This is a genomic window from Mesorhizobium sp. P2_E7, from assembly GCF_056403855.1.
In genome coordinates, this window is the sequence record NZ_JBFUER010000001.1 from 1,957,221 (window position 1) to 2,183,418 (window position 226,198).

General features: G+C 63.1%; 210 protein-coding genes, 2 other RNA genes and 1 pseudogene (2 of these 213 only partly in view). 74 read left to right on the forward strand and 139 right to left on the reverse strand.

All coding sequences use genetic code 11. From position 1 onward, the window contains the following. Positions 1–185 carry the start of a winged helix-turn-helix transcriptional regulator gene (locus tag AC1DYC_RS09915; RefSeq protein ID WP_352584038.1) on the reverse strand. Its footprint begins 223 nt before the window's first position, so the window shows 185 of its 408 coding nt (coding positions 1–185); the start codon lies at positions 183–185; its stop codon lies beyond the left edge, outside the window. A 136-nt stretch (positions 186–321) separates the two neighbouring features. Here AC1DYC_RS09915 and AC1DYC_RS09920 point away from each other — a divergent pair. Then, positions 322–1,211, forward strand: a pseudogene (locus tag AC1DYC_RS09920) (SDR family oxidoreductase). Positions 1,212–1,256: 45 nt separating this feature from the next. Here the strand turns inward: AC1DYC_RS09920 and AC1DYC_RS09925 are convergent. The 3 genes from AC1DYC_RS09925 to AC1DYC_RS09935 all read right to left on the reverse strand — a co-directional run bounded on the left by AC1DYC_RS09925 (position 1,257) and on the right by AC1DYC_RS09935 (position 5,098). Continuing rightward, positions 1,257–2,297, reverse strand: a complete 1,041-nt coding sequence (locus AC1DYC_RS09925) for an SDR family oxidoreductase (protein WP_477405835.1) — start codon at positions 2,295–2,297, stop codon at positions 1,257–1,259. A gap of 37 nt (positions 2,298–2,334) precedes the next feature. Beyond that, positions 2,335–4,254, reverse strand: coding sequence for a potassium transporter Kup (locus AC1DYC_RS09930; RefSeq protein ID WP_477405837.1), 1,920 nt, complete (start codon positions 4,252–4,254; stop codon positions 2,335–2,337). Between the two features lie 103 nt (positions 4,255–4,357). Then, positions 4,358–5,098 (reverse strand): pyridoxine 5'-phosphate synthase, encoded by a 741-nt coding sequence (locus tag AC1DYC_RS09935; RefSeq protein ID WP_477405839.1) that lies wholly within the window; start codon positions 5,096–5,098, stop codon positions 4,358–4,360. 116 nt (positions 5,099–5,214) lie between these two features. Here AC1DYC_RS09935 and AC1DYC_RS09940 point away from each other — a divergent pair, with 116 nt between their 5' ends. Beyond that, complete coding sequence (locus AC1DYC_RS09940; protein ID WP_477405841.1) at positions 5,215–5,634, forward strand: SpoIIAA family protein; 420 nt, start codon at positions 5,215–5,217, stop codon at positions 5,632–5,634. Positions 5,635–5,640: 6 nt separating this feature from the next. Here AC1DYC_RS09940 and AC1DYC_RS09945 read toward each other — a convergent pair whose 3' ends face one another. The 12 genes from AC1DYC_RS09945 to AC1DYC_RS10000 all read right to left on the reverse strand — a co-directional run bounded on the left by AC1DYC_RS09945 (position 5,641) and on the right by AC1DYC_RS10000 (position 19,485). Beyond that, a complete protein-coding gene (locus AC1DYC_RS09945; RefSeq protein WP_477405843.1) occupies positions 5,641–6,768 on the reverse strand; it encodes an ATP-dependent DNA helicase in 1,128 nt (375 codons plus the stop codon). Between the two features lie 262 nt (positions 6,769–7,030). Further along, positions 7,031–7,681: a hypothetical protein gene (locus AC1DYC_RS09950; RefSeq protein ID WP_477405845.1), complete on the reverse strand. Its 651-nt coding sequence runs from the start codon at positions 7,679–7,681 to the stop codon at positions 7,031–7,033. Between the two features lie 145 nt (positions 7,682–7,826). Then, the gene (locus AC1DYC_RS09955; RefSeq protein ID WP_477405847.1) at positions 7,827–8,177 is read right to left on the reverse strand and encodes a nitrile hydratase accessory protein; all 351 of its coding nucleotides are present in this window, start codon (positions 8,175–8,177) and stop codon (positions 7,827–7,829) included. Continuing rightward, positions 8,164–8,823, reverse strand: a complete 660-nt coding sequence (gene nthB / locus AC1DYC_RS09960; RefSeq protein WP_477405849.1) for a nitrile hydratase subunit beta — start codon at positions 8,821–8,823, stop codon at positions 8,164–8,166. The genes AC1DYC_RS09955 and nthB overlap by 14 nt, the downstream gene beginning before the upstream one ends. Then, positions 8,820–9,425 carry a nitrile hydratase subunit alpha gene (gene nthA / locus AC1DYC_RS09965; protein ID WP_477405851.1) on the reverse strand — a complete coding sequence of 202 codons (606 nt, stop codon included), beginning with the start codon at positions 9,423–9,425 and terminating at the stop codon, positions 8,820–8,822. Before nthA ends, nthB begins: the two co-directional genes overlap by 4 nt. A 55-nt stretch (positions 9,426–9,480) precedes the next feature. Beyond that, positions 9,481–12,642, reverse strand: coding sequence for an efflux RND transporter permease subunit (locus tag AC1DYC_RS09970; protein WP_477405853.1), 3,162 nt, complete (start codon positions 12,640–12,642; stop codon positions 9,481–9,483). Then, the gene (locus tag AC1DYC_RS09975; protein ID WP_477405855.1) at positions 12,639–13,910 is read right to left on the reverse strand and encodes an efflux RND transporter periplasmic adaptor subunit; all 1,272 of its coding nucleotides are present in this window, start codon (positions 13,908–13,910) and stop codon (positions 12,639–12,641) included. Before AC1DYC_RS09975 ends, AC1DYC_RS09970 begins: the two co-directional genes overlap by 4 nt. A 664-nt stretch (positions 13,911–14,574) precedes the next feature. Further along, positions 14,575–15,615 carry a trypsin-like serine protease gene (locus AC1DYC_RS09980; protein ID WP_477405857.1) on the reverse strand — a complete coding sequence of 347 codons (1,041 nt, stop codon included), beginning with the start codon at positions 15,613–15,615 and terminating at the stop codon, positions 14,575–14,577. 523 nt (positions 15,616–16,138) lie between these two features. After that, positions 16,139–16,483, reverse strand: coding sequence for a hypothetical protein (locus AC1DYC_RS09985; protein ID WP_477405859.1), 345 nt, complete (start codon positions 16,481–16,483; stop codon positions 16,139–16,141). A gap of 12 nt (positions 16,484–16,495) precedes the next feature. After that, positions 16,496–17,479, reverse strand: coding sequence for a hypothetical protein (locus tag AC1DYC_RS09990; protein WP_477405861.1), 984 nt, complete (start codon positions 17,477–17,479; stop codon positions 16,496–16,498). A gap of 321 nt (positions 17,480–17,800) precedes the next feature. Further along, positions 17,801–18,397, reverse strand: coding sequence for a LysE family translocator (locus AC1DYC_RS09995; RefSeq protein ID WP_477405863.1), 597 nt, complete (start codon positions 18,395–18,397; stop codon positions 17,801–17,803). 131 nt (positions 18,398–18,528) lie between these two features. Beyond that, on the reverse strand, positions 18,529–19,485 hold the full coding sequence (locus AC1DYC_RS10000) for an acyl-CoA desaturase (protein ID WP_477405865.1): 957 nt from the start codon (positions 19,483–19,485) through the stop codon (positions 18,529–18,531). A 125-nt stretch (positions 19,486–19,610) separates the two neighbouring features. Between AC1DYC_RS10000 and AC1DYC_RS10005 the strand changes: the two genes are divergently transcribed. Continuing rightward, positions 19,611–20,054, forward strand: a complete 444-nt coding sequence (locus AC1DYC_RS10005; protein ID WP_477405867.1) for a metalloregulator ArsR/SmtB family transcription factor — start codon at positions 19,611–19,613, stop codon at positions 20,052–20,054. A 336-nt stretch (positions 20,055–20,390) separates the two neighbouring features. On the opposite strand, the gene ilvN is transcribed toward AC1DYC_RS10005, so the two are convergent. The 5 genes from ilvN to tmpA form a co-directional block, all read right to left on the reverse strand. Next, positions 20,391–20,963: an acetolactate synthase small subunit gene (gene ilvN, locus AC1DYC_RS10010; RefSeq protein WP_023668352.1), complete on the reverse strand. Its 573-nt coding sequence runs from the start codon at positions 20,961–20,963 to the stop codon at positions 20,391–20,393. A 76-nt stretch (positions 20,964–21,039) separates the two neighbouring features. Continuing rightward, a complete protein-coding gene (locus AC1DYC_RS10015) occupies positions 21,040–22,821 on the reverse strand; it encodes an acetolactate synthase 3 large subunit (RefSeq protein ID WP_477301363.1) in 1,782 nt (593 codons plus the stop codon). Between the two features lie 265 nt (positions 22,822–23,086). After that, the gene (locus AC1DYC_RS10020; protein WP_477405869.1) at positions 23,087–24,232 is read right to left on the reverse strand and encodes a PcfJ domain-containing protein; all 1,146 of its coding nucleotides are present in this window, start codon (positions 24,230–24,232) and stop codon (positions 23,087–23,089) included. Positions 24,233–24,961: 729 nt separating this feature from the next. Further along, the gene (gene tmpB / locus AC1DYC_RS10025; protein WP_477405871.1) at positions 24,962–25,546 is read right to left on the reverse strand and encodes a (R)-1-hydroxy-2-trimethylaminoethylphosphonate oxygenase; all 585 of its coding nucleotides are present in this window, start codon (positions 25,544–25,546) and stop codon (positions 24,962–24,964) included. Then, positions 25,543–26,694: a 2-trimethylaminoethylphosphonate dioxygenase gene (gene tmpA / locus AC1DYC_RS10030; protein ID WP_477405873.1), complete on the reverse strand. Its 1,152-nt coding sequence runs from the start codon at positions 26,692–26,694 to the stop codon at positions 25,543–25,545. The genes tmpB and tmpA overlap by 4 nt, the downstream gene beginning before the upstream one ends. A 120-nt stretch (positions 26,695–26,814) precedes the next feature. Here tmpA and AC1DYC_RS10035 point away from each other — a divergent pair, with 120 nt between their 5' ends. Together AC1DYC_RS10035 and AC1DYC_RS10040 are read left to right on the forward strand one after the other, a co-directional pair. Continuing rightward, on the forward strand, positions 26,815–27,705 hold the full coding sequence (locus tag AC1DYC_RS10035) for a LysR family transcriptional regulator (RefSeq protein ID WP_477405875.1): 891 nt from the start codon (positions 26,815–26,817) through the stop codon (positions 27,703–27,705). A gap of 138 nt (positions 27,706–27,843) precedes the next feature. Continuing rightward, the gene (locus AC1DYC_RS10040; protein WP_477405877.1) at positions 27,844–29,646 is read left to right on the forward strand and encodes an NAD(P)-binding domain-containing protein; all 1,803 of its coding nucleotides are present in this window, start codon (positions 27,844–27,846) and stop codon (positions 29,644–29,646) included. Here the strand turns inward: AC1DYC_RS10040 and AC1DYC_RS10045 are convergent. From AC1DYC_RS10045 to AC1DYC_RS10055, 3 genes are read right to left on the reverse strand one after another with little or no spacing between them, the layout of a single operon-like run. Further along, entirely contained in the window at positions 29,643–30,176 is a 534-nt protein-coding gene (locus AC1DYC_RS10045; protein ID WP_477408237.1) for an N-acetyltransferase family protein, read from the reverse strand. The two genes, AC1DYC_RS10040 and AC1DYC_RS10045, sit on opposite strands and share 4 nt — an antisense overlap. A gap of 17 nt (positions 30,177–30,193) precedes the next feature. Next, complete coding sequence (locus tag AC1DYC_RS10050; protein WP_477301351.1) at positions 30,194–30,502, reverse strand: hypothetical protein; 309 nt, start codon at positions 30,500–30,502, stop codon at positions 30,194–30,196. 4 nt (positions 30,503–30,506) lie between these two features. Beyond that, positions 30,507–31,073, reverse strand: coding sequence for a helix-turn-helix domain-containing protein (locus AC1DYC_RS10055; RefSeq protein WP_477405879.1), 567 nt, complete (start codon positions 31,071–31,073; stop codon positions 30,507–30,509). A gap of 152 nt (positions 31,074–31,225) precedes the next feature. Here AC1DYC_RS10055 and AC1DYC_RS10060 point away from each other — a divergent pair, with 152 nt between their 5' ends. Beyond that, on the forward strand, positions 31,226–33,055 hold the full coding sequence (locus tag AC1DYC_RS10060; RefSeq protein WP_477405881.1) for an ATP-binding protein: 1,830 nt from the start codon (positions 31,226–31,228) through the stop codon (positions 33,053–33,055). 284 nt (positions 33,056–33,339) lie between these two features. On the opposite strand, the gene AC1DYC_RS10065 is transcribed toward AC1DYC_RS10060, so the two are convergent. Both AC1DYC_RS10065 and miaA read right to left on the reverse strand, forming a co-directional pair. Next, a complete protein-coding gene (locus AC1DYC_RS10065) occupies positions 33,340–34,131 on the reverse strand; it encodes a GGDEF domain-containing protein (protein ID WP_477405883.1) in 792 nt (263 codons plus the stop codon). 131 nt (positions 34,132–34,262) lie between these two features. Continuing rightward, positions 34,263–35,228 carry a tRNA (adenosine(37)-N6)-dimethylallyltransferase MiaA gene (gene miaA / locus AC1DYC_RS10070; RefSeq protein ID WP_477405885.1) on the reverse strand — a complete coding sequence of 322 codons (966 nt, stop codon included), beginning with the start codon at positions 35,226–35,228 and terminating at the stop codon, positions 34,263–34,265. Here miaA and serB point away from each other — a divergent pair. Next, entirely contained in the window at positions 35,218–36,105 is an 888-nt protein-coding gene (gene serB, locus AC1DYC_RS10075; protein WP_477405887.1) for a phosphoserine phosphatase SerB, read from the forward strand. The two genes, miaA and serB, sit on opposite strands and share 11 nt — an antisense overlap. Beyond that, on the forward strand, positions 36,102–36,674 hold the full coding sequence (locus tag AC1DYC_RS10080; RefSeq protein ID WP_477405889.1) for a GNAT family N-acetyltransferase: 573 nt from the start codon (positions 36,102–36,104) through the stop codon (positions 36,672–36,674). Before serB ends, AC1DYC_RS10080 begins: the two co-directional genes overlap by 4 nt. A gap of 93 nt (positions 36,675–36,767) precedes the next feature. Here the strand turns inward: AC1DYC_RS10080 and AC1DYC_RS10085 are convergent, their stop codons facing one another. The 8 genes from AC1DYC_RS10085 to AC1DYC_RS10120 form a co-directional block, all read right to left on the reverse strand. Further along, positions 36,768–37,133, reverse strand: a complete 366-nt coding sequence (locus tag AC1DYC_RS10085) for a hypothetical protein (protein ID WP_477405891.1) — start codon at positions 37,131–37,133, stop codon at positions 36,768–36,770. Positions 37,134–37,287: 154 nt separating this feature from the next. After that, positions 37,288–38,805, reverse strand: a complete 1,518-nt coding sequence (locus tag AC1DYC_RS10090) for a DegQ family serine endoprotease (protein WP_477405893.1) — start codon at positions 38,803–38,805, stop codon at positions 37,288–37,290. A gap of 143 nt (positions 38,806–38,948) precedes the next feature. Beyond that, a complete protein-coding gene (locus tag AC1DYC_RS10095) occupies positions 38,949–39,134 on the reverse strand; it encodes a DUF2065 domain-containing protein (protein ID WP_477405895.1) in 186 nt (61 codons plus the stop codon). Positions 39,135–39,138: 4 nt separating this feature from the next. Then, complete coding sequence (gene hflC / locus AC1DYC_RS10100; RefSeq protein WP_477405897.1) at positions 39,139–40,095, reverse strand: protease modulator HflC; 957 nt, start codon at positions 40,093–40,095, stop codon at positions 39,139–39,141. Next, positions 40,095–41,219 (reverse strand): FtsH protease activity modulator HflK, encoded by a 1,125-nt coding sequence (gene hflK, locus AC1DYC_RS10105; protein ID WP_477405899.1) that lies wholly within the window; start codon positions 41,217–41,219, stop codon positions 40,095–40,097. The genes hflC and hflK overlap by 1 nt, the downstream gene beginning before the upstream one ends. Before the next feature lie 154 nt (positions 41,220–41,373). After that, positions 41,374–41,988 (reverse strand): dimethylsulfonioproprionate lyase family protein, encoded by a 615-nt coding sequence (locus AC1DYC_RS10110; protein WP_477405901.1) that lies wholly within the window; start codon positions 41,986–41,988, stop codon positions 41,374–41,376. Further along, complete coding sequence (locus AC1DYC_RS10115) at positions 41,985–42,515, reverse strand: dihydrofolate reductase (RefSeq protein ID WP_477405903.1); 531 nt, start codon at positions 42,513–42,515, stop codon at positions 41,985–41,987. Before AC1DYC_RS10115 ends, AC1DYC_RS10110 begins: the two co-directional genes overlap by 4 nt. Beyond that, positions 42,515–43,531: a DUF4424 domain-containing protein gene (locus AC1DYC_RS10120; RefSeq protein WP_477405905.1), complete on the reverse strand. Its 1,017-nt coding sequence runs from the start codon at positions 43,529–43,531 to the stop codon at positions 42,515–42,517. The genes AC1DYC_RS10115 and AC1DYC_RS10120 overlap by 1 nt, the downstream gene beginning before the upstream one ends. Positions 43,532–43,678: 147 nt before the next feature. Here AC1DYC_RS10120 and cobF point away from each other — a divergent pair, with 147 nt between their 5' ends. Further along, positions 43,679–44,449: a precorrin-6A synthase (deacetylating) gene (gene cobF / locus AC1DYC_RS10125; protein WP_477405907.1), complete on the forward strand. Its 771-nt coding sequence runs from the start codon at positions 43,679–43,681 to the stop codon at positions 44,447–44,449. A gap of 81 nt (positions 44,450–44,530) precedes the next feature. On the opposite strand, the gene AC1DYC_RS10130 is transcribed toward cobF, so the two are convergent. The 4 genes from AC1DYC_RS10130 to modA all read right to left on the reverse strand — a co-directional run bounded on the left by AC1DYC_RS10130 (position 44,531) and on the right by modA (position 47,565). Then, positions 44,531–44,872 (reverse strand): winged helix-turn-helix domain-containing protein, encoded by a 342-nt coding sequence (locus AC1DYC_RS10130; protein ID WP_203278662.1) that lies wholly within the window; start codon positions 44,870–44,872, stop codon positions 44,531–44,533. Between the two features lie 69 nt (positions 44,873–44,941). After that, the gene (modC, locus tag AC1DYC_RS10135; RefSeq protein ID WP_477405909.1) at positions 44,942–46,054 is read right to left on the reverse strand and encodes a molybdenum ABC transporter ATP-binding protein; all 1,113 of its coding nucleotides are present in this window, start codon (positions 46,052–46,054) and stop codon (positions 44,942–44,944) included. Further along, the gene (modB, locus tag AC1DYC_RS10140; protein WP_477405911.1) at positions 46,051–46,755 is read right to left on the reverse strand and encodes a molybdate ABC transporter permease subunit; all 705 of its coding nucleotides are present in this window, start codon (positions 46,753–46,755) and stop codon (positions 46,051–46,053) included. Before modB ends, modC begins: the two co-directional genes overlap by 4 nt. Positions 46,756–46,770: 15 nt before the next feature. Beyond that, entirely contained in the window at positions 46,771–47,565 is a 795-nt protein-coding gene (modA, locus tag AC1DYC_RS10145) for a molybdate ABC transporter substrate-binding protein (protein ID WP_477405913.1), read from the reverse strand. Positions 47,566–47,722: 157 nt separating this feature from the next. Between modA and AC1DYC_RS10150 the strand changes: the two genes are divergently transcribed. After that, complete coding sequence (locus AC1DYC_RS10150) at positions 47,723–47,929, forward strand: TOBE domain-containing protein (RefSeq protein ID WP_477405915.1); 207 nt, start codon at positions 47,723–47,725, stop codon at positions 47,927–47,929. A gap of 12 nt (positions 47,930–47,941) precedes the next feature. On the opposite strand, the gene AC1DYC_RS10155 is transcribed toward AC1DYC_RS10150, so the two are convergent. Beyond that, the gene (locus AC1DYC_RS10155; protein WP_477405917.1) at positions 47,942–48,736 is read right to left on the reverse strand and encodes a thymidylate synthase; all 795 of its coding nucleotides are present in this window, start codon (positions 48,734–48,736) and stop codon (positions 47,942–47,944) included. 338 nt (positions 48,737–49,074) lie between these two features. Beyond that, the gene (locus tag AC1DYC_RS10160) at positions 49,075–49,386 is read right to left on the reverse strand and encodes a DUF2853 family protein (protein ID WP_477405919.1); all 312 of its coding nucleotides are present in this window, start codon (positions 49,384–49,386) and stop codon (positions 49,075–49,077) included. Between the two features lie 168 nt (positions 49,387–49,554). Here AC1DYC_RS10160 and ssrA point away from each other — a divergent pair. Together ssrA and AC1DYC_RS10170 are read left to right on the forward strand one after the other, a co-directional pair. Continuing rightward, positions 49,555–49,914, forward strand: a transfer-messenger RNA (tmRNA) gene (gene ssrA, locus AC1DYC_RS10165). Positions 49,915–50,026: 112 nt separating this feature from the next. Continuing rightward, entirely contained in the window at positions 50,027–50,584 is a 558-nt protein-coding gene (locus AC1DYC_RS10170; RefSeq protein ID WP_477405921.1) for an AAA family ATPase, read from the forward strand. Positions 50,585–50,630: 46 nt separating this feature from the next. Here the strand turns inward: AC1DYC_RS10170 and AC1DYC_RS10175 are convergent, their stop codons facing one another. After that, positions 50,631–51,836: a multidrug effflux MFS transporter gene (locus AC1DYC_RS10175; RefSeq protein ID WP_477405923.1), complete on the reverse strand. Its 1,206-nt coding sequence runs from the start codon at positions 51,834–51,836 to the stop codon at positions 50,631–50,633. A gap of 187 nt (positions 51,837–52,023) precedes the next feature. Between AC1DYC_RS10175 and AC1DYC_RS10180 the strand changes: the two genes are divergently transcribed. The 5 genes from AC1DYC_RS10180 to AC1DYC_RS10200 all read left to right on the forward strand — a co-directional run bounded on the left by AC1DYC_RS10180 (position 52,024) and on the right by AC1DYC_RS10200 (position 54,375). Next, complete coding sequence (locus AC1DYC_RS10180) at positions 52,024–52,707, forward strand: TetR/AcrR family transcriptional regulator (protein ID WP_477405925.1); 684 nt, start codon at positions 52,024–52,026, stop codon at positions 52,705–52,707. A 131-nt stretch (positions 52,708–52,838) separates the two neighbouring features. Continuing rightward, positions 52,839–53,384: an SspB family protein gene (locus tag AC1DYC_RS10185; protein ID WP_477301309.1), complete on the forward strand. Its 546-nt coding sequence runs from the start codon at positions 52,839–52,841 to the stop codon at positions 53,382–53,384. An 18-nt stretch (positions 53,385–53,402) separates the two neighbouring features. Then, a complete protein-coding gene (locus AC1DYC_RS10190) occupies positions 53,403–53,597 on the forward strand; it encodes a DUF4169 family protein (protein ID WP_477301307.1) in 195 nt (64 codons plus the stop codon). A 13-nt stretch (positions 53,598–53,610) separates the two neighbouring features. Continuing rightward, positions 53,611–53,856: a ribbon-helix-helix domain-containing protein gene (locus AC1DYC_RS10195; protein WP_477301305.1), complete on the forward strand. Its 246-nt coding sequence runs from the start codon at positions 53,611–53,613 to the stop codon at positions 53,854–53,856. An 18-nt stretch (positions 53,857–53,874) separates the two neighbouring features. Then, positions 53,875–54,375, forward strand: a complete 501-nt coding sequence (locus AC1DYC_RS10200; RefSeq protein WP_477301303.1) for a hypothetical protein — start codon at positions 53,875–53,877, stop codon at positions 54,373–54,375. 23 nt (positions 54,376–54,398) lie between these two features. Here AC1DYC_RS10200 and AC1DYC_RS10205 read toward each other — a convergent pair whose 3' ends face one another. The 4 genes from AC1DYC_RS10205 to AC1DYC_RS10220 all read right to left on the reverse strand — a co-directional run bounded on the left by AC1DYC_RS10205 (position 54,399) and on the right by AC1DYC_RS10220 (position 60,947). After that, complete coding sequence (locus tag AC1DYC_RS10205; protein WP_477405927.1) at positions 54,399–58,349, reverse strand: AsmA family protein; 3,951 nt, start codon at positions 58,347–58,349, stop codon at positions 54,399–54,401. Positions 58,350–58,463: 114 nt separating this feature from the next. Continuing rightward, positions 58,464–58,964, reverse strand: coding sequence for a hypothetical protein (locus AC1DYC_RS10210; RefSeq protein ID WP_477405929.1), 501 nt, complete (start codon positions 58,962–58,964; stop codon positions 58,464–58,466). Between the two features lie 47 nt (positions 58,965–59,011). Next, positions 59,012–59,509, reverse strand: a complete 498-nt coding sequence (locus AC1DYC_RS10215; RefSeq protein ID WP_477405931.1) for a hypothetical protein — start codon at positions 59,507–59,509, stop codon at positions 59,012–59,014. 28 nt (positions 59,510–59,537) lie between these two features. Further along, positions 59,538–60,947 (reverse strand): FAD-binding oxidoreductase, encoded by a 1,410-nt coding sequence (locus AC1DYC_RS10220; protein WP_477405933.1) that lies wholly within the window; start codon positions 60,945–60,947, stop codon positions 59,538–59,540. 120 nt (positions 60,948–61,067) lie between these two features. Between AC1DYC_RS10220 and AC1DYC_RS10225 the strand changes: the two genes are divergently transcribed. After that, the gene (locus tag AC1DYC_RS10225; RefSeq protein WP_477405934.1) at positions 61,068–61,547 is read left to right on the forward strand and encodes a thioesterase family protein; all 480 of its coding nucleotides are present in this window, start codon (positions 61,068–61,070) and stop codon (positions 61,545–61,547) included. Between the two features lie 235 nt (positions 61,548–61,782). Beyond that, positions 61,783–61,980: a hypothetical protein gene (locus tag AC1DYC_RS10230; RefSeq protein WP_112394615.1), complete on the forward strand. Its 198-nt coding sequence runs from the start codon at positions 61,783–61,785 to the stop codon at positions 61,978–61,980. Positions 61,981–62,028: 48 nt separating this feature from the next. On the opposite strand, the gene AC1DYC_RS10235 is transcribed toward AC1DYC_RS10230, so the two are convergent. Next, positions 62,029–62,934, reverse strand: coding sequence for a dienelactone hydrolase family protein (locus AC1DYC_RS10235; RefSeq protein ID WP_477405936.1), 906 nt, complete (start codon positions 62,932–62,934; stop codon positions 62,029–62,031). Positions 62,935–63,222: 288 nt separating this feature from the next. Here AC1DYC_RS10235 and AC1DYC_RS10240 point away from each other — a divergent pair, with 288 nt between their 5' ends. The 3 genes from AC1DYC_RS10240 to AC1DYC_RS10250 all read left to right on the forward strand — a co-directional run bounded on the left by AC1DYC_RS10240 (position 63,223) and on the right by AC1DYC_RS10250 (position 66,315). Then, positions 63,223–63,366 carry a hypothetical protein gene (locus tag AC1DYC_RS10240; RefSeq protein ID WP_477301286.1) on the forward strand — a complete coding sequence of 48 codons (144 nt, stop codon included), beginning with the start codon at positions 63,223–63,225 and terminating at the stop codon, positions 63,364–63,366. A 22-nt stretch (positions 63,367–63,388) separates the two neighbouring features. Further along, positions 63,389–63,820: a hypothetical protein gene (locus AC1DYC_RS10245; protein ID WP_477280507.1), complete on the forward strand. Its 432-nt coding sequence runs from the start codon at positions 63,389–63,391 to the stop codon at positions 63,818–63,820. Between the two features lie 371 nt (positions 63,821–64,191). Further along, positions 64,192–66,315, forward strand: coding sequence for a putative bifunctional diguanylate cyclase/phosphodiesterase (locus AC1DYC_RS10250; protein ID WP_477405938.1), 2,124 nt, complete (start codon positions 64,192–64,194; stop codon positions 66,313–66,315). Positions 66,316–66,321: 6 nt separating this feature from the next. Here the strand turns inward: AC1DYC_RS10250 and AC1DYC_RS10255 are convergent, their stop codons facing one another. Together AC1DYC_RS10255 and AC1DYC_RS10260 are read right to left on the reverse strand one after the other, a co-directional pair. Further along, positions 66,322–68,634: a glucose/quinate/shikimate family membrane-bound PQQ-dependent dehydrogenase gene (locus AC1DYC_RS10255; protein WP_477405940.1), complete on the reverse strand. Its 2,313-nt coding sequence runs from the start codon at positions 68,632–68,634 to the stop codon at positions 66,322–66,324. A gap of 156 nt (positions 68,635–68,790) precedes the next feature. Then, the gene (locus tag AC1DYC_RS10260; protein ID WP_477405942.1) at positions 68,791–69,741 is read right to left on the reverse strand and encodes a DMP19 family protein; all 951 of its coding nucleotides are present in this window, start codon (positions 69,739–69,741) and stop codon (positions 68,791–68,793) included. A gap of 203 nt (positions 69,742–69,944) precedes the next feature. On the opposite strand from AC1DYC_RS10260, the gene AC1DYC_RS10265 reads away from it, so the two are divergent. The 3 genes from AC1DYC_RS10265 (at position 69,945) to AC1DYC_RS10275 (ending at position 73,826) form a co-directional block, all read left to right on the forward strand. Further along, positions 69,945–70,781, forward strand: a complete 837-nt coding sequence (locus tag AC1DYC_RS10265; protein ID WP_477405944.1) for a DUF2059 domain-containing protein — start codon at positions 69,945–69,947, stop codon at positions 70,779–70,781. 11 nt (positions 70,782–70,792) lie between these two features. After that, positions 70,793–71,074, forward strand: coding sequence for a hypothetical protein (locus tag AC1DYC_RS10270; RefSeq protein WP_477405946.1), 282 nt, complete (start codon positions 70,793–70,795; stop codon positions 71,072–71,074). A 97-nt stretch (positions 71,075–71,171) separates the two neighbouring features. After that, complete coding sequence (locus AC1DYC_RS10275; protein ID WP_477405948.1) at positions 71,172–73,826, forward strand: ATP-dependent helicase; 2,655 nt, start codon at positions 71,172–71,174, stop codon at positions 73,824–73,826. Between the two features lie 20 nt (positions 73,827–73,846). Here AC1DYC_RS10275 and AC1DYC_RS10280 read toward each other — a convergent pair whose 3' ends face one another. The 5 genes from AC1DYC_RS10280 to AC1DYC_RS10300 form a co-directional block, all read right to left on the reverse strand. Then, positions 73,847–74,887 carry an ABC transporter permease gene (locus AC1DYC_RS10280; protein WP_477405950.1) on the reverse strand — a complete coding sequence of 347 codons (1,041 nt, stop codon included), beginning with the start codon at positions 74,885–74,887 and terminating at the stop codon, positions 73,847–73,849. After that, on the reverse strand, positions 74,884–75,681 hold the full coding sequence (locus AC1DYC_RS10285; protein ID WP_477408239.1) for an ATP-binding cassette domain-containing protein: 798 nt from the start codon (positions 75,679–75,681) through the stop codon (positions 74,884–74,886). The genes AC1DYC_RS10280 and AC1DYC_RS10285 overlap by 4 nt, the downstream gene beginning before the upstream one ends. Before the next feature lie 87 nt (positions 75,682–75,768). Continuing rightward, positions 75,769–76,782 (reverse strand): substrate-binding domain-containing protein, encoded by a 1,014-nt coding sequence (locus tag AC1DYC_RS10290; RefSeq protein ID WP_477301269.1) that lies wholly within the window; start codon positions 76,780–76,782, stop codon positions 75,769–75,771. 104 nt (positions 76,783–76,886) lie between these two features. Next, entirely contained in the window at positions 76,887–77,792 is a 906-nt protein-coding gene (locus AC1DYC_RS10295; RefSeq protein WP_477405952.1) for a sugar phosphate isomerase/epimerase family protein, read from the reverse strand. Continuing rightward, on the reverse strand, positions 77,792–78,823 hold the full coding sequence (locus tag AC1DYC_RS10300; RefSeq protein WP_477405954.1) for a Gfo/Idh/MocA family protein: 1,032 nt from the start codon (positions 78,821–78,823) through the stop codon (positions 77,792–77,794). The genes AC1DYC_RS10295 and AC1DYC_RS10300 overlap by 1 nt, the downstream gene beginning before the upstream one ends. A gap of 194 nt (positions 78,824–79,017) precedes the next feature. On the opposite strand from AC1DYC_RS10300, the gene AC1DYC_RS10305 reads away from it, so the two are divergent. Then, entirely contained in the window at positions 79,018–80,043 is a 1,026-nt protein-coding gene (locus tag AC1DYC_RS10305; protein ID WP_477405956.1) for a LacI family DNA-binding transcriptional regulator, read from the forward strand. A 27-nt stretch (positions 80,044–80,070) separates the two neighbouring features. Here the strand turns inward: AC1DYC_RS10305 and AC1DYC_RS10310 are convergent, their stop codons facing one another. Together AC1DYC_RS10310 and AC1DYC_RS10315 are read right to left on the reverse strand one after the other, a co-directional pair. After that, positions 80,071–80,385 (reverse strand): ferritin family protein, encoded by a 315-nt coding sequence (locus tag AC1DYC_RS10310; protein WP_477301262.1) that lies wholly within the window; start codon positions 80,383–80,385, stop codon positions 80,071–80,073. 71 nt (positions 80,386–80,456) lie between these two features. Beyond that, positions 80,457–81,212: a bestrophin-like domain gene (locus tag AC1DYC_RS10315; RefSeq protein WP_477405958.1), complete on the reverse strand. Its 756-nt coding sequence runs from the start codon at positions 81,210–81,212 to the stop codon at positions 80,457–80,459. A gap of 167 nt (positions 81,213–81,379) precedes the next feature. On the opposite strand from AC1DYC_RS10315, the gene AC1DYC_RS10320 reads away from it, so the two are divergent. Next, entirely contained in the window at positions 81,380–82,861 is a 1,482-nt protein-coding gene (locus AC1DYC_RS10320) for an esterase-like activity of phytase family protein (protein WP_477405960.1), read from the forward strand. Positions 82,862–83,031: 170 nt separating this feature from the next. Here AC1DYC_RS10320 and AC1DYC_RS10325 read toward each other — a convergent pair whose 3' ends face one another. After that, the gene (locus tag AC1DYC_RS10325) at positions 83,032–83,823 is read right to left on the reverse strand and encodes a L,D-transpeptidase (RefSeq protein ID WP_477405962.1); all 792 of its coding nucleotides are present in this window, start codon (positions 83,821–83,823) and stop codon (positions 83,032–83,034) included. 176 nt (positions 83,824–83,999) lie between these two features. Here AC1DYC_RS10325 and AC1DYC_RS10330 point away from each other — a divergent pair, with 176 nt between their 5' ends. Then, positions 84,000–85,472 carry an MATE family efflux transporter gene (locus AC1DYC_RS10330; protein WP_477405964.1) on the forward strand — a complete coding sequence of 491 codons (1,473 nt, stop codon included), beginning with the start codon at positions 84,000–84,002 and terminating at the stop codon, positions 85,470–85,472. Positions 85,473–85,475: 3 nt separating this feature from the next. Here the strand turns inward: AC1DYC_RS10330 and AC1DYC_RS10335 are convergent, their stop codons facing one another. Continuing rightward, positions 85,476–86,681 (reverse strand): MFS transporter, encoded by a 1,206-nt coding sequence (locus AC1DYC_RS10335; RefSeq protein ID WP_477405966.1) that lies wholly within the window; start codon positions 86,679–86,681, stop codon positions 85,476–85,478. Positions 86,682–86,835: 154 nt separating this feature from the next. Here AC1DYC_RS10335 and AC1DYC_RS10340 point away from each other — a divergent pair, with 154 nt between their 5' ends. Further along, positions 86,836–87,411: a TMEM175 family protein gene (locus AC1DYC_RS10340; protein ID WP_477405968.1), complete on the forward strand. Its 576-nt coding sequence runs from the start codon at positions 86,836–86,838 to the stop codon at positions 87,409–87,411. Between the two features lie 6 nt (positions 87,412–87,417). Here AC1DYC_RS10340 and AC1DYC_RS10345 read toward each other — a convergent pair whose 3' ends face one another. Beyond that, a complete protein-coding gene (locus AC1DYC_RS10345) occupies positions 87,418–87,699 on the reverse strand; it encodes a hypothetical protein (protein ID WP_477301250.1) in 282 nt (93 codons plus the stop codon). Between the two features lie 132 nt (positions 87,700–87,831). On the opposite strand from AC1DYC_RS10345, the gene AC1DYC_RS10350 reads away from it, so the two are divergent. After that, a complete protein-coding gene (locus tag AC1DYC_RS10350; protein WP_477405970.1) occupies positions 87,832–88,698 on the forward strand; it encodes an SDR family NAD(P)-dependent oxidoreductase in 867 nt (288 codons plus the stop codon). A gap of 26 nt (positions 88,699–88,724) precedes the next feature. Here the strand turns inward: AC1DYC_RS10350 and AC1DYC_RS10355 are convergent, their stop codons facing one another. The 4 genes from AC1DYC_RS10355 to AC1DYC_RS10370 all read right to left on the reverse strand — a co-directional run bounded on the left by AC1DYC_RS10355 (position 88,725) and on the right by AC1DYC_RS10370 (position 91,204). Beyond that, a complete protein-coding gene (locus AC1DYC_RS10355) occupies positions 88,725–89,150 on the reverse strand; it encodes a low affinity iron permease family protein (protein WP_477405972.1) in 426 nt (141 codons plus the stop codon). A gap of 281 nt (positions 89,151–89,431) precedes the next feature. Continuing rightward, positions 89,432–90,073, reverse strand: a complete 642-nt coding sequence (locus AC1DYC_RS10360) for a DapH/DapD/GlmU-related protein (RefSeq protein ID WP_477405974.1) — start codon at positions 90,071–90,073, stop codon at positions 89,432–89,434. 58 nt (positions 90,074–90,131) lie between these two features. Further along, entirely contained in the window at positions 90,132–90,635 is a 504-nt protein-coding gene (locus AC1DYC_RS10365; protein ID WP_477405976.1) for a CreA family protein, read from the reverse strand. A gap of 62 nt (positions 90,636–90,697) precedes the next feature. Beyond that, positions 90,698–91,204: a cytochrome b gene (locus AC1DYC_RS10370; RefSeq protein ID WP_477405978.1), complete on the reverse strand. Its 507-nt coding sequence runs from the start codon at positions 91,202–91,204 to the stop codon at positions 90,698–90,700. 199 nt (positions 91,205–91,403) lie between these two features. Here AC1DYC_RS10370 and AC1DYC_RS10375 point away from each other — a divergent pair, with 199 nt between their 5' ends. The 3 genes from AC1DYC_RS10375 (at position 91,404) to AC1DYC_RS10385 (ending at position 94,801) form a co-directional block, all read left to right on the forward strand. Next, a complete protein-coding gene (locus tag AC1DYC_RS10375) occupies positions 91,404–91,988 on the forward strand; it encodes an SCO family protein (protein WP_477405980.1) in 585 nt (194 codons plus the stop codon). Then, positions 91,988–92,860 carry a 50S ribosomal protein L11 methyltransferase gene (locus AC1DYC_RS10380; protein ID WP_477405982.1) on the forward strand — a complete coding sequence of 291 codons (873 nt, stop codon included), beginning with the start codon at positions 91,988–91,990 and terminating at the stop codon, positions 92,858–92,860. The genes AC1DYC_RS10375 and AC1DYC_RS10380 overlap by 1 nt, the downstream gene beginning before the upstream one ends. Before the next feature lie 96 nt (positions 92,861–92,956). Then, on the forward strand, positions 92,957–94,801 hold the full coding sequence (locus AC1DYC_RS10385) for an aminopeptidase P family protein (protein WP_477405984.1): 1,845 nt from the start codon (positions 92,957–92,959) through the stop codon (positions 94,799–94,801). Between the two features lie 95 nt (positions 94,802–94,896). Here AC1DYC_RS10385 and AC1DYC_RS10390 read toward each other — a convergent pair whose 3' ends face one another. Together AC1DYC_RS10390 and AC1DYC_RS10395 are read right to left on the reverse strand one after the other, a co-directional pair. Continuing rightward, positions 94,897–95,193 carry an AzlD family protein gene (locus tag AC1DYC_RS10390; protein ID WP_477405985.1) on the reverse strand — a complete coding sequence of 99 codons (297 nt, stop codon included), beginning with the start codon at positions 95,191–95,193 and terminating at the stop codon, positions 94,897–94,899. Continuing rightward, positions 95,190–95,918 carry an AzlC family ABC transporter permease gene (locus AC1DYC_RS10395; RefSeq protein WP_477405987.1) on the reverse strand — a complete coding sequence of 243 codons (729 nt, stop codon included), beginning with the start codon at positions 95,916–95,918 and terminating at the stop codon, positions 95,190–95,192. Before AC1DYC_RS10395 ends, AC1DYC_RS10390 begins: the two co-directional genes overlap by 4 nt. Positions 95,919–96,039: 121 nt before the next feature. Here AC1DYC_RS10395 and AC1DYC_RS10400 point away from each other — a divergent pair, with 121 nt between their 5' ends. Continuing rightward, complete coding sequence (locus tag AC1DYC_RS10400; protein WP_477405989.1) at positions 96,040–96,798, forward strand: SDR family NAD(P)-dependent oxidoreductase; 759 nt, start codon at positions 96,040–96,042, stop codon at positions 96,796–96,798. Between the two features lie 8 nt (positions 96,799–96,806). On the opposite strand, the gene AC1DYC_RS10405 is transcribed toward AC1DYC_RS10400, so the two are convergent. From AC1DYC_RS10405 to mraZ, 21 genes are all read right to left on the reverse strand, one after another. Continuing rightward, a complete protein-coding gene (locus AC1DYC_RS10405; RefSeq protein ID WP_477405991.1) occupies positions 96,807–97,502 on the reverse strand; it encodes a DUF2461 domain-containing protein in 696 nt (231 codons plus the stop codon). Continuing rightward, positions 97,499–99,703 carry an NAD-dependent DNA ligase LigA gene (ligA, locus tag AC1DYC_RS10410; protein WP_477405993.1) on the reverse strand — a complete coding sequence of 735 codons (2,205 nt, stop codon included), beginning with the start codon at positions 99,701–99,703 and terminating at the stop codon, positions 97,499–97,501. The genes AC1DYC_RS10405 and ligA overlap by 4 nt, the downstream gene beginning before the upstream one ends. 262 nt (positions 99,704–99,965) lie before the next feature. Then, positions 99,966–101,639: a DNA repair protein RecN gene (gene recN, locus AC1DYC_RS10415; RefSeq protein WP_477405995.1), complete on the reverse strand. Its 1,674-nt coding sequence runs from the start codon at positions 101,637–101,639 to the stop codon at positions 99,966–99,968. A 188-nt stretch (positions 101,640–101,827) separates the two neighbouring features. Then, a complete protein-coding gene (locus AC1DYC_RS10420; protein ID WP_477405997.1) occupies positions 101,828–102,697 on the reverse strand; it encodes an outer membrane protein assembly factor BamD in 870 nt (289 codons plus the stop codon). A 263-nt stretch (positions 102,698–102,960) separates the two neighbouring features. Continuing rightward, positions 102,961–103,908, reverse strand: a complete 948-nt coding sequence (gene lpxC, locus AC1DYC_RS10425) for a UDP-3-O-acyl-N-acetylglucosamine deacetylase (protein WP_112560392.1) — start codon at positions 103,906–103,908, stop codon at positions 102,961–102,963. A gap of 271 nt (positions 103,909–104,179) precedes the next feature. Next, positions 104,180–105,832, reverse strand: coding sequence for a cell division protein FtsZ (gene ftsZ / locus AC1DYC_RS10430; protein WP_477405999.1), 1,653 nt, complete (start codon positions 105,830–105,832; stop codon positions 104,180–104,182). Between the two features lie 66 nt (positions 105,833–105,898). Continuing rightward, on the reverse strand, positions 105,899–107,206 hold the full coding sequence (ftsA, locus tag AC1DYC_RS10435; RefSeq protein WP_112560390.1) for a cell division protein FtsA: 1,308 nt from the start codon (positions 107,204–107,206) through the stop codon (positions 105,899–105,901). After that, a complete protein-coding gene (locus tag AC1DYC_RS10440) occupies positions 107,203–108,144 on the reverse strand; it encodes a cell division protein FtsQ/DivIB (RefSeq protein ID WP_477406001.1) in 942 nt (313 codons plus the stop codon). Before AC1DYC_RS10440 ends, ftsA begins: the two co-directional genes overlap by 4 nt. Beyond that, positions 108,132–109,058, reverse strand: coding sequence for a D-alanine--D-alanine ligase (locus AC1DYC_RS10445; RefSeq protein ID WP_477406003.1), 927 nt, complete (start codon positions 109,056–109,058; stop codon positions 108,132–108,134). Before AC1DYC_RS10445 ends, AC1DYC_RS10440 begins: the two co-directional genes overlap by 13 nt. Before the next feature lie 303 nt (positions 109,059–109,361). Next, positions 109,362–110,327 (reverse strand): UDP-N-acetylmuramate dehydrogenase, encoded by a 966-nt coding sequence (murB, locus tag AC1DYC_RS10450; RefSeq protein ID WP_477406005.1) that lies wholly within the window; start codon positions 110,325–110,327, stop codon positions 109,362–109,364. Further along, positions 110,324–111,730 carry a UDP-N-acetylmuramate--L-alanine ligase gene (gene murC / locus AC1DYC_RS10455; RefSeq protein WP_477406007.1) on the reverse strand — a complete coding sequence of 469 codons (1,407 nt, stop codon included), beginning with the start codon at positions 111,728–111,730 and terminating at the stop codon, positions 110,324–110,326. Before murC ends, murB begins: the two co-directional genes overlap by 4 nt. Beyond that, entirely contained in the window at positions 111,730–112,854 is a 1,125-nt protein-coding gene (gene murG, locus AC1DYC_RS10460) for an undecaprenyldiphospho-muramoylpentapeptide beta-N-acetylglucosaminyltransferase (RefSeq protein ID WP_477406009.1), read from the reverse strand. Before murG ends, murC begins: the two co-directional genes overlap by 1 nt. 1 nt (position 112,855) lies before the next feature. Next, the gene (ftsW, locus tag AC1DYC_RS10465) at positions 112,856–114,007 is read right to left on the reverse strand and encodes a putative lipid II flippase FtsW (protein ID WP_112560384.1); all 1,152 of its coding nucleotides are present in this window, start codon (positions 114,005–114,007) and stop codon (positions 112,856–112,858) included. Then, positions 114,007–115,407, reverse strand: a complete 1,401-nt coding sequence (gene murD / locus AC1DYC_RS10470) for a UDP-N-acetylmuramoyl-L-alanine--D-glutamate ligase (RefSeq protein WP_477406011.1) — start codon at positions 115,405–115,407, stop codon at positions 114,007–114,009. The genes ftsW and murD overlap by 1 nt, the downstream gene beginning before the upstream one ends. Positions 115,408–115,415: 8 nt before the next feature. Next, on the reverse strand, positions 115,416–116,498 hold the full coding sequence (gene mraY, locus AC1DYC_RS10475) for a phospho-N-acetylmuramoyl-pentapeptide-transferase (RefSeq protein ID WP_477231526.1): 1,083 nt from the start codon (positions 116,496–116,498) through the stop codon (positions 115,416–115,418). A gap of 19 nt (positions 116,499–116,517) precedes the next feature. After that, positions 116,518–117,951, reverse strand: a complete 1,434-nt coding sequence (locus AC1DYC_RS10480; protein ID WP_477406013.1) for a UDP-N-acetylmuramoylalanyl-D-glutamyl-2,6-diaminopimelate--D-alanyl-D-alanine ligase — start codon at positions 117,949–117,951, stop codon at positions 116,518–116,520. Further along, complete coding sequence (locus AC1DYC_RS10485) at positions 117,948–119,402, reverse strand: UDP-N-acetylmuramoyl-L-alanyl-D-glutamate--2,6-diaminopimelate ligase (RefSeq protein WP_477406015.1); 1,455 nt, start codon at positions 119,400–119,402, stop codon at positions 117,948–117,950. The genes AC1DYC_RS10480 and AC1DYC_RS10485 overlap by 4 nt, the downstream gene beginning before the upstream one ends. Before the next feature lie 54 nt (positions 119,403–119,456). Further along, a complete protein-coding gene (locus tag AC1DYC_RS10490; protein WP_477406017.1) occupies positions 119,457–121,181 on the reverse strand; it encodes a peptidoglycan D,D-transpeptidase FtsI family protein in 1,725 nt (574 codons plus the stop codon). A 14-nt stretch (positions 121,182–121,195) separates the two neighbouring features. Continuing rightward, positions 121,196–121,588, reverse strand: coding sequence for a cell division protein FtsL (gene ftsL / locus AC1DYC_RS10495; RefSeq protein ID WP_477406019.1), 393 nt, complete (start codon positions 121,586–121,588; stop codon positions 121,196–121,198). A 4-nt stretch (positions 121,589–121,592) separates the two neighbouring features. Continuing rightward, on the reverse strand, positions 121,593–122,609 hold the full coding sequence (gene rsmH / locus AC1DYC_RS10500; RefSeq protein ID WP_477406021.1) for a 16S rRNA (cytosine(1402)-N(4))-methyltransferase RsmH: 1,017 nt from the start codon (positions 122,607–122,609) through the stop codon (positions 121,593–121,595). Then, entirely contained in the window at positions 122,606–123,064 is a 459-nt protein-coding gene (gene mraZ / locus AC1DYC_RS10505) for a division/cell wall cluster transcriptional repressor MraZ (protein ID WP_477406023.1), read from the reverse strand. Before mraZ ends, rsmH begins: the two co-directional genes overlap by 4 nt. Positions 123,065–123,467: 403 nt before the next feature. On the opposite strand from mraZ, the gene AC1DYC_RS10510 reads away from it, so the two are divergent. Beyond that, positions 123,468–124,583 (forward strand): cystathionine gamma-lyase, encoded by a 1,116-nt coding sequence (locus AC1DYC_RS10510; protein WP_477406025.1) that lies wholly within the window; start codon positions 123,468–123,470, stop codon positions 124,581–124,583. Positions 124,584–124,592: 9 nt separating this feature from the next. Here the strand turns inward: AC1DYC_RS10510 and AC1DYC_RS10515 are convergent, their stop codons facing one another. The 7 genes from AC1DYC_RS10515 to AC1DYC_RS10545 all read right to left on the reverse strand — a co-directional run bounded on the left by AC1DYC_RS10515 (position 124,593) and on the right by AC1DYC_RS10545 (position 128,586). Then, complete coding sequence (locus AC1DYC_RS10515) at positions 124,593–124,895, reverse strand: type II toxin-antitoxin system RelE/ParE family toxin (RefSeq protein ID WP_477406027.1); 303 nt, start codon at positions 124,893–124,895, stop codon at positions 124,593–124,595. Then, positions 124,892–125,167, reverse strand: a complete 276-nt coding sequence (locus tag AC1DYC_RS10520; RefSeq protein WP_477408241.1) for a type II toxin-antitoxin system ParD family antitoxin — start codon at positions 125,165–125,167, stop codon at positions 124,892–124,894. Before AC1DYC_RS10520 ends, AC1DYC_RS10515 begins: the two co-directional genes overlap by 4 nt. Before the next feature lie 182 nt (positions 125,168–125,349). After that, positions 125,350–125,747, reverse strand: an RNA gene (gene rnpB, locus AC1DYC_RS10525) — RNase P RNA component class A. A 50-nt stretch (positions 125,748–125,797) separates the two neighbouring features. Continuing rightward, positions 125,798–126,502: a lytic transglycosylase domain-containing protein gene (locus tag AC1DYC_RS10530; RefSeq protein ID WP_477406029.1), complete on the reverse strand. Its 705-nt coding sequence runs from the start codon at positions 126,500–126,502 to the stop codon at positions 125,798–125,800. 185 nt (positions 126,503–126,687) lie between these two features. Beyond that, positions 126,688–127,455, reverse strand: coding sequence for an N-acetylmuramoyl-L-alanine amidase (locus AC1DYC_RS10535; RefSeq protein ID WP_477406031.1), 768 nt, complete (start codon positions 127,453–127,455; stop codon positions 126,688–126,690). Continuing rightward, positions 127,452–128,171 (reverse strand): TerB family tellurite resistance protein, encoded by a 720-nt coding sequence (locus AC1DYC_RS10540; RefSeq protein ID WP_477301181.1) that lies wholly within the window; start codon positions 128,169–128,171, stop codon positions 127,452–127,454. Before AC1DYC_RS10540 ends, AC1DYC_RS10535 begins: the two co-directional genes overlap by 4 nt. Positions 128,172–128,382: 211 nt before the next feature. Next, the gene (locus AC1DYC_RS10545) at positions 128,383–128,586 is read right to left on the reverse strand and encodes a hypothetical protein (protein ID WP_181055739.1); all 204 of its coding nucleotides are present in this window, start codon (positions 128,584–128,586) and stop codon (positions 128,383–128,385) included. A 174-nt stretch (positions 128,587–128,760) separates the two neighbouring features. On the opposite strand from AC1DYC_RS10545, the gene AC1DYC_RS10550 reads away from it, so the two are divergent. The 5 genes from AC1DYC_RS10550 to AC1DYC_RS10570 all read left to right on the forward strand — a co-directional run bounded on the left by AC1DYC_RS10550 (position 128,761) and on the right by AC1DYC_RS10570 (position 135,305). After that, positions 128,761–132,510 (forward strand): hydantoinase B/oxoprolinase family protein, encoded by a 3,750-nt coding sequence (locus AC1DYC_RS10550; RefSeq protein WP_477406033.1) that lies wholly within the window; start codon positions 128,761–128,763, stop codon positions 132,508–132,510. A 143-nt stretch (positions 132,511–132,653) separates the two neighbouring features. Beyond that, entirely contained in the window at positions 132,654–133,901 is a 1,248-nt protein-coding gene (locus AC1DYC_RS10555; RefSeq protein ID WP_477406035.1) for a BtaA family protein, read from the forward strand. Next, on the forward strand, positions 133,898–134,563 hold the full coding sequence (locus tag AC1DYC_RS10560) for a class I SAM-dependent methyltransferase (protein ID WP_477406037.1): 666 nt from the start codon (positions 133,898–133,900) through the stop codon (positions 134,561–134,563). Before AC1DYC_RS10555 ends, AC1DYC_RS10560 begins: the two co-directional genes overlap by 4 nt. A gap of 128 nt (positions 134,564–134,691) precedes the next feature. Continuing rightward, positions 134,692–134,988, forward strand: a complete 297-nt coding sequence (locus tag AC1DYC_RS10565) for a type II toxin-antitoxin system RelE/ParE family toxin (RefSeq protein ID WP_477406039.1) — start codon at positions 134,692–134,694, stop codon at positions 134,986–134,988. 8 nt (positions 134,989–134,996) lie between these two features. Continuing rightward, positions 134,997–135,305 carry a HigA family addiction module antitoxin gene (locus tag AC1DYC_RS10570; RefSeq protein WP_477406041.1) on the forward strand — a complete coding sequence of 103 codons (309 nt, stop codon included), beginning with the start codon at positions 134,997–134,999 and terminating at the stop codon, positions 135,303–135,305. 30 nt (positions 135,306–135,335) lie between these two features. On the opposite strand, the gene AC1DYC_RS10575 is transcribed toward AC1DYC_RS10570, so the two are convergent. Continuing rightward, on the reverse strand, positions 135,336–136,715 hold the full coding sequence (locus AC1DYC_RS10575) for a serine hydrolase domain-containing protein (protein WP_477406043.1): 1,380 nt from the start codon (positions 136,713–136,715) through the stop codon (positions 135,336–135,338). Here AC1DYC_RS10575 and AC1DYC_RS10580 point away from each other — a divergent pair. The 3 genes from AC1DYC_RS10580 (at position 136,693) to AC1DYC_RS10590 (ending at position 139,058) form a co-directional block, all read left to right on the forward strand. Then, positions 136,693–136,917 (forward strand): hypothetical protein, encoded by a 225-nt coding sequence (locus AC1DYC_RS10580; RefSeq protein WP_477406045.1) that lies wholly within the window; start codon positions 136,693–136,695, stop codon positions 136,915–136,917. The genes AC1DYC_RS10575 and AC1DYC_RS10580 overlap by 23 nt on opposite strands. A 90-nt stretch (positions 136,918–137,007) precedes the next feature. Continuing rightward, positions 137,008–137,802: a glycoside hydrolase family 25 protein gene (locus AC1DYC_RS10585; protein WP_477406047.1), complete on the forward strand. Its 795-nt coding sequence runs from the start codon at positions 137,008–137,010 to the stop codon at positions 137,800–137,802. A gap of 128 nt (positions 137,803–137,930) precedes the next feature. Further along, positions 137,931–139,058, forward strand: a complete 1,128-nt coding sequence (locus AC1DYC_RS10590) for a lytic murein transglycosylase (RefSeq protein ID WP_477408243.1) — start codon at positions 137,931–137,933, stop codon at positions 139,056–139,058. A gap of 94 nt (positions 139,059–139,152) precedes the next feature. On the opposite strand, the gene AC1DYC_RS10595 is transcribed toward AC1DYC_RS10590, so the two are convergent. Continuing rightward, entirely contained in the window at positions 139,153–140,121 is a 969-nt protein-coding gene (locus AC1DYC_RS10595) for a LysR family transcriptional regulator (RefSeq protein ID WP_477406049.1), read from the reverse strand. A 120-nt stretch (positions 140,122–140,241) separates the two neighbouring features. Here AC1DYC_RS10595 and AC1DYC_RS10600 point away from each other — a divergent pair, with 120 nt between their 5' ends. Then, positions 140,242–140,973 carry an SDR family oxidoreductase gene (locus AC1DYC_RS10600; protein ID WP_477406050.1) on the forward strand — a complete coding sequence of 244 codons (732 nt, stop codon included), beginning with the start codon at positions 140,242–140,244 and terminating at the stop codon, positions 140,971–140,973. Here the strand turns inward: AC1DYC_RS10600 and AC1DYC_RS10605 are convergent. Further along, the gene (locus AC1DYC_RS10605) at positions 140,970–142,190 is read right to left on the reverse strand and encodes an alanine racemase (protein WP_477406052.1); all 1,221 of its coding nucleotides are present in this window, start codon (positions 142,188–142,190) and stop codon (positions 140,970–140,972) included. The two genes, AC1DYC_RS10600 and AC1DYC_RS10605, sit on opposite strands and share 4 nt — an antisense overlap. Before the next feature lie 211 nt (positions 142,191–142,401). Between AC1DYC_RS10605 and AC1DYC_RS10610 the strand changes: the two genes are divergently transcribed. After that, positions 142,402–143,319 (forward strand): DMT family transporter, encoded by a 918-nt coding sequence (locus tag AC1DYC_RS10610; protein ID WP_477406054.1) that lies wholly within the window; start codon positions 142,402–142,404, stop codon positions 143,317–143,319. Between the two features lie 489 nt (positions 143,320–143,808). On the opposite strand, the gene metF is transcribed toward AC1DYC_RS10610, so the two are convergent. Continuing rightward, a complete protein-coding gene (metF, locus tag AC1DYC_RS10615; RefSeq protein ID WP_477406056.1) occupies positions 143,809–144,726 on the reverse strand; it encodes a methylenetetrahydrofolate reductase [NAD(P)H] in 918 nt (305 codons plus the stop codon). Further along, the gene (locus tag AC1DYC_RS10620) at positions 144,726–145,748 is read right to left on the reverse strand and encodes an ArsR/SmtB family transcription factor (protein ID WP_477406058.1); all 1,023 of its coding nucleotides are present in this window, start codon (positions 145,746–145,748) and stop codon (positions 144,726–144,728) included. The genes metF and AC1DYC_RS10620 overlap by 1 nt, the downstream gene beginning before the upstream one ends. Before the next feature lie 167 nt (positions 145,749–145,915). Between AC1DYC_RS10620 and tsaA the strand changes: the two genes are divergently transcribed. Together tsaA and AC1DYC_RS10630 are read left to right on the forward strand one after the other, a co-directional pair. Next, entirely contained in the window at positions 145,916–146,422 is a 507-nt protein-coding gene (tsaA, locus tag AC1DYC_RS10625; protein ID WP_477408245.1) for a tRNA (N6-threonylcarbamoyladenosine(37)-N6)-methyltransferase TrmO, read from the forward strand. Then, positions 146,419–146,733, forward strand: coding sequence for a DUF2293 domain-containing protein (locus AC1DYC_RS10630; protein ID WP_477406060.1), 315 nt, complete (start codon positions 146,419–146,421; stop codon positions 146,731–146,733). Before tsaA ends, AC1DYC_RS10630 begins: the two co-directional genes overlap by 4 nt. 160 nt (positions 146,734–146,893) lie before the next feature. On the opposite strand, the gene AC1DYC_RS10635 is transcribed toward AC1DYC_RS10630, so the two are convergent. Then, positions 146,894–147,400 (reverse strand): hypothetical protein, encoded by a 507-nt coding sequence (locus AC1DYC_RS10635; RefSeq protein WP_477406062.1) that lies wholly within the window; start codon positions 147,398–147,400, stop codon positions 146,894–146,896. A 154-nt stretch (positions 147,401–147,554) separates the two neighbouring features. On the opposite strand from AC1DYC_RS10635, the gene AC1DYC_RS10640 reads away from it, so the two are divergent. Further along, positions 147,555–148,517, forward strand: a complete 963-nt coding sequence (locus AC1DYC_RS10640) for an aminotransferase class IV (RefSeq protein ID WP_477406064.1) — start codon at positions 147,555–147,557, stop codon at positions 148,515–148,517. 149 nt (positions 148,518–148,666) lie between these two features. Then, positions 148,667–149,509: an SDR family oxidoreductase gene (locus AC1DYC_RS10645; protein WP_477406066.1), complete on the forward strand. Its 843-nt coding sequence runs from the start codon at positions 148,667–148,669 to the stop codon at positions 149,507–149,509. Between the two features lie 58 nt (positions 149,510–149,567). On the opposite strand, the gene AC1DYC_RS10650 is transcribed toward AC1DYC_RS10645, so the two are convergent. Then, the gene (locus AC1DYC_RS10650; RefSeq protein WP_477406068.1) at positions 149,568–150,206 is read right to left on the reverse strand and encodes an MOSC domain-containing protein; all 639 of its coding nucleotides are present in this window, start codon (positions 150,204–150,206) and stop codon (positions 149,568–149,570) included. Next, entirely contained in the window at positions 150,203–150,832 is a 630-nt protein-coding gene (locus tag AC1DYC_RS10655) for a TetR/AcrR family transcriptional regulator (protein WP_477406070.1), read from the reverse strand. Before AC1DYC_RS10655 ends, AC1DYC_RS10650 begins: the two co-directional genes overlap by 4 nt. Positions 150,833–150,944: 112 nt before the next feature. Between AC1DYC_RS10655 and AC1DYC_RS10660 the strand changes: the two genes are divergently transcribed. The 3 genes from AC1DYC_RS10660 to AC1DYC_RS10670 all read left to right on the forward strand — a co-directional run bounded on the left by AC1DYC_RS10660 (position 150,945) and on the right by AC1DYC_RS10670 (position 152,465). After that, entirely contained in the window at positions 150,945–151,367 is a 423-nt protein-coding gene (locus AC1DYC_RS10660) for a tautomerase family protein (RefSeq protein ID WP_477406072.1), read from the forward strand. Between the two features lie 31 nt (positions 151,368–151,398). Continuing rightward, entirely contained in the window at positions 151,399–151,791 is a 393-nt protein-coding gene (locus tag AC1DYC_RS10665; RefSeq protein ID WP_477406074.1) for a VOC family protein, read from the forward strand. A 107-nt stretch (positions 151,792–151,898) separates the two neighbouring features. Next, positions 151,899–152,465 carry a methyltransferase family protein gene (locus AC1DYC_RS10670; protein ID WP_477406076.1) on the forward strand — a complete coding sequence of 189 codons (567 nt, stop codon included), beginning with the start codon at positions 151,899–151,901 and terminating at the stop codon, positions 152,463–152,465. Here AC1DYC_RS10670 and AC1DYC_RS10675 read toward each other — a convergent pair whose 3' ends face one another. From AC1DYC_RS10675 to ettA, 5 genes are all read right to left on the reverse strand, one after another. Continuing rightward, entirely contained in the window at positions 152,466–153,587 is a 1,122-nt protein-coding gene (locus AC1DYC_RS10675) for a beta-ketoacyl-ACP synthase III (RefSeq protein ID WP_477408247.1), read from the reverse strand. 128 nt (positions 153,588–153,715) lie between these two features. After that, on the reverse strand, positions 153,716–154,504 hold the full coding sequence (gene tam, locus AC1DYC_RS10680; protein WP_477406078.1) for a trans-aconitate 2-methyltransferase: 789 nt from the start codon (positions 154,502–154,504) through the stop codon (positions 153,716–153,718). Further along, complete coding sequence (locus AC1DYC_RS10685; protein WP_477406080.1) at positions 154,501–154,767, reverse strand: type II toxin-antitoxin system RelE family toxin; 267 nt, start codon at positions 154,765–154,767, stop codon at positions 154,501–154,503. Before AC1DYC_RS10685 ends, tam begins: the two co-directional genes overlap by 4 nt. Then, entirely contained in the window at positions 154,764–155,012 is a 249-nt protein-coding gene (gene relB / locus AC1DYC_RS10690; protein ID WP_477406082.1) for a type II toxin-antitoxin system RelB family antitoxin, read from the reverse strand. Before relB ends, AC1DYC_RS10685 begins: the two co-directional genes overlap by 4 nt. 63 nt (positions 155,013–155,075) lie before the next feature. Beyond that, a complete protein-coding gene (ettA, locus tag AC1DYC_RS10695) occupies positions 155,076–156,725 on the reverse strand; it encodes an energy-dependent translational throttle protein EttA (RefSeq protein WP_477406083.1) in 1,650 nt (549 codons plus the stop codon). A 240-nt stretch (positions 156,726–156,965) separates the two neighbouring features. On the opposite strand from ettA, the gene AC1DYC_RS10700 reads away from it, so the two are divergent. Further along, positions 156,966–158,249, forward strand: coding sequence for a GGDEF domain-containing protein (locus tag AC1DYC_RS10700; RefSeq protein ID WP_477406085.1), 1,284 nt, complete (start codon positions 156,966–156,968; stop codon positions 158,247–158,249). 10 nt (positions 158,250–158,259) lie between these two features. Here AC1DYC_RS10700 and AC1DYC_RS10705 read toward each other — a convergent pair whose 3' ends face one another. The 4 genes from AC1DYC_RS10705 to AC1DYC_RS10720 form a co-directional block, all read right to left on the reverse strand. Beyond that, positions 158,260–158,877, reverse strand: a complete 618-nt coding sequence (locus AC1DYC_RS10705) for a hypothetical protein (RefSeq protein WP_477406087.1) — start codon at positions 158,875–158,877, stop codon at positions 158,260–158,262. A 70-nt stretch (positions 158,878–158,947) separates the two neighbouring features. Then, entirely contained in the window at positions 158,948–159,955 is a 1,008-nt protein-coding gene (locus tag AC1DYC_RS10710) for a ribonuclease T2 family protein (RefSeq protein WP_477406089.1), read from the reverse strand. A 98-nt stretch (positions 159,956–160,053) separates the two neighbouring features. Then, complete coding sequence (locus AC1DYC_RS10715) at positions 160,054–160,503, reverse strand: MarR family winged helix-turn-helix transcriptional regulator (RefSeq protein ID WP_477406091.1); 450 nt, start codon at positions 160,501–160,503, stop codon at positions 160,054–160,056. Beyond that, positions 160,500–161,390, reverse strand: coding sequence for an alpha/beta fold hydrolase (locus AC1DYC_RS10720; RefSeq protein WP_477406093.1), 891 nt, complete (start codon positions 161,388–161,390; stop codon positions 160,500–160,502). The genes AC1DYC_RS10715 and AC1DYC_RS10720 overlap by 4 nt, the downstream gene beginning before the upstream one ends. Positions 161,391–161,530: 140 nt before the next feature. Between AC1DYC_RS10720 and AC1DYC_RS10725 the strand changes: the two genes are divergently transcribed. The 3 genes from AC1DYC_RS10725 to AC1DYC_RS10735 all read left to right on the forward strand — a co-directional run bounded on the left by AC1DYC_RS10725 (position 161,531) and on the right by AC1DYC_RS10735 (position 165,366). Next, positions 161,531–162,463, forward strand: a complete 933-nt coding sequence (locus AC1DYC_RS10725) for an alpha/beta fold hydrolase (RefSeq protein ID WP_477406095.1) — start codon at positions 161,531–161,533, stop codon at positions 162,461–162,463. An 81-nt stretch (positions 162,464–162,544) separates the two neighbouring features. Continuing rightward, a complete protein-coding gene (locus AC1DYC_RS10730; RefSeq protein WP_477406097.1) occupies positions 162,545–163,720 on the forward strand; it encodes a CaiB/BaiF CoA transferase family protein in 1,176 nt (391 codons plus the stop codon). Next, positions 163,717–165,366: a thiamine pyrophosphate-binding protein gene (locus tag AC1DYC_RS10735; RefSeq protein WP_477406099.1), complete on the forward strand. Its 1,650-nt coding sequence runs from the start codon at positions 163,717–163,719 to the stop codon at positions 165,364–165,366. Before AC1DYC_RS10730 ends, AC1DYC_RS10735 begins: the two co-directional genes overlap by 4 nt. 44 nt (positions 165,367–165,410) lie before the next feature. On the opposite strand, the gene AC1DYC_RS10740 is transcribed toward AC1DYC_RS10735, so the two are convergent. Together AC1DYC_RS10740 and AC1DYC_RS10745 are read right to left on the reverse strand one after the other, a co-directional pair. After that, entirely contained in the window at positions 165,411–165,854 is a 444-nt protein-coding gene (locus AC1DYC_RS10740; protein WP_477406101.1) for a CHRD domain-containing protein, read from the reverse strand. A 166-nt stretch (positions 165,855–166,020) separates the two neighbouring features. Further along, positions 166,021–167,304, reverse strand: a complete 1,284-nt coding sequence (locus AC1DYC_RS10745; protein ID WP_477406103.1) for a cystathionine gamma-synthase family protein — start codon at positions 167,302–167,304, stop codon at positions 166,021–166,023. 123 nt (positions 167,305–167,427) lie between these two features. Between AC1DYC_RS10745 and AC1DYC_RS10750 the strand changes: the two genes are divergently transcribed. Continuing rightward, positions 167,428–167,886, forward strand: a complete 459-nt coding sequence (locus tag AC1DYC_RS10750) for an Lrp/AsnC family transcriptional regulator (RefSeq protein ID WP_477406105.1) — start codon at positions 167,428–167,430, stop codon at positions 167,884–167,886. Positions 167,887–168,019: 133 nt separating this feature from the next. Here the strand turns inward: AC1DYC_RS10750 and AC1DYC_RS10755 are convergent, their stop codons facing one another. Genes AC1DYC_RS10755 through AC1DYC_RS10775 form a run of 5 tightly spaced genes read right to left on the reverse strand, consistent with a single transcriptional unit; the run spans position 168,020 to position 172,378 of the window. Beyond that, positions 168,020–168,991 carry an ABC transporter substrate-binding protein gene (locus tag AC1DYC_RS10755; RefSeq protein WP_477280423.1) on the reverse strand — a complete coding sequence of 324 codons (972 nt, stop codon included), beginning with the start codon at positions 168,989–168,991 and terminating at the stop codon, positions 168,020–168,022. 39 nt (positions 168,992–169,030) lie between these two features. Further along, the gene (locus AC1DYC_RS10760) at positions 169,031–170,185 is read right to left on the reverse strand and encodes an ABC transporter permease (RefSeq protein WP_477406107.1); all 1,155 of its coding nucleotides are present in this window, start codon (positions 170,183–170,185) and stop codon (positions 169,031–169,033) included. Beyond that, positions 170,182–171,060: an ABC transporter permease gene (locus tag AC1DYC_RS10765; RefSeq protein ID WP_477406109.1), complete on the reverse strand. Its 879-nt coding sequence runs from the start codon at positions 171,058–171,060 to the stop codon at positions 170,182–170,184. The genes AC1DYC_RS10760 and AC1DYC_RS10765 overlap by 4 nt, the downstream gene beginning before the upstream one ends. Next, complete coding sequence (locus AC1DYC_RS10770) at positions 171,061–171,597, reverse strand: endonuclease domain-containing protein (protein ID WP_477406111.1); 537 nt, start codon at positions 171,595–171,597, stop codon at positions 171,061–171,063. Continuing rightward, complete coding sequence (locus AC1DYC_RS10775; protein WP_477406113.1) at positions 171,587–172,378, reverse strand: ABC transporter ATP-binding protein; 792 nt, start codon at positions 172,376–172,378, stop codon at positions 171,587–171,589. Before AC1DYC_RS10775 ends, AC1DYC_RS10770 begins: the two co-directional genes overlap by 11 nt. A 116-nt stretch (positions 172,379–172,494) precedes the next feature. Between AC1DYC_RS10775 and AC1DYC_RS10780 the strand changes: the two genes are divergently transcribed. Next, entirely contained in the window at positions 172,495–172,899 is a 405-nt protein-coding gene (locus AC1DYC_RS10780) for a cupin domain-containing protein (RefSeq protein ID WP_031193071.1), read from the forward strand. A gap of 17 nt (positions 172,900–172,916) precedes the next feature. Here AC1DYC_RS10780 and AC1DYC_RS10785 read toward each other — a convergent pair whose 3' ends face one another. The 5 genes from AC1DYC_RS10785 to aptA form a co-directional block, all read right to left on the reverse strand. Further along, complete coding sequence (locus AC1DYC_RS10785; protein ID WP_477406115.1) at positions 172,917–173,300, reverse strand: hypothetical protein; 384 nt, start codon at positions 173,298–173,300, stop codon at positions 172,917–172,919. A gap of 16 nt (positions 173,301–173,316) precedes the next feature. Continuing rightward, positions 173,317–173,655 (reverse strand): hypothetical protein, encoded by a 339-nt coding sequence (locus AC1DYC_RS10790; RefSeq protein ID WP_477406117.1) that lies wholly within the window; start codon positions 173,653–173,655, stop codon positions 173,317–173,319. Positions 173,656–173,690: 35 nt separating this feature from the next. Then, positions 173,691–175,142, reverse strand: coding sequence for a dihydropyrimidinase (gene hydA, locus AC1DYC_RS10795; RefSeq protein ID WP_477406119.1), 1,452 nt, complete (start codon positions 175,140–175,142; stop codon positions 173,691–173,693). Positions 175,143–175,205: 63 nt separating this feature from the next. Next, the gene (locus AC1DYC_RS10800; RefSeq protein ID WP_112560328.1) at positions 175,206–176,456 is read right to left on the reverse strand and encodes a Zn-dependent hydrolase; all 1,251 of its coding nucleotides are present in this window, start codon (positions 176,454–176,456) and stop codon (positions 175,206–175,208) included. Between the two features lie 69 nt (positions 176,457–176,525). Then, positions 176,526–177,854 (reverse strand): omega-aminotransferase AptA, encoded by a 1,329-nt coding sequence (gene aptA, locus AC1DYC_RS10805; RefSeq protein ID WP_477406121.1) that lies wholly within the window; start codon positions 177,852–177,854, stop codon positions 176,526–176,528. A gap of 242 nt (positions 177,855–178,096) precedes the next feature. On the opposite strand from aptA, the gene AC1DYC_RS10810 reads away from it, so the two are divergent. Then, positions 178,097–178,738 (forward strand): TetR family transcriptional regulator C-terminal domain-containing protein, encoded by a 642-nt coding sequence (locus tag AC1DYC_RS10810; RefSeq protein ID WP_477406123.1) that lies wholly within the window; start codon positions 178,097–178,099, stop codon positions 178,736–178,738. Positions 178,739–178,986: 248 nt separating this feature from the next. On the opposite strand, the gene AC1DYC_RS10815 is transcribed toward AC1DYC_RS10810, so the two are convergent. Further along, entirely contained in the window at positions 178,987–179,859 is an 873-nt protein-coding gene (locus tag AC1DYC_RS10815) for a helix-turn-helix transcriptional regulator (RefSeq protein ID WP_477406125.1), read from the reverse strand. Positions 179,860–179,962: 103 nt separating this feature from the next. Between AC1DYC_RS10815 and AC1DYC_RS10820 the strand changes: the two genes are divergently transcribed. Beyond that, on the forward strand, positions 179,963–180,802 hold the full coding sequence (locus tag AC1DYC_RS10820) for an SDR family oxidoreductase (RefSeq protein ID WP_477406127.1): 840 nt from the start codon (positions 179,963–179,965) through the stop codon (positions 180,800–180,802). Continuing rightward, positions 180,799–181,521, forward strand: coding sequence for an SDR family oxidoreductase (locus AC1DYC_RS10825; RefSeq protein WP_477406129.1), 723 nt, complete (start codon positions 180,799–180,801; stop codon positions 181,519–181,521). The genes AC1DYC_RS10820 and AC1DYC_RS10825 overlap by 4 nt, the downstream gene beginning before the upstream one ends. A 25-nt stretch (positions 181,522–181,546) precedes the next feature. On the opposite strand, the gene AC1DYC_RS10830 is transcribed toward AC1DYC_RS10825, so the two are convergent. From AC1DYC_RS10830 to AC1DYC_RS10855, 6 genes are all read right to left on the reverse strand, one after another. Further along, positions 181,547–181,924, reverse strand: coding sequence for a DoxX family protein (locus tag AC1DYC_RS10830; RefSeq protein WP_477406131.1), 378 nt, complete (start codon positions 181,922–181,924; stop codon positions 181,547–181,549). Positions 181,925–181,992: 68 nt separating this feature from the next. Next, positions 181,993–182,451 carry a carboxymuconolactone decarboxylase family protein gene (locus tag AC1DYC_RS10835; protein WP_477406132.1) on the reverse strand — a complete coding sequence of 153 codons (459 nt, stop codon included), beginning with the start codon at positions 182,449–182,451 and terminating at the stop codon, positions 181,993–181,995. Positions 182,452–182,480: 29 nt separating this feature from the next. Beyond that, entirely contained in the window at positions 182,481–182,999 is a 519-nt protein-coding gene (locus tag AC1DYC_RS10840; RefSeq protein WP_477406134.1) for an RrF2 family transcriptional regulator, read from the reverse strand. A 317-nt stretch (positions 183,000–183,316) separates the two neighbouring features. After that, a complete protein-coding gene (gene preA, locus AC1DYC_RS10845; RefSeq protein WP_477406136.1) occupies positions 183,317–184,630 on the reverse strand; it encodes an NAD-dependent dihydropyrimidine dehydrogenase subunit PreA in 1,314 nt (437 codons plus the stop codon). 12 nt (positions 184,631–184,642) lie between these two features. After that, on the reverse strand, positions 184,643–185,485 hold the full coding sequence (locus tag AC1DYC_RS10850) for a class I SAM-dependent methyltransferase (RefSeq protein ID WP_477406138.1): 843 nt from the start codon (positions 185,483–185,485) through the stop codon (positions 184,643–184,645). Between the two features lie 5 nt (positions 185,486–185,490). After that, the gene (locus tag AC1DYC_RS10855) at positions 185,491–186,846 is read right to left on the reverse strand and encodes an NAD(P)-dependent oxidoreductase (protein ID WP_477406140.1); all 1,356 of its coding nucleotides are present in this window, start codon (positions 186,844–186,846) and stop codon (positions 185,491–185,493) included. A 214-nt stretch (positions 186,847–187,060) separates the two neighbouring features. Between AC1DYC_RS10855 and AC1DYC_RS10860 the strand changes: the two genes are divergently transcribed. Next, entirely contained in the window at positions 187,061–187,504 is a 444-nt protein-coding gene (locus AC1DYC_RS10860) for a hypothetical protein (protein WP_477406142.1), read from the forward strand. Between the two features lie 69 nt (positions 187,505–187,573). On the opposite strand, the gene AC1DYC_RS10865 is transcribed toward AC1DYC_RS10860, so the two are convergent. Continuing rightward, positions 187,574–188,290: a gamma-glutamylcyclotransferase gene (locus AC1DYC_RS10865; RefSeq protein WP_477406144.1), complete on the reverse strand. Its 717-nt coding sequence runs from the start codon at positions 188,288–188,290 to the stop codon at positions 187,574–187,576. Positions 188,291–188,484: 194 nt separating this feature from the next. Between AC1DYC_RS10865 and AC1DYC_RS10870 the strand changes: the two genes are divergently transcribed. After that, positions 188,485–189,261, forward strand: coding sequence for a VOC family protein (locus AC1DYC_RS10870; RefSeq protein WP_477406146.1), 777 nt, complete (start codon positions 188,485–188,487; stop codon positions 189,259–189,261). A gap of 71 nt (positions 189,262–189,332) precedes the next feature. Here the strand turns inward: AC1DYC_RS10870 and AC1DYC_RS10875 are convergent, their stop codons facing one another. Continuing rightward, the gene (locus tag AC1DYC_RS10875) at positions 189,333–189,821 is read right to left on the reverse strand and encodes a hypothetical protein (RefSeq protein WP_477406148.1); all 489 of its coding nucleotides are present in this window, start codon (positions 189,819–189,821) and stop codon (positions 189,333–189,335) included. 202 nt (positions 189,822–190,023) lie between these two features. On the opposite strand from AC1DYC_RS10875, the gene AC1DYC_RS10880 reads away from it, so the two are divergent. After that, a complete protein-coding gene (locus AC1DYC_RS10880; RefSeq protein ID WP_477406150.1) occupies positions 190,024–190,416 on the forward strand; it encodes a DoxX family protein in 393 nt (130 codons plus the stop codon). A gap of 30 nt (positions 190,417–190,446) precedes the next feature. Here the strand turns inward: AC1DYC_RS10880 and AC1DYC_RS10885 are convergent, their stop codons facing one another. Further along, positions 190,447–192,873: a GcvT family protein gene (locus AC1DYC_RS10885; protein ID WP_477406152.1), complete on the reverse strand. Its 2,427-nt coding sequence runs from the start codon at positions 192,871–192,873 to the stop codon at positions 190,447–190,449. 57 nt (positions 192,874–192,930) lie between these two features. Continuing rightward, on the reverse strand, positions 192,931–194,469 hold the full coding sequence (locus tag AC1DYC_RS10890; RefSeq protein ID WP_477406154.1) for a trimethylamine methyltransferase family protein: 1,539 nt from the start codon (positions 194,467–194,469) through the stop codon (positions 192,931–192,933). A gap of 217 nt (positions 194,470–194,686) precedes the next feature. On the opposite strand from AC1DYC_RS10890, the gene AC1DYC_RS10895 reads away from it, so the two are divergent. After that, positions 194,687–195,277 (forward strand): transglycosylase SLT domain-containing protein, encoded by a 591-nt coding sequence (locus AC1DYC_RS10895; RefSeq protein WP_477406156.1) that lies wholly within the window; start codon positions 194,687–194,689, stop codon positions 195,275–195,277. Between the two features lie 41 nt (positions 195,278–195,318). Here AC1DYC_RS10895 and AC1DYC_RS10900 read toward each other — a convergent pair whose 3' ends face one another. The 6 genes from AC1DYC_RS10900 to AC1DYC_RS10925 all read right to left on the reverse strand — a co-directional run bounded on the left by AC1DYC_RS10900 (position 195,319) and on the right by AC1DYC_RS10925 (position 210,002). After that, entirely contained in the window at positions 195,319–197,640 is a 2,322-nt protein-coding gene (locus AC1DYC_RS10900; protein ID WP_477301068.1) for a dipeptide ABC transporter ATP-binding protein, read from the reverse strand. 46 nt (positions 197,641–197,686) lie between these two features. Then, entirely contained in the window at positions 197,687–198,844 is a 1,158-nt protein-coding gene (locus tag AC1DYC_RS10905) for an ABC transporter permease (protein ID WP_477301066.1), read from the reverse strand. Positions 198,845–198,856: 12 nt separating this feature from the next. Beyond that, the gene (locus tag AC1DYC_RS10910) at positions 198,857–199,891 is read right to left on the reverse strand and encodes an ABC transporter permease (RefSeq protein WP_477406158.1); all 1,035 of its coding nucleotides are present in this window, start codon (positions 199,889–199,891) and stop codon (positions 198,857–198,859) included. A 226-nt stretch (positions 199,892–200,117) separates the two neighbouring features. Next, positions 200,118–201,770, reverse strand: a complete 1,653-nt coding sequence (locus AC1DYC_RS10915; RefSeq protein WP_477406160.1) for an ABC transporter substrate-binding protein — start codon at positions 201,768–201,770, stop codon at positions 200,118–200,120. 253 nt (positions 201,771–202,023) lie between these two features. Then, positions 202,024–208,071 (reverse strand): translocation/assembly module TamB domain-containing protein, encoded by a 6,048-nt coding sequence (locus AC1DYC_RS10920; RefSeq protein WP_477406162.1) that lies wholly within the window; start codon positions 208,069–208,071, stop codon positions 202,024–202,026. A 2-nt stretch (positions 208,072–208,073) separates the two neighbouring features. Then, positions 208,074–210,002 (reverse strand): autotransporter assembly complex protein TamA, encoded by a 1,929-nt coding sequence (locus AC1DYC_RS10925; protein ID WP_477406164.1) that lies wholly within the window; start codon positions 210,000–210,002, stop codon positions 208,074–208,076. Between the two features lie 279 nt (positions 210,003–210,281). On the opposite strand from AC1DYC_RS10925, the gene AC1DYC_RS10930 reads away from it, so the two are divergent. The 9 genes from AC1DYC_RS10930 (at position 210,282) to AC1DYC_RS10970 (ending at position 224,839) form a co-directional block, all read left to right on the forward strand. Next, the gene (locus AC1DYC_RS10930) at positions 210,282–215,768 is read left to right on the forward strand and encodes an alpha-2-macroglobulin family protein (protein WP_477406166.1); all 5,487 of its coding nucleotides are present in this window, start codon (positions 210,282–210,284) and stop codon (positions 215,766–215,768) included. Positions 215,769–215,863: 95 nt separating this feature from the next. Then, a complete protein-coding gene (gene pbpC, locus AC1DYC_RS10935) occupies positions 215,864–217,954 on the forward strand; it encodes a penicillin-binding protein 1C (RefSeq protein WP_477406168.1) in 2,091 nt (696 codons plus the stop codon). A gap of 181 nt (positions 217,955–218,135) precedes the next feature. After that, positions 218,136–218,882 carry a M15 family metallopeptidase gene (locus AC1DYC_RS10940; protein WP_477406170.1) on the forward strand — a complete coding sequence of 249 codons (747 nt, stop codon included), beginning with the start codon at positions 218,136–218,138 and terminating at the stop codon, positions 218,880–218,882. 233 nt (positions 218,883–219,115) lie between these two features. After that, the gene (locus tag AC1DYC_RS10945) at positions 219,116–220,144 is read left to right on the forward strand and encodes a sulfate ABC transporter substrate-binding protein (RefSeq protein ID WP_477406172.1); all 1,029 of its coding nucleotides are present in this window, start codon (positions 219,116–219,118) and stop codon (positions 220,142–220,144) included. A gap of 23 nt (positions 220,145–220,167) precedes the next feature. Next, a complete protein-coding gene (cysT, locus tag AC1DYC_RS10950) occupies positions 220,168–221,019 on the forward strand; it encodes a sulfate ABC transporter permease subunit CysT (protein WP_477406174.1) in 852 nt (283 codons plus the stop codon). After that, complete coding sequence (gene cysW, locus AC1DYC_RS10955) at positions 221,012–221,896, forward strand: sulfate ABC transporter permease subunit CysW (protein ID WP_477406175.1); 885 nt, start codon at positions 221,012–221,014, stop codon at positions 221,894–221,896. The genes cysT and cysW overlap by 8 nt, the downstream gene beginning before the upstream one ends. 12 nt (positions 221,897–221,908) lie before the next feature. Then, entirely contained in the window at positions 221,909–222,949 is a 1,041-nt protein-coding gene (locus AC1DYC_RS10960) for a sulfate/molybdate ABC transporter ATP-binding protein (RefSeq protein WP_477406177.1), read from the forward strand. A gap of 191 nt (positions 222,950–223,140) precedes the next feature. Further along, positions 223,141–224,127: a sulfate ABC transporter substrate-binding protein gene (locus AC1DYC_RS10965; RefSeq protein ID WP_477406179.1), complete on the forward strand. Its 987-nt coding sequence runs from the start codon at positions 223,141–223,143 to the stop codon at positions 224,125–224,127. Between the two features lie 262 nt (positions 224,128–224,389). Next, a complete protein-coding gene (locus AC1DYC_RS10970) occupies positions 224,390–224,839 on the forward strand; it encodes an RrF2 family transcriptional regulator (protein ID WP_112394487.1) in 450 nt (149 codons plus the stop codon). Positions 224,840–224,970: 131 nt separating this feature from the next. On the opposite strand, the gene AC1DYC_RS10975 is transcribed toward AC1DYC_RS10970, so the two are convergent. After that, positions 224,971–226,198: the 3' portion of a phospholipase D-like domain-containing protein gene (locus AC1DYC_RS10975; RefSeq protein WP_477406181.1), read on the reverse strand. 596 nt of this gene lie beyond the right edge of the window; the window shows 1,228 of its 1,824 coding nt (coding positions 597–1,824); the start codon falls outside the window, past its right edge — the gene reads right to left on this strand; it ends in the stop codon at positions 224,971–224,973.

The window sequence follows — 226,198 nt, forward strand, 5'->3', positions numbered from 1 at the left end:
ACGAGGCGCCGCAGTTCACCGAAGCGATAAGGCTTTTCCGCCAGCGCCATCGCCAGCAATGGGCTCCATTTGCCGTTGATGCCCTTGATGACGTCACGAACCGGGCAATCGCCGAAATTGGCGCCGCCCGTCATGGCCCTGTAGATCTCGATCTTCGATTTCAGATTGACGATCTTGCCGTCCATCGCTGGTTCCCTGCCTGTGCCTACCTCCCGGAAAACTGCCTTCTTTACGGCATCGGGTCAATTCCTATTTTAGTGCTGGTCTCTTTTTGAGACCACCAAGGCACCCGCCATTCCGGCGCTAAGATCAGGATCCCCCATGCCCAAAACCCTTCTCGTCACCGGCGCATCCGGCCAACTTGGCCGCGGCGTCATCAATCACCTGCTGGACACAGCAAAAGTTCCTGCAAACCGTATCATCGCCACCACCCGCACGCCCGCTAACCTCGCCGACCTTGCGGCGCGCGGGGTCACCATCCGGGGGCCGATTTCGACGATCAGGCTTCGCTTGCCAAGGCTTTTGCCGGAGCCGACCGGGCGCTCATCATCTCGACCGACCAGGTCGAAGTGCGGGGGAAGCGGCGCGAGCAGCAGCTGGCGGCGGTCGCCGCAGCCAAGCAGGCAGGCGTCGGCCGCCTGCTCTACACCTCGATGCCCAACCCGGAACCGGGCTCGCCGGTGGTCTTCGCGCCCGACCACTACGACACCGAACAGGCCATCAAGGCGAGCGGCATCCCCTACACCATCTTCCGCAACGGCTGGTATGACGAGAACCTGTTCATGGCATTGCCGCAGATCCTGGCCTCGGGCCAGTGGTACACATCCGCCGGCGATGGCGCCATTTCCTATGGTACGCGCGACGACTACGCGGCGGCGATCGCCGCCGGACTTGCCTCGGACACAGGCGAAAGCACGACCTACACGCTGACAGGTCCCAAGGCATACACTGCCGCAGAGGTCGCGGCGTTCGTCACCGAGGTCACAGCCAAGCCGATCCAGGTCATCCAGCTCTCGGACGAGGCCCTGACCGAGGGCATGAAGTCGGCCGGCCTGCCCGAATCCCTGGCCAAGGTCCTGGTGTCGTTCGATGCCGCCGCGCGCGTCGGCGACCTCGCCATGGTGACCGACGCTGTCGAAAAACTCTCCGGCCGCCAGCCAGTGCCGCTGAAGCAGTTTCTGGAGACGAACAAGGCCGCCTTGGCCGGCTGAGGCCTGCGGTGCGGGAAGCCGAATTCTTCTCGGCCTCCCGCACCACTATTTCGATTTCTTGAGCAGCCCCAGCCGGATCAGGCTTTCGGCGGTCGCAACGATGGCCTCTTCCCGCGACCGCGGCGCCCAGCCAAGCAGGCGCATCGCCTTGGCCCCCGTCGCGTTCCTCGCCTTGCCCAGTTCCGTCACGATCTGGGCCGCCTGGCCGTCGAAAAGTCCGACGATCCTCACCAGCCAGTCCGGCAGCACCCGCGTCGGGACGCGTGACGCCGCATTGCCCAGCCGGGCTTTCAGCGTCTGCGCAATCTCAAGCATCGTCATGAAATCGCCGCTGATGGCCAGGAACCGCTCGCCCTTGGCGAGCGGATTGGTCATGGCGCGCAGATGCAGGTCGGCCACGTCGCGCACGTCGACCACACCGAACAGCATGCGCGGCAGGCCCGGCATCGCGCCGTCCATCAAGCGTCCTATGAATTCGGTGGAGGTCGAATGATCCGGCCCCAGGACCGGTCCGAAGATTCCAACCGGATTGACGACCGCCAGCTCCAAGGCACCGCCTTCAGCGGCAATGAAATCCCAGGCCGCCCGCTCCGCCAGCGTCTTCGATTTCACATAGGCGCTCACCTTTTCCGCCAGGTTGGTCCAATTCTCCTCGGTGAACGGACGACCGGCAACCGGCGGCTGGCCATAGCCAACGGCAGCAAAGGACGAGGTGAGCACGACACGCTTGACGCCGGCATCGCGCGCGGCGCGCAGCACGCGCAGTGCCCCTTCGCGCGCCGGGATGATCAGATCGTCCTCATGCTTGGGCACACCGGGCGGGAACGGCGAGGCGACATGAAGAACATACTCGCATCCGGCGACCGCTGCTGGCCAGCCTGCATCGGTCATCAGATCGGCATGGGCAAAGGAAAGCGCCTCGCCGGGCTCGGCACCGCCGTCCCTAAGCATGGCGAGCACATCGGCTTCACGTTTGGCCGATCGTACGGTCGTGCGGACGCGGTAGCCGGCCTTCAGGAGTTCGAGGATGCAGTGAGCGCCGAGGAAGCCGGACCCGCCGGTGACAAGCACCAATTCGCCGCTCATATCCGCCTCCCCCCAATGGCCTATGCGTTCAAGATCCTCAAATCGCCACCTGCGTGCCGATCTCGACCACGCGCCCGGTCGGGATCTGGAAATACTCCGTCGCATCGGCCGCAGTGCGGGCGAGGCCGATGAACAGCTTGTCCTGCCATACCGGCATGCCGGAATTGGGCGAGGCCTTGAGCGAACGCCGCGACAGGAAGAACGAGGTCGTCATGATGTCGAACTTCCAGCCCTGCTTGCGGCAGATCGCCAGCGCGCGCGGAATGTTGGGCTGTTCCATATAGCCGAAGGTCAGCGTCACCCGCATGAACAGCTCGTTGACCGTCTCCATCTTGACGCGCTCGCTGTCGGGTACCAGCGGCTGCGGCGCCGTCACCACCGAGAGGATGACGTTCTGCTCGTGCAGCACCTTGTAGTGCTTCAGGCTGTGCATCAGGGCGGTTGGCGCGCTTTGCGGATCGCTGGTCAGGAACACGGCAGTGCCGGACACCAGCTGCGGCTTCTTCTTCAACAGATTGCCGGCGAGGAAATCGAGCGGGATCTCGTTGCGGCGGGTCTTGTCGAAGAGATAGCGGCTGCCGCGCACCCAGGTCCACATCGCCAAGACGATGGTGAAGGCCACGGCGAGCGAGGCCCAGCCGCCCTCGAACACCTTGACGATGTTGGAGGCAAAGAAGCCGATGTCGATGAACATGAACACAGCCGTCATCGCCCCCGCTACCCACAGCCGCCACTTCCAGATGCGCGTCATGACGACATAGAGCAGCACCGTGGTCACCAGCATGTTGCCGGTCACCGAGATGCCGTAGGCCGACGCGAGCTTGCTCGATTCGCCGAAGCCGACCACCAAAAGCATCACCACCAGCGCCAGCAACAAATTGACGCGCGGCATGTAGATCTGGCCGGACTGCCGTTCCGACGTGTGCAGGATTTCGAGCCGCGGCAGCATGTTGAGCTGCACCGCCTGCCGGGTCAGCGAGAAAGCCCCTGATATGACCGCCTGGCTGGCGATCACCGTTGCCGCCGTCGCCAGGACCACCATCGGGATCAGCGTCCAGCCTTCGTTCATCTCGAAGAACGGGTGGCCGACCACGCCATTCTTGGCCAGCACGAAAGCGCCCTGCCCGGCATAGTTGAGCAGCAGGCAGGGAAACACCACCGCCAGCCACGCCAGCACGATCGGCTTGCGGCCGAAATGGCCAAGATCTGCGTAAAGCGCCTCGGCGCCGGTGACGGCGAGGAAGATGGCGCCGATGGTGACGAAGGCGACATCGGGCGAATTGATCAGAAAGGCGACGATGTAGTGCGGGCTGACCGCCCACAGGATTTCCGGATCGGCGATGATGTGGTTCAGGCCCGAAAGGCCGATGGCCAGGAACCAGACCGCGGTGATCGGCCCGAAGATCAGCGCCACGCCGCCGGTGCCGAAACGCTGTACCGAAAACAGGATCGCCAGGATGACCAGCGTCAGCGGCACGACATAGGGCTGGAATGCCGGCGTGACGACATTCATGCCTTCGACCGCCGAAAGCACCGAAATCGCCGGCGTGATGACGGCGTCGCCGAAGAACAGCGACGCACCGACAATGCCGATGGCCAGGATGATCGCCGATCGCGTCGGGAAACTGCCGCGCGCCAGCGCCATCAGCGACAGCACGCCGCCCTCGCCGCGGTTGTCGGCGCGCAGCACGAAATTGATGTATTTGATGGTGACGATGATCGTCAGCGACCAGATGATCAGCGACAGCACGCCCAGAATATCGCCGCGATCCGCGACCTCGCCGCCGGACGACGCCACCAGCGCCTCGCGGAACGCGTAGATCGGGCTGGTGCCGATGTCGCCATAGACCACGCCGAGCGCGCCCAGCATCAGCACCTTGGTGCTATGCTGTTCGATTTCGGGATGGCTCGATTGTTCGACGGGTTCTGCCTCACTACCAGTATTGGTAAGGGCCATGGACGACACTCCGATAAGCGCGCGGTGCTCTACGCTTGCTGCGATGCAATATCAAGAGCCCTCACGTAATGGCTGATATGCGGTAATGCCAGCCGTCTGCCCTTTACCATCCGCATGCCCTGAGAAACCGTCCCACCGTACCGGCCATGCCATACTCCAACGCATCGGCTGTCAACCCATGTCCAATAGACACTTCGGCCAATGCCGGAATGCGCTTTGCCAATGCCGGCAGATTGTTCACCACCAGGTCGTGCCCGGCATTGACCTGAAGTCCAGCGGCGAGTGCCGCATCGGCGGTTTTTCCCAATCTTTCCAGTTCCTTCTGCGCCTTGGCAGGATCGGAATGGTAGCTGCCGTAAGGCCCGGTATAGAGCTCGATTCGGTCGGCGCCGGTGTCGCGCGCGGCAGTGACGCCGGCGGGATCCGGATCGGAAAACAGCGACACGCGAAAGCCCCCTTTTTTCAGGCGCTTGACGATCGGATTGAGGAACGCCGCCTCGGCGGCAAAGTTCCAGCCATGGTCGGAGGTCGCCTGCGCCGGATCGTCGGGCACCAGGGTGACCTGCTCCGGCTGGTGCTTTTCCACAAGCGCCAGAAAATCTTCCGTAGGGTAACCCTCGATGTTGAATTCCGCCTTGGGGAACTCGTCGTCGATCAGCGCGCGGATCTCCGGCAGGTCGGAATGCCTGGTGTGGCGCTCGTCGGGCCGCGGATGCACCGTCAACCCATGCGCGCCGGCGGCCAGGGCAAGGCGCCCGAGCCCGGTGACGCTGGGCCATGGCAGGTCGCGGCGGTTGCGCAGCATGGCGATGGCGTTGAGGTTGACGGAAAGCTTGGCGGGCATGGCTTTGGGTCCGATCAGGGGCGTTTGGCAGCGCATCTATACTGCCTTTGATGGGAACAGACAGGGGGTTTCGGGTGTTCCAGTCAGGTCAGTGCCCTACAGTGGAGGACCAGCCGATGAATTTTCTCCAATCCGTGCCGGCGATCCGCCGTATCGAAACCGACCGTGAGGACCTTTTCGCTATTGACGTCGTCGGCCATGTCTCGGCGGCAGACGGCGAAAATCTGTTTGGATTGCTGGAGGCCGCCTACGCACTTCACCCAAGGATCGACGTGTTGATGCGGCTGGTCGACCATGAAGGCGTCGACTGGGCGGATGTCGCAGACGAGACGCTGAAACAGGGCACGGTGCACGCCCTGGACCATATTGCCCGGTGCGCGACGATCGGTGAGCCGAACTGGATAGCGGATGCGCAAGGCTTCCTTCCCGCTTCATCACCCATCGAGTTCAGGCACTTCAAGGTCGAGGATGAAGCGGACGCCTGGGCATGGCTCAGCGCAACGCCACTCAGCCCTGCTACGCCAGCTGCTAGCTGACGCCAGCTATCTAACGATGGTCAGCCGCTCGGCCGCGCGGGTGATGGCGGTGTAAAGCCAGCGCTGGCGGGTTTCCTTGAACGCCCAGCTCTCGTCGAACAGCACGACGTCGTTCCACTGCGAGCCCTGCGCCTTGTGCACGGTCAGCGCGTAGCCATAGTCGAAATCGTCAAAACGCTTCTTCTGCTGCCAGGGGATATCGGCGTCCGGGTCCTCGAACGCCGACTTCAGCAGCTTGATCTTGGCGACACCGCGGTCGGGATCGTCCTCTTCCGGCGAGACCAGCAGGTTGATGCCGGGTTTTATCGTCTCGCGCGACGAGGTCATCACCTTCCACAGCGAACCGTTGAGCAGACCCTTGGCCGGGTCGTTGCGCAGGCACACCAGCTTGTCGCCTGCCTGCGGATAGTCGGCATTGAAGCCTTTCAGTTCGCGCAGGCGCTGATTGTAGCGGCGGCGCGTACGGTTGGTGCCGACCAGCACCTGGTCCGCCTTCAGCACCAGCTCCTGGGTGACGTCTTCCTTGCCGATCACCTGCGCGGTCCCGTAGTCGCCGCGCATGAACTCGCGGCCCTCGCGCACGTCGAGCGCCAGCTGGATGATCGGATTGTCGCGCGCCTGGCGATGGATTTCGGTCAACAGTACATCCGGCTCGTGCTCGGTGAAGAAGCCGCCGCCCGAAATCGGCGGCAGCTGCGCCGGATCACCAAGCACCAGGATCGGTGTGCCGAAACTGAGGAGATCGCGGCCGAGCTGCTCGTCGACCATCGAGCATTCGTCGATGACGACCAGTTTTGCCCGTGAGATCGGGCTTTGCCGGTTGAGGGAGAAGGTCGGCGACATCGAGGTCTTGCCGGTCACCTCGTCGGCCACCGATTCCTCGCCCTTCGGCCTGTAGATCAGCGAATGGATGGTGCGGGCATTGACGGCGCCCTTGGAGCGTAGCACCTGCGCCGCCTTCCCGGTGAAGGCGGCAAACTGCACCTGCCCGTCGACATGCTCGGCGAAATACCGCGCCAGCGTCGTCTTGCCGGTGCCGGCATAGCCGAACAGCCGGAAGATCTGCGGCCGGCCCTCCTTGAGCCAGCGCGCCACCGCCTTCAACGCCTCATCCTGTTGGGGAGAGAATTCCATCAGCGCGAGAGACCGGATTCGCAAGGGAAAGACAAGGCCGTCACCATACCGACCGCCACCGGTAGCGAACTCAACGCCTCCGACGGCTCAGGCTATCAGGCGCAAACAAGAACGTAAAGAGAACAACCGACCGCGTCATGGTTCTGAATTTCGGCTTAGGGTGGAGTTGAGGCAACGGCGGTGGCGAAGCCGACGTCGCCATGCTCAAGGGACAGAAGCGGCGACATCGCAGATGCGGAAAGCAAGGGTGCGTCTGGATTTTCTACAAAATGCGAGACCTGATCCTCATGCACGCTTGGTACAGGTCGATGTCGGCGGCGTACCACTCCGATAGATTGGCGATGGCGGCGGGGCTGAGATAGGACGAAAATCCGTCCGGGTTGCGATGCGCGAGAATTGGATCAACCGGCAGCGTTGTCGATTCCGGCAGACTGATGCGGGCTTTCAGGACGTTGAAGTCGTCATTCAGATCGGGTTGGTGCAAGATCATCAAGATGTCTTGCTCTCGACTTTCGAGGTACGCGGGTGACACAAACCAATCGGCATAGCGATGCCTGACATGATTGATGCAGCCCATGGCTTTCTGTGCCATGGCTTTGTGCGATCCGTCAGCCGAAGACAGGGATCTGGCGAGGTCATCCGGAGTTCCGAAATGCGCGAAGGCGAAACGCTCGTTTTCAGTCCATTCGCTGCTGTTTTTAGGCTGGCCTTTGCGAAGCCTGCTATTAAAGCCGCTGGCAAACCGGGTCACCGGATGGCGAATGCCGAAGATGATCTTGTCGCCAGACGGCACATCTGGCAGATATTTCTGGTGGCCCCACAGCTTTATATTGTATTCGGCGCTGATTGGCTCCAGAGCGGTATGAACAGCGCTGCCGCCGGTTTTTCTGACATGAAGAAAATGAGTTTCCATCCTTTGAAATAGGCTGGCGACATAAAGGGAATCAAGCCGATTCCGCTTCGATGCCCGCCCGATGGGCTTCCTTCACATCGTCGGTCCAGACCATGGCAGCCACTGAGATAACGGAAGGCTAAATTGATCTTTTGGCTGCCCGCACCTAGCCGCCAATCCCCGGATCGTTCTCCAGCAAAATCGGCTTGCCGTGCGGCGTCGCATGCGCGGCGCGTTCCCAGGCGGCGGCGAGTGTGTCGACATCGCTTTTGCCTGCGACGCCCTTGGCCGCCAGCAGCGTTTCCAGTGCCGCCAGCCAATGCTCGTAATAATCATGCCCATCGCTTGCAGCGTCCGGCTTCTTTACCTCAGCGGACAAGGCGTCCGCCCATTCGCTCCACGAAAACAGGCCCTTGTCGTGCAGCGCGACCGTCATAGCGAAGGCTTCGGCCTGCCATGGCTCTGAAAACACCGGCTCGTCGAACCCAGCCGGCAACGCGCCCTCATGCCGGCTCAAGATAGCTCTCCCAGGCATCGATCGAGACGGTGAGCGCCGGGTCGGCGCCCTCGCCCCAGATCTCGGCGCCATCGAAGACCACGGTATAGACCCACTGTGGGTTTTCGCCCCTTCCATGCGCGTTGCTGTCCGGGAAGACAAAACCGTCGCGCACGGCCTCGATCACACCCTGCTTGTCGCGCGCATAGCGTGGCAGGCGTGTATGGCCGGTCGGATTGAAATTTTTCGTCCGCACGGCCTGCCCTGCCTTGAACCGCGCCGGCGTCGCAACCGGCCGGTCGCAGGGACCGCCCTTGGCCAGCACTGCCGGCACGTTTTCTGCCTTCAGCACCCTCTTCGGTGTCGCCGCCGGATCGACCGCCCGGCCCTCGGCCAGATCGCGCTCGCTGACAAAGCCATGACGCTTCAGCAGCACTTCCAGCGCCTTGATCCATATCTGGTAGTAGCTCGATGAATAGTAGACGGCGGGATGCAGCGATTCCCTGGCATGCCGGCTCTCGTCAATGTTCCAGGCGCCCATCGAGCCGGCGGTCAGCGTCACGCCGAGCGCCCGCCTCTCCCATGCCGCATGAAAATAGGGCTCGTCCTTTTCCGGAGCGACCGGCCCGAACCCCATCTGCCCGCCGAGATCCTGCGGCCCGTTCATGCCGGCACCCTCGCGACAGCGGTGCCGATCATCGCATCGCGGCTGACCAGTTCGGCCAGCTGCTCCTCGCTCCAGCCCTCGGTATTTTCAGGCCGCATCGGCACCACGAGATAGCGCAGCTCGGCGGTCGAATCCCAGACGCGGATTTTTTTCTCCGCCGGCAAGGTCAGGCCGAATTCCTCCAGCACGCCGCGCGGATCGATCACCGCGCGAGAGCGGTAGGGCGGCGCCTTGTACCAGACCGGCGGCAGGCCGAGCACCGACCACGGATAGCAGGAGCACAGCGTGCAGACGACGAGGTTGTGCGTCTCGTCCGTGTTGAACACCGCCTGCATGTGCTCGCCTTGCCTGCCGGTGTAGCTCAGCGAGGCGATCGCTTCCGTCGCATCGCGCTTCAGCCAGTCGGCATAGGCCGGATCGCTCCAGGCCTTCGCGACGACCCTGGCGCCGTTGCGCGGCCCGATCTTGGTCTCGTAGGTGTCGACGATGACGTCGATCGCCGCCGGATCGATCAGGCCTTTTTCGGTGAGGATGGTTTCCAGCGCGCGCACCCGCGCCGCAAACGGGTCAAGCTCGTTGTCGTGGTCATGATCATGGGACATGACCGCAGATTAGGATTGCCGGCACGTCGCCGCAAGCACGACAGCTTGGGCCAGATTACTCGGCGGCGGCCTTCTGCGGTTCCATGAGCCGATCCTCGGGGCCGAACAGCGAGCCCTGCTCGCTGCTCTCGACGGCATGCAGCACCGGCCGCTTCCTCGACGTGAAGAAGCTCGTCAGCCAGCCGGAGAAGTTCTCGAAATAGACGTAGATCACCGGCGTGACGAACAGCGTCAGCGCCTGCGAAGCCAACAGACCGCCGACCACCGCGACGCCGAGCGGCTGGCGCAGTTCCGCACTGGCGCCGGTGCCGAGCGCGATCGGGAACGTGCCCATCAATGCTGCCAGCGTCGTCATCATGATCGGCCTGAACCGCATCAGGCACGCCTTGTGGATGGACTCCTTGGCCGACATGCCTTCTCGTCGCAATTCCAGCGCGACGTCGACCATCATGATGCCGTTCTTCTTGACGATGCCGATCAGCATCAGGATGCCGATCACCGCGATCACCGACAGGTCCATGCCGGCAAAGCGCAGCGCCACGACGGCGCCGAGCACCGCCGAAGGCAGGCCGGTCAGAATCGTCAGCGGGTGGATGAAGCTCTCATAGAGGATGCCGAGCACGATATAGATCGTCAGGATGGCGCCGCCGATCAGCAGGCCCTGGTTGGCCAGCGAATCCTGGAAGGTTTTCGCCGTACCGGCGAAGCTGGTCGAGATCGCCGTCGGCATGCCGATCTGTTCCTTCAGCGCGTCGATGCGGGCCGTGCTGTCGCCGAGCGCCACGCCTTGCGGCAGATTGTAGGAGATGGTCACCGCCGGCAGCTGGCCGAGCTGGTTGACCGTCAAGGCGCCGGCCGTGCGGTCGACGCGGGCAAAGGCGCCGAGCGGCACCAGGCTGCCGCTTGCCGTCCGCATCTGGATGGCGAGCATGCGCTCGGGCGACCATTCGATGTTGGGGTCAAGCTCGGTGATGACTTCATAGCTGTCGGCCGAGCCGAAGATCGTCGAAACCTGGTCGGTGCCGAATCCGCCATAGAGGGCGGAGCGCAGCGTGTCGGTGTCGATGCCGAGCTGGGCGGCCTTGTCACGATCGACCACCAGCGATGCCTGCAGGGCATTGTTCTGCAGATCGCTGGTGACGTCGGTGAAATTCGCATGGTCGGCCGCCATCGCGTCATTCAGTTTCTGTGCCCAGATGTCGGTCTGGCCGGTATCCAGGCCTTGCACGACCAGCTGGTAGGCGCTGGCCGACGAGCGCGAACCCAGCCGCAGGTTCTGCACCGGCTGCATGTAGGTTTCGATACCTGCCACGCCGGCCAGTTGCTTGCGCAGATCCGAAAGCACCTTCTCGATGTCGGGACGCTGGTCCTTGCCCTTGAGCTGGACGAAGAGCTGCCCCTGGTTGAGCGCATTGCTGCCGCTGCCCGCCGACCACGCCACATGATCGACATAGGGCGAATGCGAGAAGACGCTGGCCACCTGCCCTTGCAGCTTCGACATGGAATCGAACGAGATGTCCTGGCGAGCGATTGTCGTCACCGATATCTGGCCGATATCCTCTTGCGGGAAGAAGCCCTTCGGCGACACCTCGATCAGCCACACCGACCCAGCCGCTGTTCCGGCGAAGACCAGGAACACCAGGAAAGTGTGGCGCAGGCAGAAGCTGAGCAGCCGGTCATAGCCGCGGGTGACAAGGTCCTGCTTGTGACCAGGGCTATGCTTGTCGCGATCGGCCTTCGTCACCGTGAGCAGCCGCGAGCACAGCATCGGGGTCAGCGTCAGCGACACGAACATCGAGGCCAGGATGGCGACCGTCACGACCACCGCAAATTCGTTGAAGATGCGGCCGACGACGCCGCCCATCAAAAGCACCGGGATGAAAACCGCGACCAGCGAAATCGAGATCGAGATGATGGTGAAGCCGATTTCGCGCGCGCCTTTCAGCGATGCGTCGAAGGCCGACAGCCCATCCTCCTCCATGTGTCGAAAAATGTTTTCCAGCATGACGATGGCGTCGTCGACGACGAGGCCGACGGCAAGCGTCAGGCCCATCAGCGAAATGTTGTCGATGGAAAAGCCGAACAGGAACATCGCGCCGAGCGTGGCGATCAGCGAGATCGGCACCGCCACGGCCGGGATGATGGTTGCCGTCACCCGGCGCAGGAAGACGAAGATCACCATCACCACCAAGGCGATGGTCAACAGCAGCGTGAACTGCACGTCGTCGACGGCCTGGCGGATCGAGGTCGAACGGTCATTGAGCAGCTTGATGTCGGCGGCCGCCGGCATCTGATCCCTGAAGGACGGCAGCATCGCCTTGACCTTGTCGACGACGTCGACCGTGTTGGCGTCGGGCTGGCGCTGCACGGCCATGATGATGGCGCGGGTACCGTCGTACCAGCTCGCCGTCGTCGTGGTCTGCACCGAATCGACGACGCGGGTCACTTCGCCCAGCCGCACCGGGTGGCCATCCTTGGTGGCGATGATGAGGTTGGAGAATCCGGCGGCATTGGTCAGCTGCGTGTTGGCTGTGATGGTCAGCTGTTGCTTGTCGTTCTGCAGCACGCCGAGCGGCGTGTTGCTGTTGGCCGACGCGATCGCTGTCTGCAGCTGGTCGATCGAAATGCCGCGCGCGGCAAGTGCCGTCGGATCGATCTGGATGCGCACTGCATATTTCTGCTGGCCGAAGATCGAGACCTGCGCCACCCCGTCGATGGTCGACAGCGAGGGCGAGATGACGTTCTCGGCGAAGGCATCGAGATCGGTCAGCGGAACCGTATCGCTGACCAGCGACATCAGCAGGATCGGCGCGTCCGCCGGATTGACCTTGCGATAGCTCGGCGGCGACGTCATTTCCGGCGGCAGCGATTTCTGCGTGCGCGCGATCGCCGCTTGCACGTCGGCGGCGGCCGCGTCGATATCCCTGTTGAGCACGAACTGGATGGCGATCGAGGTCTGGCCGAGCGCGTTGGTGGTCGAGATCGAATCGATGCCGGCGATGGTCGCGAACTGCTTGATCAGCGGCGTCGCCACCGAGGTCGCCATGGTTTCGGGCGAAGCGCCGGGCAGCGAGGCCGAGACGTTGACGACCGGAAATTCAGCGCTGGGCAGCGCCGCCACCGGCAGGAATTTGTAGGCAAACAGCCCGCCCAGCACGAGGGCGAACGACATCAGCAGCGTGGCGACAGGCCTGCGTATGCAGAATTCGGAAATCATTGGGCGCCAGCCTTCTCGGCTTGCGCCACCTTTGGCGCGGCCTGGTCACCGCCGGCCGCCTTGCCTTCGTGCACTGCGGCGCCGTCCTTCAGCCTGGTCTGGCCCTCGACGACCACCTTCTCGCCCGACTTCACGCCCGCGCTGATGGCGCTGTTTTCGCCTTCGGTCAGCGCCACCTGCACCGGCCGCATCTCGACCGTGTTGTCCGGCTTGACCACATAGACGAACGGCCCCTTCTGGCTGGGCTGGACCGCGACCGTCGGAACCGAGGTCATCCGCGGCATGATGCCGGCGTCGAGCACGACATTCACATATTGCCCGGGCCACAGCGACAGATCGGCGTTCGGTATGCTTGCCCGCGTCGCGATGGTGCCGGACGCGGTGTCGACGCTGGAATCGACGAAGTCGAGCGTGCCCTTGCCGATCGGCGTCGGGTCGCCGTCCTTGGTCAGCGTCACCGCGTTTTGCTGCGGATTGGCCAGCGCCTTGTGCAGCAGCGCCAGATTGCTTTCCGGCAGGTTGAAGTTGACCTGCAGCGGATCGATCTGCGTGATCGTCACCAGCGGCGTCGCCGTGCTCGAGTTGCCGTTGCTGACGGTGACGAGGTCACCGACCGAAACATTCACCGCGCCCAGCCGCCCGGCAATCGGCGCCGTGATCGTGGCAAAGCCGAGCTGAACATTGTCGGCATCGATCGTCGCCTTGTCGGCATCGACTGTCGCGGCGGCCGCCTTCTGCGCCGCCACCGCCTGGTCATAGGTCTGCTGCGTGCCTGCCTGCTTGGCGACAAGATCCTTGGCGCGCTGGAGATCGGACGCCGAGCTTGCCAGCAGCGCCTGGTCCTTGGCGAGCGTCGCCTGGTCCTTGGCGAGCTGCGCCTTCAGCGCGCGGTCGTCGAGCGAGAACAAGAGATCGCCGGTCTTCACCATCTGCCCGTCCTTGACGTCGATCGACACGATCTGGCTCGACACGCGGGCATTGATGTTGACCACGGCCGGCGAAGATACGAAGCCGATGGCGTAGCGGCGGATCGGGAAATCGGCTGTCGTTGCGGTCGCCGAAACAATCGAGGCCGAACGAGCGGCATTGCCGCCGCCGCCGGATTTGCCTGATGCTGCCGTTTTGTCTGCTGCTGATTTGTCCGCTGCCGCCTGCTTGCCGCCCGGCAGCATCTGCTGAAGACTGCCCATGGCCGTGGGCGAAAGATAAAGCCAGACCGCAGCGACGCACGCTGCTGCCGCCACCACAAGAACGACTTTTCCGCGCATCGACACCAAGGTCCTCTAAACCCGACACGCCGCAGTCCGGTGGTCGTATTCTAGCTCAAGTCACGGCTGCCTGCCGGGATTTCGCCGAATAGATAGGACACGCCTTTGTCGGAAAAGGGCCAAAACGCGGCATTACGAAGATTTAATGTGCACTGCACAATGAATGTGCGGCTGATAGCAGCTAGTGAAGAGCGGCAAAAAAGATTCAATCGAAGGGGGAAAATCTATTAATTTATCTAGCTCCGACATTGCGGAAATTGCGTTATCCGCCAATCGGATCATTCCTTCGGCCGGCTTTCTCACTCTCGTCTGAGCTGAGCCGCCACATGCACGATCTCATATCCCTGTCATGTGCACGACAGGGATATCACCAACCCTGACGGAGATATACCTACTACAAGACGGTCCTCACGATAGTTGGACAACATCCTGCCGCCCTCCTTGATGATTAAGACACGATTTACCCCGGTCCGTCTAACCAACTCATTTCTTGCGGCCACCGTAAAGAGCATGTTCAAGTATTGCGCTTTCATAAAAGAATCTACAGAACATCCTGATGTTGCTTCTGGCGCAATGAGCAGATAAGCCAGTAGAAAAACCTCTACGTAGCCATGAACGCAGTGTCCAACAGTATCGATCCAATTACTGTCCACACCGTTTTACTTTAATTTTGACATCCTGACGCAGCATTCCCGGTGATACGGCAGATCCAACCCTTTCGATCTGGCATCGTTACGTCCTGCATTCCCATCTCCGAAGCGTTTATGCATTTCGACGCATAGAACATGCTTCGTGATGATTTGTCGGTTGCGTTGCCAAGGCGATTAAACGAAATGACGCCCTCCAGCGGATGCGGCCTTGGTTCGGATGCCATGTCAACACTCTTGCAACCTCGAAGCCTACCGGCGAAGACGGGCCCTCCTGAATCTCCTTGGCAGAAACCACTCTTTTGCCCATCGTCAGCGCCGGGCACAAAGGTCAACAGGCCGTTCGCCCGTTGAACCGCGCTAGGCCAAGTGAGTTGAAAGCGCCCTAGCGTTCCCCCGTTGGTGTCGGAATAGCCATAGCCCGCGATCGTTGTGGATTTTTCAAACTCGCTCGAATCGGCAATGGTAGCTGGCTCGATGGCATTAGCCGGGAACGGTGGCGACACCTTAACAAGAGCGATGTCGTTGTCAAAGTTGTCGGCTCCAGAATAGAGCCTGTTGACAACAACGCGTTCTGCAAATCGTGATCTGTCGGATTGTTTTAAGAGCTTGGCATTGCTAGCCTCGACGGTGACGTTCCGAACATTGCTGGATGCGCCATTCGACGTCCATGTGTAGTCCTTGGTATTCGTTCCGATCAAATCTTTTACTGATTGCTCCTCAAGGAAACAATGGGCCGCAGTTAGGACCCAACTCTGAGAAATCAGCGTTCCCGTACACAATTCTGGCACACCACTGCTGTCGGTGATAGCAACCTTAACTATCTCTGGAAACTGAGAGGCTGCGAAGCGTTCGCAGCGGGTCGATCCGCTGGAGGACGAACAGTATGGCGACCTTGTCCTCAGATCGTCGAATTTTAAGTCGCAATCACGCAACCCGCTGTCCAGATCCTTGAAGCTGAGTTCCTCGACGCCAGACTGCCATTCCTTAGGTATCGACGGCGGAACAGCAGCAGCAATAGCTCTCGATATATCGGAACTTACCGACGGCGAGATCATGACCTGACCACCCGCAGAGGCGCCAAAACGTTTGATGGCTGAGTTCCATGGTTGAGTGTTTGTAATGTCACCCGTTGGCGGGGGCGGAGGGGGTGGTCTTGGAAGCGGACCGTTTACATCCGTTCCCGTCACAACTATGGCTTTGGGATCATATCCTTTGAGTATTTCCTTTAGTAGGTCCTGTACTGCCTTGTCGTTACGAGGCAAAATGCCCCCCCCAAATTCCACAGCTGTAGATGGCGGGTTAGTATCGTCTTGGTATCCTGGGATCACGATATAGGGTAGCTGATTAAACGGTTGTTCCTCTGGCTGGATGCCTAGTATTTGAGATGTATCCCCCGTTGGGGGCCTCAAATCAGTGGCTGCGTCAACGTTGGTCCCCAGAGCAGCTGCGCCAAACTTGTTGCCTTCCTGGGCGTCCGCTTTCCCAACGATAACTCCACAGACTACCAGCGCAATTAGGATGGCGGACTTAGAATTAAATCGCATTGGAGATGACCCCTATTGAAGTATAAATGCAGTTTCAAGGTGTCACGAAGTGACCTTTCACAGAAAATCCATTTAATTTGATCGTCATCTCGCCACTAGTCGACGCCGGCGCTTTGGAGGCTCTGACTTTGTCACAAAAAGCCGTGGAGACCTTGTCAAACGAGTTCGATGCTGCGGCGTTGGCAGCCAACCCAACCAACGTTGAGGCTATCGGCTGCCAATCGCAGCCACTCACTATCAAGTCCCGAAGCTTCTGGACGTTGCTTTTTGAAGCGCTTGGTGTCGTTGGCTTCAGGCTTTCTTTTTCTTGTCCGCCCTCGCATGCCACCAAAGTGACTGACATTGCCGCTATCGCTAGACCACTGTAAATCTTGTTCATAGTCCCCTCATCTTACATTTGGATCGAATCATCTATCTGCTTTATTTTCGACACGATGGCAATTAATCCTGCCTGCTTTGAAAGATATCTTGGGTCGAAGACCCTGTCTTTCGGGAAACCCCCTCGAACATACTTGCCAAAATTGTATTTATTTGTATAGTTCCAGAGGTATGGCGAATTAAGCGTAGGATACTTTGAGTTTTGCGAGCGGTACCCGAAGCCGTTATAAGCTTCGAATGCATAGCACATTTCGGGAAATGACCACCCAGGGACAATATTGGCAAAGGGACTTAGCGCATCAACAGCACTAATCTTCCAAAGCTGGCGTGGGTCACGATTATCACCGGGGGGCCACGGTGCGGGCGGCCGATGAGGTGGCACGTGGATGGTCCGCACCATGAGCGGATCACCATTGTGAAGATGCCCCATGAAGTTAAGACTGGCCTCGCGATAATGAAAAGCGCCAACGATATACCAAGGCACACCAGTCTCATGCTCGACTTCGACATAGCGTTGCCGAGCTTTATCCGAGACGATCAGTTTGGCTGCCTTTGTGAGTTCTGCATTGAATTTGTGGAGGATTCTGAAATCATTGTTGTACAAATCTAGATATGACTGTCGGAGGGCGGCTGTCAGAGGTCGGGCGGCTGCGGCGTCTATTTCCGACTTGAACTGCCTATCGTGGCCGTCGTGCGCATCTCGTGTTATCTCACTCAAAAGAAGCCCTGCCTTGGTGGCGACGGCTAACGTATCGTCGGTTGGCGTTTTTGTATCCAGAGACTCAAGTATTATCGAAGCTAAATCCAAGGAATCGAGTTTTTTGGACGAACTGGCTGGAGCAATAACGTTTGGCAAAGCTTCACCAAACTCGTCAGCAATGTCTTCCAACTCTCTTGCTGATTTTAAATCAACGCGACCAGAATATGGATTAACTTTACGTTTGGCACCCGCAGCATCTGCTGTCGCGCACACAGCCAAAATTCCTGCCGAAAGCAAGAAGGCTCGCCTATCCATAGTCCCCCCACCGTCTGCCGACAATAACAGTAGCAAACCAGTAGTTTCCGTAGCCCATTATTAGTTGCTCATATTTCGACATTTTCGGCAAGTGAAAGTTTGAAACCACGTTGGATTGATATGCCAGCAACACCTCGGCGACGTCTCGGTCGTCGCTAAAGGGCTGGCGGACGGAGGTAGAAAAGTAGGTTCTGATGGATCGTAACAGCTGGCGTGGATAGCATCAGGCCGCAGCAGTGGTCCGAAAATGCTAGTTCCGGAGACCCTGTTTTCGCCTCCTAGCGTTGGCTATCTTCTCTAGATCTAGCGGAGCATCGGCCAGAGCGTCGCCGCCAAGAGCACGCCCATGGCGATGTTGAACCATTTCAGCCGCACCGGATCCGACAGGAAGCCGCGCAGCGCCGTGCCGAAACCGGCCCATATCGAGACGCTCGGCAAATTGACCAGCGAGAAGGCAACAGCGATCAACACCACCGACAGGAACGGATGATCGGGGTTGGTGTAGACGGCCATTGCGGTGATCGCCATCACCCAGGCCTTGGGGTTGACCCACTGGAAGGCGGCGGCATCGATGAAGCGCATCGGCCGTGCCTCTGCCTCGCCCTTGCCGCTGAGCGAACGCGACATGGCGATCTTCCAGGCGAGGTAGAGCAGATAGGCAGCACCGGCGATCTTGAGTGCGGTGTGCAGCGCCGGAAACGCCGTCAGCACCGCGCCGAGGCCGAAGCCGACGGCCAGCAAAAGCACGCAAAAGCCGATGCTGATGCCGAGCATATGCGGGATAGTCCGGACGATGCCGAAATTGACGCCCGACGCCAGCAGCATGAAGTTGTTCGGGCCCGGCGTGATCGAGGTCACCAGGGCGTAGAGCAGCAGGGCAAGGAAGGCGTCGAGGGTCATGACGGCTCACAAAGGTCAGCAATACTGACTTAAATCGACCGGGCGCCGGACGCAACGTCATTCGATTGGTCCAACGGGTCCGGCCGTGATCCGTCTGGTCGTGTCGCCAGCCCAGCCACGGGCGGCGCACCCTACCTGCCGTGGGGCCGTGCCGACAACACATGGGAAGCAGTCGCTCTCTCGCTGCGGCTGGCGACGCGCCGCAGGCCTTTGCGCTTCGGCGTGTTCTCCGGAAGCTTCACCCCATGGGCGAGGCCAAGGGCTGCAAGGATGCGGATGAAAACCCAGCCGAGATCGATCTGCCCGCGCTCAAGGCCGAGCCTGGCGGATTCGGGGAACGCGTGATGGTTGCCTTGAAAACTCTCGCCGAAAGTCACCAGGCCGAAACGCGGCAGGTTATAGCCTTGCACCGCGACGCCGTCGACGCGCCAGCCCTGCTGCCCGCTGCGATGCGCGAAATGCCCGACCAGCCAGTGCCCGGTGAGCGATACCGAGATGCGCACCGCGATGCCCCAGACCACCCAGCTCCAACCGCCGAGCAGAAAGAAAAGGATCGCCCAAGGCAGTTGCTGCAGCATCCAGGTGCGTTCGACGAATTTGTAGAAGCGATCGTTGCGGATCGACGGCTCGATGACGAAATCGGGCGGATTGCGTAAGCTAACCGCGCAATGCATCTGCCAGAAAGCGTCGGTGAAGAACGGCCGTCGATGCGCGTGGAGATCGTGGCACGCCGTCTGGCGCTGCGCCCAGTCTCTGATGTCATGCGCATAGATCATGCCGAAGGGACCGGCCATGCCGACCAGCGTGCCAAGATAGACCAGCGCATGCTCGATCCAGATATGCACCTTGAACGAACGGTGGATGAGCAGGCGGTGCATGCCGACCGAATGTCCCGCGCAAATCGTCACCGCCGTTGTCGCCACGAACAAGGCGAAGGCACTCCAGCTGAAGGTCAGCGACCCGAACACCAAGGCGATCAGCGTCATCGCGCCGACCCAGATCGACTTGGCCGGCATCCAGACGACCTCGCCGTCCTCCGCGTCGCTCAAGGGCTGCGATATCATTCTGCCTGTGGATATGGTCTTCATCGGTACCCCTCCTCTGCAGGAAACATTTTCCGAACCAGAGCCTTGCCTTTCGCCAAGCCGGCGCTTATTTAGGCAGTAAGCTAATTATCTACTATATCGAATTAGGTATTTAGGCAATAGTCTAAATGCCGGAGAAATGCAGACCGGAGGCGGACGCCTTCGCGACCTACGAGGCAGGAATTGTGATCGAAGACGACATCTCGAATGGCGAAACGGCCGCCGGCAGCGGCGCCATACAGCGCGTGTTCGAGGCGCTGTCGTCGCAGCCCCGGCGCAAGATCCTCGCCTATCTCGCCCATTCCTCGCTGACGGCCGGCGAGATCGCCGCGCGCTTCGACATGTCGAAGCCGTCGATCTCGCAGCACTTAAGCATTCTGGAAACGGCCGGCCTCATCGCCAGGGAGCGGCAGGGACAGTTCATCCGCTACTCGCTGGTCCAGAACAACCTGGTCAACACGCTGAACGGCTTCGTCCAGGACGTCTGCCCGGTGGCACGCCCGATCAAAAGGGAGAGCAAGGAGCTGGCGAGCGGCAAGGCCGACGCCAAGCCGGTAGTGTCCGGCGACTGATATTCGCAGGCCTTTCGGTCGATCAGTCCCGACGTCGATATTTCAGCGCCCAAAGAAACCAACTGAAGATGACAATGGATCCGGCGTGGAAGAATATCCCGTCCCAGAATCTGGTTGGATTGTCCGCATACGCAACCAGGCTATAGGTTCGTCCGACAGGGACCGTCATCGTCACCCACGCATGGGCAAGCACCCAAATCGAGAATGCGATCAGAGCGTACATCATCACATGTATGATCAGCTCTTTGCGCGGAGTCATACGTCACCAATTCTCAAGCCTGCTGTCAGACTGCCTTGGCCAACCGTGATTGCTGAACTTTAATTTCGCATGAATGCCTACATGCCTTGCGGGCCGCGGTTCATTGCCGCCACGCCGGTGCGGCAGATCTCGACCAGGCCGAGCGGCTTCATGATGGCGATGAACTGGTCGAGCTTGGAGCCCTTGCCGGTGATCTCGAAGATGAAATGCTCGGTGTTGGCGTCGATGACCGACGCGCGAAAAGCGTCCGCCAGCCGCAGCGCCTCGACGCGAGCCTCGCCGGTGCCGGCGACCTTGACCAGCGCCAGTTCCCGCTCCAGCGGCCGCTCCTGGCCGAACTCGTGCGAGCGCACGGTGAGATCGACGACGCGGTGCACCGGCACGATGCGCTCGAGCTGGTGCTTGATCTGCTCCAGCACATGCGGCGTGCCGCGCGTCACGATGGTGATGCGCGACAGATGCTTTTCGTGCTCGGTCTCGGAGACGGTGAGGCTCTCAATGTTGTAGCCGCGGCCGGAGAAAAGGCCGATGACCCGGGCAAGGACGCCCGGCTCATTGTCGACCAGCACGGAGAGCGTGTGGTTCTCCGGCTTCTCCGTTTCCTTGGCGATGAAATAGGCCGAACCGGTCGGTTGAAGCTGTGCGTTCATGACATGAATCTCGATTTCAGACTTTTGAGCTAATTCTCTGTTTGCGCACGGCTTCCAAGCCCTGCCTTGGCTTGTCCTAGACCAGTTCCCTGCCCTTGGCGTCGATGGCGTTGGCCACGGCTTCATCCGTCGCCTCGTCAGGCAGGAGCATCTCGTTGTGCGCCTTGCCCGACGGGATCATCGGGAAGCAGTTGGCGAGCGTCGCCACGCGGCAGTCGAACAGCACCGGCTTCTTGACCGAGATCATCTCCTTGATGGCGTCGTCGAGCTCATCCGGCTTTTCGCAGCGAATGCCGTGGCCGCCATAGGCGTCGGCCAGCTTGACGAAGTCGGGCATCGCCTCGGTGTAGGAATGCGACAGACGGTTGCCGTGCAGCAGTTGCTGCCACTGCCGCACCATGCCCATATACTGGTTGTTGAGGATGAAGATCTTGATCGGCGCATTGTGCTGCACCGCCGCACTCATCTCCTGCATAGTCATCTGCACCGAGGCGTCGCCTGCGATGTCGATGACCAGCGCATCGGGATGCGCGATCTGCACGCCGAGTGCTGCCGGCAGGCCATAGCCCATCGTGCCGAGGCCACCGGATGTCATCCAGCGGTTCGGCTTTTCGAAATGATAGTGCTGTGCTGCCCACATCTGGTGCTGGCCGACCTCGGTGGTGATGTAGGTGTCCATGTCCTTGGTCAGCGCGTAAAGCCGCTGGATCGCATATTGCGGCATGATCACGTCGTTGTTCATCTTGTAGGCGAGTGAATCGCGAGCGCGCCATTTGGCGATCTGCTCCCACCAGGGATAGAGCGCCTTCTTGTCGGCCTTGGCGCTTGCCCGCCACAGCCGAACCATGTCCTCCAGCACCCGGCCGACATCGCCGATGATCGGCACGTCGGTGTGGACGTTCTTGTTGATCGACGACGGGTCGATGTCGATGTGGATCTTCTTCGAGTTCGGCGAGAACGCGGTCAGCCGGCCGGTGATGCGGTCGTCGAAGCGTGCGCCGATGCAGATCATCACGTCGCAATCATGCATGGCCATATTGGCTTCATAGGTGCCGTGCATGCCCAGCATGCCCATCCAGTTCTTGCCCGATGCCGGATAGGCGCCGAGGCCCATCAGCGTCGAGGTGATGGGGAAGCCGGTGAGGTCGACCAGTTCGCGCAGCAGATGGCTGGCTTCCGGGCCGGAATTGATGACGCCGCCGCCCGAATAGATGATCGGCTTCTTGGCGCTCGCCATCAGTTCGACCGCGGCCTTGATCTTGTCGAGGTCGCCCTGGACCTTCGGCTGGTAGCTGGTGCGCGGCGCCGTCTGCGGCGGCACATAGATGCCCTTGGCGAACTGCACGTCCTTCGGAATGTCGACCACCACCGGACCGGGACGGCCGGTCGTGGCGACATGGAAGGCTTCATGGATGGTGGCGGCCAGTTCGTTGACGTCCTTCACCAGCCAGTTGTGCTTGGTGCAGGGCCGCGTAATGCCGACCGTGTCGCATTCCTGGAAGGCGTCGGAGCCGATCAGCGAGGTCGGCACCTGGCCGGTCAGGCAGACCAGCGGAATGGAATCCATCAGCGCGTCCTGCAGCGGCGTCACCGCATTGGTAGCGCCCGGCCCCGATGTCACCAGGAGCACGCCAGCCTTGCCGGTCGAGCGCGCATAGCCTTCCGCGGCATGGCCCGCGCCCTGCTCGTGGCGGACCAGAATGTGCTCGACCTCGTCCTGCTGAAAAATCTCGTCATAGATCGGAAGCACCGCGCCGCCGGGATAACCGAAGACATGCTTGACGCCATTGTCCTTCAGCGCCTGCACCACCATTTCGGCGCCCGTCATTTCACGCCGGTCGTTCTGTCCGTTGCTCATCGGTCTGGTCCCGTACTGTCGCCCCATGGGCGTTGCCATTTGGGTGTTGTTGGTCGTTTAGTCGTGTTTTGGGCAATAAAAAAGGCCCCCGAGGGAGCCTGTGTGTTGCGCATGGGAGGTTTTCGCCCGGCGGTTACACCGCCTTGCCCACGCGCCTTCCTACGAGAATGAGTGCCGTTTTCATGGTGGCGGACAATAGAATTGGTTTTGCGCGGATGTCAACGGGCAATCCGCGCGGCATTCACGCCGCGCGGATGTTCCATTTTCAGGCCCAGAGCGCCACGCCCTTCGCCTTGGCCCAACGCTTGAGGATCTTTTGTTCCTCAAGCGTTGCCAGGCGATTGCCGAAACCGCGCACCTGCACCGCACGGTGCTGCGGGTCGAGCTCGATCGTCAGAAGCCGCTCGGCCTTGCCAAGCGCCTTGCGCCGCAGCGTCCAGATCGAGGCGTTGCCGGCAATGCACTTGACCGCGTAGGTCGAGACGCAGTGATGCATCGCCCTGGACTCGGCAACCAGATCCTCGGCCGTCTTCAGCTGGCGGACGAAGAAGCGCTCGCCATGCGCCTTCGCCTCCTTGGCCGGTGGTTCCCATTCCCAGTCCTCAAGGCGCGAACCCTCCCAGGCGCTGCCCGGAGCCAATGCGGCCCGACCGGCGGCGCGGCGGCGCATGGCCTCAATGCGCTCGATGGCGGCAATGTCGCGATGCCACTGCGACATCTGCCGGCGCAGCGAGGCGAACGTGCGGCCTTTCAGGCTATACGCCTTGTCGCGCCGGTGCATGGCGGCGATATAGTCGCAGAGATCGTCGATCTCCTCCTTCGACGTTGGCTGCTCGCAGAAGAAGCGCGCCACTTCACGCCAGAAGATGAGTTCGCCACGCGGCGTGCGCGCAATCTTGGTGCGCGCAAGCCGTGCCGCCAGCCCGCTATCGCCAGTGTAGGACCGCACGATCGCGAACCAGAATGCCTCGCGGAAGCCGAGCTCACTCGACACGTTGAGGAAGCAATGCACCTCCTTGCGCGACAGCCATTCATTGGCGCCCGCCTTGTAGAGCGACTGGCCACCCGCAACCGCTATGTACCAGGCCAGGCGCAGCGCGATCTCCGAGCTATCCAGCCCCGACCTGTCCAGCCAGATGGCTTCGAGCGCGGCCGAAACCGGATAACGCGCATAGAGGTAGCGGGCAGCCGCCAGCCGCAGCCGCGCAGGGTCGCGCGTCTTCAGCTTCGGGCGCCACAGCGCCCCGTCGCGGATGGCAACGCCGGCATAGCCCCGACGCACCTCGTCGAGCGCCCGCTCGAAATCCGGAGCGGGACGTGGTGCGGCGGACACACGCTGCAACGATGCCTGGTATGCTTCATTACGTTGGCGCTCGGCATCCTGCCTGAGCTGTATCATGGACCTGGCCATGGCCGTTCTTCCCGATTGGAACCCTGTCAGCCGCGCGCAATTCCAGCGCCGGCACGGAATGTGTCGATCTGGATTGCCGTGACATGTACAGGTCTCCTCTTGGGGATGACGGTTGCGAATGGCGGCGTCACTACGCCTGCAACGACCCAGGCGCAAGAGCCATTCTTTCAATGTTTACAATGGCCTGACAGCGTGTTGCAAAGGTGCATCTCAGACCTCCAGACAGCCGCCATCGTCGGCGGAAGCGCTTGGCTTCAACCGGTTTGCCACGGCTCCGACCGGGCATTTGGGTATCGATGTGATCGCCTTCGAATGGTGACAGCCGCCACGCCTCGCGGCACGGCTCTCAGCTTGTCAGAAAATGGGGATTAGCCGTGAAGCGGCTCAACTCGCCCATCGCCAGCGGAGGCGCAAAATGCGTGATGGTGATCTCATAGTCGCCTCCTTACAAAGCGTGGTTGGTACGGGTGCGGCGCGATGAAAGGGGCGCCGCTGATTGGGCGCGGTCAATACAACGGAACGGGTGCAGCGGCAAGATGGCGACCGGACGCCAGGTCGCCCGGCCTTGACGAACCGGCAGTGGCAAGTCGGCTGGACACGTCGCTGATAACGACCGGCGATGAAGCAGTCGCCGCTGGCCGTCGTTCACAGGCTTCTGGCCGGTATGCAGCCACCGCGCCTTCGCCGTCGAAGCAGAAACACATGGGCTGTCTCCCTCCCCGCCTGACGTTAGGTGCCATTGGCGAAGTCGCGGACAACCCGCTGCAGCAGCGGCACGTAGTCGCGAAACGTCCGCGTCTTCATGTTGGCGATCTTGCCTGCCTCGTCCCAGATGCGGACCCGTACCGCTTCCTCATGGAACGGGTTCTTGCGGAACTCGGCGACCTCATCCGCATTCATCGGTCCGCCCTGCAGCGACAGCGTATGTACCGAAGCCTGGGAGAGCTTGCCGAAATAGGTCGGGTCGGTGGCGCAGAGATAGCGCTTGGCGGCGACATGCAGCCTGACGCAGTCGACGATGACAGGCGGAAAGAACGGCGCCAGCACCTCGCCGCCGGCCTCGTCATGATGTTTGTCCTCGACATCGTCGGGCGAATAGGTGCCGAACTCGCTGGTATAGTGGCCGATGTCGTGCAGCAGTGCCGCCGCCACCAGCACGTCAGGCGCGCCGTCCTTCTCAGCAAACCAGGCGCCCTGCAACATGTGCTCCGACATGGTGACGGGCTCGCCGAGATAGGATTCCGCCCCTCGGCGCTCAAAAATGTCGGCGATGAACTCGACGATGTTGTCCGCGTTCAAATCCTGGCCGCTCATTCCGCAGCCTCCTTGTAGCCGTGCTCGATTGCCGCGAGCGTCGACAACAGGCCGTCCTTGTCGGCGTAGCAGCCTTGCAGCCAGCGCTTGCCGGTGCCCGAAAAGGCCTTGCGGGCATGCATGACGCGGGTGTTGTCGACGATGAAGGCCTGCCCCGGTTCGAGCTTGAAAGTAACTTCGAACGACGGATCCTCGATCAGTTCGGCGAACCGCCGATAGGCGGTGTAATAGGCCTCCATGTCGGCGAACGGCACGTCGACGGTCGGCGCCAGCGAGCGGTTGTTGAAGCGGATGGCGATGAGTTCGCCATCAGGCCCAAGCTCGATCATCGGCCGCTTGGCCTGCAGCCGCACACCCGACGACCCCGCATATTCGAAACGCGCCGGGTATGAACTCAACAGACGGAAGCCCTCGGGATTCTCGGCTTGCAGCGCGGCCGCCACGGCAAAACCGTCGACGACGCTGGATTCGCCGCCCTCCACCGTGTTCTCTATGCAGGACAGGATCTGCAGCGTCGGCACCGGATCGCGATAGGGATTGTCGGTGTGCGCCTGCAGGCCGAGATTGGTGTAGGCCAGGTTGTTGGGATTGACCTCGGCACGCACTTCGAACCAGCGGCCGTAATTGGTCTCCCTGATGTAGCCGAACAGATCGGAGACCTTGCACAGCGCGCCGGATTCGGTCGGCAGATCGTCCATCACCGCAAAGCCATAGGCCCGCACCGCCGACAGCCATTGCCTGAGCACCGCGCGGTCGCAGCTGGCCGCGGCATAGCCGGCGCGCGGCACCGAATTCTGCATCGAGGCCTTGGTCCATCGCACCGTACCCTCGCCGGTCCAGCCGGGCTCACGGGCGGCGTCGCGATCATAGGCGTTGGCGCTCAGCCATGCCGCGGGAAAGCGCACCGTCTTTCCCTCCGGTACGAAGCTGACCTCGAGGGCATCGCCCTGGATCGCGGCGGCGCCGATCTTTGTAGCGGCCGGGATGTCGAGAATGGTGATGAGCCGCTGGCCGTTGCCGGCGCTGCGCGTCTTGTCGTCCAGCGCATTGTCGCGCAGCCACACGGCATGGAAGCGGGTGCGCGCGCCGTCCTTCCAGCCGAGTTCGATTGTTCTGCCTTCGTCGCCGATCAGCGCGTGGGTGAGCATGAAAATCCGTCCTGTCCGCTATGCCCTGCGGCCAGCTCCGCAGGGTTTCCGATTGCATGGTGAAGGCGCGAGAGGCATAATTCAAATTATCATTTTGCAGCCAATGGCCATAAACTACTTATGCCTCAGACGACCCTCCCCTTGCCACCGCTCGACTGGCTGCGCAGTTTCGAAGCCGCCGCGCGGCTGTCGAATTTCACCGCCGCCGCGGCCGAGCTCGGTCTGACCCAGGCTGCCGTCAGCCAGCACATCCGTTCGCTCGAGGAGCGGCTGAAGCAGCCGCTGTTCATCCGCCTGGCGCGTGGCGTCGAACTGACGCCGGAAGGTGGTGCCTACCTGCCGCATCTGCAATCGGCCTTTGCCACGATCGCCAACAGCACGCGCGAGCTGTTCGAACCGAGAACGATCCAGGGCGTGACGATCCGCTCGCCGATTTCTTTCGCGGTGCTGATGATCGCGCCGAAGCTGCCGCAAATGGCTGGAGATCTGCCCTTCGTCCAGTTGCAGATCGAGACCATCCACACCCCGGCCGACTATGGTGAGCGCTCCGGCGGGCTCGACATTCGTTTCGGCGCTGGCTCCAGTTCCTTCGCCGGACGCCAGGCCGACCGCCTGACCCGCGAAACACTGACACCGATGGCCGCGCCCGGCCTTGCCAAAATCGCTGACTGGACGGCATTGCCGCGCTTGACGGTCGTCGGCGCGCGCGAAATGTGGGGTGAATGGTTCGCCGTCGCGCGGATGAAGCCGACGCTCGGGCCGACGCACAAATTCGACAGTTTCGTGACCGCACTGGAGGCCGCAAAGCACGGCGCCGGCATGGTGCTAGGCTCGCGCCCGCTGGCCGATGCAGCGCTGCGCGACGGATCGCTTGTCACGCTTTCCGGCTTTGCGCTGTCGAGCGGCGCCGGCCACTATCTGACGGCACCCTCGGGCGCGCATCTGAGCCCAGCCGAGGAAGCGGTCCGCCGCTGGTTCGCCACAGTCTTCGGTACCCCGATTTCCCGATAAGTCCCTGAATACGCGCCAAACTATTGGACGACGTGACGCCGCGCATAATTTGCCGCGATACTGCGCAAGGCCGGACGTCAAGCTTCGGCAGGGTTCCGCCCGCTACAGGCGGCCAGAAAAAATCGCGGAGGAAATTCGATGCTCGACAAGGCCCCCAACAAGAAGCTGTCCGACCTGCTCGATCGCTTCGGCGCAGCCCTTGCCGCCGGCGATATCGACAAGGCCGTCGCCTGCTTCCAGGAGGATTGTTTTTGGCGCGATCTCGTCAGCTTCACCTGGAACGTCAAGACGATGGAAGGGCGCGACCAAGTGCGCGAGATGCTGGTCAGCCAGTTGGCCAAGACCAAACCGTCGAACTGGGCGATCGCCAAGGGGGAGGATGCCACCGAAAGTGACGGCGTGCTCGACGGCTGGATCAGCTTCGAGACGGCGGTGGCGCGCGGCTTCGGTCACATCAGGCTGAAGGACGGCAAGATCTGGACGCTGCTCACCACCATGGTCGAGCTCAAGGGCCATGAGGAGCCGGCCGGCTTCGACCGCCCGCTCGGCGCCAAGCATGGCCATGGCAAGAACCGCCCGACCTGGAAGGAAGAGCGCGAGAAGGAAGCGGTCGAGCTCGGCTTCAAGACGCAGCCCTATACGCTCATCATTGGCGGCGGCCAGGGCGGCATCGCTCTCGGTGCGCGGCTCAGGCAACTCGGCGTGCCGACGATCATCGTGGAGAAGAACGAGCGAGCCGGCGACAGCTGGCGCAAACGCTACAAGTCGCTCTGCCTGCACGACCCCGTCTGGTACGACCATCTGCCCTATATCGACTTTCCCCGGAACTGGCCGGTCTTCTCGCCCAAGGACAAGATCGGCGACTGGCTGGAAATGTACACCAAGGTGATGGAGCTGAATTATTGGTCCTCGACCGAGGCCAAGAGCGCTGTCTATAACGACAAGAAGAAGGAATGGACCGTTGTCGTGCGCCGCGACGGCAAGGACACCACCCTGAAGCCGATGCAGCTGGTGCTGGCCACCGGCCAGTCCGGCAAGGCCAACATGCCGAACTTCAAGGGTATGGATAGCTTCAAGGGCGATCAGCACCATTCCTCGAAGCACCCTGGCCCCGACGCTTATGTGGGCAAAAAGGCTGTCATCATCGGTTCGAACAACTCCGCACACGACATCGCCGCCGCCCTTTGGGAAGCCGGCGCCGACGTCACCATGGTGCAGCGCTCGACCACCCATATCGTCAAGTCGGACACGCTGATGGAGATCGGGCTCGGCTCGCTCTATTCGGAAAAGGCTGTCGCGAGCGGCATGACCACCGCCAAGGCCGATCTCATCTTTGCCTCCCTGCCCTACAAGATCCTGCACGAGTTCCAGATCCCGGCCTATGCGGAGATGAAGAAGCGCGACGCCAACTTCTACAAAGGCCTGGAGAAGGCCGGCTTCATGCTCGACTGGGGCGATGACGACTCCGGCCTGTTCATGAAGTATCTCAGGCGCGGCTCCGGCTATTACATCGATGTCGGCGCCTCCGACCTGATCATCGACGGCTCGATCAAATTGAAGAGCGGCGTCGAGGTGAAGGAGATCAAGGCGCATTCGGTGCTGCTCTCGGACGGATCCGAACTGCCGGCCGATCTCATCGTCTACGCCACCGGCTACGGCTCGATGAACGGCTGGGCGGCCGACCTGATTTCAAGAGAAGTCGCTGACAAGGTCGGCAAATGCTGGGGCCTCGGTTCGAATACCACCAAGGATCCCGGCCCGTGGGAGGGCGAATTGCGCAACATGTGGAAGCCGACGCAGCAGGAGGCGCTGTGGTTCCATGGCGGCAATCTGCATCAGTCACGCCACTATTCGCAGTTTCTGTCGCTGCAGCTGAAGGCGCGGATGGAAGGCATCGCGACGCCGGTCTACGGGCTGCAGCAGGTTCATCACAAGGGTTAGGCAGGACCATCAGAGGATTGGCCGACACGCTTCCAGTAGATGAGCGTGCCGGTCAGCCCGCCATGCGGCTTCAAGGCAAAGTCCGGTATTTCGCCGGTGAGCGTGAAGCCGAGTTTTTCGTAGAGGCCGGAAGCGCCCTCTTCCGTCGCCGTGTCCAGCACCAGCAGCGTGCGGCCCTTTTCGACGGCGAGGGTTTCGGCGGCCCGCATCAGCCGGCTAGCAATGCCCTTGCCGCGATGCGCGACACGGGTCATCAGCTTGGCGATCTCGGCCCGGTGCGGCTGGTTGACGGGGAAGTCGAGCAGCAAGGTCACGGTGCCGACGAGAGCGTCTCCCTGCCAGGCGCCGAGCACCGCTCTTTCGCCCTTCTCCGCTGCCTCCAGCGACTTGTCCCAGAAGGCTCTCGCAGCCTGCCGGGACAGCGGATGCATGAAGCTGACCGAGCCGCCGGCCGCGACCGTCTCGATCAGGAGGTCGGCCAGCATGTCGCGTGTTTCCGCAGTCAGTGACCTGATTTCGATGGCATCCATGTGTGCAGTGTCCATTGCTAATCCAGTCGAGCTACGCGGCGCCGCTTTCGCGCGGCCTTGATCGCGGCAATGCGGTCGGTGTCTTTCGGCTGCAGGTGCAACCCGCGTTCAAGGATTTCGAGCGTGTATTCCTCATAGGTCAGGCCGAGCTGCTCGGCCTTTGCCATGCGCATCAGCATCACATCCCGGCTCGGTGCCTTCCACGCCTTGGCGTGCGCGGCCTGCCACGCCAGGAAGATGTAGGGATCGCCCTTGCCCCATGGCGGGCCTTTGTAATCATCGAGCGGCGGTCCGCCATTGTCGGAGCGCTTGGGACGTCTTGCCACGATTTTAGCCTCTGACCAGCGCAACCAGATAGTCGGCGGGCTGCGGCCCGACCGCGTCGAACGTGCAGTCCGACGGCGCGCCGAGCGCCAGGCAGTCGCCGGGCTCGAGACTGTGCACGACGTCGCCTTCGGTGAAGTCGAGCCGCCCGGAGATCAGCCACATCTGCTGCTTGATGAAGGCATACGACGCGGCCGGAAAGCTCACCTTGGCGCCGGCCGGCAGTTGCACCCGGATCAGTTCGAGCGGCATGTCGGAGACCGGCGATAGATGCCGCCTGACATAGCCCGTGCCGGGGTCGCGCCACACCGGCTGCTGGCTTTCGCGCAGCAGGCCGCCGCCTTGCCGCTCCGCCCTCGCAATCAGTGTCGACAGCGTCATGCCGAAGGCGGCGGCGATGCGCACCAGGAGCGCCGCAGTCGGGCTGGTCAGGCCCCGCTCGATGGTGCTGAGCATGGCTTTCGAGACACCGGAGCGGTCCGCCAGATCTGCCAGTGACCAGTTCCGCAAGGCTCGTTCGGAGTGGATTCTTCTGCCGATGGTGGAGGAAATGTCATTCGCTATATCAGTCATTTGTCCAATATATCGAAATTCCAGCGTTGGGAAAGAGGCTGGTCGGTTGAATTTTCGTTGATCGGTTAACGCCTGCTACACCATCCCGTCACACGCCACCTTAACCCCATTTGCGTAGGGTCGACGCTCCACGGAAATGGGGATCGGACCGTATGTTTGTCGAGCGCGAAGCCTCCGTCGGAGAACCGACCTCGCAGGAGCGCCGCCGCGCCGAGCAGAACGACAAGCGCATTCTGGGCAATGTCGTGCAGTGCGACGGTGCGCGTGCCACCATCAGCGCCTATGCCGACGACCTCGAAGGCGCGGTCACCGGCCTGTGGACGGTCGGCAAGATGATCTCCATCAATCTCGGCACATCGCGGACCGTTGGCCTGGTCTATGAGATCGGCAAATCGGATCGCGCCTGGAGCAGTGAGGGGCAGAACCCGATCGAGGTCAGCGTCGAACTGATCGGCGAGGTACGCGACGGCGCCGAGCCCGGCGACCGCCCGATCTTCGACCGCGGCATCACCACCTATCCGCACATCGGCGCCATTGCGCATCGCATCCGCAGCCGCGACCTGCAGGCGGTCTACGATCTTGCCGGACGCCATTCGATCACCATCGGCACGCTGTCGCAGGACGAGGCAATCGACGCCAACATCGCCATCGACGACACGCTGGCGCGCCATTTCGCCATTGTCGGCACGACCGGCGTCGGCAAGTCCACGGCGGTCTCGCTGCTTTTGCGCAAGTCGATCGCCGCCCGGCCCGATCTGCGCATCCTCATTCTCGATCCGCACAATGAATTCGCGGCGTCGCTGCCGGAATTCTGCGTCCGGGTCGATTCCAAGACGCTCGATCTGCCGTTCTGGATGTTCAGGCTGGAGGAATTCGCCGAAGTGCTGTTTCGCGGCCGGGAGGTCGTGGCGGAAGAAGTCGATGTGCTGCGCGATCTGATCCCCGCCGCCAAGAACCTCTATCGCAACCCCAGTTCCGGCTCCTATGTGCGGCGCGGCAGCGATGCGCTGACCGCCGACACGCCGGTTCCTTACCGCATGGTCGATCTCATCAAGCAGATCGACGAGCGCATGGGCCTCCTGGAAAGCAAGAACGACCGCCCGACGTTGAAATCGCTGAAGACGCGCATCGAGTCGGCCGCATCCGACCCGCGCTATCGCTTCATGTTCAATTCGCGGCTGATCGAGGACACGATCCACGAGACGATCGGCAACATTTTTCGGGTGCCGCATCATGGCCGCCCGGTGACCTGCTTCGAGATGGCCGGCATGCCGTCCGAGGTGGTCAATTCCGTCTGTTCGGTGCTGGCGCGACTCGCCTTCGACCTCGCTCTGTGGAGCGAGGGCCGGCTGAAACTGCTTTTGCTGTGCGAGGAAGCGCACCGCTACATGCCGGCCGATGCTCGCCTCGGCTTCGCACCGACAAGGCATGCACTGTCGCGCATCGCCAAGGAAGGCCGCAAATATGGCTGCTATCTCGGCGTCGTCACCCAGCGCCCGGGCGAGCTCGATCCGACCATCCTGTCGCAGTGCTCGACCTTCTTCGCCATGCGGCTGGCCAACGAGCAGGACCAGGCGATCATCCGCTCGGCGATCGCCGATTCCTCCGCCTCGACGCTGGCCTTCCTGTCATCCATGGGCCAGCGCGAAGCCATCGCCTTCGGCGAAGGTGTCGCAACGACCATGCGTCTGAAATTCGAGAAACTGGCACAGGAACTGATCCCCGGCACAGCCAAGCGCGACGATCTGGAGTCGGATGTCGACGGCGATGTCGATCTCGCCGCCATCGTCGAGCGACTGCGCAACGTGCCGAAGCCGCAGCAGCAGATGGCCTTCGCCGAAGTGGTGGACTCCAGCCGGCAGGCCGGCGATCCCGACTACCGCAAGCCGGCCACCGCCCAGCGCATCCAGCCCGACGACGATTTCGACATGCGCTACGGCCTCAAGCCCGCCACCTTCGGCATGCGCTCGCAGAACGATTGAGCTTAAACGAAACGTCCTTCTGGCGAACAATTGGAAAGCCGCGTTGGTGTCCAAGCCCGGCTTCGTCGGCCAGCTTAGCTAAATCCCATCAGGGAATTCGTCAGGCTGAGTCGAATGGTGCCGTCTTCGAGAACCGGAGCGGAGCGGACATTAGTCCGTGAGCACCGGCCTACGCCGGCCGTAGCCTTGACAGTCACACCACTCATGAGTGCTTCGGCCGGCGAAGGCCGGAAGCGCAGAAGGCGGCAGCAGGCGGCCAGCCTCACGAATTCAATGATGGGATTTTAGGCGCAGACGCGGTTGCGGCCCTGCCTCTTCGCCTCATAGAGCTGGCGGTCGGCGCGGCGGTAAAATTCTTCGGCCGTTTCCTTGCGGTCCCACACAGCCAGGCCGACGCTGGTGGTGATCTTGAGGCGGACATTGCCCGACAGCACCGACATATTGGCAACTGCCTTGCGGATGCGTTCGGCGAATTTCGCCAACAACTCCGCATCCATGTTGGGCGTGACCACGGCAAACTCCTCGCCGCCGAGCCGCGCCACCACGTCGTGATATCTAGTCATGCCTTTGAGGCAATTGGCGACCGCCCGCAGTACCTCATCGCCGACATCGTGGCCATGTGTGTCATTGACCTGCTTGAAGTGATCGAGGTCGAGGATCATCAGCCCGACCGGCTTCTCGATGCGGCGGAATTCCTCGAGATATTCCCTCAGCGCATCGTCGAAATAGCGCCGGTTCTGCATACCGGTAAGACCATCGGTCAGCGCCGCATGCTGCAGCGTCTCCGAACGGGCGCTGAGCGACACCGTCATCGCCCGCAGCTTGCCCTCTTCCGTCGCCTGCCTGCGGATCAGCGGGTAGATGAAGAAGACGCCGAAGGACAGCGCCGTCGCCAGAAGCACGCCGGTGATGAACAGCAGCGTGTTAAGATAGGCGATCCTCTCGATGCGCGACGCCGTATCCATGTCCTCTGCAATGCCTTGCAACAGGCCATAGGAATGTAGCGTCACCAGGCCTGCGGCGAGGATCACAAAAATAAAGACGAAAAATGCGGATTCCGCCTTGTGGAAACGCATCTGCTCCCCGTTGGAAAAGTACCTGCCGGGTTTATGGCATGACGGCGCCTTACGGACTGTTAATCCAGACAACCGGAACGGGAATGTTCATTTCAGCTTCTGTTTCTTTAATTGTATTAGCAGCAGCAAAATCAAATCGCGGTTTTCGGGTCGTCGCCAGGCTGCAATCTCAGCCATTCCGGGCCGAGCTGATGACGAAACCACGTCGTTTGCCGTTTGGCATATTGCCGCGTCGCGGCCTTGCAGCGCTCGATGGCCTCAGGGAAGCTGATGTCATCCGCCATCGCGGCCGAGAGTTCGCGAACGCCGATCGCCTTCATCGCCGGCAGGTCAGGGTCAAGACCAAGCGCCACAAGCCGTTTGACTTCATCGAGAGCGCCATGGTCGAGCATGCGGTCGAACCTTGCTTCGATCCGCTCTACAAGGGCCGCGCGGTCCGGTTCGATGACGAAGAAACGCGCACTGTCGCGGTCGATCAGCGGCAGCCCGCGCGCCGCTTGCCATTCGAGAATGGAGCGGCCGGAGGCGTCGAGCACCTCGAGCGCCCGCACGATGCGCTGGCCATCGGTCGGCTTCAGTTGCATGGCGACCGCGGAATCCTCGTGCATCAGGAGGCGATGCAGCTTGGCAGCACCCTGCTCCTTGAGTTCGTAGCGCCAGCGGTCGCGCACCTGTTGCGGAATGTCGGGCATTTCCGAAATCCCCTCGGCAAGTGCCCGAAAATAGAGCCCGGTGCCGCCGACGAAAATCACCGGACGTTCGAAGGCAGCGCCATCGGGCCGCAGGGCAAGCGTGCCATCATCGATCAGCTTCATCACGTCGCGCAGCCAGGCGCCGGTGGAGTAGGCGGTGGAGGGATGCACGTGGCCGTAGAGAAAGTGCGGCGCGCGGGCGAGATCGGCGGCCGCCGGCCGCGCCGTCAGCACGTCGAGCACCGAATAGCCTTGCATGGAATCGGTGTTGACGATGATGCCGCCCTTGCGCTCGGCGAGATCGAGCGCCAGCGCCGACTTGCCGCTGGCGGTCGGCCCGGCTATCAGGATCGCGTTCTTCACGCGGCCCTCGCCCGCCTGCCCGGAATTTTCCATGCCGCTCATTGCCACGCTTGTATCCCACCCCGCCAGCCGCGCTGTCTCGGCCTCGCTTGCGAATATGGCCTCACGGTCGGTCGGCGCAAGCGCTGTTCGCTGGCTGGGTGAAGGCATCGCTTGCGATCTGGTGCTGGCCGAAGGAGTTGAAGCCGGCGAGACAACCGCCGCCTTGCGCGCTGCAGTCGGCTCCGAACCCGTCGACGTCATCGTCCAGCAGGCTGACACGCGCCGCAAGACAATCCTGCTCGCCGACATGGATTCGACCATGATCGACCAGGAATGCATCGACGAACTGGCCGACGAGATCGGCGTCAAGGATCGCGTTGCCGCCATCACGGCGCGCTCGATGAATGGCGAGATCGCCTTCGAGCCAGCCTTGCGCGAACGCGTGGCGCTGCTGAAAGGCCTTGATACAGCCGTCGTCGACCGCATCATCGCCAACCGCCTGACACTGGCGTCGGGCGGTCGCGCTCTGGTCCAGACGATGCGGAAGAACGGCGCCTGGACGGCACTCGTCTCCGGCGGCTTCGACGTGTTCACCAGCCGCATCGCGGACATGCTCGGCTTCCAGGAAAACCGCGCCAACCGCCTGATCGAAGAAAACGGGCGCTTTGCCGGCCTGGTCGCCGAGCCGATCCTCGGCCGCGCCGCCAAGGCCGATGCGCTGAACGAGATTTCGGCCCGCCTGGGCCTGACGCCGGCCGACGCCATCGCCGTCGGCGACGGCGCCAACGACCTCGACATGATCCGGCTGGCCGGCACCGGTGTTGCGCTCCACGCCAAGCCGACTGTGGCCGCGCAAGCCAAGGTTCGCATCGACCATGGCGACCTGACGGCGCTGCTCTATCTCCAGGGCTATCACCAGGAGGAGTTTGCCGGATGAAACCGATGCGCACCGAGCGCCTGATCCTGCGCAACTGGGAAGACCGCGACCGCGAACTTTTCCATCGCATCAATTCGGACGAGCGGGTGATGGAGTTCTTCCCGTTCCGCCGCGACCGTGCCGAGACGGATGCCAAGATGGACGAATTCCGGGGCTGGATCGCCGAGGACGGCTTTGGTTTTGCCGCCGCCGAGATTGCCGCGACGGGCGAATGCATTGGCTTTGTCGGCCTCTTGGAGACCGATCACGTGCCGTCCATGCCTTCCGATACGGTCGAGATCGGCTGGCGGCTGGCGCCGGAATTCTGGGGCAAGGGCTATGTCACCGAGGCCTCCGAAGCCTGGCTCACCTTTGGCTTCGAAACGCTTGACCGCGACGAAATCGTCTCCTTCGCCGTCGCGGCCAACCGCCGCTCGACGGCCGTCATGGAGCGCCTCGGCATGAGCCCTGACCCGGCTCGCGATTTCGATCACCCATCCATCCCCGACAGCCATCCGCATCTCAAGCGGCATGTCCTCTACAGGCTGTCGCGGCAGGACTGGCAGGCAAGAAAAAAAGTGGCTCGCTAGCCGTTTTTTGTGCTGAAAACCAATCGATTATCCAGTTTTGTGGACTCCACGGGAGTTCATCGTTGGGAGCTGTCAGGAGCGTCTTTGCATCCGTCATTCAAGCTGGGTTACGCCATATGAGGCCCAGACCATCATCGCCAATATGACGAATACTCCCGCCGTGCCCAGTATGGCGGCCACGCGTCGAGCAGACTCCCCATCCGGCTTGGTTTGTCGGCGAGCCCAGACCTCGAGCAATGCGCATGCGCCGACGCAAACGAACGCAGCGAATATCAGCCAAAGCTCCGCGCCACGAAAATGGTAATAGCGAGGACGCCCTAAGCTCAACTGAAAGGGGACCGCTAAATCGCCCCGCAACACACCGTACGCTGGAATGCCGACCAGCAATGCCGCGATGGCCACTGCCAATGCATCGGCCAGCCTCGGATTGCGGCTGCGCCAGCCGCCGCGCGTTTTCATGGCCTCCCTCCGGCGAGAACCACTGATACATAACAAGTGAAAAGGTTACATTTCCGCAATCGGACTAAGAGAATACACAACCGTTTCGATGCCTCGCATGAGCCATCGGTTCTCCGCCGTTTTCAGCTCAGACTGACCTGAATTTCAACACACCTTAGTCCATCCGGATGGTCACGAACCGCAATTCGCCGGTCTTCGACGCCAGCATCAACAACGCGTTCTTGCGCCCCTGCTCCTTCAGCGCGCCGATCCGGTCCATGACGTCCTTGGGCGTGGCAACCGATTCCTGCGCGATCTCGGTGATCACCTCACCGGCCTGGATGCCGCGTTCGGCCGCGGCCGAATCCTTGGTGACGTCGGTGATGACGACGCCGGAAACATCGGCGGCGATGCCGAACTTGGTCCGCGTCTCGTCATTGAGTTCGCCGACGGTCATGCCGAGCACCGAAGCCGTCGAAACCGCCGGTGCCTTGTCGCCGCCCTTGTCCTCGTCGGTGGTGCCGTCTTCGCCGCTGGCGAGCTTCTCGCCGTCCTCGAGCCGGCCGAGCGTCACCTTCACCGTCTGCTCGACGCCCTTGCGCACGATGATCACGTCGACCGCCTTGCCGACCGGGCTTTCCGCCACGACACGTGGCAGGTCGCGCATTTCATGAATGTCCTTGCCGTCGAACTTGATGATGACGTCGCCGGCGAGGATGGTGCCGTTGTCGACCGGTCCGCCCTTGATGACGCCGGCCACCAATGCGCCCTTTGCGGTCGCCATGCCGAGGCTCTCGGCGATGTCGTCGGTCACCGGCTGGATGCGCACGCCGAGCCAGCCGCGGCGGGTTTCGCCGAACTGGCGCAGTTGGTCGACGACGCCCGAGGCAAGCTGCGAGGGGATCGAGAAGCCGATGCCGATCGAGCCGCCCGACGGCGAGATGATCGCCGTGTTGATGCCGATGACCTCGCCCAGGCTGTTGAACAGCGGCCCGCCGGAATTGCCGCGGTTGATGGCGGCATCGGTCTGGATGAAGTCGTCATAGGGACCGGAATTGATATCGCGGTTGCGGGCCGAGACGATGCCGACCGTCACCGTGCCGCCGAGGCCGAACGGATTGCCGATCGCCATCACCCAGTCGCCGACGCGCATCTTGTTGGAATCGCCGAACTTCACCGCCGTCAGCTTGTGGCCCTTCGGGTCTACCTTCAGCACCGCGACGTCGGTCTTGGTGTCGGTGCCGACCAGCGTCGCCTTGAGCGTCACGCCGTCGGAGAAATTCACCTCGATGTCGTCGGCGTCGGCAATCACATGGTTGTTGGTGACGACAATGCCTTGCTCGGCGTCGACGACGAAGCCGGAACCCAGCGACTGCACCTTTTGCGCGCCGCCATCCTTGTCGCCGCCACGGTTCTTGAAGAAATCGTCAAAAAAGTCCTGGAACGGCGAACCTTCCGGCAGTTGCGGCATCGGCACCGCGCCCGGACCTTCCGTACCCTTCACGGTCTGCGAGGTCGAGATGTTGACCACCGCACCGAGCAGGCCTTCGGCGAGGTCGGCGACCGAAGCCGGTCCGTCCGCGGCCACCGTCGGCGTCACGAAAGCCGGAACGGCAAGCGCCCCGACCATAAGTGCCGCAGCACCTGCGATGAACGTCCGCCGCGCAGCGCGCAGAAGGGTGTTGGATGTCATCGAGAGCCTCCCGGAATTGCTGAAAAGAAAAAGCGCTTCGGCAAAACGCCGCGTCGCGTCATGTTGGCAAGAAATACGGCACATCTGCGGCTATGGCCACATCAGGAGGATAAATCCTCCGTTACGTCCCAAATCAACTGTCTTCAGCCACGCACCAGCCAGACAATGCCGACGCCGATAGCGATGGCCGCCAGCCCGACGATGCGCAGCGCATTCTCCGGCATCGACAGCACTTCGCCGGCAAGCTTCTTGGCGAGGCCGGGAAAACCGCCATAGACCAGGCCCTCCACGACGAGGACCAGGCCTATGGCCGCAAGGAAATCCTGCACCGCCCTACTGGGCGGGTGCAGGTTGCGCTGCCGGCGCGGCGGGAGCCGTCGCCGGAGCGGCAGGTGCCGCCGGCTTTGCGTCCGTGCCATCCGGATTGCGGAAGAAGCGGAAGAACTCCGAGTTCGGCGACAGCACCATCGTCGTCCCGGAATTGTCCAGCGCCGTGCCATAGGCATTCATCGACCGGTAGAAGTCGAAGAAGGCCGGATCGCGTTTGTAGGCATCGGCGAAGGTCGCGCTGCGCTGGGCCTCGCCCTCACCGCGCAGGATTTCCGATTCCTTGCGCGCTTCGGCGACGATTTCCACCACTTCGCGGTCGGCTCGTGCGGTGATGCGCTGCGCGGCCTCTTTACCGCGCGCCCGCAGCCGTTCGGCCTCGGCCAGACGTTCGGCCTTCATCCGGTCGAAGGTCTGTTGCGAAACCTCAGCCGTCAGGTCGGTCCGGCGGATGCGCACATCCTCGATCTGCAGGCCGAGCGACGTCGCGTCGGGCCTGAGCTGATCGCGCACTTCGCGCATCATCACGGCGCGCTCTTCCGAGAGTGCCGCCTCAAAGTCGCGCAGACCGTAGACACGGCGCAGCGCCGCATCGAGACGCGTCCGAAGCCGGGCTTCGGCCAGTGTGATCTGACCGGACACGGCGGAGCGGAACACGCGCGGATCCGAGATGCGGTAAGCGATGAAAGCGTCGACCTCGTAGAACTTGCCGCCCGAAACCTGGACGCGGATGTTGTCGAGATCGAAGCGCAGCACCCTGTTTTCGATCAATTGCACGCTGTCGGCGTCGAAGAAGGCGAAAGGCGCCTTGAAATAGATGCCTGGTTCATTCTTGACGTCGACGATCTCGCCGAACCGCAGCACAAGTGCCTGCTGGCGCGCGTTGACCACGAAGACCGAGGAGTAGATCAGGAACAGAAGCACGGCCGCGATGACGGCGAGGATGGGAAGACGATTGGCCATCACTGGGCTCCTCCGGTCGTGGCGCCAAGGGGCGCGGGCGCCGGGGCCTTCGGCTGCAGTGCCGGCAGCGGCAAATAGGGGACGACCCCTTGCCCATTGCCCTGTTCGACGATGACCTTGCTGGAGTCTTTCAGGACCTTCTCCATCGTTTCCAGATAGAGGCGCTTGCGCGTCACATCGGGGGCCTTGGCGTATTCGTCATAGACCGAGATGAAGCGCTGCGCCTCACCTTCGGCCTCCTGCACGACACGGTTCTTGTAGGCCGCAGCGTCTTCACGGACCTGTGCGGCCTCGCCGCGCGCCTGGCCGAGCTTCTGGTTGGAATACTGGTTGGCTTGCTCGACGAACTTGTCTTCGTCCTGTTCGGCGCGCTGCACTTCGTCGAACGCGTCCGCCACTTCACGTGGTGGCGCCGCGTCCTCGATCGAAACCGCGTTGACGTTTAGGCCAGCCTTGTAGCCGTCCAGCGTCGTCTGGATGATTTCGCGCACCGACGCCGCGATGCCTTGGCGATCGTCGCGGAAGATGTCCTGGGCCGGTCGCCGGCCGACGGCTTCGCGCATGGCGCTTTCAGCGACCTGCTGCAGCATGCCTTCGGGATCGGAGACGTCGAACAGATAGGCCCTTGGATCGGAGACCTGGTAGGCCACCGAGAACTGGACGTTGACGATATTCTGGTCGCCGGTCAGCATCAGCCCGGAAGTGTTGCCACTCGTCGCGCCGCCGCCGCCGATATCGACGAGCTGCTCGGCGATGTTGGCTGTCTCGACGGTTTCAACGGGCCACCAATGGAAATGCAGACCCGGCTGCGACAGCTCCGGCTTCGGCTTGCCGAAGCGCAACTCGACCGCAACCTCGTCCGGCTGCACGGTGTAGACCGCCTTGAACGCCCACAGCACGATCAGGGCGGCTGCGATCAGCGCAAACACGGCCGGGCTGGCGCCGCCGCCACCGGGCAGCGCGCGCCGCAGCCGGTCCTGGCCGCGGCGGATGATGTCCTCGAGATCGGGAGGTGACCCTTGCGGGCCGCCAGGCCCCTTTGGTCCCTGCCCCCAGGGTCCCTGATTGTTGCCGCCGCCGCCCCATGGGCCGCCGCCGCCACCGCTCTTGTCGTTCCAGGGCATGAATGTCCTTTCGCTTGGAATTCCCTCAGCGCCGGCCTTGCGGCGCAAAATCCAGTTGTTCTTCTATAGGGACGCCGCGATGCGCTTTCAACGCGATCCGACACTGCACCGTCCGATTTGGACCGCTGCAAGCAGCAAATTCCAATAAGTCGCCTTATGAATGCGGCGTATTGTCGAGGGGAAGGCACCAAATGGCAAAAAGCGGCTTGGCGTCCGAGCGCATGGCATGAACGATGTCAGGTGGATTGTAGACGACCCCGCCGACCCCGGGTTCATGCCACGCCTCGGCATTCTGCCGCCATTCCCCTTCAGACAGAACAAGGTAAAGCTCTTCCGGCGGATGCCGATGGTCTGGATAGGTCGTATGCGGCGCCATGACCGACACTCCGATCTCGATTTGACCGCTCGGGACGAAACCGCCCGGGCCGACAATGAAGGAATCGGCGTAATTCTCGGCCAGCACCGCCGACTTGCGACGCTCGCTTTGATTGCTCCAGCTGAGATGCGGCTCGATCTCGCGCAGCGCGGCGGCGAGCTTGCCGAGATTGCCGCCGATCGTTTCAAGCTCGGCAAAGCATGCCGGAAGGTGGCGACAAGCCGGCTGGCGCTGGGGTCGCTCACCGCTTGCTTGCGGCGCCTCAAGCGCGGTGTTGCCGAAGATCCACTGGTGCGCAGCTTCACGCGCAGGTTCATTTCCCATACGCGAGCGTATCTCCGCGCTCAGTAAATCCATGAAGGCACCGAGCAGCTGACGCTTGTTATCCGTCATGAGGACACCTGTGTCATTGGCCGGCGGCGCTCGTAGACTGTGTAGCGCGTTGCGTGGCTGTCCTTTTCGCCAGCGGGAAAATCCTCCGAACGGGCAATTCGCCAACTGTCCGGATCGATGTCAGGGAAATGCGCGTCGCCGTCGACCTTGGCCAGCACATGGGTGACATGCAGGCGGTCGGCGAGCGGAAGCGCCTGCGCATAGATCTCGCCGCCGCCGATGACGCAGATTTCATCGACGCCGCTCATGCAACGCCCGCGCACCGTGGCCAGCTGGATCGCGGCTTCCAGCGAGTTTGCTGTCTCAACACCCTCGGCGCGCCAGGCCTTGTCGCGCGTCACCACGATGTTCAGCCTGCCCGGCAACGGCCGCCCAATACCTTCATAGGTCTTCCGGCCCATGATGACAGGCTTGCCCATCGTGTCGGCCTTGAAGCGCTTGAGATCGGTGGACAGCCGCCACGGCAGCCCGCCGTCGCGCCCGATGACGCCGTTCTCGGCGATGGCGACATAGATTGCGACGTCCATCAGTTGGCTTCCCCGGCGCCGTCATCCGACGGCTCCAAAAGCAAAATGTCGATGTCGCGCTCGGGATAGAAATCCTGCGCCGTCGTCTCGAAGGTCGTCGGCCCGACCTTTTTGACATTGTCGCCGCAGAACGAGATCAGCGCTTTCGGATTGCCCTTGTCGACGGTCAGCTTGAACTTGCCGATGCTGCCGTTCGCCCAGTTGCCGCCGGTGGTGAGGATATATTGGATGCGGTTCTCGTAAAAATGCGGATAGCCGTCGGCCTTGGCTGCCTGGCGCACCGCGTTCTCGAACCCGTCGTCCATGCAGAACCGGGTCTTGTAGCTTGTATATTGGCTGCCCTCGGAGAACTTGCCGTCATAGAAGAAACTGACCGAGGACGTGCCGCCGACGCTGGGCTTGTAGCGGTGCGAGACATGGACATCCTTGTTGGCCGGAAAGGTCGAACGCCACCAATAGGTCGAGCGCAACTGCCACCACGGCGTGTAGACCTTGTTCGCCTCAGTACCGTCGCTGCCCGGATCCTCGATGATGATGCCGCGGTTCTCCCAATCCTCGGCGACCGCTTTCGGCAGCTTCGCCAGGGCCGCCTTGGCCGCATCGCCGAATGGATTGAACGGCACGTTCTGCGCCTTCAGATCGGCGCCGATATCGATGCCGACAGCGAACACTTTCTGCTCGAGCTGCGGCTTTGCCGGCGCGCCATCGATCGTCACCTCGAAGCCGAGGAAATTGTCGCTCTGGTTTTCCGGGATGGCCGGCATTTCCTCTGGGTCACCTTCGATGTCGGGCAACGGGAAGGCGACGATGGCATTTACATCCTTGTCGGTGTTGTTGTGGAAGACGTAGTCGACTGTCACCTTTTTCGGCGAGATGAACAGATCCTCGCTTTGCATCGCCACCGCATCGCTGCGCGACAGGATCAGGCCACCGGTGCCGAGTTCGGCGGTCGAATCATTGGCCAGTGCGGGCGCGGCTGAAAGCGCCAGCGCTACAGTCAGAACATATCGCAACATCGAAGCCCCTCGCCAGGAATGGGCGACCCTAGCCGTTTCAATGTGGCGTTTCAAAGCCCTTCCGCTGCCGCACCGGCATCACGACGGTCTGGACACGCCAATCGGCGGTCTGGACTAACAGGTTTCGATCAGGCAGGAGTTCGCCTCATGCGCAAGCTTCTCGTCATCGGCATCGGCGCCGGCAATCCCGACCATATGACCGTCCAGGCCATAGACGGCCTGAACCGGGCGGACGTCCTGTTTATTCCCGACAAGGGCACGAAAAAGAACGATCTTGCCGAATTGCGCCGCCAGATCTGCGACCGCTTCGTCAAAAACCCGAAATCACGCCGCGTCGAATTCGACGTGCCGGTGCGCGCCGAACCGGCGCCCTCCTATCGCTCGACCGTCGACGACTGGCACGAGGCGATCGCCGAAATTTACGAAGGCCTGATCCGCGACGAACTTGCCGAAGACGGTTGCGGCGCGTTCCTGATCTGGGGCGACCCTTCGCTCTATGACAGCGCGCTGCGTATCCTCGAGCGGGTGCGGCTGAGAGGCAATGTCGGGTTCGAGCTGGAGGTCATTCCCGGCATCACCGCCGTCCAAGCGCTCGCCGCCAGCCACAAAATGGCGCTGAACCGCATCGGCGACCCCGTGCTGATCACCACCGGCCGCCGCCTGACCGAAGAAGGCATGCCTGGAAATGCCGGCAGCGCGGTGGTGATGCTCGACGGCAAATGCGCCTTCAACACGCTGGCCGACAAGGATCTGATCATCCACTGGGGCGCCTATCTCGGCACGCCGGATGAGATTGTTGTCTCGGGCCGTCTGGGCGATGTCGGTGCGGAGATCGAGAGAATTCGTGAGGAAGCCCGCGAGAGAAAGGGCTGGATCATGGATACGTATCTGCTGCGCAAAGCAGGCGAAGGCGATTAACCCTACTGCCCTACTGCCCTACTGCCCTACTGCCCTACTGCCCTACTGCCCTACTGCCCTACTGCCCTACTCCTTCCCCCCTCACCCAGCATCAATCTCCGCCTGCAACGCCGCCATATGCGTGGCGGCAGCTGCAGCCGCTGCCCGCTCGATGGCGCGAAAACGGCTGACCACCGCCAGGCCGACCGAGGTCAGCTGCGCGCCACCGCCCTTGCGGCCGCCGGTCTGTGCTGCGACGAGCGGCTTGCCGAACACCCTGTTCATGTCCTCGACCAGGTCCCAGGCGTGTTTGTAGGACATCTCCATGCCGCGGGCGGCGGCCGAGATCGAACCGAAGGTGGCAATCTGCTCCAAAAGCTCGATCTTGCCCGGACCGATGCGCCCGTCGGGATCGAGATTTATCCGCAAGCTCAGCGACGGCATGTTGTGTCCTCCGCGATCACACTAGCCTCTCTCGACCCGTAGCGCTATTCCAAAACGATATAGCGGCTATCAGCCATCCGCTTCGGCCGGCAGCCCGGCACTGGTATTGGCCCTGTCGAAGCTGACCGTCTTGACCACCGCGAACACCTTGCCGCCGAGGTGAAGTTTCAGCGCCTGCCTGGACTGCTCAGTGATGCGGGCAAGCACGGTTACACCATTGCAGTCGATGCCGACCTCCACCGATGGCCCCTCACCCGGGCTGATCGCGACGATGATGCCGGGAAGGATGTTGAGCGCGCTGAGGCCGGTCGGCTGTTCAGTGGCGATCATCACGTCGCGGGCGCGGATACGGATACGCACTGGCGCGCCAGGCGCAATCGCCAGAAGCGGCACCCGGATCTCACCCGCCGCCGAACCGAGCACGCTCATGCCGAACGCCTCGTCGTGACGCAGCACTTTGGTGTCCAGCACCGCGCCGCCCTCGCCGCGCTCTTCGGCCGGCAACAAATCGAGCCGCTGCATGATCGCGCCGGTCGGCCCGAAAGCCGAGACCTTGCCTTGCGCCATCACCACCACATCGCTGGCCAGCCGCGCGACCTCCGCGACGGAATGGCTGACATAGACGATGGGAAGCTTCGTCTCGTCCCGCAGCCTTTCGACATAGGGCAGAATCTCGGCCTTGCGCGCATCGTCGAGCGAAGCCAACGGCTCGTCCATCAACAGCAGCTTCGGGCTGGCCAGCAGCGCCCGACCGATCGCCACGCGCTGCTTCTCGCCGCCCGACAGTTTTGCTGGCCGTCGGTCGAGCAGCGGACCGATGCCGAGCAATTCGACCACTGCATCCATGTCGGCATAGCGCTCCGCGGCCGGCGTGAACCAGCGGCCATAGCGCAGATTGCCGGCCACGCTCATATGCGGGAACAGCCGCGCGTCCTGGAACACCATGCCGATGCGGCGCTTGTGCTTCGGCACGAAAATGCCGGCATCGGTGTCGACCAGCACCCGGCCATCGACCGCGATGCGGCCCTTGGTCGGCCGGATCAGGCCGGCGATCAGGTTGATCAGCGTCGTCTTGCCGGACCCAGACGGCCCGAACAGCGCCGTCAGCCGGCCAGCGCTTTCGAAACGCGCGTCGATGGCGAACTCGCCGAGACGATGGCTGATGTCGACAACGACGCTCATTCGATGTCCATCCGCCGGCCGACGCGCCGCGCCAGCACTTCCGAGGCAACCAGGGCCGCCATCGAGATGATGATCGAGATCAGCGTCAGCCTGAGCGCCCCGTCATCGCCGCCCGGCACCTGCGTGAAGGTGTAGATCGCCGACGGGAGCGTCTGCGTCTCATTGGGAATGTTGGAGACGAAGGTGATGGTGGCGCCGAATTCCCCCATCGCCTTGGCGAAGGACAGGATGGAGCCGGCGATCAGACCGGGCAGGATCAGCGGCAGCGTGATCGTGGCGAAGACCCAGAGCGGGTTGGCGCCGAGCGTTCCTGCCGCTGCCTCCATCTTGCGGTCGACCGCCTCGATCGACAGCCGGATCGCCCGCACCATCAGGGGGAAGCCCATGATGCCGCAGGCGAGAGCCGCACCGGTCCAGCGAAACGAAAAGACGATGCCGAAATGCTCGGCCAGGAAGGCGCCGGCCGGCCCGCGCCGGCCGAAGGTAAGCAGCAGCAGATAGCCGGTCACCACAGGCGGCAGGATCAGCGGCAGATGCACCACCCCGTTGAGCAGCGTCTTGCCCCAGAATTTTCCGCGGGCAAGCAGCAGCGCGATCGCGATGCCCGGCGGCAGGCTGAAAAGCATGGCCACCGTGGCCACCTTGATCGACAGCCGGACCGCATTCCATTCGTCGGGAGTGAGGTCCAGTAGCCAGTTCATGCGTCAGGCGTTGCCTTAGTTGCTCGGCGCCAGGATCGTGAAGCCCTGTGCCTTGAACAGTTCGGCCGCTTTGGCGGACTCAAGACACTTCAGGAATGCCGGCGTATCCTTGTCTTTGGAATCGGCCGTCTGGGCAACCGGATAGATGATGGGCGGATGCGAATCCTCCGGAAAAGTGCCGACCACCTTCACGCCCTTGTCGGCATGCGCGTCGGTGGCATAGACGATGCCGAGCGCTGCTTCGCCGGTCGAAACTAGCTTCAGCGCGGCGCGCACATTCTCTGCCTGCGCCACCTTGCCTTCGACGGACGACCAGACGCCGAGCGATTCAAGGGCTGCCTTGCCGTATTTGCCGGCCGGTACCGCCTTGAAGTCGCCCATGGCGAGCTTGCCGTCGCCGACCAGCTTGGCGATGTCGAAACCTTTTTCGATCTTGGTCTCGACCTTCGAATCCTTCGGCGCCACCAGCACGATCTGGTTGCCGAGCAATTTCACTTCGGTGTCCGGCTTGGTCAGCTTCTTGTCGGAGAGATACTTCATCCAGTCGAGATCGGCCGAGATGAAGACGTCGGCCGGAGCACCACCCTCGATCTGCTTGGCCAGTGCCGAGCTCGCGGCGTAGGAGATGGTCGCGGCCTCGCCGACATCGGCTTCGCAGGCCTTGTTGACCGCATCGAGCCCGTCCTTGAGGCTGGCGGCCGCGAACACGATCACCTTGTCTTCCGCATGCGCGGCCGGCACCGCGGCCATCAGCGCTGCAGCAAAACCGCCAATCGCGATCGCTCTCAATCCAAAACCTTTGCCCGTCATGATTCTCTCCCTGGGTTGAAATCCGCTCGGCTCGATGCCTGCCGATCGATATATCCGGATGAATATAACATGGGAAGGCCGCCACCTGTCGAAAGCGTCTGTTCGGCATCGATTGTTCTGGTTATGACGGGCAGACAAACCGTGGAAGGAAGTCCCGATGAAAATCAGCGCCCGCAACATCCTCAAGGGAACGATCGTCGAGATCGTCAAGGGCGCCACCACTTCGCATGTCCGCATCGATGTCGGCGGCTCGGTGGTCACCGCCTCGATCACCAATGAGGCTGTCGCCGATCTCAACCTCGAAAAAGGCAAGCAGGCCTATGCCGTGATCAAGGCATCGGACGTCATGGTCGGCATTGATTGAAGGAACAGCGGATCAGACCGCGATTGGCGCCTTGATCGAGGCATCGGCAAAATAGTTTTCCAGCCGGAAATCCTCGAAGCGGAAGGCAAACAGGTCCTTCACGTCGGGATTGATCCACAGCGTCGGAAGCGCCTTGGGCGTGCGCCGCAATTGCTCGCGCGCCTGCTCGAAATGGTTGGAGTAGAGATGCGCGTCGCCCAGTGTATGGACGAAATCGCCGGGCTTCAGCCCGGTCACCTGCGCCACCATCAAGGTCAGCAGCGCGTAGGAGGCGATGTTGAAGGGCACTCCGAGAAAAATGTCGGCCGAGCGTTGGTAGAGCTGGCAGGAGAGCTTGCCTTCCGAGACGTAGAACTGGAACAGGCAGTGGCAAGGCGGCAGCGCCATGGCCTCGACCTCGGCCGGGTTCCACGCCGAAACGATCAGCCGCCGTGAATTCGGGTTCTTGCGTATCTCCTTGAGAAGATTGGCAATCTGGTCGATCGACCCGCCATGACCATCCGGCCAGGAGCGCCACTGCTTGCCATAGACCGGGCCGAGATCGCCATTCTCGTCGGCCCACTCGTCCCAGATCGAAACGCCGTGGTCTTTGAGGTATTTGATGTTGGTGTCACCGGCCAGGAACCACAGGAGTTCATGGATGATCGACTTCAGATGAAGTTTCTTGGTGGTGGTGACGGGAAAGCCGCGCGCCAGGTCGAAGCGCATCTGGTAGCCGAACACCCCACGCGTGCCGGTGCCGGTGCGGTCGCCGCGATCGGCGCCGTTGTCCAGCACATGCTGCAAAAGGTCTAGATACTGGCGCATCGGCTTCGCCTCGATTCGGGGTTGCTGGCATCATAGCCGACTGGCCGCCGGCCGAACATATTAAAAGGGAACTAGGCGTTGCTTGCCCCACCACTCGTGAAAGGTCAGCGCCGCCCCTCACCTGCCTGCCGGCATCCTCTCCCCGTATAGTGACGGGGAGAAGGGCGCTGTCATCACCGATTTCGCCAATCAGTGAAGTTGCAGAAAGAGCGGGAGATAGCGGTCAGCCCTTTCTCCCCGTCACTATACGGGGAGAAATGCCCGGCAGGGCAATGAGGGGCGGCGCTGACGTCTGGTGAGGAGCAGATCAAACGCGGTCTGCCTACCGGCAATAATCTCTACAAAGAACCCAGCTTGCCCAGATCCTTGGCGACCAGATAGTAGAAAGTCACTCGGCTCTTGGAGCTGTCGGCGGCCAATGCCTTGCAGGTCTTCTCGATCGCGGCGTCGGCTTTCGCCCCGTCGGTCACACCGAGCTTCTTGGCAACCCAGTTGGTCTTGACGCGCTCCAACTCCTTGGGGTCGGTGCAGGATACCAGCGAGGAATCGCGGTTGCGCAGCGCAATGCCCAGATGCTTCACAATCTTGGCAACCACATCGGCATTTGCGGCGGCGTCGTATTTCTTCACGTCTGCGAGATAATCGGCCATCAAAATTCCCCACATCGGCGCCACGGGATCCGATCGATGAGGGTTGTGGCGCGCTGCCGCAACTTGTGCGTTAGATCGTGACTCCTCACCGCCGCAAAGCTTCGGTTGAGACCGCGTCCAAGTCAACCCTTGGCGTCACAGTTTGGCTCTGGGAAGAAGTGCCATTGCGGCCTTTCATTTCGTACGACGACCCCCTATATTCGGTTTGTCGGCTTGACCGACTATGGCGATAAATGGGCGATGTAATAAGCCGTTCGGACCCGGGGGCGGTACCCGGCGCCTCCACCAAAAGCCGCTTTCACGACAAAGCGGTTCTTGCTGGGGGCGAAATAGGATCGACGAAGGTGTAAAGATCGTACTTTTGCCCGGCATGGTACCACCGTCATCGGGCTAAACCTGTAGTTGCAAATGACAACTATGCGGAAGCACGTCTCGCTGCTTAATGCAGTGCGATAGCTTCAAATCAAGCCCTAGAGGTTCGCACTTCTAGGCGGGGTTCGGAGGTACCTGGCAACAGAAACCTCCACTTCTCCCCCTCCCCAGTATTTTACGCGCAGCGCCGGCTGCCGCTGGTCGAACTTTGCCTGGCTATGGGCCGCGAAGCTGTCGAGCCGCGTGCGCCCTTCTCCATGGACAAAAGATGCAAAACTGTTCCGATCGCTTCTTCGTGCTGACCGGCGGTCCCGGTTCCGGCAAGACCACGCTGGTCGAAGCGCTGAAAGCTGAAGGGTTCGCCACCTCGCCCGAGGCCGGGCGCGGTATCATCCGCGACCAGGTGGCAATTGGCGGATCTGCCCTGCCCTGGCGCGACAAGGCGCTGTTTTCCGAACTGATGCTGTCGTGGGAGATGCGCTCCTGGCAGGCCGCTTGCGAGCGCTCCGGCCCAGTCTTCTTCGATCGCGGCGTGCCGGACACGCTGGGCTACTATAGGCTGATCGGCCAGCCCGTGCCGGCTCATGTCAGGCTTGCCGCTGAACGCTTCCGCTACAGCAGCCGTGTCTTCATTGCCCCGCCATGGCCTGACATCTTCACCCAGGACAGCGAGCGAAGGCAGACGCTCGACGAGGCCGAACGGACCTATCACTCACTGGTCGGCGTCTACACAGAATTGGGCTACGAGCTGATTGAGCTACCACTGACCTCGGTCGAGACACGGTTGGACTTCGTGCTGGCCGAGGCTGGATTATCCCGGACATGAAAAAGGCCGAGTCAGACCCGGCCTTTTTTGATTGAGTGTGGTTGGCTTATTCCGCCGGCGCTTCGATCGCTTCGCGCGAGCGGCCGAGCGTCAGCTTGGCCAGCGTGAACGAGATCACGGCGCACAGCGTAATGCCGGCGACCATCGGCAGCGGCGTGCCGTCGAAGAAGATGCCGGCGACACCCATGGCCAGCGCGCCGATGGCGAAGTGCAGCGTGCCCATCAGCGCCGAGGCGGTACCGGCGATCTCGCCATGCTCTTCCATAGCCAGCACCGACGTCGTCGGGATGACCAGGCCGAGGAAGCCGTAGCCGACGAAGAGCAGCGCCGCCATCACGTCGAGCCGGTCGACGCCGGTCGCCATGATTGCAAACAGCACCACCATCGTCGTGGCATAGCCGGTCACCGCCACCCAGACGACGCGCTTCAGGCCAAAGCGTTCCGACAGCACGCCGGTCAGCTGCGACATGCCGATAAAGGCCACCGCGTTGATCGAGAAGAACACGCTGTAGACCGAAGGCGACAGCCCGTAATGGTCGATCAGGATGAAGGACGAGCTCGAGAGGTAGACGAAGAAGCTGGCAATGCCGAAGCCGGCGATCGCCACCAGGCCGAGGAAATTGAGGTCACCCATCAGGAAGCGGTAGCCGGCAAGTGCTGTTCCGAAGGACGAACCGACGCGCTCTTCCGCCGGCCGCGTCTCCTTGAGCGAGGTCGCGAGCAGGATGGTGGCAAGGGCCGCCGCGCCGGTCACCGTCCAGAACACCGCGCGCCAACCAAAGTTCTCGATGATCTGGCTGCCGGTCAGCGGCGCCAGGATCGGCGACACCGAAAACACCAGCATCAACAAAGACATCAGCTTGGCGGCTTCCGTGCCGGTGTGCAGGTCGCGCACGATGGCGCGCGGCACCGCCATGCCGGCGCTGGCGCCGAGGCCCTGCAGGAAGCGGAAGGCGATCAGCCATTCGATGGTCGGCGCCATGGCCGAACCGATGCCGCCGACCATAAACAGCGCAAGCCCGCCATAAAGCGGCAGCTTGCGGCCGACCATATCGGAAATCGGCCCGACGACGATCTGGCCGAAACCCATCGACAGGAAAAAGATCAAAAGGCTCATCTGCACGGCGGCGGTGCCGGCATGCAAATCCTCGCCGATCGACGGCAGTGCGGGTAGATACATATCGATGGCGAAGGGGCCGATGGCGGACAACAAGCCGAGCACGACCGCGATGCGGAGGAATTTGGGACTCATGATAATGGCTTCTTTCGAATCTGGTTGCCGCCGGCAAGCGACGTCTAACCCCAGGACGTTCCATCCCGTGGAAATCCGACATCCTGGGGCGAATTCATTCGTCCCCTCAGCGCAAATTTCCGTTTTGTTATGTCCACAAATTTAGACAGCCTTGTCCAATTCGTCAATCACCTCTATATAGATTTTTATGAAGCCTGCCGTTTCTCCTGACATTTTCCCGCCACGCGGCCACGAGGCCAAGCGTATGTCGATCATCGATGCGGCGGCCTCGGTCTTTTGCCGCGAAGGCTTCGCCGGCGCCAATATCGACCTGATCGCGATGGAGGCCGGCGTCTCGCGCCAGACCATCTACAATCACCACCGCGACAAGGAAAAGCTCTTCATGGCCGTGGTGCGCGATCTGACCGAGCGCTGCAATGCCGGCATCTTCGCCACCTTCGCCACCTTCCCCGACCAGCCCAGGGATCTGGAAGCCGATTTGATCGGTTTTGCCGTGCGCATGAACCAGAACTGCATCTGCAATCGCGACGGACGCTTCCTGCGCAAGCTGATCCAGACCGAGGGCGAGCGCTATCCCGAACTGTTTGCCGAATGGCGCGACCATGGTCCGGGCCGGACATGGCCGGCACTTGCCGCCCGTTTTGCCCGCCTCGCCCATGCCGGCCATCTCACGGTTGACGATCCCGATGTCGCCGCGCGGCAGTTCCTGGCCCTGGCCAACGCCGAACTGCAGACCACGTTCATGCTCGGCGGCACGCCATCGGAGGATGAAGTGCTGCAATCCGCAACCCATGGCGTGCGAACTTTCGTGCGCGCCTTCGGCAAGCGCAGATCCGCGGCAGCGGTGGAAAAGCAGCTGGCCAGCGCCTGAGCGATCGAAGCCAGCGATCAAATCGTCAGTGACGGGCCTCGCTTCCGCACATCAGCGATCTATATGCGGTTTACGCCGCCCTCAAGCTTGATTACAGCTATGCGGACGATTCAACGGAACCCGACCAGCACATGGCCGACGACCACATCCGCTACGACATTCTGGCCCAGGAGGCATTGCGCGGCGTCATGCGCAAGGTCCTGGCCGAAGTCGCGCGCACCGGCCTTCCCGGCAACCATCATTTCTTCATCACCTTCCTGACCGGCGCGCCGGGCGTGCGCGTGTCGTCCAGGCTGCGCGAGCGCTATCCCGAACAGATGACCATCGTCATCCAGTTCCAGTATTGGGACCTCAAGGTGACCGATACCGGCTTCGAGGTCGGCCTGTCCTTCTCCGACGTGCCGGAGAAACTGGAGATCCCGTTCTCTGCCGTGCGCGGCTTCTACGACCCGTCGGTGAATTTCGAACTCGAATTCGACGTCAAGACAGACATTCCCTCAGAAGACGAAGCGCCGGCACAGCCGGCGCCCGAGCCCTTGGCCATCGTCTCCGAGAAAAAGCCGAAGGCCGAGAAGAAGGCGGCTGCCGCCGAAGCCGAGAAGAAGCCTGCCGCGGCCGATGCCGCCGCCGGCAAGGGCGCCGACGTCGTCTCTCTCGACGCTTTCCGCAAGAAGTAGCGGGACGGACGGCGCGACATGGGCGACGTCGTCAACCTTCGCCAGGTCCGCAAGCAAAAGGCGCGCGCCGAAAAGGAACGGCAGGCTGGCGAGAACCGCGTTCTGCATGGCCGTTCCAAAGCCGAAAAGAGCCGCGACCAGTTGATCGCCGACAAGGCAGAAACCTTCGTCGCCGGCCACCGCCGCGAACGCCCGGAAGATCAGGGCGATTGATGGGCAGTCCGCGGTGAGCCCGGTCGAAAAACGCTCGGTGACGATCCGCGGCCACCGCACCAGCTATTCCCTCGAAAAGCCGTTCTATGACGACCTCGTCACCATCGCAGCGGAACGCAAGCTGACGCTCGCCGCGCTGGTCGCCGAAATCGACGAGACAAGGCCGCGCGACGCCAACCTCTCCTCGGCGCTCCGGCTGCATGTGCTGGACTGGGCCAAGCGCGGCGCGGCAAGGCGTGCGCGTATGATCGTAGAATAGCGACTAAACGGGGGCGGGATGGTCCATCATCAGCATGTCGGGCCAATCGGGCGATATCAAGTGCCGGAGCGCTCGCGGTTCCGCTGGGATGCAGAACGATTCAAGATAGCTTCCATCACGCCTGGCATCGAAGTGCTTGAGGAAGGTGGGGGTGGGCGCGAGGAAATGCACTACAACGCCAAACTCAAAATCGAAGGGAGTGTGTATTCTATCAGGGCGGTATCAGAGCCGGAGTTCGACGAATCTGGCAATCAGGTCTTCAACTACCGCAACGGCGACAAGAAGCCGAGCAATCAAGTTTGGATCAATGTCCATGCATTCGAAATCCTCGAACGAGATGGTCGCCCTAGTTTTTCAAGGGTTTATATCGATTCTGACACCGAACAGTTGGCCCAAATAATTTTCGATTTTCTCAGCGTAAGCAGGCCTGTATATTCAGATACGAACAAAGCTGTTCGGATAATTTTCTCCGATAAAAACCCGATCTCTCCGAAGAATTATTCAATAGCTCGCAGATAGCGACCGCAACTTTTCGACCACGTTTAATTGCCCAGCGACTTCAGCAGATTGTCGACCGAGAACGGGTTTACCTTGGGCTTCGGCGGCGCCGGGGTCGAACCGTCATTGACGCCTGGCAGTGAGCGGTCGACCTTCGGCGCCTGCTCTTGCGCCTTGCGTTCGGCCTCCAGCCTGGCCTTCTCCTGCGACGCAATCCGCATCGCCTGTTCAGCCTTCTTGCGTTCGTTTTCAGCCTTGGCGGCGTCTTCGGCTGCCTGCTGCTCGGCCTGCGCCTTCGCATCCGCATCTGCTTTGGCCTTGGCGTCCGCTTCCGCCTGCGCTTTCGCATCGGCCGCCGCCTTTGCTTCCGCATCCGCCTTGGCCTTCGCCTCCGCTTCGGCCTGTGCTTTTGCCTCGGCCTCCGCTTTCGCCTTGGCGTCCGCCTCGGCTTTCAGTCGCGCCGCTTCCTCCTGCTTGCGCAATTCCTCGGCGGCGTTGTCGCGCTCGGTCTGCAGGGCGGCGTAGTAGCGCACCTCGCGCCGCAGCCGCTGCTTCTCCAGCAGCGCTGCCTGCATCGCCTCGACCCGCTGCTGTTCCTTTTCCAGCGCGCGCTGGGTCAAAAACTGCGCCAGCGGCTCGCTGTCGAACTGCTTTTTCATCGCACTGAGCGGCCCGTCGACGCTGAAATTGACCGTCGGATCGGAGCCGACCAGCGCTTCGTCGCCGGGCTTGTAGGTGATCGTACCCCTGGCGGCGACGGTGCTGGTGTTGAGGTCCGCCGTGACGTCGGCGGACAGCGCCGCGCCGGCGTTTTCCAGTTTTAACGGCGGCGCTCGCAACGTGCCGCCGGCAACCGTGAAAGCGATGTCGGAGTCGCCGGCCACGAAAGTGCCGTCACCGGCGATCTGCGGTGCGAAGCCCGCGGTCTTGGCCACATCGATGTCGCGCCCGATCGCATCGGCCTTGGCGATCATGGCGCCGAAGGCATTGGGATTGACGCCGGCAATGGTCAGGCCTTTTAGCGCCGCCGTGCCGGAACCGGATAGCGCCGCGATCATCGCGTCGACCGACTTGCCGCTGGTGGACAGGCCGGTCGAGAAATCGCCGCTGCCGCTCAGGCCGGCATTGGGCAGCACGGTCGTGAGATCAGCGCCGGCAAGCCTCATCTGGCCGGAGAACAGCCCGGTGCCGTCTGTGTTCTTCAGTTCGAACAGCCCGGTGAGCGCGCCGCCGAGCAGCTTTGCCTTCAGGTCCGAAACGCGGATCCCTTCCTGGTCGAGTTTCAGCGACAGCGAGGCGTCATAGGCCGTGGCCAGCGGTCCGGCGGCAAGCGTGGCCGTCGTCAGATCGAGGTCGGCGGTGAACGGCAGGCTGGATTTCTGGCTGAACGGCGCCGTCGGCCAGCTGCCGTTGCTGGCGATGAAGGATTGGTCGCCGAACAGCGCGACCGCCATCGGGTCGAGATCAAGCTCATCGAGCGCCAGCGCGCCGGCAAGATGCGGCAGGCCCTGCTTCACGTCGAGATTGATGTCACCGGACACCGCCGCTTCGTTGATCGACCCGCTGAGACCGCTCAGCACCAAAAGGCCATTGCCGAAATCGGCATCCGCGCTGAGCGAGGTCGAGGTGCCGGTGCCCATGCCGGGCAGGCCGACGCCCGTCGTCATCAGCCAGGGCTCGATATCGGAGGCGTCGATGCCGATCTTGCCTTTGGCGGTGGCGCCTTGCGGTGTCTGAGCAACGGTGCCGTCAAAGGTTGCCTTGAAGTCCTCGGCAGCGAGGTTGAAGCTCGTTGCCAGGCCACCGCCAAACGTGCCTTTCGCCGAAATGTCGGTTGACGCCTGGCCAAGCATGCCGAGCGGCAGCGCCGGCATTCCGTAGAGCGCCAGCAGCGCGGTGGCGTCGGGGTTTTTGGCGTTGAAGGTCAGCGTCACCGGCGCGTCGAGCAACTGGCCGACGGCACCCTTGCCCGACAGCGACGCCGAGAAGGCCGAGCCGCCTGCCTTGCCTTGCCCGCTGACGGCCAGCCCCGTCGTGCCGTCACCATTGTCGGCGGCACTTGCCACCAGATCGACGCGCGCGTCCTGGAACAGCTCGGGATAGGCAGACGTGCGGCTTGCCAGTCCTTTCAGCACATCATTGTCGGGATAGTGCTGCGCGGCAACGTCGATCAGCGGCTTCAGATCGACCGCGACCACCGAGGCGTCGAGCTTGCCGGTCGGGCTTGCCGGGAAATCCTTGATCCGGCCGGTGGCGCTGATCGAGGCGCCGGCAAGGCCGCCAATCGACAGCCGGTCGACTTCGAGCAGACCGTCGCGCAACCGGAGCGCAGTGTCGACCGTGTCCGCGGTCAGCCCGCCGGCGCTGACTGGCCCCGCCTTGATCTGGAAATCGAGGTCGCGGTCGGAGAAGCGGTTGGCGCCCTTGTCGCTGACGAAGATCGAGGCGAACGCCGTCAGCCCGTCGACGTCGAGTTCGCCGCCCGTCAGCCGCATCAGCACAGACGGCTTGGCATCGTCGGGCTGGCTGGAATCGATGCGGCCGGAAAACTTTGCCTTGCCGAGGATCAGTTCGAGATCGCTGAACGCCTGTCGCCTCTCCGAGAGATCGACCTTGGCCTTGAAGCCGGCGGCAGGCAGCCGGCGGATCGCTTCGTCGACATCTTTCGACAGCCAGGCGGCAAAGCCGGAAGGCTGCGCCACTGCCAGAAGCAGCGAGCCGGTGAAGCCAAAATGGTTTTCGACGCTGAGCATGCCGCTGGCTTCCAGCGTGGTGCGGCCAGGCAAGGTCGCGGCCATCGACTTCACCGACCAGCCGCCCTCGACCGGTTCGGCCGAGAGATGCACGTCGCGCACTGTGGTGTCGCCGGCCACCACCGCCGGCAGCTTGACCTCGACGGTGCCGGGAATGGTCGGTTTCGGCAGGTCGAGCAGGGCTTGCTCGATCCCGGCAATGCGCTGGTCCAAGGTCAGGCCGGCGCCCTTCTCGGCGCCCACCGCCTCGTCCAGTTGCACCTGCGCGCCATTGGCCTCGATGGCAAAATTCGGCTTCAACCCGAGATCGACCGAAGCCTTGCCGTCGGCGGTGTAGGGATTGTCAAGCGGCCCGGTCTCGAAACGGAATTCGTCGACGCCGAGCTTCTGGTGGTCGAGCGAGAACTTGCCGTTCAGCCGGAAGCCCGGATCGGTCTTGGCCGCACTGACTTTAACGGTCTCGCCATCGCTGCCGCGTAGCTCAACTGGAGTTTTGTCGTTCTTGTCGGCGCCGGAAATCTTGAACTGGCCGGAGTAGACAGCGGCCCCGTTGACGATGCCGGCATTGCCGTCGGTCTCGATGACCAGCGGATAGGCATCCGGATCGACTTTGAGTCTGAGCCGCATCTGGCCGTTGCCCTCGGCCTTGCCGGTCGAAGCGGTGAGCGTCGAGCGCAGGCCGTCGAGCAGCAATGTGCCGTCCATGCGCCACGGCCCGGCCAGCGATTTGGCCGAGATGGTCGAATTGATTTCGGAAATGAGATGGCTACGGCCGCCGGCGGCGTGACGCAGCGCAATCTCGCCCTCCGTCACCGTCAGCTTCTCGATCGAGATCTGGTTGAGGTCGAAGGGCGAGGACGGCCGCATCGCCCAGTCGACCGTGCCGTTGTCGGCAATGTCGATCGTCGCCTTCGGATGCACCAGCCGCATGTCGAAGATCAGCACTTCGCCGCGCAGGAACGGCGCCAGCTCCGCATCCATCGAAAAGGTCTCGACGGTCATCGCCGGCTGGCCGCCGGGACCACCGGCGACGGTAACGTTGGAGAAGGTCACCGAGGGGAACGGCAACAGCCGCGCCGTGGCGTCGCCCTGCACCGTCACCTTGCGACCGAGAATGGCGCTCGCCTCGCGCTCGAACTGGGCGCGGTAGCCGGTCCAGTCGATAAAGTACGGCACCACCAGTGCTGCACAGAGCACCAGCACGAACAAGCCACCGAAGATCACGAACAAGCGTGCGAGCATCAGCTCCGAACGGGTTGATTGAAAGTCAGCTGCACTCTACCCGCATCAGCGTGTCGATAAAGAGGCAATTCATCTGGCGGACACATTGCGGTTGGCCCATCCCGGTGCACCCGATCAGCGAGATCCGACCGCCTCCATCAGCGCCGGCAGGACCGCCCGCTCATGAAGGCTGACCGAAAAGCTCCTTGCAATGAATTCCAGCGTCGAATCATGGAACGTCAGGATGAAGTGCCGATAGTCGGAAAACAGCTCCGGTGTGTGAGACGAATGAACCTGGTTTGCCTTCTCCTGGGAAGCGATCCAGGACGAATTGAGGACTTCGAACGCGGAATACGGCCGCAGCCCCAGCCCATACAAGCGATGCCCGCTGATGGCTTCGTCGTTAGGCGGGCCGAATTGAAATACCCGATAAGGATCCGCCGTCAGAATGGCGATCGACTGACCGCCTGTCGCGGACGAGATCGAGCGCGGATTGGTGCCGTCGAATGACGGATCCGGCCTGTTGATGATGTAAGCGATGAGCAGCCTGCCCTCGTCGGCAAAGACATGCGGCAAAGGCGCGCCGGGAGACGATTGCGGCACGTCGATCGACAACAATGCCTCTGATGCCGGCATCTGCTTGGCCTCCCTCGGTAACTGTGCAGCCTTCGCCGCCCACGGTTTTACCGCGCCATCGCCCTTCGGCGATACTCGTTCAGCAGCACGGCCATCTCCTCGGGCGAAAATGGCCAGCCCTTGGGCAATGCGGCTTCGGCGCCCAGGCTTTTGGTGATGCTGCGCATGACGGAGCTTTTCTTGACACCCGGTGCAAAATTATAGCCGATCATCTCGCCGGCTTTGGGCAGGTTGTAGACGTGGAAGCCTTCAACGTCCTGCCAGCGGACCAGTTTCGGCGATCGGACGAGACCGCCGCCGAGCATGAAACCTTGTCCGTTCAGCACCAGCATCTGTGGGCGCACAAGCAGCCAGGCAAACACCAGCGCGCATGGCCCGAAGAATGCTATGCACCACCAAAGCCCGGTGGTGTCGTCGTCCTTGGAGACATAGATCATGAAAGCACTGCCCAGGACAAAGACGAGGCTGGCCAACAGCATCAACGATGTCTTGCCGCGCGATGCCCTTATAACCAGCGGCTCCACAGTCTTGGTCGCGTACCGCATTGCCGCCCTCGCCCCAGTCACATTTCGGCTATGCAGGTAATATCTTGCCCGGGTTCATAATGTCTTGCGGATCAAGCGCCTTTTTTATGGAACGCATGATATCGACGCCGTGACCAAGTTCGTGGCGCAGGAAGCCGATCTTGCCCTGGCCGATGCCATGTTCGCCGGTGCAGGTGCCGTCCATGGCGATCGCCCGCATGTTCAGCCGGGCGACGAATTTTTCGGCCAGCGCGATTTCCTTGGGGTCATCGACATCCATCAGCACCAGCACGTGGAAATTGCCGTCGCCGGCATGGCCGACGATCGGCGCCACCAGGCCCATCTCGGCGATATCGGCCTCGGTTTCGGCAACGCATTCGGCCAGCCGCGAGATCGGCACGCAGACATCGGTCGACAGGCCCTTGGCGCCTGGCCGCAGCGTCAGCGATGCCCAGTAGGCGTCGTGCCTGGCCTTCCACAGTTTCGTCCGTTCCTCGGCGACGCTGGTCCACAGGAACGGTCCGCCGCCATTGTCCTCGGCAATCGCGCCGAACGTTTCGGCCTGTTCGGCAACGCCGGCATCGCTGCCATGAAATTCGACGAACAGGCACGGGCTTTCCGGATAATCGAGCTTGGAATAATTCTTCATCGCCCGCATCTGCAGCGCGTTGACCAGCTCGATGCGCGCCACCGGAATGCCCATCTGGATCGTCGCGATGACTGCATTACAGGCCGCCTCCAGGCTCGGAAACGGGCAGACGCCGCCGGAGATCGCCTGGGGTATGCCTTGCAGCTTCAGCGTCAGCGAGGTGATGATGCCGAGCGTGCCTTCCGAGCCGACCAGAAGCCGCGTCAGGTCGTAGCCGGCAGAGCTCTTCTTCGCCCGCTTGCCGGTCGTCACCGTCTCGCCATCGGCCATGACCGCCGTCAGCGACAGGACATTTTCGCGCATGGTGCCGTAGCGCACCGCATTGGTGCCGGACGCCCTGGTCGCCGCCATGCCGCCCAGCGAAGCATTGGCGCCGGGATCGATCGGAAAGAACAGGCCGGTGTCGCGCAAATGCCGGTTGAGATCCTCGCGCGTCACGCCGGGCTCGACCGTGCAGTCGAGATCCTCAGGGTTGACCGCAAGAATCCGGTTCATGCGCGAGGTGTCGACCGAGATGCCGCCACCCGGCGCGTTGGTGTGGCCCTCCAGCGAGGAACCGACGCCGAAGGCGATGACCGGCACGCGGTGCATCGCGCAAGCGCGCACGATCTCCTGCACCTCTTCCGTCGTCTCCGGGAACGCAACGCCGTCGGGCGCCTGCGTCGGAATATAGGTGGTGGTATGCGCGTGCTGGCCGCGGATCGCCGCGCCGGTCTGAAAACGTTCGCCGAGCTGCTGCTTGAGGATGCCGAGCACCGCCGCGATGCCTTCCTCGTTGCGTTCGACCGGGTTGAGGTCGCTCAGAGCCATGAATTCCTCCGCGAATGGACCAGCGTCCATGCTTGTTATGCGATTATGGATGCGTAGTCTTGCCCGCCACGCCCTGTCCAGCACCAGAACTCGGTCCCGCACCAGAACAAGGAATGTTCCATGCCCATCCCCGCCCCCTACGTCTCCAAGCCGATGGACATCGAGAAGGACTGGATCGACTATAACGGCCACCTCAACATGGCCTACTACAACGTGCTGTTCGACCGCTGCTCGGACGAGGCGTTCGCGGCGATGGGCATGGGGCTGGACTATGTCAAAGACCGGCGCCTGACCATCTACACGGCCGAGGTCCATGTCTGCTACGTCCAGGAGTTGCATCTCGAACACAAGGTCGTCGTCTCGTTCCAGCTGATCGACCATGACGACAAGCGGCTGAGGGCCTACCAGGAAATCCGCCATGTCGGCGGCTGGCTCGCCGCCACCTCCGAAACCCTGTCGCTGCATGTCGACATGTCCGGGCCGAAAGTCGCGCCCTTCCCTGCCGACGTGCAGGCCAAGGTGGAGGCGATGCGCGCCGCCCATGCTGCGCTGCCGATGCCCGAACGCGCCGGCCGTTCGATCGGTATTCGCCGCAAGTAAGCCGAACTCTGTTCTCACCAGGGGCTCCAAAGCCACACTCGCAAGTCAAAGTCGCAGCGTCCTCAAAATCCAAAGGTCGCTGCGCTTGAAGCGCTTTCGGGCCCGCGTTAACCTTACCAAGGTTTTAACGTTAACAAACCATTTGAGCCATTGAACGACTCAGCAGACCGTTTGAGAACGGGTCGATCCGAGTTGCGATGCAGGCGGCGGGGCACAGGCGGTTCGAGGAACGGGCATGAAAACCGACATCAAGGTCGAAGTGGACAGGCTGGCCGCCGATCCGCGCGTTACCGACTATGATTTCTGGCGCTCCTTGAAGAACGTCAACAACGAGATCTTCCAGATCGCCAACAACAACGAGCCGATCCCCTTCGACATGATCCGCTGGCGCGCCATCCTGAAACAGGCGCGCATGAAACGCGGCCACGCCTGACGTCGGCCTGCACTGCCCTCATTGCCCCGCCGGGCGTTGACCGGTCTACTAAGCCAGCTTCTCCTTCAGGAAAGCGATCGTCCTGCCCCAGGCGAGATCGGCCGCCTTCTTGTCGTAGCGCGCGGCTGACGTGTCGTTGTTGAAGGCATGGTTGACGCCGTCATACACATAGACCGTGTATTCGACATGCGCGGCGTCGAGCGCCTTCTTGTAGGCATCGATGCCGGCGTCGATGCGCTCGTCGAGCCCGGCATAGTGCAGCAAAAGCGCCGCCTTGATCTTCGCCGCATCTTCGGCCTTCGGCTGCATACCGTAATAGGCGACGCCGGCCGCAAGATCGGGGGCGTTGACGGCCAGATCGTTGACCGCACCGCCGCCCCAGCAAAAGCCGACCGCGCCGACCTTGCCGTTGCCGTCCTTCTCGGCCTTGAGATAGGCGATGGTCGCCACACCGTCAGCAGCTACTTGCTTGGCGTCGAGCTTGGTGAACATGTCGCGCGCCTTGTCTTCGTCAGCGGGCGTGCCGCCGAGCGGTGACAGGAAATCCGGCGCCAGCGCCACAAAGCCTTCCAGCGCCACGCGGCGCGCGATATCCTTGATGTGCGGATTGAGCCCACGGTTTTCATGAATGACGATGACGGTGCCGAGCTTGCCGGACAGGCTCGCCGGCTTGACCAGATAGCCCTTCATCTCGCCGCTGCTGCCGGGATAGTTGATATCCTCAGCCTTCACGCGTGGATCGTTGTCGGCGACGATGGCCGCCTGCGCCGAGTTCGCCGCCAGTAGCGGCGCGATCGCAGCCGCCGCCGCACCCGATCCGGCGAGCCTGGTCAGTTGTTCCATGAAGCGGCGGCGGTCGAGCGTCAGATGCGTGTATTCGTCATAGGCGTCGATCATCGCCTGGGTGATGGCAGGGCTGGCAAGCCTGGCGGCTTCGATGGTGGGTTTCGTCATGGCGTGCTCCTCGCTCGGAGATGACCTCACGGTCACTCCGGGATGACCTCACGGTCCCCCTGGGATGACCTCGCGGGTCAAGATAGGGTGCAAGCGCGCACGGTCCAGTCACGGGTGAGTGACGGTTTCGCCGTCAGGCGGATCGTACGTGCTGCCCCCCCGCAGATCGCCGGGCAGTCATCACATTTTGGTCATTTCGGCAGATGTTGATGGTTGTCGCCACAATATGAGGGGAAGCTGACTGTGGCTTCGCCTGTCAGGCTGGCCCGACGAGAAGGAACAAATTCGATGACCTTGTCCACTCCGATCCTTGCAAGTGCGCTCGTGCTTGCTGTTGCTGCCTTGCTGGCAATGCGCTCCGCCGCCGCCGCGACCGCCGCGCGGATGGTGAAGGTCCGCATCGACCAGCGCCGTTCCAAAGCCCGCAACTGACAGAAATGCCGAGGGAAATGCCATGGACGCCCAGAGCATCGTGAACACCGTCGCCGAGAAAGCCGGCCTCGATCAGGCGGTCACCGAAAAGGTCGTCGGCACCATATTCTCGGTGCTTGAGCACGAGGCCGAAGGCACCGCTGCCTCATCGTTCTTCGCCAAGATCCCGGGCGCCGACGCCCTGGCGCAGAAGTATGACGTCATGGCCGCCGCCCCTGCCGGCGGCGGTGGCTTCCTGTCGTCGCTGCAAGGCGCGCTTGGCGGCGTGCTCGGCGAAAAGACCGGCGCGCTGATCAACGGCGTCGCCGCGCTCAAGGCCTCCGGCCTCGACATGGCGCAGATCCAGAAGGCCGGCACCACACTGATCCAGCAGGCGCAAGCGGCGGCCGGACCGCAGTTGACCAACGAAGTGCTGGACTCCGTGCCCAGCCTGAAGGGCCATCTCGGACTCTGATCGCAAAATCCCGTTTCACCGCAATCCATCGCCTGGCGCCAGAGCGTGAGCTGGCTGGCGCACGGTTCGTATCGAGGTCGCGCGGCGAAGCGCAGACAGCGCGCCGCTTGGAAACCGGCGGCTTGAAGCGGTCGACTCTCTCGCTAAAAAATCGATATTATGTGACTTTTTGGAGTATCCTACACTTTCTGGAAACGATGCATCCAGACGCACAAGCGCCTGCCAAATGCAATTAACCACCCATTAGAAGTTGAATCCGAGAGTGCCACCGAACTATCGGTAACCGCGTTTGGGGGCGGCTGCCTTCTCTCGCCTTTCGTCAAACCCCCGCTCGAAAATGGCACGTCTCGCAGACGGGCGGCGGATTGATCATGGCAGAAGGTCCGGCACCTGCGCGGCGCATGAAGAAGGCGTCCCCGACCATGATGCGCGTCATCTCCTGTGTGGCAATGGAGCACAATCTCTGGCTGGTGCTGGTGGCGGCGTTGGTCTGCAGCGCCGGTTCCTGGGCCACGATCAGGCTCTTCCTGCGCGCTCACGAGGCAACCGGCCTGCAGCAGATCGGTTGGCATTTCCTGACGGCGGTCTGTGCGGGATCGTCGATCTGGTGCACCCATTTCATCGCCATGCTGGCCTACGATCCCGGCGCGCCCATCGCCTTCGATCCGGTGCTGACGATCGCCTCGCTGTTCATCGCCATTGCCGGCACTGCCGCCGGTTTCATCGCCGCTGCGGGCGGTACGCGCATTGCCGCGTCCTTCGGCGGCATCATCATCGGCCTGGCCATTTCCGGCATGCACTACACCGGCATGGCCGCCTACCATGTCGATGGCCTGGTCGAATGGGACATGACCTATCTCGTCGTCTCGATCGCTCTGTCCGTGCTCTTTGCGTGCATGGCCATCAACGTCGCCCTGAACCATCGGATACAGGGCCATAAATACTGGGCCGCGACGATCCTCGTGGTGGCCATCGTCAGCCTGCATTTCACCGCCATGGCGGCATTGCAGGTGACGCCGCTGGCGATGCGCGGCGACTACACCGATCCTGCCGCCTTGCAGGCCATGGCGCTTGGCGTCGCCGTCGCCGGATTGATCATCATCGGCACCGGCCTCGCCAGCTATTTGATCGACGACCGCTCGCGCTCCGAGGCCTTTCGCCGCCTGCACCATCTGGCGATGAACGACGCGCTGACCGGGCTGCCGAACCGGGCCAATTTCAACGATCATCTCGATCACGAAATCGACCGCGCTCGAGAACTTGACGGCAAGGTCGCGATCGTCGGTATCGACCTCAACCGGTTCAAGGAAATCAACGATCTTTGGGGCCACAGCGCCGGCGACCAAGCCCTGAAGACCCTGGCCGGGCGCATGAGCGCGCTTTTGCAGGAGGGCGAATTCGTCGCCCGTCTCGGTGGCGACGAGTTTGCCGGCGTCAAACGGATGAAGAGCCAATCGGACCTTGTCGATTTCGTGTCGCGCCTTGAAGCTGCACTTTTTGCGTCGATCCGAATCGACGGTATCGAAGCCACGACCGGCGCCAGCCTCGGCGTTGCGATCTATCCCAACGACGCGCACAACCGCGAAACCCTGGTCAACAACGCTGATCTGGCGATGTACCGCGCCAAGGCCAATGTGACGCGAACCGTGTGTTTCTACGAGCAGGCCATGGACGAGGCCGTCCGCGCCAACCGCACGCTGGCCAATGATCTTCGCGATGCCGTCGAGAACGGACAACTGGACCTGCACTATCAGGTGCAGACGTCGGTCTCGACCGGCGATGTCAGAGGCTATGAGGCACTGTTGCGCTGGAAGCACCCGACACGCGGCAACATACCGCCAGTCGAGTTCATTCCGCTGGCCGAGGAAAACGGTCTCATCCTGCCGCTTGGCGAATGGGTGCTGCGCACCGCCTGCGCCAAGGCCGCCTCGTGGGAACACCCCTACAAGATCGCGGTCAACCTGTCTCCGGTGCAGTTCGCCCATGCCGACCTGCCGAAGCTCGTCCACGAAATCCTGCTCGAGACCGGGCTGCGTGCGAACCGGCTCGAACTGGAGATCACCGAATCCACCATCATCGCCGACAAGAACCGCACCTTGACCATCTTGCGGCGCATCAAGGCGCTGGGCGTCACCATCGCCATCGACGATTTCGGCACCGGCTATTCGTCGCTGGAGACGCTGAGAGCCTTTCCCTTCGACAAGATCAAGCTCGACCGCTCGTTCATGTCCGAGGTCGAGACCAGCCCGCAAGCCAAGGCCATCATCCGCGCCGTGCTGGCGCTTGGCCAGAGCCTCGACATACCGGTGCTTGCGGAAGGCGTAGAAACGCAAAGCCAGCTGTCGATCCTGCGCGCCGAGGGCTGCAACGAAGCACAAGGGTTCCTGCTCGGCCGCCCGGCGCCGTTCGGCGACATCTTCGCCCTGGTGCATGGCAAGGACGCCGCCTTCGCCATCAGGCTTGCGCCCGCATTGCCGGTCCAGGCGGTCGCCTAGACCCCTCTACTTCGGCAGCGTATAGGCCATCACATAGTCGCCCGGCTTGGTGCCGACCGAGCCGTGGCCGCCGGCAACGATGACCACGAACTGGCGGCCGTCGGCGACGGTGTAGGTCATCGGCGTCGATTGCCCGCCTGCCGGCAATCGGGCCTGCCAGAGCTGCTTGCCCGATGTCAAATCATAGGCGCGCAGATAGTCGTCGACCGCCGCTCCCAGGAAGGCGACGCCGCCGGCGGTGATCATCGGTCCGCCAATGCCGGGAACGCCGACCTTCAGCGGCAGCGGCAGCGGCGTCATGTCATAGATGGTGCCGTTGCGGTGCCTGTAGGCGACCTTGCCGGTCCTTAGATCGACGCCGGCGACGTAACCCCAAGGTGGCGCCTGGCACGGAATGCCGAGCGGCGACAGGAACGGCCCCATCACCACCGCATAGGGCGCGCCCTCGTTGCGGTTGAGCCCCTGCTCACTGCCACGCCCCTCATCCGGCGGTGGCACCTGGTCGCGCGGGATAAGCTGCGACTTGAACGCCAGATAGGTCGGCATGCCGAACATCACCTGCCGCACCGGATCGACGGCGACGCCGCCCCAGTTGAAGACGCCGAAATTGCCGGGATAGATCAGCGAGCCCTGCACCGATGGCGGTGTATAGCGGCCCTCGTAGCGCAGCCCCTGCAACTCGATCCGGCAGGCCAGCTGGTCGAACATGGTGATGCCCCACATGTCGGCGCCGATCAGCGGCTTCGGATTGAAGGAAAGGTCCGAAGATGGCTGCGTCGGCGAAGCATGGTCGCCCTCGATGGCGCCGCCCGGCGCCGGCACTTCCTTGACCGGGATGATCGGCTCGCCGCTGCGCCTGTCGAGCACATAGAGGTCGCCCTGCTTGGTCGGCCCGACCAGTGCCGGCACGACGCCGGCGGCGGTGGTGATGTCGACCAGCGTCGGCTGTGCCGGCACATCCATGTCCCAGAGGTCATGATGCACGGTCTGCCGCACCCAGCGCAATTGTCCGGTGGCAAGATCGAGCGCCGTGATCGAGGAGGAAAACTTTTCGACATTGGCGCTGCGCCCGGCGCCGAGTTGGTCCGGCGTCTGGTTGCCGAGCGGCACGTAGATGAGGCCGAGCTTCTCGTCGGCGCTCGCCGTCGACCACATGTTCGGCGAGTTGTGGGTGTAGGTCTGGCCTGCGGGTAGCGGCGTCGTCACGTCCGGATTGCCGGAATCCCAGTTCCACACCAGGGCGCCGGTGTCGACATCGAAGGCGCGAATGACGCCGGACGGTTCCTCCGTCGAATAATTGTCGTTGACCGCGCCGCCGACAATGATCTTGCCGCCGGCGATAAGAGGCGCCGAGGTCGAGTAATAATAGCCCGACTTCGGATACGGCATGCTGGTCAACAGGTTCAGCGTGCCGGCTTCGGCGAAGGACGGGCAGACCTGGCCGTTGGCGGCGTCGAGCGCGATCAGCCGCGCGTCCGAGGTCGGCAGATAGACGCGCGCGGCGCAAGGCTGGCCGGCGGCGATCTTGGTATCGGCATAATAAGACACGCCGCGGCAGGTCTGGTGCTGGCGGTTGGGATCGAGCTTGATCTTCGGGTCGTATCGCCATTTCTCCTTGCCGGTGGCGGCATCGATGGCGATGGCGAAATTGTGCGGCGTGCAGATGTAGAGCGCGTCGCCCACCTTCAGCGGCGTCACCTGATAGGTGGTCTCGCCGATGTCATCCGGACCCTTCACGTCACCGGTCTGGTAGGTCCAGGCCGGCTGCAATTTGGCGACGTTGTCCGGCGTGATCTGGTCGAGCGGCGAATAGCGCTGGCCGAACTGCGTGCGGCCATAGAAGTGCCATTCGCCCGGAGGCACATTGCCGCCGAGATCGGCGGTCGGCGTCACCTTGTCGGCGCTGAGCTCGCCGGCAATGTCCTTGGGATCGGCGGTCATCGAATAGCCGGCCACCGCGAGTGAGGCGAGCACCGCCAAGATGAGCGGCGCGCGCGCGTCGGGACCGGTGAGGCCCCGCCTTGCCCATGGCGTCAGCAGCCACAGCGCCAGAAGCACGATGATGCCGCCGCGCGGGCCGAGTTCCCACCAGTCGAAGCCGATTTCCCACACCGCCCAGGCAAGTGTGCAGAGCACGATCGCAGCATACAACCACAGCGCCGTCGATTTGCGCCGGAACAGCAGCCAGGCGGTTATCAGGAAGGCGAGCCCGGTGATGACATAATACCAGCTGCCGCCCAGCATCGCGAGCCGGATGCCACCGCCGCCAAGCGCCAGGCCGATGAGGAACAGGATGAGGGAGGTGATGACCACAGCCAAGACGATACTCCTTCGACTGTTGCGCTTTGCGGCGCCTCTCAGGCAGCCGTCCCTGCCCTGTTGTCAGCTTTCTCCCGCAGGCCGCGTGTGTCAAGCTTGGCCTGCCAGCATAGGGTGAGAAGAAGGCGGTCCTTCTGACCGCCTTTTCGCGCTGGCTCAGCGGCGCAATACATCCATGAGATTGTGACCGGTCGAGCGCTGGACATGCGCTACGACCATCTCGGTCGGCACCTGTGCGATCGGGTCGCCCTTGGCCACCATGTCGAACAACAACGACCATTTTGGATGAAAGTAGGCGTAGCACATGCCGCGATCGGTCTCGACGACGAAGCGGACAATCTTGATGCCGTCGCCGAGATCCTGACCGGGCTGGCCCTGATGCCAGGCGATGAACCGGCGCGGCTCTTTCACCATGATGCAGAGATAGCCCATCGCCTGCTTGAGCGGGTCCTTAGCGTCGTCTTCTTTGGCCTGGCGCTCGCGCTCCACCTTGCGCGCCGACGCATGTTTGTTGGCCGCGGCGAAGGCGTCGGTGACCGCCATATATTCGTCGTCGGCGACGACCCGCAGTTCGGGCAGCGACTTCAGCCAGGTCCGGTTCGCCTCGATCAGCGGCTTCTGCCGGCAGAGCTCGTAAAATTCCTTGTCGAGCTTGTCCATTGCCGGATCGATGTCACCGAAACCACCGCCCTTGAACACCTTGTCCATGCGCGCCGGCTCGGCCTTGGCGAAGGTCAGGAACCGCCGGTGCAAGGTGGCGGCTTCATGGCGCATCGCCTCGAGGCCTTCCTGGCAATCCCGCAGCGTGAAATCGAGCATGTTCGAATTGGCGGCATATTGCGAGTGGCCGCCATTGTTCACCTGCGCCATGTAATAGTCGACGTGATAGGAGCGCAGCGCGTTCTGCGCCAGCTCGTCCCTGTTGTAATACGCCTTGCGAAGGGCGAAGTTGACGGAATTCACCACGCTCTGCACGAGGTCATACGGGCTGTCCGACTTGTATGCCTTTTCCGGCACAATGATCTTTCGACCGTCGTCGCGCGATTGCGGCACGGCTTCGCGACCGCCCAGAACCTGGGCTACCCTGCGTCCGAATACTCCAATCAACACCGCCTCCATTGCAGCCTTTGCTTGCAATAGTGTCGCAATGCTGTTGATTTCCGATGAACCGACAGCCTAAACGGCCAGTAAAGCGGCTGTCGAAGACTGTCTTTATTGCCCAACCGCCCGCCATGGTGGCAATCGATCTTGCCCATCACCGGGTTTTCCAGCAGTCTCCATCTGGATCGTCCACCACTGGAGCAAGCACAATGACGTCATTCGTTCCGCGGCCCTCGCGCTTGGCGTTTGTGCTCTGCTTTCTGGTTTCGTTTATCGTCGGCACCGTGGCCTCGTCGGCACAGACGCTTCATGAGATCAACAAGGCGAACGGCTTATACGAGGTGCTGATAGATATCGGCCCCGGCTTCACCGACGCTATGAAATCCATCCCGGGGCCGCTGCCGAAGAACTATCAGGAGGCGCTGGCGATCGCGACAGTCGGCGGCTTCAACCCGGACAAAATGGAGAGAGCCGTCGAATTACGGATGGGGGACAAGCTGACCACTACCGATCTGTCCGAACTCGGCGCGTTTTATACCTCCCCGCTGGGAAAGCATGTCACTGATTTGGAGATTCAGGCTTCTCGTCCGGAAGCTGAGGCAAGCAAGGCAATTGAGGGCAAGCGCATCCTGGCCGAACTTCCGATCAAGGACCCAGCCCGGCTCGAATTGTACAGAAAGATTGCCGATGATCTCCGCGTTGTCGATCTCGGAGAAGCCATAGCGTTAAACGTGGGCTACGCAATGATTGCAGGAATGCAAAGCGCGGCCAAAAATCCGCTGTCGGACCAACAGATGATGGACATCATGCATGAGCAATCGCCTCACATCCGTCCGGAGATCGAAAGAACCTTAATGGAGGGTTCAGCCTATACGTACAGAGATCTTTCCCTTAGCGATCTCAAACTTTATTCGAAATTTCTGACTTCATCGGCTGGCCACCGTTATTATGATCAGCTGCTGATGGCTCTGGGCGCGGTGGTGGCAGATGAGACACGAGCGTTCGGGCACCGATTGTCTGCCGCTCTCGGATCCAGCAAGGCCTGAGAGGCTTACCTGTGATCCGCGACCGGAGATTTACTGACGACGGCGTATCGGCCTGGCTTCTCTCATGTGAGCGAGCAGCCAAGCTCGTACACGCTACGGATGCCAACGCAATTGCCGAGCTTGAGTCTCGCTTCGGCTTCAACCAGGCCGGTGCCTTAACCCATTTCGTTGAGCAAACCGAATGGGGAATGGCAACCTTCCCGGAATTTCAAGGCGGTCGTGGCACCTTCACCCAAAGGTTGAAGGCACTCCGTTCAAAGTGGGAGCTGTGGGAAAAAGCTGAACCAGCCTAGGAAGCCGGGTCCACGAGACATCCAATCCCCGCACTTTACCAGAACAAAACGTAGACACTTCTGGTCTTTCGCTGCCGAATCACTACATTCGGGGGCGATGTCCGGCTTTTCGGAAGACATGCCCTTCTTTGACGAACCGAATGCGCGGCCCGCGGCCCCGTCGGGGATAGCCGCGCGCGCCATGGCGGCCCGCAGCGGCCAAAACAGCGCGCCCGACTACCTGAAGGGGCTGAACCCCGAGCAGCGGCTGGCGGTGGAGACCACTGAAGGCCCGGTTCTGGTGCTGGCCGGCGCCGGCACCGGCAAGACGCGGGTGCTCACCACCCGCATCGCCCACATTCTCGCCACCGGCAGGGCGTTCCCATCGCAGATCCTGGCGGTGACTTTCACCAACAAGGCCGCGCGCGAAATGAAGCAGCGCATCGGCATCCTGATCGGCGAAGGCAATGTCGAGGGCATGCCGTGGCTCGGCACCTTCCACTCGATCGGGGTGAAGCTGTTGCGCCGCCATGCCGAGCTGGCCGGGCTGAAATCCGATTTCACCATTCTCGACACCGACGATGTCGTGCGGCTGATCAAGCAGCTGATCCAGGCCGAGGGGCTGGACGACAAGCGCTGGCCGGCCAAGCAGTTCGCGCAGATGATCGACGGCTGGAAGAACAAGGGCCAAGGCCCCGCCGATATCGCCGAGGGCGACGCCCGCAGCTTCGCCAATGGCAAGGGCCGTGAGCTCTACAAGGCCTATCAGGAGCGGCTGCAGACGCTGAACGCCTGCGATTTCGGCGATCTCTTGTGTCATCCCATCCGCATCTTCCGCGCCAATCCGGACGTGCTGAAGGACTACCACAGGCGTTTCAAATACATCCTCGTCGACGAATACCAGGACACCAACACCGCGCAATACATGTGGCTGCGGCTCTTGGCGCAGCGGCCGGATGCGGGCCGATCCTCGGCCTCCGGCGATCTGCGATCGGCCGAAGGCCGCAAGCCCGACCGGGCGTCCGAGCCGTTGCGAGGCCCTCGCGGAGGGCCCGCGCCGGCAGGCGCGGAACAGCCCGTGAGCGAAAGCAAAGTCAACATCTGCTGTGTCGGCGACGACGACCAGTCCATCTATGGCTGGCGCGGCGCCGAGGTCGACAACATCCTGCGCTTCGACAAGGATTTCCCGGGCGCCACCATCATCCGGCTGGAGCGCAACTACCGGTCGACCGCGCATATCCTGGGTGCTGCCTCCCACCTCATCGCCCACAATGAGGGCCGCTTCGGCAAGACGCTGTTCACCGACCGCAATGACCCCGAGGACGGCAAGGTCAACGTCCACGCCGCCTGGGATTCCGAGGAGGAAGCCCGCGCCGTCGGCGAGACCATCGAAGCCTATCAGCGGCAAAAGCATAATTTGAACGACATGGCGATTCTTGTCCGCGCGTCCTTCCAGATGCGCGCCTTCGAGGAGCGCTTCACCACGCTCGGCCTCAACTACCGCGTCATAGGTGGCCCGCGCTTTTACGAACGCATGGAAATCCGCGATGCGATGGCCTTCTTCCGCGTCGTCGCGCAAGGCGCCGACGACCTCGCCTTCGAGCGCATCGTCAATGTGCCCAAGCGCGGGCTCGGCGAGGCCACCATCCGCCAGATCCACGACACTGCCCGCGCCCTGCGCATCCCAATGCTGGAGGCTGCCGGCAATCTTGCTGAAAGCGACGAGCTGAAGCCGAAGCCGCGCGCGGCGCTGCGTGAGGTCGCGGCCAATTTCGAGCGCTGGCAGAAGGCGCTGGAAACCACGCCGCACACCGAACTCGCCGAGACCATTCTAGAAGAGAGTGGCTATACCGACATGTGGAAGAACGACCGCTCGGTCGAGGCGCCTGGCCGGCTGGAGAACCTCAAGGAACTGATTCGCTCGATGGAGCAGTACGAGTCGCTGCGCTCCTTCCTCGAACATGTGGCGCTGGTCATGGATGCCGAGCAGAATGCCGGCCAGGACGCCGTCTCCATCATGACCCTGCATTCGGCCAAAGGCCTCGAATTCGAGACGGTTTTTCTCCCCGGCTGGGAGGAGGGCCTGTTTCCGCACCAGCGCGCGCTCGATGAGGGCGGTCGCTCCGGGCTGGAGGAAGAGCGCCGGCTGGCCTATGTCGGCCTGACGCGGGCCAAGAAGAACCTGCATCTCTGGTTCGTCTCCAACCGGCTCATCCATGGTCTGTGGCAATCGACCATTCCGTCGCGTTTCCTCGAAGAGTTGCCGAATGACCATGTCGAGATCGCCGAAAGCGGCAACTCCTATGGCGGTTACGGCAATGCCTATGGCGGCGGTTCGTTTGCTTCCGGTCGCGGTGGCCGCCAGAACCCCTATGGCGCCTCGCGCTTCGACAATGTCGGCGCGGAAAAATCCGGCGCCTTCTCCAACACCTATGCGACGCCCGGCTGGCAGCGCGCGCAGGCCAACCGCACCGAGGCGACCGACCGCAATTGGGGCACGCGCTCCGGCCATCAGGTCGAGCGCATCGGCTATGGCGAGACGGACTCCGGCTACGGCGCCGGCCGTACCTCGGTGAAGGGCCGCACCATAGACGGCGAGCTGGTCGCCAAATCCGTCGCCGACACGCCCTCCCCCTTCAGCGTCGGCGACCGCGTCTTCCACCAAAAATTCGGCAACGGCAACATATCCGCCATCGAAGGCAACAAGCTGACCATCGACTTCGACAAGGCCGGCCAGAAACGCGTACTGGACGGATTTGTAGCGGCGGTGTGATCCGTCTTAACCGCTAGCCCTCACCTGTACCGTGCCTGGTTCCACTTATGGCCAAGCAGCGAAAGGATGATGATCAGCCCATTGAAGAACTGCACATAGAAGCCGCTCAGGCCCGCCGCCACGACGCCGGTCTGGATGAAGGCGACGGTGACCGCGCCGATGGCGCCGCCGGCGACCGTGCCGATGCCGCCCCAGGTCGGCGTGCCGCCGACGAAGACTGAGGCCAGCACCGGCAGAAGATAGCCGTCGCCGGCGGTCGGCCACCAGGTGAAGTTGATCATCACCGAAAACGTGCCTGCTATGGCTGCGCCGATACCGACGAAGACGAACACTTTGACCCGCACGCGCTTGACGTCGATGCCCATTTGCTGGGCGCTGTCGGGGTTGTCGCCGACCACCCTGACCTGCGCGCCGAAGCGATGGCGGTTGTAGAGCATCGCCGACAAAACGACGAAGGCGAAGGCCCAGAAGATCTGCACCGGGATGCCCCACAGCTGACTGGAGAAGATCTTGTAGGCCAAGCTGTCGTTGAGACCGGTCAGCGCCGTCGACTTGCCCTCGTTGATGATCTGGATCAGCCCGCGCAGCAGGAAATTCATGCCGAGCGTGGCGATCAGCGACGACAGCCCGCCATAGACGACCAGTGATCCCACGAGAAAGCCGAGCAGCATGCCGGTGATGATCGCCGCGGCAATGCCGAGGAACGGATCGTAGCCAGCCTGCACCACCAGCGCGAACACCCAGGAGGCAAAGCCCATCGTGGCCGGAAACGACAGGTCGATTTCGCCGCAAGTGACGACGAAGACCAGCGGCACCACCACGAACAGCGCCACCGGCAGCGTCGTCAGCACCGAGCTGTAGAGATACCAGGTGGTGAACACGGTCGGGTTAGCGATCAGGAACACCGCCATCATGACGATGAACACGGCAAACGTGCCGAGCGCTGCGCGATTGTCGATGACGAAACCGCGCAGCCAGTGATCGGACGGGTGCTTCCACTCAGGACGGGCTGCCTCGCCGCCGAGCGGGCTTTGCAGATCGGGTTCCATGGTCTTGCTCATCGCACTGCCCTCTCCGCGTCGCCGGCATCATGCAGGCCCGGCAATCCGCCGGGGTGTGCCACGTCTTCCATGAAGTTGATGAGATCCTCGGCCGAGTTGACCTCGGTGCGATCAGCGGTCAGCGCCACCTTGCCGCGGTCCAGCACCACGAAGCGGTCGGCAATGTCGAAGACATGGTGGATATTGTGGCCGATGAACAGGATCGAACGGCCGCTCGCCCGTACCTGGCGCACGAAGTGGAAGACCTTGGCGGTCTCGGTCAGCGACAGCGCCGTCGTCGGCTCGTCGAGAATGATCAGCTCGGCCTGCTTGTAGATGGCGCGCGCGATCGCCACGCCCTGGCGTTCGCCGCCGGAGAGCTGGCCGACGATCGAATGCGGCGTGAACACCTTCGAGGTGAAGCCGATCTCGCGCATCAGCCGGCTTGCCTCCTCGATCTCCTTGTCAACCCTGAGAAAGCCCATGAAGCCAGTGAGTTCGCGGCCCATGAAGATGTTGCGCACGATGGTCTGCTGCACGGCAAGCGCCCTGTCCTGGAACACCGTTTCGATGCCGGCGTCGCGCGAGCGCGCAGCACTCCAGCCGGTCACCGGCTTGCCGCGCACCAGGATCTCGCCGCTGGTCGGCTTGACGACGCCGGACAGGATCTTGATCAGTGTCGACTTGCCGGCGCCATTGTCGCCGATGAGGCCGACCACCTCGCCGCGGTCGACCGAGAGGTTGACCCCGCCCAGCGCGTAGACCTGGCCGTAGGATTTGCTGATGTCGCGCAGTTCGATGATGCGTTCGGCCATGGCGATCCTCGCGTTCATTGTCGCTTGCCGGCATTCCCGCCAGCGGTCCTGCCGGCTGGGCGTACGCCCAGCCGACTGCTTGGGAGGTCAGCGCAGCGCCTGCTTGGCGAGCTCGGCGACGATCTCGTAATTCTGCGGCGTGACGAAGCCGGCACCCGTGTCGACATTCATCGGCGCCAGGCCGAGCACCACCTGCTGGCACAGGCTGAGGATCGGCAGATAGCCCTGTAGGAACGGCTGCTGGTCGGCGGTCAGTTGCACCCAGCCGCCCTTGAACGCCTCGACGATCTGCGGGCTGGTGTCGAAGCCGAAATTGAAGATGTCGCCCGGCTTGCGGCCGGCCGCCTGCATGTAGGTGGCGACATTGCCGAGCATCTGGCCGCCGGGATAGCCGACCGCCTTCACGTCAGGATTGTTGAGGAGCGCCGCCGTGATCACCGGGATCGCCAGATTGGGGTCGGATGCCCATTCGCCGCTCGGCGGCGACGACAGCTGGATGACCTCGACGCCGGCTTCCTTGAGCGCAGCCACCGTGCCGCGCTCGCGCGCGCCGCGGGCCTCGTTCTCGAACGGGCCGATCATGATCGCCTTGTCGCCGGACTTGAGCTTGCCGAGCTTGAACGCTTCGGCGCCGAGGGCGCGGCCCTGTTGCTCCTGCTGGGCGCCGACATAGCCGCCGCCGAACGCTTCCACCACCTTCGGCACCGGCACGTTCTGGTACATCATCTTGATGCCGTCCTTGTGCGCCTGTTCGGCCAGCGGCATGATCGCGGCGTCGCCGGGATGGCCCATCATGGCGATGCCGTTTGGCTTGACCGCGACGGCCTCGCGCAATTGCTGCACCATCTTCTCCACGTCCCACTGCGAGAAGATGTAGTCGACCTTCGGCCCGAGATCGGCGGCCGCCTGCTTGGCGCCATTATAGACGATGGTTCCGAAAGCGTCGCCCTCGGCGCCGCCGACGAAGAAGCGGATGTGGACGTCCTTGCACCACTGGGCGTCGAGCGCCTGCGCCGGCAGAGTGGAGATGGCGGCGCAGAGCGCGGTGGCGGCGGCCACGACGGTCGAGCGCAGAAGTGTCGTTCTCAATGCGATGCTCATGCACGTTCCTCCCTTTTGTCCTCGGTGAGCCGAGGGGTTTCGTCATTCGCTTGTCGGCACTGCTCAGCAATCGTCTCCGGCCGGCTCCTCCCGCCGGCCGCTGCTTACGCCGGGTTCGGCAGATAGGTCGCTCCTCCCCGGCATTGCTTCAGGTATTCAAGCGCCCGCACCTGGCCGGTGATTTCTAGGTCCCCGCGATAGACCGGGTCGTGCCAGCCCTCGATGTCGATGGCGCCGTGATAGCCGGCCAGCCGCAATTCGCTGATCACCCGCGTCCAGTCGCTGTCGCCGAAACCGGGCGTGCGCATCTGCACGAAGGGCAGCCGGCCAAACACGCCATGCTCGCGGATGACATCCCAGCGCACGGTCGCGTCCTTGCCATGGACATGGAAGATGCGCGGCGCCCATTTGCGGATCTGCGGCAGCGGATCGATGAGATAGACCAGCTGATGGCAAGGCTCCCATTCCAGCCCGAGGTTGTCGTCAGGCACTTCATTGAACATCAGCTCCCAGGCATCGGGATTGTGGGCGATGTTCCAGTCGCCGGTCGCCCAGTTGCCGTCCATGGCGCAGTTCTCGAAGGCGATGCGCACGCCCTTGTCGGCGGCGCGCTTGGCCAGCGGACCCCACACTTCGCGGAAGCGCTGCAGGCTGTCGGTCAGCTTCTTGCCGCGCAGGCGGCCGGTAAAGCCGCTGACCGTGGAAGCGCCGAACAGATGCGCATTGTCGATGACGGCCTCCCAGGCCGCGAGCACGCCGCGATCGACCTCGCCATCCTCCAGCGGATTGCCGAACACGCCAAGCGAGGACACAGCGACGTCGGCATCGCCGATCGCCTCGCGAATCTGGCCGGCCAGCCGCGGCAAGTCCTTGCCGCCCAGCGTCTGCCAGAAGAAGGGCTGGATGCTTTCGAAACCAAGCGGCAGGATTTGCTTGATGTAGGCCGCCGGGTCTTCGAGATTGGCCCGCACCATGGTGCCGATCCGGATGTCGAGAAGGGGGTTTGGCATCACAGTCCTTCCCTGGAAATGGCCACGCGTCGGCCGGTCTCGGCGCTTTCGATGGCGCCAAAAACCATGGCCAGGCTTTTGATGTTGTCGGAGCCGCGCGTTTCCGGCTCGGTGCCGGTCTCGATGGCGTGCATGAAATCCCTGATGATGCCGAGATGGCCGCCAATGCGGTCGGCGGGATCGAGCGGCGGCACGATGATCGGCTGGGTCAGGTCGAACATGCCGTCGCGGACCGACAGCACAACTTCCGCCTTCAGCCCCTCCTCGCCGTCCCAGACCAGGCTGCCGTGCTCGGCGACGATGCGCCAGCTGCTTTCCCAGCTGGTGCGAAAGCCGGCGCCGCACCACGAGCCGGCATAGGTGAACACCTTGCCGTCGCCGAGATCGAAGACGGCGCTGGCCGACGAGCCCTGCCTATACCAGGAATTGGCGGGCTCCCATTCCTGGCAATAGACACCTGCGGGATCGCCGCCGACCATGTAGCGGGCGGCATCGAAGGTGTGGATCGCCATGTCCAGCAAAAGCACATGCGCCATCTCCTCGCGAAAGCCGCCGAAATGCGGCGCGATGAAGAAGTCGGCGTGGATGCTGGTCGGGCGGCCGATGGCGCCGGAATCCAGAAACCGCCTGATGCGCCGCACATTGGCGACATAGCGCCGGTTCTGCACCACGGCATGGACGCGCCCTGCGCGGCGCGCCGCCTCGACAATAGCGCGGGCGTTTTCCGGCGTGTCGGCGAGCGGTTTTTCGGTGAGCAGATGGCAATTGTGGGCGAAGGCGGCAAAAGCGACGCCGCGCCGGGCGGCGGGAACCACGACGTCGAACACCGCGTCGGGCCTGGTCTGGTCGAGCACCTGATCGAGGTTGGTGCCGATGACGGCGCCATCCAGCCCGTATTCGTGCGCCCTCGCCTTCGCCCGTTCGGCGTCGAGATCGACCAGGCCGACAATGGCGAGCCCGTCGATCTGCCTTGCGGCACCGAGCCAGGCCTTGCTCATCGCACCACAGCCGACGAGGACGGCATTCATCATCCGGCATTCCTCCCGTTCGGTCCCTCCAGACCGAATGTCACGGCATCCACGGCATCACCGTAAACGTTTTCCCGTAAACGTTTACGAGAACACACCCGATGGCGTAGAATGTCAATCGGCTGCCTGCAAAAATCATCCCGAAGCCTTGGCCTGAGCGGCAGCCGGTGCTAGCCAAGGCAGGGGGAGAACCGTCTTTGGCGTCCAGTATTCACGACCTAGCGCGTCACCTGAACATTTCGATCGGCACCGTGTCCCGCGCGCTGAACGGCCGCGCCGACGTCAATGCCGACACCCGCCAGCGCGTGCTCGCCGCCGCCAAGCAGCTGAACTATTCCCCGAACCAGTCCGGCCGCAGTCTCAGGCAAGGCGCCACCCATTCCATCGCCTTCATGCTGCAGCCGCATCCGGGCGACCAGCAGTATGGCGAGCCGTTCTTCATCCCGTTCCTGACCGGTCTGCAGGCGCGGCTCGCCGAGTATGACCTGGATCTGATGGTCGTCATGGGTGAGCCCGGCCAATATCAGCAGGAGAGGCTGCGCCGCGTGGTTGAGACGCGCCGGGCCGACGCGGTCGTGTTGGCCAATACACGGCGGGAAGACGATCGGATCGACTATCTCAGCAAGGCCGGCTTTCCCTTCGCCACGCTTGGCCGAAGTCAATCCGGCGGCGACGCCTATCCTTCGCTCGATATCGATTTCGAGAGGGCGGGTGATGAAGCCGTCGACCGGCTGGTCGCGCGCGGCCACCGCCGCATTGCCGCCATCCGCCCTTCGCTCGATCTCAACTTCGGCTACCTGTTCCTCGACGGCTACCGCAAGGCGCTGGAGCGGCACGGCATCGAAGTCGATCCCGGCCTGATCGCCGACGGCTTCATCAACGAGGCCGGAGGCTACCAGGTGACGCCGCGCGTGATGCTCTCCAAAGACCGGCCCACAGCCATCATCTTCAACAATGACGCAATGGCTCTCGGCGGCTGCAAGGCACTGGCCGAGATGGGCATCAGGCCCGGCCACGACATAGCGGTGATCGTCATCGTCGACACGCCGCTTTGCCGCTACTTTTCTCCGGCGCTGACTGCCTTCCGTCCGTCGCTGGAGCCGATGGGCCGGCGGCTGGCAGAAATGCTGCTGGCCTCGCTCCCCGCCTTCGCCGGTCCCGAAGGCCCGCGCATCATCCGCGAAGTCTGGCCGCTGGAGCTGATTGCGCGCGATAGCGACTGATCACGGCCGGACGCAGGCTGGCCGGCATCAATCCACCTTCTTCTCGCCCCGCTCGCCGGCCTTGACGATGTCGCCGGTGGTGAACAGGATTTCCTTCAGTTCCGCCCGCCAGTCCTTCTTCTGGCGCAGCAGGAATTCCAGGTCCATGCCGAAATGCTTGAACTCCTCGCCTTGCGCATTCTTCATGATCGCCTTGGCCTGCGGATCCTTCTCCACCGATATGCGCTGCTCATACCAGCCGATCGCCTCCGCCTCCTCGATCAGCGAGGTAATCATGCGGGCGAAGGTCCGCACCTTCTGCGTCAGTTCTTCCGGCGGCTCGTGATACTGATCGAAACCCATGTCGCTTCCCTGAATTGGACCTGCAAATTCGGCTGTATCCAGGAATGCATTGGAACGCCGCGGGTTCCGCCTCACTGTTGCAATTCGACCAAAGCCCTCTGCAACGGCGCCGACGAAATCTGGATCGGGCCGGAAAACGGCACATCCATATCGAGGATCAGGTAAAGCGCTCCGGCAATCAGCGCTGCCGACACCACGAACGTCTCTATGGTGATGGCATTTCGCGGCGCCCTGAAACCGAAACTGGCGAAGATCAGCACCAACCAGGCAACGAGCATAACGATCAGCGGCCGCGGGATGGTACCTTCCGATTGCTCAATCAAAGCCCAGCGCAGTTCCACCACCTTCTGCAGATGCTGGCGGGCGTCCTCCAGCAGGGAACCATGCGCTGAGTCAGCAGGCTGCAGAGCGGTCAATCTTGTGCTGATCTCGGTCAACAGACGTTCAGACAGCCGGTTGGCGACGAGGGGTGTTTCGTTGGCTTCTGTCCAGTTGTTGGTCTGTCTTTGCACATAAGCGACCAGCGGCTGACGGACCTCGGCGGTCTCGGGCCCATATTGCCGAAGCGACCGGTCGAGAAGGATCAACTCGGTCGCATATGTGTGCACGTTGCGGTCGATCGACTCGAAAGTGTTCTTGGCCGAGTTGATCATGAGACCAAGCACCAGCGAGGTCATGACGACGAACAGGTTGGCGGCGAGCCGAACCACGGCGTTGGTGTCGTCGTCACGGTGATGGGCTGGCAACCTGCCGTAGACGGCCATGCTGGCCAGCGGCGCCGCCGTCAGGCAGAGGAAAACGGCCACCGCGATGAGTGTTTCCTGCATGCAGCCATTTCTGCACGGCAAGCACCGAATGCCAATGGCTGTCAGAATGCTCTGTCACGCAAGTATCATGTTCGCGTCCTAGACCGCTTTGCGGGGGGCGACATCGTCGATGCGACGCGGAGCCCTGCAGTCTCAGCCGCTCAAGGCTCGTCACAAAGAGGATCTCTATGAAAATCTCGCACCGAACCGTGTCGCTCGGCGCCGCATTGGCGCTGTTTACCGCTTTGACCCCTGCCCTTGCCGACAGCACCGCCACCGTCGGCGGCGTCAGCTTCGTCAACAAGGGGCTCGTCGGCGTCGGTCGCATCCCGGCCGACCTGAAGGACAAGTTCGGCGAGACCTTCGGCTCCGGCTCCGGCATGTCGATCGACGCCGCAAGCTGGACACATGACGCCAACGGCTACAAGGGTTCGCTCTGGCTGCTGCCGGATCGCGGCTACAATGTCGTCGGCACCACCGACTATCGGCCGCGCCTCAACACTATCGCTATCGAGCTCACGCCGACCCCGCTGGGTGCCACACCCGCCGCCGGCCAGGAACAGACCGGCGTCAAGGCGACGCTTGCCGATTCCCTGCTGCTGACCGATGACAAGGGCGCCGACGCCACCGGCCTCGATCCGCTCAACGGCGTGCGCGCGGCGAGCGGCGACCTGCCGATCCTGCCCGAGGCCAACGGCAAGCTGGCGCTCGACAATGAGGCGATCGCGCGGCTGCCCGACGGCACCATGTTCATTTCCGACGAATACGGCCCCAACATCTACCGCTTCTCGGCCGATGGCCATCTGTTGTCGGCAACGCAGCCGCCGGCAGCCTTGGTGCCGATGCGCAAGGGCACGCCGAACTTCGCCTCCGACAATCCGGGCCCGGGTGCCGCCGAGCCCGATCCGAAGGATCCCGAGACCGGCCGCCAGAACAACCAGGGCCTCGAAGGCATGGCGCTGACGCCGGACGGCAAATCGCTGATCGCGGTGCTGCAGTCGGCACCCCGCCAAGATGGCGGCGATTCCGGCGCGACGCGCCAGAACACCCGCGCCCTGGTCTATGACGCCACCGACCCGGCACACCTCAAGCTGGCGCACGAATATGTCGTTCCGCTGCCGGTGTTCAAGGACGACAAGGGCAAGACCAAGATCGCCGCGCAGAGCGAGATCGTGGCGCTGTCCGACAAGACCTTCCTGATGCTGGCGCGCGACAGCGGCAACGGCCAGGGCGTGAAGGGCGACACTTCGCTTGTGCGCCAGATCTTCGTCGTCGACGTCTCTGGTGCCACCGACATTGCCGGCGGCGCCTTCGATGCCGCCGACAAGCCGGTAGCGCCCAAGGGCGTGCTCGACCCCTCGGTGACGCCGGCCAAGCTGACGCCGTTTATCAACATCAACGACAACAAGGAACTCGGCCGCTTCGGCCTGCATGACGGCAAGCCGAACGACAAGAACAACCTCTCGGAGAAGTGGGAGGCGATGTCGGTGGTCAGCGTGCTCGATCCGGCGCTGCCCGACGATTATTTCCTGTTCGTCGGCAACGACAACGACTTCCTCGCCCAGGACGGCTTCCAGGTCGGCACGCCCTACAAGGCCGAAGACGGCGCCGACGTCGACACTATGTTCCTGGTGTATCAGGTCACGCTTCCGGGCCTCGCCAAGAAGTAGTTGCATACGACAGAGAAAAGCGGACGCGCCTAAAGCAATTCCAGGAAAAGTGTGATCGGTTTTCCGTCCGGAATTGCGAAAAAAACAAAGAGACAGAGCGTTTCACCTTTTCCGTGAAACGCTCTGTCTCGTCCGCTTTTTTGTCGGCTACAGCGATACAGCTGAGAAACTTACTTCAAGATCTCGGCATCCTTCGGCACGCCGGCATCGATCGGCTCGGCGGTACGGCTCGACACCGCCATGATCTTGCCGGCGGGCGACAGGTTCGGGCGCACATAGACCTGGGCGACGCCATTGACCCGGCTGTAGAGGTCGATGATGTCCTGGTTCATGAAGCGCACGCAACCCGACGATGCGTTCTTGCCGATGGAATCCCACTCCGGCGTACCGTGCAGCCGGTACATCGTGTCCTTGCCGTCGCGGAACAGATAGAGCGCGCGGGCGCCGAGCGGGCTCTGCGGTCCCGGCGGCATGCCGTCCTTGTATTTCGTCAGTTCCGGCCGGCGCTGGATCATTTCGGGCGGCGGCGTCCACACCGGCCACTTCTTGCGCGCCTGGACCACGGCGCTGCCGGTCCAGCCGAAGCCGGCCTTGCCGAGGCTGACGCCGTAACGGATCGCCTTGCCGCCATCGCGCACCAGATAGAGGAAATGCTCCGACGTATCGACGACGATGGTGCCGGGTTTTTCGCCGGTCGGGTCGGTCACGATCTGGCGCACGAACTTCGGATCGAGCTTGGATATCGGGATCGCCGGCAGTTGGTAGCCCTCGTCGACGCGCGCCGCATACATGCTTTCGGCGGCGCCGAAGGCCGAGTCGCTTGGCGGCGGCGGCGCTGCAGCTGGGGGCGCCACGTCCGTGGTGGTGCAGGCCGAAAGCGCCATCGAAGCGGCACCCAAGGCGGATACCCCAAGAAATGCGCGCCGGTTCAGGCGCTCAGAAAAAAGCGGATTGTCGGACATGATCCCCTCGGTTTGCGGCCCCACGCGGCGACGATCCATAGCCCATTCCGGATGCTTTGAGAACCTGATTGGCGCGAGGCAACCAGGCGCAATGTTCCGATGCCGCATCGACCTCGTCCGTCAAATCGGCGATCATTGCCGGGCGGACTTTGAGATGAACGGTCGCCGAGCAGCCCATGGACGAAAAAATGCCCCCGCGCCGGCGCACCGGTGATCTCACCACCGGCCCGATCCCGCGCACGCTGCTTCTGTTCGCCCTGCCGGTGCTCGGCTCCAACGTGCTGCAATCGCTCAACGGTTCGATCAATGCCGTCTGGGTCGGCCGCTTTCTCGGCGAATCGGCGCTGACCGCGACGTCCAACGCCAATCTGGTGCTGTTCCTCATCCTCGGCACCGTGTTCGGCATCGGCATGGCGGCGACCATCCTGGTGGCGCAATCGGTCGGTGCCCGCGACCTGCCCGAGGCTCGGCGCATCGTCGGCACCAGTGCCACTTTCTTCTTCCTCGTCTCGGTGGTCTTCGCCGTCTGCGGCTGGATCTGGGTCGACGCCATTCTCAACACGCTGGGCACGCCACCAGATGCGCTGCCGCTGGCACGCTCCTACCTGCGCATCATCTTCGTCGCCGTACCGATGATGAATCTCCTTTCCTTCGTCATGACGGTGCTGCGCGGCGCCGGCGATTCGCGCACGCCGTTCTTCTTCATGGCGCTCGCCGTCGTGCTCGACATCGTGCTCAACCCTCTGCTGATCCGAGGCATCGGCCCCTTCCCCGAACTCGGCATTGCCGGCTCCGCCACCTCGACGCTGGTCGGCCAGACGGTGAGCGTGATCGCCATCCTCGTGGTGCTTTATGCGCGCAAGCATCCGCTCAGGATCGCCGGCGCCGACCTCGCTCTGCTGCGGCCCGACCCGACGCTGCTCCGGATAGTCGTCTTCAAAGGCGTGCCGATGGGCCTGCAGATGATCGTGATTTCGGCGGCCGCACTGACGGTGATGGGCATCGTCAATTCCTACGGCTCGCAGGTCGCCGCTGCCTACGGCATCGCCGCGCAGCTGTGGACGTACATCCAGATGCCGGCGCTGGCCATCGGCGCTGCGGTCTCCTCGATGGCGGCGCAAAATGTCGGCGCCGGGCGCTGGGACCGCATCGGCAAGGTCGCCGCCTCCGGCGTCGGCTTCAACCTCGTGCTCACCGGCTCACTGGTGGCGCTGCTGTTCTTCTTCGACAGGCCGGTGCTCGGCCTGTTTCTCAGCGGCGACAGCACGGCAATCGACATTGCCGCCCACATCAACAAGGCGGCGTCCTGGTCGTTCATCCTTTTCGGCATCACCATTGTGCTGTTCGCCACCGTGCGGGCCACCGGTGCTGTGATGCCGCCGCTAATCATCCTGGTGATTTCGGTGCTGGTCGTGCGCACCGGCTTTGCCTACTTCTTCCGCAGCTACATCGGCCAGGAAGCGCTGTGGTGGAGCTTTCCGGCGGGCTCAATCACCTCGCTGGTGCTGGCCGCCGCCTACTATCGCTTCGGCCGCTGGCGCACCATGCACATGATCGAAGACCGGCCTGCCGCCGGCGAACCGCCCGACACCGGCCTCGGCGTGCCGCGCCACCGCGCCAATTTGGCGCCCGAGACGCCGAACGGGTGAAGTTCAGCGCGCATATTTCGCGCCGAACCCCAATGCCACCAGCGAGAACACCGTGATCATGCCGGCAAAGGCCAGGCTCGCCGTCGTCGGGCTGCTCCAGTTCGACAACAGGCCGATGCCGATGACCGGCAGCGCGTTGCCGCAGAAGCAGCAGATGAAGAAGGCCGACACCACTTCGGCGCGGCGGTTCGTGGGCGCGATCTGGTTCACCACCTGCAGGCCGCCGCGATAGCCGAGCGCCGCCGCCATGCCGCAGACAGCAGTTGCGGCAATCATCAGCGACATCGAGGCAAAAAACTGAGCTGCGACGACCAGCGCCACTGCGGGGATCATCAGCGCCAGCGCCGCCAGCATGCCGGTGCGGCTGGGCAGCCAGGTTGTGCCCAGAATGGTGGCGGCGGCCACGATCGACAGTTCGAAGAACAGCCCGCCGGCCTCGGCGTGATTGGCCACATTGAGTTGCTGCGCCAGGATGCTCGGCGCCAATGCCGCATAGAAGCCGACCAGCGCCATGGCGCCGAAACCGGTCACCGCCGGCGCCACGAAAGCGGCGCGGATATCGGCCGGCACCGAGAGGCGTGGCCGCAGCGAAACATCGGCCAGCCTCCCCGGCCGCGACACGGTTTCGCGCGTGCGCCAGATCATGAGCGTGACCACGAGAAGCACCGCCAGATAGACCGCAAACGTCAGCCTGAGCGGCCACGGCGCATATTCGGCAAGCAGGCCGGAGCCCAGCGCGCCGAGGCCGAGGCCGACGAAGTTGGTGCTGGTGGCGATGACAGCCGCGCGGGACTTGTCCTCGCCTTCGAGCAGCTCGGCGAGCCAGGCCGTGCCGGTTCCCGCGCCGATGCCGATGCCAAGGCCGCTCAGGATACGGGCCGCGTCGAGCCAGGCGACATTTTCGGCGAACAGGAACACCAGCGCACTGACCACCGCCACCGCCATCGACGCCAGTGCCGCAGGGCGGCGGCCAATGCCGTCGGACAGCCGTCCGAACATCAGCAATGCGCCGAGATTGCCGACGACATAGACGGCGTAGACCAGGGTGAGCGTGATCTGCGAGAAACCGAAGGCCTGCTTGTAGATGATGTAAAGCGGCGTCAGCGCCGTGCTGCCCGCGAACAGCGCCGCGATCATGGCGGCGACCGCAGCCATCGCGGCCCGGCCGCCGAGTTCACTGTCGCGCGTTGTCTCGGCATAGCTGGTCATGGCAACCTCCGGTCAGTTGCCCCAACGCCCGATCGAAACCCAACGTTGATGTAAGGACGGCTGTTCCATTTGCCGAACCCGCTCCTGACAATCTTGTCAGGATGGTCTTGCGTGAAGTCCTCGCTTAACGTCGGCCCAACGAGAGGGAGGAACCATGGGCAAAGGCAGGGTCGAGGCATTCACCGACGGCGTCGTCGCCATCATCATCACCATCATGGTGCTGGAGCTGAAAGTGCCGCATGGCGAGGATTTTTCGTCCCTCCTGCCGCTGTGGCCGATCTTCTTCAGCTATGTCCTGTCGTTCATCAATGTCGGCATCTACTGGAACAATCTGCACAACATGTTCCACACCGTGCAGCGGGTCGACGGCCGCGTACTATGGGCCAATCTGAACCTTCTGTTCTGGCTGTCGCTGATGCCGGCGACCACCGCTTTCATGGGCGAGAACCATTTCGCCCCTGTGCCGGTCGCCGTCTACGGCATCGACCTTGTTCTGTGTGCGGTTGCCTACACCATTCTCGTCAGCAGGCTGCGCCCCTTGCACGGCAACGAGACCGCCTTCACCAAGGCGGTCGGCAATGACAGGAAGGGCAAGATCTCGCTGATGTGCTACATCGCCGCCGTGCTGCTGACCTTCGTCAACCAGTGGATCGGCGTCGCGATCTACTTTCTGGTGGCTGCCGTCTGGTTTGTGCCGGATACACGGTTTTCGCGGGTGATCGAAAAGTAGCGGGCGCTACTTGCGCATCGCCTTCAGCTTTTCGGCGACCGACGCCGCGAGGTCGCCGTAGCGCTCCTCCAGCCTTTCCGCCGCCTTGATGATCGAAAAGTCATGGCCGAACTTTTCCAGCGCCATGCGCAGTTTCTCGACGAACTCTGCCTGTTTTTCCAATGCCGAAAACAGCGTCTTCACCTGCGCTTCGCTGATGTCGGGATTGGCCAGCATCTGCGGCACCTCGCGGCCCATCTGGTCGCCGGTGGCGGTCTGCTCCTTCAGGATTGCGATCCAGTCGGTCAATCGGCAGTCTCCTTATCGACAGCAACATGCGCAGCGCCCGCCGCCGCGGTCAACCCGAAGCCATCGCAACGGGCTTGCCTGAGCCGCATCTGACGCTAAGTTCGGCGCCACCTGAACCCAAGGAAAAAGCCCATGACCTCCGACGCCGAAATCCAGTCCGCTTTGCCCGCGCTCAGCCCCGGCAATGTCGCCGTCATCACTGGTAGCGCCAGCGGCATCGGCCTTGCCGCGGCCAAGAGGCTGGCGGCGATGGGCATGAAGATTGTGCTGGCCGACATTGGTGGCGCGCGCTTCGATGCGGCCCGCAAGGCGGTCGCCGCGATCGCCGGCGAGGATGCCGTGCTCGCCGTCGCTACCGACGTCTCGAAGGCGGACGACCTCGGCCGGCTAGCGGAGAAAACGCACACTGCTTTCGGCAACATCTCGCTGCTGATGAACAATGCCGGCGTCGGCAACAATCCGGGAAAACCCTGGGAAAATGGCGAGGCCTGGAAGCGGCTGATCGACATCAATTTCTGGGGCGTCGTGCACGGCGTCGAGGCCTTCGCGCCAGCCATGCTGGCATCGGGAAAGCCCGGCCTGATCGTCAACACCGGTTCCAAGCAAGGCATCACCACGCCGCCCGGCAACCTCGCCTACAACGTCTCCAAATCGGCGCTGAAAACCTTCACCGAAGGCCTGGCGCACGCACTGCGCAACGAACCGGGCGCCAAGGTCGCGGCGCATCTTCTCATTCCCGGCTTCACCTTCACCGGCATCACCGAGGGCGCGACCGAAAAACCGGCCGGCGCCTGGACCGGCGAGCAGGTCATCGACTTCATGCTGGCCTCCCTCATGCGTGGCGATTTCTACATCCTTTGCCCGGACAATGAGGTGAAGCGGCCGACGGACGAAAAACGCATGGCCTGGGCGATCGGCGACATCATCGAGAACCGCCCTGCCCTCTCGCGCTGGCACCCCGACCACAAGGACGCTTTTGCGGCCTTCATGGAGCGCTGAGCGGCGAATTCACGCAAAGCTGAGACTCAAGCAGCGCGCTTTTTCGCAGTGCGCTTCTGCGTCACCGCTTTCTTGGCGGCCAGTTCGGCGATCTCGGTGTCATGTCGTTTCGCCGCCCGTTCGCATTTGTCTCTGATTTCCTCGACCTCGGTTTCGGTCAGATGCTCGATGCCGATGAAATTGTTGTGCCCCTCGCTGACCCGGATCAGTTCGTCGAGCTTGGCCTGGACCGCGGCGCCATCGCGGTTTTGCGTGTTCTGGATCAGGAACACCATCAGGAAAGTGATGATCGTCGTTCCCGTGTTGATGACCAGTTGCCACGTATCGGAGAAGCCGAAGAACGGCCCGCTGGCCGCCCAGACGATAACGATCGCGCAGCAGCCGACAAAGGTCAGCGGCAGCCCGGCCAGATGGGCAACGAAGTTGGCGATCCTGGTAAACAGCTTTTCCAATTCAAAATCCCTCAAGAGCTCCCGATGGGAGCCGCGTTCGTCGCTCAGCAAGAAACAATCGGCAGCCGCTCCGGGTTCCCTGTCGCGCGCGATATCGCCGATGCAATTGAACACACGCCAAAAGCGCAGCGCCGGGAAAAGCCGCCTTATGGGTTTGTTGCCATAGTCCTTGTGCAGGCCGGAGAGCCTGTTCCTTCCGCTTCACAGCGGTTTACCTCCAAAGCCCCTTCCGCTGCGCCACCCCCGCATAGCGGAAGGGGCTCCTGGCGGAGAGCGCTGCGCTAGGAAGGCTCCTGTTCCCAGCGGTCGAGAAAATCCTCGATCGCCAGGGCCTGCATCTCGGGAACCGCTTTCGCCAGTTTCTCCGGCGGCCAATCCCACCAGGCGAGGCTTTCGATCCGCGCCGCGATCTCAGCGGGAAAACGCCGGCGCAATGGCTTCGCCGGCACGCCGGCGACGATCGTGTAAGCCGGCACATCCTTGGTCACCACCGCATTGGCGCCGACGATGGCGCCATTGCCGATGCTGATGCCAGGCATGATGACCGCGCCATGGCCGATCCAGACATCGTTGCCGATGCTGACAGCCTTGGCCTGCCGCCGCTCGCGAAACGCCGCGTCGACGCCCAGCCAGCGGAAGTATTCGTTTGGCCGATAGCTGAGCTTGTGCTGTGTCACCCGCTCGATCGGATGCTCCAGCGCATTGATGCGGCTGTTGGCGGCGATCGAGCAGAATTTTCCGATCGTCGTGTAGATCGCTTCGGCGTGGCGCTCGAAATAGGAGAAATCGCCGACATTGACCTCGCGCAACACGACCCGCTCGCCGATCGAGGCATAGCGGCCGAGCTTGCACGCCTTCAGCTCCGCGGTCGGGTGGATGCGCGGTTCCGGGTCTTTGAGGACAAGGTTTTCGGTACGGTCCATCTCGCGGCTTTACCCCCGCGCAATTGCGGAAGCAATTGTCGCGTCAGGAGTAACGGCCCTATTTCGGCTGGCCGTTGGTCCACACCACGCTCTGGCCGAACAACGGCACGGTGGTCACCGACATTTTCGCCGAGCCGTCCTGCACCTGGCGCGAATGCGAGAGGTAGATCAGCGTCTCGTTTTTCTTGTCGTAGATACGGTTCACCACCTGCTTCTTCCAGATCAGGCTGATGCCTTGCTTGAACACCTCTTCGCCGCCTTCGCTCATGTCGATGTCGCCGATGGTGATCGGGCCGGTCTGGCGACAGGAGATCGAGGAATCCGACGGGTCCTCGAACCAGTTGCCTTTCTGCAGCCGGTCGATGACGCCGCGGTCGAAATAGGAGACGTGGCAGGTGATGCCGTCGACCTTCGGGTCCTTGATCGCCTCGACGATGATGTCGTTGCCGAGCCAGTCGACGCCGACCTTGCCGACTTCCTCGGCCGCGGCAGCACCGGCGCCAAGGGCGATGCATGCGGCCAATGCGCCACCGATCAGTTTTCGCCCAATCCGTCTCTGCAACGTAGCCTCCTCAGGTTCTGGTTGCCGACCCACAGGTGGGGCGAACTGCCTTGCTTTGCAAGCTAAGCCTGCCGGAATGCCAGCATCCGCCGCAGCACATCGGTCTTGAAGAAAAAATGCTGAATCAGCGCGCCTGCCGTATGCAAGAGCACCACATAGAGCAGGATGTTCTTGCCCAGCACATGCACCAGACTTGCCCCTGGCACACCAAGAAACCATGCGGCGGCGCCGGAGAGCGGCACGATGAAGATGAGGGCGTAGATGACGAAATGCGTCGCCTTGGCGAGCAGTTTCAACGCCGGATGTTCCATGCCCGACACCGGTGGAACGCCGCGCGTCGCCCTGAGCCAGACCCGCCACGCAGCCAGGACCAGCACCGCCAGGCCGATCACGACATGCATATAGGCCAGCGGCATATCACCGGGCGACGCCTCCTGCCCCCTGCGAAAGGCACGCCAGACATGCTCCATGCCGTCATGGGCGAGGAACTGGATCAGGATCAGGGCAGCAATGCTCCAATGCAGCCCGATCTGGGTTTTCGAATAGGAAGCAACGGACATATCCGACATTGACTGGTTCCACGGCAAGAGAACAGATCGGCAAGATAGGTAGGGGCTCGAATCGGTCAAATTACGGTTTGGTAACTCCGGCCGCATCGAGAGCGGGTTGCGGCAACGCGGCATCTTTGCCTTGACCGCCGCTACCGGCTAAGACTTCCGCCGCAGGCGCCAATCCGGCGTCCATCAAAATCACGACGGACACTTCCCGATGATGCGTGCAATCCTGGTCGGCATTCTCGTTCTGATGGCGGCCGGCATCGGCTGGCTCACCTTCGACTGGTACAAGGGCCATTATGGCGGCGAACCGTTCGGCGCGCCGTTCGCGCTGGTCGACCAGAAAGGCGGACCGATCACGGAAGCTGCGTTCAGAGGCCATCCCAGCGTCGTCTTCTTCGGCTTCACCCATTGTCCGGAAGTCTGCCCGACCACGCTTTTCGAGCTGGCCGGTTGGCTGAAGACCCTGGGCGACGACGGCAAGAACCTCAACGCCTATTTCGTGACCGTCGACCCCGAGCGCGACACGCCCGAGGTGATGAAAACCTATGTCAGCAATTTTTCCGACCGCATCGTCGGCATTTCGGGCGATCCCGACAAGGTGCACGCGATGGCGAAATCGTTCGCCATCTACTGGAAGAAGGTCGACACCGGCGACGGCGACTACACGATGGACCACACCGCCTCTGTGCTGCTGCTCAATGCCAAGGGCGAATTCTCCGGTACGATCGCTTACGGTGAGAGCGCCGATACGGCGATTGCCAAGCTGAAACGGTTGGCGGCAGGCGCCCAAGGCTGATGGGACAGACCAGGCTCCATTTCACGACCGGAAAGGTCGAGGCCGACCGCATCTTCGCCGCGCTCGAACTGGCTTTCGAGGATGAAGGCCTGCCACTCGCCGTGCTTGAGGTCGACGAAGACCGCGACATTCACGAAGTCTCGCTCTACGCCGATGGCGATGTCGACGCGGTCGAGGCAAGGCTGAAAGACCTCCTTGCCGAGCTTTCGCTATCGAAGCCGGTCGAACGCGAGGTGTTGCCCGACATCGATTGGGTGGCGCGTTCGCTGGAAGGGCTGAAGCCGGTGCGCGCCGGACGTTTCTTCGTCCATGGCGCGCATGACCGCCGCAAGCGCCATAGCGGCGAACTCGCCATCGAGATCGAGGCCGGCCTTGCCTTCGGCACCGGCCATCACGGCACCACGGCCGGCTGCCTGGAAATGCTGGAACGGGTCGTGCGGCGCGAGCATCCGAAAAATGCTCTCGACCTCGGCACCGGCAGCGCGGTGCTGGCGATTGCGGTTGCCAAGCTGGCGCATGTTCCGGTGCTGGCGACCGACATCGATCCGATCGCCGTCAGGGTCGCCGCCGCCAATGCCCGCCTCAACCACGTCAAGTCGCTGGTCGAAACAGTGACGGCGCCCGGCTTCCACCACCCGATCTTCGGCAAGCGCGCGCCTTTCGACTTGATCGTCGCCAACATCTTGGCGCGGCCGCTGATGCGGCTGGCGCCGGAAATGGCCAAGCATATCAGCCTCGGCGGCTCGATCGTGCTGTCCGGCATTCTCGATCGCCAGTGCAACGCGGTGATCTCGGCCTATGTCGGCCAGAATTTCCGCCATGTCAGGACCTTGCATCGCGAAGGCTGGGTAACCATCCACCTTAAGCACTGAACTGGACCAATCCCGGGCTGTTTCGGACATCGAAAATCGATTCCGGTTTTCCGGGCCATGCGCTACGGTCGCGCCAAGTACAGGAGGAAACCAGCCATGTTCCAGACCTTTGACTCCGCTGGCGATCCCAGCGTCGGCAAGCCGCGCGTGAAACTGCTGCGGCAATGGCTGGCGGACAATGGCCTGGACGGTTTCCTCGTGCCTCGCGCCGACGAACACCAGGGCGAATATGTCGCCGACCGCTCGGCGCGGCTGAAATGGCTGACCGGCTTCAGCGGTTCGGCCGGTGTCGCCCTCGTGCTGCGCGACCGTGCCTTCATGTTCGTCGACGGCCGCTACACGCTGCAGGTGCGCCACGAAGTCGATCTCGACATTTTTGCCATCGAGAGCCTCGTCGACAATCCGCCCGCTGTCTGGATCAAGGACAATCTCGGCAAGGGCGCCAGGCTTGGCTTCGACCCCTGGCTGCACACGATCAATGAGGTCAAGGCGCTTCAAGCCTCGGCCGCGCAATCCGGCGCGACGCTGGTGCCGCTCGACAAGAACCCGATCGACATCATCTGGAAGGATCAGCCGGCACCGCCGGTGGCGCCGGTCGAAATCCACCCGATCGGCTTTGCCGGCGAACTGGCGAAGGACAAGCTGGCGCGGCTGGCGGCGGCAATCGGCAAGGACGGCGCCACGCACGCCGTGCTCACCGACCCCTCCTCGATTGCCTGGGCCTTCAACATTCGCGGCGGCGACGTGCCGCACACGCCGCTGGCGCTCGGCTTCGCGATCCTCGCCGCCGACGGCAAGCACCAGTTGTTCATGGACCAGCGCAAGTTTTCGCGCACCGTCGCCGCCTATCTCACCCAGCTTGCCGATTTGCACGAGCCCGGCGAATTCGAGGCGGCGGTCGTCGCCCTTGCCAAGGGTGGCGCAAAAATCGCGCTCGACCCGGTGCTGGCGGCGGAGAAGCTCAGAATGCTGGTCGAGGACAATGGCGGCACCTTTGTTGCCGCGCCCGATCCCGCCCGCATTCCGCGCGCCACCAAAAATCCCGCCGAAATCGCCGGCAGCCGCGCCGCGCATCGCCGTGACGGCGCGGCCGTCGCCAAGCTGCTGTGTTGGCTGGAGCGGCAGAAGCCGGGCTCGCTCGACGAAATAACCGTCGTCACCAAACTGGAAGAGACGCGCCGGCAGACCGGCGAGGAAACGCAGATGCCGCTGCGCGATGTCTCCTTCGACACCATTTCCGGCGCCGGTCCGAACGGCGCCATCATGCATTACCGCGTGTCGCGCGCCACCAACCGCAAGCTGGCAACAGGCGAGCTGTTCCTGCTCGATTCCGGCGCCCAGTATCAGGACGGCACCACCGATATCACCCGCACCGTACCCATCGGCCAGCCAACCGAAGAGATGCGCGAGCGTTTCACCCTGGTGCTGAAAGGCATGATCGGCATTTCGACGCTGCGCTTTCCCGCCGGCACGCGCGGCTCCGAGATCGACGCAGTGGCGCGCATGGCGCTGTGGAAGCATGGCTGCGACTTCGCCCACGGCACCGGCCATGGCGTCGGCTCCTATCTCGCCGTGCATGAGGGTCCGCAGCGCATCGCCCGCACCGGCACCGAAAAACTGCTCGCCGGCATGATGCTCTCCAACGAGCCCGGCTATTACAAGGAAGGCTCCTACGGCATCCGCATCGAGAACCTGATCCTGGTGACGCCGGCCGAAGCGGTCGAAGGCGGCGACATCGCCATGCACAGCTTCGAGACGCTGACGCTGGCGCCGATCGACGTCAGGCTGATACGCACCGACCTGTTGACGCGCGAGGAACTGCACTGGCTGGATACTTACCATGCCTGGGTGTTGGCCGAGATCGGCCCGATGCTCGATGGCGAGACGCTGGCCTGGCTGGAGAAGGCGACAGCGCCGCTGCCGCACGACGCCAAGATCTGACGAGAGCCTCTTTCTCCCCGTTTACGGGGAGAAATGCCCGGCAGGGCAATGAGGGGCAGCGCCGACAGTTCGAAACTGTCGTGCCGGCAGGTTCCCTATCCCACGAACTGCCGGGCAAGAATCAACACCGCCGCCCCGGCCAAAAACATCGCCATCAACCCGCCGCGCAGCGAGACCACAGCGGCGACTACCAGCGCCGCCCATTCCGCCGGCCCGGCGCCAAGAGCCGCCGGTGCCACCAGCGTCGTCAGCACCGCCGCCGGTACAGCGTTTAAACCCGCCTCGACACGCGGATGGATGTGGTCGAAGCGCGAGATCACCAGATGGCCGCCGACGCGGGTGAGATAGGTGGCGATCGCACCGGCAATGATGATCCAGAAGGTGGTGCTCATCGCTTTGCCTCCACGCCGCTATGGTGCGGCGGCAAGATAACGGCCAGAAGCACGCCGGCAACGGCGCCGATGGAGACGTGCCAGGGCGAGCCCACCGTCTTGTAGGCGACGATCGAGGCGGCCGCACTTGCGATCACCACCGGCAGCCACAGCGGCCGCTTGCGAAAGCCCATGACCAGGCCAAGGAAATAGATCGGCAGCAGGAAATCGATGCCGAGCGCGTGCGTGTCCGGGATCAGCTTGCCGAACACCGCGCCCAGCGCACTTTCGATCGCCCAGAACACATAGACCGGCAGGCCAAGCCCCATATACCAGGCAAAGCCAACGGTCTCGCCGGCTTCGGCCTTGCGCTCGGCCACCGCGAACTGCGGATCGGTGAGCACGAAATAGCCCAGCGCCTGCTGGATAACAGGCCAGTGCGCGATGCGCCGGCCGATGCTGGCGGAGTAAAGCACGTGACGGAAATTGACCGCGAAGATCGACAGCACGATCAGCCATGGCGCGACATGCTGGCCGAACAATTCGATGCCGACCATCTGGCTGGCGCCGCCGAAGATCAAGGCGCTCATCAAAGTCGCTTCGAGAACGGAAAAGCCATTGTCGACGGCGATGGCGCCGAACAGCAGCCCAAACGGCGCCGCGGCGACCACCACCGGCATCGACAGCCGCACGCCGTCCCAGAAATCGCTGGCCACAGATTTTTCGGTTAAGGTCTCTGCCGACATGTCACATTTCCCAATCGCGCTGCTATGTAGGAGCCAACGCTTGAAAAGTCAGACGAATTCGCTTGAGCCAACAAATCAGCGAAACTGATGCAACAGGTTGCGGGGCGCGAAGGGGTTTCAGATGATCGCTTATGATTTCACCGGCAGGCATGCCGTCGTCACCGGCGCCGGCGGCGGCATGGGTGAGGCGATCACGCTGGCGTTGCTCGAGGCCGGCGGCTCCGTCACCGCCATCGACATCAAGCCGCGGCCGGCCTCGCTTGCCGCCTATGACGACAAGCTCACCTTCGCCCAGGGCGACCTCACCGACGCCGCCTTTGTCGAACAGACCATCAATGCTGCCGGCCGCGCACGTGGCCGCATCGACTATCTCGCCAATGTCGCAGGCGTGCTCTGGTTCGGCCGCGACAAGTCGGCCCTCGAAATGGATCTCGACGTCTGGGATCAGGTCTTCAACATCAATCTGAAATCCTTCGTCCACACCGCACGGGCTGTCGTTCCGCATATGCGCGCCGGCGGGCGCGGCGGCGCCATGGTGCATTTTTCCACCATCCAGTGGTATCGCGGCGATCTCAAACCGCAGGACGCCTACCAGGCCTCCAAGGCCGGCGTCTGCGCGCTGTCAAAGTCGCTGGCCATGCAGCTGGCGAGCGATGGCATCCGCTCCAATTCGATCTGCCCGGGCATGGCGCTGACGCCGCTGCAGGCGCGCTGGGACACCGAGGAGAAGCGCGCTGCCGTTGCCGACTACACTCCGCTCGGCCGCATCGGCACGCCGCAGGACATGGCCAATGCCGCGCTCTTCCTGCTTTCCGACGCAGCGAGCTACATCACCGGCATCGAACTCGCCGTCGACGGCGGTCTTTTGATGCGGATGTAGCCGCGCACCTAGCCCCGCGGCGCCGTCCCCTGGATCGCCCTGCCCCAGTCGAGCAGCGGTTTGGCGCGCAAGGTAAAATCGACAAGCTCGTCGACCAGCGTTGGCGCGTGAATTCCAGCCGGATTGATCATGTGCTGGACATAGAAGTGCCGGTTGCGGATGGCGTCGACAAGATCGGGTTCGTTGACCTGCTCGAAGCCGCGCGGCGTGCGCTTCAAGCGGCCTTCCGTTTCGAGTTCGAAGCCGTTTTTCTTCAGCGTTGAAAGAAGTTTTCGGAACTCGGCTGGCCGGGCGATAATGGCCTTGCGCATTGCCAGCAGCAGCGGCGGCTCCGGGTTCCACCAGGCAACGTCGGCAAAGCAGCGGTCGACCCCGACATAGACGAAGAACACGCCCTGCTCCATCTTGGTGCCGTCCGGGGACAGCATGGCCGACAGATGCTGGTTGTAGGGCCGCTTGTCCTTGGCGAAGCGCACGTCGCGGTTGATGCGGAACAGCGACTTCTTGCGGTCGCCGCGCAGGCCGAGCCCCGCCGCCGCCAAGCGCTCCGTCAGCGTCTCGACCAGGTCGCAGAACGGCTCATGCAATTCGCTGTCGTAAAGCCCACGGTTCTCCTGGAACCATTCGCGGCTCTGGTGGAAATCGAGCGCCTTCAGGAACGGGATGGCCTTTTGGCCAAACCCTTTGAACGAACCGCCGGTCATGCCTTGCCGACCCGTTGCAGCCAGGTGTCCTCGTCGATGACTTCGACGCCGAGTTCGGTTGCCTGCTTCAGTTTGGAGCCGGCACCCGGCCCGGCCACCAAAAGATCCGTCTTCGCCGACACCGAACCCGCCACCTTGGCGCCGAGCCGTTCGGCCATCGCCTTGGCTTCGGAGCGGGTCATCTTTTCCAGCGTGCCGGTGAAGACGATGGTCTTGCCGGCAACCTCGCTGTCGGCCGAAACGGTGACGATATACGGCTTCGGCTTGACCTGCTCGAGCAATCTGTCGAGCACGTCGTCATTGCGCTCATTGCCGAAGAAATCGCGCAGCGCATCGATCACCGTGTCACCGATGCCGTTGATCGAGGGGAAAACGCTGTGCGGGTCCTCGGCCGCAGCGGTCTCCTTGCCGACGCGGATCAGCTCCTCGATGGTCGAGAAGGTCTTGGCAAGCACCGCTGCCGTGGTTTCGCCGATATGGCGGATGCCGAGCGCAAAGATGAAACGGTCGAGCTCCGGCTCGCGGCGCGAATCGATGGCCGCGAAAAGCTTGTCGAGGCCCTCATAATTGCGGTCCTCGACACCGCGCACATTCTTGCGCGCCTTGCCCGATGCCGCCTCCCGCTGCCTGGCCTGTTCCTCGCGCCGCTCGGCCAGCGCCCGGGTGACGGCCGGCCGGCGATCCCTGAGCGTGAAGATATCGGCGGCGGTCTTGACCAGACCCGAATTGAAGAACAGGTCGATGTTTTCGGCGCCCAGTCCCTCGATGTCGAGCGCCCCGCGCGAGACGAAATGGCGCAGCCGCTCCACGGCCTGCGCGGCGCAGATCAGCTCGCCAGTGCAGCGCCGGCGCGAATCCTCCTTGCCGGTCTTCTCGTTGATTTCGCGCGTCGCCGGCGAGCCGCAGACCGGACAGGTATGCGGGAATTCGTAGGGCACGGCATCGCCCGGCCGCTTGTCGATGACGACGCTGACGATCTGCGGAATGACGTCGCCCGCCCGTTGTATGACAACCGTATCACCGATGCGCACATCGATGCCGTCGCGAATCGGCAGGCCGTTGCTGTCGAAGCCCTTGATGTAATCCTCATTGTGCAGCGTGACGTTTTCGACCACCACGCCGCCGACCGTGACCGGCGCCAGCCGCGCGACCGGCGCCAACGTGCCGGTGCGGCCAACCTGGATGTCGATCTTCTGCACCGTCGTCATCGCCTGTTCGGCCGGGAATTTGTGCGCGACCGCCCAGCGCGGCTCGCCGGTGACGAAGCCCCAGCGACGCTGCAATTCCAGCTGGTCGACCTTGTAGACGACGCCATCGATGTCGTAGCCGAGCGACGAGCGCAGCTCCTCGATCTTGTGATACTGCGAGATCAGCTCCTCGACCGACTTCGCCCGCACCATCAGCGGGCTGACCTTGAAGCCCCACTCCGCGAATTTCTGCACGGATTCGTACTGCGTCGGCGCTGGGTCCGCAGACGTGTAGCCCCAGGCATAGGCGAAAAATCTAAGGTTGCGGCTGGCGGTGACAGAGGCATCCTTCTGGCGCAGCGATCCGGCAGCCGTGTTGCGCGGATTGACATAGTCCTGGCCGCCCACTGCGGCCGAGCGCGCCTTCAGCGCCTCGAACTCGGCATAGGTCATGTAGACCTCGCCACGGATCTCGATGGTCTCGGGCCAGCCCGATCCTTTCAGCTTCGCCGGGATGTCGGCGATGGTCCTGAGATTGGCCGTGATGTCTTCGCCGACAGCGCCGTCGCCGCGCGTGGCACCCTGTACAAACACGCCACGCTCATAGCGCAGCGACGCCGACAGACCGTCGATCTTCGGCTCGGCCGTAAAGGCGATGTCGAGATCCTTGTCGCGGTCGAAGAAGCGCCGGCCACGGTCGATGAAATCGGTGACATCCTCGTCGGTATAGGCCTTGGCCAGGCTGAGCATCGGCACCGCATGGCGCACCTTGGCAAAGCCTTCGGCCGGCGCGGCACCGACCCGCAGCGAGGGCGAATCCTCGCGCACCAGACCGGGAAAGCGCTCCTCGATGGCAAGGTTGCGCCGCCGCAGCGCATCGTATTCGGCGTCGGTAATCGTCGGCGCGTCCTCGGCGTGGTAGCGCCGGTCATGGCCGGCGATCTCCTCGGCCAGCCGCGCAAGCTCATCCGCGGCTTCGCTTTCGCTCAACGATTCGACTGGTTTTTCAGACATGCGGCGATCCCTGGACAGTGGCGCGCCACCATAAATCAGGATTTTGGAAAAATCATTCCCGAACAGGAGCATGCAGTCATTTGCTGACTCAGATTCCACGCATGGAGGATCAGGCACCCAGGACGTGTCGAGATTCAGGTCAGGCCGAGTTGAGAATGGTGGCTTCCGAGAACCGGAGCGGAGCGTACTTTCGGGTACGTGAGCACCGGAAGCGCAGGAAGCCGCCTTTCGCAGGCCGGCCTCACCTGAATATCGGCACGGCCTAAGCTGCGGCCGTGTTCTCGCGCAGGAGCCGCTCGGCAGCCGCACGAGCTTCGTCGGTGATGGTGGCGCCGGCCAGCATGCGCGCGATCTCTTCCTGGCGCGCCGCCCGGTCCATCTCGGCGATGCCGGTGGCAACCTTGTCCGAGCCGCCGGATTTGGAAATCAGGAAATGCGTCGCCGCACGCGCCGCCACTTGCGGCGCATGGGTGACCGATAGCACCTGCACGCGCTTCGACAGCCGTGCCAGCCGCTGGCCGATGGCGTCGGCCACGGCGCCGCCGACGCCGGTGTCGATTTCGTCGAACACCAATGTCGGCGCCGAGCCGCGATCGGCCAGCGCCACTTTCAGCGCCAGCAGGAAACGTGACAGCTCGCCGCCGGACGCAACCTTCATCATTGGGCCTGGTCTTGTGCCGGGATTGGTGCGCACCCAGAACTCGACCTGGTCGATGCCTTCTTCCATGCGGTTTTCGCCATCGCTGGTCAGCCCGACGATGAACTCGGCCCGCTCGAGCTTCAACGCCGGCAGTTCGGCCATAACAGCCTTGGTGAGGCCGACCGCCGCCGCATGGCGAAGCGAGGACAGCTGGGCCGCCGAAATGTCATAGGCCTCGCGCGCGGCGGCCGCCTGCTTCTCCAGCCCATGCAGGCGCTCTTCGCCGGCGTCGAGATCGGCAAGGTCGGCCGACATGGTGTCGCGCAGTTGCGCCAGATCGTCGACCGCGACGCTGTGTTTGCGCGAGGCCGCACGCAGCGAGAACAGCCGCTCCTCCGCCTTCTCCAGCCGCTGCGGATCGTATTCGGTGGCGCGAAGCGCCGCCTCGACGCCCGATTGTGCCGCATCCAGCGACAGCATCGCCTCATCCAGCGACTTCACCACATCCTCGAGTAGGCCTGGCGCTTCGCTCGCCTTGCGCTGCAGGCGCCTGAGCAGGCTGGCCAGCTGCGGCAGCGGCGAGGACGGGCCTGACAGCACATCCTGCGCATCGTGTATTTCCGAGGCGATCTTCTCCGCCCGCATCATGGTGGCGCGCAGTTCCGCCAGCTGCGTCTCCTCGCCGGGCTGCGGATCGAGTTTCGCCAGCTCGGCCACCGAAGCCCTGAGATAATCGGCCTCGCGCGCCGCCGCCTCGACCTTGGCGCGGTGCCGGGCAAAGTCCTGCTCGCAGCCGCGCCAGTAGCGCCACGCCTCGCCCGTCGCTCGTGCAGCACCGAGATGGCCGCCAAAACTGTCCAGCAATTCGCGATGCGCGCCGGGATCGACCAGGGCGCGCTCATCGTGCTGGCCGTGAATCTCGACCAGCGCGTGGCCGATGTCGCGCATCAGAGTGACGCTGGACGGCTGGTCGTTGACGAAGACGCGCGTGCGGCCATCCGCTGTCTGCAGTCGGCGCAGGATGATGTCGCCGTCATCCTCGATGGCGTTTTCGGCCAGCAGGGCGCGCACCGGATGGTTGCGCGGCACGTCGAACACGGCAATCACCTGCCCCTGGGCCGCGCCATGGCGCACCAGCGAGGCGTCGCCGCGCGCGCCAAGCGCCAGCGACAGCGCGTCGAGCAGGATGGATTTGCCGGCGCCGGTTTCACCGGTCAGCACGGAAAGGCCGGGCTGGAAGTCGATATCCAGCTTCTCGATCAGGACGATATCGCGGATCGACAGTCTGGAAAGCATCAGAACCCGAACCTATCGCATGTCGCCCCAAAGCGGAGAGGTTTGGGACAACGGCATGCACAAACAAAAGACTAAGGCGCGACGCGCCTCAATGCGGCATGCGACCGTTGGAGTCGCAGCGCCGCACTATCTTTTTGTTTGAGCGTCGGATCAATCCGAAAAGCGCTGTGCCCGCTTCAGTAGAGGCGTCAGGCGCCGGTGATCAGCTTTCCGGCCTTGGATATCCACGACCCGGCATTCTCGCGCGGCTCAAGCCCATTGCTCTGCAAGAGCTTGTAGGAATCCTTGTACCACTGGCTGTCTGGATAGTTGGTGCCGAGCACGGCCGCGGCCGTCTGTGCTTCCGAGGTCAGACCCATCGCGTAGTAGCTCTCGGTCAGGCGCGCCAGCGCCTCCTCGACATGGCGAGTGTAGGAATAGTTCTCGACCACATTGCGGAAGCGCTTGACCGCGGCGATGTATTCACGCCGCTCGAGATAATAGCGGCCGATCTGCATCTCCTTGCCGGCGAGCTGGTCGTTGGCAAAGCGGATCTTTTCCTTGGCGTCGTCGACATATTCCGAGGTCGGCCAGCGCGTCACCAGATCCTGCATCGTCTGCACAGTCTGGCGTGCTTCCTTCTGATCCTGGGTGACGTCCTTGATCTGACGGTAATAGCTCAGGCCGATGATATACTGGGCATAAGCGGCGTCGTCGGTCGACGGATAGAGCGTGAGATAGCGCTTGGCCGAACCGATCGCCTCGTCATAGTGGCCGGCGCGGTAGTCGGCAAAGGCGCCCATCACCATCGATTTGCGGGCCCACTCCGAATAGGGGTGCTGGCGGTCAACGGCGTCAAACTTCTTGCTCGCCTCATCCAGGCGGCCGGCGTTGAGATTGGCAAGGCCTTGATTGTAAAGGACGTCGGCCGGTTCGGTCTGGTCGACATAGGTCGACAGATCGACGTCTTTCTCCGACGACATGCAGGCCGAGAGGAACAGCGACGGCACAACCACCGAAAGCGCCAGGAAAACAGCCCGATGCGGCGCTTTCAATTGACCAACTCGCTTGAAGAACATGATTGGATTGCGCCCTTTCGGCGTTATTTCAATGCCTTTCGCATGGCGTTCCCTCAAAACTGGTCCCCACTTTTGAGCGACATGCGTCTAATCGACGGCAGCAGCCATAAACCATAACTGCCTAGCCCAGCAACGCTATGTCTAGCCAATCGCACATTTTTGTGGCGGCTTGGTGTTGCCCCTAAAGCTATGTGCTTTCACCGGCCGGTGATGCATCCGTGCAACACCAGCCAGCGCTCAGAAAGCCAGAAAATCGTTAAGAATCAGATCACCCAGGGCGCAAAGACAGGCCCGGTGACGGCGCTCATCTCGGCCGTGCGGCCACGCTCGCGGCGTGTGGTCTCGACGACCTCGAAGGCCGAACGGTCGGACAAAAGGCGCCGCAAAGCCGCTGCATTCATCCGGTGGCCACCGCGATAGGAACGGAAGCAGCCGATGAAGCGGGCGCCGGCCAGCGCCAGATCGCCCATTGCGTCCATCGTCTTGTGGCGGGCAAACTCATTGGGATAGCGCAGGCCGCCCATGTTGATCACCCGGTTGTCGTCGCCGATCACCAGCGAGTTCTCCAGCGAGGAGCCCAGCGCATAGCCGGCCGCCCACAGCCGCTCGACATCCTTCATGAAACCGAAGGTGCGGGCGCGCGCAATGTCCTGGCGGAAGACGTCGGGGTTGATGTCGGAGGCGAACAGCTGACGGCCGATCGCCGGGCTCTCGAAATCGATCTCGACCTCGAAGCGGGTGCCGCTATAGGGCCTGAATTCCGCCCAGGAGGCGCCGTTCTCGATGCGGACCGGCTTGACCACCCTGATGTAGCGGCGCTTGACCGCCAGCGTCTCGATGCCGGCCTGGTCGATGGCTTCAACGAACGCCACTGCGCTACCATCGAGGATCGGAACCTCGTGGCCGTCGATCTCGATGACGATGTTGTCGATGCCGAGCCCGAAGAGCGTCGCCATCAGATGTTCGACGGTGGCGATATGCTCGCCTGCCGGATCGCCAAGCATGGTGCAGAGATCGGTCGCGCCGACTTCGGCGACCAGAGCACGGAACTCGCGGCTCTCGCTTCCGGTCGAAAGGTGAAAGACAACGCCGGTGTCGGCGTCCGCGGGGAGGAAATTGACGGTGACCGGTTTGCCGCTGTGAACGCCGGTACCGGTCAGCGTTGCACGCGATCTAAGTGTCGTCTGGTAGTCTTGCAAGACAAACCCCATAGCCCATATGCCTAAGTCCGCTTTACCCTAGAAGGTGCGGCTCTTTGTAATCGGCAGGCAGGGCCAACTCCCCGAATCCCAGCACACCGAAAGTGCTGCGGCAAAGATAGTGGTCCGTCAGGGAGACTCCAAATCACGGTTTCTTACTCTGTGTAACCGCGGCCGGCTATGAGCGTCACTTCGTAACGCTCTGTTATCAAAGGATCTTTTGAGTTAACAGGCAAACGATCTCTCGTCTGCCTGTTAACAAGTGTTACATACCGTTAACGCCTCAGTTGGCCTGGCGGCGCAGGAAAGCCGGGATCTCCAGCTGGTCGTCTTCCTGGGCCGACCTGGTCTGCGGCGTCAACCGGCCCTGATCGTCGAGCTGGCCGCGGCGCGGCGCGTAAAGCTGCGGATCCTGGCTGGCAAGGCGGCGCATTTCGGGCGCTGCCTGGCGCAGTTTCGGTTCGCGCGGCTGCGCCGGCTGCAGCCGGGCCGGTTCTTCCTCGCGGCGCGTCAGGCCGTTGGTCAGCCGCTTGAGCAACCCCATCGGCCCGCTGTTTTCATGGTCGGTCGGCCTGCCCTTGGCTTCCACCTCGGCCTTCACCACCGGCGGAAAATCCTCCACCCGCGGCATGCGCTGCGGCGCGGCAGCCACCGGCTGCGGCATTTCCCTGAGCGGCGCCGGCTGCATCACCTGCTGCACGACAGGCTGCGGTTGCGCCGGCGGGGCCTGGAAGATCTTGCTCTGCGGGCGGAAATCTTCCGCCTGGGCCATCGGCGCCGGACGAGCCATTGCCGCCGCATTGGCTTCGGCAAGCTGGATCGCCTCGGCGACCGGATCGGCCGCGCGCTGCTCATAGGTCTGCTGGACCGGTGCTGGCCGGACTTCCGCGGCCGGAGCCGGACGGGCGACCGGCTTCGGCTGCGGCGGCACGGCGCGGATCGAGATCGGCACCGCGGCGATTTCGGCCGCCGACTTGTCGATGCCGGTGGCGACCACCGAGACGCGGATAACGCCTTCGAGTTCCTCGTCGAAAGTGGCGCCGAGGATGATGTTGGCGTCCTGATCGACTTCCTCGCGGATGCGGGTCGCGGCTTCGTCGACTTCGAACAGGGTCAGGTCGCGGCCGCCGGTGATCGAGATCAGCAGGCCCTTGGCGCCCCTCATCGAGGTCTCGTCGAGCAGCGGGTTGGCGATCGCTGCCTCGGCGGCGGCCATTGCGCGGCCCTCGCCCGAAGCCTCGCCGGTGCCCATCATCGCCTTGCCCATTTCGCGCATCACCGAACGCACGTCGGCAAAGTCGAGATTGATCAGGCCTTCCTTGACCATCAGGTCGGTGATGCAGGCAACACCGGAGTAGAGCACCTGGTCGGCCATGGCGAAGGCGTCGGCAAAGGTGGTCTTGTCATTGGCCAGCCGGAACAGGTTCTGGTTGGGGATGACGATCAGGGTATCGACACATTTCTGCAGCTCCTCGATGCCGAGGTCCGCCGTCTTCATGCGACGCTGACCTTCGAAATGGAACGGCTTGGTGACGACGCCGACGGTGAGGATGCCTTTTTCGCGCGCCGCGCGGGCAACGACCGGAGCAGCACCGGTGCCGGTGCCGCCGCCCATGCCGGCCGTGACGAAGCACATATGGGTGTTGGAGAGGTGATCGATGATTTCATCGATGCACTCCTCAGCCGCCGCGCGGCCGACCTCCGGCTGCGATCCGGCGCCGAGACCCTCGGTGACATGCGCGCCGAGCTGGATCAGCCGCTCGGCCTTCGACATGGTCAGCGCCTGCGCGTCGGTGTTGGCCACCACGAACTCGACGCCGCGCAAGCCAGCGGTGATCATGTTGTTGACGGCATTGCCGCCACCGCCGCCGACACCGAACACGGTGATCCGCGGCTTGAGCTCGGTGATGTCCGGCTTTTGCAGATTGATGGTCATTGTCTCCGTCCTTTGCCTTTCCCGCCGCTTCGCCGCCGCGGCCGCCTATGGGGCTGTCCCCGTCAATTAGAAACTGTCTCTCAACCACTGACTCATGCGATGCAGTTTTCCGCCCGTTCCGGTCATCCTGAGACCGGAAATTCCTTTCGCCGGATGGCTCTCGAAACTCGCCATCTGCGGATAGATCAGCAGTCCGACCGCCGTCGAGAAAGCCGGCCCCTTGGCGGCTTCCGGCAGGCCCGCCACGCCGAGCGGGCGGCCGATGCGCACATTGCGTCCGAGAATCCGGCGCGCCGCTTCCGGCAGGCCGGCAAGCTGGCTGGCCCCACCAGTCAGCACGACGCGTTTTCCCACGGCATTGCCGTAGCCGGACTTGTTCAGCCGGTCGCGCAGGAGTTCGAGCGTCTCATCGATGCGGGCGCGGATGATGCGCGTCATCACCGAGCGCGGGATCTGCAGCGGCATCTCGCCTTCCTCGCCGATCGGCTGGATCGAAACCAGGTCGCGATCGTCGGCACTGCCGGGCAGCGCCGAACCATGCATCACCTTCAGCCGTTCTGCGGCGTCGAGCGATGTCGACAGGCCCTTGGCCATGTCCAGCGTCACGTGATTGCCGCCAATGGCAATCGCGTCGCCATGGACGAACTTGCCTTCCGAAAACACCGAGATCGTCGTCGTGCCGCCGCCCATGTCGATGCAGGCGGCACCCATTTCGAGTTCGTCGTCAACAAGCGCCGCTAGCCCGCTGGCATAGGGCGTCGCCACCATGCGCTCGACAGACAGATGCGAGCGGTTGATGCAGAGCTCCAGATTGCGCAGCGGTGCGGCGTCACCCGTCAGCACATGCATGTCGACGCCGAGCTGGTCGCCGACCATGCCGCGCGGATCGCGCACGCCGCGTTCGGCATCCAGCGAAAAGCCGACGGGCAGCGAATGGATCACGTCGCGCTCAGCCTTCAGCGCCTGCTTGGCGCCGGCGGCAAGGACGCGCTTGATGTCTGCTTCGTCGGCCTGATGGCCACCGAGGTTGATGGTGGCCGAATAGGTTTCGCTCTTCAGCCTGCCGGCGGTCATGTTGACGATCAACGAGTCCACCGTCAGTCCCGCCATGCGCTCGGCAGCGTCGACCGAGAGGCGGATGGCATGCTCGGCGCGGTCGAGATCGACAACCACGCCCGACTTCACGCCTTGCGATTTCTGATGACCGATGCCGATCACCTGAATGCGGTGCGAGCGGCCGCGCAACAGCTTGCCGTCCTCGCGCGGCTTGAGCTTCGCCACCACGCAGCAAACCTTGCTCGAGCCGACATCCAGCACGGTGAGCGTGCCGGAGCGGCGCGAAGAGGCATCGCTGTTGCCGCCAAGCCAGCTCATATCTTCGTCCCCGACTTGCGCTTCAGATTTTGCGGCTTTTCATTGAGCGCGGCCTGGCGCTGCGTTGCTGCTTCCGGCGTCAGTTGCACGACCAGACGATCGGAGATGCGCATGTCGACGGCGGCGATATCGCGTGTCAAAAGCCCCTTGTCATGATCCATGCGGACCAGATCGGCGATCGACTGATCTTCGCCATCCTCCGGAAGCTTGACCGTGATGCCGTTTTCCAGCTTCAGGTCCCAGCGCCGTTCGCCGATGCGGATATAGCCTTTGACCCGCGCGGCAAGCTCGGGAAATTTCTGGATCTTGGCCAGGAAGTCGGGCGCCTTGGCCGGCGCGCCGGTGCCGATGATCAGTGGCAGCAAGGCCTGCTTGCCGCCCGAGAACGGTGCGATCACCGCGCCGGAACGCTCGATGACCGAAAGCTCCGAGCCCTGCTGCCAGAGCGCGAAGGGTTCGCGCTCCTCGACACGCACTTCCAGCGTATGCGGATAGACCTTGCGCACGGCCGCGACCTCGACCCAGGGCAAGGTGTCAATACGTTCACGCGCGGCCTCGGCATCGAAGCCGATCAGCGACGTCCAGCCGTCGAGCTCCAGCCGGTCCAGTATGTCGATCTCCGAGGTCTGGCGGTTGCCCACCACCTTGATCTGGTCGACGGCAAAGCCGGTGCGAGCAGTGATGCCCTGGACGATGTCATCGGCATGGCCGCCGAGAATGGCGCCATAGAGGCTGCTTGATGCAATGAGCGAAGCCGACAGGATGGCCGCCGAAAAGCGCGGCGCGACGAAGTCGCCGCCACCCAGGCGCGCCAGCACGCGCACCGGCCGGCGCAACACACGCGGCAGCACGAAATGGTCGAACGACAACGGCATGCCGAACAGCACCGGCCCGGCGCCGCCCCTGCCCTTGTCCTGTCCCCATTTCAACGCAGACACGAAGCGTCCTCCACCATCCAACTCAACAGATCGCCGAACGAATGCCCCGCTTGGGCGGCGATTTCAGGCACCAAAGACGTCGGCGTCATGCCCGGCTGAGTGTTGATCTCGAGCCAGACAATTTCGCCGTTTTCGGAGTGACGATCGTCATAACGGAAGTCCGACCGGGAAACGCCCCGACAGCCGATAGCCAGATGTGCCTTGAGCGCCAGTGTCTGTATTTTTTGGTAAATATTCGGTGAAATTTTAGCAGGGATTTCGTGTTTTGATCCGCCGGCAACGTATTTTGAATCATAGTCGTAGAAGGAATGGCCGGTCGGGATGATCTCGCAGACGCCGAGCGCCACGTCGCCCATGACGGCGCAGGTCAGTTCGCGGCCATGGATGTAGCGCTCGACCATGACAGTCTCGCCATATTTCCAGTCCGACGAACCGATGACCTGCGGCGGATGCGACTGCCCCTCATGCACAATGACGACGCCGAAGCTCGAGCCTTCATTGACGGGCTTCACCACATAGGGCGGCTTCATCGGGTGCTTGTTCCGGATGGCGAAGCGGCTGGCAACCTTCGATTCCGCCACCGCAATACCGGCAGCTTTGGCAACCTTCTTGGCCTGCTCCTTGTTCATGGCGAGCGCCGAGGCGAGCACGCCCGAATGGGTGTAGGGAATGGCCAGATATTCGAGGATGCCCTGGATGGTGCCATCCTCGCCGAACGGACCGTGCAGCGCATTGAAGACGACATCAGGCTTGAGCGCGGCAAGCACGGCGCCGACGTCGCGTGCAACGTCGACGCGGGTAACCTGGTAGCCTTCATTCTCAAGCGCATCCGCACACGCCTTCCCCGAAGACAGAGACACGGGCCGCTCGGACGAGAATCCGCCCAGGAGGACAGCCACATGCTTGTTCTTCATATCCCGTCATCCCCTCTCACGGCGGGCTCGCAACCACGCATTCAGCGGCCAGATTGAGTCCGAGTCTCCCGGCAGGTTGCCCCCCAGACGGAAAACGCGGTCGACGCGTCGAACGACTCAAATCAGGAAACGCTTTAGGGCAGAGAATCAGAGAGTTGATTCGCTGGCAAGTGCTTATGATTCCGACAGATTCACTTTCCGCGAAAACGGCGGCAAAAAGCGTGTTGTGAGTCTTTCGGGCAACGGTCGAACGGCTATTTCAGGCCGTTTGAAGTTCATGCATCACATGAACTTCAGCTTGCGCTAAAGGAGCTGTCCGAGGAATTCCTGCACCGCGTGGCCGGGGCGAAAATTGCCGAGGCGCTTGATTTCCCACTGCAGCCGGATGCCGGAGTTTACAAGCACGCGGGCGCGCACCGTCTCGCCGAGATATTCGAGGTCGTAGCCGGTCGCGGTTCCGGTGTTGATCATGAAGTTGCAGTGCATCGGCGACATCTGCGCGCCGCCGATCATCAGTCCACGGCAGCCGGCCTTGTCGATCTCCTTCCAGGCCGAGGTGCCTTCCGGATTCTTGAAGGTCGAGCCGCCGGTCTTCTCGCGGATCGGCTGCACCGTCTCGCGATGCGTCTGGACGGCATCCATCGCCGCCTTGATCGCCGCCTTGTCTTCCGGCACGCCTTCGAAAATGGCGGAGGTGAAGATCAGCCCGGCAGGTGCTGCCGAGTGACGATAGGCATAGCCCATGTCTTCATTGCTGAGCGTGTGGAGATTGCCCTTGCGGTCGAGCGCGCGCACCTCGACGACGCGCTCGCGCGTCTCGACGCCATTGGCGCCGGCGTTCATCCTCAGCGCCCCACCGATGGCGCCGGGAATACCGTGATAGAAATGAAAGCCGCCTATGCCGGCTTCGTAGGCGACAGCAGCAACGCGCTTGTCGGGTGTCGCAGCGCCCGCCTTGATGCCGGTCGGCGAAACCACCTCGGCCTCGCCAAAGCCCTTCGCAGAAAGCCTGATGACGAAACCCGGAATGCCGCCGTCGCGCACCAGGAGGTTGGAGCCGACGCCGACGACGGTGAGCGGGATCTCCTCCGGCACGGCGCGCAGGAAGGCGGCAAGGTCTTCCTCGTCGGCCGGCTGAAACAGCGCCTCGGCCAGCCCTCCGGCGCGGAACCAGGTGATCTTGTCCATCTCGGCGTTGGGCGTGATGCGGCCGCGCAGGCCGGCAAGCCGGTCACCAAGTCTGTCGATCAGGTCCTGGCCGCGCATCATGAGACCGCACCGCCGAGTTCTTTGGGCAGCGCATAGGCCCATTGAGTAATGTTGCCGGCGCCGAGGAAGACGACGAAGTCGCCAGGCTTGGCCAACTCGCGAATGGTAGGGGCGATGGCAGCCGGACCGTCGATATAGCGCGCGTCGCGGTGGCCGCCAGAGCGGATGCGCGACACCAGCGCCTCCGAGGTCACGCCATCGATCGGCTCCTCGCCCGCCGCATAGACCGGCGCCAGCATCACCGTGTCGGCATCGTTGAAGCAAACCGAGAATTCGTCGAACAGATCGTGCAGCCGGGTGAAGCGGTGCGGTTGCGCAATGGCGATGACGCGGCCTTTGGTGGCGCTGCGCGCCGCCTTCAGCACCGCCGTGATCTCGACCGGGTGATGGCCGTAATCGTCGAAAATTTCGACGCCGTCCCACGAGCCGGTGTGGGTAAAGCGCCGCTTGACGCCGGCAAAGGACGACAGCCCCTTCTTGATCGCTTCGGCCGAAAGTCCGAGCTCATGCGCAACCGCGATCGCGGCGGTGGCATTGGAGACGTTGTGGCGGCCGGGCATCGGCAGCCGCAGGTCTGATATCGTGATCTGGTCGCCGGTCTTGCGGTCGCGGATCACCACGTCGAATTCGGAGGCGGCACCGGCCATGCGGTGGTTGGTGAAGCGAACATCGGCCTGGGCGTTCTCGCCGTAGGTAATGACGCGGCGGTCCTCGATGCGGCTGACCAGCGCCTGCACTTCCGGGTGGTCGGTGCACATCACGCCAAAGCCGTAGAACGGCACGTTCTCGACGAACTGCCGGAAGGCTTCACGCACCTTGTCGAAGCTGCCGTAATGGTCGAGGTGCTCGGGATCGATGTTGGTGACGACGGCAATTTCGGCCGGCAGCTTCAGGAAGGTGCCGTCGCTTTCGTCGGCTTCGACCACCATCCACTCGCCGTCGCCCATGCGGGCATTGGTGCCGTAGGCATTGATGATGCCGCCATTGATGACCGTCGGATCGAGCCCGCCGGCGTCGAGCAGCGTCGCCACCATCGAGGTCGTCGTCGTCTTGCCATGCGTGCCGCCGATGGCGACGGCCTGGCGGAAGCGCATCAACTCGGCCAGCATCTCGGCGCGGCGCACGATCGGCAACAGCTTTTCGCGCGCGGCCTTCAGCTCGGGATTGGATTTCTTGATCGCGGTGGAGACGACCACCACTTCGGCGGCGCCGATATTCTCAGCCTTGTGACCGACGAAACATTCGATGCCCTTGTCGCGCAGCCGCTGCACATTGGCGCTGTCGGCCTGGTCCGAGCCCTGCACCTTGTAGCCGAGATTGTGCAGCACCTCGGCGATGCCGCTCATGCCGATGCCGCCAATGCCGATGAAATGCACAAGGCCGATGGTCTGCGGCATCTTCATCAATGCGTCCCTTTCCTGAAATCCGATACGGTTTTTCTGGACGCAATAGCCTCTGTGAGATCGGCGAGCAACCGTGCCGCGTCCGGCCGGCCTGCTGACTTCGCGCCGGCAGCCATGGCCGCCAGCCGCTCGGGATTGTCCATCAGCCCACCAATCAGCGCCGCGATGCGCTCGGGCGACAGCGAGGATTGCGGATGCACCTCGCCGCCACCGGCGGCGGCAAGGGCGGCTGCGTTCGCTGCCTGGTCGTGGTCCAGCGCATAGGGATAAGGCACCAGCAGCGCCGGCCGGCCGATGACGGCGATTTCCGAGACCGTCGAGGCGCCGGAACGCGAGATCACCAGATGCGCGGTGGCCATGCGCTGCGCCATGTCGGTAAAGAAGGGCGAGACCTCGACATGGACGCCAAGGGCTGCATAGCCCGTCTTCACCCGCGCCACGTCGTCGGCGCGAGCCTGCTGGGTGATCACCAGCCGCTTGCGCTGCGCCTCCGGCAGAAGTGCCATGGCTGCCGGCATGGCGTCGGAAAAGAACTGTGCGCCCTGGCTGCCGCCGAACACCAGGAGCCGAAACGGCTCTTCCCCGGCGGAGGCCGTGTAGGGCGTCTTTGCCGCTTCCAGGATTGGCGGCCTGACCGGATTGCCTGTGATGACCGTCTTGGCGCCGGCAGCACTTTCATCTTCGGGCAGGAAGCCGCCGGCAATGGCATCGACGCGGCGGGACAGCGCCCGGTTGGCGCGGCCCATCACCGCGTTCTGCTCATGGATCAGCGTCGGCACCTTGCGCCGCGTCGCGGCATAAAGTGGCGGCAAGGTCGGATAACCGCCGAAGCCGACGACCGCGTCAGGCTTGATCCTGGCGATGACAGCGGAAGCCTGCCGCACGCCACGCCAGATCTTCCAGAACGCGCCGAGCAGGGCGACAGGGTTTTTCGAACCCATCGTCGCCGACTGGATCGGATGGATGGCCGCCGCCGGGAAATGCCCGGCAAACCGCTCCGCGCGATCGTCCGTCGCCAGATGTACCGCCCAGCCGCGCTCGATCAGCTCATGCGCCAGCGCCTCGGCCGGAAACAGATGTCCACCGGTTCCGCCCGCCGCGAGAAGAATGACACCCCGCGCCATATCACTCCGCCGGCAAGGCGCGCTGCGACAGGGCAAAGCCCATCTGCTTGCGCTTTTCCGGGCGCTTGCGCGTCAGCGCCAGCACCATGCCCATCGAGATGGCAATGGCGATCTGCGAAGAGCCGCCATAGGAGATGAAGGGCAGCGTCATGCCCTTGGCCGGCATCAGCTGCAGGTTGACGCACATGTTGATGACCGACTGCAGGCCGAACACCGTGACCAGCCCGCCGACGGCATAGCGGGTGAAATCGTCATGCTCCTTCAGCGCCGTGTTGAGGCCGCGCAGCACGATGAAGGCGAAGATCGACATGATGAAGAAACACATGATCAGCCCGAATTCCTCACCGGCGACCGAAAACACGAAGTCGGCATGCGCGTCGGGGATGACGCGCTTGACGGTACCTTCGCCCGGCCCAACGCCGAACCAGTGGCCGTTGATCAGCGCCTCGCGGCCCATGTCGACCTGGAAGGTGTCGCCTTCGCCGGTCAGGAATTTGTCGATGCGCGCGGCAACGTGCGGGAACACCGTGTACGCCGCGAAAAGGCCGCTGGCGCCGGTGGCGCCAAGCGCGATGATCCACAGCCATGGCAGGCCGGCCATGAAGAACATGACGCCCCAGGTGCCGGTGACCAGCATGGTCTGGCCAAGATCGGGCTGCGCCACCAGAAGCGAGATGACCAGGATCAGCAGCAGCATGGCAAACAGGTTGCCGGGGATGTCGGGCTGGCGCTTGTGCTCGGCGAACAGCCAGGCGCAGACGATGACGAAGGCAGGCTTCAGGAATTCGGACGGCTGGATCGACATGCCGACGAAAGACACCCAGCGCCGCGCGCCTTTTACCTCGACGCCGATGTAGAGCACGGCCACCATCAGCACCAGCATGATGCACAATATGACCAGCGCCATGCGCCGGATCTGCCTGGATTCGAGGAAGGACACGGCCAGCATCACGCCGAGCGCCGGCACGGTGAAGATGATCTGCCTGGTGGCGAAGTGGAAACTGTCGAGGCCGATGCGTTCGGCGACCGCCGGGCTTGCCGCAAAGGACAGCACGATGCCGAGTCCCATCAGCGACAGGAACGCCGCCAGGAACCAGCGATCGATCGTCCACCACCAAGTTGCAACCGGGCTTTTGTCGAGACGGCTTTGCATTATCGTGCCCCTCCGATGGGTTTGACACCCTCGATAGCATTCGCAGCTTGCCTGAAGGCTTCGCCGCGAACTTCGAAATTCTTGAACTGGTCGAAACTGGCGCAGGCCGGAGACAGCAGCACCACCACCTCGCCGCTGTCGTCCTTGGCCGCATCAGCAGCCGCATGATCGACCGCGGAAGCCAGCGTACCCGAGATTTCGTAAGGCACAGCTTCACCCAGCGTCGCCGAAAAGCCGGGCGCTGCCTCGCCGATCAGATAGGCCTTGGCGATGCGCGGAAAGAAGCCGCGCAGCGGCTCGATGCCGCCTTCCTTGGGCAGCCCGCCGGCGATCCAGTAGATGCGCGGGAAGCTCGACAGAGCGGGTGCCGCCGCATCGGCATTGGTCGCCTTGGAATCGTTGACGAACAGCACATGGTCCTTGCGGCCGACCTGCTCCATGCGATGCGCGAGGCCTGGAAAGCTCTCCAGCCCCGCCTGGATCTCGCCGAGGCTCAACCCAACCTTGAGGCAGGCGGCGACAGCGGCCAGCGCGTTCTGCGCATTGTGCTGGCCGCGCAGCGAGCCTATGCCTTCGAGGAAGGCGACGCGGCTGTAGCGGCCGTGTACGGCTTCCATCAGGTTGGAGCCGTCGGCGAAATAGCCGTCGGTCAGCGGCAGCCGCTTGGAGATGCGGATAACTTGCCTGCCCGCCCGTTCCAGCCGGTCGGCGATCTGCGCGCACCAGCTGTCGTCGACGCCGACGATCGCCGTCTCGCTGCCGGCCACCAGCCGCTCCTTGATCGCGGCGTAGTGCTGCATGGTGCCGTGGCGGTCGAGATGATCAGGCGTCAGATTGAGCAGGATGCCGGCCGTCGGATTGATCGAGGGCGCCAGATCGATTTGGTAGGACGAACATTCGACGACGTAGTGCCGGTCCGGCTGCGGCGGATCGAGCGTCATGATGGCGCGGCCGATATTGCCGCCCATCTGCGTGTCGCGCCCTGCCGACTTCAGGATATGCGCCGTCAGCGCGGTCGTCGTCGACTTGCCGTTGGTTCCGGTGATGGCAATGAAGGGTGCTGTCGGCGCGCGCAAAATCCGCTCGCGGCAGAACAGTTCGATGTCGCCGATCACCTCGACCCCGGCGCCGCGCGCCAACTCGACTGTCCAATGCGGCTTGGGATGGGTCAGCGGCACCCCGGGCGACAGCACGAAGGCCGAGAACTTCGCCCAGTCGGCGCCGCGCAGATCGGCGGTCGCAATGCCTTGGCCAGCGGCCTTGGCGACGCTGTCGGGATTGTCGTCCCAGGCCAGCACGTCGGCCCCGCCCTCGATCAGCGCGCGCGCCGTGGCGATCCCCGAGCCGCCAAGCCCGAAGAGCGAAACGCGTTTGCCCGAAAAGGATGCGGCAGGGATCAAGCGGGCTCCTATCTCAGCTTCAGGGTCGACAGGCCGACCAGCGCCAGAATGACGGCGATGATCCAGAAGCGGATCACCACCTGGCTCTCGGTCCAGCCGAGCTTTTCGAAATGATGGTGGATCGGCGCCATCAGGAAGACGCGCTTGCCGGTCATCTTGAAGTAGCCGACCTGGATGATGACCGACAGGATTTCGACGACAAACAACCCACCGACAATGACCAGCACGATCTCGTGCTTGGTGGCGACGGCGACGGTGCCAATCAGGCCGCCCATGGCCAGCGAACCGGTGTCGCCCATGAAGATCGCCGCCGGCGGCGCGTTGAACCAGAGGAAGCCGAGACCGGCGCCGATGACTGCGCCGAGCACGACGGCCAGCTCGCCGGTGCCGGGCACGAAATGGATCTGCAGATATTCGGCGAACACGGCGTTGCCGGAGAGGTAGGCGATGACGCCGAAGGACGCCGCCGCAATCATGATCGGCACGATCGCCAGCCCGTCGAGACCGTCGGTCAAATTCACCGCATTGCCGGCGCCGACGATGACGAAGCAGGAGAACGGCACGAAGAACCAGCCGAGATTGACGATGAATTCCTTGGCGAAGGGGAAGGTCAGCGATGACGAGAACGGCGCCTGGCCATTGTGCATGATCACCCAGGCGGCGATGCCGGCGATGACGAATTCGAGCGCCAGTCGGGCCTTGCCGGAAAAGCCGAGATGCGACTGCTTCGTCACCTTGAGATAGTCGTCGTAAAAGCCGATCGAGCCGAAGCCCAGCGTCACCAGAAGCACCACCCAGACATAGATCGAGGAGAGGTTCGCCCACAACAGCGACGAGCCGACGATGCCGCACAGGATCATCAGCCCGCCCATGGTCGGCGTGCCGGCCTTCTTGAAATGCGTCTGCGGCCCGTCGGCGCGGATCGGCTGGCCCTTGCCTTGCCTGAGCCTGAGCGAGTTGATGATGGTCGGTCCGAAGATGAAGACGATCAGCGCCGAGGTGATCAGCGCGCCGCCGGTGCGGAAGGTTATGTAGCGGAAGACATTGAAGACCGAGATCTTGTCCGCAAAATCGACGAGCAGTGTAAACATGCGATTCCGTCCCCCGGAACTAGTTCTGTTTCGTGCCTGCGGCTTCAGCCGGATATTTGCCGAGCAAGGCCTCGACCAGTTTCGAAAAGCCGATGCCTTTCGACGATTTGATCATCACCACGTCACCCGGCTTCAGTGCCGACAGCAATACCGGCTTCAGATCCTCGGCGCCGGCGCGGTATTCCGCTTCGATCTCGTCGGGCAGGACATCGGCCAGCGCCCGCATTTCAGGGCCGCCGAGAAAGACCATCTGCGTCCCGGTGCCGACGATCAACTCGGCTAAGGCGGCGTGCAGTTTCGCCGAATGGTCGCCGAGCTCAAGCATGTCACCGAGCACAGCGATGCGCCGGCCCTCGCCCGTGACGGGCGTCGCGTTGAGCAGCGCCATGGCGGCGCTCATCGATGCCGGATTGGCGTTGTAGCTCTCGTCGATCAGCGTGATCGGTCCCTTGGGGTGACGCAGCACATGGCGCTTGCCGCGGCCGCGTTCGGCAGAGAGATCGGCCAGCGCCTCCGCCACCTTGCCGATATCTGCTTCAACGAGATGCGCCGCGCCGAGGACGGCCAGCACATTCTGCACCATGTGACGGCCGGGGGCGCCGATGCGAGCCGTCACCTCCTGCCCGCCGATCCTGGCGGTGATGTCGGAATGATCGGCATGCAGCTCGCATTTGGTGAGCTTGTAGGTGGAGCGGGCGTTTTCGCCGAAGCTGAAGACATGTTCGACGCCAGCGGCGCGCGCCATCTTGTCGAGCAGCTTCCAGCGCCCGTCGTCGCGGTTGAGCAGTGCTGCACCGCCAGGCTCGATGCCTTCGAAAATCTCGGCCTTCGCCTTGGCGATCGCGTCGAGATTTTTGAAGAAGCCGAGATGCGCGGCGGCGATCAGCGTGACGATGGCGACATGCGGCCGGACCATCTTGACCAGCGGCCGGATTTCGTCGGGATGGTTCATGCCGATCTCGAATACGGCATAGTCGCAATCGTCGGGCATGCGCGCCAAGGTCAGCGGCACGCCCCAGTGATTGTTGAACGACTGCGCCGAGGCGTGCACCTTGCCGACCGCCGACAGCACATGGCGCAGCGCTTCCTTGGTGGTGGTCTTGCCGGCTGATCCAGTCACCGCGATGATTTTCGCCTTCGAACGCGCGCGGGCGGCAACGCCGAGTTTTTCCAGTGCCGCCAGCACATCCTGCACCACGATCATCGGCGCCGTCAGCCGCCCGAGCGACGGCAATTTGCCTTCGGCGACGACCAGCACGCCGGCGCCGGCCTTGATCGCAGCGGTCGCGAAATCATGGCCGTCCATCGTCTCGCCCTTGATGGCGAAGAAAGCGTCGCCCGGCTGCAGGCTGCGGCTGTCGATCGAAATGCCCGAAATGCCCTCCGGCATCGGCCCGAGCGGCCGTCCGCCCATGGCGTCAACCAGCGCATCGGCGGTCCAGAGCACGCTCATGCGGCCCGCTCCCGCAGCGCCGAGCGGACTTCCTCATGGTCTGAGAAAGGAAATGTCTCGGCGCCGATGGTCTGGCCCTCTTCATGGCCCTTGCCGGCAACGATCAGCGTGTCGCCGGCCTTGAGCATGGCCACCGCGTCGTGGATCGCCTTGCGGCGGTCGCCGATTTCGATGGCGCCGGGCGCAGCCGCCAAGATCGCGGCGCGGATGGTTTCGGGAACTTCCGAACGCGGATTGTCATCGGTGACGATGACGACATCGGCCAGCCGCGTGGCGATTTCGCCCATGATCGGCCGTTTGCCCCGGTCACGGTCGCCGCCGCAGCCGAACACCACAATGACGCGGCCGGTGGTGAATGGCCGCACCGCAGCCAGGACATTTTCCAGCGCATCGGGCTTGTGGGCATAGTCGACATAGACCGGCGCGCCATTGGCGGTCGCGCCGACAAGGTCGAGCCGTCCTGGTGCGCCCTGAAGTTTCTCCAATGCCATCAATGCTTTGGCGACAGGGGTTCCAGTGGAAATGGCCAAGCCGGCCGAAACCAGCGCGTTGGCGATCTGAAAATCACCGGCCAGCGGCAGGTCGATCTCGTAGAGCACGCCGTCGGCTTCGACCTCGGCGCGCTGGCGGTGGCGTTCGTGTTCGACGCGCTTCAGGCGCAGGAAATCGCCATGACGGCCGACCGTCAGCACATTGAGCCCGGCGGCCTGCGCTGCCTGGATGGTCGGCGCCGACCATGGATCGTCGGCAAAGATGATTGCCGGCACGCCTTTCGGGAGCAGCGTGTCGAACAGGCGCAATTTGGCGCGATGGTAGTCCTCGACCGTCGGATGATAGTCCATGTGGTCGCGGCCGAGATTGGTGAAGCCTCCGGCGGCGAGCTTCACGCCATCGAGGCGTCGTTGGTCGAGACCGTGGCTGGAGGCTTCCATCGAGGCGTGGGTGACGCCGGCCTCCGCCAGTTCCTTGAGCAGCTGGTGCAAAGCCACCGGATCGGGCGTGGTCAGCGACCCATAATCGTTGCGGCCTGGCGCCACCACGCCGGTAGTGCCGATCGAAGCGGCGGCAAAACCGGCCTGCTCCCAGATCTGCCTGACGAAGGCCGCGACCGAGGTCTTCCCCGCGGTGCCGGTGACCGCGACCATGGTGTCAGGCTGCTTGCCGAAGAAACGTGCGGCGCTCAGCGCCAGCGCCAAGCGTGGATCATCGACGCTGAGCACCGGGACGGACAGGCCGGTAACGGCGCTGGTCTTGCCCACGACAACAGCCGCTGCGCCGCGCTTTGCGGCGTCAGTGGCATAGGCGGCGCCGTCCGCCTTGCTGCCGGCAAGCGCGAAAAAGACGACGCCCGGTTTGACCTGGCGGGAATCCGACGAAATCCCGGTGACCTCCACATCGCGGGATGTTGTTCCCTCGACAGGCAGGATACCGGCTAAATCTCTCAGGTGCATCGAACCCCGTTTATCTCAACAAAATAGCGCGCAGTTGCCGGCGCGCCCCAAGAATCACTGATAGGAAACCAGCGTTGCACCATTTTCATGGCTGAAATCTGGCTTCACGCCAAGCATGGCCGCTGCCCGCCGGATGATATTGCCGGCCATGACCCCCGCATTGTTGGCTGCAACGTCGGTCATCCCGGGCTTTTCCGGGTGCGGAGCGTCGGCAATCGTAAACACAAGATATTGCGGATCGTCCATCGGGAAAGCGGCGACGAAGGTGTTGAAATTCAGTTCCTTCGAGTAGCGGCCATTGATGACCTTTTCGGCCGTTCCGGTCTTGCCGCCAACACGGTAGCCAGGGGCCCGGGCGTTTCTGGCCGAGCCCTTCTCGGCATTGAGCGTGTAGAGGTAGCGCATGCCCTCCACCGTCTTTTCGCTGACCACTCTCTTGGCCACCGCCATGGCTTCCTGCTGGCTGCGGACCAGGAATGTCGGCTGGATCAGGTAGCCCTGCATCAGCGCCGCGCAGCCGACCGCGGCCTGCAGCGGTGTCGTCGACACGCCATGGCCGAAGGCGATGGTGAAGGAGTTGACCTGTTTCCAGACCTTGGGCTCGGTCGGGCGTGCGACCTCAGGCAGTTCGGTCTGCATCCTGTCCAGGATACCGAGGCGATGCAGGAATTCGCGGTGCCCCTCGATGCCGACCATCTCGGCCTCGCGGGCCGATCCGATGTTGGAGGAATAGAGGAACACTTCCGGGAGCGACAGAACGCGGTTCTTGCCATGAAAGTCGTGGATGGCCTGATGGCCGACACGGATCGGATGCGACGCGTCGAAACGGCTGTTCATGTTGGCCTTGCCGGAATCGAGCGCCATCGCCGAGGTGAAGCTCTTGAAGGTCGAGCCCATTTCGTAGAGGCCGGCGGACATGCGATTCAGGCGGTCCTTGTCCTGCGCATTGTAGGGATTGTTCGGATCGAAATCCGGCACCGAGGCCATGGCCACCACTTCACCGGTCTTGATGTTGAGCACGACGGCGCCGGCGCCCATGGCGCGATAGCGTTCGAGGCCGGCGGCGATCTCGTCGCGCACCACGTGCTGGACGCGCAGGTCGATCGAAAGCTGCACCGGCTTCAGGTCTTTTGCCACCGCGAGACCTGAGGCCTGCAAGTCGCTTAGGCCCTGCTCGTCAATGTACTTCTCCATGCCGGAGATGCCCTGATTGTCGATGTTGGTGAGGCCGACAATGTAGGACGAGGTCACGCCTGCCGGATAGAAGCGGCGCTTTTCGGTGCGAAAGCCTATGCCGGGAATGCCGAGCTGCATGATGTCGGCCTGCTGCTTGGGCGTCAGTTGCCGCTGCAGCCAGACGAAGCCGGCGCCGCTCTTCAGCTTGTGATAAGTCTGCTCGGGGTCGATGTCAGGCAGAATGGTCGACAGCTTTTCGATCGCCTCGTCGGCATCGACGATGCGGCGCGGCTCGGCAAACAGCGATGCCGTCTTGATGTCGGTCGCCAGCACCTCACCGTTGCGGTCGACGATATCGGGCCGCGATGCCGTCACCCGGCTCTGCGGCCCGTTCGACATGTCGGGGTTCTGGAAACCGAGATAGACCAGCCGCCCGGCGATGGTCGAATAGATGCCGAAGAAGACCGCCATCGTCATGATGATGCGGGTCTTGGCCTTGCCGCCGGTCGCCTTGCGCGCACCCTCGACGACGATCGAGCCGTCGTCGCCGGTCCTTGCGCGCCGCTTCAGCAAACCACCGATCTTCGGAAGCTTGACGCTCATTGGAAACCCGACTGTCATTGGACGATGGCTCCGGTCACCACGGGATCCTTGCCGGCTGGTCCTTTGCCGGAATTGTCGGCCATGCCGCCAAGCCGCTGCGACGACAGGTCCTCGATATTAAGCGGTTTTGCCGGCAGATCGTCGATCCCGACGATCTGACGCGCATTGACCGGCTCGAGTGCGAGCTGCGATTTGTAGGTTTCAGCCAGCTTCTGCAGGCGCGACGGCTGGGTCAGCAGGCTCCAGTCGGCCTTGAGCAGGTCGATGGTGTCCTCCTCGTAGCGGATCTGCGCCTGGATCTTCTGCACCGAGGCCAGTTGTTCCTCGGCCTCGCGCTTGGCCTTGTAGGTGAAGGCCGCGGCCGAGACCATGACGGCGATCAGGACTATGTCGCTGGTTCGAAACAAGTGTTCACCTCTCTCGCGGCGCCTGGATGCCGGGAAGCTTTGGAAGGCCGAAAATCGAAAGGTCGCCGGGGCGCGCCGGCGCCTCGGTACGGATCGCAGCGCGCAGCCTGGCCGAACGCGCCCGTGGATTGGCTGCTATTTCGGCGTCGCCGGGCGTCACGCCGCCACCGGCCTTGCGGAAGGTGGCGCTGCGCGCATGCGCCTCGGGCATATGGCGCGAGCCGGTCACCGCGTCGGCGCGGTCGGCAATGAAGCGCTTGACGATGCGGTCTTCCAGCGAATGGAACGTCACCACAGCAAGCCGCCCGCCGGGCTTCAGCACGCGCTCGGACGCAACCAGCGCCCTGGCCAGTTCGCCCAGCTCATCGTTGACGAAGATGCGCAGCGCCTGGAAGACGCGGGTGGCCGGATGGATCTTGTCCTTCGGCGCGCGGCCGATATGCGTCTCGACGGCGTCGGCAAGGTCGAGCGTGCGCTCGAACGGGCGTTTTTCGCGGCGGCTCTCGATCATGCGGGCGATACGGCCGGCGTTGCGCTCTTCGCCAAGGAAACCGAAAATGCGGGCAAGGTCACCCGTCTTGAACGAATTGACGACATCGGCGGCGCTCAAGCCCGCCTGCGCCATGCGCATGTCGAGCGGCCCGTCGGCGCGGAACGAAAAGCCGCGCTCGGCCTGGTCGACCTGCATGGAGGAAATGCCGATGTCGAGCACCACGCCGTCGGCGCTTTCTACCTGTTCGTCCAGCGTCGAGAACGGCGCCTGAACCAGCCTCAGCCTGCCGCCGGATTGCTGCTCAAGGCTGCGACCCGCAGCAATGGCGTCCGGATCGCGATCGATGGCGACAACGGAGGCGCCGCTCGCCAGGATCGCTTTGGTATAGCCGCCGGCGCCAAACGTGCCGTCGACGATCACATCGCCGGCTTTGAGCGAGAGCGCTTCCAGCACTTCGGCAAGGAGGACCGGAATGTGGCGGACCGATCCGCCAACGGCGCTGATATCATCGCCGTGATCCGCCATCATTCCGGTCGCTCCCCAGGCTTCGTCCCCTGCCGAAGCTGCAAAAGCCGGGCTCGCGCCTGCGCCCCATAGGCGGCAAGCCGCCCCGGTTCCCAAACTTGAAAGAAATTGCCGCGGCCGACAAAGGCCACTTCGCTCGTTATGCCCGTATGTTCGCGGATGAAATCGCTCATCGTGATGCGGCCGTCCTGGTCTAGCTTCAGGAACGTCCCGTCGCCATGGCAGAAGAACGACATGTCGTCCGCCGTCTGCAGGAATGGATCCTCCAGCGCGATGCGCTGTTCGTAACGGTCGAGCAAATCGAGCCCGCCGACATCCATAGCCGCGACATCCAGGCACCGCAGTGCGTAGAGGTCCGAATAGCCGCGCTTCTGCACGACCGCGCGGAAATGCGCCGGAACGGAGACCCGCCCCTTCGCATCGATCCTGTTCACCGCGCTTGACAGAAACCGGTCCATGACACGCTACAGCCGCTTCCGCCGCCGCACCCCTCTCCATGTTTTCGTCCGCGCTGTTGCGCGTCCCCTGCCGAAAAACTGCTTCGGTCCCAACAGCAAAACCCCGCAAACGCACAGCCGCCGCGGCTGCCCGATTGGCGTACGCTTTACCCTGACGCGGAACGAAGGCTTTGGTATCGAAATGGGATATCATGGGGCACTATGGGCGTCAACGGGAACAGGCTTCACAAACGCGCGCGCCACAACCGGTGAGAGCAGCTTTGACGACGCTCCCGTCTTTATCCCTCATTAAGCCTAACGAAGCGTTTAGAGCGGCTTGGCCCAACCGGAAGCGGCTTGCCGCGCATCGCCGCCACGCATAGCGTCGGCCGTCTTTTCGCTCAGCAACAAGGTTGGAAAATCCATGTCCGAAACAGCCAGGTCACGCGCGGCCTCCCTTGCCCATCTGCGCCGCGACGGACTTGCCAAAGGCGATCCCATCCCGTTGCCGCTGACCATGGCCGCCATTTTCCACAACCCGGGCGATGGCGCCGGCTACAGCCAGTATGGCCGCTACAGCAACGCCACCTGGGACGCGGTCGAGCACATGCTTGCGCATCTGGAAGACGCCCCATGCGTCGGCTTCCCCTCGGGAATGGCGGCGATCTCGGCGGTGTTTTTCGGGTTGCTCAAAACAGGCGACCGCGTCCTTTTGCCTTCCGACGGCTATCACGCCACGCGCGCGCTGGCCGAGCGTTTCCTGAAACCGTTCGGCATCGCCTATGATCTCAGGCCGACATCGACCTTTCTCGACGGCGGCTTCGAGAGCTATCGGCTCGTCTACATCGAAACCCCGTCAAATCCGCGATTGGACATCTGCGACATCACAGCCGTCGCCGAGGCTGCCCACCGGGCGGGCGCGATCGTCGTCGTCGACAACACGACGATGACGCCGTTCGGCCAGCGCCCGCTGGATCTTGGCGCCGATATTGTCGTCGCCGCCGACACCAAGGCGGCCAACGGCCACTCCGACGTGCTGTTCGGCCATGTCGCCACCCGCAATCCGGACATCATCGCCGCCGTCACCGGGTGGCGCGAGCTGGCGGGCGGCATTCCCGGCCCGTTCGAGGCCTGGCTGGTGCATCGCGGCCTGGAGACACTGGACGTGCGCTTCGACCGGATGTGCACTTCGGCGGAGGTGATCGCGAAGCGCCTAAAAGATCATCGCGCCGTGAGCGGCCTGCGCTATCCCGGGCTGGAAGGCGATCCGTCGCACAACCTCGCCCGCGCCCAGATGGAGCGTTTCGGCTTCCTCGTCTCCTTCGAACTCGCCTCGGAGGGCAAGGCCGAGGATTTCATCAACAACTGCACCCTGATGCAGGCGGCGACATCCTTCGGCGGTGTCCACACCTCGGCCGAGAGGCGGGCCAAACGCGGCGACGCCGTTCCGCCCGGCTTCGTTCGCCTCTCGGTCGGTTGCGAGCCGGTGGAGGAGCTTTGGGCGGCGATCGAGGCATCGCTGGACAAGATCGGCGATTGAGGCGACCGCTTAGGTGACGACGTCGTCGGCGCCGATATTGCGCCTGCCGTGCAGGACACGGACAATCTCGATTGCGTCCTCTCGGACGCGATACAGAATGAGATGTTCGCTAACGAGCAGATGGCGGATACCGGGGGCGATATCATCACGCGGTGCGCCTGAGTATGGATACGTCGCCAGTTGCTGCCAGCGTGCTTCAATCCGATCGAGGAGCCGATCGGCCGCAGCCTCGCTGTCTGGTGCAACGTGCAGCCAGATAGCGATCAGGTCCTCTTCTGCGCGCGCATTGCGGACGACGGGCAGCAAACTCATGCTGCGTCGTCGCCTCTCAATCGTCTGCGTGCTTCGGCCTTGATCTCATCCATCGACGCAAACCGTCCCGGCCCGCTCTCGATCCCCTCCTGCACCAGCTTGCGCAGTTCCTCGACCGTGTAGCCGAGCAGGTCGCGGCGGTCTTTCCATTGCCGGAGCGCGTCGCGGATCACTTCGCTGGCCGACGCATATTCGCCGGCGGCCACAACATCGTCGACCGCCGCCGCCAGTTCCGGCGAAAGCGTGATGCTGCGTTTGTCGACATGACCCATGACGTGCTCCTTGATCCATCCACCACCATGGCCATGGTACGATTTAATCGCACCAGCTTCAAGAACGTCCATTGCTTTCAGCCTACCCCGCGCGGTTGATTCAACTGCTGAAGCACTTGAATCAACAGGCGCGCCCAAGGGCGCAACCTGCTGATCTCAAAAGATCTTCGATATCGCGGAAAATTGCCAGCTGGCCTGTAAGCCGGGTTTTGTATGGCCCTCGCCCCTTGCGGGGCGAGAACGTGGCGGCCATTCATCTTGGGCGCATGTTGCCATGCGCCTCACGCAACCTACCCGGACGGTGAGCCGGAAACAGCCCTCGAAGGTTTCCCCTCGCACCGTCCCTATTCGGTCTTGCTCCCGGTGGGGTTTACCGTGCCGCTCCTGTTGCCAGTCGCGCGGTGGGCTCTTACCCCACCCTTTCACCCTTACCCCGATAAATCGTGGCGGTTTGCTTTCTGTGGCACTTTCCCTGGGGTCGCCCCCGCCGGCCATTAACCGGCACCGTGTCTCCATGGAGCCCGGACTTTCCTCACCCGCAGCCTTTCGGCTTTGCGGGTGCGGCCGCCCGGCCAGCTGGCAGAGCGTATAAAGGGGTTCACGTTCAAAAACGCAAACGAAAAAGCAGACTTATGCGGGAGATCCAAGGGCTGCCATTTGCACCTTGACCTTGCCGCAATAGGCGGCCGACACCGGGTTCATCCGCGTCGCGGCATGGCCGGCATTGTATTTCAGGATCGTGCCGCAGGTCGTGCCGCCGCCGAGGTTGCGCGCCATGGCGAGATATTTCATGCCGTATTTGATGTTGGTGTCGGGATCGAACAGGCCCTTGGTCGAGCCGCTATAGCCCATCATCCGCGCCGTCGCCGGCTTGATCTGCATCAGGCCGATTTCACCGGCGCTGCCGACGATGTTGGGGCGATAATTGCTCTCGATCTTGATGACCGCCTTGGCCAGCGACACCGGTACGCCTTCGGCCGCCGCATAGCGGGCAATGATCGCCGAATACTGGCCACCGAGCGCGGCCGCCGCCGTCGACTCTGAAGCGGTGCTCGGACCGATCGACGCGGTCGTCGTCAGGTCGATGCTCTTCCTGCCGCGCTTCAAATGCCTCTTGGCCGTCGCTTTTCTGACCTTCACCACGGCTGCCTTTTGCACTTTGGCAGTGGCTGTCCTCTTGGCTTTCGGGCTCGCTTTCGTCATGGCGGTTTTGGCGGGTGCGGCGATGAAGCCCTGGTCTGCCCTCTGGCTCAGAGGTGCGGCATCGGCCGCGGTGAAGGCAAAAGTCATCACGCCGGCAGCAATAGCTGCCGTTACAACGGTCAATTTCTGCATGTGGTCCTGTTCTGTTTGAGCCGCGCGAAGATCTTCACGCAGCAACGCCTAATCAATATCGGGACTTCCAGGGGGATGAAGGCCTGATAACTTGCACGAACTGCCTTTGAGGTCCGAATTGGTGTCGAACAAGGCGAGGCAATTCACTTTCAGTGACAGGCTGTAACTCTAATATCAGGAAAAGGTTATTTAGGCGCAACTGACCTAAGGGAAGTCAGCAGGCTTTGCAGCGTGCGGATCGTCGAGCCGTCGGCGACGCCATCCACCAGGCGTGGCCGGAAATGCCGCTGAAACGCTTCGACGACGATTTCGGTCTGGCGGTCGAAGACACCGGATATTTCCACGCCATAGCCGTAGAGCGCCAGCATCGACTGCAGCGCCTCGACCTCGGCGCCGGTATCGCCGGCTTTCGGCACCGGGCCGCGCCGGATCGGCGCCGCAGGCACGAGATGGCCGACCCCCGCCGCAAACAGCACCTTCCAGGGGAATTTCTCGCCCGGATCGATCTTGCGCCCTGGCGCGATGTCGGAATGGGCGAGCACCCGTTGCGCCGTAATGGAATGGCGCCCGATGATTCCCTTGCATAGCCCGATCACCGCCTCGATCTGCCGCTTGGGAAAGGTCGAATAGCCGAGCGAATGGCCGGGGTTGACGATTTCGATGCCGACCGAGCAGGAGTTGATGTCGGTGCGCCCGAACCAGGAACTTGCCCCGGCATGCCAGGCGCGGTCGCTCTCGCGCACCATCTGGATGATGCGGCCATCCTCGTGGACGAGATAATGTGATGAAACCTCGCTCGCCGGATCGCACAGCCAGGCTTCGGCGGAAGCACCCGTCGCCATGCCGGTATAGTGCAACACGATCATGTCTGGCTTCAGCGTATCGCGCCGCGGGCCGAAATTCGGCGATACCCTGACCTCGGCGCGCGGCTCGTCGGGCAGGAAGCCGCTCATGCGTGCCTGAGGCCCCGCTCGATCATCTCGTAGGCCGCGTTGATCGCCGCAACCCTGGTCGTCGCGATCTTGATGAATTCCTGCGGCAGGCCGCGCGCGATCAGCCGGTCCGGATGGTTGTCGGAGACCAGCTTGCGATACCGCTTCCTGACCTCCTCGAACGGCTTGCCGCGCTCGATGCCGAGCACGAGATAGGGATCGCCGGCGCCGAGATTGACGTGCCTGGCCATGATCGCCTCGTAGTGCACCTCGTCGATGCGGAAAATCTCGGCAATGCGGTGCAGGAAAATGCCTTCGCGTTCATGCACCAGCCCGTCGGCCTTGGCGATGTGGAACAGGCCGTCGAGTATATCTTCCAGCATGACGCAGTTGGAGTGGCCCGAGCCACACATCTGCGCCATGCGCTCGGCATAGGTCTCGAACCCTGCGACGTCGCGCTTGGCCAGATCGTAGAGCCGCGCCACATTGCGGGTCTGCTCTCTCGGCACCTCGAATATTTCCTGGAAGGCTCGCACCTCGTCCTGGGTGACGATGCCATCAGCCTTGGCCATCTTGGCCGACAGCGCAATCATCGCCACCGAGAAGGCAACGCGCCGGCGCAGATCGGGGTCGCCGGAAAAAACAGTGCGCACGGCCTCGACCACTTCGGCGACGCCCGAATTGGCTGAAGAAGAAACGCGGGTGATGAACTCGCCGAGGCGATCCCAAATCGACATGAGCGCTTATTAGGGCCGCCGGCCACCGCTATCAAGCCAAGACAGTGCCGCAGGGGTGGATCGATATACGCAAACAACCGACGCGACAGATCGCAAAGTGCAAGAATGAGCCGATCGTAGCCCACGAAACGCCCAGAGCGGCCCCAAACGCAGGAAGGCCGGCGCGAAGCCGGCCTCCTGTCTCGTCACGCCAAAGTGACTGAGACCACTGCTACTGCGCGGGGGCGGCAGGAGCAGGTGTTGCCGGAGCCGGTTCTGCGGGCTTCGGGGTATCGGGGTTTGCCGGCTGCATCGGCTGTTCGGCGGCCGGCGGATTGGTGCTCTGGGTGGTGGTGTTATCGGTGCCGCTGTCGCTGCAGGCTGCGACGCCCAGCAGGGCCAGGGCGGAAACGGAAGCCAGAATGAGCTTTTTCATAACATCTCTCCTTCAACACACGCTCACGTTCCGGTGAACGGTCGAAGGGGAAATGCATCAGACGGCCATGAGTTTCGTAACGTTGCGTTTCGGCATGTAACATCCCCTAGCCGATTGCAGGCCGTGCGATAGCGAACTAACAGTCTGAAACCAAATGAAATGCCGGAGCTCTGCGTGGACAAGAAATGGGATTTTTGGATCGACCGCGGCGGCACCTTCACCGACGTGATCGGACGCGACCCGGACGGCGGGTTGCATCCCAAAAAACTCCTGTCGGAAAATCCTGAAGCCTATCCCGACGCGGCCATAGCAGGAATCCGCGAATTGCTGGGGCTGAAACCAGGCGCCGCCATCCCGCCCGGCCTGATCGGCGACATCAAGATGGGCACCACCGTCGCCACCAACGCGCTTCTGGAGCGCAAGGGCGACCGTGTGCTTTTGCTCATCACCAAGGGCTTTCGCGATGCGCTGAAGATCGCCTACCAGGCACGGCCCGACATCTTCGCCAAGGAAATCATCCTTCCCGAACAGCTCTATGAGCGGGTCATCGAAATCAACGAACGCGTGCTTGCCGATGGCAGCGTCGAGCGCCTGCTCGACATCGCCGCCTGCCGTCCCGCCATCGAAAAGGCGAAGGCCGACGGCATCGATGCGGTGGCCATCGTCTTCATGCATGCCTGGAAATACCCCGACCACGAGAAGGCGGTGGCGAAAGTCTGCCGCAAGATTGGGTTCTCGCAGATTTCGGTCAGCCATGAGGTCTCGCCGCTGATCAAGCTCGTCGGCCGCGGCGACACCACCGTGGTCGATGCCTATCTGTCGCCGATCCTGTCGAGATATGTGCAGAGGGTTGGCCAAGAGCTCGGCGCAGCGCCAATCTCCCCACGTGTGGGGGAGATGTCGGCGAAGCCGACAGAGGGGGGCGCTGTCCCGCCAGCGCCTCATTCCGTCACGCCCCCCTCTGCCCTGCCGGGCATCTGCCCCACAAGGGGGGAGATCAGCCGGTCCCCCCACCTCATGTTCATGATGTCATCCGGCGGGCTCACCGCTGCCGACATGTTCCAAGGCAAGGATGCGCTGTTGTCCGGTCCGGCCGGCGGCGTCGTCGGCATGGTCGAAACGGCGAAGCTCGCCGGCTTCGAAAAAGTCATCGGCTTCGACATGGGCGGCACCTCCACCGACGTCGCCCATTATGACGGCGAGTATGAGCGCGCCTTCGACACCGAGGTTGCCGGCGTGCGCATCCGCGCGCCGATGATGCGCATCCACACGGTCGCTGCCGGCGGCGGCTCGATCCTGCATTACGAAGCCGGCCGCTTCCGCGCCGGCCCGGATTCCGCCGGCGCCAATCCCGGTCCTGCCGCTTATAGGCGTGGCGGCCCGCTCGCCGTCACCGACGCCAATGTGATGCTGGGCAAACTGCAGCCCGATTTCTTCCCGGCGATCTTCGGGCCGGGCCAGGATCAGCCGCTGGATGTCGCCGCCGTGCGCGAAAGATTCAAAGCCCTTGCCGCCGAAATAGGCGACGGCCGCACGCCGGAGGCCGTCGCCGAAGGCTTTGTCACCATCGCGGTGGAAAACATGGCCAACGCCATCAAGAAGATCTCCGTCCAGCGCGGCTACGACGTCACCGAATATCTGCTGAACTGTTTTGGCGGCGCCGGCGGCCAGCATGCTTGCCTGGTCGCCGACGCACTCGGCATGGAAGCGGTGCTGATCCACCCCTTCTCCGGCCTGCTGTCGGCCTACGGCATCGGCCTGTCGTCGGTTTTTGCGTCACGCCAGCAGGCACTGCTCAAGCCGCTTGCCGAAGAATCCAGGGCCGAGATCGACAGCCTCATTGCCAGCTTGAAAAAGGCGGTCATCGCCGAACTCGCCGCGCAAGGCATCGTCGAGGACAAGGTTGCCGCAAAGCCGGTGTTGCACATCCGCTATGACGGCACCGACACCACGCTGCCGGTGAATTTTGAGGCTGACTCCATCTTCCAGGCCAGGCGCGATTTCGAAATCGCCCACAAGGCGCAGTTCGGTTTCGTCTATGACGACAAGCCGATGATCGTCGAGACTGTCGGCGTCGAAGGCACCGAAATCACCGAGAACAGCGCCGAAGGCTATGCGCCGGCCGGGCCTGCACGGGTTGAAGCTGGCGCTTCTGGAACGCGGCGCATCTACACCGAAGGCCAGTGGCGCGAAGCCGGCATACATCGTCGCGAAAACCTGCGCCCATCCAATCTGGTCCCAGGCCCTGCTCTCATCATCGAGCCGAACCAGACCATCGTTGTCGAGCCCGGCTGGCAGGCCGAAATCACCAACCTCAATCACGTCGTCATCCGCCGCACGGAACGGAAAGTGCGCGCTGCCGCCCTTGGTACTGAAGCCGATCCCGTGATGCTGGAGGTCTTCAACAACCTCTTCATGTCGATCGCCGAACAGATGGGCGTCACGTTGCAGAACACCGCCTATTCCGTCAACATCAAGGAAAGGCTGGATTTCTCCTGCGCCGTCTTCGACCGCCACGGCGCGCTGGTCGCCAACGCGCCGCACATGCCGGTCCATCTCGGCTCCATGGACCGCTCGGTCGAAACCATCATCCGGCTGAACTCCGGTGACATCCATCCCGGCGACGTCTTTGCACTGAATGCACCCTACAATGGCGGCACGCATCTGCCTGACATCACCGTGGTGACGCCGGTGTTCGATGACGCCAAGCAAGAAATCCTGTTCTGGGCGGCCTCGCGCGGCCATCATGCCGACATTGGCGGCACCGCTCCCGGCTCAATGACGCCGCTGGCCACCACCGTCGACGAGGAAGGCGTCCTGTTCGATAATTTCCGCGTCGTCGATCGCGGAAAATTCCGCGAGGCGGAGCTGCAAACGCTGCTCACCGACCACCCCTACCCCGCCCGCAATCCGCACCAGAACATCGCCGACCTCAAGGCGCAGATCGCCGCCAACGAGAAGGGCGTGGCGGAACTGCGCAAGATGGTCGCGCATTTCGGTCTCGATGTCGTCGAAGCCTATATGGGCCATGTCCAGGACAATGCCGCCGAAAGCGTGCGCCGCGTGCTGGAGCGGCTGCCCGACAGTTCTGAGTATGAATACCCGACCGACACCGGCCAGGTGATCAAGGTGAAGATCACTGTCGACCGGCAAAGGCGCGAGGCGACCGTCGACTTCACCGGCACCTCGCCTGTCATGAAGAACAATTTCAACGCGCCGGAGCCCGTCGCCCGTGCAGCCGTGCTCTATGCCTTCCGCGTCATGGTCGAGGACATGATCCCGATGAATGCCGGCTGCCTGCGGCCAATCAACATCATCATCCCCGACGGCTCGATGCTGAAGCCCGCCTACCCCGCCGCCGTCGTCGCCGGCAATGTCGAGACCTCGCAGCATGTCACCAACGCGCTGTTCGGCGCCATGGGCGCCATGGCCAACGCGCAAGGCACGATGAACAACCTGACCTTCGGCAACAAGCAGTACCAGTACTACGAGACCATCTGCTCGGGCTCGCCGGCCGGGCAGATGAACTCCGGTCGCGGCTTTGCCGGCACATCGGGGGTTCACACCCACATGACCAATTCGCGCCTCACCGATCCGGAGGTGCTGGAACTGCGCTTTCCCGTGCTGCTCGAGGATTTTCACATCCGCCAGGGATCCGGCGGCAAGGGCAAATGGAGCGCCGGCGACGGCACGAAGCGCACCATCCGCTTCCTCGAAAAGATGGAATGCGCCATCCTGTCCTCGCACCGCAACCGGCCCCCGCAAGGCCTCGACGGCGGCGGCGATGGCGAGGTCGGCTCGACCAAGGTGCGGCGCAGCGATGGATCGATCGATGTGCTGAAGGCCTGCGACCAGACCGTGCTTGACGCCGGCGACGCCGTCATCCTCACGACGCCGACACCGGGAGGGTTTGGCCAGGATTGACGCACGTCGCCCAAAAATTGGTCATCCGTTTTGGGAAAACGACTTGCATCAAAACAACAAGCTGAAGCGTCAACAGCCTGTCACTGGCCTGTCATGACGCTGCGCTACCCGCTTGCGCCAAAGCAAACGGGGAATCATTAGCCATGACGGACGTTTCGGCAGATCTGGTCTTTCGCCGTGGCAAGGAAGTTGGAAAGGCTGTCTACCAGAACCGGCCGCTGTCGAAGGCCGGCCTTTCCGAACGGCTGTTTGCGCTTCTGTTTTCCGGCCTCGTCTACCCGCAGATCTGGGAAGACCCTGAAGTCGACATGGAGGCCATGCAGCTTGGCCAGGGTCACCGCGTCGTCACCATCGCCTCCGGTGGCTGCAACATCCTCGCTTACCTCACCCGGTCGCCTGAACGCGTCGATGCGGTCGATCTCAACGCCGCCCATATCGCCTTGAACCGTATGAAACTGGAAGCGGTGCGGCATCTGCCGTCGCAGGGCGACCTGTTCCGCTTCTTCGGCGCCGCCGACACCAGCCACAATTCGGAAGCCTATGACCGCTTCATCGCACCGCATCTCGATCCGGTCAGCCGCCATTATTGGGAGCGTCGCAACTGGCGCGGCCGCCGGCGCATCACCGTCTTCGACCGCAATTTCTACCAGACCGGCCTGCTCGGCCTGTTCATCGCCATGGGCCATCGCACCGCCAAATTCTTCGGCGTCGATCCCGCCGGCATCATGGCGTCGAAGAGCATCGCCGACCAGCGCCGCTTCTTCAACGAAGAGCTGGCGCCGGTCTTCGACAAGAAGCTCTTGCGCTGGGCGACATCGCGCAAGGCTTCGCTGTTCGGTCTCGGCATTCCGCCGGCGCAGTACGATTCGCTCATCACCTCGGGCGACGGCTCAATGGCCAGCGTGCTGAAGGCGCGGCTGGAAAAGCTCGCTTGCGATTTTCCATTGAAGAACAACTACTTCGCCTGGCAGGCCTTTGCCCGCCGCTATCCCAATCCGGGCGAAGCCGCCCTGCCCGCCTATCTCGAAGAACGCAACTACAAGGCGATCCGCGACAATGTCGATCGCGTCGGCATCCACCACGCCAATCTGATCGAATTCCTGGCCGGCAAGGAGGCCGGGACCGTCGACCGCTTCATCCTGCTCGACGCGCAGGACTGGATGACGGATGACCAGCTCAACGCGCTGTGGTCGGAGATCACCCGCACCGCCTCGGTCGGCGCCCGCGTCATCTTCCGCACCGCCGCCGAACCCAGCCTGCTGCCCGGCCGCGTCTCGACCTCGCTGCTCGACCAGTGGACCTACGAGGACGAGGCTTCGCGTGACTATTCGGCTCGCGACCGCTCGGCGATCTATGGCGGCTTCCACCTCTATGTGAAGCGCGCCGCATGAGCACGAGCGAGCTGCCGGCCGACCATGCCGAACTGATGGACGGCGTCTATCGCTGGCAACGCCATATCTACGACTTGACCCGCAAATATTACCTGCTCGGCCGCGACCAGATGATCTCGGGGCTGGACGTGCCGGCGAAAGGCAGCGTGCTCGAACTCGGCTGCGGTACCGGCCGTAACATAGCGCTTGCCGCTCGCCGCTATCCCGACGCACGGTTCTTCGGCCTCGACATCTCGGCCGAAATGCTGGAGACCGCCCGCAAGGCGATTGGCCGCGAAGGCCTGTCCGGCCGCGTCGTGCTGGCGCGCGGCGATGCCACCGATTTCGATGCCAAAACGCTGTTCGGCATCGAACGCTTCGACCGCATTTTCGTGTCGTATTCGCTGTCGATGATCCCGGGCTGGGAAAAGACGGTTTCAGCGGCCCTTACGGCACTTGCGCCCGGCGGCTCGCTGCATGTCGTCGACTTCGGCCAACAGGAAGGCTTGCCCAACTGGTTCCGGACATTGCTGCGCGGTTGGCTCAGAAAATTCCATGTCACGCCGCGTGAATCGTTGCGCGAAGTCCTGGAATCGGAATCTCGGCGAACCGGTGCAAGCTTCCGTTTCCGCACGCTTTATCGCGGCTACGCCTGGCTGGCGATCGTCAAGACTGCCATCTGACCTGGTATCACGATCCTGAGTTTTGCAACCTGAAGCGCACCGCTCCGCCCTTTGTGAGCGACAACAACCGCGAGCATTGCTATGTGCCCCACTGAGTGGTACATTACCTCGATGCTTGGACGCATGCGATGATCGTCGGCTTTAGGGACGGATGGCTGCGGGCCTTCTTTGTGGACGACACTCACTCCCGCAACGTCCCGCCCGACCTCGAAAGCCGCTTGTTTCGCAAGCTCCAGATGATCGACGACGCGATGACTGACCAGGATTTGCGGGTGCCGCCCAGCAATCACTTCGAGAAACTGCGCGGCAATCTTGAGGGCTTCCATTCTATCCGCGTCAACAAGCAATGGCGGCTGGTCTTCCGCTGGGACGGTGGCCGCGGCGAGGCGTCGGAAATCTATCTTGACGACCACAGCTATAGATGAGGTGAGACATGTTGATGACCACGCGCAAGCCCGCAACGGTTGGCGAAATCCTCTCGGAAGAATTCATGCAGCCGCTCGGCCTGACACAGGCGGCCTTGGCCGAGGCGATGGGGGTCCAGCGCAAGCATGTGAACGAATTGTGCAACGACCGTCGCAACGTGACGGCGGCGACCGCGCTCATTCTGGCACGAGTGTTCGGCAACAGCGCGGATTTCTGGCTGAACGTCCAACGCCGCAACGACCTTTGGCAGGTCATGAACTCGCCCGACGAACGGGCGCGTGTCGATCGCGCAAGGCCTTTGCCGACCGCCGCATGAGGAGGCTCTGCGGCGACCGGCATCCGATAGCTAATGCAGCGCCTTCAGCAGCGCGCCAAGCATCACTTGCGGCCGGTAGTCGAGCTTGGCCGGGGTCAGACCGAGCCGCACCACCACCAGCTGCTCTGACGGGATGATGGCCACCGTCTGGCCGTCGTGGCCTTCCATCCAGTAGGTGTCCTTAGGCAGGCCGGCGGCGACGCCGGCACCGGGATTTTCTTCGTCGCCCGGCGCCTCGATCCACAGCTGGCCCTTGCCGTAGACTTTCGAAGCCGACGCCGGCTCGCGCATCCAGTCGACGAAACCGGCCGGCAGGATCTGGTTGCCGTTCCACACGCCCCCCTGCAGCAGGAACTGGCCGAAACGCGCCCAGTCATGGCCGGTGGCGTAGAGATAGGATGAGCCGACAAACGTGCCCTGCTCATCGGTCTCGAGCACCGCGCTCTGCATGCCCAGCGGCGCAAACAGCGCGGTCCGCGGCCAAGTCAGCGCCTTCGCTTTATCGCCGATCGCGTCCTGCCACAGCCGCGACAACATCACCGCCGTGCCGCTCGAATAGGAAAACACCTTACCCACGTCGCCGGTCAGCGGCTTGGATTCGGCGAAGCCCGCCATGTCAGGCTCGAGATAGAGCATGCGCGTCACATCGGCGACGTCGCCGTAATCTTCGTTGAACTCCAGCCCGCTCGACATCGCCATCATGTCGGCGAGGCTGATGGCGGCGCGGCCGTCCGCCTTCCACGGGGCGAACAGGCCCTGATTGGTCACCGCCATCTTGCCATCCTTGACCAGCGTGCCGACGAGCGCGGCATTGACCGTCTTGGTCATCGACCAGCCGAGCAGCGGCGTCTTCGCCGAAAAGCCGTCGCCATAACGCTCGGCGACGATGCGACCATTCTTCACCACCACCACGGTCCGCATGCCGGTCCCGGTCATCCCTGCATCGTCGAGAATCCTGCCGATCTCGGGATTCTGCGAGCCATCGACCCGATCTCCCTCAGGCCACAGATCGCCCTTGGCGGCCACCGACGCTTCGGCAGGAATGGTCGTGCGCCGTACCTTGCCGACATCGCCATCGGGGACCGAGGCGCAACCCAGGCCGTCGCGCGCGACGGCGACGCTCTTGCCGAGGAAGCCAAGCAGCCCGGCCGAGACAGTCCCCCTGTTCTTGTCGACCGACACTTTCATCAGCCGGAGCAGAGGATGGCCCGGCGCCTGCACGTCGACAGCCAGCACCTCATTGGGGTCACGTCCGGCGATAAAAACATTCGAGCAGACGATCTTGGCCGAATAGCCCGAACCGACGCGGATTAGTTCCGGCGGCGCGATGTATAGCCAGGCAAACAGAGCGGCGATCGCCAGTACGACCAGACCGAGCAGCCATTTGATGATCTTTACGACGATCCGCATCTTTTTCGTCCCCGCTTTTTGGCCGCCGAATGGTTTTGGGCTCGATTTATGTCATCGATTTGCCGCCATTGCTTCGGCAAAATCGGCGTTCTTGTCGAGCGCCGTCAACCTGTTATCAACCATGATCGGCGATCACTGGTGCATGTCGCCCAAAAGTGCACGGCGGTTTTGGGACAACGACATGCACGAGAATCGAGAATAAGAGAATCAGGCGATGCTGTGGGGCGATCGCCTGGGGGCATCCGTAACGACAACCCAACAGCGACCGGCTGATTCCGGCTCGGGAAATGCGATGCGCCGTTTCGCGGCCCTCATCACGTTGACGCTGCTGGCCGCCTGCTCGACCGCTAGCGATCTCGTGCCATCGATGCCTTCGAGCAGCCCGACGGTTGCGGTGCGCGCACCGCGCTTCGAAGACTCCAAGCCGCATGAATGGGACAGCGGCGCGCCCTGGAATTACGCCGTTCACGGCACCGATGTCTCCAAGTACCAGACGTCGGTCGACTGGCCGACAGCCAGGGCCAGCGGCATCTCCTTCGCCTTCATCAAGGCGACCGAGGGCGGCGATCGTTTCGACGATTATTTCAACGAGCATTGGGCCCGCACCAAAGCCAATGGCATTCCGCGCGCGGCCTACCATTTCTTCTATTTCTGCACGCCGGCCGCCACCCAGGCGCGCTGGTTCATCGAGAACGTGCCCGTCGACCGTTCGGCCATGCCGCCGGTGCTCGACATGGAATGGAACCCGAAATCGCCGACCTGCCGGCTGCGCCCGGATCCGGCGACGGTGCGCGCGGAGATGACCACCTTTCTCGAAATCGTCGAACGGCACTACGGCAAGAAGCCGATCATCTATACCTCGGTCGACTTCTTCGACGACAATGAGCTCGCGACTTTCCGCGGCTATCCCTACTGGCTGCGCTCGGTCGCCGGCCACCCCCGCCAGAAATATGGCAGCCACCCCTTCACCTTCTGGCAATACACCGGCACCGGCATCGTTCCCGGCATGACCGGCAAGTCCGACATCAACGTTTTCAACGGCAGCGAAGCCGCGTGGAAAAAGTGGCTGCGGCAGAACACGCATTGACACCGGCTCTGCCGCCTGCTTTTCGACGTCCCATGCGCACTTGCTTGCAACCAACGGGATATCGAGGCCGGACACTGTCGGGCGGACGGCTGCGTTCTGCGCTGCTTGCAGTGCTTCTGCTGACGGCCATGCCGGCGGCGGCGCAGGAATGCGGCGGCGACTTCGAAGCCTGGAAACAGGGGGTCGCGGCGGAAGCCAAGGCAGCCGGCGTCGGCGCCGTCGGCCTCGACGCGCTGGAAGACGCTGCCATCGACGACAAGGTGCTGGCGCGTGACCGCGCCCAGGGCGTCTTCGCCCAGACCTTCATCCAGTTCTCCAACCGCATGATCTCGGCCTACCGGCTGAAGCAGGGCGCGGCCAATCTGAAGAAATACGCCGACGTCTTTGCCCGCGCCGATCAGCAGTTCGGCGTCCAGGCGCCGATCATCACCGCCTTCTGGGGGCTGGAGACCGATTTCGGCGCAGTGCAGGGTGATTTCCACACGCTGAGCGCCTTGGTGACGCTGTCGCATGACTGCCGCCGCCCGCAGTTGTTTCGGCCCCAGCTGGTGCCGCTTTTGACGCTGATCGATCGCGGCGTCGTGCCGGCCGATGTCAACGGCGCCTGGGCCGGCGAGATCGGCCAGACGCAGATCCTGCCCTCCGACTATCTGGCGCGCGGCGTCGACGGTGACGGCGATGGCATCGTCGATCTGCGGCGCAGCGTGCCCGACGTGATCATGACCACGGCCAGCAAGGTGCTGTCGCGTGGCTGGAAACGCGACCAGCCCTGGATCGAGGAAGTACGCGTGCCCGAGGACATGCCGTGGGATCAGACCGGCCGCACCAACAAGCTGCCGCTGTCGCAATGGGCCGCCTGGGGCGTCACCAATCCCGACGGCACGCCGCTGATCGACAACGGCCTGAAGGCCGGCCTGGCGCTGCCGATGGGCCGCAAGGGCCCCGCCTTCCTCGCCTATGACAATTTCGACGTCTATCTCGAATGGAACCAGTCCTTCACCTACGCCCTGACGGCGGCAAACCTCGCCGCACGGTTGGCGGGGGCAAAGCAGTTCGACCCGCGCAATCCCGAAACCGGTCTCAACGGTGACCAAATGAAGGAATTGCAGACCAAGCTCGAAGCCCGGGGCTATGACGTTGGCACCGTCGACGGCATTCTGGGCACCAACACCCGCGAAGCCATCCGCAAGGAACAGATGCGGCTTGGCATGCCGGTTGATGGCTGGCCGACGCCGGAGCTGTTGGGGAAGCTGTGAAGAGAGTGAGTAGGCAGTAGGGATTAGGCAGTAGGGAAAATCGCTATCTCCTACTGCCTACTGCCTACCGCCTACCGCCTATTCCCTACCCACCTCAATCCGCCATCGTCTCCAAACTCGCAAATCCTTGCGGCGCGTCGCCTTCGTCGAAAGGCGTCGTCACCTCTTCCCTAGTCCTTGCCCGAACGAAATCGATAAATGCTCGCAAAGCCGGCGGGACGTGTCTCGAACTTGGGTGATACAGGAAGAAGCCTGGGAAGCTGGGCGACCAGGGCTCAAGAAATCTCACCAGCCTGCCAGCCCCGATCGACGGCTGGACCTGATAGTCCATCATGTAGGCGACACCTGCTCCACCCAGCGCCGCATTCAGCATCAGCTCAGTGTCGTTGACGGTCAGGCTGCCCTGGACTGCGATTTCAAGAACCCGTTTGCCGCGCGAAAACTCCCACCGGTAGATGTTGCCGCCGCCCGGCCATTGAAAATTGATGCATTGGTGCTGGTGCAGATCCTGGGGATGACGGGGAATTGCGCGGCCTTCAAGGTAGGCCGGGGCAGCCACCGCCGCCATTTGCAGATCCTCGCTGAGCTTGACTGCCACCATGTCCTTGTGCAGCCGCTCGCCGAGACGTATCCCGGCGTCGAACCGGCCCTGGACAATGTCGGTCAGCATGTCGTCGACGATCACCGTCAGCGCGATTTCGGGATAGGCGCGCTGGAAGTCTCCCAGGAAAGGCGCGATGAAACGCATCGCCGCGACGCGCGACACGTTGATGCGTAGCGATCCCGCCGGCCGATCTCGTCCGGCCTGAACGTCGGCAACAGCACCGTCCAGTTCGCCGAATGCGGCGGCCAGCCGGGCAAACAGCGTATCGCCGGCAGCGGTCGGTGAAACACTGCGGGTCGTGCGGTTGAGCAGCCTGACCCCGATACGAGCCTCCAACTGCCGGATCGATTGGCTGAGCGACGGCGGCGACACACGCAGCCGCGCCGCGGCGCGAACGAAACTGCCCTCCTCCACGATCGCGGCAAATGCCTTGAGCTGGGAGAATTCGGAACCGCGCATTGTGTATTCCTGGATTAACAAGCCAGTTAGATAATAGTCCATTATATGATCAGTTGTATTGCCCTATTTCTCGACCAACGGCCTGCCAACCGCGGGCCTGGACGGTTGAAGGAATTGATCATGTCCCAGTCCTTGCAAGGCAAAACCGCACTCGTCACCGGCAGTTCGCGCGGTATCGGGCGAGCCATCGCCGAAGGGCTCGCGGCCAAGGGCGCTGCCGTCGTCGTCAATTATGTCAGCAACCGGAAAGCAGCTGACGAGGTCGCGGTCGCTATCGCCAGCAAGGGCGGAAAGGCAATCGCCATTGAGGCCGACATTTCCGTTCTTGCCGATGTCCGTCGCCTGTTCGACGAGACCGAGAACCAATTGGGCGCGGTAGATATTGTCGTTGCCAATGTCGGCGTCGCCATCATCAAGCCGTCCATCGAGGTGAGTGAAGCCGATTTCGACCTTGTCTTCGGAACCAACGCCAAGGGCACGTTCTTCACGCTTCAGGAAGCAGCGCGCCGTGTGCGCGACGGCGGCCGGATCATCGCTGTCTCCACTGGCGGCACCAAGATGTTCTTCACGCAGACGGCGCTCTATCTCGGCAGCAAGGGTGCCGTCGAACAATTCGTCCGCGTGCTCTCGCGGGAACTCGGGGCGCGCGGCATCACCGTGAATGCACTGTCGCCGGGCTTCACCGACACGGACCTGCTTCCCGAGCGCGATCGTGCCGTGGCCGCCGGCATGTCGCCCTTCGGCAGGATTGGCGCCACGCGCGACGTTGCCGATGTCGCGGTCTTCCTGGCCAGCGATGAGGCCCGCTGGCTGACCGGCGAGAATATCCAGGCCGGCGGCGGGGTGGCCTAGTCCGCCATCGTCTCCAGGCTCGCAAAGCCCTGCGGTGCGTCGCCTTCGTCGAAGGGCGTCGTCACCTCGACAAAGGTGTCGGGATAAAAGCCGTTGAAGCGGGTCCGCAGCGACAGCGAATAGGCGCCGATATGGCCGATCTCGATCCAGTCGCCGGTGTCGACGGTTTCCGGCAGCCAGAATGGCCGGGACAGGATGTCGACGGAATCGCAGGTCGCGCCGCAGACCTTGAACGGCACGATGTTCTTCTCCTCGCCGTTGCGCGAGCGGATCGCCGGATCGGGAATGAAACGCGCCGGCAGCGTGATCTTGCCGGTCCATGAATCCGACAGCGACGCCCAGATGCCGTCATTGATGTAGAGCCGCTTGCCCTTGCGCAGCAGCACGCGCACGATCAGCGAGAGGCAGCGCGCCACGATCACCCGGCCGGGCTCGGCCACCAGCGGCATCTGGTCGAACTGGTATTCCTTGAGGTCGCCGGACAGCCGCGACATGATCTGGCCGAGCGACGGCATCTCGACCTGCTTGCGGTTGGGGTCATGGCCATATTCGGCCGGAAAACCGCCGCCGACATCGAGACCGGCAACGTCGAAAGTCAGCCGGTTGCGCACCCAGTCCGCCGAGGCCAATGCCCGCTCATAAGTGTCGGGATCCTCGATCTGGCTGCCGACATGGAAGCACAGGCCGACCTTGTAGCCCGTGCGGTTGAGCCGCTCGGCAAGCTCCACCGCATAGGCCGGTCCGGCGCCGAACTTCTTCGACAGTTCGTAGGCCGCCGAGCCCTTGGTCTGGATGCGCACGAACACGCTGATGGCGCCCGGATCGATGTCGAGCGCCCGCACCACACGCGTCAGCTTGGTGATCTCGTCCTCGTGGTCGAGCGAGATGACGCGGATGGCGTATTTCTCCAGCGCCAGCTTGATGTCCGATTGCGCCTTGACCGGATGCATGTAAAGCATCTCGGCATCGCGCGAGACCGCGCGCACGGCGGCGAATTCGCCGGGCGAGGCCACGTCGAAGGCGGTGACGCCGGCTTCGACCAGCGCCTTCAGCACGATCTGTTCGCCATTGGTCTTGACCGCGTAGGCGGTCTTGCCGGGAAACATGCCCATAAATTGTTTGGCATCCGCCTTCAGCACCTGCGGGCGAAAGCAGTAGACCGGGTCGTCCGGACGAAGCGCCAGCGCCGCCTCGCGGGCATTCTCGAATCGCTGCATGGACGAATCCCCTAACTTCTCGGCTGCGCACAATTAATCCAAGCTAGCGGCTAAAGAAAACAATTCTGTGTCTGGCGGGCACTGACGCTTCGGCTGGCGTCGGATCGAGCCTTTGCCATCAATCAAGTTTCGGGTGGCCCTTGTCGCCAAACCCGATATGCCCTTTGCCTGACCGACTGGCATTCAGGCCGTCTTGGGGAGGACGAATCACATGGCGATAGCCACGACTTCCGTGCCACGCGGGCCGATGACTCTCAGGGATTGGGGCCAGCTCCTGCTGCTCGGCGCCATCTGGGGCGGTTCGTTCTTCTTTGCCCGCATCGCCGTTGCCGAGCTGCACCCGCTGGTGCTGGTGCTGTTTCGCGTCGCCATCGCGGCAATCGCGCTGCAGCTCTATCTCGCCATTCGCGGCCCGTCCTTCCGCCTCGCCTTCCCGCATGCCGGCCTGTTCTTCCTGCTGGCGCTCGCCAACAATGTCGTACCGTTCTCGCTGATCTTCGCCGGCCAGACCGCGCTCGGCGCCGGCGTCGCCTCGGTGCTCAACGCAACGACACCGTTCTGGACACTGATCCTCGCCAATGCGCTGACATCAGACGAAAAACTGTCCTGGAACAAGCTTGCCGGCATCGGGCTCGGCATCGCCGGCACCGCCGTCATGATCGGCCCGGGCCTGCTGGCCGGGCTTGGCGGCCCGGTCTGGGCGAAGTTCGCGCTGATCGGCGCCTCGCTGTCCTATGCTGTCGCGCTGATGATCGCCCGCCGCTTCAAGGGCGTGCCCTCGCCGGTCATCGCCACCGGACAATTGACGGCTTCGACCGTCATCATGATCCCGGTGGTGCTGTTCACCTATGGCCCGGCCGGCCTGTTCTCGGCCTCGCCGCCGGTCTGGGCGGCGGTGTTGGCGTTGGCACTGCTCTCCACCGCCTTCGCCTACATCCTCTACTTCAACCTCGTCGCCTCTGCCGGCGCCACCAACGCCTCGCTGGTCACGCTCATCGTCCCGGCCAGCGCCATCTTGCTCGGCCTGCTGTTCCTGGGCGAACGGCTCGCTCTGTTTGAGTTCTGCGGCATGGCGCTGATCGCCTTCGGCCTGGTGACGATCGACGGGCGGCTGTTCGGTCGGCGCTAATGCATGTCGCTCAAAAAGGCCCCGGTTTTGAGAGAACGACTTGCACAAAAACAAGACTTAAAGCGCGTCGCGTGAATCCGCTCAAACGCGACGCGCTCCAGGATGGTAGCGCTGCCATGCCACGCTTCCGCCACAGACCCGTCACAATTTATTCACAGCCCGGCAGCGGGCATTTGCCGAAGAGTTTCAATGCCTAACGGCAAGTGGCAGGTCGCAAATTCCACAATCGCGTCGCATTGCAGCATATTTTCCGCTTGCCTGTGGCACAAATGACCCTAGACTCCGTCCATAGCTCTTTCATAGAGGAGGCTATGACATGGGACTCACGAGGCCAATCAACGCATTGATGATCTGTGCTGCATTCGCATTCATTGGCGCCCTTATCATAGGCGTTCTTCCGTAACCGCCAGAGCGGAAGAAGACAGCACCAAAATAGTCTAAGCTATTCGAAAGGCCGGGTTTTTACCCGGCCTTTTGCATTTCCACCACTCAGGCCGCCGCCGATCCTGCCGCCTCCGCCTCATGCGAGCGGATGCCGATCATATGGCAGATGGCGAAGACCAGATCGGCCCGGTTCATGGTGTAGAAGTGGAAATCGCTGACGCCGCGCTCGACAAGGTCGAGCACCTGCTCGGCCGCCACGGCCGACGCCACCAGCGCATGCGTCTGCGGGTCGTTGTGCAGCCCTTCGAAACGCTCGGCCAGCCATGCCGGCACAAGCGCGCCGCAGCGCGCCGAGAAATTGGCGACCTGGGTGAAATTGTGCACCGGCAGTATGCCGGGCACGATCGGGATGTAGATGCCGGCGCGCCGCGCTTTCTCGACATAACGCTCATAGAGATCGTTGTCGAAAAAGAACTGGGTGATCGCCCGCGTCGCGCCATTGTCCGCCTTGCGCTTCAGCATGTCGAAATCGGTGGCGAAGTCGGGGCTTTCCGGGTGCTTTTCCGGATAGGCCGAGACCGAAATGTCGAAATCCCCGGCGCTCTTCAGCGCCCCGACCAGTTCGGCGCCATTGGCATAGCCATCGGGATGCGGCCGGTAGGCGGTGCCGACGCCCGCCGCAGGATCGCCGCGCAAGGCGACGAAGCGCTTCACACCCATCTCGGCGAATTCGCGGACCACGGCGTCGACCTCATGGCGCGCAGCGTCGACGCAGGTCATGTGCGCGGCCGGCGTCAGCGTCGTCTCGTTGAGGATGCGCTTCACCGTCCGGGCGGTGCGCTCGCGCGTCGAGCCACCGGCGCCATAGGTCACCGAAACGAATTTCGGCTTCAGCGGCTCCAGCCTGGTGACGGTGTCCCAAAGCCTTGCCTCCATCTCGTCCGTCTTCGGCGGGAAGAACTCGAAGGAGACGCGGACCTTGTCGCCAATGTCGGGACGGCGGGAAAAGCGGAACTGGTTCATCAGGCGGTTTCCCCAATCTGGTATGCTTTGGCCGGAAGAGTATCGTTTGAAGGTTCGGCGATCAGCATGCGGCGGTCGCGGCCGAGCCAGAGCTTGACGGTAAGCCTGGCTTCGTTGCCGCCGCGCGGTTCGAATTCCTGGGCATCCTCGAGATCGAGCCCGGCCTCGGCAAACCATTCCGATATCTGCCGATCGGAGAAACCAAGCCGGACATGCGCATGCTGGTCACGCAGGAATTCCAGCGTGTGCGGCGCAAAGTCGACAATCACCAGCCGGCCCGAAGGCCGCAGCAGCCTTGCCGCCTCTCGGATGGCGCGCGCCGGGTCGTCGAGATAGTGCAGCACCTGATGTATGGTGACGAGGTCGAAGGCATCGCGCTCGACCGGCGGCGCAAAGATGTCGCCCTGGCGGACCTGCGCATTGGCAATGCCGGCCTTGTCGAGATTGGCGCGCGCCACCGTCAGCATTTCGCGCGACATGTCGATGCCGACGCCGCGCCGGTAGAGCGGCGAGAAGATTTCGAGCAGCCGCCCGGTACCGGTGCCGAGATCGAGCATCGACTGGAACGGCCGCTTGCCGACCAGCTTGAGCAGCGCTGCCTCCACCGCCCGGTCCGGCACATGCAGTGAGCGTATGTGGTCCCAGCTGGCGGCGTTTTCGGAGAAATATTCGGCCGCACGGTCCTGGCGCTTGCGCTTGACGGCAGCCAGCCGTTCGAGGTCGCGCTCGACCTGCGGATCGGCACCGCGTATGCCTGACACCAGACCCATGACGAAGTCGCGCGCGGAATCCGTATCCGACAGCCGGAAGAATGCCCAGGAACCCTCCTGGTAGCGGCCGATCAGCCCTGCTTCCATCAGCAGCTTCAGATGGCGCGACACGCGCGGCTGCGACTGGCTGAGGATCTCGGTGAGATCGGACACCGTAAGGTCGCCGCGCGACAGCAGCGTCAGGATGCGCAGGCGGCTCGATTCGGCCGCCGCCTTCAACGTATCCACCATCGTATCGAGCGAGACATGCATGGGCGTATTCTCGTTGAAAAGATATAAACATATGTTTATGTCAGCTTTGGCGACATGGCAAGGCCTATGTCGCTTCCTGACAAGAAAATGCCGCACGCGTGGTCCTCGCGCCCGGCAAGCGCTTTTCCGTCACGATCGACTGGAAACCTGTGCTAGAGGCGAAAGCCATGTTCGAGACGCGCGACGGCGAAAAGCTCCTGCAAGCCGACCCGGCCAATATGCTGCCGGATGGCCACATCGTGTTCATCGGCCGCATCGCCTCGCCATGGACATCCAGGGAAAGCTGCCCGAAGAATATGCGAGCCGCACGCGAGACCGGACAGGCGGCAACGGTTTTCATCGATCCACCCTATCGCGACGGCCTGCTCGCCCTGGAGCGCGCCAGCCACATCGTCATCCTGTCCTGGCTGCATCACGCGCCGCGGACTCTTATCGTGCAAAAACCCCGCCATGCGGCTGAACCGAAAGGGGTTTTCTCGCTGCGCTCGCCTGCCCGGCCGAATCCGGTCGGGCTGCATGTCGCCGGCCTGATCGCCGTCGACATCCGCAGCGGGCGCATCGATATCGATGCCATCGATGTGCTCGACGGCACGCCGGTCATCGATATCAAACCCTACTTCGCCTCGACCGACGCCTTCCCAGAGGCGACAATCGCCGGGCGCGACGACAAATGAGCGCGCCCACCGGTCGCCGCCGCGCCATCGCCAAGGCGCTGACCGCGCTCTTACCGCTGGCGCCCTATGCCGACATGGAGAAAATCCGTGCCGAGGCCGGCGCCGTGCATATGAAGACGCTGCCGCCAACCATCGCGGTGTGGCTGGCGACGATCGCTCATATCAGGCACGGCCATACCGACTATGAAAAGCTGCTGGCCGAGGGCTACGACCGCGACTCGGCGCGGTTCTTCGTCATCGAGCAGACCAACATGGTGCTGACCCGCTGGCGCGCCACACGCCTGCTCGACGCGGATGACGACGAGGAATGAAGCCCTCCGAGAGACCGTTTCGAAATTCGCTCTCGTGAGTCATATGGTGGTGGTTTCGGGGTCGCGGAGCGACGAGCGCAGCGGACATTTGGGTCCGTGAGCACCGGAAGCGCAGAAAACGCCATCAGATGGCCGCCAGAGTAGAATTTCCAAACGGTCTCTATTGCCGGGTTAGCACGGCGACCGCGTTGTAGGGCTGGCCATCGGCCTGCCCGACCCAGGTCCAGGACAGGTTCCCTTTGAAGAACCGGACGGTGATGCCGCCGCCATCGATGCACTTGTCCTGGCCGTATGTGATATTTTCGCGGTATTCCGCCGAGCTGTCGTCCCGCGAAATCTGGGTCAGCGATCCGCCGCAGCCGAGCGACGGATAGTCGATCGAAGCAGCGCCATCGCCAATGGTCATGGCGATCGCCCAGTCGGCGCCGGCAGCCCCTGCCGGGCTTTGATGGCCACTGCCAGTCCAGACGCCGTTGAGCCCCGTCGCATTGACTGCGCAAGGGACGTTCTGGAAGATCGGCGTCAGCTCGCTGCCCGTCTTTTCGCAGCGATAGGTCTGGCCGCTCTGGCATAGCTCCTCGCCCTCGCGCGCGCACTGCGCAAAGGCCGAGCCGGTGACGAAGACGAGGAAAACTGCAAAGATGATGGTCTGAAAAAATCTGCCCATGATGCCCCCTCCCGGCCGGATATTTTCAAGGCTGACCATAGGGCAAATCGAATGTGCTACCTAGGACAAACAGCGCTGCCCGGGTGGCCCTATGCCGTCGGCTGAAGGCCGCTAGCCTGATCATCCCCGCATTGAGCCGAAGGGACCAATCGCCATGAACCGAAGCGCAGCAGCGGGTAGCATTGCGACATTGCCGACCCTGTCCGAGCGCCATATCGATCCGCATGCCTACCCCGACGGCATTGCCTTCCTCGACGGCCAGTATCTGCCGATGTCGCAGGCGAAGATCTCGGTGCTGGACTGGGGATTTCTGCATTCCGACGCCACCTACGACACGGTGCATGTCTGGGACGGCAGCTTCTTCCGGCTCGACCTGCACCTCGACCGTTTCTTCAGCGGGCTGGAAAAGCTGCGCATGACGATCCCGTTCGACCGCGACGGTGTGAGCGAAATCTTGCACAATTGCGTGGCGCTTTCCGGCCATCGCGCGGCCTACGTCGAAATGTTGTGCACCCGTGGCGCCTCGCCGACCTTCAGCCGCGATCCGCGCCAGGCGATCAACCGCTTCATGGCGTTTGCGGTGCCGTTCGGCTCGGTCGCCAATGCCGAGCAATTGCGGCGCGGTCTGCATGTCGCCATCAGCGACAAGGTGCGCATTCCGCCGGCCTCGATCGACCCTGCAATCAAGAACTACCACTGGCTCGATCTGGTGCGCGGCCTCTACGACGCCTATGACCGCGGCGCCGAGACGGCACTGATCCTCGACTTCAACGGCAATGTCGCCGAAGGCCCCGGCTTCAACGTGTTCTGCGTCAAGGCGGGCCAACTGTCGACGCCGGCCATTGGCGTGCTGCCCGGCATCACCAGACGCACCGTGTTCGATCTCTGCGCCGAGGTTGGGTTTGCCGCAGCCGCTGCCGATGTCAGTGTCGCCGCGCTGAAAGGAGCCGACGAAGTCTTCATCACCTCCACCGCCGGCGGCATCATGCCGGTAACGGTAATCGACGGCGTGCCAATCGCCGACGGCAAGGTTGGGCCGGTGACCGGCCGGCTCATGGCGCTCTATTGGCAAAAGCATGACGACCCGACCTGGTCGAGCCCGGTGCGCTATCCCTGACCGGGCGAGCGTCCTGCTCAACACGACGTCGTGACCAAAAAGATTCCCCCTCGCCTCTGGAAACTCGGCGAATGCGCCGTATATGCCCGAAAGCGGAGAAGCCTCCGCTTTCCCAGAAATCACGCCCGCATGGGCAAGGATTCCACATCATGACATCAAAGGTTTGGTTTATCACCGGATCGTCGAAAGGTTTTGGCCGCGTCTGGGCCGAGGCCGCACTCGCCCGTGGCGACCGTGTCGCCGCAACCGCCCGGGATGCTGGCACGCTCGCCGATCTCGTCGCGAAATACGGCGACAACATCGCCGCGATAAAGCTCGACGTCACCGACAAGAAGGCCGTCGATGCCGCGATCGCCGAGGCGCACAAGCGCTTTGGCCGGCTCGACGTCGTCATCAACAATGCCGGCTATGGCCATTTCGGTGCCATTGAGGAAGTCAGCGAACAGGAAGCCCGCGACCAGATCGAAACCAATGTCTTCGGCGCGCTCTGGGTCACCCAGGCGGCGTTGCCGATCATGCGGGCGCAGCGTTCCGGCCACATCATCCAGATCTCGTCGATTGGCGGCGTCAACGCCTTTGCCTCGCTCGGCCTCTACCACGCCTCGAAATGGGCGCTGGAAGCGTTCAGCCAGTCGCTTAATATCGAGGTCGCCGAATTCGGCATCCACGTCACGCTGGTCGAGCCGGGTGGCTTCTCCACCGATTGGTCCGGCGCCTCGGCCAAGGTCTCCACGCCGATCGAGGCTTACGCCCCTGCCCGCGCCAAGATGGCCGAGCGTCGTGCCAATTCGGTCGCCGGCGACCCCGAAACCACCGGACCGGCGATGCTCGAAATCGTCGACGCGGCCGAGCCGCCGCTGCGCGTGTTCTTCGGCGACGGCGGCCTGCCGATGATCAAACAGGAATACGCCAACCGCATCGCGCTTTGGGAAAAGTGGGACCACGTTTCCATCGAGGCGCAGGGCGCGAAGAAGAACCGCAAGGCGGCTTAAATCGTCTTGAGATCCGGCTGCGTCGCCTTGGCGGCGCAGCCCCTGCCCTCAGCGATACTCAGGCTCGATAAATCCACTGCTCCGGCACGCGCACGGAAATCTCTTCGCCTGTCGTAATACAACCCGGTTTCTCGACCCAGGCAACCAGTCCGCGCAGCCGTTTGGCCGCCTTCGTGAAGGCTAGCGCGCCCGTCTCGCGATCGGCCATCCCGGCATTCTCGGCGACCGAACGCCCGGCGAGGCGGCAAGGCCCGTTCTGCGCATCGACCTTGATCGTCACGCCGCCTTTGAAGAACAGCAGCGAGCCTGACGGCAGCATCGACAGATGCGGCACGCCTTCGATCAGCAGATTGGCGCCGACCCATTCCGGCTTGATTTCGGCCAGCCCCATCCGTTCCACGACGATCGCCAGTTCGTCCGCCGCCACAATCGACAACTGCCGTTCGTTGCGCATTTCGGTGCCGCGCGGGTACCAGGGCTCGCGCCCGCCGGAGCGCCGCGTAGCGCCGGCGTGGAAGTCGCCTGATATGCCGCCGAAGCCGAGCTGCAATTCTTCCACCGGACGCGTCTGGAAGTGATCGAACGGCGCGACGTAGAGCGCCGTCGCGCGCGCGGAAAGCTTCCTGGCCGGGATGATTTCGACCGGCTTCTCGGGCTCCGGGAAAAGGTCCGGTGTGGCGTTCTGTTTTTGAATCATGCCCTTGATTTTTGCCCCTCGACCGGCAGAGCCGCAAGAGCGGTTTCGGCCAAGGCCCGCAGCTCTTCCACCGAAGCGCCGTCCCGCGCCTGGATCGACATGCCGTTCATGGTCCCGGCCAGGTATTTGGCGAACCCTTCGACGGAAATACCTTCCGGCAGGTCGCCCTTTGCCTTGCCCTGCGCCAGCCGTTCGGTGATCGCCGCTTCGCTCGCCTTGCGATAGGTCTTGAGCTCATCGGCAACGGCTTGCGCCTGCGGCGACGTCGCCAGCGCGCCGCTGACGAACAGGCAGCCACCGGGTTTGCCGGGCCTGGAATAGGCCTCCGCTGCCCCCAGCAGCAACCGCCGGATCGCCTCCCCTGTCGACACCGGCGCGCTCAGCGCTTCCAGCGCAAAGCCGATCTCCGTCTGGTGGTAGCGCTCAAGCGCCTTGCGGAACAAGGTCTCCTTGTCGGTGAAGGCGTTGTAGATCTGCGGCGGCGTCAGCCCCATCGCTTCGCGCAGCATGGTGAGCGACGTCGCCTCATAACCATGCTCCCAGAACAGATGCATCGCCGCATCCAGCGCCCGGTCGGGGTCGAAGGCACGCGGACGGCCGCCGCGCGGCTTTTCCAAATTATCCATAGCGATCGTTACGAAACCTGTTGACTCATCTTATCCACGTAACGTAACAATCGATACGAAACATGGCAAGCAGCAACTGCAAGGCCATGCGATCTCCAGAAGAGGATAGAAAATGCCCATCACCGTGACCGCACCGCAAGGCGTACTGACTCCGGCCGGAGAGCGCGAGATCCTGCCGCGTCTCAGCGCTGCCCTGATCGAAGCCTCCGGCGCCTCCGGCAATCCCTTCTTCACCGCGATTGTCGGCGGCACGGTTCACATCCTGCCGCCGCACCACATCTATGCCGGCGGCGCCAATCGGCCGGTCGTCATGGTCGAGCTGAAACTGCCCAATATCGGCCTCGGCTCGCTCGAAGCCCGCAGCGCCTTCATCTCCGCTGCCGCCAGCATTGTCGCCGAACTCTGCGTGCCTGGTCACAGGCCCGAAAACACCTGGATCAACATCGTCAACGCACCCGACGGCGGCTGGGGTATCGGCGACAGGCAATTTACCGGCGACGCGCTGATCGCAGCCGCTACCGCTTCGGCGCGTTGACCTGGCAAGCGCAACGACCAGGAACAACCCGATGCGGCTCTCCCCTTCCCTGTTCTTCACCACCTATTGCGAACCGGCGCTGGCCTTCTACGAAGCGTGCGGCCTCGGCCGGGCGACCATCCTGCTGCGCTGGGGCGACAACGGCATGCCGGTGCGGACCGAAACCATGCTGGGAAAAATCCTGCATGCCCGGTTCGAAGGCCCGGGCGTGCTGTTTCATGCCTCCGACAATGACGATGCGGAGCCGATGAAAGGCTCCGCTTTGATGCTGGAATTCGACGACCAGGCCAAAATGCGCGAGCTTTTCGACCGCATGGCCTCGGGCGGCCGGATCACCTTACCCTTGGCGCGGCAAGTTTGGGGAACCAGCTTCGGCATGCTGGTGGATGCCTTTGGCGTACAGTGGATGTTCTCCGGCCCATGAGCGCGGATCACGATCTTCTTACCTGAAAGCGGCACCGGTTGCGTATTGCGCCGCATTGCCGCCGTGCTGCGCCGGCTTCATGGTGAGACAGTCGGCGGAGGTCTCCCATGCGTCCCGGTACGGCAATCGCATTGCTCTGGCTGATCTGGGTGGTGTCCTGGTTTCTGGCCGCCTTTTGGTCCGACCCGGCGCAAAAGCGCGCCGGCATCCAGGCGGAGTTTCGCTATCGCTCCCTGTGGTTGATCGGCGCGGTGCTGCTGTTCATTCCGGCGCACGGCTATGCCGGCCGGCTGCGGTTCTGGTTTCCGACCCTTGCCGAGGCGTGGATCTGCGCAGCGCTCATTGCCATTGGCCTGATATTCGCCTGGTGGGCGCGGCTGCATCTCGGCCGTCTCTGGTCGGCCTCGGTGACGGCCAAGGCCGAACACCGTGTCATCGACACCGGCCCCTACGGGCTGGTCCGCCACCCGATCTACACCGGGCTGCTGCTGGCCATCCTTGCCACCATGGCGGCGAAAGGCACGGTCTGGGGCATCGCCGGCGCGGCCTTTCTCACCGCCGGCATCGTCATGAAGGCAAGGCTCGAAGAACGTTTTCTGCGCGGCGAACTCGGCAGCGCCTATGACGACTATGCCCGCCGCGTGCCGATGCTGGTGCCGTTCACGCCGGCCTGACTACAGCATTCTGAGCAGCGCGCCGCCTATCGAATAGCCGGCACCGAAGGCGCACAGCACGCCGAAATCGCCGGGCTTCATATCGGCGTGGTTTTCCGACAGCGCGATGATGGCGCCGGCGCCGGCTGTGTTGCCGAGCCGCTCCAGCACCATCGGCGCGCGGTCGTGGTCGACCTCGTGGCCGAAGGCCAGCTTCAGGATCATGGCGTTCATCCGCGCATTGGCCTGATGCAGCCAGAAGCGCCGGACGGCTTGCGGCGTCAGCCCGTGTTCGGCCAGGAATTCGACGATGAATTTGTGGCCGGCGACGGTGACTTCCTTGAACACCTTGTTGCCGACCTGTTTGATCAGATTGCCCTCGAGGCTGATCATGTAGGGATCGTCCTGCGCAGTGCGGGTGTGGTAGCCCAGATTGGTGCGAATGTTGTTCGACATCTGCGTCCAGGTGCGCGTGTCCAGCACCTCGAAGCGTCCCGGCCGTTTCTCGCCCTTGGCCAGCCCCTCGACCACCATCGCCACGGACGCGTCGCCGAAGATGAAATGCGTCTGCCGGTCGCGGAAATTGAGATGGCCGGTGATGATCTCCGGTGTAACCACCAGCACGCGTTTGTGCGCGCCCGTCCGCACCAGATTGACCGCGATGTGCAAGGCGGCCGCGGCGGACGAACAGCCGAGGCCCATGTCGAAGCCGGCACCCTTGGTGCCCAGGGCGTCCTGCATTTCGATGGCGATCGCCGGATAGGGCCGCTGCTGGTGCGAGGCCGAGCAGATCACCAGATCGATATCGGACGGGTTCAGGCCGGCATGGTCGAGCGCCTTTTTTGCCGCGGCGACGCCGAACTCGGCCTGCAGCGACAGCGCATCGTCGGGCCGCGCCGGGATGCGCGGCGCCATCCGGGTCGGGTCGAGAATGCCTTCCCGCTCGATCACATGCCTGGTCTGGACGCCCGAGGCATGGACGATGAAGGCGCTGTCGGATTTCTGCAGCAGCGGCTCATCCGTGCCTTGCCGGCGCGCATTCTCCGTGTCGACCCAGGCATTGAAGCTGGTGACCAGTTCTTCATTGGTGATCTTGGCTTCAGGGATTTCAACGCCGATGCCGCTGATGATGACGCGATGCATATCCAGTCCGTCCATGCGCAGGCGTTGTCGTTTTCATGTGGGCGCCGAAACGCTTCGGCGCAACACTTTTCTCACCCGGCCGGTTTACGCCGGCTTAAGCCGAGCGCATTGGCTGCGTTCGCCAGGTACTAACCGGCCCGCTTGGCGACGATGAAAATACGCGGGAAGCGCAGCAGCACCTTGCCGTTTGCGGTCTTCGGATAGGCTTTGGCGATCTTTGCCGTGTAGCTGTCGAGGAACGTCTTGCGCTCGGCGTCGGCCAGCGGATCGAGAAAGGGCTTCAGCCCCGTCGACTTCACCCACTCGACGATCGCCTCGGCGTCGGCCAGCGGATGATTGTAGGAGGTATGCCAGATATCCACCCGGTCGGAGAGCGGCGACAACAGATCATAGTAGAACGACACCGGCGGCAACGGTCCGCGCGCAGCCCCCGCCATCTTGGCGGTGAACGGCATTTCGGCCGCGGTCTCGCGCATCAGCTGATGCGACGGCTCAAGCAGATTGTCGGGCATCTGGACAGCGAGCGCGCCGCCCGGCGCGAGAAAGCCCATCAGCCGCTGGAAAACCGCCGGATGGGTCGGCAGCCACTGGAACACCGCATTGGCGAAGATGACGTTGACCGGATCGGCCGGCTGCCATGTCGAGGCGTCAGCGAGGTCAAAATTGACGCTGGGCAGGCGCGCCCTCGCCTTTTCGATCATGTCGGGCGAGCTATCGAACCCGCTAACCTCGGCATCCGGCCAGCGCTCGACCAGCAGTTCGGTCGAATTGCCCGGCCCGCAGCCGATGTCGACGACCCGGCGCGGAAAATCGACCGGCACCTGCGCGACGAGATCGCGCGCGGGCCGCGTGCGCTCATCCTCGAATTTCAGATATTGGGCGGCGGACCAATCGGGTTTTTTTGGTGTGCTGTTCATCGATAGACCTCACGACGGTTGCCGACCTCCACGACCAGCACGACAAGCCGGCTGTCCTGGAACTGGGTAAGGATCCTGTAGTCGCCGACGCGAAACCGCCAGGTCTCTTCCTTGGTGCCAGTCAGGCGTTTGGCGAGCGCCCTCGGATTGGGGTGCGCCGAAACTCTTTGAGTGAGGAACTCCAGGACGCGCCGTTGATCTTTCGTGGAAAGCCGTTCGATGTCTATCTCGGCGCGCCGCGTGAACTCGACACGCCAGGTCATTCAGCGGCAGGCTTCTTGCGACGCTCCTCGATTTCACGACGTTCGAGTTTCCGCATCACGTCATCCAGCGGAATGCGCACACCGTCATCGTCCTTCAGGCGTTCATCCGCGATCGCGGCGTCGTGCCAATCCTCGATGGCCTCGAGGATCGCTTCGGTCGCGACCTGATCAACAGTGCGGCCGCTGGCTTTTGCCATGTCGGCCAGCAGCTTCTCGGTTTTCTGCGGCAGTTTGACCGTGATCATGGACGACTCCACCCGATCAATTTAGGTCAAACGAACATCGCCTGCAACGGATCGGTGCCAGCCTTACCGCGTCAGCCTCTTGTAGGTCATGCGGTGCGGGTTGACGGCCTCGGGGCCGAGCCGGCGGATCTTGTCCTGCTCGTAGTCCTCGAAATTGCCCTCGAACCACTCGACATGGCTGTCGCCCTCGAAGGCGAGGATATGGGTGGCCAGACGGTCGAGGAACATGCGATCGTGCGAGATGATGACGGCGCAGCCGCCGAAATTTTCCAGCGCGTCTTCGAGCGCCGCCAGCGTTTCCGTATCGAGATCGTTGGTCGGTTCGTCGAGCAGCAGCACATTGCCGCCGGTCTTCAGCATTTTTGCCAGATGCACGCGGTTGCGCTGGCCGCCAGAGAGGTTGCCGACCTTCTGCTGCTGGTCGCCGCCACGGAAGTTGAACGACGCGCAATAGGCGCGCGTGTTGGCCTCGAACTTGCCGAGCTTGACCACTTCGGCGCCGCCCGAGATTTCTTCCCAGACGGTCTTTGACGGATCGAGCGCGTCGCGGCTCTGGTCGACATAGCCGAGCTTCACCGTCTCGCCGACGCGAACCGTACCGGCATCCGGCTTTTCCTGGCCGGTGATCATGCGAAACAGCGTCGTCTTGCCGGCGCCGTTCGGGCCGATGACGCCGACGATACCGCCCGGCGGCAGCTTGAATTCCAGCCCTTCGATCAGCAGCGTGTCGCCAAAACCCTTCGACAGGCCGTCGACCTCGATCACCACATTGCCGAGGCGCTCGCCATGCGGGATGACGATCTGGGTGTCTGTCGGACGCCGCTTGTCGGCCGCATCCAGCAGGTCCTGGAAGGCCTGGATACGCGCCTTGGACTTGGTCTGGCGGGCCTTGGGGCTCGACTGGATCCACTCGCGCTCGCGGCCGATGGCGCGCTGGCGGGCGTCGTCCTCGCGGCCTTCCTGCTTGAGGCGCTTGGCCTTGGCTTCGAGGTACTTGGTGTAGTTGCCCTCATAGGGAATGCCGCGGCCGCGATCGAGTTCGAGGATCCATCCGGTGACATTGTCGAGGAAGTAGCGATCGTGGGTGATGATCATCACAGCACCCGGATAGGCGCGCAGATGCTTTTCCAGCCACGCCGTGGTCTCGGCGTCAAGATGGTTGGTCGGTTCGTCGAGCAACAGAAGGTCCGGCTGGCGCAGCAGCAGCTGGCAGAGCGCGACGCGGCGGCGCTCGCCGCCCGAAAGCTTGGTGACGTCGGCATCCTTGGGCGGGCAGCCCAGCGCTTCCATCGCCATCTCGACCTGCTGTTCGAGATCCCAAAGGTTCAGCCGGTCCATATCGTCCTGGAGCTTGGCGGACTCGTCCGCCGTCTCGTCTGAGTAGTTCATCATCAATTCGTTGTAGCGCTCGATGATGGCGGTCTTGGCAGCAACACCTTCCATGATGTTCTCGAACACGGTCTTGGTCGCATCGAGCGCCGGCTCCTGCGCCAGATAGCCGACGGTGGCGCCTTCGGCGAGCCAGGCTTCGCCGTTCCACTCCTTGTCGAGCCCAGCCATAATCTTGAGGATCGTCGACTTGCCCGAACCGTTGGGGCCGAGAATGCCGATCTTGGCGTCCGGGTAGAAGGACAGATGAATGTTTTCGAGCACCTTCTTGGTGCCATAGGCCTTGTTGAGGCCGGCCATGTGATAGATGAACTGGCGTGCCACGCGCGCTTTCCCTGACAGTTGACCGAAAATGTCGGATTGAATGGAGGTTGGGCGCTATGTAGGCGATGCCGGGCCGAACGGCAATCGCTTTTGCCATTTCAAGCCAGGTGTATACCGCACGTTAAGTTTCCCGCCGGCCGCAAGGCACGCTGAAATCTCCTTTTAACCCTTCCGCGTCAAAACAGGATCGATCGCTGGCTTTCCGCGATTTCGAGAAAGAGTGAGATCGGACCAACGGCAGTGCTGAACAGTTTCCTGCTCCTTGCCGAAGCTGTGGTCTACTTCAGCGTCATGGTCACGCTGTTCCGCTTCAGGGATCGCATCGGCCTCGGCGTCTTCGTCTGCGCGCTGGGCGCCATGCATTTCCTGGAAACCTATCTCGCCAGCGTCTTCTACGTCGCTTTGCCGTTCGGCATGGTCTCGCCGGGTTCGGCGGTGCTGTTTTCTGGCAAGCTGGTGATGCTGCTTCTGCTCTACATGAAGGAAGACGCGGCCACGGTGCGGCAGCCCATTTATGGCCTGCTGCTTGGCAATGCCCTGATGATCGGGCTTGTCCTGATCCTGCGTCTGCATGACATTTCGGCGCTTTCCGGCGGTAAGCTTCCCGATATCGGGTTCATCGACCAGATGGGCTGGCTGATGGTGTGGGGCACGACGCTGCTCTTCATCGACGCCATCCTGATCATCCTGCTCTACGAAAAGCTCGGGCGCTATCTGCGCAAGGCGCCGTTCACCCGCATCCTGGTTTGCGTCGCCTGCGTGCTGACCTTCGACCAGGCCGGTTTTTTCACCGCCCTGCATTTTGTCGCCGGCGCGCCGATCGCAGTCTTTTTCGGCGGCTGGTTCGCCAAAATGGGCGCGGCCCTTACCTATAGCGCCATGCTGGTCGCCTATCTCAGATGGTTCGAGACGCGGCACGTCGTGGCACCGCGTGGATTGTCCGACGTTTTCGATACCTTGACCTACCGCGAGCGCTACGAAGCCCTGGTCGAATATGTCGGCCGCGACGGCCTCACCGGCCTGTTGCACAGGGGACGTTTTGACAGCGATGGCGAAAATTCGGTCGCCGTCAGCCTGCGCACGGCCCAGCCGCTCAGCCTAGTGATCGTCGACGTCGATCATTTCAAATCGATCAACGATCGCTTCGGCCACGCCGAGGGCGACAGGGTGCTGAGATCGATCGCCCAGGTGTTGACCCAGGCGGCCGGCGCGCACGACCAGGTTTTCAGGATCGGCGGCGAGGAATTCGCCATCCTTTGCTCGCAACCGCATCCGGTCGCCAGATTGCTTGGTGAAAACATCCGCCATGCCGTCAAGGGGTGCGCAAACCGCTTCGACATCAGCGTCAGCGCCGGCATTGCCACCGTCAACGAGACGGTCGGCTCGCTTGCCGATCTCTTCGCCCTTGCCGATGAACGCCTCTACAAGGCCAAGTCCACCGGCCGCGACCGCGTCATCGGCGAAGCGCGGGACGACGCCGAAGATTTCGGCGCGCGGACACTCACACGCGGCATTGGCGGCTGAAGTACTGGCGCTATTGGCTCCGCTTGCGCTGCTGCAACGCGCCGACCGCAACTGAGACGGCCATCAGCACAATCGCCAGCCATTTCAGCGTAGTGATGATCGGACCGGCATCGATGTCATAGGCGATGAACAGCAGGATGCCCGGCACCAGCAGGCCGCACATGATGAGCATGATGCGGTTGATCTGCCAGGACACTTTTGCCGCCAGTGCGTCGTCGCCGGCTTCAGGGACGAGCCCGGCGCGCATTTCCCTGGAGGCCACGAGCGCACTGGACAGGCGCAGCGAGATCGGCAGGCCGAGCCCAATGATGAGGAAGGCGCAGGCCGCCAGCAGAGCCGAGAATTTGAGCGCGCTGGTCTCGGCCGGCACCGGAAACAAGAGGGTTGCCAGCGGCAGGAAGACACAGAAGATACCGAGCGCGGCGATGGCAATGAAAATCGCGGCATTGACCCAAGTGAACAGCTGGTAGCGGCCCGCCCCGATCGGCGCGGCGAGCACACGCATGCGCGCCCATTCCGCGTCTGTGTAGGAAAAGCCCGGCCATTCCATGCGGCCGTCCTGGATTGCGGTCATCCCCCTGGCCCAGAAAGCCAGCCGCGCCAGCGCGCCTGATGTCATGCCACTCATCGTCACCCCCGTCGCATGAAATGCATCCAGACCATGTCACCGCGTCACTGCCAAGCGACTGACGGATATCCTACTGGAACCCGGCCGCATCGACCGAGCCCTTCGGGCAGCCGGCCTTGGTCGTCGGTGCGGAGGCCAGCATCAGACTGCCCAGCGAACTGTCCGGGTCGATCGGGCCGGTCAGGCCGAGCGTCAGCTCGCCGATCAGCCGCCTGCCGCTCGACGGATCGACCAGGCAAGAGACGCGCACCCGCGCGCCGGCGCCATTGCCGAAGGCGCTGTCGAAGGCGCTGCGGATCTGGTCCGAAGTCAGCTGCTTGCCGACATTCTTGGTGAAGAGCTCGCGCACCGGCGAGGCGTTCACCGCCCGCATCAGGTTCAACGCCTCGGCAAAATACTCCTGCTGGCTCTTGCCGTAGCAGGTGCCATGCTTGATCCACTCGTGCCGCTCGAGCTTGGACGCCGTGCCCGGCATGACTTGGTCGAGCTCGGCGCGCGTGTTGGCATCGAGATCGACCGGCGGCAGGTCGCCCCAGTGGGCCGGATTGTCATTGGCCTTGTCGCTCGCCGGCACCTGGCAATAAAAGTTGCCGTTCGGCTGCGGCCACAGGCCGTGCAAGGTGAAATGCGACGCGTCGAAACCGCCCGCGGTCTGCGCCTGGCATTCGGGCTTGCTCGACTTGGTTTCGCAGAAAGCCGGCTGCCAGCTCAGCGCAAAGACATATTCGGGCTTTCCCGAAGCCGCAGGCTTGCCCTGATCGGCAGGTGCTGCCGGCTGAGCGGCCGCGCTGCCGCCAGTGACATGGCCGCAGCTGATCTTGACCCAGCGGCGCTCCGGATCGGCGCCGGGCACGCGGATGAGATAATGCGTCGGCGCATCCTTGTTGCCAGCCAGAAGGTCGTAGCTCTGCCCGGCCGTTGTCGCGATATTGCCGGGATTCTTGCCACTCTTGATCGCCTGCGTTGCCGGACATGCGGCATCGGCCACGAAGGAGCCGCTCATCTTCACGTCGGCTCGCGCCGCGCCCGCGCCGGCCAGCGCAAAAAACACCGCAGCCACTATTGCCGATATCCGCATTCCAGCACTCCTAGCGTGTCATAGCGCAAGCTAGAAACGTACGACATGTCAGAATTACGATTTCTTTCGCCGGCCGCAAAAAACAATCGATCCGCCGATCAGGCCTCGCCCTCCTCGACCCTCTTAGCCAGTTCACGCAGCAGGTCCAGCGCAGTCTGAAGCGAGCGAGTCTCGATGCCGTCGGAGACGCGGTTGGCCCAGACATGTTGGCGCGTGCCGATATCGCGTATCGCTGTCCAGCCGGCATCGGTGATTGCCAACAGCTTGGCGCGGCGGTGCGCCGGGTTGTCGGCATAGGCGGCAAGCCCTTCGGCGGCCAATATGTCGGCCAGCCGCTGCACGCTCTGGCGGGCAAGCCCCATGTCGCGGGCAATATCGGCAACCGATTTCGGCTCCTTCAGCACCGCGCCCAGTACCTGCCAGCGCGCCGCCGTCAGACCGGCGCGCTCCGCCAGCCGGTCGGCCGCGTCGAGAAAACCGCCATTCAGCCGAAACACCGCAAGCACGAGTTCGGTGAGTGCGTCGGCGGCTTCGGTCCTTTCAGTCATTTCTGGCCGGCCTCGATGCAGGAAACGAAAATATTGACGGCTTCAGCCACCGCCTCCGGCTTGTCAAGCATCACCCAATGGCCGGAGCCAGCAACGATTTGATGGCCAATTCCGCTGCGAAGCCGGAAAAGCGCTGCCGCATTGTCGTTGGCCTCTGTGGCCAGCACGAAGATCGGCCCGTGATAGGCGTCGAGCGTCGGTTCCGGATCCCATTCGGCCAGCGCCTTGCCGACGCCTGCCCGTGCCGCCGGATCGACGAGAGCCGCATCGGCGAGGACCTGTTTGCGGACATTTGCATTGGAGCCGGCGATCGAGGTGTAATAAGCGCTCAGCACATCGCCGCCGCTCGGCCCCGGCAGATCGCGCACGAACCCGTCGCGGATCTCCTTCGGCAGTGCGCGCGGATCGGTCGCCGGGTCGACCAGCAAGATGCCGGCGACCCGGTCGGCATGGCCGAAGGCATAGGCGAGTGCCGCGCCGCTGCCGCCGCTATGCGCGACAAGGACAAACCGCTTCAGGCCGAACGCATCGGCCACCGCGCCGATGTCGGCCGCACGGCCATCATAGCCGTAGTCGACATCAGCTGCAGGCGCCGATGCGCCATGGCCGCGAAAGTCGAAGGCGACCACTTCGCGGCCGTCAACAGTGAGCTGCATGACCCTGTTCCACGTCGAAGCACGGCTGCAATCGCCATGCGCGAACAGGATCGGCAGGCCGTTGCCGGCCTTGAGGTCGTAAGTGGCGAGCCGTCCCTGCGGACCGGCAATGGTTGACGTCTTCATGGTCATCTCCCTGGTTTGGCTGGATGCGACGCCGGGCAACAGCATCGCGGAGGCGAAGCTCACCAGCAGGACGGCGCGGCGCGAAACGATCGAATTGGCTTTCATGCTCCTCTCCCGATCTATTTTGACAGCATGCTGTCATATAACCAAATTGACAGCACACTGTCAATGGCGATGCCAGGTGATTTCGCCCTCCCCTTGACGTCGGTCCTGCGGTCGCCCAACAGTCACTGAGGGAGCGACATATGGCATTTGACAAGCAGACGACGCTGGCCTCACCGACCGGGGCCACGCTCAACCTTTTTATGAAGCACGCCAGCGGCTCTCCGCGCGCCGTTATCCAGATCAACCACGGCCTGGCCGAGCACGCGGCGCGCTATGCCCGCTTCGCCGATTACCTCAGCACCCGCGGCATCCAAGTCTACGTCCACGACCATCGCGGCCACGGCGCGACCAAGGCGCCCGATGCCCCGCTCGGCAGGTTCGCCGGCAGTGACGGCGCCGCCAAGGTGATCGCCGATGTCGACGCCGTTCACGACCTGATCGCAAAGGAGCAGCCCGGCCTGCCGGTCATCCTGTTCGGCCATTCATTTGGTGCGTCGGTGGCGCTGAACTATCTGTTGGCGCACTCGCCACGCGTCCATGCCGCCGCGATCTGGAACGGCAATTTCTCGCAAGGCTTGCTTGGTCAGCTCGCGCTCGCCATCCTGGCCTATGAGCGGTTCCGGCTCGGCTCCGACGTTCCCTCGCGCATCTTGCCCAGGCTGACCTTCCAGGCCTGGGGCAAGGCGGTGCCCAACCACAAGACGCTGTTCGACTGGCTGTCGCGCGACGAGGCGGAAGTGGCCAAATACATCGCCGATCCACTGTGCGGCTGGGACGCCTCGATCTCGATGTGGCGCGACGTCGTGGGGATGGCGCAGAATGGCGGCAAGGATTCCGGCTTTGCCGGCATAAGGCGCGATCTTCCCGTCAGCATCGTCGGCGGCGAAAAAGATCCGGCTTCCGACTACGGCAAGGGCATCGATCATCTCGCCAAACGCATGCGCGCGATGGGTTTTTCGAATCTGCTTTCAAAGGTTTACGCCGACACCCGCCACGAAAGTCTGAACGAGGTGAACCGTGACACCGTCATGGACGATTTCGCCGCCTGGGCCGATGGTGTGTTGAAACGCTGACATCGCTGGCCCAGCGCAAGGCCCGTGACAGCGGCATCCCGGATTGATAGAGGCTGCGGTTCCGACCCGCTCTGGTGTTTTATGGCTGAACCTCCACTGAAAGGCGTCCGCGTCATCGAACTGGCCCGCATCCTTGCCGGGCCATGGGCCGGGCAGTTGCTGGCCGATCTCGGCGCCGATGTCATCAAGGTCGAAAGCCCCGATGGCGGCGATGACACCCGCAAATGGGGCCCGCCCTTCGTCATGAGCCATGACGGCGAAAACCTGTCGGCCGCCTATTACCATTCCTGCAATCGCGGCAAGCGATCCATCGCTGTCGATTTCTCGACTGCCGAAGGCGCTGAAACGGTACGCCGGCTGGTCGCCACGGCCGACGTGCTGATCGAGAACTTCAAGCTCGGCGGGCTCAAGAAATACGGGCTCGATTTTGATAGCCTGAAAGCAATCAATCCTCGCCTCGTCTATTGCTCGATCACCGGCTTCGGCCAGGACGGGCCCTACGCGCCGCGCGCCGGCTACGATTTCATCATCCAGGCCATGGCCGGCATGATGTCGATCACCGGTGAAGTCGGGCGCGAGCCGCAAAAGGCCGGCGTCGCCATCTCCGACATCTTCACCGGGCTCTACTCCGTCATCGCCATCCAGGCAGCGCTGCGCCACGCCGAAAAGACCGGCGATGGCCAGCACATCGACATGGCGCTGTTCGACACCCAGATCTCGGCACTCGGCAACCAGAACCTTAACTATCTCGTCTCCGGCAAGTCGCCGGTGCAGATGGGCAATGCGCATATGAACATCGCGCCCTACGAAGTGGTGCCGGTCAGGGACGGCCACGTCATCCTCGCGGTCGGCAATGACGGCCAGTTCGCCAAATTCTGCGCCGCCGTCGGGCTCGACCATCTCGCAGCGAATCCTGATTTCGCCACCAACCCTGCTCGCGTCGCCAACCGGGTGAAATTGCGCGAGCACATGATCGAGACGCTGAAGGACTGGGATCGCGACCCGCTGCTGGCGAAACTCGAAGCGGCCAGCGTGCCGGCGAGCCCGATCAACAATATCGGCCAGATGTTTGCCGATCCGCAGACCATCGCGCGCGGCATGCGCCTCGACCTCGACGATGGCCGTGGCAATCGTCTGCCCTCGGTGCGCGCGCCGATGGTGATGTCCGGCACACCGCTGGTCTATGAACGCCCTTCGCCACGCCTTGGCGAACACACTGACGAAATCCTTGCCGAACTGGAGAAATCTGGAAAATGAAGACCGGCGGACAACTGATTGTCGACGCGCTCGAGGCCAACGGCACCGATCGCATCTTCTGCGTGCCGGGCGAATCCTATCTCGCCGTGCTCGACGCACTGCATGACTCGCCGATCCGCACCATTGTCTGCCGCCAGGAAGGCGGCGCTGCCATGATGGCCGACTGCCAGGGGCGGCTGACCGGCAAGCCCGGCATCTGCTTCGTCACCCGCGGCCCCGGCGCCACCAATGCGTCCGCCGGCATTCACATCGCCATGCAGGATTCGGTTCCCGTCATCCTGTTCATCGGCCAGGTCGCCAGCCATGCCAAGGAGCGCGAGGCTTTTCAGGAAGTCGACTACAAGCGCTTTTTCGGCGACATCGCCAAATGGGTGGTCGAGATCGACGACGCCGCGCGCATCCCCGAATTCGTCACCCGCGCCTTTGCGGTGGCAACCTCAGGCCGCCCCGGTCCTGTCGTCATCTCGCTGCCTGAGGACATGCTGACCAGCCTGGTCGAAGCGCCTGCAGCCTTGCCGCACACGCCGGTCGAAACCCGCCCCGGCGAAGCCGAGCTCGACGCACTGGAGAAGCTGCTCGGAAAGGCCAAGCGTCCCTTCGTCATCCTCGGCGGTACACGCTGGGACGAGGAAGCGGTGGAGCAGATACGCACCATCGCCGAGGCCTGGTCGCTGCCGGTCGGCTGCTCCTTCCGCCGGCAGATGCTGTTCGATCACCTGCACCCGAACTATGCCGGCGATGTCGGCATTGGCATCAACCCGAAGCTGGCCACCGCCATCAAGCAGGCCGACCTGGTGCTGCTGATCGGGGGCCGCATGGGCGAGATGCCGTCCTCCGACTATACGCTGCTGAAAAGCCCCTACCCCGACCAGACGCTGGTGCATGTCCATGCCGATGCCGGTGAACTCGGCCGCGTCTACCGGCCGACGCTGGCCATCAACGCTTCGCCCTCGGCTTTCGTCGAAGCTTTTGCCAAACGCAAGCCGGCCGGCAAGCCGTCCTGGGCGGATGAGACAGCGAAGGCGCACGCCGCCTATCTCGACTGGTCGACGCCGCCGGAAAGCGGCCCCGGCCCGGTCCAGATGGGACCGATCATGAATTACCTGGAAAAGGTGCTGCCCGACGACGCGATTCTCACCAACGGCGCCGGCAATTACGCCACCTGGGTGCATCGCTTCCACCGCTTCCGCCGCTTCGCCACGCAAGGCGCGCCCACCTCCGGCTCGATGGGCTACGGCACGCCGGCCGCGGTCGCCGCCAAGGCGCTCCATCCGGAGCGCACCGTGATCGCCTTTGCCGGCGACGGCTGCTTCCTGATGAACGGCCAGGAATTCGCCACCGCCGTCCAGTATGACCTGCCGATCATCGTCATCGTCGTCAACAATGGCATTTACGGCACCATCCGCATGCACCAGGAGCGTGACTATCCCGGCCGTGTCGTCGCCACCGACCTGAAAAACCCCGACTTCGCAGCCCTCGCCCGCGCCTATGGCGGCCATGGCGAGACAGTGGAGAAGACCGCCGATTTCGCACCCGCCTTCGAACGCGCACGGGCCAGCGGCAAGCCGGCCATCGTCGAAATCAGGCTCGATCCGGAGGCGATCACGCCGACCCGGACGATGACGCAAATCCGCGACAAGGCCTGACGAAAAAGGGCGGTCACCCGCCCCTTTTTGTCGGTTTGATCGGGCTACTTCGCCGCCTCGATCTGCCCGCGAATCTCGCCGTCCTTGTTCGCCGCAGTATGGACATTGACGTAATAGTTGCCGGCAGCCAGGTCGGCGGCCTGCGCGTCCGTCAGTTCCGCCGAACCCTTGATCGGGCTCTTGAGCTTGCCTTTGAACGGGATCACGGGCGCCGCGTTCGCACCCATCACCGCCGGGCCATGAATGTGCGCAGCCGTCGCCGGCCCACTGAGGCCGGAATATTTGACGTTCCAGCTGAGCTTCTTCTTGGCGGTGTCGAACGTGAGAGTGGCGGTGCCTTTGCCCTTGGTGGTGACGGGCGGGCTCTGCTGGCTGCCATCGAGCGTCGCCTTGTATTTCACCACCTCGGCCATGGCCGGAGACGCGAGAAGGAAGGCGGTCGAAATCGCCAGCGCCGAAAGCGCCGGCAAGACGGATTGTGTGCGCATGAAGAACCTCCGATTGCATGTCACATGCGTCGCGGCTCCCCCGGCGCGCGCATGCCTCAACCGGAACGTCTGAACGACGCAATGTTTCCCGACACACGGTTTTGTGACCGGGAAAACAAAAAAGGGGCGATCGCTCGCCCCCTTTCCACTCCCAGAAGAGCTGCCCTCAGACCGTTGCCAGCGCCTGCGTCAGGTCGGCGATCAGATCGTCCGGGTGTTCGACGCCGATCGAAAGCCTGACCGTGGTCTCCAGCACGCCGATGCGCTGGCGCACATCGAAGGGAATGCCGGAATGGGTCATCGCAGCCGGGTGGCTGGCGAGCGACTCCGTGCCGCCGAGGCTCACCGCCAGCTTGAAGATCTGCAGCCCGTTGAGAAAGGCGAAGGCCGCCTTCTCGCCGCCCCTGATGTCGAAGGAGAAGGTCGAGCCGGCGCCGCTGCACTGCGCCTTGTAGGCGCGGCCGGCAGCAGTGTCCTCACCGAGGAACGGCAGATAATGCACCTTCTCGACCTTGGCATGATCGCGCAGGAATTCGGCGACCAGGCGCGCATTGTCGTTAGCCCGCTCCATGCGGATCGACAGCGTCTCAAGCGAACGGCCGAGCATCCAGCAGGAATGCGGATCGAGCTGCGTGCCGATGGCGCCGCGCAGCGCCTTGATCGGCTTGGTCACCGCCTTGCTCCCCATGGCCGCACCGGCGATCAGGTCGGAATGGCCTCCGACATATTTGGTCAGCGAATAGACCGAGACATCGGCGCCGTGTTCGATCGGCCGCTGGAACACCGGGCCGAGCAGCGTGTTGTCGCAAACGATGATTGGCGTCGACCCTTGCTTGGAGCCAATCTCGTCGGTGATCTTTCTGATCAGCGCGATATCGACCAGACTGTTGGTCGGGTTCGACGGCGTCTCGATCAGGATGACGGAGACACGCCCCTTCGCCACGGCGGCGTCTGCAGCCGAGCGCACCGCCTTCTCGTCAACGCCATCGGCAAAACCGACCGCACCGATGCCGAAACCGGACAGCGTGCGCGTGAGTAGCGTCTCGGTGCCGCCGTAAAGCGGCTGCGAATGCAGGATGACATCGCCCGGACGGGCATAGGCGAGCAGCGTCGTCGCGATCGCCGACATGCCCGACGAAAACAGGATGCAGGCGTCGGTCCCCTCATAGACCGCCAGACGGTCCTCGACGATCTCCGAGTTGGGATGGTTGAAGCGCGAATAGACCAGGCCGGACGCCGTGCCGCTCGGCGGCTCCTTGCGGCCCGACGTGTAGTCGAAGAAGTCGCGCCCCTCTTCCGCCGACTTGAACACGAAGGTCGAGGTCAAAAAGACCGGCGGCTTGACGGCACCTTCCGACAGCTGCGGATCGAAGCCATAGCTCAGCATCAGCGTCTCGGGATGGAGCTTGTGGTTGCCGATATGGGTTTTCGACGGGCGTGGCGCGGTCATGGCTTTTCCTAGCTTTTGAGGGGGTGCTGCGCGGCAATTTATGCGATCCCCATCGCGCAGTCCTTGCTATTTTCGGCCTCGCATGGCTGCATCCCGGCAACAAACTGCCGGGAGCGAGCAAAATTGCAGCAGAAGATAGCCGACGATTTCGATCTCAAAATCCTGCGCGAATTGCAGGCCGACGCGCGCATCACCAACAATGAGCTGGCCGAACGCATCGGCCTGTCGCCGTCGCCGTGCCTGCGGCGCGTGCGGCGGCTGGAGGAAGCCGGCATCATCCGGGGATACACCACGCTGGTTGATCCCTCAGCCTTCGGCTGGAGTATGGTCGCCATCGCCACCGTCAGGCTCAGCCGCCAGAACGAGGACGAGATCGTCATGTTCGAAGACGCGATCCGCGGCTGGGAGGAGGTGCTGGAATGCCACCTCGTCACCGGATCGCGCGACTATGTGCTGAAGGTGGTGACCGGCAGCCTCGACCAATACGAGCGCTTCATCAAGGAAAAGATCGCAAGGCTGAAATGCGTCGCCTCGATCGAAACCAGCTTCGTCATGAACACCATAAAGGAACGGCGCCTCTGACAAATGCATGTCGCCCAAAAGTGTGCAGCGGTTTGGGGGCAACGACATGCATCAAACAAAGAAAGAGAGCGGTTCTTTCGAACCGCTCTCTCGGAGGCGCCGTTTTGAAGATCAGACTGCAGCCGGTTAGGGCTTATTTGATCGCCTTGTCGGTGATCGCCGTGGTGTAGGCGCCGGTCGGCGCCTTGGTGATGATCTTCTGGTCGAGCAGCGCCTTGGCGGTCCGCTCATAAGTCGCCGGGTCGAGCTTGCCGTCGGCATTGTCGATCAGCTTGGCAACTTCGCTCATCATCCGCTTCTGGTGGTTTTCGTCCTGGCCACCGCCGTCCATGACGATGCCTGCGGCTTCGTCATTGTTGTCGATGGCGTATTTCCAGCCCTTCATCGAAGCGCGCACGAAACGCACCATCTTGTCTTCGAAGGCCGGATCCTTGAGCTTGTCTTCCGAGGCGTAGAGCCCGTCCTCGAGCAGGTCGTTGCCCATCGCCGAGTAGTTGAACACGGTCAGCTGTTCCGGCTTATAGCCGGCGTCGATCAGCTGCCAGTACTCGTTGTAGGTCATGACCGAGATGCAATCCGCCTGCTTCTGGATCAGCGGCTGCACGTCAAAGCTCTGCTTCAAGACAGTGACACCGTCCGGGCCGCCTTCGGTCTTGAGACCGAGCTTGTTCATCCAGGCGTAGAACGGATATTCGTTGCCGAAGAACCAGACGCCGAGCGTATGGCCCTTGAAATCGGCTTCGGTCTTGATCGGGCCGTCCTTCGGGCAGACCAGTTCCATGCCGGCCTTCTTGAACGGCTGGGCGATGTTGACCAGCGGCACGCCCTTTTCGCGCGCGGCCAGCGCCCCACCCATCCAGTCGACGATGACGTCGGCGCCGCCGCCGGCAATCACCTGCTCGGGCGCGATATCGGGACCGCCCGGCTTGATGTCGACGTCGAGGCCTTCGGCCTCATAGAAACCCTTGGCCTTGGCGACGTAGTAGCCGGCAAACTGGGCCTGCGTGACCCATTTCAGCTGCAAGGTCACCTTGTCGGCGGCCATGGCCTGGAACGCGGCCAGCGACATTGCGCCGGCCAACAACGGAATGATCAGTCTTTTCATGTTTTTACCCTCTGAAGTTAACACCCAAAACCCACCGCCCTATCCACCACGGACAGAGGGATGCCAAAACGTGACGGCTCTCTCGATAAGAGCGACCACGCCATAAAAGACCGAACCCGCAAGGGCTGCAACTGCGATTTCGGCCCAGACCATGTCGATGTTCATCCGCCCGACCTCGGTCGAGATGCGAAAGCCCATGCCGACGACGGGCGTGCCGAAGAACTCGGCGACGATGGCGCCGATCAGCGCCAGCGTCGAGTTGATCTTCAGCGCGTTGAAAATGAAGGGCGCCGCAGCCGGCAACCGAAGCTTCAAGAGCGTCGGCCAGTAGCCCGAGGCATAGGTGCGCATCAGGTCCCGCTCCATATGGCCGGAGGCGGCAAGGCCGGCGACCGTGTTCACCAGCATCGGAAAGAAGGTCATGATGATGACCACCGCCGCCTTGGACGGCCAGTCGAAACCGAACCACATCACCATGATCGGCGCCACGCCGATGATCGGCAGCGCCGAGACCATGTTGCCGATCGGCAAGAGGCCGCGGCGCAGGAACGGCACGCGGTCGGCCGCAATCGCCACGAGAAAGCCGGCGCCGCTGCCGACGACATAGCCGAAGATCACCGCCTTGAATATGGTCTGCCGGACATCGGCGCCGAGCACCGGCAGGGAACTCGCGATGCGCGCGCCGATGGCGCTCGGCGGCGGCAAAAGGATGAAGGGGATGCCGGCGCCACGTGTCACCGCTTCCCAGATGATCAGAATCCAGGCGCCGAAGATCGCCGGGATGATCAGGCGCAGCGCCATGCGGACACCTTTGGCCATCGGGCGAAGCCCCGACAGCACCGCCACGCAGCGCCAGGCCAGCAGCCAGGCAGCGGCGAGCAGCAGGAAATACGGCGCCAATGCTGCGCCTTCGAAACCGGTAATGCCGGAGATCAGCATCCAGGCGACGAGGTGGGCGCCGATAAACAGCACCACGGCCTCCGCCAGCGGCGGAATCCTGAGCATCGAGATCAGCCCCGCCAGCACGGCCAGGCCGATCATCGGGGTCTTTATTCCGAAATAGGGATAGTCGAAGCTGGCGGCCGGATTTGCCAGTGCAGCCGCTTCCGGCTTCGACATCGCGCCGAGCGCCATAGCGACGAGGCACAGCACGATGGCCAGCACCGCTTGCCAGGATGGCTTCAGCCAGTTCATGCCGGCCTCCCGCCCATGGCGCGGTCGACGAGGCGCCCGACGATGCCGACCACCATGACCAGAAGGGCGGCCACCACCGAGCCGGCAACCAGCGCCGACCAGATATCGATGGACTGGCTGTAATAGGCTCCGGCGAGCAGTTTGGCGCCAATGCCGGCCACCGCTCCGGTCGGCAGTTCACCGACAATGGCGCCGACCAGGCTTGCCGCCACCGCCACCTTCATCGAGGTGAACAGGAACGGCACCGAGGCCGGCACGCGGAGCTTCCAGAAGGTCTGCGAGGCGCTGGCATTATAGGTGTGCATCAGGTCGAGATGCATGAGTTCGGGCGAACGCAGCCCCTTCACCATGCCCACAGTCACCGGGAAGAACGACAGATAGGTCGAGATCATCGCCTTCGGGATGAGACCGGTGACGCCAATCGCCGCCAGCACGACGATGATCATCGGCGCCACCGCCAGGATCGGGATGGTCTGCGAGGCGATGATCCACGGCATCAGGCTGCGGTCGAGCGTCGCCACATGCACGATGCCGACCGCAATGATGATGCCGAGCGCGGTGCCGAAGGCAAAGCCGAGCAGCGTCGACGACAGCGTCACCCAGGCATTGTAGACGAGGCTGCGGGTCGAGGTGATGGGCCGCAGGAACGTGTTCTCGAAGAAATTTACCGCCACCTGATGCGGCGCCGGCAGTGTCGGCTTCGGCTGCGACAGCGTCTTGCCGATGAATTCGCTCAAGGTAGGCGTTTCACCGGCTCGCCGGTCAAGATCGCGCTGGAACGGCGCGTTGAGGATGACGGCGAAGACATACCAGAGCACCACCACGCCCAGGAGGATGGAAGTGACGGGAATGAGCTTGTCGCGGAAGGTGTCCATCTAGCGAGCCTCGCCAGCGTGGCGCCCTCCTCTCCCCAACGGGGAGAGGGTGGCCGGAGCGAAGCGGAGGCCGGGTGAGGGGGTAGAAATCTTTCCGTCAAGGCAAGCCAAGATCGTATCAAGAACGGCTCGGCGCTCGGCCAGAACCTCGTGATTCCAGAAGCGCAGAACGGAATAACCTTGACCATTCAGCCAAGCTGTCCTGGCGGGATCGGTCAGCGAATCCGCGTGTTGACTGCCATCGAGTTCGACAATCAGCCCCTGCTCGGGACAAACGAAATCGGCGATGAAAGGTCCGAGTGGCACTTGCCGCACAAATTTATAGCCGTTGAGATGACGTCCTCTTAGTTCCCCCCAAAGCCGGTACTCAGCTTCGGTTTCGTCAAACCGCAGCTTTCGGGCGCGAGCGGTTGCCCCGATCTTTCTCTTGGTCGGATCCGTCAGCGCTGCCCCCTCACCCGACCTCCGCTTCGCTCCGGCCACCCTCCCCCCGTTGGGGAGAAGAGGGAGCCCGTCCTGCGCCCCCTCAATCATCATAGCTGTGCCCTGCCCGCAGACCGTCGCGCACCCGGGCCGCAATCGCCAGAAACTCCGGCGTCTCGCGGATATCGAGCGGCCGCTTCTTCGGCAGCGTCGATTCGATGATGTCGGTGACCCGGCCGGGGCGCGGCGACATGACGACGATGCGGGTCGACAGGTACACGGCCTCGGGGATGGAGTGGGTGACGAAGCAGATCGTCTTGTTGGTCCGCGCCCACAGTTCCAGAAGCTGTTCGTTGAGATGGTCACGCACGATCTCGTCCAGCGCGCCGAACGGTTCGTCCATCAGCAGCAGATCGGCGTCGAAGGCGAGCGCGCGCGCGATCGAGGCGCGCTGCTGCATGCCGCCGGAAAGCTGCCAGGGATATTTCTTCTCGAATCCGGAGAGATTGACGAGGTCCATTGTGCGCTTGATGCGCTCGGCCTGCTCGGCTCTGGACAGACCGATGATCTCCAGCGGCAGCGCCACGTTGCGCTCGATCGTACGCCACGGGAAAAGGGCTGCCGCCTGGAAAACATAGCCATAGGCGCGTTTCTCGCGCGCCTGCTCCGGTGTCATGCCGTTGACCGAGATGGTGCCCGAGGTCGGCTTCTCCAGATCGGCGATGACCCGCAGCAAGGTGGTCTTGCCGCAGCCGGACGGGCCGATAAAGGAGACGAATTCGCCCTTGCCGATGGTCAGGTCGACATTGGAGAGCGCCTGTACCGGACCGTCATTGGTCTGAAAGGTGAGGCCGAGTTTGCTTGCCGAAACGACGGCTGGCGATTGTCCTGTCATTGGCAGCCAACCGCCTTTCGCTGCCGCTGCCGCGCAGGATGAAATGCCGTTGCATTTGCGTTGATGTTGTTTTCCACTCGTCCAATCCCACCTAATCGACGCCCGGAGCCTTGCCGATGTCGCCCAAACCCACCTGCCACCTTATCCGTCCTGAAAGCACTTATGAAGGCAAGCAGGGACTGACCTATTTTGCTGGCATCGCCGCCGAAACCGTCGGCTCGTCTGGCATCTGCATGCATCTGCTCACCTTGCCGCCCGGCGCCCGCGCCAAGGCGCATCTGCATGAAAGCCATGAGACGGCGATCTACGTGCTCTCCGGCGAGGTCCACACCTGGTATGGCGACCGGCTTGAGAACCACATCGTCGTCAAGGCCGGCGACCTGTTCTACATTCCCGCCGGGGTGCCGCACCTGCCGGCCAATTTGAGCAACGCCCCATCCTCGGCCGTCATCGCCCGCACCGATCCCAACGAACAGGAAAGCGTCGTCCTGCTGCCGGAACTGGATGCGCTGGTGGCCTGACGCTGACGGGGCTGCCGTCATTTGCACCGCGCGACCTCGCCCATGACGTTGCCGTCCTCGTCGGCGATCGTCAGCTTCTTGGTGTTCTTGGCGCTGCGCTTGATGGTGAACTTGGTCGGCTCCTGCCCCTCCTCGCCTTCCGCCTCACAGGTTGCCGTCACCACCAGCGACCCATCGGCCTGCGCCTGCTTGTCCGTGAAGGTGCAGGCGCTGGCGGCGGTGACCAATGCCTCGTCGGTCAAGAGCAGCATCCGATCGGCGGCGACCTCCTGGCCGTTGCGGTTGATGCAGCCATATTTGTCGCCATAGGGTTTCGACAGGTCGATGCCGGCCGCGAAAGCCTGACCGGCAGCCAAAACGGCAAGCACCGCCACAGAGAGACCAAAACCACGCACACTCATTCCCCCAAATCCAACGTCACGAACACGGTAGCAGCGGCCCCATTTCTTCAAGGCCGGGAATGGTCACGAAGAAACCACCCTCGCCCTTGTTGGTGACCACAACGATTTCAGTCGTCGTCCCCGCCTCGCCCTCGGCGGAACAGGTCGCATCAAGCGATTGCGTTCCCGGCGCCGCGGTCAACTGCTGCGCGAACCGGCAGCCGCTGCCATAGGTCTCGATGCCCTCCGCGGTCAGCACGATATAGTCGTCACGGTCCTGAAAACCGGCCTTTGCAAAGACACAGCCGGCGTCGTTGCCCCAGGAGCCGAGCAGCCTGTCGGCTGCGGTTGCGGGACCAGCGATGACGATCGCCACGACAAATGAGATTAGCGCTGCGGAGCTCGGCAACCTCAGACCCCGGTCGCCGGAATGCCGGTGCGTTCCACCTTACGCGGCGCGGTAATGTCCTTCCAGGTTGACAGCGCCCGGTTGACCGCAGCGTTCGGCTCGCGGGCGACGAACTCGCCATGGCCGGGCTTGGCCTTGATCTCGGCTTCCTCGATCGACAGCTCGCCGCGAGAAAAGACGAAGCGCGGCAGGCCGGTCACCTCAAACCCTTCGAAGACGTTGTAGTCGATCACCGACTGCTGCTTCTTCGAGGTGATCTTCTTCTTGCGCTTCGGGTCCCACACCACGATGTCGGCATCGGCGCCTTCGACGATGGCGCCCTTCTTCGGATACATGTTGAGGATCTTGGCGATGTTGGTCGAGGTCACGGCGACGAACTCGTTCATCGTCAGCCGCCCGGTGTTGACGCCGGTCGTCCACAGCACCGGCAAGCGGTCTTCGAGCCCGCCAGTGCCGTTCGGGATCTTGGTGAAATCGCCGACGCCGTTGCGCTTCTGCTTGGTGGTGAAGGCGCAGTGGTCGGTCGCCACCACTTGCAGCGATCCGGCCTGCAGGCCGGCCCACAGCGAATCCTGGTGCAGCTTGTTGCGGAAGGGCGGGCTCATGACGCGACGCGCCGCGTGGTCCCAGTCCTTGTCGAAATACTCGCTTTCATCCAGCGTCAAATGCTGGATCAGCGGCTCGCCGAACACACGCATGCCCTTCTGCCGCGCCCGGCGGATCGCCTCGTGCGCCTGCTCGCAGGAGACATGCACGATATAGAGCGGCACGCCGGCCATGTCGGCGATCATGATGGCACGGTTGGCCGCCTCGCCCTCCACCTCCGGCGGCCGCGAATAGGCATGTGCCTCCGGCCCGTTATTGCCGGCGGCCAAGAGCTTTTGCGACAGAGCGGCGACCACGTCGCCATTTTCGGCATGCACCAGCGGCAGCGCGCCGAGATCGGCGCAGCGCTGGAACGACGCATACATCTCGTCGTCGTCGACCATCAGCGCGCCCTTGTAGGCCATGAAATGCTTGAACGAGGTAATGCCCTTGTCGACGACGGTCGCCATCTCGTCGAACACCTGCTTGCCCCACCAGGTGATCGCCATGTGGAAGGAGTAGTCGCAGGACGCCTTCGAGGTCTTGTTGTCCCACATCTGCAAGGCTTCCAGCAGCGACTGCTGCGGCGCCGGCAAGCAGAAATCGACCACCATCGTCGTGCCGCCGGAGAGCGCCGCGCGGGTGCCGGATTCGAAATCGTCGGCCGAATAGGTCCCCATGAACGGCATTTCGAGATGGGTGTGCGGGTCGATGCCGCCCGGCATGATGTAGCAGCCGGTGGCGTCGAACTCATGGTCGCCATGCAGGTTCGAGCCGATGGCGACGATCTTGCCGTGCTGCATCAGCACATCGGCCTTCCACGTGCGGTCGGCGGTGACGATGGTGCCGTTTCGGATGACTTTGGTCATTTTCGTGTTCCCTTGTTCTTGCCGCGCTTCTTTGTGAGCGTCGTTTGAATCCAGATTTTTAGTTCACGCCACGATCCCCGCCGTCTCCACCACCGCATGGAACAGCACGTCAGCGCCGGCGCCTGCCCATTCCTTGGTGATTTCCTCGGCCTCGTTGTGTGACAACCCGTCAACGCAGGGGCACATCACCATGGCGGTCGGTGCAACGCGGTTGATCCAGCAGGCATCGTGGCCGGCGCCGGAAACGATGTTGCGGTGGGTATAGCCGAGGCGATCGGCGGCGTCGCGGATCGCCTTGACGCAACCGGCATCGAAGGTCACCGGGTCGAAGGCGCCGACCTGCTCGACCTTGTACTGGATGTCGAGCGCCTCGCAGATCGTGTCGATGCCTTCGCGGATGCGGCCGTCCATGGCGTCCAGCACTTCCTTCTCAGGCGAGCGGATGTCGATGGTGAAGACGGTGCGCCCGGCAATGATGTTGCGCGAGTTCGGAAACACTTCCATGTGGCCGACCGCACCGACGGCATCCGGCTGGTAGTCCATGGCGATCTCGTGCACCAGCTCGATCACGCGCGCCATGCCGAGCCCGGCATTGCGGCGTTTGGGCATCGGCGTCGAGCCGGTATGCGCCTCCTTGCCGGTCAGCGTCACCTGCAGCCATTTCAGGCCCTGGCCGTGGGTGACGACGCCGATGTCGATGCCTTCATCTTCCAGAATTGGCCCCTGCTCGATATGCAGTTCGAAGAAAGCGTGGATCTTGCGATCGCCGACCTTTTCGGTGCCCTTCCAGCCGATGCGCTCCAGCTCCTCGCCGAATTTTTTTCCCTGTTTATCGGTGTGCTGATACACGTCCGCCTGCTCCAGCACGCCGGCGAACACGCCGGAGGCCATCATCGCCGGAGCAAAGCGCGAGCCTTCCTCGTTGGTCCAGTTGGTGACGACGATCGGATGCCTGGTGGTGATGCCGAGATCGTTGAGCGAGCGGATGATCTCCAGTCCGCCGAGCACGCCAAGCACCCCGTCATATTTGCCGCCGGTCGGCTGCGTATCGAGATGGCTGCCGACATAGACCGGCGGCAGGCTGGGATCGGCGCCTTCCCGGCGGGCAAACATGGTGCCCATCTCGTCGAGGCCCATTTCGAGCCCGGCCGCCTCGCACCAGCGCTTGAACAGATGCCGGCCCTCGCCGTCCTCGTCGGTCACGGTCTGGCGATTGTTGCCACCGGCAATGCCGGGGCCGATCTTCGCCATCTCCATGATGGAATCCCACAAACGGTCTGAATTGATTCGCAGATTCTCGCCTGGGGCGGCCATTCAAAATCCTCTCATTTCATATAACCAACCGGGCGGCGGTTCCCGCCACCGCCCGATTGGCTGGATAGATTAGTCTATCGCCCTCAGCACTTCACGCACATGGTCGATCAGTTCGTTGATCTGGCCCTTGGTGATGATCAGCGGCGGCGACAGCGCGATGATGTCGCCAGTGGTGCGGATCAGTGCGCCGCGCTCGAACGCCTTGACGAAGGCGGAGAAGGCCCGCTTGGTCGGCTGGCCGGCAATCGGCGCCAGTTCGATCGCGCCGATCAGGCCGATGTTCCTGATGTCGATGACATGCGGCTCATCCTTCAGCGAATGCAGCGCATCTTCCCAGTACGGCGCCAGCTCTTCGCCACGGGTGAGCAGGCCTTCTTCCTTGTAGGTATCGAGCGTGCCGAGTGCTGCGGCGCACGCAATCGGATTGCCCGAATAGGTGTAGCCGTGGAAGAACTCGATCATGTGCTCGGGGCCGGTCATGAAGGCGTCGTGGATTTCCTTCTTCACGAACACCGCCCCCATCGGGATGACGCCGTTGGAAACGCCCTTGGCGGTGGTCATGATGTCGGGCGTGACGCCGAAATAGTCGGCGGCGAAGGGCGCGCCGAGGCGACCGAAACCGGTGATGACCTCGTCGAAGATCAACAGGATGCCGTGCTTGGTGCAGATTTCGCGAAGCTTCTGCAAATAGCCCTTCGGCGGCAGGATGACGCCGGTGGAGCCGGCGACCGGCTCGACGATGACGGCGGCGATGGTCGAGGCGTCATGCAGCGCAACGATCCGCTCCAGCTCGTTGGCGAGCTCCGCGCCGTATTCCGGCACCCCCTTGGAGAAAGCGTTCTTCTCCGGCAGGTGCGTATGCGGCATATGGTCGACGCCGCCGAGCAGCGTGCCGAACATCTTGCGGTTGCTAACGATGCCGCCGACCGAGATGCCGCCGAAATTGACGCCGTGATAGCCGCGCTCGCGGCCGATCAGGCGGGTGCGTGCGCCCTCACCCTTCACACGGTGATAGGCGATCGCCATCTTCAGCGCCGTGTCGACCGATTCCGACCCGGAATTGGTGAAGAAGACATGGTCCATGCCCTTGGGCGCAATGTCGACCAGGCGGTTGGCCAGTTCGAACACGATGGGGTGGCCCATCTGGAAGGCCGGCGCATAGTCGAGTTCGGCCGCCTGATGCTGGATCGCCTCGGTGATCTTGGGGCGGCAATGGCCGGCATTGACGCACCACAGGCCGGCTGTGCCGTCGAGCACCTTGCGGCCATCGCTGGTGGTGTAGTGCATGTCCTTGGCGGACACGAACATGCGTGGCGCCTGTTTGAACTGCCGGTTTGCCGTGAACGGCATCCAGAATGCGCTGAGATCGTTCGGCGTGACTTTCAGCCGGTTGGACATGACCAAGACTTCCCCTTGTAACCTGTTTCGGTGCGGCTAACGCTTGGTCTTTCCAACACTTGGTCTTTGCGACGTTTTCATGCTACGCAAATTTTGACCGATTGGACAAACGTTAGCACCGCCCTGTCGGCGGTCAAGGGATTACTAGCGGAAATGCGGCCTCTGAAGTGCGCTCCACGGCTCAGGGAAAAACTGGTCCAGAGAATTGGTCCAGATGACCCGCGCGACCAAGGCTTGGCATTATGACCGACGCCATCGAAGGCTCCGCTCCTCGCCGCACCCGCATCCAGCAGGAAAAGCGCGAACTGATCCTGGAAGCGGCGCTCGAAGTCTTCTCCACCAACGGCTTTCGCGGCTCGACCATCGACCAGATCGCCGAAGCCGCGGGGATGTCGAAGCCGAACCTGCTCTACTATTTCCGCCGCAAGGAAGACATCCACGAGACGCTGATGGAACGGCTGCTTGCGACCTGGCTGGCGCCGCTCAGGGAACTCGACGATATCGGCGATCCGCTGACAGAACTGCGGAGCTACATCAGGCGCAAGCTTGAAATGGCGCGCGATTTTCCGAGGGAAAGTCGGCTGTTTGCCAACGAGATCCTGCAAGGCGCGCCGCGCATCATGCCGCTTTTGGAAGGCGAGCTGAAAACACTGGTCGACGAAAAGGCCAACGTCATCAAGGGCTGGATGCGCGCCGGCAAGATTGCCCGCACCGATCCCTGGCACCTGATCTTTTCGATCTGGGCGACGACGCAGCACTATGCCGATTTCGACGTCCAGGTCCGCGCCGTGCTTGGCGCCGACCGCGGCGGCGACGGCCGCTTCGAGGATGCGGCGCGCTTTCTCGAACAGCTGTTTATCGATGGGCTGAAGCCGAAGGGCTAGTGTTGTTGCTGACCTCGGAGATTAGCCGAGGCACTCGTGACTTCGTCATCCACGGGCGGAGCAAGGGGCGTAGCGACGCAGCGCAGACCCGAGGATCCATGCCGCGACGTCCGAGCGTTGCTACGGTCCAGAATTCTGCACCGCTGTACTCCACGGCCAAGGGAACGGCATGGATCCTCGGGTCTACGCGTCCGCTTCGCTTCCGCTCCGCCCGTGGATGACGAAGTGAGAGGCGCCGCCAGCCAACCTTACGCGCTGCGGCGCTCCCCAGGAACCGCCTCAAGCAATTCCTGCAGCTTCGCAACTGAATTCTGCTCGGCGAGCGGCGTGTAGACGATCAGCTTCATATCCGAGCCGTCATCGATCGACAGGCTCATATGCTCGAACGCCATGGAGCCGGCGACCGGATGGCGCAGATATTTCTTACCGGACAGACGATGCACCACGTCGCGTTGCGGCCACCACTCCCGGAATTCCGGGCTTGAGCGCATCATCAGCGCGATCAGCCGCTCGAAATCCGGATCGCCGGTGTATTTCGCGCTCTCGGCGCGAAACGCGGCAAGGGTTGCGCGCGCCAGTTGCTCCCAGTCGACAAGCAGGTGCCGCCTGTGCGGATCGGTGAACACGCCATGGATGATGTTGCGGGCATCGCCCTCCAACAGGCCGTAATCGCCGAAAATGGCGACGGCTCCGGCATTCCAGGCCAGCACATCCCAGCGCGGCCCGACAATATAGGCCGGTTGCAGGACCAGGCTTTGCAGCATGTGAAGGAGGGGACCTTCGACCTTGACCGGGGTAATGCGCCGCCGCTCGGGCTGCTGGCGGCCGGCAAGCGTGAACAAATGCCGCTTCTCGGCGGCATCGAGGCGCAAGGCCTCGCAAAGCGCCGTCAGCACCTCCACCGAAGGCCGCACATCCCTGCCCTGTTCCAGCCAGGTGTACCAGGTCGTGCCGACGCCGGCGATCATCGCCACCTCTTCGCGGCGCAGACCGGGCGTACGCCGCCTGGCACCGGCCGCAATGCCGGTGGCAGACGGCGAAAGCCTTTCGCGGCGTGAGCGCAGGAAGGCGCCAAGCTCGCGCCGGCGGCTGTCTTCGGGTGATGGTGCGGAAACATCCATGAGGCTCAGTATAGCAGTATCGATACCAGGATAAAGTTTGAACTGTTTGGCGAGCGCAAAGCGCCCCATCTTGGCATCCAGAGCGAAAATGGAGGCTCCCGACATGGACCTGAAAGACAAGACAATCCTCATCACCGGCTCGACCGATGGCGTCGGCCGCGTCGTCGCGCAAAGGCTGGGCGCCGGCGGCGCGCGCGTGCTTGTGCATGGCCGCGACGCCGCACGCGGCAAGGAAACCGTCGCCGAAATCGAAGCCGCCGGCGGCAAGGCGGAGTTTCTCGCCGCCGACCTCGCTTCGCTGGCCGAGGTTCGCCGCCTTGCTGAGGCCGTGCGCGCAAGAACCGGCCGGCTGGACATCCTGATCAACAATGCCGGCATCGGCACCGCCGGCGCCAAGCGCCAGCTCAGCGCCGACGGCTACGAACTGCGCTTTGCCGTCAATTATCTCGCCGGTTTCCTGCTGACGTCGGAGCTGCTGCCGCTGCTCAAGGCGAGTTCGCCTTCGCGCGTCGTCAATGTCGCCTCGGCCGGCCAGCAGGCGATCGATTTCGGCGATGTCATGCTGACCCGTTCCTATGACGGCGTGCGCGCCTACTGCCAGAGCAAGCTGGCGCAGATCCTATTCACCATCGATCTCGCCGGCGAGTTGAAGGGCACCGGCGTCACCGTCAACGCCCTGCATCCGGCGAGCTACATGAACACCACCATGGTCCGCCAGGCCGGCGTGACGCCATGGAGTTCGGTCGAGAGCGGCGCCGACGCCATCCTCAACCTCGCGACCTCGCCTGATCTTGAGGGCCGCAGCGGCCTCTATTTCGACGGCCAAAGGGAATCCCGCGCCGATGCGCAAGCCTATGACGCCAAGGCGCGACAGCAATTGCGAACCCTGAGCCTGGACCTCGTCGGCCAGGCCTCCGCAAAATCGAAGGAACAGCATTCATGACCAGCAACATCCAACACACAGTCATCATCGGCGGCTCGTCAGGCATCGGACTGGCGACCGCACGCAGACTGCTTGGCCCAAGCATGAAGGTGACCATCACCGGCCGCAACCGGGACAAGCTGAACAGCGCCTGGACGAGCCTCGGCGGTGCCGCCGACAAGGCAGCCTTCGATGCGTCGAAGCCGGACGAAGTCCGCCAGTTCTTTGCGGACGTCGGACCCTTCGATCACCTCGTTCTGGCCGCCAGCGGCGGCAAGGGGCTTGGCCCGTTCGCGAGCCTTGACCTAACCGACATCGCCGGCGGTGTCGACGAGAAGGTCCGGCCACAGCTGTCTTGCCTGCAGGCAGCCTTGCCGACGCTCAACAAATCGGGATCGGTCACCTTCATATCGGCGGTGTCGGCGCAACTGACCGCGCCCGGCGTTGCCGGCATCGCCGCCGTCAACGGCATGCTCTTGACCGTGGTGCCGATCCTCGCGGTCGAACTGAAGCCGCTGCGCGTCAACGTCGTCGCGCCCGGCGTCATCGACACGCCTTGGTGGGACTTTTTGCCCGACGAGCAGCGGCAGGCGGTCTTTGCCGACTATGCCGGCAAGACCCCTGTCGGCAGGATCGGCCACGCCGAAGACGTTGCCGGCGCAATCGCCTTCCTCGTCTCCAACGGTTTCATGACCGGCCAGGTGCTGACCTGCGATGGCGGTTTGCGCTACGCGGCGTGAGCCGTCGAGCTTCGCGGCGTAGTTGCTAGAGCGACTGCGCAATCAACGTCAGGAATCCACCGGCCAGCGCGACATTGCCGACAAAACCGTTGATGCGCGATGCCCGGTCCGGGCCCTTATGGTCCCAGAAATTGTGGAACATCGGCGTGGCGACGATCAGGAACAGCACCAGCGCAGCACTGCCGATCGCGGTCCAGAGGCCCGCCATCATCAGCGCGCCGGCTATGGTCTGCAGGACGATGCCGGCCCACAGCGCCAGCTTGGCCTGCGGCACGCCGCGCGCGGTCATCAGCCCGGTCAGGAAGGCCTCGTTCTGAACATTGCGCAAGCCGGCGACGACGAAGGCGCCGCCGAGCAACAGGCGGCCGACAAACAACAGACAAGAGGGCAAATCGACAGGCATAAAACTCTCCCCTTAAAAACAGTTGGAGCGCCGCCCTCTCGACGGCGCTCCATTACAAAACCGGACGATCAGGCTGCTTTGGCAGCCGGCATCGGGTGAATGGCATGGAACGGGATGCAGAGCCGGTTCCAGGTGTTGATCATGCCGATCGCAACAGACAGCTTGACCAGTTCTTCTTCCGAGAAATGCGCGAGCGTGCGGGCATAGAGCTCATCCGAGACACCGTTATTGGCGATCAGGGTCGTCGCCTCGGTCCAGGCAAGCGCCGCACGTTCGCGCTCGGAAAACAGCGGCGATTCCTTCCAGGCCGAAACCAGATAGAGCCGCGTCTCGGTCTCGCCGTCGCGCCGCGCCTCGCGGCTGTGCATCTCGACGCAGTAGGAGCAGCCGTTGATCTGCGAAGCCCTGAGCTTGATCAGATGCAGCAGGCCCACTTCCAGCCCGCATTCGTCGACGGCCTTGTTGAGCGCTGACACCGCCTTCATGATTTCCGGCGCCTTGGCGAAAAATTGCAGTCTCTGTTTCATCGTCTTTCCTTTCACATCTGTCTGGCGGGTTAAGTCTGTTTGGTCGAAGCGGGTTTCTGCGGCCGCTGATGGCGCGCCACAAAGGCACAGCTGGCGGCGATCGATCTCGGATCGCCTTCTGCCTGGTAGTCAGCCACGATGTCGGACAACCGGGTTTCCGCGAGAGCGGCCCGATAGGCGCGCTCCGCCTTCAGCATCGCAGCATTGATGCCGCACAGTTTGACATAGGCGGACGCATCGAGCTTGACCGGCCCGTTGCGGCGGATCTCGCCGCAACGAAAGGCTGGCTCACGCCCTTCGATGGCCAGCACGATGTCGAGAAGCGTGATGCGCTCGGCCGGCCGCGCCAGGCGGTAGCCGCCCGCCGGGCCCGGCACCGATTCCAGGATGCGCTCCGCCGTCAGCATGTTGAGATGCTTCAAGAGATAGCTCGGCGACAGGCCGAAGGACTCTGCCAAGGCAGCGCCCGGCATGGTGCTGTTGCCCTCGACGCTGGCCAGCGTGGCCGCGCAATGGATAGCCGCTTCAACGCCCTCGCCCAACTTCATGGTATTGATCTCCAGTTCGTGGATATCTTTTATCGTGGATAAGTGTTATCTGCAATAGGAAAATGCGAAAACTTGCAAGTTTGCGATGGCTTAACAGGACTTGGGTTCCTCGCCCCCGCGGCAGCGGGGGAGAGGTGGCCCGGCGAAGCCGGGACGGAGAGGGGGACGCCCTCAGCGAAATCAGAACCGATGAGGGATGCGCGTGAACAGGAGGCGATCAGGAACCCAGGGCAACTTCCCAGTCGTCCCGAAGGCCCCTCTCCGTCCCGGCTTCGCCGGGCCACCTCTCCCCACTTCGTGGGGCGAGGAACCCAAGCCTACTCCGCCGCCACCTTGGCCATGGGATTGTTCGGGTGCGTCGTCCAGTTGGCGTAGACCGGCGACACCGGCTTGCCGGTGCGCTGGTCCATCACGCCGGCGGCCAGTGGCTCCATGGTGATGCAGTTCTCGACCGGGCAGACATTGACGCACAGATTGCAGCCGACGCATTCGGCCTCGATCACCTCAAAATGCCTCTTGCCGTCGACCATGTTGGTGATCGCCTGGTGCGAGGTGTCCTCACAGGCGATGTGGCAGCGGCCGCATTTGATGCAGGCGTCCTGGTCGATACGCGCCTTGGCGATGTAATTAAGGTTGAGATACTGCCAGTCAGTAACGTTGGGCGTGGCGCGGCCGATGATATCGTCGAGCGAGGCATGGCCCTTCTCGTCCATCCAGTTTTCCAGGCCGGCGATCATCTCCTGCACGATCTTGAAACCGTAGGTCATCGCCGCCGTGCACACCTGCACATTGCCGGCGCCGAGCGCCATGAATTCGGCGGCGTCGCGCCAGGTGGTGATGCCGCCAATGCCGGAGATCGGCAGACCATGGGTTTCGGGGTCGCGCGCGATCTCGGCCACCATGTTCATGGCGATCGGCTTCACCGCCGGACCGCAATAGCCGCCATGCGAGCCCTTGCCGTCGATGGTCGGCTCTGGCGCAAAGCTGTCGAGATTGACGCCGGTGATCGAGTTGATGGTGTTGATCAGCGACACCGCGTCGGTGCCGCCGGAAAGTGCGGCACGCGCGGGCTTGCGCACATCGGTGATGTTGGGCGTGAGTTTGGTGATGACAGGCATGCGGGTGTTGGCCTTGCACCAGCGCACCACCATTTCGATGTATTCCGGCACCTGGCCGACGGCCGCACCCATGCCGCGTTCCGACATGCCGTGCGGGCAGCCGAAATTGAGCTCGATGCCGTCGGCCTCGGTCTCCTCGACCACCGGCAGGATCGCCTTCCAGCTTTCCTCGACGCACGGCACCATCAGCGAGACGACGATGGCGCGGTCGGGCCAGTCCTTCTTGACCTGCTTGATCTCGCGCAGATTGACCTGCAGATCGCGGTCGGTGATCAGCTCGATATTGTTGAGGCCGAGCAGGCGCCGGTCCGCACCCCAGATCGCGCCATAGCGCGGGCCGTTGACGTTGACCACGGGCGGGCCTTCTTCGCCGAGCGTCTTCCAGACGACACCGCCCCACCCCGCCTTGAAGGCGCGGATGACGTTATAGGCCTTGTCGGTCGGCGGCGCCGAAGCCAACCAGAACGGATTGGGCGATTTGATGCCGACGAAATTGTTGCGGATGTCAGCCATGACAGGTCCCTTTCAACCGAGACGAAGAAGCAGTTCGACGGGTGCGAGAATGCCGCCTTCAAGCGCGGCAGTGAGATTGGCGATCTTGGTGCGGGCGTTCTCGCCCATGATAAGATTGACGCCTGGCGGCGGCTTTTTGCCTTCCGCCTGCGCCGCAGCCATGCGCGCCCGTATGGTGGCGAAGAATTCGATGGCGAAGGCGCCGCGTGGACGCTCGGCGGTTACGGAGAACCCTGCAGCCGCGGCAGCCGAGCGATAGTCATCGGGCGTGGCGACGAAGGACATGCTCTCGTCGGATGCCCATGGCAGCGGATAGGTCAGCGCACCGGCCTTGAGCCGCATCACATCGTAGACGGCAAAGACGCCGCCCGGCTTGAGCACACGCGCCGCCTCGCTCATCAGCTTTTTCTTGTCGGGAAGATTCATGCCGACATGCAGGATCATGGCCGTATCAAAGCTTTTGTTGCTGAACGGCATGTCCAGCGCGCTGCCCTGCACGAACCGGACTTTGTCGGCCATCCCCACCCGCCTCGACAGGCTGGTCGCGATATCGACATAGCTTTGCGTCAGATCGATGCCGGTGACATCGGCGCCGGCATTGTTGGCGGCAAAGCGGGCTGGACCACCCACGCCGGAACCAATGTCGAGCAGCCTGGCCCCCGGTCTCAACCCCATCTGGCCGATGAGTTCCCTGGTGGCGGCGATACCGCCAATGTGGAATTCGTCGACCGCTTCGAGATCGCCGGCGCGCAGATGGTCAATGTCCATACCGGTATCGGCGAGCACGGCAAGAATGTGCTGCTCAAGATCCGATACGTCGTAGTGACGGGCAATGCCCGATTCCACCGAGGCCATGATCTCTATCCCTGCGTCAGACTCCTGTTGATGCTCTCAGCCGCATCGCGCCCTTGCGCCACTGCCGAGACGGTCAGGTCGTCGCCGCCAAAAATGCAGTCGCCGCCGGCCCAGACATTGGCAAGCGAGGTGCGCCCTTCCGCATCGACCTTGATGCGCCCGGCTTCGAGTTCGATGGCAGCGCCACTGCCGTTGAGGGCCGCCGGCACAAAGCTCTGGCCGATCGCCTTGAACACCTGGTCGGCGACGAGCGTCAGCCGCTCGCCGGTGCCGGCAAGCTTGTCGCCGTTCATAGCCGTGTATTCGAGCTCGATGCCCGACACTTTGCCGTTCTCGGCAATGACCCGTTTCGGCTGCAGCCAGTGACGGATGGTGACGCCGTTGGCGGCGGCCAGATCCTGCTCGAACTCGGAGGCGTTCATGTGCTCCTGGCCGCGCCGGTAGCAGATCGTCACCTCCTCAGCGCCGAGCAACTTCGACTGCACCGCGGCGTCGATCGCCGTCATGCCGCCGCCGATGACGACGACGCGCCGGCCGACCGGCAGGCTCGCGAGATCGCTGGCCTGGCGCAGTTCCGCGATGAACTCCACCGCATTGGTGACGCCCTCCGCGTCTTCGCCATCGGCGCGCAACGCATTGACGCCGCCAAGCCCCATGCCAAGGAAGACGGCATCGTAATTCCGGATCAGGTCCGACAGCTGGTAGTCGCGGCCGAGCGCCTTGCCGTTCTGGATGTCGATGCCGCCGATCGCCGTGACATAGTCGACCTCGGCCTGGGCGAAATTGTCGATGCTCTTATAGGCGGCGATGCCATACTCGTTGAGGCCGCCGGCCTTCGGGCGGGCTTCCAGAATGGTGACGTCATGGCCATGGCGGGCAAGTCGGTGGGCGGCGGCAAGGCCGGCCGGCCCGGCGCCGACCACGGCGACCGACTTGCCGGTTGTTTCAGCGCGCGGGTAAAACTGCTTCTGCTCGGCCATCGCGACATCGGTGGCATAGCGCTGCAGGCGGCCGATCTGCACCGGCTTGCCTTCCGCCACTTCGCGCACGCAGACCTCTTCGCATAGCGTCTCGGTCGGGCAGACGCGGGCGCACATGCCGCCCAGAATGTTCTGGTCGAAAATCGTCTTGGCCGAACCGATCGGATTGCCGGTCGAAATCTGGCGGATGAACAGCGGAATGTCGATCGAGGTCGGGCACGCATTCATGCACGGCGCGTCGTAGCAGAAATAGCAGCGGTCGGATTCGACCAGCGCCTCGTGGTGATCGAGCGGCGGATGCAGGTCGGAAAAATTCTCGGCGTACTGGTCGGCGGCAAGCCGTCCGCCGGCGATACCGTCCTTGAACTGGCCTTCTGGCATCGTCAGTTCCCCATGTTTTCGTTTTGGGAAAGGCTAGCACGTTTTATTTTTTTATCAATTGGTCAATTTTCCCCGCAAGGCCCTGAAAAGGCTGGATAAAAACATGATTTTTTTAGTCATGTTATGAGTGATCGGTTGCGACCTCAAAGAAGGGGAGCGCGACAAGCTCCAACTCGCGGCAAGCTGTTCCAAGCCCGCGCGGAATGATAGGCGCTTGGGCACGATGCGCGGCTTTCATTTAACGGAGAAGGCGATGACCGATGATAGGGAGACGGCTCACCGGTGGGAGCCTGTGGAGGATTTACCTCAGGCTGCCTGTCAGGTTTGGCGTCTCAGATCCGACAATAACTTTGAACTGGCCGTTGAAGGCGACTTTGGGACGTCCGAACGAATCCTCAAGATCGACTTTCAAGGAGTAATAGCCCTTGCGGCTCATGATGACATGCTGGGGCTGACTAAAATCCACGCTGACACGTCGATCCCTTTGATTGGATCTGGCAGACAAGCCTCCTACAGGTGGCCCATCCTGCGGGTGGAGAACTCGCACTGGTTGCGATCCATACCCGGTCCGACGGACGACTGTTCGCATTTTCTGTTGCTTAGCCTTGAATGCACGGTTGAGGTCATTGCTCGTGAAGCGACAGCTGCCTGGATGTGAGCACGCGCTGAGCGCAGCTCCAAGCCACATCCGCTTCGGTACAGGCTTTGGATTGGAGGCGGTTCGCTACTAGGGTGCCATCTGGAGGCTGGCATCAGAGGGGCCGCCATGGATCGACCGGATCTCGTCGGCGACCAGCTGCTGCAATCGCCACAGATTGCGGTCGCGGATGCCAAATTCCTCGAGGTGGCTGACGGTGTTGTAGAGATACTCGGCGCCCGATCCGACATGGCCGCAGGCCCGGGCCAGCACCTGCGCCACCCGGTCCAGCGGCTGCCCGAGCGACGTCCCCCTGCCCGTCACCCCGACCCAGAAGCCCAGCGCCCGTATCGGCCCCCGCTCGGTACGCACCGGAACCCACCGGACCGAGCTGACACTCTCATGGTCGTCGATCTCGCGCCGCAACAGTCTTTCGATCTGTTCCGCCTTGTCGCCGTCGGGCAGGCGGTAGATGACACCATCGCATCGGCCGCCGCGTTCGAGCGCCATCATCAGCCCCGGCTGTGCCGCGGTGCCGCGCCAGCGCACCATGTCGAGACAGAACGAGCGGTGCCAGCCGAACGCGGTGGCGCGCAGCTGCTCGACGGATTCGAAGGCCGGCTTCCAGATCAGCGAGCCATAGGCGAACACCCACAACGGCCCCGCATCCGCTTCGTCGGACAGCTGTGCGGCAAGGGACCGGAAGTCCTCGTCGTTCAGTTGCGTCCAGCTGCCGTCAGGCCCAGGATCGACTTCTTCGCGATGGCACAGTGACACAAGCTCAGGCGTGAGCGACATCCGGCGCATGAAACGACTACCCCCGTTCGCCCAAGGAAAGTCGAAAACCGCCGCGCGTGCAAGCCGCCGGACGCGACGAAGTGCGGAACGATGTGTTCACCCAGCCGTTGAATTTTCTCATGCGCGCTGTCGGATTCGCGTCGCTGAAATCGTCCTTTGAGGGATCGGACGACGATCGATGCATGAAGGTGAGGAGACCGAAAATGCCGAAATCCCCAATGCCGTTCTTCTGGTACGAGCTGATGACCACCGACCTCGATGCCGCGGAAGCGTTCTACACCACCGTCGTCGGCTGGAAGGCCGAGCCCTTTGACAAGGCGCCCGGCATGCCGCGCTACATCGTGGTGAACTCTGCCGAGCGTGGCGTCGGCGGGCTGATGACGATGCCCGAGGACGCCGCCAAAATGGGCATGAAGCCGGCCTGGCTCGGCTATATCCACACCAGGGATACGGACGCCTCGACCAAGGCGCTGAAGTCTGCCGGCGGGACCGTCCACCGCGAACCCGACGACATCCCCGGCGTCGGCCGCTTTTCCGTCGTTGCCGATCCGCAGGGCGCCACCTTCATGTTCCTGCAGCCCAATGGCCCCGACCAGCCCGTCCTTCCGGCCACCACACCCGGCCATGTCGGCTGGCACGAGCTCTATGCAGCCGACCGGCAGAAGGCTTTCGATTTCTATTCGAGCCAGTTCGGCTGGACCGATGCCGGCAGCATGGACATTGGCGAGATGGGCATCTACCAGACCTTCGGGGCCGGCCCTGAATCCGGCGGCGGCATCATGAACAAGCCGCAACAGCTGCCGGTGCCGGTGTGGCTGTTCTACTTCAATGTCGACGCCATCGACGCCGCTGCCAAACGCGTCACCGACAATGGCGGCAAGATCGTCATGGGTCCGATGCCGGTGCCGACCGGCCAATGGATCGCCCAGTTCACCGATCCGCAAGGCGCCTATTTCGCGCTGATCGCGCCGGGACGCTGATCCGCCCGACCCATCCACACCGGGCAGTTCTCATCGCGCCGCCGGTGCGATGAGAAACATCAGATACAAAGTCATTCCGGCGCCAACACCGCGACCTTTAGATCCTCTTTCTTGGCGCCGCTGAGCTGGATCGTGGCCACGCCAGGCGTCAGTTTGAAGCGCACGCTCTTGCGGATGCCGGGGCAGGTCTTCACGCCGCTGAAACCCGCTGATTTCACCGCCTGGCCACCCTGAATGACATCGATCCAGGCTTCATCCGACAGACTGATCTGGAGCTCTCCTTCCGGTGGCACGGCCACGCTTGCCGTAGCGCCGAAGGTGCCGGCTGCTGGCGCGCGTTCCGGCGGCACGGCAAAGCTGATCGTGTCGACCGCAGCGAGCGTGAAATCCACCGCTTGCCCGACTGCCACTGCACCGCCGGACTGTGCGGCTGGCGCTGCCGGAAACAGCGCCTGCTCGCGCGTCACCGGCCATTTGAAGGCATCGCAGCCGGCGTCGGCGGCCATGGTGACGCTGGTGCCGGCAAGGAGGACGAACAGGCTGATCGCGACTTTTTTCATGGGAATCCACATGGTTTGGAGTGTCTACGCATCAATACAACCATAGCGATATAAATGCAACCCTAGAGAGAATAACATCGAGGCCCGGCTCGGGAACAATTTGCAATCACCGATTGTTGATGGCAGGCCACGGGAAGTGAATGGTCCACTGTCGGGCGATAATCTATGGCCGGACGGAAGGGTTGGAAAAATGGAGTTTTAGATGAAGCTTTTTGACGGTCTCGCCAGATTTCAACCGCAGGCCCTTGGCGTTCTGCGCATCGTGACGGCCCTGCAGTTCATCGAGCATGGCTCGCAGAAACTGTTCAATTTTCCGGTCAGCGCCGAGCCTCACGCTCTCAACGGGCTGACGACGACGGCGGGCATTCTCGAATTCGCCGGCGGCATCCTGCTGGCGCTCGGCCTGCTCACGCGCCCCGTCGCCTTCCTGCTGGCCGGCGAGATGGCCATCGCCTATTTCATGGCGCATTACCCGCGCGACTTCTTCCCGATCAACAACAATGGCGACGCTGCCATCTCCTTCTGCTTCATCTTCCTCTATCTGGTGTTTGCCGGCGCGGGCGCCTTCGCGCTCGACAACCGCCGCAACGGCTGACCCGCTTAAGGCGAGACAGGGGGTGAGCCCTCACCCCCTCATTCGCTCGAAATTGGCATCGAACAGCGGCGCCGCCTGCATGCGCGCGGCATGGCGTTTGCCCAACAGTTCGATCTCGAAGCCGTCGCTCTCGTCGGCGATCTCCTTCGGCACATAGCCGAGGGCGACGGATTTTTTCGGATGAGGCGCATAGCCGCCTGACGTCACCCACCCGCGCACCGCGCCGCCGAACCAGATCGGCTCGTCGCCGATGACATCGGCGTCGACCGCATCCAGGATGAAGGTGCGCAGCCTGAGCTTGCCGCCCTGCTTGCGCTCGGCCAGAGCGCCGGCCTTGCCGATAAAATCGGCGTCCTTGCCATAGGCGACGAAACGGTCGAGCCCGGCTTCCAGCGGCCCGTAGATCGGCCGGTACTCACGCGCCCATGAGCCGTAATTTTTCTCCAGCCGCAGCGCATTGAGCGCGCGCGAGCCGAACAGGCCAATGCCGAACTCCGCGCCCGCCGCCATCAGCGCCTGGAAGGCGGCGCGCTGGTATTCCGGCGCCACCCAGATCTCGTAGCCGAGATCGCCGGTGTAGCTGACGCGGCCGACCAGGCACGGCGCCATGCCGATGTCTATCTTGGCGACTGCCATGAACGGAAACGCCGCATTGGAGACATCGGCTCGGGTGACCTTTTCCAACACCTCCCTCGCCTTCGGCCCGGCGATCGCCAGACCGGTAAGGTTCTGCCCGACCGCCTCGATGCGCACCGAGCCGTTTTCAGGCAAATGCGCCTCGAACCAGCGCATATGATACTGCTCGGCAATGCCGGAGCCGGCGATGAACCACGCGCCGTCACCAATGTTGGCCAGCGTAAAGTCGCCGATCAGTTTGCCGTCATCCTTCAGCATCGGCGCCAGCGTCATGCGACCGGGTTTGGGCAGCTTGCAGGCGAAAATGCGATCGAGCCAAGCGGCAGCCCCCTCGCCTGTCACCTTGTATTTGGCAAAGTTGGAAATCTCCGCCAGGCCGACGCCGTCACGGACCGTCGCGACCTCTTTCGCGACATGGATGAAGTCACTGGACCGCCGCCACGAAAATTCGTCCTTGACGCCCTCCGGCGCATACCAGAGCGGCACCTCCAGCCCATAGGAAACGCCCCATTGCGCGCCCTTGGCTGACAACAAATCGTAGATCGGCGTCGTCTTCAGCTGCCGGCCGGCGGGCAGTTCCTCATTGGGGAAACGGATGGAGAAACGGCGCGAATAATTCTCGCGCACCTTGGCGTTGGTGTAAGCCATCGTCGCCCAGTCGCCATAGCGCGCGACATCCATGGCCCAGATGTCGGCGCCGGGATCGCCTTCGATCATCCAGTTGGACAGCGCGAGACCGACGCCGCCGCCTTGCGAAAAGCCCGCCATGACGCCGCAGGCGACCCAGAAGCCCGGCAACCCACGCACCGGCCCGACCAGCGGATTGCCGTCCGGCGCGAAGGTGAAGGGCCCGTTGATGATCTGCTTGATGCCGGTTCTCTCGAAGGCCGGGAAGTGCCTGAAGCCGACTTCCAGCGACGGGGCGATGCGGTCGATGTCAGGCTCCAGCAATTCATGGCCGAAATTCCACGGTGTGGAGAACTCGGACCAGACCTTGTTGGCCTTTTCATACGTGCCCATCAACATGCCGCCGCGCTCCTGGCGCAGGTAGAGCTCACCGTCGAAATCGACGGCATGGATGATCTCCGTTCCGGTCTTGGCGTTCCACGCCGCGACCTCGGGCATGTCTTCGGTGATCAGGTACATGTGCTCCATGGCCAGCACCGGCAGTTCCAGCCCGACCATGCGGCCGACCTCGCGCGCCCACAGGCCGCCGGCATTGACGACATGCTCGGCCACCACCTCGCCCTTGTTGGTGATGACACGCCACATCCCGTCAGGCCTGCGTACGATGTCCTCGACCTTGGTGAAGCGCTCCACTTCCGCCCCAAGTTTCCGCGCGGCCTTGGCATAGGCGTGCGTCACCCCGGAGGGATCGAGATGGCCGTCCTCCTTGTTGCGGACGGCGCCGACGAACTGTTTCGGGTCGAGCAGCGGCATCAGTTCGGCCGCTTCACTGGCCGAGATTTCCTCGAGGTCGATGCCGAGATATCGGCCCTTGGCGACAACGCCGCGCAGCCAGTCGAGCCGCGCCTCCGTCGCCGCCAGCAGCACGCCGCCGGTCAGATGCACGCCGGTCGCCTGGCCCGACAACTCCTCGATCTCCTTGTAGAGCGAGATCGTGTATTTCTGCAGCTTGGCAACGTTGGGGTCGCCATTGATGGTGTGCATGCCACCGGCCGCATGCCAGGTCGAGCCGGAGGTCAGCTCATCGCGCTCCAGTAGCACGACATCGGTCCAGCCGTGACGGGCCAGATGGAACAGCACCGAGCATCCGACGACGCCGCCGCCAATGACCACCACCTTTGCATGCGATTTCATGGATTTTTCTCTGATATCAATAGGTTTGGGGGATAAGGTGAATCAGGATGGGAAGCATCACGGCTCGCCCTGCCCGATCGCTTCCTTGCGCTTGGTCACATAGGCCTCCAGCGCCTCACGCACGGCAGGATCCATCACCGGCTCGACATAGTCTTCCAGCGCCTTCTTCCACAGCCGCGTCGCGCGCGCCGTCGTATCGAGGCCGCCCGCCTCCTGCCATGCCTCGTAATTCTGCCAGTTGGACAGCATCGGCTGGTAAAAGGCGGTGGCATAGCGCTCCAGCGTGTGCGGTTCGCCGAAGAAATGGCCGCCGGTCGGCACCGCGCCCAGCGCCTCGACCGCCAGTTCCGCCTCGTCGACGACGATCGGCCGAAGAAACTCCATCATGTGCTGGATCATCTCGACATCGATGATGAGCTTTTCGAACGATGCCGTCAGCCCGCCCTCCTGCCAGCCGGCGGCGTGGTAGACGAGGTTGCCGTGGCCGAGCACCGCGCCCCACAGCGCCATCAGCGTCTCATAGGCGCCTTGCGCGTCGGCGGCGTTGGAGGCCGAACCGGGCGTGGTGCGGTAGGGCAGAGAATAGCGCCGCGCCAATTGCCCCGAGGCAATGTTGGCCTTGGTGTTTTCCGGCGTGCCGAAGGCAGGCGCGCCCGACTTCATGTCGACATTGGAGGTGAAGGCGCCGTACATCACCGGTGCGCCGGGGCGCACCAGCTGCGTCAGTACCACGCCGAACAGCGCCTCGGCATTCTGCTGCGCCAGCGCGCCGGCGAGCGTCACCGGGCTCATTGCGCCCATCAGCGTGAACGGCGTTACCGCCACCGATTGGCCGAACTCAGCCATGGTCATCAGCCCTTCGGCCATCATCTCGTCGAAGCGGCGCGGCGAGTTGACCGAGATGATGGTGGCGATACCGGGGTCGTCGCGCATCTCGTCCAGCGTCAGCCCGCGCGCAATCGCCATCATCTCGATGCCGTCCAGCGCCCGGCCGCGGCCGATCGCCGAGACATGGAAGGATTTGTCGGTCAGCGTCAGATTGGTGAAATAGGTGTCCATATGCCTGGTGTTGGCGGGCAGCTCCACCGGCGCGCAGACCTGGTTGCCAAGCATGTGGATGCAGTTGAAATGCTGCGCCAGCCGGGTGAGATCGGCATAGTCGCGCAAATTGCCGGCGCGGCGGCCACGCTCCATGTCGTGCACATTGGGTGGCCCGGCGACGAGCGTGAAATTGATCGTGTTGCCACCGAGATGGATGGCGTTGGCCGGATTGCGCGGCGTCAGCCGATAGCTGGACTGCGTGGTCTTCAGCGCCTCGGCGACAAGGCCCCTGTCAATGCGGACATTCGCCGTCGCATGATCGACCGTGGCACCCGCCTTCTCGAACAGCGACAGCGCCCGCTGAGACATCACCTCGATGCCGAAATTTTCCAGAATGTGCATCGAGGCCTGATGGATCGCCTCGATCTGGTCGGCCGACAGCATTGCCATCGGCGGGTAGGGATTGGTCACCCGCCTGAGCGGCAGTTGCGGGATGGCCGACGGCCCCCTGTTGCTGGTGCGCTCGGCGCCGCGCTTGCGTCTTGGTTCATTCATGCCGGCATCAGAACGCCAGCATCCGGATACGGCTGTCAGAAATCCGCCCTTCGCGGGCGTGATTTTAGCCAAGGCGGCATTTTTGAATTATCGTGGAAACAAAAGCGACGTAAAGCGTCGGAATAATGATACCAGCTATCACCGGCGGAGCCGGGCCGGCAACCCGTTAAGAAACGCTGCAAGATTCCCTTTATGATTTCGGCCTATTCGTCTTCCCATGCGTAGGTCGAGTTTTAGTAAAATTGTAGCGGTTGGTGTGCTGCTGGCGTTGTCGGCCTGCGCGACGCCGCCCAACCACATCAACAATGTTTGCGCTGTCTTCGACCAGAATGACGGCTGGTTCGACAACTGGCAGGCGGCGGCCGAGCGCGCCTCGCAGAAATACGGCATCCCCGTCCCCGTGCTGATGGCGACGGTGCGCAAGGAATCCGGCTTCAAGAGCAATGCCAGGCCGCCGCGTACCAAGTTGCTCGGCTTCATTCCGTGGAAGCACGTCTCCTCGGCCACCGGTTTCTCGCAGGCGCTCGACGGCACGTGGTCGCAATACCAGAGCGAAACCGGCAGTTGGGGGGCGCGGCGGACCAAGTTTGCCGATGCCGTCGATTTCGTCGGCTGGTATCATTCCAAAACCGCCGACACCTTCGGCGTCGCCCGCAACGACACCTACAATCTCTACCTCGCCTATTATCTCGGCTGGACCGCCTATGGCCGCGGCAACCGCGGCGATGCCGGCGTGCAGGGCTATGCGCGGGCGACCGAAAAGATGGCCCGCGACTATGCCGTTCAGTTGCAGCAATGCAGCAACTGAACGCGCAGCTACGGCAATGCGAAAACTAGCACCCTTCCGGTTCAGTGCCGCCTTGTCGTATCTTTCGGCTTCTTGACACCGGTTTCGGAAGTCTCGTCGACTACTTTGAGGCGACGGACTCGCATCCCAGCCTGGCCCTGCTCCACGGCATCGCCGATCTCGTCCGCTGCCGCGGTCGACGATTTGCCTCGCGGCCGCTTGGGCGCTGTTCCTGTCGAACCTGGCCCAGTGATATGGGGTGCGTCTTCCGGCACGCCTTCATGCGCCGCGTGCTCCTTGTCGAACTTGATCACCGGCTCCATCGTCGCCAGCACATCGTCCGATAGCCAGCACAGGCTCATATGGCCGTCGCCGAGATGCTTGACCGGCGGCACCTTGGTTTCGCACAGATTGTCCGGCACCAGCTTCTTGTAGCCGCAGCGCGTCTGGAACGGGCAGCCGCTCGGCGGGTTCATCGCCGATGGGATGTCGCCTTCCAGCACGATGTGCTTCTTGACCACGCTGGTGTCTGCAATCGGGATCGCCGACAGCAGCGCCTCGGTATAGGGGTGGTAGGGCGGCGCGAAGATCTGGTCGGTCGTGCCTTGCTCGACGATATAGCCGAGATACATGACGACCACGCGGTCGGCGATGTAGCGCACGACTGACAGATCGTGGCTGATGAACAGCATCGTCGTCTTGTTCTTGCGCTGGATGTCCATCAGCAGTTCGGTCACCGCCGCCTGGACCGAGACGTCGAGGGCCGAGACCGGCTCATCGGCCACCACCACCTTGGCATCGCCGGCAAAGGCGCGCGCCACACCGATGCGCTGCTTCTGGCCGCCCGAGAGCTGGCGCGGCTTGCGCGTCTCGAAGGCGCGCGGCAGCTTCACCAGGTCGAGCAGTTCCAGCATGCGCTTGCGCCGGTCGGCGACCGTCTTGCCGACATTGAATTTTTCCAGCGTACGGATGATCTGCGAGCCGACGGAGTGGCTGGGATTGAGCGTGTCGAACGGGTTCTGGAACACCATCTGGATCGACGACACCGTATCGACGCTGCGCTTCTCGATGCCGGTCGACTGGATCTGCTTGTTGCCGAGCGTCACGGTGCCGGAACTTGCCGTCTCCAGGCCGAGCAGCACCTTGGCCAGCGTCGATTTTCCGCAGCCGGACTCGCCGACAATGGCGACGGTCTCGGATTCGCGCGCCATGAACGAGATCGTCTCATTGGCCTTGACGACGCGGCCTTCGCTCGAGCCGAACACTTCGCTGCCGCCGACCTTGTAGTATTTCCTGAGGTCTTCGATCTTGAGCACCGGATCGCCGGGCACGACCTTTTCATTGACCTTCTTGGCGCCGGGCGGCAACGCTTCCCAGTCGATCTCGTTGAAGCGCACGCAACGCGAGAAATGGCCTTCGTGACCGGCGACCTCGATCATCGGGATTTCGGCGGCGTTGCAGACGCCCTCGACGAAATGGTGGCAGCGCGGGCCGAAATTGCAGCCCTTGGGCCGCTCATGCGGCAGCGGCAATTGCCCGGGAATGGAAATCAGCGGCCGCGAGTTCTTGTCGGCGCCCGGCAGCGGGATCGAACGGAACAGCCCTTGCGTGTAGGGATGACGCATCCGGTCGAACACGTCCTTGATCTTGCCGGTCTCGACCGCCTCGCCCGAATACATCACCGTGATGCGGTCGCAAGTCTCGAGGATGAGGCCGAGATTGTGCGACACGAAGATCATCGACGTGCCGAACTTTTCGCCCAGCCCCTTGACCAGTTCGACGATGCCCGCTTCCACCGTCACGTCGAGCGCCGTCGTCGGCTCGTCGAGCAAAAGCAGCGCCGGCTTTGACAAGAGCGCCATGGCGATGACGATGCGCTGCTGCTGGCCACCGGAGAGCTGGTGCGGATAGGAGCGCATCATGCGCTCGGGATCGGGCAGCTTCACCGCCCGCACCATGTCGAGCGCGCGGGTGTAGGCCTCTTCCTTCGACACCTTGTCGTGGATCAGCGGCACTTCCATCAATTGCTGACCGACCTTCATCGCCGGATTGAGGCTGGCCATAGGCTCCTGGTAGATCATGGCGATCTTGTTGCCGCGGATGGCACGCAGCTCCTCGTCGGAGAGCTCGCCCATATCCTTGCCCTGGAACTTGATGCGGCCGCCGACGATCTTTCCGATGTTGGAGAGGTCGCGCATGATGCCGAGCGACACGGTCGACTTGCCGCAGCCGGATTCGCCGACAATGCCCATGGCCTCGCCGGGCATGACCGTGCAGGAAAAGTCCATGACGGCAGGGATCTCGCCCTTGCGGGTGAAGAAGGAGATCGACAGGTTCTCGATCTCGATGATCGGTTCGCCGGGATTTCGAACTGCCTCATTCATGGGTCGCTCCAATCCTATTTTCATGCGTCGGGCCAAAACCCGCAGATCAGTCTTTCATCGATTGTTCGCGCAGCGAGTCGGCGAGCAGGTTCAGCCCCAGCACGAACGACATCAGCGCGATCGTCGGCGGCAGCGCCGGGTGGATGAAGGAGCGCAGCAGGCGGCTGGCGTCCTTGATCGCGGTGCCCCAATCCGGGCTCTCCGGCGCCAGGCCGAGACCGAAATACCCCAGCGTGCCGAGCAGGATCGTGGTGTAGCCGATGCGCAGGCAGGCATCGACGATCAGCGGTCCGCGCGCATTGGGCAGGATTTCCCACAGCATGATGTACCAGGGCGATTCACCGCGCGTCTGCGCCGCCGCCACATAGTCGCGCGTCTTGATGTCCATCACCAGGCCGCGCACGATGCGGAACACGCCGGGGCTGGAGGCGAACACCACCGCCACGAAGATGTTGAGCTGGTTCGGATCGATGTGGATGACCTTGAACGGATCGGCATCGAAGACCAGGCCGGCATAGACCCAGCCGCCGATGACCAGCGTCAGCCCGAGCAATATGTAGAGCCGGTCCGGGCGGTTCTTGTAGCGGGTCCAGAACAGCACGGAAAAGAAGATGATCGGGAACAGGAAGAACAGCCCGGCCATGGCGTAGGGGATGGGCGTGTCCATGATGCCCGGCGTCACCAGCAGGTAGAACAGCAGGATCACCGGGAAAGCCAGCACCAGATTGGCCAGGAACGACAGCACGGTGTCGATCCTGCCGCCGTAATAGCCGGCGGGCAAGCCGAGCGTGATGCCGACCATCAGCGCGAACCCCGTCGCCGCCGGTGCGATGATCAGCACGATCTGGCTGCCATAGACCATGCGCGAGAAGACATCGCGGGCGAGCTTGTCGCCGCCGAAATAGTAGATGAGTTTCGACACCGGCTCGATCCCGCCCGGCAGCGCGTCCTTCATGATCGGCACCTGGGAAAGCGGGTCGAAGGGCGCGACGGTCGCCGCGAAGATCGCGGTGAACAGCCAGAACAGGCAGATGCCGACGCCGACAATGCCGACGCCGCTGTCGAACAGCTGGCCGTATAGGCCGAGCCTTTTCTTGTAGGTGAAGCTCGCCCCCATCACCAGGGCAAGCCCCAGCCAGACCGGCCAGAAGCGCGCAATCACGCCGAGCACGATGTTGAAGGCGCCGATATATTCGACCTGCATCTGCCCAGACCCCTATTGAACCCTGATACGCGGATTGAGGAACGCGTAGCCGACATCCGAGATAAGCTGCGTGATCAAGACGATGAACACCGAGACCAGCGAGCAGCCGAGCAGAAGGTCGATGTCGTTGTTGCCGGCAGCCTCGACCAGCGTGTAGCCAAAGCCCTGATAGCGGAACATCACCTCGACGATGACGACGCCGGTGAGCAGCCAGGGGAATTGCAGCATGATGACGGTGAAGGGCGCAATCAGCGCGTTGCGCAGCGCGTGCTTGACCACGACGCTGCCGAAGGAGAGCCCTTTCAGGCGGGCGGTGCGGATATATTGCTGCGTCATCACCTCGACCATCGAGGCGCGCGTCATGCGGGCGATATAGCCGATGCCGTAGATCGCCAGCGTCATCACCGGCAGGGTGAAATTGTAGAAGGTGATGCCTTGGCTGGCCGAGGCGGCCGAACCGTTCAGCCAGCCGAGCCAGGAGGCGAAGATGACGGTGAAGATGACGCCCGACACATATTCGGGCGTCGCCGTCGAGGCGATCGAGGCGACGGACAGCGTTCGATCCGTTCGCGAGCCCTCGCGCATGCCGGCCAAAATGCCGATCAGCAGCGAAATCGGCACCATCACCGCCAGCACGCAAAGCATCAGGATGCCGGTGGCGCCGAGTGCGGGAAAGAGCTTTGACGCAACGGTGGTCTTGAATTTGGTCGAACAGCCGAAATCGCCTTCCAGGATGCCGGAGAATTTCGGTTCCAGCGGTTCATTGCAGAAGGAAAACCGCTGCGTCGGCTTGCCCGTCACCGGATCGGTCACCGGCTGCTTGGGCAGGACACCCAGCCACTGGCTGTAGCGCGCGAAGAAGTTCTGCCGGTAGCCATGGTTGACCAGCCAGCTTTCGAGCTGCTCGGCGGAGGTGTGCATTTCTGTCTGGCTGATCGCCAGCTTCTTCAAATTCGGCTCGAGATTGATCAGGAAGAAGACGATCATCGTCAGGCACAGCATCGTCAATGCCATGGTGCCCAGGCGCCTGATTACGAAAGAAAGCATGGCGGTCCCCTGCCGGTCTGGTTGGGGTTGGAGCCAGCTTGAACAACCAGCTTTGCCGTTGCCGGCAGAGTTGGCCCTCAAACCGGCCCTCGAATGCGATCAACCCTGTTTTATTGCATGGTCCTTGCTGAAGAGTCCGCAACTTTTTGCTGCGCCGGCTTCAGGTCCTGGACCCCTGCGAGGAGTGATGGGGAGGAGGCGAACCGCCCCCTCCCAATCTGTCCGATCAGGCCTGTTCGAGCCAGATCTTGCCGTAGTCGCGCTCGTACGTCGGGTGCATCTTGTAGTTTTGCACCGCCTTGACCGAGTGGCTGTAGAGCTTGCGCCAGTAGGGCTGGATGATGATGCCGGAATCCTGCAGCGTCTGCTCGATATCCTTCATCATTTCCTTGCGCTTCGCAGCGTCGGCGACCGACAGCGCCGCGTTGAGCTTGGCATCCCAGTCCGGGTTCGACCAGGCAGCTTCGTTCCATGCCTCGCCGGTCCGGTAAGCGATGGCCAGCACCTGGACGCCGAGCGGGCGCATATTCCAGTTGGTCATCGACAGCGGGTACTTCGTCCAGTCGTTCCAGAACGTCGAGCCCGGCAGCACCGTGCGCTTCACCTTGATGCCGGCGTCGCGAAGCTGGGCGGCGATGGCGTCGCCGGTGTTCTTGTGCCAGTCCTCGTCGACGGTGATCAGCTCATGCTCGAAATCGGCCTGGCCGGCTTCGGCCATCAAAGCCTTGGCCTTGGCCGGATCGCGGGCGATCTTCGGCAGTTCGAAATACTCCGGATGGATCGCGCAGACGTGGTGGTTCTCGGCGACGGTGCCGGCATTGCCGTAACCAAGCTGCAGGACCACGGCGTTGTCGACGCCGAGCTGCAAGGCCTGACGAACCTTCTGGTTGTCGTACGGCTTGTTGCTGACGTTGGTGCGGCACACGATGGTTGCCGCGGTTACGACTTCCGACTTTACCAGGTCCAGGCCGTCGAGGATCGACACGTAGTCCGCCGAAGTCTCGAAATTGGTGTGGACTTCGCCAGCCTCGAAAGCGCTGACCATGGCCGCCGGATCAGTGCCGTAGTCGATGAATTCGATGCCGTCGAGGAAGACCTCGCCGTCCCACCACTTGTTGTCTTCACGGCGCTTGTAGACCACCTTCTGGCCGACATCGTAGGACACCAGCTCGAACGGGCCGGTGCCGATCGGGCAGGCTTTGAAGTCGCCGCCCTTTTCGTCGAAGCTCTTGTGAACGATCAGGCCGGGGTAGTCGCACATGTTGGGGATCAGCGCGATGTCGGGCTTGGTGAGCTTCAGCACGACCGTGTGGTCGTCCGGCTTGGAGACGGCACTTTCGTCGAGCTTGTCGTCCTTGACCAGTGAGCCGAGGCGGCCAGGCATCGAATTGCCCTCGGCCTTCTTGTCGGCCCAGCGCTTGAGGTTGAAGATGACGTCATCGGCGGTGAAGGCATCGCCGTTGTTCCAGGTCACGCCCTTGCGCACATGCAGCGTGTACTGCGTGGCGTCGTCGTTGACGTCCCAGCTCTCGAGCAGATAGGGCCGGAAGGTGTATTCGGTCGTGTACTTGACCAGCGGCTCAAGCGCCTGGCGCTCGGCATTGGCTATTTCCGACCAGTCGGCCTTGCGCGGATCTTTGGGATCCTTGATCCATTGGGCGACCTTCAGGATGCCGCCTTTCTTGCCCTGAACTTCTTCTGCCTTGGCCGGCGTCGGGTCTACCAGTCCGAGCATGCCATAGGCCATCGCCGTGGACGCGCCGAAGACGCTGGCCAGAGCGAGGAATTCGCGGCGATCGACCCTACCTGCCTTGGCTTCTTCGGCCATGGCCACGATATGATCGGGAACGCGATCGCCATTACTCTTGTAGATTGTCATGACTTAACTCCCATTGTTGGCTTTCCGCCTTTTACCATTCCGCATCCCTGCCGTGATGTCAAAGACGGCATGGATGGGAACATGTTAGGGAATGTGCAACTTTGGAAGGAGAGCGGTTCGCGCGATAGCGACAGTCTTGACGCAAATTTGCTAGTGCGCCCAGATTCCGCCTGAATCTTTCTTAGGCGATTAAATTGATACATTTGGGCAGCTTAAGACAGCGCCAGCGCCGGCCGTGGTAAGGGCCAGAGGCTCAATATTCCTTTTCGTAGAAGATGCCGCCCTTGGCCTCGCCGCCATCATTGGCCTCGCCGCGCAGCTTGACGCCGCGCCCGACGTTCAGATCGATCGTCGCCTTGCCCGAGCCCGGCTTGTCGCCCTTCTGGATCGTCACATAGGTGCGGTCGTTGAGGTATTTGCCCGCCGACACGGCAGTTCCGCCCTGATCGTCCGTGGTTACATCCAGATCGTCGACGCCGATTGCGCTGCGCAGGTTTTCGAGCAGCGAGGTCGAGCCGCCGACGCCCGCCAGTTGCCCGGCCGCCTCGGCCAGCTGGGCGATCTGCAGCGGCGACAGGTTCGACATCGAACGGCCGAAAATCAGCTGCGCCAGCACCTCGTCCTCCGGCAGCGCCGGCACAGAGGAGAAGGTGAATTTCGGATTGGTCGCCTCGCCCGACACGACGATGGTGACGGTGGTGCTGGTCGTTGTCGAGGTCGCGGTCAAATTGAGATAGGGCACCAGCGAGCCCGAAAAGCCGACCGTGCCCTCGGTGAAGGTCAGCCGCTTGCCGAGGATCGACAGCCGCCCGCGCTGCAAGGTGAAGGTGCCGACCGCTTGCGGCGAAGCCGCGGGGCCGGTCAGCCTCAGCGAGCCGCCGAGCTCGGCGTCGACACCCCTGCCCTGGATGAAGATCTGGTTCGGCGCATTGACGGTGACGTCGAGGACGAGCCCGCTGCCGCCACCACCGCTGGCAGCGGCCGGGCGCAAGGCCTTGTCCTGCGCCCGCACACTGGCGGGCGCGTTCTTGTGCTTGACGCCGAGCGCGGCCAGCGAGCCCGGCAGCTTCTCGGGAACGGTGATGACGGTCTTGGCCAGGTTGACGGTGCCCGAAATCACCGGCGCCGAGGTCAGCGGGCCTTTGATGGTCAGATCGCCGCCGAGATTGGCAGTCACGACACGCCCGTCGGTGTAGCGGCCATCGACCAGCTTGATCGACAGGTCCGCCGGAAAACCTTGCGCCGGATTGATGCCGACCGTGCCGCTGGCCGACAGGCTGCCGCGCGTCGATAGCGTGCCGGTCAGCCGGTTGATCCGGGCAACGCCATTGCCGATCGAAACGTCGGCGGCAATGTCGTTGACCGCAAGGCCCGAGCGCGCATCGACCAGGCGGGCGCCGGACGTGCTGACCGTGCCGCCGATCACCGGCGATGTCGCTGGGCCGCGCACCTGGACATTGACGTTGGCCGTGCCGCTCAGTGACAGGCCTTGCGCGGCGAGCTTGGCGGCGAGGAAGGAAAACGGCACCTTGCCGTTGAAGTCGAGCACCAGCGCCGGCGTTCCCGCTGTGGTGACGCTGCCGCCGCCGATGAGGCCGAGCCCGGCGCCATCGCTGATATCGGCGTTGAAGGTGAGTTTCTTGCTGGCGAACGTTCCGGAGGAAGAAACGGTCATGCCGCCAAGGCCGGCGCCACGCGTCTGCGATGTCTGCACACCGCCGGCGTCGATATTGAAGGCAACCGCCGGATTGGCTGGCGCGCCCGTCACCTTCACTGTCCCGGAAATCGAGCCGGCGGCATCGAGGCCGGGCGAGAAACTGTTGGCCAGCGACGCCGGGACCTTCGAGAGCGCGGCATTGATGTCGAGCGCCTGCCCGACCTTGCCGGTCACCGTCGCCGTGCCGCCACCGAGATTGAGCACCAGCCTGTCCAGCGTCGTCGTGCCGTTCGCGATGCTGATGGTCGAAGCCTGGGCGATGGCCGCCTTGATGCCCTGCACCGTGGCCTGGCCGGAAGCGAGTTCGATGGTGGTCGTGCCGCCGGCCACCTTCACCCGGCCCACGGCCTTGGCCGGGATGCCCTTGACGGTGGCGCCGCCGGAAAAGCCGGTCCAGTCGCCGTCGCGCTTCAGATCGACATCGATGCCGCTGATGGCGGTGCCGCCGGAGATGACGCTGTCGGCGCGGATTTTGCCGGAGATGACCGGGGCGGCGAGATAGTTGGCGACCAGCGCATCGATCGACACCGTCTTCGCCTGCAGGTCACCGCGGGTGATCGATGCTGTCGCAGCCTTGACGGCGACGTTGGGGCCGTCCGCGGTCTTGGAGAAGGTGATGGTGCCGCGCACGTCGCCTTCGGCCTTTTCCAGCGCAAGTGCGGCCAACGGTCCGATGTCGGGCAGGTCGAGCGCAATGGTGCCGACCGGCACGAAAGCCTCGTCGAGCGCGAGGTCGCCGGAAATCTTGTTCTTGCCCAGCGACAGCAGCAAGCCATTGATGGCGCTCTTGCCGTCGGCCGTGGCAAGCACCGCACTGCCTTGCAGCGCCTGCCCCGCAACATTGCCGGTCAATTGCACATTGGCCGCCGGACTGGCGGCATCGGCCTTGCCAGTGGCCGTCAGCTTCAGCCCGGTGATTTCGCGTTCCGCCACCAGCAGCCGGTCGCTGTTGACCGTCAGCGACAGGTCCGGCGCCAGGCTCGGCCCCTGCGCGTTGAGCGCAAAGGATATGGCGCCCTTGGCGTCTTTCGACAGCAGCGAGACGTCGGAGAGAGCGCCCTTGATGTCGGCGCTGACCTTGTTGTCGGCGAGGCTGGCCTGGCCGTCAGCGGTCAGCGCGCCCGACACCAGCTTGACCGGACTGGCGGTGACATTGCCGTTGGCATCCCGCTTCAGCGTGGCGCTGAGTTTAGTGCGCTCCGCCAGCAAGCCGCGCGCCGCCGCAGGCAGCGCCGCCGACAAGGCATCGGCATTGAGGTTGAGGTCGATGGCGCCGTCGGCGAACGAGACGCGGCCATTGAAGGCTGCGCCCAGTGCATCGCCCTGTACCGAACCGCTGTCGATGGTGATGGCGTCAGCCGCCAGACTGCCAGCGACCTTGGCGGTGACCTTGCCGGCAATGAGCGGCGCGATGGTTGGATTTTTCAGCCCGATCTTGTTCGCCGTCACCGTGCCCGTGATAGGACCGGTGCGGCTTTTCACATCGAATGCATCGGAGTGCAGCGCCAGCGTGATGCCTTCGACCTTGGTGTCATTCGTCGCCACCGAAGGCAGCACCGCCGAGATATCAAGCTTGGCTTGCGCAGCCTGCCCCGCCGCCTTCACCGACAGCGCCTGCAATTCGAGCTTGATCGGGCTCTCAGTGCTGCCAAGCGTCAGCGGCAGGCTCGGACCGGACGACGTCAGGTCGATTGCGAAATCGCTGGCGCCGTTCGGGTTGATGGTGCCGGCCGCCTTGCCAGAGATTTTTTCGCCCGACAGCGTCGCCTGATCAAGGACGACCCCGCCAGCCATCGAATAGCTGCCGGCTGCATCGAGATCGAGCGGACCGAGCCCGGCCTGGCGGGTCTGGCTGGTCCCGGCGCCGGCCAGCTTTGCATTGAAGCGGATGTCCGGGTTTCCCGACGACCCGGTGATTTGCGCGGTGCCGTCAAGCGTGCCTGCAGCGTCGAGGCCTGGCGAAAAATCATTGGCAAGGGCCGCCGGCAAGGCCGAGAAGGTCGCCGCCAGATCGAGCGTCTGGCCTGTCGTGCCGGAGAGCGTCACCGACCCACCGCCGAGATCGACCACCAACCTTTGAATGCTGGTCACGCCATCGGCGATCGTCAGGCTCGATGGCTCGGTGATCGCCGCCTTGATGCCGCGCACCGTCGCCTCGCCGGACGCGATTTCGACGCTGGTCGTGCCGCCGGCGATCTTCGCCCGCCCGGCAGCCGTCGCCGGGATGCCGGCGATGGTGGCGCCACCCGTGAAATTGGTCCAGTCACCGTCTCGCTTCAGGTCGACGCCGATACCGCGGACGACGGTCGTTCCCGAGGTCACGCTGTCGGCCTTGATCGTGCCGGAGATCGCCGGGCTGTTGAGATAGTTGGCGATCAGCGCGCTGACGGTGATTGCCTTGGCCGCCACATCGCCGCGCGCAATCGACACGCTGGCCGCATTGATGGTGACGGTGGGCGTCTCCCCGTCCTTGGCAAAGACGACGGTGCCGCCAATATCGCCGGCTACCGTCTGCCCGGCCAGCGAAGCTAGCGGCGCGATATCGCGAGCGCTAATCGTCAGCGTGCCCAGCGGCAGGAAATGATCGTCCAGCGCGAGATCGCCAGACACCTTATTGTCGCCCAGCGCGACGCTGAGCCCGTTGATGGAACGCTTGCCGTTGCTCGTCACCAGCGCCGCTTTGACCGCGAGCGGCTGCTCGTCGACCGAGCCGGTCAGCGAGACTTGCGCTGCCGGACTTGCGATGTCCGCCTTGCCGGATGCGGTCAGCTTGATGTCCTTGACCGTGCGCCCCGACGCCGTCAGGCTGGCGCTGTCAGCCGAAACGCTGAAATCCGGTGCGTTGCGCGCGCCGCTTGCCGTCAGCGCGAAATCGACGCCGCCGGCGACCGGCACGCCAACCAGCGAAGACAGCACCGAGACGTCGCCGAGCTTGCCCTTGATATCGGCCTGGATGTCGCTCCCTTGCGCGCTGGCCGTGCCGCTGGCGCTGAGCGAACCGGAGGTGAGTTCGATCGAATTGGCGGCAAACGCGCCCTGTGGATCGCGGGTCGCGGTCGCCGAGAACTTGACCCGTTCGCCAAGCAGCGAACTGATCTGCGGCGGCAGCGCTGTCGACACCGCATCGGCATTCATCTTCAGCGTCATGGCGAGGTCGGCCAAACTGACCTTGGCGGTCAGCCCGGCATTGAGCGCATCGCTGCGCAGCGTGCCTTCGTCGAGCGATATCTCATCCTTGCTGATCGTGCCGGCCAGAGAGGCCGTCAGTTTGCCGGTGATCAGCGGCGCCAGCGTCGCCACGTCGGTCTTCAGGCCGGCTGCCGACAGCGATACGCTCACCGGGCCGGCGCGGTTTTCGATATCAAAACCGTCGGAATGGATCTGCGCATCCAGATTGTTCACCTGGGAGCCGCCCGCCACCACCGAGACAAGCGAAGCGCTGGCGTCGATCATCGGCGCCTTGCCATCGCCGAACGCGCGCGCGGTGACATTGTTGATGGCGACCATGATCGGCTGCGCCGGGGTGCCGACATTGACCGTGACCGGCTCAGCCTTGGAAGTGAGTTCGACCGAAAGGTCACTGGCGCCCTTCGGATCGACCATGCCTGAGGCGGCGCCGTGGATGGCGCCGCTCTCGATCGTGGCTCGCTCGATGTCGACGCCGCCGGCCGTGGTCGCGGTGCCGGCGAGGTCGAAACTGGTCTTGCCGGCAAACAGCGACTTGAACTGTTCCGGCAGAAAACCTTCGAACGAACCGTCGCCCTTGGCCTCGATCCGGTTGCCCTTGTCGGTCAGCTGATGACGGCCGGTGAGCTGGGTGACGATCTGTCCGTCGACCATGAAAGTGCCGACGCCGCTCCAGTTGGCCAGCGGCCCGGTGCCGGAGACGACGATGTTGACCGGCGGCGCGCCGGGCAGTTTGAGCAGATTGGCGATGATGCCGCCGACGGGCTCGGATGCCTTGAGGTCGAGGTCGAGCTTGTTCTCATCAGGCGCGAAGTGGATGTTGGCGTCGACATTGCCTTGTTTGCCGTCATGGCGGGTGATGTTGAGCACCGTCTGGACCGCCAGCGGAGATGCATCGACCTTGGCCGATCCCTTGGCGGCGAGTTCGGCAATGCCGCTGCCGGCAAGTTGCTGGCCGAGCGCGATCTCCGGCAGATCGATTTCTCTGATATCGAGCGAAACCGGCAGACCGCCCGACCCGCTTTTGCTCGGCTCGGTGCTCGCCACCGGCAGCCGCGCCAGTTCGATGCGCTCGGCAGCGATACGGTCGGCGCTGAAATTCTTCGACAGCAGCGCCAGCGGCGACCAGTCGACGGCCACTTTTCGCGCCACCAGCCAGGCGCCGTTGCGGTCTTCCAGCACGACATGGTCGACCGTCAACGCGCCCGACCAGATGCCATCAATGCCGCTGACCGTGACCTTGCTGTCCCCCGATGAGGCCATAGACGAGATGATGCCGGCAAGATTTTCACGGCCGCGCTCGGTCTTTGTCAGCACGACCAGCGCGCCGACGGCCGCCGCCAACACGATCAGCAGCGTGTAGAAAAAGAGGCGTAGGATGCGTTTCAAAATCTTCATCGTCAGAACGCCTGTCCGATGCCGGCATAGATGCCGAAACGCGGATCGCCACGTTCGCGGTTGAGCGGCAGCGCGGCGTCGATGCGCAGCGGCCCGAACGGCGTGATGTAGCGCAAGCCGACGCCGGCGCCGACCTTCATGTCGGAAAAGTCGGGCGTCGATTTGGTCGAGACAGTGCCGGCGTCGACGAACGGCACGATGCCGATCGTGTCGGTGATCGCGATGCGCATCTCGACCGATGTCTCGAAGAAGGACAGCCCGCCGATCGGCTTGTTGTTTATGTCCCTCGGACCAATGCCTTGGTAGGAATAGCCGCGCACCGAACCGCCGCCGCCGGAATAGAAGCGCCGGTCGGCCGGAACATGTTCGAGGCTGGTGCCGACGATCGAACCCACCGCAACGCGTTCGGCGAGCACGAATTTCGAAGCCGTATCGACCGACTGATAGGCAGACCCCTCGCCCTTCAGCTTGAGGAAGGCAGCACCGCTCATAATGTCGTAGCTCGGCTCGGCATAGGCCAGCACCCTGAAGCCGCTGGTCGGATTGAGGCGGTTGTCCCTGTTATCATAGACATATTGCAGCGGAATGCTGGCGATCAGGTAATTGTGCTTGCCGAAGGCGTCGGTGACCCTGGAATAGTCGAGCGCGATTTCGACCGAAACCGTCTGCTTCTTGTCGATGTCATAGGACAGGCCGGTGCTGCCCTTGACCGAGAAATGGTCGTAAGCGTCGGGATGTTCGAACACGGTCTTGACGCTGGCGATGAATTTCGAGGCTGGCCCAACCACGCCCGGCTTTTCGAACATGATGCCGGCATTGTAGTTGAGTTCGCCGAGATCATTGCTGCCGATGCCGCTGATCTTGCCGTCGATACGCAGCTTTTCGGCCCGGCCGAACAGATTGCGATGGCCCCAATAGCCTTCGAGGCCAAGCCCTTCGGTGTTGGAGACGGTGCCACCGACGCCGAAATAGCGCGGCTTGCGCTCGCTGACCTGGACGCCGATCGGGATGTTGCCGTCGGCGTCTAGCTTCTCGGCTTCCTTCAGCGTGACGCTGTTGAACACTTCGAGCCCAAGCAGCCGGTCGCGGGCATCGTCGATCTCGTCAGGCGAATATTGCCGGCCGCGTTTCAGCCCGGTCATGTATTCGGTGAACTCGCGATCGACCTTCTCGGTGCCCTCGACGGTGGTGTCGCCATAGCCGGCTACCGGACCTGCGGCCACCGTCAGCGTCACGTCGAGCGTCGAAGTGTTGTGCTCGGCGACGATCTGCCGGTCGGTTACACGGGCCAGCGGCCGGCCCTCCTGCTTCAGCGCCCGCACGATCAGCGCCTCGGCCTTGAGCACAGCGCCCGAACCGGCATCGCCGCCGGCGATCAGGCCGAAATCGGCGCTCGCCAGCCCAGCCGCATCGCCTTCCAGCCGGATGTTGCCGAGCGTGAATCTGGGCCCGCTGGCGATGCTGATCACCACCGGAATCGGCTGCGGACCTGTGAATTCGGCGTCCGGCGGCAAATCGTCGAGCGCCTTGCCCTGGATGGTGATGGTGACGACGCCTTCATAGCGGGCATCCGCATAAAGCGCCGCGACCAGCTGCTCGCGGTCGCTGCGCGCCTTGGCCAGCAGGCCGAGCGAACCGGAGACCGGGCGACCCTCGTCGGCTTTCAGCGTCGAGGCGTTTTCGAGCTTCTTGACCAGATCCTTGTCGGCATCGGGAACTTCGATGCTGACCGAATAGCGCAGCGGGTCGACGATATCGGCGTCCTCGTCGTTGGACGAACCCCACAATTTGATGCCGAAAATCTCGAAGGCGGCCGCCGATCCCGATTCGGCGGCGAGCACGGTCGAACACACCAACGCCAAAATCAGCGCGCGCCAAAGCGCACGCCGTGGCGCGGTTCCTTTCGACATCTGCGCTTCACACGCCGGCATTAAGACAACCTAGGTTACAAAACTAAAATTGGAATGAAGTTTTGAAGCGCTCGTAAAGGGGCCACAATCCAATTGTCTGAAATAGGCAGGGCTTGGAATTCACACCTTTTGCGTTGCCGCAAGAAAGCGTGATCCCTTTCCCTGTGGATGAACTATCGGCATACCGGTCATTGGCCGGCTTGGGAACCGTTGGCAGGCGGAAACCTGCCCGTCCTCGTGTTGACAAGCTTGACTGAAGCTTGAACAAGCCTTGGACGTCAGCAGTGTCTGGAGGGTGTTATGGCAATGCGCGCGGCTCGTGGTCTGTCTATCCTGATCCTTCTCTTTTTCGCCTGGGGAGCTATCGCGCAAGCGGCAGAAGCCCGCCGGGTGGTGACCTCAAACAATTCCGACTATTTCGGTTTCGATCTCAGATCGGACCAGAATGTCAGCCTAGATCAGTGCAAGACCACATGCCTCGGCGACCCCGCCTGCCGCGCCTTTACTTACAACACCAAGGCCAAATGGTGCTTTCTCAAATCCGACTATAACCAGTTGAAACCGTTCAGTGGTGCGGTTGCCGGCAAGGTCGTCAACGTCGATGGCGACCCCGATATCGGCGCCCCGCCGGCACTCACTTTCTTTCCCAACTGGATGGACGACCAGGCCCAGCAATACCGCAACAAGCTGACCGATCCGGCCTATGACAAGCCGACCGAGGGCCTGGAAGCGCTCCGCGCCGCGGCCGAACAGGCCGCGCTGACCGGCGACCATGGCCAGGCCATGAACAAATACGAGGCCGCGGTTTCGGTCCTGCCCGATGACGGCCAGCTCTGGCTCGGCCTGGCGCGCGAAACGTTGGCCATACAGCCGGCTAGCGGCAGCTCCGAATCCTACAATCTGCCGGTCAAAGGCACCTCCGCCGCCATCAACGCCTACAAACTGCTGCGCACCACCAAGACCCGCGCGGAAGTGCTGGCGCTGCTCGGCAACGGCCTAGACCGCCGCGATCTCTACCGTCCGGCCCTGCAGGCCTATGAAGCGAGCCTCGCCCTGGTCAGTTCGCCGGCAGTCAAGGCCGAATATGAGGACCTCAAGGCCCGCAAGGGCTTCCGCGTCATCGATCATTCGGTCGACGCCGACACCAGCGCGCCGCGCATCTGCGCGCAGTTTTCCGAGGAACTGGTCAAGACCGGCGTCGATTACGCCCAGTTCGTCACCGTCGACAACCAGCCGCCCAAGGGCGTCGAAGCCAAGGACAAGCAGATCTGCGTCGAAGGCCTGGAACATGGCCAGCATTACGAAGTGACCTTCCGCGCCGGCCTGCCGGCGGCTATCGGCGAGGTCACCGCCGCCCCGGTGGTGTTGTCTATCTATGTCCAGGACCGCGCGCCGTCCGCCCGCTTCACCGGCGACAGCTTCGTGCTGCCGGCCGGCGCCCGCCGCGGCATTCCGGTCGTGACCGTCAACATGACCGCCGCGCAGATGAAGCTCTACCGCATCGGCGATCGTTCGCTGGCGCAGCTTCTGTCCGGTTACCAGTTCCTGAAGCAGCTCGACGGCTACGACATCTCAAGCATTTCCGACCAGATGGGCGAGCCGGTCTGGCAGGGCCAGCTCGACATCGCCAACGACCTCAACAAGGACGTCACCACCTCGTTCCCGGTCGACGAGGCCTTGCCTCAGCGCAAGCCCGGCGTCTACGTGCTGACCGCGCAACCGGTCAACGCAAATGGCGACGACGACGATTACAATTCGCTTGCCACGCAGTGGTTCGTCGTCTCCGACATCGGTCTGTCGACCTATACCGGCCAGGACGGGTTGAATGTCTTCACCCGCTCGCTCGGCACCGCCAAGCCAATTGCCGGCGCCGAACTGACGCTGCTGGCCAGGAACAATGAAATCCTTGGTACCGCAACGTCGGACGCTGAAGGCCACGCCGTCTTCAACCCCGGCCTGACGCGCGGCGACGGCGGCATGGTGCCTGCCGTGCTGATGGCCAAGCAGGGCGACAACGACTTCGTCTTTCTCGACATGGGCCGCGCCGGCTTCGATCTTTCCGATCGCGGCGTCTCCGGACGTGCCGCACCTGGCGCGCTCGATGTCTATGCCTGGACCGAACGCGGCATCTACCGCGCCGGCGAGGATGTGCATGTCGCGGCCCTTGCCCGTGACGGCGCCTCCAAGGCGGTCGAGAACCTGCCGCTGACCTTCATCTTCACCCGTCCCGACGGCGTCGAGAACCGCCGCATTGTCGCCGACGGCGTCTCGGCCGGCGGCTATGCCGTCGACCTGCCGCTTGAAGCCAACGCCATGCGTGGCACCTGGACGGTGTCGATCTACACCGATCCCAAGCAGGCCGCCGTTTCCAGCCAGATGTTCCTGGTCGAAGACTTCGTGCCGGATCGCATCGAATTCGACATGAAGTCCGACAAGCAGGAGATCGCCCAGGGCGAAACAGCCAACATCAACATTGACGGCCGCTTCCTCTATGGCGCGCCGGCTGCCGGCCTGGCACTGGAAGGCGAACTGACGCTGTCGACAGCGCGCGACTGGGACCGTTTCGCCGGCTATTCGTTCGGCCTCGCCGACGAACAGTCGGCCGAGCCTTCGGTCACCCCGTTCACCGGTCTTCCCGTGGTCGGCGATGACGGCAAGGCGACCTTCCCGGTCACGGTCGATCAGTTGCCCGCGACGACCAAGCTGGTCGACGCCAAGGTGACCGTGCGCATGCGCGAAACCGGCGGTCGCGCCATCGAGCGCTCGCTCAACATCGGCATCCGCCCGCAAGGCCACATGATCGGCATCCGCCCTGATTTCGAGGACAATGAAGTGCCGCAGGGCGGCACCGCCAAGTTCAGCCTGATCGCGGTCGACCCCGACGGCAAGCGCGAAACGCTGAAAGGCGCACAGTGGTCGCTGGTCAAGGTCGAACGCAATTACCAGTGGTACCGCTCCAACAACTCCTGGAACTACGAGCCGGTGACCTTCACCAAGTCGATCGCCAACGGCACCGTCGACCTCAACGCCGATGCCGAGGCGACCGTGACGATGCCAGTCGACTGGGGCCAGTACCGGCTCGAGATCGAGACCGCCGACCCCGAGGGTCCGGCAACCAGCTATGAGTTCGACGCCGGCTGGTATGTCTCTTCGACCTCCACCGAAACGCCCGACGGGCTCGAAATCGCCCTCGACAAGGACGCTTATGCCGCTGGCGAAGTGGCCAAGCTGAAAGTGTCGCCGCATTTTGCCGGCGAACTGCTGGTCACCATCGGCGCCGACAAGCTGCTCAAAACCGTCACGGCAACCGTTCCGGCCGGCGGCAGCACGGTCGACATCCCCGTCGGCGACGACTGGGGTGCCGGCGCCTACATCACCGCAACCCTGTTCCGCCCCGGCGATGCGCAGGAGACGCGCATGCCGGCGCGCGCCATCGGCGTGAAATGGCTGACGGTCGATCCGGGCTCGAAGAAGCTCGCCGTCACCTTGACGCCGCCGGACAAGACCATGCCGCGCCAGCAGCTGTCGATCCCCGTTTCGGTCGCCGGCGTGGCGCCTGGCAGCAATGCCTATGTCACGGTCGCGGCCGTCGATGTCGGCATTTTGAACCTCACCAACTACAAGGTGCCGGATCCGGAGGACTGGTATTTCGGCCAGCGCATGCTGGGGCTTGAAGTCCGCGATATCTATGGCCGCCTCATCGACGGCTCGCTCGGCACCACCGGCAAGCTCAGGACCGGCGGTGACGGCGCCGCCATGCAGACGCAAGGCAGCCCGCCAACCGAAAAGCTGGTGGCCTTCTTCTCCGGCCCGGTCCAGCTCGACGCCGACGGCAAGGCAAGGATCGACTTCGATATCCCGCAGTTCAACGGCACCGTGCGCGTCATGGCTGTCGCCTGGACCAACGATGCCGTCGGCCATGCCACGACCGACGTCATTGTCCGCGATCCGGTGGTGATCACTGCCGGCCTGCCGCGCTTCCTGGCGCCCGGCGATGCCGCCGTCATGCGGCTCGACGTTGCCGACACGGACGGCCCGGAAGGCGACTATGCCCTGTCGATCGCAACGACAGGCGACCTCTCGACCGGTGACAAGCCGCTGCCCGAAAAGCTGACGCTGGCCAAGGGCAAGCGCCAGACGCTGACCGTGCCGCTGATTGCACAGACCGCGGGCAATGCCTCGATCACCATCAAGCTCGCCCATGGCGACGGCACCGCCGTCGAACAGACGCTCTATGTGCCGGTGCGTCCGGCGCAATTGCCGGTCACCACCCGGCTGGTCGTCGACCTCAAGGGCAATGGCGGTTCGCTGCGCGTCGACAAGGAACTGCTCGCGGCAAGCCTGCTCGACGGCGCCTCGGTCAGCGTCGGCGTTTCGCAGGCAGCCGCCTTCGACGTGCCGTCGCTGCTGATGACGCTCGACCGCTACCCCTATGGTTGCGCCGAGCAGACCACCAGCCGCGCCATGCCGCTGCTCTACGTCAACGATCTGGCGTCCTCCATCGGCATGGCAAGCGACCCCGATCTGCACGACCGCGTCCAGGCCGCCATCTACAAGGTGCTGAGCTACCAGGCTTCTGCCGGCAGCTTCGGCTTGTGGGGTCCGGGCTCCGGCGACCTGTGGCTCGACTCCTATGTCACGGACTTCCTGACCCGGGCGCGCGAGCAGAACTACGACGTGCCGGCCCTGGCGATGAGCCAGGCGCTGAGCAACCTGCAGAACTCGGTCGGTTACGACCAGGACGTTCAGGACCGCGGCAGCGAAATCGCCTACGCGCTCTATGTCCTGGCTCGCAACAAGAAGGCCTCGGTCGGCGATCTGCGCTACTACGCCGACACCAAGCTGGAAGCCTTCTCGAGCCCGATGGCCGTCGCCCAGCTGGCGGCGAGCCTGGCGCTCTACGGCGACGCGCAGCGTTCGGAAGCGACCTTCCAGACGGCGCTGCAGCTGGCCAAGGCGACCACCGAGTACGACTACTACCGGTCCGACTATGGCTCGCGGCTGCGTGACGGCGCCGCGATCCTGGCGCTCGCCGCCGAATCGAAGCCGGTGCCGACCATCGTGCCGGAGTTGATCAAGCTGGTGGCGAGGGAACGCGCCGATGCCCGCTGGACCAGCACGCAGGACGAGTCCTGGATGCTGCTGGCGGCCCGTGCGCTGAAGTCGGGCAACGACTCGATCAAGCTGTCGGTCAACGGCGCGCCGCATGCCGGTGGTTATTCCACTCAAGTAAGCGGCAGCGATATCGCCGACAGCCCGCTGACCATCGCCAACACCGGCTCGACGCCGCTGCAGGCGGTTGTCACCACGGTCGCCTCGCCGGTCGAGCCTTTGCCGGCCGGTGGCGACGGCTTCACCATCGATCGCACCTACTACAAGCTCGATGGCACTGAGGCCAACGTCACCGAGGCGACGCAGAACGAACGCTACGTGGTCGTGCTCAAGATCTACGAGCAGAACCGCTGGCCGTCGCGCCTGCTGATCACCGACCTGTTGCCGGCCGGCTTCGAAATCGACAATCCGGGCCTGGTTTCCAGCGCCCAGCTGTCGAACTTCACCTGGCTGGCGCAGACCGACGCTGCCCATCTCGAATTCCGAGACGACCGTTTCGTCGCGGCATTCAACCCCAATGACGGCGACGGCGACCGCAACATCATGCTGGCCTATGTCGTGCGTGCGGTGACGCCGGGCACCTATGCCCACCCGGCAGCCACGGTGGAGGACATGTACCGGCCGCAATATTCGGCCCGCACCGCCACCGGCATGATGGAGATCAAGGCGCCGTAAGGCGCCTTGGCGAAGATGAACATGCCGACGGCTGCGACAATTTCCTTCTCCCCGTTCGGGGAGAAGGAACCAGCAGGCGGATGAGGGGCAGCACCATGCTCTCCAGAAAATTTCTCCGTCGAACAGGCATCGCCGCAGCTTCCCTCGCGGGCTTTGCGGCAATCGCTGCTGCTTCTCTCTGGCAGCTCGACCGCGCCTACCCACCACCCCTGCCCGAAAAACTCGCCGTCTCGACCGAAGTCCAGGACCGCGACGGCCAGCTCCTGCGCGCCTTCGCCACGCCGGACGGCTACTGGCGGCTCGACACAAGGCTCGACCAGGTCGACAAGCAGTTCGTCGACATGTTGGTCACCTATGAGGACAAGCGCTTCTGGGACCATAAGGGCGTCGACGTGCTGGCGCTGGCACGCGCGGCCGGTCAGCTCGTCACCAACGGCCATATCGTCTCCGGCGGCTCGACACTGTCGATGCAGCTTGCCCGACTGATCGAGCCGCGCGAAAGCCGCAGCCTCGGCTCCAAGCTCAAGCAGATGCTGCGCGCCATCCAGATCGAGCGGCGGCTGTCCAAGCAGGAGATCCTCGAAAGCTACCTGACCTTGGCGCCCTATGGCGGCAATCTCGAAGGCGTGCGCGCGGCCTCGCTCGCCTATTTCGGCAAGGAGCCGAAGCGGCTGACGGTCTCGGAAGCGGCCTTGCTGGTGGCGCTGCCGCAATTGCCGGAAAAGCGCCGCCCCGACCGCAATCTCGACATTGCGCACGCCGCCCGCGACCGCGTGCTGACACGCATGGTTTCATCCGGCTTGCTTGGCGAGCGCGAGGCCGCGCGCGCAGCGCTTGACGATGTCTCGGGCCTGCGCCGCAAGCTGCCGGCGCTGGCGCCGCACGCCGCCTATGCCATGCTGCCCAAGGCAGTGCCGGGCAAGCCGCTGCAGCTGACGATCCGCAAAAGCGTCCAGCAAGGGCTGGAGCAGGTGGCACGCGATGCCGCCATCAAGCTCGGCCCTCGCCTCTCGGTCGCCATGGTGATGGCCGATGCCCGCACCGGTGACATCCTCGGCGAAGTCGGTTCTGCCGATTTCTTCGATGCAAGCCGCTCCGGCTGGATTGATATGACCAAGATCGTGCGCTCGCCCGGCTCGACGCTAAAACCGTTCATCTATGGGCTCGCCTTCGAGCAGGGGTTGGTGGCACAGGAAATGCTGATCGAGGACAGCCCGGTCGATTTCGGCGGCTACCGGCCGAAGAATTTCGACATGGGCTACCAGGGCGATGTCTCGATCCGCCAGGCACTCCAGCTGTCGCTCAACGTGCCGGCGATCCGTGTGCTTGACTCGGTCGGTCCGGCACGGCTGATGGCGCGCTTCCGCCAGGCCGGCGTTAGTCCGGTGCTGCCGGTCAACGAGGCGCCGGGCCTTGCTATCGGCCTTGGCGGCGTCGGCGTGACGCTGCGCGATCTGGTCCAGCTCTATACCGGGCTCGCCAATGGCGGCAAGGCGAACACGCTGCATGACGGCACCGAACCGGCCAATGCCGAGCGCACCACCGCCACCATCCTCGACGCCCAGGCGAACTGGCAGATCACCGACATATTGTCGGGCGTGAAGCCACCCGAGGGCGCCTTGCAACGCGGCATCGCCTACAAGACCGGCACGTCCTATGGCTACCGCGATGCCTGGTCGGTCGGCTTCGACGGCCGCTACGTGTTGGGCGTCTGGGTCGGCCGCGCAGATGCGGGTGCCGTACCCGGCCTGTCCGGCTATGTCTCGGCCGCTCCCATCCTGTTCGGAGGCTTCGTCCGCTCCGGCCTCGCCGCCGTGCCGCTGCCTGGCCAGCCGGCCGGCGTCGTCAAGGCCAAGCGCGAAGACCTGCCGGTGACCCTGGCCCGTTTCGGCGCCGGCGCCGACGGGCTGGTGCAGGCAGGCCCGACCGAACCGGCGCCGACCATCATCTTTCCGCCCAACGGCGCCCGCGTCGATCTTGCCACCAACTCCGCCGAGGCCTCGCCGCTGGTGCTGAAACTGCAAGGCGGCCGCGCGCCGTTTCGCTGGCTTGCAAACGGCAAGCCGCTGGTCGGCATCGACCGCCGCCGCACAGCGACCTGGCTGCCCGACGGCGCCGGCTATTCGACGCTGACCGTCATTGATGCCGCAGGACGTGCGGCAAGCGTGAAGGTGTTCGTTGAATAGATGGCGCCAAGCGATTCAGGGGATTGGGCTTCTTCGCCTAAAACCCGGCGCGAGGCACCCCCCTCTGCCCTGCCGGGCATCTCCCGCTCAAGGGGGGAGATTGGCAGCTTCAGCGTCGTGCGCTGCCCTCGACCGTTGGCGAAAGCGGTGCGCATATCTGATCTTCCCCCTTGAGGGGGAGATGGCCGGCAGGCCAGAGGGGGGTGGCTCGCACCATACTTTGCGCAGTGTCGCTGCCATTCTCGCCACTTTGCTGGCAACCCTCCCCGCCGCCGCCGATCCCCTGCCCGCCGGCTTTGTCCGCCTGGCCGATGTCGACCCCACAATCCGCCAGGACATCCGCTATTCCGGCCTGGAAAACTTCCTGCATCGCAAGGCCGACGGCTACGACGCGCCAGTCTGCATCCTCACCCGTCAGACGGCGCAAGCGCTGTCCGGCGTGCAGAAAGCGCTCGCTTCTGACGGCCTGACGCTGGTCGTCTTCGACTGCTACCGCCCGGCCCGCGCCGTCGCCGACATGGGCAAATGGACCAGAGAAGGTGGCCCGCCCGACCCGCAATGGTATCCCGAGGTCAAGCGCGGCGATCTCATCGCCAAGGGCTATATCGGCGAACTGTCCACCCATTCACGCGGCTCGACCGTCGATGTCGCCATCGCCCGCAGCGACGGCAAAAGCACGTCGTCCGCCGCCTGTGGTGCGACCGGCGCCGGCACGCTCGATTTCGGCACCAGCTTCGACTGCTTCGATCCTACAAGCGAAACGGCCCACCGCCCATTGGCAACAGAGGCGGCGGAAAACCGTAAAATACTGCTCGATGCCATGCGCGCCGGCGGCTTCAAGAATTATGCGCGCGAGTGGTGGCACTACACGCTGGCAAACGAACCGTTTCCAAAGCAGCGCTTCGACTTCCCCGTCACTGCGAATTGAAACCACCCAGATGCTAGGGCGAATCTCGGCCGCAGCGGCCTTGCCTCCGCGCGGCCCGCTTCTAAATAGCGCCGGACCGGCCTGGAGTCAGCCCGGGCTAATATGAGGAAAATGTTTCCTCTCAGCGTAGAATATCGGCGAAAAATTGCTTCGGAGGGCCAAAAAAGGCAACGTTGAATGCATCTAATTTCTATCAATTCGATAGAGTTCAGCCGTCATCAACGGAGGCGGAAATGACCAAACCTCATTTCAGGAAACTGCTCGGCGCACTGGTCGCCACATCGATCCAGTTCGGCACGCTCGGTTTCGCGTTTGCCGATACCACCATTCTCAACGTGTCCTACGATCCGACACGCGAACTCTACAAGGCCTATGACGAGGCGTTCGCCGCGCACTGGAAGGCCGAAACCGGCGAGACGGTCACCATCCAGCAATCGCATGGCGGCTCCGGCGCCCAGGCCCGCGCCGTGATCGACGGCCTCGACGCCGATGTGGTGACGCTGGCGCTCGAAGGCGACATCAACGCCATCGTCACCAAGTCGAAGAAGATCAATCCGGACTGGCGCAAGAAGTTCGAGAACAATTCAGCCCCCTACACCTCGACCATCATCTTCCTGGTCCGCAAGGGCAACCCGAAGGGCATCCATGACTGGAGCGATCTGGTCAAGGACGGTGTCCAGGTGATCACGCCGAACCCGAAGACGTCGGGCGGCGCGCGCTGGAATTACCTTGCCGCCTGGGCCTACGCCAACGCCAATGATGGCGGCGACGAAGCCAAGACCAAGGAATTCGTCGGCAAGCTCTACGCCAATGCTCCGGTGCTCGACACCGGCGCGCGCGGCTCGACCGTAACCTTCGCGCAAAAAGGCATCGGCGATGTGCTGATCGGCTGGGAAAACGACGCCTATCTGGCGCTCAATGAATTCGGCGCCGACAATTTCGAGATCGTCTACCCGCCGACCTCGATCCTGGCCGAGCCGCCGGTGGCGATCGTCGACGCCAATGTCGACGCCAAGGGCACGCGCAAGGTCGCCGAAGCCTATCTCGGCTGGCTCTACTCCAAGGAAGCCCAGACGATCATCGCCAAGAACCACTATCGTCCGGCCAAGCCCGAGCTGGTGGATCCGGCGGATATTCCGAAAACCCCTGAAATCAAGCTGATCTCCATCGACGATCCGCTTTTCGGCGGCTGGAAGAAGGCACAGCCTTATCATTTCGGTGACGGTGGTATATTCGACCAGATCTACAAGCCGGCCCAGTGAGCTAAAATCTAGATCAGGACGACATGACCATAGCACCCGCCAAGGCGGGGTGGCGGTTCAGACAGCCGAGTGTCATTCCGGGTTTCGGACTGACGCTCGGCTTCTCGCTTGCCTACCTCACGCTCATCATCCTCATCCCCTTGTCGGGCCTCGTGTGGCGTTCGGCAGCCCTCGGTTGGACCGATTTCTGGGCGATCGCCACCGATCGCCGGACCCTCAACGCGCTCGAAATCAGCTTCGGCGCCGCCTTCATCGCGGCAGCCGTCAACGTCGTCTTCGGCACGCTCGTCGCCTGGGTGCTGGTGCGCTATCGCTTCCCCGGCCGTCGCATCGTCGATGCCATGGTCGACTTGCCCTTCGCGCTGCCGACCGCTGTCGCCGGTATCGCCTTGACCACGCTCTACGCGCCCAATGGCTGGATCGGCCATCTCCTGGCGCCGCTTGGCATCAAGGTCGCCTATACGCCGCTCGGCATCGTCGTGGCGTTGGTCTTCATCGGCCTGCCCTTCGTCGTGCGCACGGTGCAGCCGATCATGGAGGAGATCGACAAGGAAGTGGAGGAGGCAGCCGCCACGCTCGGCGCCAACCGCTTCCAGATCATCACCCGCATCCTGTTTCCAGGCCTGGCCCCGGCCATTGTCACCGGCTTCTCGCTGGCCTTCGCGCGCGGCGTCGGTGAATACGGCTCGGTCATCTTCATCGCCGGCAACCTGCCCTACAAATCGGAGATCGCGCCGCTTCTGATCGTCATCCGGCTGGAGGAATACAACTATCCGGCGGCGACCGCGATCGCGGCGATCATGCTTCTGCTGTCGTTCGTGATGCTCCTGATCGTCAATCTCGCGCAGTCATGGAGCCGCAAGCGCTATGGCTGATCCCGAGATCAAATCCTACGAGCCGCATCACGAGAGCCAGTCGGCCGCGGTAACCGAAAGCCTGCCGGTGCGGTTGCTGCTGATGGCGGTGGCCTTCGCCTTTCTCGTCATCTTCGTGCTCCTGCCGCTGATCATCGTCTTTCACGAGGCGCTTGCCAAAGGCGTGGGGGCCTACACGGAATCGCTGTCCAACCCCGATACGCGTTCGGCGATCCGGCTGACGCTGCTGGTAGCGGCGATCGCCGTGCCGCTCAACGTCGTCTTCGGCATTTCGGCTGCCTGGGCGATCGCCAAGTTCGAGTTCAAGGGCAAGGCATTCCTGACCACCCTGATCGACCTGCCCTTCTCGGTCTCGCCGGTCATCTCCGGCCTGGTCTATGTGCTTTTGTTCGGCGCGCAGGGGCTGCTGGGCGGTTGGCTGAAGGAGCATGGCATCCAGATCCTGTTCGCCGTGCCGGGCATCGTGCTGGCCACAGTCTTCGTCACCTTCCCCTTCGTTGCCCGCGAACTGATCCCGCTGATGCAGGAACAGGGCAATGGCGATGAAGAGGCGGCGCTCTCGCTCGGCGCCAATGGCTGGCAGACCTTCTGGTATGTGACGCTGCCCAACGTCAAATGGGGATTGCTCTACGGCGTGCTTCTGTGCAACGCCCGCTCGATGGGCGAATTCGGCGCGGTCTCGGTCGTGTCCGGCCACATACGCGGGCTGACGAACACCATGCCGCTGCATGTCGAAATCCTCTACAACGAGTACAACGCCGTTGGCGCTTTTGCCGTCGCTTCGCTGCTTGCCGGCCTGGCTTTGGTGACGCTGGTCTTGAAAACACTTCTCGAGATGCGCTACGGCGCCGAGATCGCCGCGACGCGCGGGCATTAGAGGGTTCTGTAAATGGAAGTTCGCGTTGCCAACGTGCGCAAGGAGTTTGACCGGTTTCCGGCCCTCCATGACGTATCGCTTGACATCAAGTCGGGGGAGTTGATCGCGCTGCTCGGGCCATCCGGCTCCGGCAAGACGACGCTGCTGCGGCTGATTGCCGGCCTGGAACGCCCCACGCGCGGAAAGATCTTCTTTGGCGACGAGGATGCCTCGCAGCGGTCGATCCAGGAACGCAATGTCGGCTTCGTCTTCCAGCACTATGCGCTGTTCCGGCACATGACGGTCGCCGACAATATCGGCTTTGGCCTGAAGGTCCGGCACGGGCCGTCGCGGCCGCCGGCGGCCGAAATCCGCCGCCGCGCATCGGAGCTGCTCGATCTCGTCCAGCTGTCCGGGCTGGAGAAGCGCTATCCCGCGCAGCTTTCCGGCGGCCAGCGCCAGCGTGTGGCCCTCGCCCGCGCCATGGCCATCGAGCCCAAGGTGCTGTTGCTCGACGAGCCGTTCGGCGCGCTTGACGCACAGGTGCGCCGCGAACTGCGCCGCTGGCTGCGTGAGATCCACGACCGCACCGGCCACACCACCGTGTTCGTCACCCACGACCAGGAAGAGGCGCTGGAGCTTGCCGACCGTGTCGTGGTGATGAGCCAGGGCCGCATCGAGCAGGTCGGCTCGGCCGACGAGATCTACGACACGCCGAACTCGCCCTTCGTCTACTCCTTCATCGGTGAATCGAGCACGCTCCCCGTCAAGGTCGAGGACGGCCAGGTCTGGATCGCCGACCGGCCGATCGGGCTCTCGGCGCCGCATGCGCCGAGCGGCGAGGCCGTGCTCTACTTCCGCCCGCACGATGTCGAACTGCTCGACGGCTGCAGCGGCTGTATCGCCGGCACGGTCGCCGCCAGCCGCCGCGTCGCCGGCACCAGGCGCGTCGAACTGGAAATCGGCGGCGAGCGCCAGCGGGTCGAGATCGAACTGCCCGTCGACCATCCGGCGGCGCAGAAGAGCCGGGTAGCGTTCAGGCCGCGGCGCTGGAAACTTTTCCCGGTGGCATAGACATCATCCGCCGACTGGCCGAAGCGAATCCGTTTGGAAGGAAATCCTACCAACCGGCTGTTTCAGCAACGCTTTTTCTCATCACCGCTCAATGGACCCGGACTGCGTGTCTGGCGGTATTGGACATCGTCCTATTATGTTGGCGCGCTATATCGAAGCATTCGAACCGGCATTCCCAAGGAGCCCTTTTCATGAAGCGATTTTTGCTCAGCGTCGCCACCGCCGCCGGCCTGGTGCTCGCCTCCTCGCAAGCCTGGTCGGCCGACAAATTGCTCAACGCCTCCTATGATGTCGGCCGCGAACTGTTCGTCCAGATGAACAAGGCTTTCATCGCCGGTCATCCCGGCGTCACCGTCGACCAGTCGCATGCCGGCACTTCTGCACAGGCGCGTGCGATCGCCGAGGGCCTTGGCGCCGATGTCGTCACCTTCAACCAGGTCACCGACATCGACTTCCTGGTCAAGAAAGGCCTCGTCTCGGCCGACTGGCAGAAGGATTTTCCCGACAACGCCTCGCCCTTCTATTCGCTGCCTTCGTTTCTCGTCCGCGCGGGCAACCCCAAGCACATCAAGGACTGGAACGACCTCGTGCGCGACGACGTCCAGGTGATCTTCCCCAACCCGAAAACCTCGGGAAATGCGCGCTACACCTATCTGGCGGCGACCGCCTACGCCAAGGAAGCCTTCAAGGGCGATGACGCCAAGGTGAAGGAGTTCGTCACCAAGCTGTTCAACAACGTGCCGATCTTCGACACCGGCGGCCGCGCCGCCACCACCACCTTCGTGCAGCGCGAGATCGGCGACGTGCTGATCACCTTCGAGTCGGAGACGCGCGGCATCCGCAAGGAGTATGGCGACGACAAGTTCGAACAGGTCACCCCAACTGTCAGCCTGCTTGCCGAATTCCCGGTGGCGATCGTCGACAAGGTCGCCGACGAGCACGGCACCCGCGACCTCGCCAAATCCTATCTCGACTTCCTCTACACAACGGAGGGCCAGACCATCGCCGCCGAAAATGGCCTGCGCGCCCGCAACGCTGAGGTCGCGGCAAAATACAAGGCAGACTTTCCCAATGTCCGCCTGCTGACGGTGGAAGACGTCTTCGGCGGCTGGGACAAGGTGCAGAAGGAGCATTTCGCCGCCGGCGGCCTGCTCGACCAGACCTATGGCAGCCGCTGACATCGGCAGCCGGGCTGAGAACTGAACAAGAAAGCCGGCTCTTTTGCCGGCTTTTTTCGTTTTGCGCACCTAGAGACTGCTACCCGCCAGAATCCGGCGGCACATGTGAAAAACGTTACAAAGAATCAACGCCTTTGTGCCTAACCTCTCAACCGGGCGGCTTGTTCTACGCGAAACCGGGTTGTTCAGGCGAAACGTCATGATTTGCACACAAACAACCGCCAGATGCGGGTGGTTGGGGTTTTCATGAACTGAATCGGGCATGCTTACCAAAAAAGGCAAATACGGCCTCAAGGCCCTCGTGCATCTTTCCGGCCTGCCGGTCGGCCAGCTTGCATTCGTCAACGACATCGCGGTCGCCAACAACATCCCGAAGAAATTCCTGGATGCCATTCTGGGCGAACTGCGCAATGCCGGCTTCGTTCTGAGCCGCAAGGGCAAGGAAGGCGGCTATCGCCTCGCCCGGCCTGCTTCCGAGATCAAGATCGGCCATGTCGTGCGTGTCCTGGACGGCCCGCTGGCGCCGATCCCGTGCGCCAGCCGCACGCAATACCAGCGCTGCGAGGATTGCGACGAGGCGACCTGCCAGGTCCGGCACATGATGCTGGAAGTGCGCCAGGCAATCGCCGAGGTGCTGGACAACAGAAGCCTCGCCGCCATGCGCGATGCCGACAATGACGATTTTCCGGTCGAACTGACGTCGCAGATCTGATGCCTGTTGCTCAAAAAGTGGCTCGGGCCTTGAGAGCATGCACAAAATAAGTGCTGAAAGCGCGTCGCCTGAATCCGTTCACGCACGACGCGCTCCAGACGCCTGATCGTTGGAGTGGCAGCAGGCTGGGTTCAGCCGGCAAACAACTCCCTGTCCATAAAATGCAGATCGTTGGGATCGAAAAATTTCGCGGCCCACCGATCACTGGTCCCCAGGAACCATCCTGCCGAAGCGGCAGCCTGCTGCTTCACGGCAGCCACCTTCTTGCTTGCCTTCGCCTTGGGACCGGTCGCGGCCCGGTCAAGAAACTCAAAATGGTCTACCAAGGCCAGCGCCTCGATGGCAAAAACCGTCGCCACGTCACCATCCCGGATCGCCAGCAAATTGTCGCCATTCACCTCTTCCCCTTTCAGGGCGAGATTGGACGAGCCACAGTAGACCACAGCGTCAGGACTGTTAAATCCGCACACTACAAACTTGTGGTGCACCTGATGGCCAAGGCCGACGTCGGGCACTTGGTTGAATGGAGGCGGAAGCTGTGTGCCGACCGGCTTGCCGGTGACCAGAACACCGGTCTTCTTGCCTACCTCGTACAGCGATATGCCGTTCGGCGTGTCCGAAATTCCGTAGCTGAAGATCGCCTCGCTTTTATGGACCGCATTGAGGCAATCATAGACCGGATTGTCCAACCCACCATCAAGTTGCATGACCGCAAACAGAACACTGCCTATCCTTCCCTTGACGTCGGCCTCGGCTTTGACACGATCGACAACGCCGCCAAGGACCAGACTGGCGTCGCCAGCGCTGTGCGGCGAGAATGTAATGCTCATCTTGGGAACAGCAGGCGGCTTGAACGACGACGGTTTCGTCGACCACTTTGAAGCCGAAAATGCCGATTTGCTGAGATTGTCAGCCCACGATTCCTCAAAGACACCAGCGTAGGTCTTTGCCACGCCAACATCGTCGAACACGAGAACATGATTGGAATTCACATACAGTCCGGTGACGGAAAAATTGGTCGATCCCGTCAAAACCTTCTGCGGTCCATCGCTATTTGAAACTATGAGAACCTTGTTGTGGGCATAGCGGCCAAACTTGCCACGTTTGATAAGATCGGCACCTGCCCGCTTGATAAACAAAGTTTCGAATTCATCCTCGGGCTTCGGCTTGGCGGCATTGTGGTGGAGTGCCGCATTGTCGAGGATAATCCGAACGCGCTTGCTGGCGCCAAGGTCAAGCAGCGCTTTGACAACGTTCGGCTCGCTCAAGTCATATACAAAGACATCAAGCTTCAGTTTTTTGTTCGACCTTACCTCTTCAAGAATTTCGAAAATCCGATCCTGGGCAGTAAACCCGAGC

Bases quoted from the DNA above. Each gene is read 5' to 3' on its own strand.
- AC1DYC_RS09925 (WP_477405835.1), bottom strand. From the start codon at position 2,297: ATGAGCGGCGAATTGGTGCTTGTCACCGGCGGGTCCGGCTTCCTCGGC.
- AC1DYC_RS09930 (WP_477405837.1), bottom strand. From the start codon at position 4,254: ATGGCCCTTACCAATACTGGTAGTGAGGCAGAACCCGTCGAACAATCG.
- AC1DYC_RS09935 (WP_477405839.1), bottom strand. From the start codon at position 5,098: ATGCCCGCCAAGCTTTCCGTCAACCTCAACGCCATCGCCATGCTGCGC.
- AC1DYC_RS09940 (WP_477405841.1), top strand. From the start codon at position 5,215: ATGAATTTTCTCCAATCCGTGCCGGCGATCCGCCGTATCGAAACCGAC.
- AC1DYC_RS09945 (WP_477405843.1), bottom strand. From the start codon at position 6,768: ATGGAATTCTCTCCCCAACAGGATGAGGCGTTGAAGGCGGTGGCGCGC.
- AC1DYC_RS09950 (WP_477405845.1), bottom strand. From the start codon at position 7,681: ATGGAAACTCATTTTCTTCATGTCAGAAAAACCGGCGGCAGCGCTGTT.
- nthB (WP_477405849.1), bottom strand. From the start codon at position 8,823: ATGAACGGGCCGCAGGATCTCGGCGGGCAGATGGGGTTCGGGCCGGTC.
- nthA (WP_477405851.1), bottom strand. From the start codon at position 9,425: ATGTCCCATGATCATGACCACGACAACGAGCTTGACCCGTTTGCGGCG.
- AC1DYC_RS09970 (WP_477405853.1), bottom strand. From the start codon at position 12,642: ATGATTTCCGAATTCTGCATACGCAGGCCTGTCGCCACGCTGCTGATG.
- AC1DYC_RS09975 (WP_477405855.1), bottom strand. From the start codon at position 13,910: ATGCGCGGAAAAGTCGTTCTTGTGGTGGCGGCAGCAGCGTGCGTCGCT.
- AC1DYC_RS09980 (WP_477405857.1), bottom strand. From the start codon at position 15,615: ATGATCTCGCCGTCGGTAAGTTCCGATATATCGAGAGCTATTGCTGCT.
- AC1DYC_RS09985 (WP_477405859.1), bottom strand. From the start codon at position 16,483: ATGAACAAGATTTACAGTGGTCTAGCGATAGCGGCAATGTCAGTCACT.
- AC1DYC_RS09995 (WP_477405863.1), bottom strand. From the start codon at position 18,397: ATGACCCTCGACGCCTTCCTTGCCCTGCTGCTCTACGCCCTGGTGACC.
- AC1DYC_RS10000 (WP_477405865.1), bottom strand. From the start codon at position 19,485: ATGAAGACCATATCCACAGGCAGAATGATATCGCAGCCCTTGAGCGAC.
- AC1DYC_RS10005 (WP_477405867.1), top strand. From the start codon at position 19,611: ATGCCGGAGAAATGCAGACCGGAGGCGGACGCCTTCGCGACCTACGAG.
- ilvN (WP_023668352.1), bottom strand. From the start codon at position 20,963: ATGAACGCACAGCTTCAACCGACCGGTTCGGCCTATTTCATCGCCAAG.
- AC1DYC_RS10015 (WP_477301363.1), bottom strand. From the start codon at position 22,821: ATGAGCAACGGACAGAACGACCGGCGTGAAATGACGGGCGCCGAAATG.
- AC1DYC_RS10020 (WP_477405869.1), bottom strand. From the start codon at position 24,232: ATGGCCAGGTCCATGATACAGCTCAGGCAGGATGCCGAGCGCCAACGT.
- tmpB (WP_477405871.1), bottom strand. From the start codon at position 25,546: ATGAGCGGCCAGGATTTGAACGCGGACAACATCGTCGAGTTCATCGCC.
- tmpA (WP_477405873.1), bottom strand. From the start codon at position 26,694: ATGCTCACCCACGCGCTGATCGGCGACGAAGGCAGAACAATCGAACTC.
- AC1DYC_RS10035 (WP_477405875.1), top strand. From the start codon at position 26,815: ATGCCTCAGACGACCCTCCCCTTGCCACCGCTCGACTGGCTGCGCAGT.
- AC1DYC_RS10040 (WP_477405877.1), top strand. From the start codon at position 27,844: ATGCTCGACAAGGCCCCCAACAAGAAGCTGTCCGACCTGCTCGATCGC.
- AC1DYC_RS10045 (WP_477408237.1), bottom strand. From the start codon at position 30,176: ATGGATGCCATCGAAATCAGGTCACTGACTGCGGAAACACGCGACATG.
- AC1DYC_RS10055 (WP_477405879.1), bottom strand. From the start codon at position 31,073: ATGACTGATATAGCGAATGACATTTCCTCCACCATCGGCAGAAGAATC.
- AC1DYC_RS10060 (WP_477405881.1), top strand. From the start codon at position 31,226: ATGTTTGTCGAGCGCGAAGCCTCCGTCGGAGAACCGACCTCGCAGGAG.
- AC1DYC_RS10065 (WP_477405883.1), bottom strand. From the start codon at position 34,131: ATGCGTTTCCACAAGGCGGAATCCGCATTTTTCGTCTTTATTTTTGTG.
- serB (WP_477405887.1), top strand. From the start codon at position 35,218: ATGCCGCTCATTGCCACGCTTGTATCCCACCCCGCCAGCCGCGCTGTC.
- miaA (WP_477405885.1), bottom strand. From the start codon at position 35,228: ATGAGCGGCATGGAAAATTCCGGGCAGGCGGGCGAGGGCCGCGTGAAG.
- AC1DYC_RS10080 (WP_477405889.1), top strand. From the start codon at position 36,102: ATGAAACCGATGCGCACCGAGCGCCTGATCCTGCGCAACTGGGAAGAC.
- AC1DYC_RS10085 (WP_477405891.1), bottom strand. From the start codon at position 37,133: ATGAAAACGCGCGGCGGCTGGCGCAGCCGCAATCCGAGGCTGGCCGAT.
- AC1DYC_RS10090 (WP_477405893.1), bottom strand. From the start codon at position 38,805: ATGACATCCAACACCCTTCTGCGCGCTGCGCGGCGGACGTTCATCGCA.
- hflC (WP_477405897.1), bottom strand. From the start codon at position 40,095: ATGGCCAATCGTCTTCCCATCCTCGCCGTCATCGCGGCCGTGCTTCTG.
- hflK (WP_477405899.1), bottom strand. From the start codon at position 41,219: ATGCCCTGGAACGACAAGAGCGGTGGCGGCGGCGGCCCATGGGGCGGC.
- AC1DYC_RS10110 (WP_477405901.1), bottom strand. From the start codon at position 41,988: ATGACGGATAACAAGCGTCAGCTGCTCGGTGCCTTCATGGATTTACTG.
- AC1DYC_RS10115 (WP_477405903.1), bottom strand. From the start codon at position 42,515: ATGGACGTCGCAATCTATGTCGCCATCGCCGAGAACGGCGTCATCGGG.
- AC1DYC_RS10120 (WP_477405905.1), bottom strand. From the start codon at position 43,531: ATGTTGCGATATGTTCTGACTGTAGCGCTGGCGCTTTCAGCCGCGCCC.
- cobF (WP_477405907.1), top strand. From the start codon at position 43,679: ATGCGCAAGCTTCTCGTCATCGGCATCGGCGCCGGCAATCCCGACCAT.
- AC1DYC_RS10130 (WP_203278662.1), bottom strand. From the start codon at position 44,872: ATGCCGTCGCTGAGCTTGCGGATAAATCTCGATCCCGACGGGCGCATC.
- modC (WP_477405909.1), bottom strand. From the start codon at position 46,054: ATGAGCGTCGTTGTCGACATCAGCCATCGTCTCGGCGAGTTCGCCATC.
- modB (WP_477405911.1), bottom strand. From the start codon at position 46,755: ATGAACTGGCTACTGGACCTCACTCCCGACGAATGGAATGCGGTCCGG.
- modA (WP_477405913.1), bottom strand. From the start codon at position 47,565: ATGACGGGCAAAGGTTTTGGATTGAGAGCGATCGCGATTGGCGGTTTT.
- AC1DYC_RS10150 (WP_477405915.1), top strand. From the start codon at position 47,723: ATGAAAATCAGCGCCCGCAACATCCTCAAGGGAACGATCGTCGAGATC.
- AC1DYC_RS10155 (WP_477405917.1), bottom strand. From the start codon at position 48,736: ATGCGCCAGTATCTAGACCTTTTGCAGCATGTGCTGGACAACGGCGCC.
- AC1DYC_RS10160 (WP_477405919.1), bottom strand. From the start codon at position 49,386: ATGGCCGATTATCTCGCAGACGTGAAGAAATACGACGCCGCCGCAAAT.
- AC1DYC_RS10170 (WP_477405921.1), top strand. From the start codon at position 50,027: ATGCAAAACTGTTCCGATCGCTTCTTCGTGCTGACCGGCGGTCCCGGT.
- AC1DYC_RS10175 (WP_477405923.1), bottom strand. From the start codon at position 51,836: ATGAGTCCCAAATTCCTCCGCATCGCGGTCGTGCTCGGCTTGTTGTCC.
- AC1DYC_RS10180 (WP_477405925.1), top strand. From the start codon at position 52,024: ATGAAGCCTGCCGTTTCTCCTGACATTTTCCCGCCACGCGGCCACGAG.
- AC1DYC_RS10185 (WP_477301309.1), top strand. From the start codon at position 52,839: ATGGCCGACGACCACATCCGCTACGACATTCTGGCCCAGGAGGCATTG.
- AC1DYC_RS10190 (WP_477301307.1), top strand. From the start codon at position 53,403: ATGGGCGACGTCGTCAACCTTCGCCAGGTCCGCAAGCAAAAGGCGCGC.
- AC1DYC_RS10200 (WP_477301303.1), top strand. From the start codon at position 53,875: ATGGTCCATCATCAGCATGTCGGGCCAATCGGGCGATATCAAGTGCCG.
- AC1DYC_RS10205 (WP_477405927.1), bottom strand. From the start codon at position 58,349: ATGCTCGCACGCTTGTTCGTGATCTTCGGTGGCTTGTTCGTGCTGGTG.
- AC1DYC_RS10210 (WP_477405929.1), bottom strand. From the start codon at position 58,964: ATGCCGGCATCAGAGGCATTGTTGTCGATCGACGTGCCGCAATCGTCT.
- AC1DYC_RS10215 (WP_477405931.1), bottom strand. From the start codon at position 59,509: ATGCGGTACGCGACCAAGACTGTGGAGCCGCTGGTTATAAGGGCATCG.
- AC1DYC_RS10220 (WP_477405933.1), bottom strand. From the start codon at position 60,947: ATGGCTCTGAGCGACCTCAACCCGGTCGAACGCAACGAGGAAGGCATC.
- AC1DYC_RS10225 (WP_477405934.1), top strand. From the start codon at position 61,068: ATGCCCATCCCCGCCCCCTACGTCTCCAAGCCGATGGACATCGAGAAG.
- AC1DYC_RS10230 (WP_112394615.1), top strand. From the start codon at position 61,783: ATGAAAACCGACATCAAGGTCGAAGTGGACAGGCTGGCCGCCGATCCG.
- AC1DYC_RS10235 (WP_477405936.1), bottom strand. From the start codon at position 62,934: ATGACGAAACCCACCATCGAAGCCGCCAGGCTTGCCAGCCCTGCCATC.
- AC1DYC_RS10240 (WP_477301286.1), top strand. From the start codon at position 63,223: ATGACCTTGTCCACTCCGATCCTTGCAAGTGCGCTCGTGCTTGCTGTT.
- AC1DYC_RS10245 (WP_477280507.1), top strand. From the start codon at position 63,389: ATGGACGCCCAGAGCATCGTGAACACCGTCGCCGAGAAAGCCGGCCTC.
- AC1DYC_RS10250 (WP_477405938.1), top strand. From the start codon at position 64,192: ATGGCAGAAGGTCCGGCACCTGCGCGGCGCATGAAGAAGGCGTCCCCG.
- AC1DYC_RS10265 (WP_477405944.1), top strand. From the start codon at position 69,945: ATGACGTCATTCGTTCCGCGGCCCTCGCGCTTGGCGTTTGTGCTCTGC.
- AC1DYC_RS10275 (WP_477405948.1), top strand. From the start codon at position 71,172: ATGTCCGGCTTTTCGGAAGACATGCCCTTCTTTGACGAACCGAATGCG.
- AC1DYC_RS10280 (WP_477405950.1), bottom strand. From the start codon at position 74,887: ATGAGCAAGACCATGGAACCCGATCTGCAAAGCCCGCTCGGCGGCGAG.
- AC1DYC_RS10285 (WP_477408239.1), bottom strand. From the start codon at position 75,681: ATGGCCGAACGCATCATCGAACTGCGCGACATCAGCAAATCCTACGGC.
- AC1DYC_RS10290 (WP_477301269.1), bottom strand. From the start codon at position 76,782: ATGAGCATCGCATTGAGAACGACACTTCTGCGCTCGACCGTCGTGGCC.
- AC1DYC_RS10295 (WP_477405952.1), bottom strand. From the start codon at position 77,792: ATGCCAAACCCCCTTCTCGACATCCGGATCGGCACCATGGTGCGGGCC.
- AC1DYC_RS10300 (WP_477405954.1), bottom strand. From the start codon at position 78,823: ATGATGAATGCCGTCCTCGTCGGCTGTGGTGCGATGAGCAAGGCCTGG.
- AC1DYC_RS10310 (WP_477301262.1), bottom strand. From the start codon at position 80,385: ATGGGTTTCGATCAGTATCACGAGCCGCCGGAAGAACTGACGCAGAAG.
- AC1DYC_RS10315 (WP_477405958.1), bottom strand. From the start codon at position 81,212: ATGCAGGAAACACTCATCGCGGTGGCCGTTTTCCTCTGCCTGACGGCG.
- AC1DYC_RS10320 (WP_477405960.1), top strand. From the start codon at position 81,380: ATGAAAATCTCGCACCGAACCGTGTCGCTCGGCGCCGCATTGGCGCTG.
- AC1DYC_RS10325 (WP_477405962.1), bottom strand. From the start codon at position 83,823: ATGTCCGACAATCCGCTTTTTTCTGAGCGCCTGAACCGGCGCGCATTT.
- AC1DYC_RS10330 (WP_477405964.1), top strand. From the start codon at position 84,000: ATGGACGAAAAAATGCCCCCGCGCCGGCGCACCGGTGATCTCACCACC.
- AC1DYC_RS10335 (WP_477405966.1), bottom strand. From the start codon at position 86,681: ATGACCAGCTATGCCGAGACAACGCGCGACAGTGAACTCGGCGGCCGG.
- AC1DYC_RS10340 (WP_477405968.1), top strand. From the start codon at position 86,836: ATGGGCAAAGGCAGGGTCGAGGCATTCACCGACGGCGTCGTCGCCATC.
- AC1DYC_RS10350 (WP_477405970.1), top strand. From the start codon at position 87,832: ATGACCTCCGACGCCGAAATCCAGTCCGCTTTGCCCGCGCTCAGCCCC.
- AC1DYC_RS10360 (WP_477405974.1), bottom strand. From the start codon at position 90,073: ATGGACCGTACCGAAAACCTTGTCCTCAAAGACCCGGAACCGCGCATC.
- AC1DYC_RS10370 (WP_477405978.1), bottom strand. From the start codon at position 91,204: ATGTCGGATATGTCCGTTGCTTCCTATTCGAAAACCCAGATCGGGCTG.
- AC1DYC_RS10375 (WP_477405980.1), top strand. From the start codon at position 91,404: ATGATGCGTGCAATCCTGGTCGGCATTCTCGTTCTGATGGCGGCCGGC.
- AC1DYC_RS10380 (WP_477405982.1), top strand. From the start codon at position 91,988: ATGGGACAGACCAGGCTCCATTTCACGACCGGAAAGGTCGAGGCCGAC.
- AC1DYC_RS10385 (WP_477405984.1), top strand. From the start codon at position 92,957: ATGTTCCAGACCTTTGACTCCGCTGGCGATCCCAGCGTCGGCAAGCCG.
- AC1DYC_RS10390 (WP_477405985.1), bottom strand. From the start codon at position 95,193: ATGAGCACCACCTTCTGGATCATCATTGCCGGTGCGATCGCCACCTAT.
- AC1DYC_RS10395 (WP_477405987.1), bottom strand. From the start codon at position 95,918: ATGTCGGCAGAGACCTTAACCGAAAAATCTGTGGCCAGCGATTTCTGG.
- AC1DYC_RS10400 (WP_477405989.1), top strand. From the start codon at position 96,040: ATGATCGCTTATGATTTCACCGGCAGGCATGCCGTCGTCACCGGCGCC.
- AC1DYC_RS10405 (WP_477405991.1), bottom strand. From the start codon at position 97,502: ATGACCGGCGGTTCGTTCAAAGGGTTTGGCCAAAAGGCCATCCCGTTC.
- ligA (WP_477405993.1), bottom strand. From the start codon at position 99,703: ATGTCTGAAAAACCAGTCGAATCGTTGAGCGAAAGCGAAGCCGCGGAT.
- recN (WP_477405995.1), bottom strand. From the start codon at position 101,639: ATGCTTTCCAGACTGTCGATCCGCGATATCGTCCTGATCGAGAAGCTG.
- AC1DYC_RS10420 (WP_477405997.1), bottom strand. From the start codon at position 102,697: ATGTTCTTCAAGCGAGTTGGTCAATTGAAAGCGCCGCATCGGGCTGTT.
- lpxC (WP_112560392.1), bottom strand. From the start codon at position 103,908: ATGGGGTTTGTCTTGCAAGACTACCAGACGACACTTAGATCGCGTGCA.
- ftsZ (WP_477405999.1), bottom strand. From the start codon at position 105,832: ATGACCATCAATCTGCAAAAGCCGGACATCACCGAGCTCAAGCCGCGG.
- ftsA (WP_112560390.1), bottom strand. From the start codon at position 107,206: ATGAGCTGGCTTGGCGGCAACAGCGATGCCTCTTCGCGCCGCTCCGGC.
- AC1DYC_RS10445 (WP_477406003.1), bottom strand. From the start codon at position 109,058: ATGAAGAACAAGCATGTGGCTGTCCTCCTGGGCGGATTCTCGTCCGAG.
- murB (WP_477406005.1), bottom strand. From the start codon at position 110,327: ATGATGCGCGGCCAGGACCTGATCGACAGACTTGGTGACCGGCTTGCC.
- murC (WP_477406007.1), bottom strand. From the start codon at position 111,730: ATGAAGATGCCGCAGACCATCGGCCTTGTGCATTTCATCGGCATTGGC.
- murG (WP_477406009.1), bottom strand. From the start codon at position 112,854: ATGGCGCGGGGTGTCATTCTTCTCGCGGCGGGCGGAACCGGTGGACAT.
- ftsW (WP_112560384.1), bottom strand. From the start codon at position 114,007: ATGCAAAGCCGTCTCGACAAAAGCCCGGTTGCAACTTGGTGGTGGACG.
- mraY (WP_477231526.1), bottom strand. From the start codon at position 116,498: ATGTTTACACTGCTCGTCGATTTTGCGGACAAGATCTCGGTCTTCAAT.
- AC1DYC_RS10480 (WP_477406013.1), bottom strand. From the start codon at position 117,951: ATGAGCGTGCTCTGGACCGCCGATGCGCTGGTTGACGCCATGGGCGGA.
- AC1DYC_RS10485 (WP_477406015.1), bottom strand. From the start codon at position 119,402: ATGCACCTGAGAGATTTAGCCGGTATCCTGCCTGTCGAGGGAACAACA.
- AC1DYC_RS10490 (WP_477406017.1), bottom strand. From the start codon at position 121,181: ATGAGCGTCAAGCTTCCGAAGATCGGTGGTTTGCTGAAGCGGCGCGCA.
- rsmH (WP_477406021.1), bottom strand. From the start codon at position 122,609: ATGATGGCGGATCACGGCGATGATATCAGCGCCGTTGGCGGATCGGTC.
- mraZ (WP_477406023.1), bottom strand. From the start codon at position 123,064: ATGGACCGGTTTCTGTCAAGCGCGGTGAACAGGATCGATGCGAAGGGG.
- AC1DYC_RS10510 (WP_477406025.1), top strand. From the start codon at position 123,468: ATGTCCGAAACAGCCAGGTCACGCGCGGCCTCCCTTGCCCATCTGCGC.
- AC1DYC_RS10515 (WP_477406027.1), bottom strand. From the start codon at position 124,895: ATGAGTTTGCTGCCCGTCGTCCGCAATGCGCGCGCAGAAGAGGACCTG.
- AC1DYC_RS10520 (WP_477408241.1), bottom strand. From the start codon at position 125,167: ATGGGTCATGTCGACAAACGCAGCATCACGCTTTCGCCGGAACTGGCG.
- AC1DYC_RS10530 (WP_477406029.1), bottom strand. From the start codon at position 126,502: ATGCAGAAATTGACCGTTGTAACGGCAGCTATTGCTGCCGGCGTGATG.
- AC1DYC_RS10535 (WP_477406031.1), bottom strand. From the start codon at position 127,455: ATGAGCGGCTTCCTGCCCGACGAGCCGCGCGCCGAGGTCAGGGTATCG.
- AC1DYC_RS10540 (WP_477301181.1), bottom strand. From the start codon at position 128,171: ATGTCGATTTGGGATCGCCTCGGCGAGTTCATCACCCGCGTTTCTTCT.
- AC1DYC_RS10545 (WP_181055739.1), bottom strand. From the start codon at position 128,586: ATGAAAAAGCTCATTCTGGCTTCCGTTTCCGCCCTGGCCCTGCTGGGC.
- AC1DYC_RS10555 (WP_477406035.1), top strand. From the start codon at position 132,654: ATGACGGACGTTTCGGCAGATCTGGTCTTTCGCCGTGGCAAGGAAGTT.
- AC1DYC_RS10560 (WP_477406037.1), top strand. From the start codon at position 133,898: ATGAGCACGAGCGAGCTGCCGGCCGACCATGCCGAACTGATGGACGGC.
- AC1DYC_RS10565 (WP_477406039.1), top strand. From the start codon at position 134,692: ATGATCGTCGGCTTTAGGGACGGATGGCTGCGGGCCTTCTTTGTGGAC.
- AC1DYC_RS10570 (WP_477406041.1), top strand. From the start codon at position 134,997: ATGTTGATGACCACGCGCAAGCCCGCAACGGTTGGCGAAATCCTCTCG.
- AC1DYC_RS10580 (WP_477406045.1), top strand. From the start codon at position 136,693: ATGATCTTTACGACGATCCGCATCTTTTTCGTCCCCGCTTTTTGGCCG.
- AC1DYC_RS10575 (WP_477406043.1), bottom strand. From the start codon at position 136,715: ATGCGGATCGTCGTAAAGATCATCAAATGGCTGCTCGGTCTGGTCGTA.
- AC1DYC_RS10585 (WP_477406047.1), top strand. From the start codon at position 137,008: ATGCGCCGTTTCGCGGCCCTCATCACGTTGACGCTGCTGGCCGCCTGC.
- AC1DYC_RS10590 (WP_477408243.1), top strand. From the start codon at position 137,931: ATGCCGGCGGCGGCGCAGGAATGCGGCGGCGACTTCGAAGCCTGGAAA.
- AC1DYC_RS10595 (WP_477406049.1), bottom strand. From the start codon at position 140,121: ATGCGCGGTTCCGAATTCTCCCAGCTCAAGGCATTTGCCGCGATCGTG.
- AC1DYC_RS10600 (WP_477406050.1), top strand. From the start codon at position 140,242: ATGTCCCAGTCCTTGCAAGGCAAAACCGCACTCGTCACCGGCAGTTCG.
- AC1DYC_RS10605 (WP_477406052.1), bottom strand. From the start codon at position 142,190: ATGCAGCGATTCGAGAATGCCCGCGAGGCGGCGCTGGCGCTTCGTCCG.
- AC1DYC_RS10610 (WP_477406054.1), top strand. From the start codon at position 142,402: ATGGCGATAGCCACGACTTCCGTGCCACGCGGGCCGATGACTCTCAGG.
- metF (WP_477406056.1), bottom strand. From the start codon at position 144,726: ATGAACCAGTTCCGCTTTTCCCGCCGTCCCGACATTGGCGACAAGGTC.
- AC1DYC_RS10620 (WP_477406058.1), bottom strand. From the start codon at position 145,748: ATGCATGTCTCGCTCGATACGATGGTGGATACGTTGAAGGCGGCGGCC.
- tsaA (WP_477408245.1), top strand. From the start codon at position 145,916: ATGTTCGAGACGCGCGACGGCGAAAAGCTCCTGCAAGCCGACCCGGCC.
- AC1DYC_RS10630 (WP_477406060.1), top strand. From the start codon at position 146,419: ATGAGCGCGCCCACCGGTCGCCGCCGCGCCATCGCCAAGGCGCTGACC.
- AC1DYC_RS10635 (WP_477406062.1), bottom strand. From the start codon at position 147,400: ATGGGCAGATTTTTTCAGACCATCATCTTTGCAGTTTTCCTCGTCTTC.
- AC1DYC_RS10640 (WP_477406064.1), top strand. From the start codon at position 147,555: ATGAACCGAAGCGCAGCAGCGGGTAGCATTGCGACATTGCCGACCCTG.
- AC1DYC_RS10645 (WP_477406066.1), top strand. From the start codon at position 148,667: ATGACATCAAAGGTTTGGTTTATCACCGGATCGTCGAAAGGTTTTGGC.
- AC1DYC_RS10650 (WP_477406068.1), bottom strand. From the start codon at position 150,206: ATGATTCAAAAACAGAACGCCACACCGGACCTTTTCCCGGAGCCCGAG.
- AC1DYC_RS10655 (WP_477406070.1), bottom strand. From the start codon at position 150,832: ATGGATAATTTGGAAAAGCCGCGCGGCGGCCGTCCGCGTGCCTTCGAC.
- AC1DYC_RS10660 (WP_477406072.1), top strand. From the start codon at position 150,945: ATGCCCATCACCGTGACCGCACCGCAAGGCGTACTGACTCCGGCCGGA.
- AC1DYC_RS10665 (WP_477406074.1), top strand. From the start codon at position 151,399: ATGCGGCTCTCCCCTTCCCTGTTCTTCACCACCTATTGCGAACCGGCG.
- AC1DYC_RS10670 (WP_477406076.1), top strand. From the start codon at position 151,899: ATGCGTCCCGGTACGGCAATCGCATTGCTCTGGCTGATCTGGGTGGTG.
- AC1DYC_RS10675 (WP_477408247.1), bottom strand. From the start codon at position 153,587: ATGCATCGCGTCATCATCAGCGGCATCGGCGTTGAAATCCCTGAAGCC.
- tam (WP_477406078.1), bottom strand. From the start codon at position 154,504: ATGAACAGCACACCAAAAAAACCCGATTGGTCCGCCGCCCAATATCTG.
- AC1DYC_RS10685 (WP_477406080.1), bottom strand. From the start codon at position 154,767: ATGACCTGGCGTGTCGAGTTCACGCGGCGCGCCGAGATAGACATCGAA.
- relB (WP_477406082.1), bottom strand. From the start codon at position 155,012: ATGATCACGGTCAAACTGCCGCAGAAAACCGAGAAGCTGCTGGCCGAC.
- AC1DYC_RS10705 (WP_477406087.1), bottom strand. From the start codon at position 158,877: ATGAGTGGCATGACATCAGGCGCGCTGGCGCGGCTGGCTTTCTGGGCC.
- AC1DYC_RS10710 (WP_477406089.1), bottom strand. From the start codon at position 159,955: ATGCGGATATCGGCAATAGTGGCTGCGGTGTTTTTTGCGCTGGCCGGC.
- AC1DYC_RS10715 (WP_477406091.1), bottom strand. From the start codon at position 160,503: ATGACTGAAAGGACCGAAGCCGCCGACGCACTCACCGAACTCGTGCTT.
- AC1DYC_RS10720 (WP_477406093.1), bottom strand. From the start codon at position 161,390: ATGAAAGCCAATTCGATCGTTTCGCGCCGCGCCGTCCTGCTGGTGAGC.
- AC1DYC_RS10725 (WP_477406095.1), top strand. From the start codon at position 161,531: ATGGCATTTGACAAGCAGACGACGCTGGCCTCACCGACCGGGGCCACG.
- AC1DYC_RS10730 (WP_477406097.1), top strand. From the start codon at position 162,545: ATGGCTGAACCTCCACTGAAAGGCGTCCGCGTCATCGAACTGGCCCGC.
- AC1DYC_RS10735 (WP_477406099.1), top strand. From the start codon at position 163,717: ATGAAGACCGGCGGACAACTGATTGTCGACGCGCTCGAGGCCAACGGC.
- AC1DYC_RS10740 (WP_477406101.1), bottom strand. From the start codon at position 165,854: ATGCGCACACAATCCGTCTTGCCGGCGCTTTCGGCGCTGGCGATTTCG.
- AC1DYC_RS10745 (WP_477406103.1), bottom strand. From the start codon at position 167,304: ATGACCGCGCCACGCCCGTCGAAAACCCATATCGGCAACCACAAGCTC.
- AC1DYC_RS10755 (WP_477280423.1), bottom strand. From the start codon at position 168,991: ATGAAAAGACTGATCATTCCGTTGTTGGCCGGCGCAATGTCGCTGGCC.
- AC1DYC_RS10760 (WP_477406107.1), bottom strand. From the start codon at position 170,185: ATGAACTGGCTGAAGCCATCCTGGCAAGCGGTGCTGGCCATCGTGCTG.
- AC1DYC_RS10765 (WP_477406109.1), bottom strand. From the start codon at position 171,060: ATGGACACCTTCCGCGACAAGCTCATTCCCGTCACTTCCATCCTCCTG.
- AC1DYC_RS10770 (WP_477406111.1), bottom strand. From the start codon at position 171,597: ATGATGATTGAGGGGGCGCAGGACGGGCTCCCTCTTCTCCCCAACGGG.
- AC1DYC_RS10775 (WP_477406113.1), bottom strand. From the start codon at position 172,378: ATGACAGGACAATCGCCAGCCGTCGTTTCGGCAAGCAAACTCGGCCTC.
- AC1DYC_RS10780 (WP_031193071.1), top strand. From the start codon at position 172,495: ATGTCGCCCAAACCCACCTGCCACCTTATCCGTCCTGAAAGCACTTAT.
- AC1DYC_RS10785 (WP_477406115.1), bottom strand. From the start codon at position 173,300: ATGAGTGTGCGTGGTTTTGGTCTCTCTGTGGCGGTGCTTGCCGTTTTG.
- hydA (WP_477406119.1), bottom strand. From the start codon at position 175,142: ATGACCAAAGTCATCCGAAACGGCACCATCGTCACCGCCGACCGCACG.
- AC1DYC_RS10800 (WP_112560328.1), bottom strand. From the start codon at position 176,456: ATGGCCGCCCCAGGCGAGAATCTGCGAATCAATTCAGACCGTTTGTGG.
- aptA (WP_477406121.1), bottom strand. From the start codon at position 177,854: ATGTCCAACCGGCTGAAAGTCACGCCGAACGATCTCAGCGCATTCTGG.
- AC1DYC_RS10810 (WP_477406123.1), top strand. From the start codon at position 178,097: ATGACCGACGCCATCGAAGGCTCCGCTCCTCGCCGCACCCGCATCCAG.
- AC1DYC_RS10815 (WP_477406125.1), bottom strand. From the start codon at position 179,859: ATGGATGTTTCCGCACCATCACCCGAAGACAGCCGCCGGCGCGAGCTT.
- AC1DYC_RS10820 (WP_477406127.1), top strand. From the start codon at position 179,963: ATGGACCTGAAAGACAAGACAATCCTCATCACCGGCTCGACCGATGGC.
- AC1DYC_RS10825 (WP_477406129.1), top strand. From the start codon at position 180,799: ATGACCAGCAACATCCAACACACAGTCATCATCGGCGGCTCGTCAGGC.
- AC1DYC_RS10830 (WP_477406131.1), bottom strand. From the start codon at position 181,924: ATGCCTGTCGATTTGCCCTCTTGTCTGTTGTTTGTCGGCCGCCTGTTG.
- AC1DYC_RS10835 (WP_477406132.1), bottom strand. From the start codon at position 182,451: ATGAAACAGAGACTGCAATTTTTCGCCAAGGCGCCGGAAATCATGAAG.
- AC1DYC_RS10840 (WP_477406134.1), bottom strand. From the start codon at position 182,999: ATGAAGTTGGGCGAGGGCGTTGAAGCGGCTATCCATTGCGCGGCCACG.
- preA (WP_477406136.1), bottom strand. From the start codon at position 184,630: ATGGCTGACATCCGCAACAATTTCGTCGGCATCAAATCGCCCAATCCG.
- AC1DYC_RS10850 (WP_477406138.1), bottom strand. From the start codon at position 185,485: ATGGCCTCGGTGGAATCGGGCATTGCCCGTCACTACGACGTATCGGAT.
- AC1DYC_RS10855 (WP_477406140.1), bottom strand. From the start codon at position 186,846: ATGCCAGAAGGCCAGTTCAAGGACGGTATCGCCGGCGGACGGCTTGCC.
- AC1DYC_RS10865 (WP_477406144.1), bottom strand. From the start codon at position 188,290: ATGCGCCGGATGTCGCTCACGCCTGAGCTTGTGTCACTGTGCCATCGC.
- AC1DYC_RS10870 (WP_477406146.1), top strand. From the start codon at position 188,485: ATGCCGAAATCCCCAATGCCGTTCTTCTGGTACGAGCTGATGACCACC.
- AC1DYC_RS10875 (WP_477406148.1), bottom strand. From the start codon at position 189,821: ATGAAAAAAGTCGCGATCAGCCTGTTCGTCCTCCTTGCCGGCACCAGC.
- AC1DYC_RS10880 (WP_477406150.1), top strand. From the start codon at position 190,024: ATGAAGCTTTTTGACGGTCTCGCCAGATTTCAACCGCAGGCCCTTGGC.
- AC1DYC_RS10885 (WP_477406152.1), bottom strand. From the start codon at position 192,873: ATGAAATCGCATGCAAAGGTGGTGGTCATTGGCGGCGGCGTCGTCGGA.
- AC1DYC_RS10890 (WP_477406154.1), bottom strand. From the start codon at position 194,469: ATGAATGAACCAAGACGCAAGCGCGGCGCCGAGCGCACCAGCAACAGG.
- AC1DYC_RS10895 (WP_477406156.1), top strand. From the start codon at position 194,687: ATGCGTAGGTCGAGTTTTAGTAAAATTGTAGCGGTTGGTGTGCTGCTG.
- AC1DYC_RS10900 (WP_477301068.1), bottom strand. From the start codon at position 197,640: ATGAATGAGGCAGTTCGAAATCCCGGCGAACCGATCATCGAGATCGAG.
- AC1DYC_RS10905 (WP_477301066.1), bottom strand. From the start codon at position 198,844: ATGCAGGTCGAATATATCGGCGCCTTCAACATCGTGCTCGGCGTGATT.
- AC1DYC_RS10910 (WP_477406158.1), bottom strand. From the start codon at position 199,891: ATGCTTTCTTTCGTAATCAGGCGCCTGGGCACCATGGCATTGACGATG.
- AC1DYC_RS10915 (WP_477406160.1), bottom strand. From the start codon at position 201,770: ATGACAATCTACAAGAGTAATGGCGATCGCGTTCCCGATCATATCGTG.
- AC1DYC_RS10920 (WP_477406162.1), bottom strand. From the start codon at position 208,071: ATGAAGATTTTGAAACGCATCCTACGCCTCTTTTTCTACACGCTGCTG.
- AC1DYC_RS10925 (WP_477406164.1), bottom strand. From the start codon at position 210,002: ATGCCGGCGTGTGAAGCGCAGATGTCGAAAGGAACCGCGCCACGGCGT.
- AC1DYC_RS10930 (WP_477406166.1), top strand. From the start codon at position 210,282: ATGGCAATGCGCGCGGCTCGTGGTCTGTCTATCCTGATCCTTCTCTTT.
- pbpC (WP_477406168.1), top strand. From the start codon at position 215,864: ATGCTCTCCAGAAAATTTCTCCGTCGAACAGGCATCGCCGCAGCTTCC.
- AC1DYC_RS10940 (WP_477406170.1), top strand. From the start codon at position 218,136: ATGGCCGGCAGGCCAGAGGGGGGTGGCTCGCACCATACTTTGCGCAGT.
- AC1DYC_RS10945 (WP_477406172.1), top strand. From the start codon at position 219,116: ATGACCAAACCTCATTTCAGGAAACTGCTCGGCGCACTGGTCGCCACA.
- cysT (WP_477406174.1), top strand. From the start codon at position 220,168: ATGACCATAGCACCCGCCAAGGCGGGGTGGCGGTTCAGACAGCCGAGT.
- cysW (WP_477406175.1), top strand. From the start codon at position 221,012: ATGGCTGATCCCGAGATCAAATCCTACGAGCCGCATCACGAGAGCCAG.
- AC1DYC_RS10960 (WP_477406177.1), top strand. From the start codon at position 221,909: ATGGAAGTTCGCGTTGCCAACGTGCGCAAGGAGTTTGACCGGTTTCCG.
- AC1DYC_RS10965 (WP_477406179.1), top strand. From the start codon at position 223,141: ATGAAGCGATTTTTGCTCAGCGTCGCCACCGCCGCCGGCCTGGTGCTC.
- AC1DYC_RS10970 (WP_112394487.1), top strand. From the start codon at position 224,390: ATGCTTACCAAAAAAGGCAAATACGGCCTCAAGGCCCTCGTGCATCTT.